This window comes from Bacillus sp. RZ2MS9 (assembly GCF_001816185.2).
GTDB lineage: Bacteria > Bacillota > Bacilli > Bacillales > Bacillaceae_G > Bacillus_A > Bacillus_A cereus.
Genome location: NZ_CP049978.1, coordinates 752501 through 983186 on the forward strand (window position 1 = coordinate 752501; position 230686 = coordinate 983186).

Consider the following 230686-nt stretch of genomic DNA (forward strand, 5'->3'; position numbering starts at 1 on the left):
CCAATCGAACCTGGAGATAGCTGGTTCTCCCCGAAATAGCTTTAGGGCTAGCCTTAAGTGTAAGAGTCTTGGAGGTAGAGCACTGATTGGACTAGGGGTCCTCATCGGATTACCGAATTCAGTCAAACTCCGAATGCCAATGACTTATCCTTAGGAGTCAGACTGCGAGTGATAAGATCCGTAGTCAAAAGGGAAACAGCCCAGACCGCCAGCTAAGGTCCCAAAGTGTGTATTAAGTGGAAAAGGATGTGGAGTTGCTTAGACAACTAGGATGTTGGCTTAGAAGCAGCCACCATTTAAAGAGTGCGTAATAGCTCACTAGTCGAGTGACTCTGCGCCGAAAATGTACCGGGGCTAAATACACCACCGAAGCTGCGGATTGATACCAATGGTATCAGTGGTAGGGGAGCGTTCTAAGGACAGTGAAGTCAGACCGTAAGGACTGGTGGAGTGCTTAGAAGTGAGAATGCCGGTATGAGTAGCGAAAGACGGGTGAGAATCCCGTCCACCGAATGCCTAAGGTTTCCTGAGGAAGGCTCGTCCGCTCAGGGTTAGTCAGGACCTAAGCCGAGGCCGACAGGCGTAGGCGATGGACAACAGGTTGATATTCCTGTACCACCTCTTTATCGTTTGAGCAATGGAGGGACGCAGAAGGATAGAAGAAGCGTGCGATTGGTTGTGCACGTCCAAGCAGTTAGGCTGATAAGTAGGCAAATCCGCTTATCATAAAGGCTGAGCTGTGATGGGGAAGCTCCTTATGGAGCGAAGTCTTTGATTCCCCGCTGCCAAGAAAAGCTTCTAGCGAGATAAAAGGTGCCTGTACCGCAAACCGACACAGGTAGGCGAGGAGAGAATCCTAAGGTGTGCGAGAGAACTCTGGTTAAGGAACTCGGCAAAATGACCCCGTAACTTCGGGAGAAGGGGTGCTTTCTTAACGGAAAGCCGCAGTGAATAGGCCCAAGCGACTGTTTAGCAAAAACACAGCTCTCTGCGAAGCCGTAAGGCGAAGTATAGGGGGTGACACCTGCCCGGTGCTGGAAGGTTAAGGAGAGGGGTTAGCGTAAGCGAAGCTCTGAACTGAAGCCCCAGTAAACGGCGGCCGTAACTATAACGGTCCTAAGGTAGCGAAATTCCTTGTCGGGTAAGTTCCGACCCGCACGAAAGGTGTAACGATTTGGGCACTGTCTCAACCAGAGACTCGGTGAAATTATAGTACCTGTGAAGATGCAGGTTACCCGCGACAGGACGGAAAGACCCCGTGGAGCTTTACTGTAGCCTGATATTGAATTTTGGTACAGTTTGTACAGGATAGGCGGGAGCCATTGAAACCGGAGCGCTAGCTTCGGTGGAGGCGCTGGTGGGATACCGCCCTGACTGTATTGAAATTCTAACCTACGGGTCTTATCGACCCGGGAGACAGTGTCAGGTGGGCAGTTTGACTGGGGCGGTCGCCTCCTAAAGTGTAACGGAGGCGCCCAAAGGTTCCCTCAGAATGGTTGGAAATCATTCGTAGAGTGCAAAGGCATAAGGGAGCTTGACTGCGAGACCTACAAGTCGAGCAGGGACGAAAGTCGGGCTTAGTGATCCGGTGGTTCCGCATGGAAGGGCCATCGCTCAACGGATAAAAGCTACCCCGGGGATAACAGGCTTATCTCCCCCAAGAGTCCACATCGACGGGGAGGTTTGGCACCTCGATGTCGGCTCATCGCATCCTGGGGCTGTAGTCGGTCCCAAGGGTTGGGCTGTTCGCCCATTAAAGCGGTACGCGAGCTGGGTTCAGAACGTCGTGAGACAGTTCGGTCCCTATCCGTCGTGGGCGTAGGAAATTTGAGAGGAGCTGTCCTTAGTACGAGAGGACCGGGATGGACGCACCGCTGGTGTACCAGTTGTTCTGCCAAGGGCATAGCTGGGTAGCTATGTGCGGAAGGGATAAGTGCTGAAAGCATCTAAGCATGAAGCCCCCCTCAAGATGAGATTTCCCATAGCGTAAGCTAGTAAGATCCCTGAAAGATGATCAGGTTGATAGGTTCGAGGTGGAAGCATGGTGACATGTGGAGCTGACGAATACTAATAGATCGAGGACTTAACCATATAATATGAAGCAATGTTATCTAGTTTTGAAAGAATATAAAAAACTTGTTGACTTTAAAAGTTAAATAAGTTAAAATGATTCTTGTCTTAAATGAATACAGTCTGGTAATGATGGCAGAGAGGTCACACCCGTTCCCATACCGAACACGGAAGTTAAGCTCTCTAGCGCCGATGGTAGTTGGGACCTTGTCCCTGTGAGAGTAGGACGTTGCCAGGCAAAATGGAGGATTAGCTCAGCTGGGAGAGCACCTGCCTTACAAGCAGGGGGTCGGCGGTTCGATCCCGTCATCCTCCACCATATATGTCGGAGGGGTAGCGAAGTGGCTAAACGCGGCGGACTGTAAATCCGCTCCTTCGGGTTCGGCAGTTCGAATCTGCCCCCCTCCACCATTCTTAATTAATGGGCTATAGCCAAGCGGTAAGGCAACGGACTTTGACTCCGTCATGCGCTGGTTCGAATCCAGCTAGCCCAGCCATTAAGAGCCATTAGCTCAGTTGGTAGAGCATCTGACTTTTAATCAGAGGGTCGAAGGTTCGAGTCCTTCATGGCTCACCATTTTAATGAAATATGCGGGTGTGGCGGAATTGGCAGACGCACTAGACTTAGGATCTAGCGCCTTTGGCGTGGGGGTTCGACTCCCTTCACCCGCACTTTTAATAAAATAACTCATACATGTCTTGCGGAAGTAGTTCAGTGGTAGAATACAACCTTGCCAAGGTTGGGGTCGCGGGTTCGAATCCCGTCTTCCGCTCCAATTTTCAATATGACATGCCGGGGTGGCGGAACAGGCAGACGCACAGGACTTAAAATCCTGCGGTGGGTGACCACCGTGCGGGTTCGACCCCCGCCCTCGGCACCATATGCGCCCGTAGCTCAATTGGATAGAGCGTTTGACTACGGATCAAGAGGTTAGGGGTTCGACTCCTCTCGGGCGCGCTTTTATTAACGGGAAGTGGCTCAGCTTGGTAGAGCACCTGGTTTGGGACCAGGGGGTCGCAGGTTCAAATCCTGTCTTCCCGATATTCCCAAAAAACATGGGGCCTTAGCTCAGCTGGGAGAGCGCCTGCCTTGCACGCAGGAGGTCAGCGGTTCGATCCCGCTAGGCTCCACTTTATTTAATATATGTCTCGGAGGTATACCCAAGTTCGGCTGAAGGGATCGGTCTTGAAAACCGACAGGCGGTGAGAATCGCGCGGGGGTTCGAATCCCTCTACCTCCTCCATTTTTTCTTTAATGGTTTAGACATATAATAATAAAATATTTATTTTTTCCTTCATGGAGGTATACCCAAGTTCGGCTGAAGGGATCGGTCTTGAAAACCGACAGGCGGCGAGAGTCGCGCGGGGGTTCGAATCCCTCTACCTCCTCCATTTTTTTAAAATTTATATTGTCGCGGGGTGGAGCAGCACGGTAGCTCGTCGGGCTCATAACCCGAAGGTCGCAGGTTCAAATCCTGTCCCCGCAACCAAATGGTCCCGTGGTGTAGTGGTTAACATGCCTGCCTGTCACGCAGGAGATCGCCGGTTCGACCCCGGTCGGGACCGCCATTTATGTTGGCTCGGTAGCTCAGTCGGTAGAGCAGAGGACTGAAAATCCTCGTGTCGGCGGTTCGATTCCGTCCCGAGCCACCATTTTTTTATGCCGGCTTAGCTCAATTGGTAGAGCAACTGACTTGTAATCAGTAGGTTGGGGGTTCAAGTCCTCTAGCCGGCATCATTTAGGGGCATAGTTTAAAGGTAGAACTGAGGTCTCCAAAACCTCCAGTGTGGGTTCGATTCCTACTGCCCCTGTAAAGTATATGGGCCTATAGCTCAGCTGGTTAGAGCGCACGCCTGATAAGCGTGAGGTCGATGGTTCGAGTCCATTTAGGCCCACCATATATTATTCCGCAGTAGCTCAGTGGTAGAGCTATCGGCTGTTAACCGATCGGTCGTAGGTTCGAGTCCTACCTGCGGAGCCATGGCCCGTTGGTCAAGTGGTTAAGACACCGCCCTTTCACGGCGGTAACACGGGTTCGAATCCCGTACGGGTCATACAAAAAAGAGTCAGCATTATGCTGGCTCTTTTTTATTTTGTTAATCCTTTTTATTACGTTACTTTCCAGAAATAAATAAAGGAATTTTGGAAAAGCTATGGTATGTATAAAAAGGAGGAAATAAATAATGACACGAGTTAGAGACTTAATGAGTACCCATATTGTACATTGTACACCGCTAGACAATGTATATGAGGCAGCTGTTAAAATGAAGGAAGAATCAGTTGGATTAATTCCTGTTGTTGAAAATGAGCAAGTTGTTGGGCTTGTTACTGATCGTGATTTAGTCGTTCGAGGGATTGCTGAAAAACATCCTGGATCTAATAAAATTACAAATGTAATGACAACAAATATTATCTCAGTTTCTCCAAATGATTCTATTGAAAAAGCTACAGAGCTAATGGCACAGCATCAAATTAGACGATTACCAGTAGTTGATAGTGGTCAACTTATTGGCATGTTAGCACTAGGAGATTTAGCTATAAGGGAATCAGCAGATGATCAAGCTGGATTTGCCTTGAGTGAAATCTCAGAGCGTACAGAGTAAATTGAAACTTTAATTAACCGAGAGTTTAATGGTCACTCATAAAGAGCTAAATTATATATAAATTTCAGATACATTATTCTAGCATATATGGATTAAACTAATATGTTAGCGTGATGTATCTGAGACATTATATAATAAGGATACGGTTAATAATTTCGACATTTTTTTAAAATTTGTTATTCTTAATTTTTAATAAGAGAAAAGATGATATACTGATAGATATAAGTATTATGATAGATTTTGAATATAACAATATTAATTTTTAGTGGTGCGATAATAAATTAATATTTCCTACATAGATGAAAAGGGAAGGGGAATTATATGAAGGCTGTACAGGGCGATCCAAATTGGAATTTGGTTACAGATACATATATAGAACCAAATAATTTCGCTGAATTATTTTCTTTGCTTGTACCTTGTCACCCAAAAGGTGAGGGGAAAGAACGAACTATATTAGTATGGAAAGAGAAAGAATTTTATAAAGAAGAAAATTTAGCGGCATTTATCGTATATGGCATGAATAAAGCAAAGAAATTACCGCAGTTTCATAAAGATGAAATTCCAACTTTAGTGCGTATTCTTCGCTTATGCCAAGAGATTGGTTGGTATGAAGAGGCAAATGATTTTATGATAGCGCAAGGATTAGCTGAGTTTGTTCATACTTCATTGGAATATGAAACATGGGATCTTTTGACGCAATCAGTTGCTTTAAATTATTTAATTATTAAATATCGTATAGGTGAATTGACAGATAGGGATATTGAAATTTGGGATAGAGTTAAATTTAATGAGAAGTGTATAACCGATTGTAAACATTTATTATCTCATAAAGAAGTATTGGAATTTACATTCTTTTATATGTGCAAGAGAGCGAAATCATTATCAAAAGAGCAATTAAATAGTGATATGATGAGTTTAGCAATGTATTGTAATACTTTTGTATATGATTTGTATACACATGATTTATTACGGAAATATCGTAAGTGTACAGATTTCCTATCATATTATGGACCTAGTCAGGCAGTTTTAGCATGTCAAAGAGCTGTATTATCTCAAATTTCCGATCGCTTAGACCCATTAAAGACAACACATGTAGATGATTATTTATATGTGATGAAAGAAATGATGGAGCATATGACGATAGGAGTAATGGATCGATATGGTCATTTTATTGGAAAGCTACTATCTTATGTGCCATTTTTCGAAATGATACAAGTTCCACAGCATGCATATTATTGTGAAGAATTACTGTATATTTGTAAGGGCATTGAATATAAAGAAGAAACACTACGCAATTATATATTTATACAATTACATGATTGTTTACCATCATTCTTTAGGCTATTTCTTAAAAATAAGCGTTACGCAACGATTCATGATATTCTTTTCTATTGGTGCGATGACGAACAACGAATGAGCTTAGAGAAAAAATATAATCTGAGCTTTATTTATGAAAAATATGCTTGTGGATAAACAATATTTTCGATATGAAAAATTAATATAAATTAAAAAGGATCTCCAGTTTATGTGAGATCCTTTTTTGTTAGTAAAACAAGGAGAAAGTGATTAAGACAAGAAAAAACATTCCATATAGGAGAAGTTGTTCAGTATAACTTCCTTGTATACCAAAAAAAGTATTGGCTTTCTTATACAAATTCAATATGTATTTTATTGGAGTATCTTTGAAAGATTGGTACACAGTGTCTCCTCTTTCTAAGCTTCTTGTTCTTGTTTTTGTTTTTGGTTATAAGGGACATTAATATATCTAGCTACAAATAATAAAACAGCCATAAAGAATACTGGAAATACAGTAGATAAATAAAAGCCATTACTAATTATATTTGTTATGAGAGCACTCAAAAGAAAAATAGCATTATAAATATGGGCAATTTTTTGTTTTAGTTGCACTTGAAATGATTCCATCATAATTTCTAATGCAACAAAAGCAATAATAATAGATAAAAATACAATGTTTGTATTGTAAATGATTAAACAACAGATTAAACCTAAAAAGGCTACGTATTCAATTATAAGAGGTATATTGCGTGGCATACAATTTACCTAACTAAATATGGCAGTGGATTTACTGCATTTGTTTTTTCAAAATTCCATTCTCCATTATGTAATTCAAAATGAAGATGCTGCCCGTATGAATGACCTGTGTTTCCCATATGACCTATTAATTGTCCAGTTTGTACTTGATCACCAGCTTGTACAGTGCGATCCTTCATATGAGCATAAACAGTTGTATATAATTTCCCATTGATTTGATGTGCAATGAAAACAACATTGCCATAGCTAGCTGAATAATAAGATTTCACAACTTTACCTGCAGCAGCAGCTTGGATAGAGACGTTTCCTGGAGCGGCAATATCTATACCATAATGCATTTGTTCCCAGCGTATATCAAAGGTTGAGCTAATTCTTCCTTGAGCAGGGAATTTGAAAGCAGCTGGAATTGATGAAGGTTGATCTGTTTTAGCTTGTGGTTGATTTTGTACTACATAGTGTTTTGCTACATATCCGTATCCTGTGCCAAAACGAATTTTATACCAAGTTCCTACAGTTTCTACTACTTGTACTTGTGTACCGTTTTGTAATGAACCGAGTAGAGCGCTACTTGTACTAGCGTTGCTACGTACATTTAGATTAGGTGTTGCAACAGTATATTTTGTATTATTTTGAACGGTGATTCCTTTTACTAAGGGTTGTGAACCATTAGAGATGAATGCTTTTTGTACGTAACCTGTTTGGCCATTATGCGATATTTTATACCATTCGCCTTGATCTTCTTGAACGGTAATAAACTTGCCATTTGGTAATACATCTAAAATGGAAGATTCTAAATTAGGTTCAGAGCGAACGTTTAATGCATTAGCATTAACGATGTATTGATCATTAGAATGAAGTTTGTTTTTTAGTAAAATAGCATCTTTTTGTACATAACCTACTTTATTATGAACAGATACTTTATACCACTCATTAGTTGTTTCAAGGATGTTCACTTTTGTATTAAAGCGAATTGTATCAATTGATGTGCTTTTTACGTTATCTTCTGTATGTAATGCTACTTGATCGACTTTGACATACCCAGTTTTAATATTAGATAATTGTTCAGCGTTTGCTTTTTGTACATTTGTTTCACCCATAGAAGGAAGTAAAGAAGCAATCGCTACAGTAGTTGCTGTTAAAGCAGTAGCTTTCATATTCATGGAATAGAGACCTCCTCTAGTTGTATAGTTGTAATTTTATTATAGTATAAAGATATAATATAGTGGGTGTATTCACATAAATGTAATATGAAATCAATATAAAAATAAATTTTTTGAGGATAATGATTCCTTCTTATGCAATTAATTGGGGTTTTATTTTCTAAAATAGAATGTATGTATTGTATAAATTTGATATTCTGTTAATAATTAAGAAAATTAAAAAAGTTGATGATGTCTTATTAGGGTGTTATACTGACAGTGATAATTTTATAGTTTGCTAGGAGAGCTGGTGTTGCCAGCTGAGAGTAGGCCGTAAGCCTTTGATCCTTTTTATTACCTGATCTAGATTATGCTAGCGTAGGGAAGCAATTCGGACACTAACAATGAGTCCCCGTTTCTTTGCGTATAGAAACGGGGCTTTTTTATTTGAAAATTTCATATTGAAACCACTAGGGGTGCTTGATTTGCTGAGAGAGGAATAATCCTTAACCCTTACAACACCTGATCTAGGTAATACTAGCGAAGGGAAGTGGAACATCGAATAAATGTATAACTTTATTTGCTGTAACCACTTCTTATATATAGAAGTGGTTTTTTATTTAGATACATATATTGAAAGGGGATAGAGAAATGAAATTTTGCGATAGATTATTAGAAACTGTGCAACCGGTTTGGGAGATGAGTCATAATCATCCGTTTGTAGTAGGTATGGGAGATGGCACGTTAGAAAAAGATAAATTCCAGTATTATATTATTCAAGATTATTTATATCTGCTAGATTATGCAAAGTTATATGCGATTGGTGTTGTAAAAGCAACGAATCCACAAGTAATGGGAAAGTTCGCTGAACAAATTGATGGAATATTAAATGGCGAAATGACAATCCATAAACAATATGCAAAAAGACTTGGAATTTCTATAGAGGAGATAGAGTCTGCGAAACCATCTGCTAAAAATTTAGCTTATACAAATTACATGATGTCTGTATCTCAAAATGGCACACTTGCGGAATTAATAGCAGCGCTTCTTCCATGTATGTGGAGCTATTGGGAAATTGGAAAGCGTTTAAATGATATTCCTGGAGCAAGAGATCATGAGTTTTTTGGTGAGTGGATTCAAGGATATAGTTCGGAAGAATACGGTAATCTGTGTATTTGGTTAATAGATTTATTAAATGAAATGGCAGTGGGAAAGTCTGAGACAGAACTAGAAAGATTAGAGGAGATTTTCTTATATTCCAGTCGATTTGAATATTTATTCTGGGATATGTCCTATCGTAAGGAGATGTGGGGATTTGAGGAGCAAGAACATACTACAGTTTCATAATGTTTCTTTTCATTACGATGAGAAACCAATCATCCATGAATTAAATGCTTCTATACATGAGAAAGAGTTTGTCAGTATTATCGGACCGAGTGGATGTGGGAAAAGTACTTTATTTCGCCTTATTACAGGTCTAGAAAAGGTAAGTACTGGACAGATAGAACTGACAGAAACAAAGCACCATCCTGTAGGATATATGCCGCAAAAAGATATGCTTTTGCCGTGGAGAACAATTATTGAGAATGCTGCCCTGCCGCTAGAGTGCCAAGGTGTACAGAAGAAAGAAGCACAAGTAAAGGCAAAGGAACTGTTACATAAATTTGGTTTGCAAGGGTATGAGAAAAAATATCCGAAAGATTTATCTGGTGGTATGAGACAACGTGTATCTTTTATTCGAACTTTATTAACAGGCGGGGAAATATTGCTGTTAGATGAACCATTTAGTGCGTTGGATGCTTTAACGAAGACCTCTTTGCAAGAATGGTTGTTTGAACAATGGCAAGAGTGGGAAAAAACAATTTTATTCATTACTCATGATGTTGAAGAAGCGTTATTTCTTTCAAACCGAGTTTTAGTAGTGGAACAGCAGCCGATAACGACTTTGACTGAGCGGACTGTACCGCTTGATCATAACAGAACACGAAAAGATTTATATAAACCGGAAGTATTAGCGCTGAAAGATGAGCTTCTTAGTATGTTACAAAGGCAGGTACTTGTGTGATGAACCGATTGAAAGAATTAGTTCCTGCTATTACACTTTCTAGTATTTTACTAGCTGTGTGGGAAATAGGAGCAAGAATTGTAGATGAGATGTACATTTTACCGTCACCTTCTGCGATTGTAATGAAGATATGGAAACTAAAAGACATATTATTTACAGTTCATTTACCTGCAACTTTATACGTCGTTTTAATAGGTGTTGTTATCTCTATCGTATTAGGTGTAGGGCTAGCGATGTTAATGAATGCGAGTACATGGATGGAGAGAGCATTTTATCCATTATTAGTTGCTTCACAAACGATTCCGATTACTGCGCTTGCTCCGCTATTTGTTTTATGGTTTGGATACACAATTTGGAGTAAGGTTGTTGTCACAGTTTTAATTACGTTTTTCCCAATTGCGGTCAATACGTATGATGGACTGCGTAGTACGAAAAAAGAATGGGAGGAGCTCTTAGTTACATATGGAGCAACAAAAAGAGATATTTTTCTTAAATTAAAGTTGCCGTCTGCTCTTCCTTATTTTTTCTCAGCTTTAAAAATTGCAGTTCCGCTTAGTGTTATCGGAGCAGCAATTGGAGAATGGCTCGGTGCACAAGCTGGGCTTGGATATTTCAGTAAGAGAATGATGACGCAGTTAGATGGAGCTGGCGTATTTGCACCTATTGTATTGTTATCATTATTAGCTATTTTCTTCGTCGTAATTATTTCCATATTAGAAAAGAAATTCATTAGTTGGAGGAAGTATTCATGAAATTTTTAAAGCGCATCTTTGTGTTTACATTATTAATTGCAATAATTGCAGGATGTTCGAGTAATTCAGCATCAGACAAAAGTAAAAAAGAGAAAGAAATAACAGTCATGTTAGATTGGTATCCAAATGCGGTACATAGCTTTATCTATGCAGCAATTGAAAAAGGATACTTTAAAGAAGAAGGTGTAAAGGTAAATATTAAATTCCCTTCTAATCCGACTGATCCATTAACGCTGGCAGCAGCAGGGAAGGTAACAGTTGGCTTGTATTATCAGCCAGATGTTGTTATGGCGAGAGCGAATGAGCAAATTCCAGTGAAATCAATTGGAGCTGTCGTACGTTCACCATTAAATCATGTTGTATCACTGAAATCAGCGGGCATTCAATCACCGAAAGATTTAGAAGGAAAAACAGTAGGATACTCTGGAACACCTTTAAGTGAGATGTATTTAAAAACGATGGTAAAAGAAGCTGGTGGTAATCCTGATACAGTGAAAGTAGTTGATGTTGGATTTGATTTAGTACCAGCATTAATTACGAAGAAAGTAGATGCGGTAACAGGGGCATACATTAACCATGAAGTACCTGTTATGCGTCATGAAGGCCATGAACCAGCGTACTTTAATCCAGCTGATTACGGAGTACCAAACTACCATGAGCTTGTGTTTGTAACAGGTGATAAAACGTTGAAAAAAGATAAAGAAGCGTTGCAAGCTTTCTTACGTGGTACGAAAAAGGGCTATGATTTCATGAAGAAAAACCCAGATGAAGCATTGAATATTTTATTAAATCATCAAGAAAAAGAAAACTTCCCACTTGTGCCAGAAGTTGAAAAGGAAAGTATGAAAATTTTATTAGAGAAGATGGAAACGAAAGATGAGCCATTCTTATCAGATTCAAAAGAATCTTGGGAGAAACAAAATAAGTGGCTGAAGAACAAAGGAATGACGAAAGAAACCGTCCCAGCCGATGAACTATTCGAAAATATTTTAAAGTAGGCGAATGAATATGAAAAATGAGCTCCACGTAATCTCAAATGGCCATATGCCATTCGAAGAGTTAGTGAATGTAGCGATGCAAATTGAGAGTGAGATTGATTATTTGCATATTCGTGAGCGTGAGAAGAGTACGAAGGAATTATATGAAGGTGTGGAAAGTCTATTAATGGAGGGCTTTCCGGCTTCTAAAATTGTCATAAACGATCGAATTGATATTGCAATTTTATTAAATATACCTCGTGTTCAACTAGGATATCGAAGTACAGATGTAAAGTCAGTGAAAGAAAAGTTTTCGTATTTGCATGTCGGTTATTCTGTGCATTCGCTAGATGAAGCAATAGTAGCTTTTAAAAATGGAGCGGATTCACTCGTTTATGGCCATGTATTTCCGACAGATTGTAAAAAAGGTGTGCCAGCGAGAGGGCTTGAAGAAATTTCAGACATTGCAAGGTGTTTATCTATACCGATTACAGCAATTGGAGGAATTACCCCACAAAACACAGTGGATGTTCTTACTAACGGTGTAAGTGGTATAGCAGTTATGTCTGGAATTGTAAGTAGTAGTAACCCGTATAGCAAAGCGAAATCTTATAAGGAATCAATAAGAAAGTGGGCGGAAAAACATGTGTGAGAAGTATGATGTAGCGATTATTGGTGGTGGTGTAATTGGCAGTTCAGTTGCACATTTTCTAGCAGAAAGAGGACATAAAGTAGCGATTGTAGAGAAGCAACAGATTGCATCTGAAGCCTCGAAAGCAGCCGCTGGTTTACTTGGTGTTCAGGCAGAATGGGATGAATATGACCCGCTATTTGACCTTGCTAGAGAAAGCCGTGCTATATTTCCACAACTTGCAGCAGTTTTACGTGAAAAGACGGGTATTGATATTGGATATGAAGAAAAAGGAATTTATCGTATTGCTCAAAATGCAGATGAGAAGGAAAGAATTCTTCACATTATGGATTGGCAGCAGAAAACAGGTGAAGATTCTTATTTTCTAACGGGAGACCATGTGCGGGAAAAAGAGCCATATCTATCCGAATCTATTATAGGAGCAGTATATTATCCGAAAGACGGTCATGTTATTGCACCAGAGCTTACGAAAGCATTCGCACATTCTGCGGCAATTTCCGGTGCTGATATATATGAACAGGCAGAAGTATTTGATATCCGTATTGAAAATAATAAAGTGACTGGAGTTATTACAAGTGAAGGTATTGTCACATGTGAGAAAGTCGTTATTGCAGGTGGTTCATGGAGCACGAAGTTACTAGGTTATTTTCACCGTGATTGGGGTACATATCCAGTTAAAGGAGAAGTGGTTGCGGTAAGAAGTAGAAAACAACTTTTAAAAGCACCTATTTTTCAAGAAAGATTTTACATTACTCCAAAGCGCGGTGGACGTTACGTAATTGGGGCAACAATGAAGCCACATACGTTCAATAAAACTGTGCAGCCAGAAAGTATAACTTCTATATTAGAGCGTGCTTATACAATATTGCCAGCTTTAAAAGAAGCAGAATGGGAAAGCACGTGGGCAGGATTACGACCACAATCGAATCATGAAGCTCCTTATATGGGAGAGCATGAAGAAATAAAAGGTTTATATGCTTGCACGGGCCATTATCGAAACGGTATTTTATTAAGTCCTATTTCTGGTCAATATATGGCCGATTTAATAGAAGGAAAGCAAGAGAATCATTTGCTAGATTCATTGCTTTCTAGAAGCGTTTAGAAAGGGGATGGAAGTTTGAATTTAAAAATTAATGGTAACCAAATTGAAGTGCCAGCGAGTGTAAAAACAGTAGCTGAGCTACTTACACATTTAGAGTTAGATAACAGAATTGTTGTAGTAGAGCGTAATAAAGATATTTTACAAAAAGATGATCATACAGATACATCTGTTTTTGATGGAGACCAAATTGAGATTGTAACTTTCGTAGGAGGCGGTTGATTATGTTAAACATTGGACCATTTTCATTTCATTCTAGACTTTTATTAGGAACAGGTAAATTCCCTGATTTTGACGTACAGCAAAAGGCAATTGACGTTTCTGAAGCTGAAATTTTAACGTTTGCAGTACGTCGTATGGATATCTTTGATGCAAAGCAACCTAATTTATTAGAGAAACTTGATGTGAAAAAATATACGTTATTACCAAATACAGCAGGAGCAAAAAACGCTGAAGAGGCTGTTCGTATTGCAAAATTAGCAAAAGCCTCTGGGCTTTGTGACATGATAAAGGTAGAAGTTATTGGTGATGATAGAACGTTATTACCTGATCCGGTAGAAACGTTAAAGGCATCTGAAATGTTACTGGAAGAAGGATTTATCGTACTTCCGTATACATCTGATGATGTTGTATTAGCACGTAAATTACAAGAGCTTGGCGTGCATGCGATTATGCCAGGAGCATCTCCAATCGGATCAGGACTTGGTATTGTAAATCCATTAAATTTGAGCTTCATTATTGAACAAGCAACAGTACCAGTTATCGTTGATGCCGGTATTGGTAGCCCAGCTGATGCAGCATTTGCAATGGAATTAGGAGCAGATGGCGTGTTATTAAATACAGCTGTATCAGGAGCAAAAGATCCTATTAAAATGGCACAAGCAATGAAATTAAGTATTGAAGCAGGTCGTTTAGGATTTGAAGCAGGTCGTATTGCACGCAAGCGTTGTGCAACGGCAAGTAGTCCTTTAGAAGGAATGAGCGTAGTTGAATAATCGATATTCTCGCCAAGAACTATTTTCTCCAATTGGAGAAGAAGGACAGCAAAAGATAAGAGAAAAGCATGTGCTTATTATCGGTGCAGGTGCATTAGGTAGTGCAAATGCAGAGATGTTTGTAAGAGCAGGTGTTGGCAAGATAACAATTGTTGACCGTGATTATGTAGATTGGAGTAATTTACAAAGACAACAATTGTATGCAGAGAGCGACGTAAAGAATAATCTTCCAAAAGCTATAGCGGCTAAAAAACGTTTAGAAGAGATTAATAGTGATGTAACAATAGAAGCTCTCGTTCAAGATGTAACAGCTGAAGAGCTAGAAGAACTTGTTACAAATGTTGATGTAATTATTGATGCGACTGATAATTTTGAAACACGCTTTATTGTGAATGATATAGCACAAAAATATTCTATTCCATGGATTTACGGTGCATGTGTAGGTAGTTACGGTCTTTCTTACACAATCCTTCCTAGTAAAACACCATGTTTATCATGTTTATTACAGTCGATTCCGCTTGGCGGGGCAACATGTGATACAGCGGGTATTATATCACCTGCTGTATCTCTTGTCGTTTCTCATCAAGTAACAGAAGCTCTTAAACTGTTAGTAGAAGATTACGAATCACTTCGAGATGGGCTTGTATCGTTTGATATGTGGAAGAATGAGTATTCATGTATGAATGTGCAAAAGCTTCGCCAGCATAATTGTCCTTCATGCGGAGAGAATGCATTATATCCGTATTTAAATAAAGAGAACACATCAAAAACAGCAGTTTTATGCGGGCGAAATACAGTTCAAATTAGACCACCTCATAAAGAGGAAATGAATTTTGAACAATATAAAGAGTTGTTGGAAGGTCGTGTGAATGATTTAAATATAAATCCATATTTACTATCATTTTCTATTGAAGACAAGAGGTTAGTCGCCTTTAAAGATGGCCGTGTGCTCGTACATGGAACGAAAGATATAAGCGAAGCAAAAACGATTTATCATCGCTATTTTGGATAGAAAAGGATGAGTGGGATGAAAGTGAATAAAGCTTTAACAATTGCAGGGTCTGATAGCGGCGGCGGTGCTGGAATTCAGGCAGATTTAAAAACATTCCAAGAGCTTGGTGTATACGGAATGACGGCTATTACGGCGATTACTGCTCAAAACACGCTTGGCGTTCAAGGGGTATATCCTGTTCCGTTAGAAGGTATTACAGAACAGTTGAATTCAATTGGTACGGATTTAACACCAGATGCAGTGAAACTAGGAATGTTATTTAGTAGTGAAATAATTCAAATTGTTGCAGAACAAATTAAAAAGTTTGGCTGGAATAATATTGTGCTAGATCCCGTTATGATTGCAAAAGGCGGTGCATCATTATTACAGCAAGAAGCAGTTCAAGCATTAAAAGAATATTTATTACCAGTAGCAACTGTTATAACACCGAATGTCCCAGAAGCAGAAGTGTTAACTGGGATGGAGATTCATAATGTTGAAGATAGTAAGGAAGCTGCAAAAGTATTGCACGAATTAGGTGCTAAATATGTGCTTATGAAGGGCGGACATGCAGAATATCAAGGTAATGAAGTAATTGATTTCCTCTTTGATGGAGAAGAATTTATTGAGTTTAGAAGCGAGCGAATTCCTTCAAAGCAAACGCATGGAAGTGGGTGTACATTTGCTTCAGCGGTTACAGCAGGACTTGCGAAAGGATACTCAATTCAAGATGCTGTTCAAGAAGCAAAACGATTTATTAGTATAGCAATTGAAGAGCCATTGAATATTGGTAGTGGCCATGGACCGACGAATCATTTTGCATATAAAGTGAATAGAACGCGTGCATAGGTAAGTGAAAAGCCAGTTTTATAACTGGCTTTTTTTCTGTTTACTTTTTCAAAATACAGGAGTAATATATCAGCCAGAATACATTTTTTTGTAAACGCTGAGTCCAATTATATGGAGCGGAGGAACCAATTTGTGCGTAGGCACTAGGGGTGAATCTTTCAAGTTTGAAAGTAGGGCTACTCTCAAAGTCCGAATCCGACAGCTAACTTCGTAAGCGTCTTGAGAGAGGACGGTGCCATGATGGATACATCACTTCATCGATCTGATTAGTATAGGGGAATATCAATCTATGTTTGATTTCTTTTATACTAAGGAGGATGAGGTACATGGAACTAACACTTATTTGTGTTGGAGAAGAAAGTAAGGTAGATAGTTTAAGAGATCTAGTATCATTTCAACATGAGTTAATTATTTTTACAGCAAATGAAGAGATAGCGGCTGAAGTTAGGAATTGTGGGTTTGATTGGACTTATAGCTGCAGTAAGGAGCAGGACTTTACTAGTATTTGTGAGTGTATTAAGAAGGTGATTTTACTAGGGGATGAGCTTCCAATCGTTAGTTTTTTCACAGAACACATTCGCTTTTCTTTTCAAGCACCTATTACTGTTGTTACAAGGAATAAACGATATCCAGCGAGGCTCTATGAAACAATTGGAGCTAAGTTTGTCGTGTTTACAAATTGTGATAATATTTCTTTTTTATTTTTTGAATAGGGCGGGGGAAGAAATGATGAAGGTACTATTACTTGGAGATATAGCAAATCGTTGGGCAGTATCGGTAGAGCGAGTTCAAGAATTGGTTCAGATCGATCCCCTTTTTCCAGGGCCGTATATTATATTACCATCAAAAGATGCTTTGTATTTAGAGGTGGATATTACCGAGTATGAGCAGCTACATGCAGAATTGACACAAGTTTATATTCGCGGGAGAAATTTACGTGCATTTTTACGAGGAGAATAAAGGTTGAATAAAAAGAGCGAATGCTGAGTGCAACAAGCTATGCACTTCATCTCATTCGCTCTTTTTATTTCATATTTAAAAGGTCATTTTTAAGAAAAGAGAAGAGAAATAAAGAAAATAGATGAAATAATAGTAATAATCTTCAATGTAAGCGTTTAAATGAATGTAAATATTATTATTTTCAGTAATTTACCCCTTTACAAGTGAAATATAGAGGAGTATATTTACTCTCATAAATCATTCATAAAATTTCCAAAAAAACCTAAAATCGCTGAGTTCCAGAAATGGAGCGGGGGAACCAATTTTGTGCATCGTCACTTGGGGTGAATCTTTCAGTTTTGAAAGTAGGGCTACTCTTTAGGCCCGAATCCGACAGCTAACCTCGTAAGCGTTTAGAGAGGAGGTTTACTTTTTGTTGTTCATTTTTTGAACACTGAGTAGAGCTCAGTGTTCTTTTTTAACATTTAAATGGTAAAATTTAACAAACAAAGCGAGGGATAGCTATGTTAGATGTTGTAATGGTCGGGATTTTTATTTTATTAGTTGCATCAATGGCAAGTCTTGCAAGTTGGTCAGATAAAGTTGTGAAAGAAGGAAAGCAATCATGATGATTGTCTTATCGGTTATTGTCGCAGCAATTACAGTGTATTTAGTGTATGCATTATTAAATCCAGAGAAGTTTTAATTAGGGGGAATCATTCATTATGATTTGGGTTGCAGTCATTATTACAATGCTCTTGTTTATTTTAGTAGCAAAGCCAATGGGGATTTATTTAGAAAAAGCTTTTCAAGGTAGCAAAATGCTAGATAAAGTATTCGGGCCTTTTGAAAAACTTATTTTTAAAATTACGGGTGTAAAAGAATACAATCAAACGTGGAAACAGTACGCATTATCATTAGTTTTACTCAACGGATTTATGATTGTTATTGTATATTTCATTTTCAGATTACAAGGTGTGTTGCCGCTAAATCCAGCGCATATTGAAGGGATGGAGCCTACGCTCGCTTTTAATACAGCGATTAGTTTTATGGCTGATACAAACTTACAGCATTATAGCGGTGAAAATGGTTTATCCTATTTATCACAATTAATCGGGATTACATTTTTAATGTTTGCGGCACCAGCAACGACATTGGCGCTCGTTATGGCTTTTATAAGAGGACTTGCTGGAAAAGAACTTGGTAACTTTTTCGTTGATTTTACGAGAGCGTTAACGAGAGTGTTTCTTCCTATCGCATTTATTGCGGCACTAGTTTTTGTCGCACTTGGCGTACCGCAAACGTTAGATGGAGCGGTTACAGCACAAACGATTGAAGGTGCAAAGCAAAGTATATTACGTGGACCAGTTGCATCATTCGTTTCCATTAAGGAACTTGGAAATAACGGCGGTGGATTTTTCGGAGCAAACTCTACGCATCCTTTTGAAAATCCAGGACAAATGAGTAATATTTTGCAAATGATGCTTATGATGTTATTACCAACAGCACTTCCATTTACGTACGGACGAATGGTAGGAAATAAAAAACAAGGTCGCATCCTTTTCGTGTCACTATTTATGGTATTTTTACTAGGGTTTATAACGATTACGACATCTGAACTAAACGGGAACCCGGCATTAAATGGAATGAGTATCGAACATGTACAAGGAAGTACAGAAGGGAAAGAAGTACGATTTGGAACAGTATTTTCTTCACTATACGCAACAGTAACGACAGCTGCTGAAACTGGGGCTGTTAATACGATGCATGATACGTTAACACCAATTGGCGGTCTAGTTCCACTTGTAAATATGATGTTAAATACAGTGTATGGCGGCGTTGGAGCAGGCTTTGTAAACATTATTATGTATGCAATTATCGCGGTGTTTATATCTGGGTTAATGGTTGGACGGACACCAGAGTTTTTAGGTAAAAAGATTGAAGGTAAGGAAATGAAATTAATCGCGGTCACGATTTTATTTCATCCATTGCTCATTTTAGGATTTTCGGCATTAGCTCTTTCAACAAATTTAGGGACGGATGCTATCTCTCATTCCGGTTTTCATGGTTTAACGCAAGTTGTATATGAATATACATCGTCAGCTGCGAATAACGGATCTGGATTTGAAGGATTAGGAGATAATACACCGTTTTGGAATATTACGACTGGTTTAGTTATGTTTTTAGGACGTTACTTCAGTTTAATTACGATGCTAGCTGTGGCAGCTTCGTTGAAAGAAAAAACGGTAGTGCCAGAAACAGTCGGAACGTTCCGTACAGATAATAGTTTATTTGGTGGCATCTTCATCGGAACAATTGTAATTGTTGGTGCATTAACATTCTTCCCGATGTTAGTACTCGGACCAATTGCAGAATTTCTTACATTGAAGTAATGGAGGGTAAATGATGAGACCGGTAGTAGTAAAAGAAAAACAATTAAATGAGTCACAAATACATGCTGTAGAAGATGAAGTTAGACAAGCGAAAACGATGGATCGTGATATCGTAACACATGCGATGAAGCAATCCATTGCGAAATTGAATCCGAAAGTCATGATAAAGAATCCGATTATGTTCGTTGTGGAAATTGGATTTATCATTACGTTCATTTTATCTTTTCTTCCAAGTAGTTCTAGTAGTATACCAGGTTGGTTTAATATAACAGTTTCTCTCATTCTATTATTTACAGTTTTATTTGCGAATTTTGCAGAAGCATTAGCAGAAGGTCGTGGTAAAGCGCAAGCCGATTCTTTAAAGCAGTCGAAGAAAGATGTGTTTGCAAATGTAGTAAAAGAAAATGGAGACATTGTCCAAGTTTCAGCAACTGATCTTAGAAAGGGTGACGTTGTTATCGTAAAACAAGGAGAAATGATTCCGAATGATGGCGAAGTAATCAAAGGATTAGCATCTGTAGATGAATCTGCAATTACAGGGGAATCAGCTCCTGTTATAAAAGAAGCAGGCGGTGATTTTTGTTCCGTAACAGGTGGAACGATGGTCGTAAGTGATGAAATTACAATTGTCATTACGAGTAATCCTGGTGAATCATTTATAGACAAAATGATTTCTTTAGTAGAAGGAGCTGCTCGTCAAAAAACGCCGAATGAGATTGCTTTAAATACAGTATTAACGAGCTTAACTCTTATTTTCTTGATCGTCGTTGTGACGTTGCCGATTTTTACAAATTATTTAGGGTTTCAAATTGATACTGCTGTGCTAGTTGCATTATTAGTTTGTTTAATTCCAACGACAATTGGTGGGCTATTATCGGCAATTGGTATTGCTGGGATGGACCGTGTGACAAAGTTTAACGTGTTAGCGATGTCAGGGAAAGCAGTAGAAGCTGCGGGCGATATTAATACAATTATTTTAGATAAAACAGGTACGATTACTTTTGGGAATCGAATGGCTCATACATTATTACCTGTAGGAAATGAAACGATTGAGCAAGTTGGAAAGTGGGCCGCTATTAGTTCTGTTTTAGATGAAACACCAGAAGGTCGATCTGTTATCGAGTATGTGCAGGGAAAATCTATATCATATAATAGAGAACTTGCAGAACAAGGTGAGTTTGTTCCGTTTAAAGCAGAAACGAGAATGAGTGGTGTTGATTTACAAGACGGAACGAAAGTGAGAAAAGGTGCTGTAGGTGCCGTTATTGAATGGGTTGAGTCACAAGGCGGAATAATTCCGAAAGATGTAAATCAAAAAGCAGACTTAATTTCAAAAGAGGGCGGAACACCACTTGTAGTTGCAGTAGATAATCGTATTTACGGTTTAATTTATTTAAAGGATACAGTAAAACCGGGTATGCGTGAGCGTTTTGAACAGTTACGCCAAATGGGGATTAAAACGGTTATGTGTACAGGTGATAATCCGTTAACGGCAGCAACGATTGCAAAAGAAGCTGGAGTAGATGAATTCGTTGCTGAGTGTAAACCGGAAGATAAAATTGCTGTTATTAAAGCAGAGCAAGATAAAGGGAAACTTGTAGCGATGACAGGTGATGGTACAAATGATGCTCCGGCATTAGCGCAGGCCGACGTTGGATTAGCGATGAACAGTGGTACGACAGCAGCGAAAGAAGCGGCCAACATGATTGATCTAGACTCGAATCCAACGAAAATTATTGAGGTTGTAGGAATCGGTAAGCAATTATTAATGACGCGAGGTGCTTTAACGACGTTTAGTATTGCGAATGATATAGCGAAATATTTTGCAATCATTCCAGCAATGTTTACACTTGCGATTCCGCAAATGGAAGCATTGAACATTATGAAATTAACATCACCACTGTCAGCGATTTTATCAGCATTAATATTTAACGCTGTTATTATTCCATTACTCATTCCGTTAGCGATGAAAGGTATTGCATATAAACCGATGAGTTCTAATGCATTGCTTAGCCGAAACTTACTTATTTATGGGCTTGGCGGAGTTATCGTTCCGTTCATTGGAATTAAAGTAATTGATATGATTGTCGGCTTGTTCATATAAGGAAGAGGGGAAAAAGATGGAAAAGAAACAAAGTATACTATCACCAATTATCCGTATTACTTTTACATTTCTAGTGTTGTGTGGACTTGTATATCCACTTATTGTTACTGGTATTGCACAAGCAGTGATGAAGGATAATGCGGATGGAAGTCTAATATATAATGATAAAAATGAAGTGATTGGTTCTAAATTAATTGGTCAAAACTTCACGGATCCACGTTATTTTCAAGGGCGTGTTTCTAGTATTGAATATAAGGCTGAAGCATCTGGTTCAAATAACTATGCACCATCTAATCCAGATTTAGCAAAGCGAGTAGAGAAAAGTATTGCGGACTGGAAGGAAAAAAATCCAGCTGTTCCAGTTACAGAAGTACCGATAGACTTAGTGACAAATTCAGGTTCAGGGCTTGATCCTGATATTAGTCCAAAGGCGGCCTCGGTGCAGGTGGATCGCATCTCAAAATTAACGAATATTCCGAAAGAAAAACTTAATCAATTGATTAAGGATCAAACGGAAGGCGCTGCACTCGGCTTGTTTGGAGAAGATCGTGTGAACGTCTTAAAATTAAATTTAGAGTTACAGAAATTAATAAAATAGCAACAGTGCTACCTCAATCTAAAGGATTGAGGTAGCGTTGTTTCGAATGAAAGGTAGTGTTTATTTTGTATGCAGATGATTATGAACCGAAGTTTCAAAGGCGAACGCCAGAGGAATATTTAGAATATATTCGTCAGCAAAATCGGGGAAAGTTAAAGCTATATGTAGGAGCAGCTCCAGGCGTAGGAAAAAGTTATAAAATGCTCTTTGATGCAAGGGAAATGAAAAAAGATGGAATTGATATTGTAATTGGTTTAATTGAAACGCATGGAAGAAAAGAGACGGAAGAAGCAATTGCTGATTTAGAAAAAGTTCCTTTGAAAGAAATACAGTATAAAGGAAAGGTATTTTATGAGCTTGATGTGGAAGGAATAAAAAAACGCGCGCCGCAAGTAGTCGTAGTGGATGAACTTGCTCATAGTAATGTTCCTGGTTCTAAACATAAGAAACGTTATATGGATGTGCAGGAATTGTTAGAGGCTGGTATATCGGTATTATCAGCTTTTAATATTCAACATTTAGAAAGTGTTCATGATATTGTAGCTCAAATTACGAATGTAAAAGTAAGAGAACGAATTCCAGATTTTATTTTACAAAAAGCAAATGAAATTCAGCTCGTTGATGCAACGCCTGAGGTATTAAGGAAGAGACTAATAGACGGAAAGATATATAAAGAAAAAAAAATTCAGCAAAGCTTACAAAACTTCTTTACACTTAATAATTTAGGAGCACTTAGGGAATTATCACTTCGAGAAGTTGCCGATGATATGGACGAGAAAATTAGCCAAACAGTAATAGAACCAATTGGCGTAAAAGAAAAAATTCTCGTTTGTGTACAATACAGTTCAACAGCGGAGAAATTAATAAGACGGGGATGGCGCATGGCTGATCGATTAAATGCTGAATTGTACGTATTAAACGTTGAGAGGGAAAATATAGATTCTATTTCAGCTGGAAAAAAGCAGACGATTGAAGAGTGGAAATCGTTAACCAATCAATTTGATGCGAGTTTTGTATTAGAAGAGGCGAAAGGGAGAAAACCAGCGGATGTTATTATTGAAGTCGCAAGAAGATTACAAGTGACGCAAATTTTACTTGGACAATCTGCAAGAACAAGGTGGGAAGAAATACGAAAAGGCTCTATTGTAAATGAAATTATGAGACAAACAAAGTATATTGATATTCATATTGTTGCGGATCAAAGAGGGTAAAATAGAGCCGACATTTTGGGGGCTCTATTTTAATTTTTGTACAGCATGAAAACTTAGCATTTTCATTGCATATAAGATTACAAGTAAAAACATAATTGCGCCTAGGAAGAAAATCCAAAAGTAATTTTGGTTAAATAAAAGAAATCCACCTATAAGTGGCCCTGTACCCATACCAAGATAGCGGATGAAGTTGTATATACCGATAGCTGTTGCACGTTCTTGTACGAATTCTTCTGTTAATAAAGTAGTGTGAGTTGGCATAGAAAGTCCCATACTAAAACCGTACAAAGATGTAACGATAATGATGAAGGGGATATTGATGCTATATGTGAAAGAGAATAAAACGACACATATAATATTGAAGAAACTCGTAATAAATAAAGCTTGCTTTGTTGTGAGGCGTTTTTGCAAAAACTTGTAGCAAAAACTTCCTAGCATGATAGAAAGAGACATTGGTACAAACATAAGACCAATTTTATTTACAGTTAAATGAAATGAATTTGTTAAAATACTCGGTAAAAAAACGAGAAAGCAAAAGTAAATACAAAATTGAATGAAGCCAATAAGAGTAATAGAAAATCCAGTTTTATTTTTTAAGATAAGAGAGTAATTCTTTTGTGCTTTAGACTGCTTAATTACATTTGGCTTTGTTTCTGGAAGTAGTGAAATGTTTATCATTAATAAGATAATGCCAAGTGTAGATAAAAAGAGAAATACAGATAAGTGACCATTTATACTGCCAAGATAACCACCTATGAGAGGAGCCATTGCAGGTGCGAGGGCAAGTAACATTTGGTATAGGCTCATCGCTTCTCCGCGTTCTTTTCCTTCAAATAAATCGCCGATAATCGTTGCTGAAACTACAGGTATAGCCGCTATTCCTATAGCTTGAACAGCTCTAAAAAAGAGAAATAAATAAATGTTTGCCGAAAAAGCACATCCGATTGAAGCAATCGTACTAATAATTAAACTAGGAATAAGGACAGATTTTCTCCCTTTTGTATCAATTAAAGGGCCATATATGAGCTGCATAATCGCAAGAACGAATGTAAAAAGTGAAACTGTTACATTTACAAGATAAAGAGAAGTATGAAAAGAATTTTGAATCATCGGTAAGATAGGTGTGTAAATATTTTGAGCGAAGGAACCGAATAAGGCACTAATACAGATAACATATAAAATGAAATTTAGTTTAGATTTTTTCATCTTGTTAACCCCCTTGTAATTTAGTTTCCTAGGAAACTAAATTTATTTTAACATGATTTTCTCACTTGTAAAGATGAAAAAATAATTTTAAAATGGTATATAGTTAAATTGTTTCTTCGGAAACTTAGGAGGCGAACGGATTGAAGCATGCAACGAAGCAAATGGAAATACTGTCGGACATTCGTACACTTTTGCATAAAAAAGAAGAACATTTAAAACGACAAAACGAGAAGTTTCTTCGTGAGACAGGTGTAAGTAGTATGTCTTTATCTGAGTTACATGTAATCGAATGTATCGGAAAAAATGGTTTGATGAATGTAACGGCAATTACGACAGAAATGGGCATGACGAAGGGAGCAATCTCTAAAATTTGTACAAAGTTGTTTCAAAAGCAATTCGTTGAGAAGATGCAAATGTTAGATAATCAAAAAGAAATCTTCTTCCGCTTAACGGAAAGTGGGAATGAAATATATAAAGCTCATGAAAAATTGCATAAGCAAGCTGAAGAAAAGTGGTTGTTACTTTTAGATGGATATACGAAAGAAGAGCAAGACTTTATTCAAAGGTTTATAAAGGATGTCTCCAATCATTTGGAAATATAATTGGAAGAAAAAACTCCTTTTTTTCAAGTCTTTTAAATATAATTTCTGAAAGAACTCATATATAATAGAAAAAGATACTTAACATGGTGAATAATTAAAGAGTCAATATATATAGAGGAGAGAGTAACATGCTTGAAAATACGGGGTTAGTATTAGAAGGCGGCGGTATGCGTGGTGTGTACACGGGCGGGATATTAGAATACTTTATGGAACAAGATTTATATTTTCCATATGTAATCGGTGTATCAGCTGGTGCTTGTCATGCAGCGTCGTATCTTTCCAGACAAAGAAATAGAAATAAAACGGTCAATATTGATTATGCATCACATCCGAAATATTTATCGTATAAAAACTTATGGAGAAAACGTCAGCTATTTGATATGGATTTCATTTTTCATGAAATTCCAGAAAAGTATGTGCCGTTTGATTTTGAAACATACTTTAATAGCCCGGAACGTTTCCTTGTAGGAACGACGGATTGTGAAACAGGGCAATCTGTTTATTTTGAAAAAGAAGGAACGAATGATGATGCGCTAAATTTATTACAAGCGTCTAGTTCATTGCCTTTCATTGCACCGGTAGTAAATTACCGCGGTAAACAACTGTTAGATGGCGGGATTTCTGATCCAATTCCAGTTCGTAAAGCGCAAGAGGATGGATTTAAAAAATCAGTCGTTATTTTAACGAGAAATCATGGCTACGCGAAGAAAAAATCAAGGTTTGGATGGGTTGCAGCGAAAGCTTATAAAAAATATCCGAACCTTGTTAACACGATGCTGAATCGTTATGAAGTGTATAATGAAACACTTCACTATATTGAAAAAGAAGAACAAGCTGGCAATTTATTTGTTATTCGCCCAGAAGTGCCGCTTCAAGTAGATCGTATGGAAAAAGATACAGCAAAACTACAAAATTTATACGAGCAAGGCTATGAAGATGCAAAGAGACAGTTTGCAGATTTAAAGGCGTTTTTGCAAAAATAAGTATTAGGCTGCGGAGAAGAGTTTCTCCGCAGCTTTTTTATATTGCTACTTATACGTTACTTTTTAAAAATGTATGAATGTTTAAGTGTTTAAAGAGTTTGTAAAACACCGGGGTTTCTTGTTGAGGAGAATTTATTTGAAGGATATTATGATGATGTAGCGCTACTAAACTATTAAATTTATGAGGTGATTGTTAATGAAAGGAAAAGTTTTTTCAATTACGACTTTAGTATTATTAGCAACATCAACCTCAACAAGTGCATTCTATCCAACTCTAAGCGGTAACCTACTATCTTACAGAGCTCAAACTACTACGAATCAAAATGCATCTCGTTGTTCAGTAGCAATTTCTTTTATTAAATCAAATGGAAATAATTCATATATTGAAAGCGCTTCATACAAATTAGGATCCCATGAATCTGGAAGAGTATTAAACGCAACTGTGAGTAATGGTGCATATAACGCCTTTGGTGCAAAAGGACTATACTCGGAGCATTATGCAAATGAGAATAATGACTATCAAGAAGATACACACAAAGGTACTTTTGATAGTAATGGTAACTTACGATTACAGTGGTAAAAAGCATTAAACAGTTGTCTTTATAAATATTTAGATAAGGAGAAGGGGATGTTCATCATCTCCTTCTTATTTAAAAGGAGCACAGACATGTACCTAGCTTTTAAAAATATAAAAAGCAATAAACTGTTTTTCTTAATTCTCCTTATGTCATTTTTTATTTCTTTTCTTTCTATATCAATAGCCGCACTTTTAACAGAGTCTAAACGAAACTTTATATCTGCTTTTCAAATCGGTTTTCCAGAGAAGAACCAAGTTTTAACTGTTCCGATAGCGAATGCAACTGAATTGGAAGAGATAATTCCTTTCATACAAGATACTTTCGTTAAAAGTGATATTTATGTAGAGCATTTAAAAGCATTAAATAGTTCAGGGGCAACAAAGATCATAGCTGTGAATTTAAAAGATGATTATTATTGGAAGCCATATATTTCTGAAGGACAATATTTTCATCGTGAAAATGTAAACGATATGGTTGTTGGCGATCAAACGAATGTAGAGGAGTTATATGAATTTGATGATACATATAAAAAAATAGGAACTATATCAAGAAAAGACAGTGACGTCGGTGTAGCAGGCATATACGTTCCACTTCAAAACTTACCTACTATATCTAAAAAAGGTATTATCGCGAGTAAACAATTACAATTAACAGTTGTTAATCCTACATCATCTATTCATAACGAAATAAAAAAGTTTATGGGTAGGAGTAAAGAAGTGCTTTCGGGAGATGTTCAAATACTGAATGAACGAGATCTTCAAGAACTACATGTGACACATATAGATCCAGCAAATAAGTATTATTATAAATTTATTCTTGTTGCAATTGTTTCTGGCATTTCTGCGGTTTTATTTTGGATTTATAAAAAAGAAAGAGAGATTTCATTAAAAAAAGCAGTAGGTGCCTCTAATATATCTATTTACTGCGAACTATATATTCAAATTTTGTTTATTTCTCTAGCAGCGATGTTCTTAGTTTTTATTACGTTAGAAATATTTTCGGGAACAATTCATACTTATTTTCAGACATACTTAGTAAAACCGTTAACACTATATGTATTGATATACAATGTTGTTTTTATAATTTTTCTTACAATTTTTGTTACTGTAATTCCAATCAAGCACATTATAAATATATATCCCGGAAAACATTTAAGAACGTAGGAGGTCTTCATGTTTTTTATATTTGATTCTATACGGTCTGTGAAAAAACGGTTGTTACCAAGTTTGATTATAGTAATTTCTTTAATTATTGCATTTTCTTCAGCAATAGAATTTGTTAGTAATCTTTCGGGATATCGAAAAATGATGACGGTAGCAAATAATTTATCGACTCATAAAAATTTCTATGAACTTTATGCGACGCAAGATATAACCTTGTTTAGCGAAGAAAAAGCGAAAAATGATTATCAATATTTCATGCAAGGGTTATCTAATATGATACCAATAACAAATAAAACTAATTATCTGTTCCGTAACTATTCACTTAGTTTAAAAAAAGAAAATGGAACGATAAAGACTCTTATTGTTGATAAAGATATTAATAAGTACTTTCGTATACGAATTTCACAAGGAAGATATTTTGAGGAATCGGAATTTCATAAATCAGTATTTGATATTAGACCTGTTATATTAGGGGCTAATTATATAGAAAAGGTATCTATTGGTGATGTTATACCATCTGGAAAAATGAAGCTAAAAGTAATTGGCTTTTTAGAAAAAAATTCACCATTTACATATCCTCGAAGTGGTGAAATATCGGATAATCGTATTACATTATTAGATGACATGGCGATTTTACCAATTGGAACAGAAGAAATAGAGTTCTATAGTGTAGAACTTTTATACAATGGGTTAATTATAGAAACAAATGAGAAGATAAATATAAATGAACTTCAAAAGAAAGTATTAAAGGTAACAGAAGGTAAGGGTTATTCGTATTATGTTACAAATCCGAATAAATTGTTAGAAAACGAAAAACAAGGTATTGATAATATGTCATACCCCTTATTATTAAGCGGTACAGTCTTATTTTTTTCATTTCTATCTATTGTATTAACATCAATGGCAGCACTTTATATGGAGCGTAAAAGTATTTCTATTAAATCAGCGTTAGGTGCAAGCACTTTTCAAATATGTCTTCCATTTATTATTGAGTATATGTTGCTATTCGTTTTAGCGATATGTATAGGCATAATGTATTTTCAATGGGAGAATAGCGGAGTAATTGAAATTCAGAAAGGGCTAGAAAATAGTATAGTATCTTTCTTTGGAACGTTAAAAGTCTCTATAGAATCATTGGTTGTTATAGGTGCTTTATCACTTGTAATGATCCTCGTTATATATGCAATCATTTATTTCAATGTACTAAAAATAAAAAATACATATATGAAAGAGGTGTTATAAATGATTCAGCTCGCAAATGTGGCTAAGGGATATGGAAAGAGTAATTTTAGTGCTTTACAAGATATTAATCTTACAATAGAAAAAGGCGAAATGATAGCCATTATGGGACCATCTGGTTCTGGGAAATCAACCTTGCTTAACATTATTGGTTTAATTGATAGCCCCTCTACTGGAAAGTATTTTTTAGATGGAATGGATACGAGTACATTCAAGTCAAATTATCATAAGTATAGAAACACGGAAGTTGGATTTGTGTTTCAGAACTTTTCGCTATTAGATGATTATACAGTTGTTGACAATGTAATGCTTCCGCTTATATATAGAAGAATTTCTCATAAGAAACGTATGCAAATATCAAAAAAAATGCTGAAAATGGTAGGGCTTGAGAGGCATATTAACAAATATCCTTACGAGTTATCAGGAGGAGAACAGCAAAGAACAGCAATAGCAAGGGCTTTGGCACAAGATACAAAAATTATACTTGCTGATGAACCGACTGGTGCTCTTGATCAAGAAAATGGGGAGAAAATTATGAGTATTTTACAAGAGATTAATAAAGAAGGAAAAACAGTGCTAGTTGTTACACATGATCAAAAGGTAGCTGCATATTGTCAGAGGACGATACGGTTACTTGATGGTTATATGGTATAATATGGATAATGTTATGTGAAGAGGTGATACATATGGAAAATGTCTATAAAGGACTTAGGCATATTGGGTTTATTATGATGTTTATTTTTGGTAGCGTATTTTTACTTCGCTGGTTTATTCATGATGAAATGTTAATAGATCAACTTATTGGTTTTAGTGTGGGCATAGTAATGGTTATTTCATCAGTTTTCATTCAAAAGTATAGTAAAGAATTAAAGGTAGAAGAGAAGTATTAAAAGGTTATAACCTTCTTCATATTTTGGAGGTGCCTTTATAGTTTGAATGATTGTTATAAAAGAAAAGTAGAGCATCGAATTTCGATGCTCTACTTTTTTAATGTGGTAAGAATATCAATTGATAAGCAAACAAAATTCCAAATACATATACAAGTGGGTGAACAGCACGGAATTTACCTTTTGCCACTTTCATAAGTGGATATGAAATAAATCCAAGTGCGATACCTGTTGCGATACTTGATGTAAGAGGCATGCTTAAGATTACTAAAAATGCTGGGAATGCTTCATCAAATGTGTCCCAATCGATGTGGCGAACTGAACCCATCATAAGACTACCAACGATAATTAATGATGGAGCAGTAATAGCTGATACACCAGAGACAGCACTTACTAATGGTCCGAAGAATGCTGCTAGTGCGAATAGAACAGCTACTGTAACAGTTGTTAAACCAGTACGACCACCAGCTGCAACACCAGCAGATGATTCAATGTAAGCTGTTGATGGTGTCGTTCCGAACATAGAACCAATAGTTGCTGAGAATGAGTCAGATAGAAGAGCTCGTCCAGCTTTTGGGAGTTTTCCGTCTTTCATAAATCCACCTTGTTGAGCTACCCCAAGTAATGTACCTGTTGTATCAAATAATGTAACAAGGAAGAATGAAAATACAACGCCGTATAATCCGTAGTTAATTACGTCAGATACAGCAGTAATTGGATTTGAAACGATAATTCCTTCTGGTAATCCAGGCATTGATGTAACACCGTTTGAGAATGTTAATTGTCCTGTGAAGAAAGCGATAATACCAGTTAATAGCATACCGATAAATAGTGCGCCATTTACATTTAAAGACATAAGGATAATAGTAATTCCAAGTCCAGCTAATGCTAGTAGAACTGGAGCAGAGTGAAGATTACCAAGTCCAACTAAGTTTGCATCATTTTTTGTAACGATACCAGTTAATCGTAAACCGATAAAGGCGATAAATAACCCGATACCAGCAGTAATTGCATGTTTTAAGTTTTCAGGAATTGCTTCCATTAATTTTGTACGGAAAGATGTAAATGATAGCAAAATTAAAATCATACCTGCTACGAATACAGCAGAGAATGCAATTGCGAAAGTCATGCCTTCATGTGCTTTTACAACAGAGTAAGAGAAGTAAGCATTTAATCCCATACCTGGCGCGATTGCGATTGGTAAGTTTGTAAAGATTGCCATAAATAATGTTCCGACAACAGCAGCAATAATTGTTGCTGTAAATGCTTGTTCAAATGGAACACCTGCATCTCCAAGGATAACAGGGTTTACGACAATGATATATGCCATTGTTAAGAAGGTAATAATACCTGCCATAATTTCAGTTTTAATAGAAGTTTTATGTTTTGAAAGGTTAAACATATAAACATCCTTTCTGTTTACGAATAATTTTCACAACAGTTATATATAATATTCGTTTTTTATCTATTTTGCAATAGTTTTGCATAAAAAGTTTATAACAATTCATATTTTGTGTCTTAAATTCGAATATTAATCGTAAACCGATGTGTGAATTTCAGCTTTTTATTGTGCACATGCTAAGGAAAAGGAGTTGAAAGCAGCTATGCCACAGCAAAAAAACTTTATAACAATGCCTGCGCAACATCAAAATAAGCAGCCTGGTATTGAATCATTAATGAATCCTCTACCACAGTTTGAAGATCCCAATTATAAAGGTAGCGAAAAGTTAAAAGGAAAGAATGTATTAATTACAGGGGGAGATAGCGGAATTGGACGAGCAGTTTCCATCGCTTTTGCAAAAGAAGGAGCAAATGTTGCGATTGCTTATTTAGATGAGGAAGAAGATGCAAAAGAGACGAAACAACGTGTTGAAAAAGAAGGTGTAAAGTGTGTATTGTTGCCGGGGGATTTGAGTAATGAACAGCATTGTAAAGATATTGTGGAAGAGACCGCCCGGCAGTTAGGTAGTTTAAATATTTTAGTGAATAACGTTGCACAGCAATATCCGCAGCAAGGGCTAGAGTATATTACAGCAGAACAGCTAGAAAAAACATTTCGTATTAATATTTTTTCTTATTTTCACGTTGCGAAAGCAGCCCTTTCTCATTTGAAGAAAGGGGATGTCATTATAAATACGGCATCTATCGTTGCATATGAAGGAAATGAAACGTTAATTGATTATTCCGCAACGAAAGGAGCAATCTTAGCTTTTACAAGATCACTTTCTCAATCGTTAGTGCAAAAAGGGATTCGGGTAAATGGTGTTGCACCAGGACCGATTTGGACACCGCTTATTCCATCGAGCTTTGATGAGAAGAAAGTCTCTCAGTTTGGGAGCAATGTCCCAATGCAAAGGCCTGGTCAACCATATGAGTTAGCGCCGGCATACGTATATTTAGCGTCTGGTGATTCTTCTTATGTTACTGGACAAATGATACATGTAAATGGGGGCGTTATTGTAAATGGATAGTTTTCATTTATAAGAGCAAAGTAATATTAACTCCACTTATTATAGTGAGCGCTAGGGGGGATATAGCTGAAAAAGTTATGTTTCGTCATACTATTATTTTTCATCCTACCGGTTAGTGCTTTTGCTAATACAGATCATTTAATATTAGTGAATCTTACGACAAATCAGTTGTCTTTTTTTGAGAATGGAAATTATACAAAAACATTTCCAGTAACGACTGGAAGAGATCGTACACCTACGCCTGAAGGTAACTTTTGTATTATAACTAAATTTAAAAATAAAGAATACCATCGAAAAAAAATACCTGGGGGTGCACCGAATAACCCTCTCGGTACGAGGTGGCTTGGACTAGATAAGAATGAATATGCGATTCACGGGACGAACCGGGAATGGACGATTGGAAGTAGGGAATCAAATGGTTGTATTCGCATGCATGACAGGGATATACAATGGTTATATGACAGAGTACAATTACAAACAAAAGTAATCATTTCTCGTTTTCATACGAGCCCCGAATATGAAGCGAATAAGCTTGGTTATCGCGTTGTGAGCTGGAATGGTCGAAAAATAGAAGAAGAACAAATTGGAGTACTAACGCTAGTAGACCGCGCGGATATATATTGGCAAGAACCAAATGGACAGTTAACGAAAGTGAAAACGGTATTGCCAAATGAAAGATATCCAGTGTACTCAAAACGAAAAGATGGAATATATTATATAGGAAACAATTCGTATATTATAGATGAAACAGGAGAGAAAATTCGTTACGAGCAAATTCCTTCTTCGATTTTAAGTAATATATATCAACGAAAATACAATGTTCCGTAATGGCTACCGTATTATAGACGGTAGCTTATTTATACTTGGAGTTTAACTGCAACTATTGTATTTTGCTGAATATAATACAGTACAGATAGGGGGCGGTTATATTATGAAAAGTGAATTTGCGTTTAAAGTTTTTTTAGTAACGACCTGTTTATTTATCGTGTATTTATATGCGTTTCTCGTCTTTTCTTTTTATGTTCCATATGTTGATTTAATATTGTTCTTCGGATTTATTTGGGCGTTTGTGAAAGCGAGGGAAGGAGAGAAGAGTATATATCGGCGCATTACCTTATGCGGGACGGCCGTTCTCGTTATTTTGTACTTTTTTATTATGCATGATTTTTGGAGGGGAATGTAAAAAAGCATACGATTAATCGCATGCTTTTTTTGTTTAATATTTAGGCTTAAATGTATGACAACAAGTTTCTACACTCGTTGCTACAGAACTTTCTAGCGTCTCGTTTGTTAAAACAGCAGCTGTATATGAATCATTTTCAGTTTGACCAGTTTCATCTGCATCAGGCTGAACGATGATCGCACTTGCTTGACAAAAGTTACCTTGTCCCCAAAAAGAACAGTTGGAAACAGAACATCTTACTTCTGGCATAAAACCCCCTCCTTATACATTAGTGTGGGATTTTACACCCATTTCATGTGTAGAAGGAGTTTCCTTTTCTCGTTACTTTTTCGTTTGCTCAAGCCATTCTTTTAATTTATCTTTCGGCTGTTCACCGCTAATACGGCTCACTTCTTTGCCATCTTTAAAATGAATGATTGTTGGTGTTCCTTGAATTTTATATTCATCCCAAGGAGCATCTAATTTTTCAATATCCATAACTTTCATATCAACGTTTAAGTCTTTAGCCATTGGCACTAGGACAGGAGATAATTTTTGGCAATGAACGCAAGATGTTTGATAAAAGTATACTGTTTCTTCTTTTTTCTCTTTTAAGTTCTTTTGAAGATCTGAAAGAGAGATTTTATTTGTGTAGTAGTCAGGACCGTTTGTCTTACTTTCAGTAGGATTATCAATCTTTTGGCTAGTTGAAGCGTTTTTTTCTTCCATTTGTGTTACAGCGAAAATTGCCGCAAACAAGGCGATAATAATACCACCAAATATAAGCATTTTTTTCATTCTTTCATCTCCTTATTTGTTTTTGATGACAATAAAGCTACAAACAGCGATTGTAATAAAGCCGATAAGTGCTAAAAACGGGATTGTAATAAAACCAAACCAGTTTATAAATTCTCCGGTGCAGGGTACACGACCGCAAGCTGCTCCAGCAGCTGAAAACGCTGGGACTTTTTGAATTGCATAGTGATATAAAGAAATACAAGCACCAATACTTGCAATTGGTAAAGAATAACTTGCGATGCGATAATCTTTTTTTGCTACAGCGATACCGAGCCATAAAACGAATGGATACATAAAAATACGTTGATACCAACAAAGTACACAAGGCTCAAATTTCATGATTTCGGAAAAATAAAGACTTCCCAGTGTAGCGATAAAAGAAGCTCCCCATGCGGTAAGTAAAGCATATTCTTGCTTTTTTTCTCGTCCCATATTTTATACCTCTCTTATAATAGTTACATACTAAATTATAGTATGAAGTGGTATGGAAAAGAAAGAAAAAATATGTTTATCAATAAAAGTTTTATGAGGAGAAACTTTTATTGATATAAAAATTTAAAAAAAGCGCCATTCTCCGGAAGAGAATAGCGCTATAGTTTACATTTGAATTTGTTCTACTTCTTCTACATGCGACTTTTGGGATGCGTGGTCAATATATTGAAATAGGAGCTGCAATTGTTTATCAACTTCTGGCAGTTCCTTGCTGTATTGATAAGCGTGTAAAAAATGCTCAATACGCTTAGAAAATAATTGATCGTTCGTTTGAACCATGAGAACGAGTAATTTATCCCAATTACAGCAATACGTGTAATAGAGAGCTTTATCATAGTCGTTATATGTTTGCACTGTGTACCCTCCTTACCGAGAGTTATATATAGTGTGTGATAAGTAAGGAGAAATACACTTGAAAGAATTTGTTAAGAAAAAATGAGAATGAAAAGAAAAAACGAGGAATTCCCTCGTTTTTTAAGCTTTTGGCATTGGCGTAGGTGTTGGTTTGCCATAGCCTTCTTTGTATTTATTATCGATATAGTTACGAATTTCAAGCGTTGATTTTCCTTTTTGTTTCATGGAAGCAGATTCAACTGCAATTTCTAGGCAATTGACGCAAGTCGTTGCATGGGAGTCCCAAACAACTTCACCATTCTTTTTAATTTCACGAATAAAGCAGTTTTTATTATTTTTATGTCCTACACTTTCACCGCAACCACAATAGCATGGAATCCAATCTAATAGCTCTGCATTTTGTCCAGCGACGGTGTAGATATCTTTCATTTGTGGATCAAGCTTATCTAGGAAGGTTGGAAGTGTGTCGACTCCTTTTGTTTTCTCTTGAATGTCAGCTTGCTGAGTGTGCGATGCGTGGTCATGTTCTTCTTGTTTTGATTCAGAAGATTTTTGGTCATTTGTACCAGTACTTCCGCATCCAGCAAGAATTAAGCTTAGTACTGCAAGTAAAGAAAATACATACTTTTTCATTCGCTTGTCCCCTTTACAAATGTATTAATCAAATTGTATCAGAGATTACGGTGTATCGGTTGAAGATTTTTTTGACTGATTTTTGAAGCGCCATCTTAGCGAATGAAATAGAAATAAAATTGGGATATAAGCGTATACAATATATAAACCCGCTTGAGATAGTACGGTATTTAATGTGTTGATACTTTCACGGTTTGTGAAAAGTAGAGAAGCTGAAAATATGATGAAAATAAAAAACGGTAATGTAAATTTAAATGAAATATGAAAGGAACGCTTCATCGTTTGACATGATGACCAAATGGTTAAGCAAAGGTTTGGTAAAATAATTAAAAACCAAACGAAAATAATAATATATTCAAAGCGCTGAATAAAAGGAACTTTAATTATTTTTAACATCGTTAAAGTAGGCCAAATAGTACGGTTTAATTGTCCCTCGCTGTAATACATAAAAGATACGATAGCTAAAACTACATAAATTAAGGTGCTAAAAGCAATTCCAGCATGGGCCCATCTTTTTAAAGATTTTCCTTTTTCAATAAAGGGATAAAAGATAAGAATTGTTTCAAACCCTAGAAATTCCAATGCAGAGTGTTTTGCAGATATAAGCATGTCAAAAGGTGAATGTGTAAAAATAGGTAAAATATTACGAAAATGTGCATACTTCATCGGATAGACTAAAAAGAATACAACGAACATAGGAAGAACAATACCCCAAAAACATATCCCTGTCACAGAACGGAAGCCACCTTTTATAATGTAGTAAGTGACTAATAAAAACATAAGCGTAAGCTTCCATAACTTAATGGTAGGGAAAATCCAAACTTGTATCACTTCCATATATGTACGAAGAACAGTAAGGCAAAATAATAAGCAATAAAGAGTGAAAATTACAGAAAATATAGAGCCAACCCATTTTCCAAAGGTTGTTGTATGAATACTAATTAAATCTCCGTCTTTTTCAAGCATTTTTAACATACAAAACAGTACAATATGAGTTGCAATACCTGCAATAATAAGAGAAATCCAAGCATCATAACCTGCATTTTTCAAAATTACACGTTGATATCCGAGAATTCCTATACCAATCTGGAGAGAATGCAATAAAATAAATGCAAAATATGGAGATACTGTCTTTGTTTTATTCATTGTATTCATTGCTTATTTCACCTCACTATTCTCCGATTCCAGATTGTACAATATTAAGATCTAAATTTATATCTACCGCTACATTTTTATACATATTTCGAATTTGTTTTATATTCCATTTTCTCGTATGGCTTCTAATTTCATCTCGTATTCCTAACGGATCAATTTCCTTTTCTTGAAATTGTTTTATTAAATCTTCACAGTCTTTTTCGACATTTCGTTCAATTTGTTTTTTTATATAGTTGATATTTGTTTCTTTTCTTAAATCAATCCAATTAGGAGAGTTTTTAATTAATCCATTTAATTTTAAATGGATTTTTACTTTTGGTATGTCGCCAGTTTGATCTATATCATATTTGTTTTTCCCAGCTAAGTTTTGTATCACAACCATACCTTTATGTTTATCCTTTTTTATTGCTGCTTCGTAACGTCCATTTTTCGTAGGATTAATAAGTAATTTTGCTAAAACAGAATGTCTTTTATCCGTATACATGACGACTTTATCGCCTTTTAAAAAGGCAAGTCCTTTGACAGCGACAGAATGATTATCGTCCATTTTAATATAAGGAACATAGGCATCACATACAGAAGAGTAATAATTATATAAAAAAATGTTTAATTCAGTTTGTGGAATGTTCTCATTTCTTATATTTTGCTCGAGTAAATCAGCAATATATAAAGACCCATTTTTTTTTCCGTAATTTAAAAGCTCTTCAGCCGATCCATCTACAATTGCTAGTTGTACATCACGCCCGATATTTGGGTCACGTTGTAAGTTAGTAATAATCTCTCCCATTCCGCGTTCCCCTAGAGCCTTTCCAAATAGGACGACACGCATTTGACCTACAACAACATTGTGAGGAGATTTCGCATTTAATCGTGAAGCAATTGTTTCAAGTGAACGGGCAGATGTTGTTTGCGTCTCTGGTTTAGACTTTACACCATGTGTGTACTCTGGGAATAGAATAGTTCCTTGGAATTTTTTGTTTTTTGTGATGTCAAATCCAGCAATATGAATAATACGCTGTGCATCCACTATATACGTTTGTGTACAGCCAGTTTGTAAAACGAAGAAGATAATGATAAGGTGCAATAAAATTTTTTTCATTCATTCTCACCATCACGTTTTTGCTTCGATTTGTTTGGATTGTAGCGCCATTTTGATTTTGGTCTAAGAAAAGAAGGTCTTTGTGCCGTTTGACTAAATGGTAATCGAAGAAAACCTTCTGCTGTACCTAAACCACGAAATGGATATAAAGGTAACAAATAAGGTGATCCAAGCGATTTTAATTTAATTAAATGAGCTAAAATAAATACAAATCCGACAGCGAGGCCTAATCCTCCGAATGCACCGGCTAAGAGAATAAGCGGAAAGCGTAACAACCGGATAGTAGAAGACATCTTTACAGTCGGTGTTGTGAAAGATGCAAGGGCGGATAAAGCAACTGCAATTAATAAAATTGTACTTGTTAAAGCTGCTTCAACAGATGCTTGGCCAATTACAATCCCCCCAACAATCCCGATCGTTTGTCCGACTTTTGTTGGTAAACGCGCCCCTGCTTCACGAAGCAATTCGATTGTAATTTCTAAAAAGAGTGCTTCTAGAATAGGAGGAAAAGGTACGTTAGCTCTCGAGAAAATAATAGGACCTAGTAGATCGGCAGGGATCATTTGATAATGATATGTTAAAGCCGCTGTATAAATAGCGGAGGAAAAAAGAGAAAATATAGCTCCGAAAAAACGAATAATACGAAAGAACGATCCAATCATCCACGGTAAATAATAATCTTCTGGTGAAATGAAAAAATCCAGTAACGTTGTTGGTCCTGATAAAGCATATGGAGAGCCATCTGTTAAAATTAAAACTTCCCCGTTAATTAATGCAAATACAGCTCGATCTAATCGTTCTGTAGGTAATAGAACAGGAAAAGGTGAATTGCTATTATCACTAATAAATTGCTCAATCATAGTTGAATCAAATGGGACATCAAAGTCAATGTCTTCTAGCCGTTGAATTGCGGTGTTGACAAATTGTTCATTTGTAATTCCTTCTATATAAGCAACTGCTACTTTTGTTTTTGATATAGATCCGACGGTAACTTCTTTAAAAATGAGTTGCTCCGTTACGATATTTCGGCGTAATAAGTGGATATTTGTATCAAGGTTTTCAACGAAACCGATTTTAGGCCCGATTACGCTATACTCATTTTCTGTATCGTTATATAATCGTTTTCCTAAAACAGTACTTTCGGCACGAATTAAAGCATATTGATCAGGATTCGAATTGTTTTTTAAGCGTATTAAAATATATCCACCTAATAATTTTTCACGAATATCATCAATAGAAGGGGAGGTAATAATGTCTTCAATAGAGATAATATTACATAAATCAGAGATGTTTTGGATTTGTTCCGATTCCTTTTTTATAGGAGTTAAAATGAATTGTTTAATAATAAGTGCTTCCACGACAGATTTATAATAAAACAAGCACAACGTTTCATCTTTAAGTATGTTATAAGAGACAAAATCGCTTGATTCTTTCATGGTTTGTATAAATTCTGGGATAGAACAAAGTGTTTTTGTATTAGTCTTTTTTGATTTCTTAGATGATAAACCGAACATTTTCTCACCCCTAACTTACATCATTTACTTGTGTTAGTTTTTGGGAAAGACGGGAATTTATACTTAAAAATTGAAAGTTCATAAAGAAAAGGAAGAGTAGTGAAAGCCTCTTCCTTTTTAGCATTTTAATTTGTTTTTTGTTCTTTAATAGACTTCACTAATTTCATCATTTCCGTTCGTATATCTTCTCTTTTTACATTTAATTTTTCGGCAATTTGTTTAATGTCCATTCCATCTTTTTTCATTTTTAATACATCATCAAGAGGGGTATTGCTTTTTTGAGAGATGATTGTTAACACAGTAAGATGACGCAATTTGATGTTATATTCTTTCATTTTTTGCTTTAGCTGATCAGGTGTGGATTTTTGCATAGTTGCTAACTGTTGTAGCAGTGCTTGCTTTGTTTCTTTATTCATATGATGCTTTTTCAGCTTACTTGGATCTACACCGAAATGCTCGGCTGTTTTCTCCCAAGATTTATTTTGCTTATAGTAAGCTAAAACATCTTTTATTTCTTTATTACTAATTCTTGCAATATGAGCAGCTTTCCAAATTTCATGTTTGTTATAGCCGAGTTTTTCTAGCGATTGCATTTCTTCTTCTGGAATTGGTTTATGGTGATGCATTGTTACTTCTTTTGGTGTGGCAGCGGATGTAGGGAAGGTGGATATCCCGCATAATAATGCTGCCATAGTCATACAAACAGCGATTTTTTTGTACATGTAAACTCCTCCTAGATGGATAATGTAGAAAACTGTACACATATCATTTCCATAAAATGTGAAATACTTGTGAACAAATCAAGTTTTTTTATTCACAGTATGAAATGACGTTTTTAGAAGTTTTCCAACATAAAACATTGATTAATAGTAAAAAACTAAGGTATAATCGAAATTGAAAATCAATATCAATGATGACGATAAACTTATACATATAGATAAAAATAAGGGAGAGATAAATATGACTACATATACTTCCATCGCTAATGTGATTAAAGAAAGACGCTCTGTTCGTACATTTACAGACAAAGCAGTAGAAAAAGATTTATTAATTGAACTATTAAACGATGCAACATGGGCACCAAATCATAAGCACCGTGAACCATGGAATTGTAAACTATACATCGGAGAAGGCCGCAAGAAATTAGTAGATGCAGTATTAAACTCTTTCACGGAAGAAGAAAGAGCGAAACGCGGTAAAATTTTATCAGATCGTTTTTTAAGCACGCCTGCACAAATCGTTGTATATATAAATGAAGATCCGCGTCAAATTCAACGTGATGAAGATTATGCTGCAACATGTGCATTCATGCAAAACTTCCAACTTCTTGCTTGGGAACGCGGATTAGGTTGCGTTTGGAAATCAGGCGGATTAAACTACAATCCATTATTTATAGAAGGAATCGGTTTAACAAGAGGCCAACGTATCGTTGGAATTCTTCATATCGGCTATTTCGATAAAGCGCCAGAAGGAAAAGCACGTACTCCGATTACGGAGAAGATGGAGATTATTGAAGGTTAATAGATGAGACATTCTCGTTTTTGCGGGGGTGTCTTTTTATTATGCAATCAATCCTCATGAAAGCTTGTTCTTCATCATACACTTTCTTAAGGGAAAGTGTAAGGAGGGAAAATAATGAGAGCAAGTGACGATAAAGCACTGCAATATGCGATTGCGGAAATTACGGAAATTGCGACTGGATTTGGGCTTGATTTTTATCCGATGCGTTATGAAATATGTCCAGCGGAAATTATTTATACATTTGGTGCATATGGGATGCCGACAAGGTTTTCACATTGGAGTTTTGGAAAACAATTTTTCAGAATGAAATTACAATACGATTTAGGACTTAGTAAAATATACGAACTCGTTATTAACTCTGATCCATGTTACGCCTTTTTATTAGATACGAACTCTTTAATTCAAAACAAATTAATTGTAGCGCACGTTTTAGCACACTGTGACTTCTTCAAAAATAATATTCGTTTTTCAAATACGAAGCGAGATATGGTAGAGAGTATGTCAGCGACAGCTGAACGGGTGAAAGCATATGAGCATAAGTACGGAAAAGAAGAAGTAGAAACATTTTTAGATGCCGTACTTGCCATTCAAGAGCACATTGACCCGTCGCTCATGCGTCCCAAACTTGCGTGGAGTATTGATGATTTAGAAGAAGAAGTAGAAAAGAAAAAGGTATCACAATACGATGATCTATGGAATTTAGATGATCGAAACAAAAAGAGAGAACGATCCAATATACACAAAAAGAAGAAGATCCCACCGCAACCAGAGAAAGACTTGCTCCTCTTTATTGAAGAATATAGCCGTGAGCTAGAAGATTGGCAGCGTGATATATTAACGATGATGCGTGAAGAAATGTTATATTTCTGGCCGCAGCTTGAAACGAAGATTATGAACGAAGGCTGGGCGTCCTATTGGCATCAACGCATACTTCGTGAAATGGACTTAACATCTGATGAAGCAATTGAATTTGCGAAATTAAATGCGGGTGTTGTACAGCCATCAAAAACAAGCATTAACCCATACTACCTTGGGATTAAAATGTTTGAAGATATTGAAGAACGGTACAACAATCCGACTGAAGAAATGAAACGACGAGGCGTAAAACCAGGATCTGGCCGTGACAAAATGTTTGAAGTACGCGAAATCGAATGGGATGTATCCTTCTTAAGAAACTACTTAAATAAAGATCTCGTAATGAGAGAAGATATGTATTTATTCCAGCGCCAAGGAAAAGAATATAAGGTAATAGATAAAGAATGGGAAAATGTACGTGATCAGCTCGTAAATATGCGTACAAATGGTGGCTTCCCATACTTAGTAGTAGAAGACGGAGACTACTTAAAAAACGGAGAGTTATACATTAAACATAGTTACGAAGGAATCGAGCTCGATTTAAAATATTTAGAAAAAGTATTACCATATCTTCATCAACTATGGGGAAGAACGGTGCATATGGAGTCCATTGTGGAGAGTAAGGGCGTTGTGTTTTCTTATGATGGTAAGATGGTGCATCGGAAGTATGTGTGAGGGGAAGAACGGACATAGGATACTGTGTCCGTTCTTTTTATTTGGAACCAAGTTAAATATGCTATTCTTGAAAAAAGGGAGTTATATAGAGAAATGGAGTGATTTAAATGAGCAAAATAGGGGTATGTAAGGTTGATATTACGCCGCCTGTAGGTATTGATTTTGTCGGATATCATAGAGAGACAGGAATAAATAATATTGAAGAGCGTATTTATGGGACAGTTTTTGTATTTGAAAAAGATGAAATGAAAACTGTGTTTATAAGTATCGATAATATTGGGATGTTAGTAGAAGATACGAATATGATTCGTGAGCGAGTAGCAAGTAGGCTTCATGTGCCATTTGAGCGAATAACGGTTGTTTATACTCATACGCATTCCGGTCCAGAGACAGTCGGTGATGATCCGCTAGTGCAGTCGTATAAAATGATTTTAGTAAATAATGTAGTACATGGTGCTGTTACTGCAAATAACAATTTAAAGCGATGCGAAGTTGGATGGAGTGTTACGACAGGTGATATCGGTGTAAACCGACGAGAGAGAACATCTGATGGAAAAGCAAAGATGGGAACAAATATAGATGGTGTTGTCGATAAACGAATTGGCATGTTAGCAATAAGAGATGCTGAAACGAAGGAGTTATCTGGGGTTTTAGTGTTTTGTACTGCGCATCCGAATGTTTTAAAAGGTGATAGTGATGAATTATCAACGGATTATCCTGGAATGACGAGAGAGATTCTAGAGAAGTTAGTGAACTGTCCTATTATTATCGTTCAAGGTGCCGCTGGAAATGTGAATGCGAAATATCGCGGTTCAAGGGAAGCGTTAAAACAAATGGCTTACATACTTAGTGGACATGTATTAACGATGTTACCAACAGTTACATATAGTCCAATTGTAAAATTAAGGACAGTTTCAAGTATGATGCAAATGAAGTTGAAGGATATTCCTGAAATTGATGAGATACGAAGCATGGCTCGATTAGCCGAGAAGCAGTGGGGCGTGAATACGGATGAATGGCTTGCTATCGTATTAGAGAAATATAGGCAAGGTATTCGGAAGTTACGTATAGATTTAGAAGTTCAACTGTTTCAAGTTAATGATGGTATGTTTTCAGGTATACCGATGGAACCTTTTTCAGAAACTGCCTTAGCAATGAAAGAGAGCCTTCAAAATGAATTGGCTTTCTTTGGTGGATATATGAACGGATATCTTGGTTATTTACCGACAAAAGACGAATATGCATATGGCGGATATGAAGTAGAATTAAGTCCTATTGTGTATGGAACAGTTACAAATTTGTTAATGCCACCGGGAGAGAATACTGCGGAGTTGATTGTGAAAAAGGTTATGGATTTATGTAATATGGTGAAACTTTAATGAGACAGGTTTTTGAACGCAGAGTAAAGAATATGACTCATTGTTTGATTTTGTTAAGTCAATGTAATTAATAATGATAATCATTATTAATTACATTGACTTCTAAAAAAAGAAAAACTAGAATTTATAAAGGGATCTTCAATTGTTCGCTATCATTTGTATAGGAGGTAAGTTATGTTGGATAGCTTTATTTCTATAAGATGTAGGTTGGCTCTTTATAGTTTTGGTGTTCTTTTTATCTTTTTTTGTACAGTATTTTTGGTGAATCAGAAGGTGTATGCAGAAGATGTACCGTGGACATCAGTTTCAAATGAGGGAGAACGTGTACTTTTTCAAGAACAATCTTTGTATAGTAATGATCGAAGGGGAGAAGATCTTGTTTCACCTTCATTTGAAGGGCGTAAACATGGTGGGGAAGATTGGGGATACTTATTAAGAGACAGTAATTTTAATTATCCATCTAATATCCTTACACATTCTGTAATAGGAAGAGATGATCGAATTAGAGTTACTAATACAACTTTGTATCCTTATAGGGCTATAGTACACTTAGTAATTCAATTTAATGGACAAGAGGTTTATGGGTGTACAGGAGCGCTAATTAGTAAAGATACAGTATTTACAGCTGGGCACTGTGTTTACAATAAAAAGCTTGGTGGATGGGCAAAAAATGTTATTGTGACTCCTGGTAGAAATGGAGATCAAGCACCGTATTTGCCTTATAGTTGGACAAAGCTTTATTCAGTAAGTGGATGGACTGATGATGGAGATTCGGAATTTGATTATGGAGCCATTAAATTAAATGGATCTCCTGGAGATTATACAGGTTGGTTAGGATATAGAACTACTAATGTAGAGTCTCCAAAGGGGTTACTCGCAGTAGTTCCAGGGTATCCGTGTGATAAAGTAGGAAATGAAAAATATACTATGTGGACAGATTATGGACCAATTGAAGGCACTAGTCCTAGAATTTTAACATATAGGATGGACACTTATGGATGTCAAAGTGGAGCACCTGTATATCATGACTATTCTCGTACGGGTGTAACAATAATAGCTACCCATACAGTAGGAAGTAATTCTTGGAATTCTGGAAACCGGGTGACAGACGATGTTTTTAATAATCTTAAAAAATGGTCTGAATAAATATAATAAGCTTTTATGGATTTTATTTTGTGTATTGGTCATAATCGTAATGACTAGTTATATAGTAAATAATGAAAAGAAGTTTAGTAAGGTTGTTAATTCTGTAACTTTTCACGTGAAAAATAAAGAAAAACAGCCAATAAAAGATTTTGAAATTATACTTATGAAAGACGAATCACCTGAACCCAGTAAAGAAATTGGGATCTCAATAGGGAAAACAGACGAAGAAGGAAAAGTTATTTGGAGGAATGTGAGAAAGGGAAAATATATCGTATTTTTGCCAAATAACGAGACGCAGATGGTTATGATTAATGATAGAGATGCAACGAAAAAAATAAATATATCATTGTAGAAAAAGAGTCCATTGGGATTCGTTTTCTCAGGTTGTGGCATTAAAGAATTTTACGTGGAATGGATTTAACCTTATGTGAAGAAGCTATTGATTTTGAAAATTTAAATACAGGTGTATTTAAATTTTCAAAACACGTATTTATACATTGGTTTAATCGTGCAGAAAGTTATAGAACTATACGCAAAAGAACTTGGAGGTATCTAAGTTCTTTTTTATTTGTTTCAAATTTGTGAAAGAAAGACATATTGATTGAAATTAAATTTTTTATACTCTATCATATACCCATACAGGTATAGGTTTTTGTTTAATGCATGAGGAAATTAAATAATAAATAACATGGAGGTTTGAAATATGTCTAGAAAAATTGTTGTAGTAGGCGGAGTTGCTGGCGGGGCATCAGTAGCTGCAAGGCTTCGTCGTTTAAGTGAGGAAGATGAAATTATTATGGTTGAACGCGGTGAATACATTTCGTTCGCAAACTGTGGATTGCCATATTATATTGGCGGTGTCATTACAGAAAGACAAAAGTTATTAGTACAAACTGTTGAAAGGATGTCAAAACGTTTTAATTTAGATATACGTGTATTGAGTGAAGTTGTAAAGATTAATAAAGAAGAGAAAACAATTACGATAAAGAATGTAACTACAGATGAAACATATAACGAGGAATATGATGTTTTGATTCTTTCACCAGGGGCGAAACCAATTGTTCCACCTATTCCGGGCATTGAAGAAGCGAAGGCGTTGTTTACGTTACGAAATGTACCTGATACAGATCGTATAAAAGCGTATATTGATGAGAAGAAACCACGTCATGCGACGGTTATTGGTGGAGGATTTATTGGAGTGGAAATGGTTGAGAATTTAAGAGAACGCGGGATTGATGTTACTCTTGTAGAGATGGCGAATCAAGTAATGCCACCAATCGATTATGAAATGGCAGCATACGTACATGAACATATGAGAAATCACAATGTTGAGCTTGTTTTAGAAGATGGTGTAGATGCGTTAGAAGAAGACGGGGCTATTGTACGTTTAAAAAGTGGCTCAGTTATAAAAACAGATATGATTATTTTAGCAATTGGTGTGCAACCAGAGAGTAGTTTAGCGAAGGATGCAGGGTTAGCACTAGGAGTTAAAGGAACGATAAAGGTAGATGAGCGTTTTCAAACGTCGGACCCGCACATATATGCAATTGGTGATGCGATTGAAGTGAAAGATTTTGTTACAGAAACAGAAACGATGATTCCTTTAGCGTGGCCAGCTAATCGTCAAGGTCGCATGTTAGCAGATATTATTCATGGTCATACGGATTCTTTATATAAAGGTACGATGGGAACTTCTGTGGCTAAAGTTTTTGATTTAACAGTTGCTTCGACTGGAGTGAATGAGAAAATATTAAAACGACTAAATATACCCTATGAGGTAGTACATGTACAGGCAAATTCTCATGCGGGATATTATCCGAATGCTACGCCTGTGCTAATAAAATTAATCTTTAATAAAGAAAGCGGAAAAATTTATGGAGCGCAGGCGTTAGGGCGTGATGGTGTAGATAAGCGTATTGATGTTATTGCAACGGCAATGAAGGCAAACTTAACTGTAATCGATTTGCCGGATTTAGAATTATCATATGCCCCGCCCTATTCTGCTGCAAAAGACCCAGTAAACATGGTGGGGTATGCGGCAAGTAATATAGTAGATGGTTTTGTGGACACAGTGCAATGGCATGAAATAGATCACATTGTTAAAAATGGTGGATATCTTATTGATGTTCGAGAGCCTAATGAACTAAAACAGGGAATGATTAAAGACTCTATTAATATTCCGTTAGATGAATTACGTGATCGATTGGATGAAGTGCCAATGGACAAAGAAATATATATCACTTGCCAATTTGGTATGAGAGGGTATGTTGCAGCGCGCATGTTAATGGAAAAAGGATATAAGGTAAAGAACTTAGATGGTGGCTTTAAATTATACGGAACAGTAGTACCAGAACGTGTTGTATATTAATATTTTTTCATCTTCCACTTCAAAATTTGGTGGAAGATGAAAGCCTATATAGTAAGGTTTCACTTCTTGTTTTGTGAACATATAAGATAAATATTAAAAATAGGGGTTTACAAAATACCCTATAGGGTATAATATATTGTCATAGGTTATAAATAGTGACATAATGGTAATGAGGTGATTATAGAATGGAATATAATCAAGATATGAAAAATAGATTGAAACGTATTGAAGGTCAAGTTCGTGGTGTGCTTCGTATGATGGAAGAAGGAAAAGATTGCCGAGAAGTTATTACACAGTTAACAGCATCTCGTTCTGCACTTGATCGTACAATTGGACTCGTTGTTGGAACGAATTTAGAGCAGTGTTTGCGTGAACAGTTTGAAAGTGGTAATGGTTCAAATGAAGAGTTAATTAAAGAAGCTGTTCAATTACTTGTAAAAAGCCGATAATCTGTCAAACGTAAGTGTTGACAGATTTTCAAAAACGTTTTAATATACCCCTACAGGTATACGTATATAAATTATGGAGGAATCGATTATGAGTATAAAAGTGGATATGAGTTTAGATTGTAAAGGTTTGGCTTGTCCGATGCCTATTGTGAAAACTAAGAAGGCAATAGAAGGGTTAACACCAGGGCAGGTGATTGAAGTTAAGGCAACAGATAAAGGATCTACGGTAGATATAAAAAGTTGGGCGGGTAAAGTAGGACATCAATATATCGGGACGAAACACGAGGGTGATGTATTGGTGCATTATGTTAGGAAAGCAAACGAGCATGAAGTGAATGAAATTGTGAAATATCCTCATACAATTATGAATGCAGAATTACAGTCTATATTGTCTAATGGAGAAGAGAACATTGTATTAGATGTTCGCGAAGCAGCGGAATTTGCTTTTGGCCATATTCCATCCGCCATTTCGGTACCATTAGGTGAATTAGACAGCGCAGTATTAGATAAGACGAAGCAAATTTATGTTATTTGTCGAACTGGTAACCGTAGTGATGTAGCTTGCCAAATGTTGAATGAGAAAGGTTATTTAAATGTGAAAAATGTCATTCCAGGTATGGTAGAGTGGCAAGGGAATATAGAGAAGTAAATTTTTTTGAATAAAAATATACCTATGGGGGTAATGAAATGGATGTTAAACCGTTACAAGCAAAAGATGTGGCAGAGAAAGTGCTATTCGGAGAGTTATTCATTTTAGATGTTCGTAATGAGGCGGATTATGAAGATTGGAAAATTGAAGGGAAACAAGTTTCTTCTATTAATAGACCTTACTTTGACTTGTTAGATGGTGTAGATCATATTGTAAGTGAATTACCTAAAGATAAAGATGTTTTAGTAGTATGTGCAAAAGAAGGGTCTTCTATATTTGTAGCAGAGCAATTAACAGAGGCTGGATTAGAAAATATTTATTATTTAGCTGGTGGCATGAAGGCTTGGAGTGAATATGTAAAGCCTATAAAAGTTGGAGATTTAAAAAATGGTGGAAGTATGTATCAGTTTAACCGTCTTGGAAAAGGCTGTTTATCTTATATGGTCGTTTCAAATGGTGAAGCAGCAGTTATTGATGCAGTAAGAACAGTTGAAGCATATGAAGAATTTGCGAAAGAGCATGGCGTTACGATTACGAATGTAATGGATACACATTTACATGCAGACCATATTTCCGGAGGACGTAAGTTAGCGGAAAAGATAGGTGGTACGTATTGGTTACCACCAAAAGATGCAGAGGAAGTTGTTTTCTCATACGAACCGCTTGTTGAAGGATCTGTTATTACGGTGGGGGGTACTAAAATTGTAATTGACGCATTATACTCACCAGGGCATACGATTGGAAGTACGTCATTCATTGTAGATGATTCTTATTTATTATCAGGCGATATTTTATTTGTAGATTCAATTGGGCGTCCTGATCTTGCTGGTAAGGCTGAAGATTGGGTGAGTGATTTACGTAATACTTTGTATAGCCGATATAAAGAGCTATCTCAAAATTTAGTTGTGTTACCGGCTCATTATTCAAAAATAAGTGAAATGAACGAAAGTGGTATCGTTAGTGCAAAATTAAAAGATTTATTTGAGCATAATGCAGGATTAAATATTGAGGATGAGGGAGAGTTCCGTAAAGTTGTAACAGAAAACTTACCACCTCAGCCAAATGCATATGAAGAAATTCGTCAAACCAATATGGGTAAAATTCACCCAAGTGTGGATAAAGAGCGTGAAATGGAGATTGGTCCAAATCGTTGTGCAGTGCACGAATAATGAAATAAATAAAAAATGGAGGAATTGATGATGAATATAAAACAAGTGTTAGATGCGAAAGGTTTAGCATGTCCAATGCCGATTGTAAGAACAAAGAGATCAATGGATGCTCTACAAACTGGAGAAGTGTTAGAAATACATGTAACGGATAAAGGGTCAGTTAAGGATATTCCAGCGTGGGCAAATAAAAGTGGTCATGACATCGTAAAGCATGTAGAAGAAGCTGAGGTGCTGAAGTTTTGGATTAAGAAGGCGTAGCATGTTTATAAATGTAGAGAGGTTGGTTATATGAATACAATATTAAGTACGCTTTTCATTGTACTGGCTACAGCGTTTGTTATTTCACGTTTTTTACCAGTGAAAGGTGTTCAAAATATAAGTGGAAAAGAATTAAAGAGTATAGCAGGAAAAAAGGGAAAACAATTCATCGATGTCCGTACAGTAGGTGAATATAGAGGGAATCATATGAAAGGCTTTCAAAATATCCCCCTAAATGATCTAGCAAGTAAGGCGAATCAATTAGATAAGAATAAGGAAGTAATCGTTATTTGCCAAAGTGGAATGAGAAGTAAGCAAGCAGCAAAGGTATTAAAGAAATTAGGATTTCAGCACGTTATCAATGTTTCAGGCGGTATGAATGGTTTGTGAGGAGGGAATTTAAAATGAAAGAAATGACAGTAAAAGAATTGGAAGAAAAATTGTTACGTAAAGAAGCAGTAAATATCGTGGACGTACGTGAAGTAGAAGAAGTAGCCGAAGGGAAAATTCCAGAAGCATGTAATATTCCACTAAGGCTATTAGAGTTTCGTATGCATGAGTTGGATAAAAAGAAAGAGTATATTATCGTTTGTCGTTCTGGCGGAAGAAGTGCACGAGCAGTTCAGTTTTTAGAGAGCTACGGTTTTCAAGCAATTAATATGGTAGGTGGTATGTTAGCATGGGAAGGTAAAGTCGTATAGTACAGGGATACATGATTTGAGCCTTTTTATAAATGATAAAATACCCCTATAGGTAATCGGAGGGAGAACAACATGGAACAACAGAAGAAAACAACAATCGTTTTATTTAGCGGAGATTATGATAAAGCAATGGCTGCTTATATTATTGCAAATGGTGCAGCGGCGTATGATCAAGAGGTAACTATTTTTCATACTTTTTGGGGATTAAATGCTTTAAGGAAAGATGAGCATGTGAAGGTAAAGAAAACTTTTATAGAAAAAGTGTTTGGAAAAATGATGCCACGCGGTGCGGATAAGATGGGATTATCAAAAATGAATTTTGCAGGTATGGGACCAAAGATGATTAAAGGTATTATGAAAAAACATAATGCGATGCCTTTACCAGATTTAATTGATTTGGCGAAAGAACAGGGGATTAAACTTGTCGCTTGTCAAATGACAGTAGATTTATTAGGGTTAAAAGAGGAAGAGATTATGGAAGGGGTAGAGTTTGCAGGAGTAGGAGCTTATTTAGCAGATGCTTCGGATGGGAATGTAAACTTATTCATTTAATTCATCTTCTTTCTAGAAGGGAGGGGATGTAAGATGAGCTTAGTCGTATTACTTTTTATAATTGGATTTATAGGATCGTTTATATCAGGAATGGTTGGAATTGGCGGTGCGATTATTAATTATCCGATGATCTTATACATTCCGGTATTGCTGGGGTTTTCTGGATATACATCACATGAAGTGAGCGGTATTACAGCGGTACAAGTATTCTTTGCAACTTTTGCAGGCGCTTGGGCATACCGGAAAAGTAATGACATGAATAAAACATTAGTTATGTATATGGGAGCTAGTATATTAATAGGAAGCTTCATAGGGAGTTTCGGTGCTAACATATTAGAGGAACATACAGTCAATGTTGTTTATGCAGCATTAGCTACAATTGCAGCTATTATGATGTTTGTACCGAAACAAAATAATAGTGGAGATGTGAAGTATAATAAATGGTTAGCAAGCTTGTTAGCGTTCGTTGTAGGGGGAGCTTCAGGCATTATAGGAGCTGGAGGTTCGTTCCTTTTAGTTCCCATTATGCTAGTTATTTTAAAATTACCACTGCGCATGACGATCGCAACATCTATCGCTATTACGTTTATTTCCTCAATAGGGATTACTACAGGAAAAATGGTTACTGGGCAAGTAGTTATCATTCCAGCTCTAATTATTGCGGTTGCCAGTATATTTGCTGCGCCACTTGGAGCACGAGTCGGGAAGAGGCTAAATCAAAAAGTACTGCAATATGTATTGTCCACTTTAATTGTAGGCACTGCTGTTAAAATGTGGATCGATATGATATCAAAATAAAAGGATGGTGCTGCTTACAGCCCATCCTTTTATTTATTGCCCGTAAACCTAACGGATTATAGTTTTACTTTATGCCCAAATAACTTTCATTAAGTTTTTATATTCGTCATTTGCTAATTTATATAGCATTCTCGTATGTTCAAAGACAAGTGCTGGATTAAAGTTTGGTTCTGAGAATGCAAGAGATGTTGAAATATCAATTGCATTTTGCTTATTTAATGTGAATTTTGCAAAGCGATAAGATGTATTTAATTCATTGATGACATGTAAAATATCATTTGTTGATGTTGCATCAGGCACGTGAGCAACATTGAAGCAGTATATATCCACCGTAGGATGTTCGTTTTGGAAAGCAGCGATAAGTTGAATCTTTGCGCCAGCTTCAGTCTCTAATCCTACTGAAAAATGAACAGAGCCATCATTTTCATCTATATTTTCTTCCATGTATATATCGTTAGATTTTAAGTAGTCTTTAAAATCTGAGATGTTATGTTTTACTGCAGCTTTCATATGTATGAGCCCCCTGATAATTGGAATAGATTGCTACTATTTATTATAATTTAAAAATATTAAAAAAGATAGTTAGAAAGTTCTGATTTTTATATTTGGAAGAATATAAAGAAGCGGTTCTCTACCTCCATAGAGAACCGCTTCTATATTATTCATTGTCATTAGACGATGTTTCTGTATCTTCACTGCTATTTTTATTCTTATTTTTCACTTCATTGTTATTTGATTCGCGTTCACTTGAATTTTCAGACTTAGATTCTTTTGTCTTTTTCGAATCAGAGTTTGAGTCAGACTTTGTATATGCAGGTAGCCCAAGATGAGTACGAAGTTCATTTGTAACATTAGCTAATTCTTTTTTATCTGGATTGTAGTAGTAAGTTCGACCACCACCAGCAGATTTGCTACAAGTATCGTCACCTTTTGCCATGTAGCAATCATCACCTTGGATTTGTAATTTCTCAATTTCCGAATCCGATCCATATTTATAGAATGAAAGCATATCATCAAATGTTAAGTTTGTAACGAATTGTCCGTTAATATCATCAATGATGTTGCCAACTTTTGTTACAGAACCAACACTTGTTAGTTTCTTTAAAATAGCCTCGATAACGAGTTGTTGACGTTGTCCACGCATTGCATCACTATCGATGTGCCTTGTTCTAGCAAGAGCAAGAGCTTCTTCGCCATTTAGCTTTTGAACACCTTTTTCTAGATGAATAGCCTCAGCATTATCATTGCTATCTTGCTCAGTAAATTCAACTGGTACATCAACTTCAACACCGCCCAAGTCATCGACGATTTTTATAAATGATTTAAAGTTGAATTTTACAAAATAATCGACAGGAACATTCATTAATTTTTCAACTGCATCAATGCTTGCTTGTGGTCCACCATTTTTTCCGTTTTTAGCAGAACCGAATGCATGAGCGTGTGTAATTTTATCTTTTTTCTTTTCTATTGGAATATAAGTATATGTGTCACGTGGGATACTTAATAGTTTAACAGTTTTGCTATCTTTATTAAATGTTGCAAGTAAAAGCGCGTCTGTTCTTATAGCTTCACCATATTCTTTTCCACGGACATCGCTTTCATCGACACCCATTATTAAAACAGAGACATTGTTTGTAATAGGTTTTACAGCCTTATCACGTAAATCAGATTTATCACCGCGTGCTAAATCGTGTGCGGCATTTCGAACAGCAGAAGATGCTTTATTTACTAAAAACCAAGTATAACCGCCGCCTATTAATAAAACGAATAGTATAGCGCTTATAATAATTTTTATTTTTTTCTTATTTTTTTTCGGTTTATTGCGTGTATTTTCTTGCAAAGATGGGTTTTGCTCCATTTCCTGTACTCCTTCATTTGGATTGAAATACGACACTCATATCCACTTATTATAATGAAATTTAGCGAAAAAAAACATTACAAAACATTTACATTTCGTAAAAATTCAATATATTTATAAAAAGTCAGATTTTCTATATATTATTTGTCAGATGTAGAATAAGTATAAGGGCTTTTAGTAGAAATGAAAATATATATTATGAGAAAGTGATAGGGAAGTAAGATTTGTTGAAATATAGCCAAGAAGAAATGAGTAAGCTTACTTATTTCTTCTATATAATAAAGAAGAATTTGACGGATAAAGGAGAGAGCATAATGAATCATACATTATTCCGAGCAATCGCTGTGAATGAAACGGAAAATCATCAGTTTGTAAGTAAAGTTGTTGAGAGAGAAGTAAGTAGTTTACCTGAGGGAGACGTAATCATACAAGTTCATTATTCTTCATTAAATTATAAAGATGCTCTTTCAGCTACTGGTAATAAAGGTGTTACGAGAACATATCCTCATACGCCAGGAATTGATGCTGCAGGAGTAGTTGTGAGTAGTGAAGATGCTACCATTAAAGCAGGAGATCAAGTTATTGTAACGGGATATGATTTAGGTATGAATACCTCTGGTGGTTTCGGAGAATATATTCGCGTGCCATCATCTTGGGTCGTGCCTTTACCAGAAGGAATGTCATTAAAGGAAAGTATGATGTATGGGACAGCAGGTTTTACTGCGGCGTTGTCGGTATATAAGCTTATTGGGGCAGGAATCAAGCCTAATATGGGAGATGTTTTAGTAACGGGTGCTACAGGCGGCGTAGGCAGTGTAGCTGTTAGTATATTAAGTAAGTTAGGGTTTAACGTAGTAGGAGCGACAGGAAAAATGGAAGAGAAAGATATGCTACTACGTCTAGGAGCGAAAAAAGTGATTCATCGCGCGGAATTGAATGATGAATCAGGAAGACCGATGTTAAAAGGGATATACGCCGGAGTTATTGATACTGTAGGTGGACGTATGTTAGAAACAGCTTTAAAAACAGTAAAGTATGGTGGTTGTGTAACGACATGCGGTAATGTGGCAGGTCAGGAATTACAAACAACGGTATATCCGTTTATTTTACGAGGCATAAGCCTTTTAGGGATAGATTCTGTGCAATGTCCAGCAGATGTGAGAAGTGATGTGTGGACGCTCTTAGCAAATGAATGGAGTAATAAAGAGTTAAGATCTTATACAGGAGAATGTACATTAGAAGAATTAGAGGAGAAGTTTACACTTATATTGCAAGGAAAGTTAAAAGGAAGAACAGTTGTTAAAATATAATAAGAAAGAGACGCTTACATTAGCGTCTCTTTCTTATTATAATGATTGTTTTAAATTGATTTTTCCTTGTTCACCTAAAACACCGTCAGCGATATTTACAGCGTGATCGCCAATGCGCTCTAAGTTACTTACCATATCGACGAAGATGATACTTGCATCACCTGAACAGCTGCGTTCGTTTAGACGTAATACGTGACGTTTACGAAGAACACGTTCCATTTGGTCGATTTTGCGTTCTTTTGCAATAACAGTTTGAGCTAGTTCAGTATCGAAGTTTGTTAAAGCTTCAACTGAGTCTTGCAGTGTTGAAATTGTTAACTCAAGCATTTCGTTTAATTCAGCTAATGCTTCATCTGATAGTGAAACACGGTTTGAAATTTGGAAATCTACAAGTTCTACAAGGTTTTCTACATGATCACCGACACGTTCAATATCTCCAACAACACCTGCTAAAACAGAATGTTTTTCAGAATCCGTAGGTGAAAGTGGCTTTTCTGATAGTAAAACTAAATACTCGGTAATTTTTTTATCTAAATTGTTAATAGCTCCTTCTAATTGAGTAGCCATGTTTGCGTGTTTTTTGTCTTGTGTATTTAAAAATTGATTTGCTTCTTTTAATCCATGTAATGAGAACTCAGCCATACGGATAATCTCTTTTTGAGCTTCAGTTAAAGCGATGGCTGGAGATTGTTCAATAAAGATTGGATTTAAATGTTGTGGTTTGAAGTCAATCGCTGCATCTTCACCACGAATAATTTTTGTTACGATCCATGCTAACACTGCAATGAACGGGAATTGAATGATTGTATTTGTTACGTTAAATGTTCCGTGTGCAAATGCAATAGTCATTTCTGGGTTCAAGTTTAATGATGTTTGGAAATATTGAATTAAACTTGTAAATGGTACTAATAAAATTGTAAAGATAATTGTACCGATAATATTAAAGATAACGTGAACTAATGCTGCACGTCTTGCGGCAATAGAAGTACCGATTGCTGCTAATACAGCTGTAATTGTTGTACCGATGTTATCACCGAATAATACAGGAAGAGCTGCTTGTAAATCGATTGCACCTTGACCAAATAGTTCTTGTAAAATACCGATAGTTGCACTTGAGCTTTGTACAATTAAAGTAAAGACTGTACCGACAACAATTCCTAAAATTGGATTATCACTCATGCTAACTGTTAATTCTTGGAATGATTCTAAAGAACGAAGAGGTTTCATACCTGCACTCATTAATTCTAAACCGAAGAATAACATACCAAAACCGAATACAACTTGACCTACAGAATGTACTTTTTTATTTTTAAAGAAGAATAGTAAGATTGCTCCAATTGCCATAACTGGGAGAGCATATTCTCCGATTTTAATTCCGATAATAAATGCAGTAACTGTCGTACCGATGTTTGCACCCATAATAACACCGATTGCTTGTCTTAATGTCATAAATCCGGCACTTACAAGTCCGACTGTTAAAGCAGTTGTTCCTGAACTGGATTGGATTAATACCGTAACTAACATACCTGCTAGTACACCCATAAGTGGGTTTGTTGTAAAACGATCTAGAATATCGCGAAGACGATCTCCAGCTGCTTGTTGCAGTCCATCGCCCATGTATTTAATCCCGAATAAGAAAATACCTAATCCACCAATGAACTGGAAGATCATATCTTGAACATTATATTCCACGCATTCCACTCCTTAAATTTCATGTACGATGTAATTATTAACTGAACCTTGAGGCACTGTAAACGGTTTGCTAGTAAAATTTACACTAAATTTACAAAGAGAAGAAAAGTTTACAATCCCTTAAAGAAACAGCTGTGTTTTATTGGTTTTCATCTTGTATAAATCTTAATTTTGTAAAGAAATCACACTTTTTAGAATAATATTGTTCAGTCGAATATTAAGGAAAGCGTCTGCGAGTTCATCGTATATTTTTTGATGAAAGTTAAAAAAATATGTAGGAAAATGCATGTAGTTTTATAACAGCAAAACGAGGGGAAATAATTCTTTTAACACGATAAAAAAGCCACTGAATTATCCAGCAGCTTTTTCCGTGTTTTTATCGCCATGCTTTTGTTTTCTTATGCTTGTAATGTAAATGAAGAGAAAAGCAATAAGTAATAGAGAGGAGTAACGATATACAGTTGCATAGTTTGTAAAATGAGCAATAAATCCAAATATAATCGCTCCAGCGCCGATTCCAAGGTCAAATGCGGAGAAGAATGTAGCCGTTGCTACGCCGCGTCGATGCGGTGCTACGCGGTCAATCATCCATGCTTGTAGTGCAGGTTGGATCGCTCCAAAACCACTTCCGTAACATGCTGCAGCAATAATTAAGCTCGGAATTGTCGTCGTATACGACAATAAAATAATGCCTGTAAAAGTTATAATAACTCCCGGAATGATGACGAATGTATGGCCTTTCGCATCATATAGCTTTCCAGAGAATGGACGAGTTACAGCGATTGCTAGTGCGTTACATAAAAAGAAGAGACTAATATCAGCTATGCCGACTTCTGTAGCAAATAGAGTGATAAAACTTCCGATTCCTCCGTACATTAATGTAATACATAATATTAATAATGAAGGAAGTAAAGCTTTACGCTCAATAAATCCATCGAGAAAAGTACTAGATGATTGTTGTGGAGGCTGTTTCGATTTTTGGATTTGAAGTAGTTTCGTTAATATTAATGAAACAATTGTGCACGATAATGCACATAAAAAAAGAATTGTGAAGTTATATGTTTGCATAAGCCATAGTCCGATAAGTGGACCGAGGGCCATTGCAATTGTTCCAGAAAGGCCAAAATATCCCATGCCTTCTCCGCGGCGAGCTGAGGGAATTAAATCAGAAACGACAGTTCCATATGTAGTCGTTGTAATACCGAAACCAGCTCCGTGTAAAATACGAACAGCAAGCAAGAGAAAGATAGTTGAGGCGAAAAGGTAACTGCCCATAGCGAGTAAACAGATAGCAGTGCCGATCATTAAAATGATTTTTTTATTGAATTTTTGCAAGGCGTTCCCAGTTAGCGGTCTAACAAAAAGTGCCGCAACGGTAAACATGCCGACAACAAATCCGATATTGGAACTTGTGCCACCAATTTCTTTCACATAAACAGGTAAGGTTGGAATTAACATTTGAAACCCTAAAAACATACATAAGTTTGCAAAAATTAAAGCAACAAACTCTTTCGTCCATAACGGTTCTCGTTTTACGAGTATTGCTTCTCCCATATATTCATCCCCTATATAAAATTTTCTCTTTTCTTTCGAGTATATGTATTGGCCAATGCAACAGTCAAGGAAGGTGTCTTGAAAACGGATAACAATTTTTAAGATGAAAAACTGACAAATTTGTGTAAAAGCTACACAACTATGAAAAAAAGATGTAAAGTATAGATGTATAGACTTGTAGGTGTTAAGAATGATAGAAATTGTTTTTTCTTTAAAGAAAGCGGATTTAAAAGAGTAGTGAACAAGAAGGGGATATATACTTTTTCACTACATATATTTGAAAGGGTTTACAATATGATGAAGAAAGAGGCGTGTACATATGAGACGATTAGGTATTTCTATTTATCCAGAACATTCAACAGTAGAGAAAGATAAGGAGTATTTAACATTAGCAAGTAAATATGGATTTACACGTGTGTTCACATGTTTATTATCTGTGGATGGAGAAAAAGAGAAAATTATAGAAGAATTTAAAGAAACGATCTCTCATGCGAATGCATTAGGGTTCCAAGTATTAGTTGATATTAGTCCATCTGTTTTTGAACAATTAGGTATTTCGTATAATGATTTATCATTCTTCCATGAATTAGGTGCGTACGGTATTCGTTTAGATGTTGGTTTCTCAGGATTAGAAGAATCAATTATGACTTATAATCCGTATGGTTTGAAAATTGAGATTAATATGAGTAATGGTACGAAGTATGTAGATAACATTATGAGTCATAGACCAAATCGTGAAAATTTAATTGGTTGTCATAATTTTTATCCGCATCGTTATTCAGGATTATCATACGATCATTTCATTAAATGCTCGAAACAATTTAAAGATTACGGTATGAGAACGGCAGCTTTTATTTCATCATTTGATGCAACATACGGACCTTGGCCAGTAACAGAAGGGTTATGTACATTAGAGCAGCATCGTGAATTACCGATGACAACACAGGCGAAGCATTTATTCGCGACTGAATTAATTGATGATGTTATTATTGCAAACGCATATGCGTCAGAAGAAGAATTACAAGCACTAGGTGCATTAAATAAAGAGAAACAAACATTTGATATAGAAATATATGATACAACGACAGAACTAGAAAGAATTATCGTATTAGACGAACCACATTTTTATCGCGGAGATGTATCTGAATATATGATTCGTTCTACACAAAGTCGTGTGAAATATAAAAAAGAAGAATTTAAACCTCATAATACGCGCGAAATTAAGCGTGGAGATTTATTAATTGATAATGAACAATATGGCCAGTATAAAGGCGAATTACAAATTGCATTAAAAGATATGGTGAATACAGGAAAAACAAATGTAGTTGGTCGAATTGTAGAAGAAGAGATTTTCTTACTAGACTATTTACAAGCATGGGATAAATTCGGATTTACATTAAAGAAATAGAGAGAATATAAAGGGGAAAAACTACTGATTTCAGCAGCTTTTCCCCCTTTATATATAAAGAGCGAGAGGAAGAGCTATGACAAAGGTGCATCAGCGATTAATTTCTATTTTAGAGGAATTTTTAGAAGAGAAATCGATGTTAAATCGAGCTTTTTTAGCAGGCCGTTTACATGTATCAACGAAGACGATTCAAAAGGATATAAAATTATTAAATGATATATTGGAAGAAAACGGAGCGAAAATCGAATCGCAAAGAGGGAATGGGTACGAATTAGAAATTATACAAAAGAAGAAATTTGAAGACTTTTGTGTGAGTCTATTTCAAAAACAGACGGAAAAGATCCCAACTTCTTATGAAGAAAGAATAGCGTACATTCTGCAGCGTGTTTTAATGACAGAGGGATATGTGAAGCTTTCAGAATTAGCGGAAGAGATGTATGTGAGCAAATCAACGGTCAATTTAATTATGAAAGATGTTACAGATATATGTGGTTGCTATGAATTACAAATTGAGAAGAGACCATATTATGGTATACGTATTGTTGGAGAGGAATTTAATATTCGTTCTTGTTTATCACAATATGGTTTACCGCGTTATGACCATACTCCGTTCCATGAGCAATTTGAGCAGACGGAGACATATTTATCGCTACCTCATATATCACTTATTCGTTCAATTATATTAAAGTATATTGAAGGCGGAACAATATATTTATCTGATATAGAAATTGATAATTTAGTCATTCATATTGCAATCGCATTAAAGCGTTGTCAAAGTCAACATTATATGAAAGGACTGCATGCGGAGCAATCAGAACTTATACTAAAGAAAGAATATACAATTGCGAAGCAGATTTTAGGAGATTTAGAGAAAGAGTTGAAATTTTCATTTCCAGAAGAAGAAGTATTATATGTGACGATGCATTTATTAAGTACTGCTGTTACAACGAGAGATCGCTATGAAAATGTAGAAGAGCTATTAGGGAAAGATATATATGCATTTATGCAACATATTCTTTTTAAAGTAGCGGAAGAACGGAATCTTATTTTTTATTATGATGAAGAATTATTATTTGGATTTGGTATTCATTTAAAAACGTTATTAAATCGTTTGAAGTATAAGTTAAATACGAGAAATCCTCTTTTGGCAGAAGTGAAAAAGAACTATCCGTATGCTTTTGAAATTGCGGTTCTTGTTGGAGATATCATTGGTGAATATACGGGAGAATCGATCCCTGAAAGTGAAATTGGTTATATTGCAATTCACTTCGGCGGAGCGATGAGCCGTTTGCAGGAGCAAAATCAAAAGAAAAGATGCTTATTAGTTTGTGCGACTGGTCAAGGAAGTGCACAACTATTAAAATATAAAATTTTATCACAGTTCCGAGATAAATTAGAGATTGTAGGTATTACAGGCTATTATCAATTGAAAGTAGAAGATCTTTATAAAGAAAAAATAGATTGTATTATTAGTACGATTCATATACCGAGTGGCTTGCCTGTTCCAGTTATAAAAGTGAATTCAATATTTGATGATAAAGAGATTAAATCGATTGGTCAGCGGTTGTTTACGCATGTGAATACTAGTGTGCAGCCTTATATTAAGGAAGATTTAATCTTTTTAAATCATAATGCTTCTACGAAAGAGGATGTTATTCAGTTTTTATGTGAAAAAGCTGCTGAGAAACGCTATGTACCAGAAAACTTTTATGCTTCTGTTATGGAAAGAGAAAATACGTCTCCGACAGCGGTTGGGAATTCAGTTGCAATCCCGCATCCGATGCAGTTATTAAGTGAGGAAACTTTTCTGATGTTTTGCACACTTGAAAAGGCTGTTGATTGGGGAGATAAAAAAGTACAAGTAATTATTTTATTTAGTGTAAAGCGCAATAATAATGAAGATTTGCAAAGGCTTTATGATTTTTTATATGATATTATGTCTAGTCAAACTACGATAGAGAAACTTACTCAGACCGAGGTAATTGAAGATTTTCAAGAAATTTTATTATCATTTTGAAAAAGTATATAAAAACTTCCGTTACATAACGGAAGTTTTTTATGTTTAATTGTATGCGTTTTCATAATAAGATAAAAATATAGAAAACATATAGCTTGGGGGAATTTAAAATGGCTGATATGCAAACTCCATTTGCGTTAATTTTACATGGTGGCAATGCGAGAAGCGCGGCGCTTGAAGCAATTGCTTTTGCAAGACAAGGAGATTTCGGGAATGCCGGTGAAAAGATGAAACTTGCTAGTGAGGAAATTTCAGCAGCGCACCGTATTCAAACGGATTTAATTCAAGAAGAGGCAAGAGGAAATCATGCAGAAATTAGTTTACTGTTAGTGCACGCACAAGATCATTTAATGAATGCAATTACAGTGAAAGAACTGGCTGAAGAATTTATTGCTCTTCATAAACGAGTAGAAGAGAAAGTGACCGTATAAGATGTACATTTTATTATGTTGTGCAGCAGGTATGTCAACGAGTATGGTCGTAAGAAAAATGCAGGAAGAGGCAAAGAAACAGGGGAAGAATTATAAAATTAAGGCGGTTGATTCAGAACTAGTGAAGCTTGAAATTAAGGAAGCCGATGTCGTTTTAATTGGCCCACAGGTGAAATATTTATTTCCAGCTGTAGAGTTTCTTGCAAATTCATACAATATACCAGTTGCGATTATAGACCAACGAGATTATGGTATGTGTGATGGTTTGAAAGTGCTTAAGCAAGCAGAACAATTAGTTTTAGCATAATTATATCTTTTTAAATATAAACATTATAATGTTATAAAGTTTATTTCATTCTTTTATAGTAGAGAGAAAGAGGAGGGCTATTGATGAATGGGTTTATGAGTTTTATGGAACAAAAGATTATGCCAACAACGCAAAAAATTGCAGGACAACGACATTTATTAGCAATTCGAAACGGGGTTATTTCTACATTACCGTTAACGATCGTCGGATCATTTTTCGTTATCTTTTTAAATTTACCAATTGATGCATATATGGAATGGATTGCACCGTTTCGCCATATTCTAGATATTCCATTTCGATTTACAGTAGGACTAATGGCATTATACGCAGCATTTGGAGTAGGGGCTTCGCTCGCGAACTTTTATCAGCTCAATCAGTTAAGTGCAGGGTTATTATCTGTACTCGCCTTTTTACTAGCATCAGTTGAACCAATTCAAATTACGAAAGCTGTACCAGGTGTTATTGATGCAGGGAGATATATTTCAGTAGGAACATTAAGTGCAACGTCTTTATTCGGCGCAATTGTTACAGCATTAATTGCAGTAGAAATTTATCATTTTATGATTAAGCATAATATCTCGATTAAATTACCAGATAGTGTACCACCAGCAGTTTCAAATTCGTTTGCAGCATTAATTCCAACGTTAGCAGTTATTCTTTTATTCTGGGGCATTCGCTACGGTTTGAAATTCGATGTAAATACAACAATTACATATTTAATCGCACCATTAAAATCAGTATTAGTAGGAAATAATTTATTCGGTGGTTTATTAACAGTATTCTTAATCGTGTTTTTCTGGTCATTCGGTATACATGGACCAGCGATTTTAGGACCAATTATTCGTCCGATGTGGGATTCAGCAATTCTTGAAAATATGGAAGTGTTCACGGCTACAGGAAATGCACATCAATTACCAAACTTATTTACAGAGCAATTCATTCAATGGTTCGTATGGATTGGCGGATCAGGTTCAACGTTAGCTTTAGTAATTATGTTTATGTTCTCTAAATCTAAGTTCCTAAAAGAGTTAGGTAGATTATCATTCGTACCAGGTTTATTCAATATTAACGAACCAATTATTTTCGGTGCACCAATTGTAATGAACCCAATCTTAATTATTCCGTTCGTTATTACACCGTTAGTGACAACGACAGTATCATATTTCGCAGTTGTTTCAGGTATGATTCCACTCATGATGGCGAAACTGCCATTTACGATGTTAGCACCAATTGCAGCGGTAATTAGTACGGACTGGACAATTATGGCTGGTGTACTTGTACTTGTTAACTTTGTTATCTCGTTCGTTATTTACTATCCATTCTTCAAAATGTATGAGAAACAACAATTAGCAGGAGAGGAGAAAACAGAATGCTCGGAGCAATTATCATCTTAATTACATTCGTGGTCGGACAGTGTATTGCCCATTATTCGAAATGGGTACAAAGTAAATCTTTATTAGTGTTACTATTAGTATCAGTTTTATTTATCGGTTGTTCAATGGGTGCATATGTAATGTTAGGATTGCAATCACCGTACGTAATTATTGTACCGACAATTTTATGTGCAACGTGTTTATCTGCAAAATATAGATTTACGAGCATGGCATTAATACAACGTGTGAAGGAGATGCAAAAGCATGGAGCGTAAATTAGGAATTTCACTTTATCCAGAACATTCAACGAAAGAAAAAGATATGGCTTATATTTCCGCAGCGGCACGACACGGTTTTTCAAGAATATTTACTTGTTTGTTATCTGTGAATCGTCCGAAAGAAGAAATTGTAGCTGAATTTAAAGAAATTATTAATCATGCGAAAGATAACGATATGGAAGTTATTTTAGATGTAGCTCCGGCTGTGTTTGATCAGCTTGGTATTAGTTATAGCGATCTATCATTTTTCGCAGAGTTAGGCGCAGACGGTATTCGTTTAGATGTAGGTTTTGACGGATTAACGGAAGCGAAAATGACGAATAATCCGTACGGTTTAAAAATTGAGTTAAATGTAAGTAACGATATTGCGTACTTAGAAAATATTCTTTCGCATCAAGCGAATAAATCAGCTTTAATTGGTTGCCATAATTTTTATCCGCAAAAATTCACTGGTCTTCCGTACGATTATTTCATTCGCTGCAGTGAACGCTTTAAAAAGCATGGTATTCGCAGTGCAGCCTTTATTACATCACATGCTGCAAACATCGGTCCATGGGATATTAACGACGGATTATGTACGTTAGAAGAGCATCGTAATTTACCAATTGAAGTACAAGCGAAGCATTTATGGGCAACAGGGCTAATCGATGATGTCATTATCGGAAATGCTTATGCGAGTGAGGAAGAGTTAGAAAAACTAGGAAACTTAAATCGCTACATGTTACAGCTAAAAGTACACTTTGTAGACGAAGCGACTGAAGTAGAGAAGAGAGCTACGCTGCAAGAATTACACGTAAGGCGCGGCGACATAACAGAGTATATGGTACGTTCTACAGAAGTACGTAAAAAGTACAAAGATTATGACTTCCCAGTGCGCGAAAGTGTGCTACAGGAAAGAGGGCAAGTTGTAATTGGTAATAACTCATTCGGAAAGTATAAAGGTGAACTGCAAATCATCTTGAAAGAAATGCCGATAGATGAACGGAAAAATATCGTCGGTACAATTGCGGAAGAGGAGTTATTCTTACTAGATTATGTAGGAGCTTGGACGCAGTTTACTTGTGTGGAATAGGGAAGATAGGGGGCGTTCCAAATTTTGGACCGCCTTTTTAATATTAAAGTACTTTTAACGTCAAAATTTGTCGGTAAATCGATATCTCTTGTCGAATCGTTGATATATTATAAATTACGATAGATATATTCGAAAAATCGTTGATATATTGTAGGTTACGATAGATATATTTGAAAAATCGTTGATATATTGTAGGTTACGATAGATATATTTGAAAAATCGTTGATATAATTTCATTTACTATGTCATTTTTCAGTAGTTTAATAGAGTAAAAAAGAGCCAGCCTCAACGATGAGACTGACTCTTTTTTACTAACTAGTTTAATACTTTAACTGTAACTGTTTTACGTCCCCAGCTACTTGATGTACCTTTATCTGGCATTAAAACGTCGATTTTATTACCTTTAATAGCTCCACCAGTATCACCAGCGATTGCTACTCCGTAACCTTCAACCCATACTTTTGAACCTAATGGAATTACACTTGGATCAACTGCAATAAGTTTCATGTTTGGATTAGCTGTTAAGTTATGACCTAAAGCTGATTTTACTTGGTCGCCTGCTTTATAACCATTTTCAAGTGGATCTGCTGTGTAAGCTGTTGCTACAACTTGGAACTCACGAGAAGAAGATTGTGTGTTTTTCTCAGTTTCTTTTGCAACAGGTTGTTGTGTAGCTGGTTTTTGAACTTTATTAGCCGCTTCACGATCAGCTGCCTCTTGAGCCTTAGCTGCTTTACGAGCTTCAGCTGCTGCCTCTTGAGCTTTAGCTGCTTCACGAGCTTCAGCATCTGCCTGAGCTTTAGCTTCTGCTTGAGCCTTAGCTGCTTCTTGAGCTTTAGCTGCTGCTTGAGCTTCAGCTGCTTCCTGAGCTTTAGCTGCTTCACGAGCTTTAGCCGCTTCTTGAGCTTTAGTTTCTGCTTGAGCTTCAGCATCTGCCTGAGCTTTAGCTTCTGCTTGAGCCTTAGCTGCTTCACGAGCTTTAGCTGCTTCCTGAGCTTTAACTTCTGCTTGAGCTTCTGCCGCTTCACGAGCTTTAGTTGCTTCTTGAGCTTTAGCTTTTGCTTGAGTTTCAGCTACTTCCTGAGCTTTAACTGCTTCACGAACTTTAGCTGTATCTTGAACATTAGTCGTTTTTTCAACTTTAACTACTGGTTGAACTTTAACTGGTGCTTTACCTGTTAAGTAAGGAACATGAACATAAGCTGTTTTTCCGTTATATTCAAATTGAATCCAATCATTCTGTACTTGGTGTGTTGTTTCAATTACATCATCTTTTTTCAACTTACCAAGAATCTCTGAGTCTGTGTTTGCTCCAGCACGTACGTTTAATACGTTTGCTGTTACGTAGTAAGTGTCTTTTGTATAGTCAGCGCTTATGAAAGCTTCTTTACCGCTATTCAATTGAACTTTTGACCAACCATTTTCTGTATGTAAAACATTTACTTTATATCCATCTAATAATTTTCCTACAACTTTTGATTCAGTAGTTGGGTTTTCTCGTACGTTTAGTACGTCAGTCGTTACGATTGTTTCTGCTTTAGCAGATGTTGTGAAAATCCCAAGACCAAAAACCGCTGCTGTTGCTATACCCATAAATTTTTTCATAATAGCCTCCATTGCATTTGTTTTCGTTGACCTCATTATAGCAACCATTATTTTCTTATTTGCGAAAAACATAAAATTACAAAGCTTTCGTAACGGGGCATTAATATTCTGTAACAATTCCATAAATATCCTGATAGCGCTTCCTTGTTGTTTTTTGGCGTATCAGGGCATATGAAACACAAAATGAGTAGTATTTCAATTACTGTAACGTTAATAATATTACGGTAATATTTCTAGGTGATATCTATAGTGTTACGAAAGTAGCATATTTTACTGTTTGAATGGAAAATTAGTTATAAAACGATAATCTTTTTAGGCGTGAAAATATATAAATGAGGTGAAATTTAATAAAATATCGGTATAATTGTTACAAAATCAGTCGAAGTATGGAAAAAATTACGCCTTGATTTTCGTCTGTTACATAGTATTTTTGCAATAATAGAATTAGATAATAGCCTTAGTACCTATAAATAATGAAGAGTATTAGAATGATAGTTGTAACGTGAAACATATATAATAGAAGAAACTCAATTCAGTAGATAAATAAAAAACGTAGGAGTGTAAACTCCTACGTTTTTGTTTATTCATATCGTAAACATTCAATTGGATCAAGTTTTGCAGCTTTGTTAGCTGGTAGTAAACCGAATATAATACCAATTAACATGGAGATACCTACTGCAAGAAGTCCAAGTTCTTTTGAGACAACAAGTGGCCATCCAGCAAAGATTGAGACGATCCAAGCGAAGAAGATACCGAGCATGAATCCGATGAAACCACCGAGTCCTGTTAAAATACAAGATTCGATTAAGAATTGTGTTAATACTTTACCACGTGTTGCACCAAGTGCTTTACGAATACCAATCTCACGTGTACGTTCTGTTACAGATACGAGCATGATGTTCATTACACCGATACCACCAACAAGTAAGGAGATAGCAGCAATACCACCAAATACCATTTTCATCATACCGATTGATTCGTCTAGTTGTTTCGTAAATTCACCTAAGTCTTGTGCTTCGAATTTGTGCTCAAATTTAGGAGCTTTCATTTCGTTTAAGACAGAAACGGCTTGTTTTTCTACACTTTTACGTTCTGTCGGAGAGGTCATTGTTAATCTTACAGAGTCATACTCATTTACTCCTGAAATGACAGGCGCATTTTCAAGTGATGTATAACCTTCAGGCATAGGCATTCCAAAGTCGTTTTTCGTTTCGTATACACCAACTATTTTATACGGCTTTCCTTTTATATCTGTGTATTGATTTGATTCCCAACCACTACTAAATAATTTGTTGAAAGCTTCTTCATTTAATATAACAGCAGGGATTGCTTGGTTTAGTTCACTGTCATTTAATTCACGACCGTGAACTAATTTTATTTTCGAATCTGTCATAAAGGCGCCTGTTCCACCTTTTAAATCAAGATTTACATCTTTTGAACCAGCAGATGCTTTTACTTTCATACTTACGTCTGGATACACATCTTTAACGCCTGGTACAGTTTGCAGACGGTTTAGCATATCAGGTGTGATTTTGGCACTATCTGTTCCGTAATCAGGATTGTTGTAGTAAATCGTTACTTCGTTATCTTTTCCTTGGCCTAATTCTTTTTTAAACTTTGCGTTTGTACCATCACCCATTGAAATGATAGTAATAATGGCACTAATACCGATAATAATACCTAACATCGTTAAAATAGAACGCATTTTATGAGCAAAGATAGAGGAAAGGGCCATGCGTATATTTTCACTCGTATTCAAAATTAACCTCTCCAATCTTGGACGATATTTCCGTCACGAATTACAATTTGACGTGCTGCAGCTTCCCCGATTTCACGGTCATGGGTAATCATAATGATTGTTGAGCCTTGTTTATTTAATTCGTAAAAGAGGTCCATAATTTGTGTGCTTGTTTTTGTATCAAGTGCTCCCGTCGGTTCATCGGCTAAAATGAATTTTGGGTTATTTACGATTGCACGTGCAACAGCGACACGCTGCTTTTGTCCACCTGATAATTCGTTCGGTAAGTGAGTAGCGCGATCAGCTAAACCGACTTTTGTTAAAGCAGCTAATGAGCGCTCGCGTCTTTCTTTTTTATCGACTCCAGCGTAAATAAGAGGTAGTTCTACATTTTGAAGCGCTGTAAGTCTCGGTAATAACATGAAGTTTTGGAATACGAATCCGATCTCTTTATTACGTACGTGTGCAAGTTCTGTTTCAGTCATGTTTGAAATATTTTGACCGGCTAGTTCGTACGTACCTGTCGTCGGTTTATCTAAGCAACCGATAATGTTCATTAATGTTGATTTACCAGAACCAGAAGGTCCCATAATAGAAGTGAATTCTCCTTGGTTCAGTGTTACGTCAATTCCGTGTAATATTTGAACGGATTCTGCACCATTTTGGAAGGATTTCGTGATGCCTTTTAAGTTAATCACTGGGCGACAACCTCCATACCATCTTTTAAGTCTTTTTCAGGTTTAGAGATAATTTCCTCTCCTTTTTTCACTCCAGAAACTTTTGCTTCGCTATCAGTCTCGAATTCAACAGTAACTGCTTGTTCTTTCGCCTTACCGTCTTTTACAACGAAGACAACATTTTTGTCACCTTTTTTCACGATACTGCTTTTCGGAACAATTGTACCAGTTGCTTCGCCAGATTTACTTGTTACGTAAACGTGGAAGCCGTTTTGTAATTCGTCACTATTATCTAATGTGACAGTGAATTGATAGTTAGAAACAGTTTTATTTTCATCTATGCTCTTTAATGGTGTAGAACCGATTTCTGTTACTTTTCCTGTCCAAGTCTTACCAGCGACAGTTTTTGATGAAACAGTTACTTCTTGCCCAACTTTCATACTAGCAAGCTCATATTCAGAAAGTTGACCTTTTACCTTAAATTGACCAGCGTGACGAAGAGTAACCCCGCTCATACCTGTTTTTTCGTCAGCAGTTTTCACAATATCATCAATTACGCCATCAGCAGGACTTGTTACAGAAAGAGTGTTTACTTTCTCTTTTGCTGCTTTAATCATTTCATCAGCTTTTTCAACTTCAAACTTTTTCATTTCAAGTTGTGATTCTAATTGCCCAACTTCAGCTTCTGATGCTTTTAATGCTTCAGCAGGAAGGCCTGCATTTTTATCTTTTTGTAATTTTTGTTTCGCCGCATCAATTTGTTTTTGGAACAACGTTACTTCTTTTTGTGCGATTTTCTTTTGCATTTCTGCTTCTGTTACACCTTGTTTAGCAGTCGGGTCATTGTATTTAAATAGAAGCTGACCTTTTTTCACTTCATCGCCTTTTTTAACAGCTAATTCATATGTTCCTTTTGTTGGATCGAATGAAATAGTTTCAATTCCATTTGGAATAACTTCGCCACCAAATTTTTGCGCGTTTTGGATTTGTTTTTCAGTTACTTTATATCCGCTATATGCCATTGCTACTTCTGAACCGCCCCCAGCAAATGCAAAGTATGATCCAGCTGCAATTCCGATTGCTACTACACTAGTAATTAACACCTTATTTTTCTTTTTCATCTATTTATCACCTTTTCGTTCGTTTTAGTATCTACATTAAGTATAGAAGAGGTGAAGAATCTGACAAATCGTTTTATCTTACAATAACCTTACAGTTTTGTAAGGTATGAATATGCAAATGTAAGGTAGAGGTTGTCCTAGTGTAAGCAAATGAATTGACTCGTCGTTTCTTTCTTACAATAATATTGTATGGAGGAAAGGAGGAAGGAAGATGGAAGCTTATTTTAGCGCGCACCCATTAAAACCATTTATTCCATACTCAAGGCAACATGCCCTTATATTATTTATTATGTTGGTGGGGATATTTTTTCTGTATCAATACCAAGATTTATTACGTCAAAGTGAGTGGAATATAACAGTTCGATATGCGATTGCATTTTTATTTATAGGGAGTGAAATTGGGCTTCATATGTGGGAGTGGAAAGCGGGGATTTTTGAGTTAGCTACTTCATTACCGTTTGAATTATGTACAATTAGTTTATTGTTAGCGTCGATTATGATTGTAACGAAAAGTTATCGAATATATGAGGTTGTATTTTTTACGGGAATTATTGGTGCATCACAAGCTATTTTAACGCCAAATTTGCAGTATGCTTTTCCACATTTTCGTTTCATTGAATATTTTAGCGCGCATGTATTGCTCATTTGGGCACCACTCTTTATGACTTGGGTGGAAGGCTATAGACCGACCTTGCAATCTATTAAGCGTACGATGATACTTTTAAACATATTGATTCCGCTTGTTTCGTTTGTGAATTACAAAACAGGTGGTAATTATATGTTTTTAGCTCATAAGCCAGAAACAGCTTCATTACTCGATATGTTAGGGCCGCATCCTTACTATATTATTTCATTAGAAATAGCTGCGCTTATTGGATGTTTCATTTTGTATATGCCGTTTGCGAAAAGAGAAAGGCATGCGCATAAAGAATCACTAGGATCATAGCTTAGTGATTTTTTGTCTTTAAAATATTTACAATTCAGAAAATTAAGAATAAAATTAGGGGGTAAATTATAGAGAGAGAAGGGTGAAAATGGTCAAAAAGGTATTTTTGAATGGGATGGAAGTGACGATTCAATTTCTTATTTCGATTTTGGGGATTATTATGTTAGGGGCTCTGCCGAAATTGTTTTATGGATTTAAGCTGGATGTATCAAAGTACATACAGAGTTTACAAGAAGTGTTTGTGAACTTAATGGATATTTCCAATTTGCAATATGTGAGAGGTAAATTTTTATTTCCGCAGCTGTTCGTCCATTATAAAGAAACGATTATTATTTTTTTAGCTGCTTTTTTTATTTCATTATTTGTAGCATTTTGTATTGTTTATGTAATTATGAGTAGTTCACCGCGTATACAACATCGAATTAAATCATTTCTCATCTTCCTAGAATCCATTCCAGATATCCTTCTTATTTTAGTATCACAAATTTTAGTTGTATGGTTTTTTAAACAAACAGGTTTTTTACCTTTTCAAATTGCTTCAATTGGAGGCGAGTCGATTAGAGGATTGCCAATATTGTGTTTGAGCATCCCGACTACGATTATGTTTGTAAAAATGGTCGTGCTTCGTTTTGAAAATGAACTAGAAAAAGATTATGTACTATTTGCTAAGGCGAAAGGGCTGGGGCGCTTTCATATTTTAAATCGTCATATTTTACGAAATGTGTTGCTTAGTACATTATTCTTTGCGAAAACGAATATCTTTTTTATGTTATCTAATTTATATATTATAGAATGGATTTTTAATACGGGTGGTATTTTTATGTTTTTGAAATCGTATTTCGGTATTAGAGTTGAGGTTTTCATCGTTAGTGTGCTTCTTATATATATTCCGATTTTTATTTTATTTAAATTGTTTCATTATCTCATTCCGGCTGCGATGAAGGAGAGATTATAATATGTGGACGTATATAAAACGTGATAAAAGATTTTGGATAAGCATTGGGTTTCTTCTCCTATTAGTTCTTTTGAGCATCGGAAATACGTTATGGAATGATGGACATATTAGACAAGTTACATTGCAATATGATGTGGATGAAAATCCACAAGTGCCACCGTTTCCACCTTCATTACAATTTTTACTCGGGACAGACCGGAAAGGGTATGACCTGTTACATTTAGTCATTGAAGGCGCGAAGTGGACGATTGGTATATCTATTTTAATTGCGGCACTTAGAATGGTAATAGGTGTGTTTTTCGGTGTCGTACTCGGAACGTATATAAAAAGAGGATTTTCAAAAATTGAGGCTTTCTTTGATAGTTTTACAGTTATTCCGACAGTTATGATTGCGTATTTTTTTCTTCAATCTGCAAATGCATTTGGAAGCGGAGAGGAGACAACAACCTTTTTTGAAAGGGCTTCGTTTCAAGTGGTATTACTTGTACTGCTTGTAATGCCAGTTATTGCACTGTATGTTGCGAAGGAAGTTCGTAAATTGCGAACGGAAGAATTTGTTGATGCCGCGCGCATATTAGGCGGATCGAGAAGACGTATTGTTATAAAACATCTTTTTCCGCATCTCTATATGACTTTTATACTCGTATTTCTTCAACAGTTTACGCAGAGTCTTACTATTTTACTGCACTTAGGATTACTTGAAGTGTTCTTTGGTGCGACTGTTACGTTTGGTGGACCTATAAAAGAGGTGGAATCTTATACGCATGAATGGTCAGGTTTAATTGGAGTATACTTTAGATCATTAACAGTGCATCCATGGATTCCTCTCGTCCCAATTACATTTTTCGGGCTAACTATTTTTTCAGGAAATATGATTGTGAAAAGTATAGAAGAGGCAATGTTGAAAGTAAGGTTAGGAGGGGAGAGAAAGAGGAAAGATGTAGAAGAGGAACAGCCTGTTGTGCAGTCAAAAGAAGAGTTATTTACTTTTAAACATACGATGTGAAGAGAAAGAAGAAGCAAGCATGGATTTCATGCTTGCTTCTTTTCTTTATTTTGTAGAAACTTCACCTGCAGCTTCTGTTTGCGGAATAAAGTATCCAATTATACCACCGATTATTGCTGGAATGATCCAGCCAATTCCTAAGTTATAAAAAGGAATGGTGTGTACGATATTAGCGATAAAATCTGGTATCATTTCCACATTATCAAGTGCATGAATACAGCTAATAATAAACGCTGCGATCATCGCTCCAATGTAGACAGAAGGTTTACGTTTCGTATATTTATCGATAAATGATACGAAAACTAAAATGATCGTAATTGGGTACAAAATAATTAATACAGGTAAAGTAATTTTAATTAATAAGCTTAATCCTAAGTTTGAAATAACGAAACTAAAGATACAAACGTATAGTACAAGCTTTTTGTATGAAACATTTGTTAGCACTGTTGTGAAGTAATTTGCAAATGCACTTACAACACCAATTGCCGTTGTTAAACAAGCGAAGATAATGGCGATACTTAATAAAATATTACCGCTTGTCCCAAAAAATTGATACATAACAGTAGCTAATAGCTGCCCACCGTTTTCGAATTGTCCTAAGTTTCCGTTTGAAGCTCCAATATAACCGAGTAAGAAGTAAACAATTGTTAAGAATAGAGCAGCGATACTTCCGCAAATGATTGTATATTTCGCGATAGATTTCTTCTCTTGTATACCGTTTTGACGAATTGCATTTACAACAATTGTTGATAGTACGAGAGCGCCAATTGCATCTAACGTTAAAAATCCTTCAAGAAATCCTTTGAAAAACGGGATGTCTTTATAGTCACCGATAGGCTCTGCAAACGTTCCTGGTGAAAGAATCGCTTTTGTTGCCATAATTGCAATAATTACAAGTAAAATTGGCGTTAATATTTTACCGATATGATCTACTAGCTTGGATGGATTTAATGATAAGAAGTAAACGACTGTAAAGAAAATCGCACTAAAAACTAACATAGAATACCATTGATCTGGGAAAAGTGGTGCAATCCCGATTTCATAAGATACAGATCCAGTTCGTGGAATAACAAATAGTGGGCCGATTGAAAGATAAATAATGATAGCGAATACTGCTGCGAATTTTGGATGAACACGGCTCGCTAAAGTGTTAAAACTACCACCAGCAAGGGCAACAGCAACGATAGCAAGTAAAGATAAACCGACGTCTGTAATAATAAACCCTGTAATGGAAACCCACATATTTTCTCCGGAAGAAAGACCGAGAAGGGGCGGGAAAATCATATTACCAGCACCGAAGAAAACTGCGAATAGTAATAAACTAATCGAAAGTATTTGCGCTGGTTTTAAAGTTGTATGCATATAAAGAAAATCCTCCTAATGAGTGTTTTTGTCGAAAATTCAAATAATTTGTCGAGTAACTGTTATTATTTTAAAGGTCTGATGACTAGAAAGCAATAGGGAATTTTGAAAATATTAAAAAATAATGCATTAAATCGAATAAATATACTATTTATATGTTTAATAGGAAGGATTTAACTTTTAACATAAAAAAACACATATCGCTAGGATACGTGTTTTAAAAAAATATTTTTTTATCGCGTTCTTCTTTTAAAATTTCAACTGCTTCTCGGAAACGTTGTGAATGGACAATTTCTCGTTCACGTAAGAAGCGTAGGCTGTCATTTATATCTGGATCATCTGATAAGTTAATGAGCCATTGATATGTTGCTCGTGCTTTTTCTTCAGCTGCAATATCCTCGTATAGATCGGCAATTGGATCACCTTTAGCCTGTATATAGGTTGCAGTAAATGGAACACCAGCAGCGTTATGGTAATGAAGAGCACTGTCATGATCAGCGTAATGAGGGTCAAGACCAGCAGCTTTCATTTGTTCAGGGGTCGCATCTTTCGTCAGCTTATAAACCATCGTAGCAATCATTTCAAGGTGAGCAAATTCTTCTGTACCAATATCAGTAAGTAGGCCAATGACTTTATCAGGAATTGTATAACGTTGATTTAAGTAACGTAGTGCAGCAGCTAATTCTCCATCTGCACCACCGTATTGCTCGATTAATAATTTTGCAAGTGCGGGATTGCAAGTTCCCACTTTAACTGGGTATTGTAATTTCTTTTCATAAATCCACATAGTTTCTCTCCTTTATATTTGCCATGGCCAAGGACCTTTGCTCCATTCCCAAGGGGCATTAGAATAGCTGTTTCCAAACTGTTGGAGTGGTCCGTATTTTTCTTCCATCTTTTGTTTTAATACTCTCCGTTTATAGGAAAAGTCATTAAATTGATTAATCGCAGCGGTGTCATCTGGATGTGTATCTAAATAAAGAGTGAGTTCAACTAGTACAAAGTCCAGTTCTTGAAGCTCCAGTAAAAGTTTATAGTATTCTTCTGGTAGCGATTGATTCACGACAGTAGTCACCGCCCTTTTTTATAAGGATTTTCATAATAGTCATAAAAAACAGGCCATAAAGTCCCTTTTTGTAGTGCTTCTTTTGGTGTGAATTGTGGTAAGTTTGGCGGTTGAAAGCCTAAAAATAAATTAGGAGGAGTAGAATAATATTTTTTTCCAATAGGAGGACAGGGATCGAGAGGACTATGATAGGGCACGAATGATCTCATATATTTATTCACGAATAAACCTCCTTAAGTGTTCATTACTACGTATTGTATTCAGACATAATAGGCATTTATGACACATATAAAAAAGTAATAGGTACGGGGGGAATGAATGTGGAGAATGTGAAACAATTCATTGTATTGGAAGTGAAAAACTTAAAGGAAACTTTGTATTTTTACGAAGGGATTTTAGGAATTAAACCTAGTTTAGAAAGACCTCAATTAGATGTAACAGGGGTTTGGTATGATGCTGACTCAACGAGAATTAGTTTTATTATGAAGCGCAGTTTGGGCGGGCGTGAGAAGAGTGTTACGGACTCAGTTGATGTTCTAACGTTTTCAATTTCTAACATAGAGAATGTAAAGAAGAGGTTAGTATTTTATAAAATCGCATATACAGAAAACAAAAGTGAGAAGAGTATTGTGGTACAAGACCCGGATGGATATAAACTTCAAGTGATAGAGAAGGATGAATAGACGGAGGGGATTTAGTGGAGAGAAATTATGAAGAAAGTGCGTTGTTTGAGCATCAATTTTGGTTAAAGGTACTTACTGATCATGCACAATTTTTACTGGATGCATTAGCTCCGAAGGAAAAAGAGGATATAAAAAAAGCTACTTACTTTGTTGAAACATTTACGAATTTGTTAAATAAAGTTCGGAATGTGAATCTGATGGCATTTTCAAAAGAGGCAGAACAAGCCGCTAAGGAGATTCGGGCGTTTAAATTAAATATTATACAGAAACAGCTGGAAGGGAAAATTACGATTCATTTTACGCCAACTTTTATTAATCATATGGTAAACGAAGTGGAAGAGTATATAGCAGTTTTAGAGTTTTTGAAGAAAGGGGAAGTTCCGCCTGTTTTTCATGAATTACATTATCATCTCGTTTGGTTAACGGATGCGGCTGGTCATGCAGGCTCTATTTCTGGTGGATTAGATCTTGTTGAAAAAAGATTAAAAGAGAAAAGCGAAGAATTTACGAAGCATTTTGAACAATTTTACTTAAAGGCAGTTGAAATGACAGGGTATTTACGAACGGAGCTTCATCATTTTCCAGCATTAAAGAAGTTTACGAAAGATGTTTCACTTGAATTGAAATTATTTTCGCATTTTTTACATGAAGTGGAAGAGCTCGAGTTATCGAATGAAGTATTAAGTGCACTATCAGCTAGAATGGCAGATCATATGGCAAGAGAAGAATGTTACTACTTATTAAAACTAGCTCAATCGTCTGGGCTTGAAATGCCGAAATGTAATCCGCTTTAAAGAAAAAGAGGTCAATTTTATTTGGCCTCTTTTTCTGTTTTATTGTCTCTTTTTATTTTTGCTTGTTCAATGCTTGCCTGTAATGTCTCCATAATATTAATGATGTTCGGAGCTGGAGAGATTTTTTCAGTTTTTTCCTGTTGTTCAATTTTATTCTCGATTAATTCGGTAAGGGCTTCTTTATATTCATCTGTATACATTTCTTGTTCAAAAGGATTTGTAAGGTGGTGGATTAAATTAATTGCTGCGGTGAGTTCTTGTTTTTGTATAGGATAATTTTCGTTACTTGGTAAGTTAGGTGTATTTGTTATAGCGCGAATTTCATTAGGGTAGTGGATGGTTTGTAACATTAGTCCATCTTCAAAGTTACGGATAATAGCTAAATGTTGTTTTTTTCTAATAGAAATATGAATAAGCCCAAGTTTATTTGTACGTTCAAGAGCTTCTTTTAATAATAAATAGGATTTTTCATGTCCTGGGGTAGGTCCTATAAAATAAGAGCGATCATAAAGAACAGAATCAATTTCGTTATTTTGGACAAAAGATATAATACGAATGGATCGTGGTTCATGAGCTTGTTGTAATTCAGCTAATTCTTTTTCATCCATAATAATATATTTATGAGGTGCGTATTCATAGGCTTTTACAATATCGTTATCATCAATTTCTTCATCCGTACAATCGGGAGCGAACTTTTTATATTTAATAGGTGTTAAGCATTCTTTATGGAGACTTAAAAATTTTATGTCGTTTTCTTCTACGGCACTATATAGTTTGATGCCTATATTTAATAGTCCAAGTGAAAGTGCACCTTTCCATACAGTATGCAAATGAAACATCTCCTTTCGTTCAAAAATGATTATGTATATTATGAGATAGTAAGAAATTTCCTATACGTTTTTTGTTTTTTACGAAAGGGATTGGGATATAAAATATATTGACAAGCCCTCTGAAATATTTTAATGTGAGTGTATAAAATTGTGTATAAAGGGGAGTAACTTATTACAGTAAAGTCGTCATTACAGGGAGAAACCCTCGGCTTTATTGGCAACGTTTCGTTGTTAGTGAGACCTTTACCAGCAATGGTAAAGGCCCCTTTCTGTCTTTTTGAGGACCCTTACCATATTTGGTAGGGTCCTTTTCGTATACAAAGAGAGGAGATATAAAAATGAAAAAACTTATTAGTAGATTAAGAGTTGTATTTCATGTTCGCCGATTTGTTCCATTCCTATTTGACTTTTTTACTTCAAAAGAGGTTTCAATAAAGAAGAAAATTTTATCTGTTGCTTTTTTAGTTGGTTATGTTGCGATGCCGCTTGATTTAATTCCAGACTTCCTACCGTTTATCGGTATTTTAGATGATATTGGAATTGTGTTATTTATTTTGAACCGAATTGTAAAAATGGCGCCAGTTCAATTACAAGAAAAGCATAACGTAAACGTAGGATAGGAGTTAAAATATGGAGCAAATAATTTTAGATATAATCGAGTTTTTAAAGCAGTTTTCTTATTTTGGAGTTGTGTTAGCATTAACGTTTGAATTTATTCCGGCAGAAGTAGTGTTGCCTATGGTTGGGTATTGGGTATACGAGGGAGATATGAATTTTTGGTTGGCTGTATTAGCAGGGACACTTGGTGGAACGACAGGACCGTTAACGTTATACGCACTTGGTTATTATGGTGGTCGTCCGCTATTAATAAAATACGGAAAATACTTCTTTATTAAAGAAGAACAAATTCAAAAAGCAGATGATTTCTTTGAGAAATATGGACCAGTTGTAGCATTTGTTGGACGCTTTGTACCAGGGGTTCGAACGCTTATTTCTGTTCCGTGTGGTATGGCGAAAATGAACATATGGAAATTTAGTATATATACATTTGTAGCAATGTTCCCGTTAACGACTTTGTATGTTTATTTTGGAATGAAATTAGGTCCGCATTGGGAAAAAGCAGCGGACGTTGTTGGACAATATATGCTACCGATATTAGGCGGCGTTATTCTTATCGTTGCTAGTATCTTTGTCTATAAATATATGAAGAAAAGAAACAAAACGGAATCTATCTAGTCATTTGAATATTTTTTGAAAATAGATGAATAGTACAGGCAAAAGACTCTGAGGGACATACACATATAGGGAATATAAAAGAGAGAGGGGAAACAACTATGTCTTGTGAGTGCTCAGGGTCAGCATTAACTTGTTGTCCAGATAAAAATTATGTGCAAGATAAAGTGTGTAGTCCGTGGTCAGGAACTGTAGTGGCGACTGCTATTACGAATGTACTGTACAACAATAATATTAATCAAAATATGATTGGAACAGGGTTTGTTCGATATGACGTCGGACCGGCTCCGATCACACTGACAGTTTTAGATGCAGCAGGCGCTACAATTGATACACAAACATTAAACCCAGGAACAAGTATAGCTTTTACGTACCGTCGTTTCGTAACAATTGAAGTAACTTTACCTGCTGCAACAGCTGGAACATATCAAGGGGAGTTTTGTATAACTACACGTTATCCACTTTCATAATAGAAAAGGAGAGGGCTAAGATGTACAATTCTAACTTATCATGCTGTTCCAGTAAAACACTTGTTCAAGATCAGGTATGTATAGATTGGGCTGCTACTGGTGCGGTAACTGAAACAGTGTATACGAATAATATTACGCAAGATTTATATGCATCAGGTTATGTGAAATATGATGTAGGTACAGCTCCAATTACGGTGAATTTTTTAGTAGGAGCGACAGTGGTGAATACAATTACTGTACAACCACAAAGCAGTGGATCATTTACAGTAAGATACTTTACTACAATTCAAATTGTAACAACAGGAACGGGAGTAAGCCAAGGACAATTATGTCTGACAGTACGTTATCCAATTTCATAAGCAAAAGCATACCAAGTGGTATGCTTTTTTATATAGTTTGTAAGTTAAGGTGGTGAAGAAATTTATAAGCAAAATGAGAATTGACAACAATATTTTCCTTCCATATATCGGGTTGGGTTATTTGGAATATCAATGATAGCCACAGATTGTAAGGATTGACCTGTATATGACATTGTGTTGCCAGGATAGACTGTAAAAGTATTTGTCACCTTTCCGATAATTTGAACGGTAATTCCTGCAGTACTACTAGTACTATTATACACAGAAATGGTACCAGATATTTTAACTACACCATCTCCTTCCCATAAGATTAATGTAGGATTTTCAGAAGGTGGTGGAATTTCTTTTGTTATAAGAAAATTACCGGCAAATTCATTTGTAATTAATTCACAGCCTGGTGGTTCTGGTGGATTAGGTGGATCATAGGGAGGGCAGATGATAGATAAAGGGGCATAACAGCCGATATTTTTTTTACAAGCCATTAGTAGCTCCTCCCTTCATACTTTCTTTTTATTACTATTAAATGTTGGAAAACGATAGTTGTGTTAATAAAGGGGCGAAAAATTTCAGGAAAGTTTGTTTAATAGGCTTCCAAATCATAATAATGAATAAGAGTCTGTTAGACACAAGGTACTTGTATAAGATAATACAAGTAATGTTGGATGTTACAGAAAAATGACTGTATATTTACAAAAGTTAAATAAATTTCATTTTCACTTTAAACGAAGTTAATATGTGTTCGATACAATAACCATTGTAATTAATTCATTATATGAGGAGGATTTACGTGGACAGAACTGATTTACGAAAAGTAAAAGGCCTTATTGGATTATTGATGGTTTTTGTATTAGCATTCGTATCATTTCCATGGAGCACATCAGTTAAAGCAGAAGAGAAAAAGCAAGAAAAGGCATCAAGTGAGAAGAAGATAGTTTTTCCAGTTGTAAGTGATGTACATATTAAAAATAGTGGAACGGATGATACGTTTCGCTGGAAAAGAGCGATTGAACAGTTTAATGCATTAGCACCGAAGCAAGATGCGTTCGTAATTGTGGGAGACTTTACTGATTCAGGATCGGTACAACAGTATGATCGTTTCATGCAAGTATATAATGAAAATGCAAATAAAGATGCGGTACGAATGAATTCTCTAGGGAATCATGATTATTGGAATGGCTTATCAGAAGCTGGAGCGCAAAAGAGATTTTTAGAAAAAACAGGTATGGAATCAATTTATTATCATAAAGTGGTCAAAGGTTATCACTTCCTTGTTATGTCTCCAGAGAATGGAACAACACATGGTTATTATTCGGACAAGCAAATTAATTGGTTAAAAGAAGAAATGGCAAAAGCACAAAAAGATGATCCAGAAAAACCGATTTTTGTATTTTTACATCAACATATTAAAGATACAGTGTACGGTAGTCAGGAATGGGGAACACAAGATAGCACGAAAATTAATGCAGTATTAAAAGAATACCCACAAGTTATTACGTTTTCAGGTCATTCACATTATCCGTTAGATGATCCGAGATCGATACATCAAAAAGACTTTACATCAGTTGGTACATCTTCAGTAAGTTATATGGAAGTTGAAGGTGGTAAAGTACAAGGGAATATCCCGCCAGGAGCTAGTACGTTAAGCCAAGGTTTATTAGTAGAAGTAGATGAAGAAGAAGTGACGATTAATCGCCGTGATTTCCATACGAATTCTTGGACAGGCGAGCCTTGGAAAATTAAATTACCAGCAAAGAAAGAAACATTTACACATGTAGAAGATCGTGATAAAGAAAAGCCTTACTTTGCTAAAGATGCAAAGCTTGCTGTATCAAATGTAACAGAAAATGCGGCAACAGTAACATTCCCGCAAGCATTGGACAACCTCCTTGTTCACTCTTACCGTGTGCAGGCTAGAGATAAGCAAACGGGTGAAATAAAAAATAAATTGTTAGCATTCTCAGAGTTTTATCGTGATCCAGTGCCGAAAGATCTTACGTTTACGCTTGCAGGGTTAGATGGCGGGAAAGCATATACACTTGAAGTAGTTGCGATTGATTCATTTGGCAATGAAACCGCACAGCCGTTAACTGCGGAAATTACTACGAAAAAAGATAATATTGACCCGAATGTGAAAGTACCAAAAGCTGATGTTTTCGATGTAAACTTTGCAGATGGTACATTTAAAGACAATTCACCATTTGGTACAAAAGGTGATGTGAAGGGCAATGTGACTATTGAATATGATAAAGCATTGAAGAAGAATGTTATGAAGTTAAACGGAAAAGCAAATACATTTGGATACCTTCCATTTTCAGCTGTACAAAAAGAGAAAATAGTAAATACGTTTACATTAGAAACTGTATTTTCAATGAATGAAATTCGCGGACAAGGTATTTTGCAAAATACAGAGAGCGGCGGAATTGGATTTGAGTCTACAGGAAGTGGATATGTTGAATTATGGGCTCACATTGGAGGTAGCTATAAACGTGTTGGTGTTCAATTAGAAGCGAACAAAACGTATCATTTAACAGGAACGTATAACGGAAGCGAAGTGGCAATTTACGTAGATGGTAAAAAAGTAAATAGTCAGCCAGCTCAAGGAAAAGTTTATAACCCGAACGTACCATTTGCATTTGGAGCGGATCCTGATAGTAACGGAAATGGTGGTATTCCGTTAAATGGACAAATCGCGTTAGCAAAATTATATAGTAAAGCTTTAAGTTCTTCAGAAGTATTAGCATCATACAATGAGTTTTTTAACCGTACGAAGTTAGAGCAAGTAAATGCGTTATTTGAAGAGCTTGGAAAAGTAAAAGAAGTGTTAGCGGGTACGTATGAATTTGGTGATAAGCCAGGTCAATATTCAAAGGAAGCCTTTCAAGAATTAGAGAAAAGCTATAACATTGCAAAGCAAGCATTTGAAAATGTAGAAAGTACTGGGGAACAAATTATTCAAACATATAACGAATTAAAATCAGCTAATGTAACATTCGTACAATCAAAAGTGGTAGAAGAACAACCAAAAACAACGAAAGAAAAATTACAAATCAATATTGAATCTGCAAAAGCAGTAGTGAAGAAAGCGCAAGCTGTAAATGTAACAGATGGTTCAGTGAAATCATTGCAACAAAAAATTACAGTTGCAGAAGCTGTATTACAAGATGTGCAAGTAAAAGATGCACAGGTAGAAACGATGAATCGTACATTAGAGTATGCGATTTCACTTGTTGAAAAAAGTATGAACAAATAAGAGAGAAGAAAAGAAGCTTATCATGATAGGCTTCTTTTTTGTTATACTAAAAGTAGCATAGAAAGAAGGAGCGAATAATTTGGAACAGAAAAAGCTAAAAAGAATTCTTGAATATGTATGGATCGCGGTTGTGCTCCTTGTAGGATATTATTTATTAAAAGATAAAAGTATTTGGGTTTTATTCTTAATGACGTTTTTATTAGCAGGATTAGGAACGTTATTTATTAACTTCTTCTTTGATAGTTTGAATGCCTGGAAGAAGAAAAAGAAGGGGACGAAGTAAAGGAGGGAATATATGCAAAAGTGGAAGCTCATATATCAGGTGATTATTTTCTTAGTGCTTGTGGGTATTGGAATGATCAAATACTCGACACCAATAGGAAATTGGGCATGGTTTACAGCTTGCATCGGCATATTTTTCATTTTACAATCGTTAACGAAAAAATATAATAGTACAGAAAGATAGCTCGCCGTTTTATCGGCGAGCTATTTTGTTATGCTTTTTTCTGTTCATCATTTGTTTTTTCAATAGCTAAATGACTATGCTTTCTAGAGTAGAAGAAATAGAAGCATAAGCCGATTATAAGCCAAACTGCAAAGCTAATCCATGTTGTTTTAGACAAATTGATCATTAAATATAAGCAGCAAAGAATCGCGACAACTGGTAGTACAGGTACGAAAGGTGTGCGGAATCCGCGTTTTAAGTCAGGATGTGTTTTTCGTAAAATAAGTACTGCGCAGCAAACGAATGTAAAGGCTGTTAACGTGCCGATGTTTACTAAATTCGCTAGCAAATGTAAGTCTAAAAGGCCTGCTAATAAAGCGGCAACAACGCCAGTAATCCACGTATTTAATAAAGGGATTTTTACTCTTTTATTTACACGTGCTAACGCTTTTGGAAGTAGACCGTCACGGCTCATTGCATATGAAACGCGAACTTGTCCATACATAACGACTAAGAGGACGGTTGTCATTCCAGTCATCGCTCCAACAGCGAGTAGTCCTGCAATTGTATCCTCACCAACGAAATGCAATGCAAATGCAACTGGATCAGAAACGTCTAATTGCGTATAAGGAACCATACCTGTTAAAACGAAAGATACAATCATATATAAAACAGTACAAATAAGAAGAGAACCGATAATACCAATTGGTAAATCACGCTGCGGTTTTTTCGTTTCTTCTGCAGCGGTTGCGATTGCATCAAAACCTAAAAAGGCGAAAAACACAGTGGCAGCGCCAGTAATAATACCGTCGTATCCGAATGGAATGAACGGTGTCCAGTTTTCAGGTTTTACATATTTTGCGCCTGCTACGATAAAAGCGATAATAACTGCTAGCTTGATAAGAACCATAATATTATTAATGCGAGCGCTTTCGCGTATACCGAAACTTAAAAGACCAGTAATAAGAAGTAAAATACAGACAGCAGGTAAATCGATGAGACCACCTTTTCCTACGCCGGGGGCCGAGGCGATTATGGCGGGCAGGTGTATATTGAACCCTTGTAGTAATGATTGCAAATAACCAGACCAACCGACAGCTACTGCTGCAACGGCAAGTAAATATTCGAGCATTAAACACCATCCGACGATGAAGGCGACGACTTCTCCGACTGTCATGTATGCGTAAGTATACACACTTCCTGAGACAGGAATAGAAGAAGCAAATTCAGCGTAACAAAAGGCTACACAAGCACAAGTAAATGCAGCAATAAGGAATGATAGCATAATACCAGGACCAGAATGTTTTGCTGCAACAATACCTGTTAATACAAAGATCCCTGTCCCAATTACGGCGCCGATTCCTAAAAACGTTAAATCGAGTGCAGTTAATGTTCTAGCTAGCTGCTTTGGTGATTCAGTACTAAGCGCTTTTTTTCGTAATAATGACTTCACTTTGGACTCTCCCCCCGTTTTTTCATTTCCATAACTGCGACTATAGTATGAGCCCATTAAAAAAGAGTAAGTAAGGAAGTGGAGGTGCAGTTATGGTATATAGTTTTTAAAATTGCTGGATTAATCTTAATATAATTCAGAATATTTTGTCAAATAAAAATATGACAAATAAAATGCGGATCAATAGGGGAAACTACTTGCAGAAATGGACGGGGGTTAACGACCCACTGATTAAAGTTAAAGTAGGAGCAGATGCTATGTTATTTTATTTTGAACTTGTCGTCATTTTACTTTGTACGAAATTAGCTGGTGACATTAGTGTAAGACTTGGTCAGCCTTCTGTACTTGGTAAGTTAATTGTCGGTATTATTATCGGTCCGGCTGTACTTGGTATTATTAATAGTTCTGAACTGATTGATGAATTGAGTGAGATTGGTGTTTTGTTACTTATGTTTATGGCGGGACTTGAAACAGATTTAGAAGAGTTAAATCGGAATTTGAAATCGTCGTTTGCAGTAGCGGCCGGTGGAATTATTTTTCCTTTCATCGGTGGTTATGTAACAGGATTGCTGTTTGGATTAATACAGTCCCATGCCATTTTTTTAGGGTTATTACTTTGCGCAACATCGGTTAGTATTACGGTCCAGACGCTACGTGATCTAGGAAAAATGAATACGAGAGAAAGTACAACAATTTTAGGTGCTGCCGTATTTGATGATGTCATTGTCGTTATTTTATTGGCATTTGTAATGAGTTTTTTAGGAACACAAGATGTGAATATAACACTTGTCATTGTAAAGAAAATTATTTTCTTTGTAAGTATTGTTTTTATTGCTTGGAAAGTCGTTCCTTGGATTATGAAAATGCTTGTACCGCTTCGTGTAACAGAAGCGTTAATTAGCGCGGCTCTTATTATTTGCTTCTCTTTTTCTTATTACAGTGAAATGATGGGAATTGCAGGCATTATTGGAGCATTTGCAGCAGGAATTGCTATTTCTCAAACAGAGTATAAGCATGAGGTGGAACATAAAATTGAACCGATTGCTTATGCAATATTTGTTCCAGTATTCTTCGTAAGTATCGGAATGGAAATTACATTTCAAGGCATTGGAAGCCAGCTTTGGTTTATTATTATTATGACTCTCATTGCAATTTTCACAAAGTTAATCGGATCAGGTTTAGGAGCGAGACTGACAGGATTTAATCTCCAATCTTCTATTAGTATTGGCGCGGGGATGGTATCACGTGGTGAAGTAGCGCTTATCATCGCTGCAAATGGACTTACGGCGAATTTATTAGCGAAAGAAAATTTCACAGCGATTGTTATTGTTGTTATATTGACGACGATTATTACACCGCCACTTTTGAAGAAATATTTTGTATAGAGAGGAAGGGCTTATCTGATGTAGGTAAGCTCTTTTTTTATTCCCAAAAGCAATGATCATATAGCATGAAGGGTTTGTAATTATGGTAAAATCTATGTATGTGATATGACAAGGAGAGGGAAGTGTGAAGATTACGAAGGAGAAGGTTATCGGTGTAATCGTACTCATTGCAGTATGTATACCATTTACTGCATGGAAAGAATCAAAAGTGAAAGATTTTCCGGTTTCTATTTTTTCGGAAGAAGCAGATGGTGAGTACGGTCAGAAGCTGAAATATACTGCTTTTTTACCTGATGTTGCGATTTGGATGAACGGTTGGGAAAAGAAGTGGACAGAAGGGGAAAGAACTGTTTATCAAAAAGGGAATCGCATTGTAAATGTGTTTCATCCTCCTGGCGATGATGGTTATTACCTTCTTGAAGCAAGAGAAAATAAGTGAACGCAACCGTAAGAAGTGGAGGTTAAATAGTGAAAGCTTCAACATTACTATTTAAAATTGAAAGTAATATGGATCAATTTTCACCAGCTGAGAAGAAGGTTGCCATGTACATAATGGAGAATGCAGAGATTGTTCCGAACTTAACGACGAAAGAAGTGTCAACGAATGCAGGCGCAAGTGAGGCGAGTGTCGTTCGTTTTTGTAAGTCGATTGGGATTGGGAGCTTTAAAGCATTTAAGATAGCACTCGTTCGTGAATTAACGATTGCTGATTATAATATTAACGATTTTTCAGTGATGAATACAGAAGATGGACCGTACGATTTATTTAATAAAGTTACTTATGTGAATAAAGCTGCAATTGAGGCGAGCGTGACGGCGATAGATAAAAAAGAACTTGAAAAAGCTGCAGATCGTATTGTAAATGCCGATAAAATTATCTTTTATGGAGTAGGCGGATCAGCTACTCCGGCGATGGACGGAGCTTATAAATTTACAAGGCTCGGATTTACAGCGATGATGCTATCTGATTTTCATATGATGTTGCCACTTGTGACGAATTTAAAAGAAGGCGATATATTTGTTGCGATTTCAACATCTGGTCGAACGAAAGATGTGCTTGAAATGGCGCAGTATGCAAAGAGACAAGGTGCAACTGTTATTGGAATTACGAAACTAGATCAATCATCCCCCCTATATAAAGAAGCGGATATTCGCCTTTGTATGCCAGATGTAGAACAAGATCATCGTATTGCGAGTATTGCTTCGAGAATGACGCAACTGAATATGATCGATGCTTTATATGTGATTACTTTCAATCGAATTGGTAATCAAGTATTGGATCAATTTATGGAGACACGAGAAGAAGCGTTGCGGTTACGGAAGTTAAAGTAGAAGAAAAGATGAGGAGACTCATCTTTTTTTATCTCGCTATTTGCCGTGCAGTAAGACCCTCACTTCAAAATTCAGCGGAAGCAAAGAAAGTTAGGTGAGGATCAACTGCCCGTTAATGCCCGATTGGTGCGGGCTAATAATCAGTGGGGATGAACAAAACCCCACTGATTAAAGTTTCACTTTATGATCTTTGACAAAAATATGTCATGTTGTGAAATTTTATTTCATAAAATAAGAAAGAGTTATTGATTTTTAGTTTCTTAAAGTTATAATAAAAGTGTGAAATATAATTTCAAAGAGGGTGGCAATATGTTAGAAAATTTATCGACAGAACATCGTAATGAGAAAACAATGAATTTGGATGAGATGAGCATAAAAGAAGTGTTGCAAAGTATGAATGAAGAAGATCGAACTGTTGCGTTAGCAGTTGAAAAAGAGATAGAACAAATTGAAAAGGTTGTACAGACTGTTATTAAATCTTTTGAAGAAGAGGGACGTTTAATTTACATTGGTGCTGGTACGAGTGGTCGTTTAGGTATTCTAGATGCAGTGGAATGTCCGCCGACATTTGGCACGGATGATAAAATGGTGCAAGGATTTATAGCAGGTGGATTGAAAGCGTTTACTAAAGCGGTGGAAGGTGCCGAAGATCGCGAAGAGTTAGCAGAAGAAGATTTAAAAAGTATTGGATTAAATGAGAAAGATACAGTGATTGGAATTGCTGCAAGTGGCAGAACTCCTTACGTAATTGGCGGCTTGAAATACGCACAGAGTGTAGGAGCGAGTACAGCGAGTATTTCTTGTAATAAAAATGCTGAAATAAGTAAATATGCAAAGTTAAATGTGGAAGTAGAGACAGGTGCAGAAATATTAACAGGATCAACGCGTTTAAAAGCTGGTACAGCACAAAAATTAGTGTTGAATATGATTTCAACAGCTTCGATGATTGGTGTAGGAAAAGTATATAAAAACTTAATGGTAGATGTTCAATCCACAAATGAAAAGTTAGTAGAACGGTCAAAACGAATTATTGTGGAAGCAACAGGCACTAGTTATGAAGTAGCGGCAGAGTATTATGAAAAGGCAGAACGTAACGTAAAAGCTGCCATTGTTATGGTGTTGTTGCAGTGCGAATATGGGGAAGCACTGGAGAAACTAAAATGCGCAAAAGGGTTTGTGAAGAAAGCACTATAAAATAATAGGGAGGGGGATTCTATTATGAAGAAAGAAGAGAGAATGGCCAAGGAAATTTCGGAGCAACTTGGAGGAATAAAAAATATTCGTAGTATTGCTCATTGTATGACGAGACTACGATTAACGCTTCATGATGAAAGTAAAGTAAATATGGACCTTTTAAAAAAAGTTGAAGGCGTTATGGGTGTTATAGAAGATGAGACGCTTCAAGTTGTCGTTGGTCCAGGAACAGTAAATAAAGTAGCAGCTGAAATGGAAGGCTTAACAGGACTACGAATTGGTGAGATAGCAGATCATCACCTTGAAGATATTGGGCAAGAGATGAAATCAGAGATTAAGAAGAAAAATAATACACCGGTGAAAAACTTTTTACGAAAAATAGGAAGTATTTTCATTCCGTTAATTCCAGGACTTGTTGCGTCAGGAATTATAAACGGGGTTGCTAACTTTGCGAAAAACGCTGGTGCTGATCCAAATGCAACGTGGTTACAAATGTTACTACTCATTGGCGGCGGTATCTTTACATTCTTAGGAATTTTAGTTGGTTGGAATACAGCGAAAGAGTTCGGCGGGACACCGGTTCTTGGGGCAATTGCTGGTATTTTAATTTTCAATCCGGCGATGGCAAACGTAAAATTGTTTGGTGAAGCATTAGTGCCCGGACGGGGCGGATTATTCGCAGTTATTTTTGCAGCATGGCTTATGGTTGTAGTGGAAAGACAAGTTCGAAAAGCAGTGCCGAATGCAGTTGATATTATCGTGACACCACTCATTACTGTATTAGTTGTAAGTATTGTAACAATGTTAGCCATTCAGCCATTAGCAGGTTTCTTATCAGATGGTATTACGAGCGGAATTAATGCGATTTTAAATATTGGCGGAGCATTTGCTGGCGCAGTACTTGCGGGAACATTTTTACCTCTCGTTATGGTCGGATTGCATCACGGTTTAACACCAATTCATATGGAATTTATTAATCAAACACACGTAACACCTTTATTACCAGTACTCGCAATGGCTGGTGCTGGCCAAGTGGGCGCAGCAATTGCGATTTATGTGAAAACAAAAAACAAACGACTTCGAAATGTAATTAAAGGTGGATTGCCAGTTGGCTTTTTAGGAATTGGTGAGCCGCTATTATACGGGGTTACATTACCACTTGGGAAACCGTTTATTACTGCTTGTTTAGGAGCGGCTGTCGGTGGTGCATTCCAAGCAGTTATGCAAACGGCTTCACTTGGAATTGGCGTATCAGGGCTATCTTTAATTCCGTTAATTGCTGACAATAAATATTTACTATATTTCTTAGGTTTAGTAATTGCATATGCTTTCGGATTTATCTTTACGTACTTCTTCGGATTTAAAGAAGAAATGGCAGAAAACATATAGAGAAAGGGATTCCTTTCTCTTTTTCTATTAATAGAAAGGGAGATTTATATGATCGGAGTTTCCATTTATCTTTCAAAAGAACGAGTAGAGAAACAAGAAGAGTGGCTAAAAGTAGCGAAGGAAAATGGGTTTACATCTATTTTTACATCACTGCACATTCCAGAAGATGATCCAAATACGTATAAAGAGTTAATTCAAATATTAGGGAAACAAGCTTTTGCACATGAAATGGAGCTAATGGTTGATGTTTCTCCAAAATCGTTACACCATTTAGGGCTAACATATGAAAATGTGGAAGAGCTATTGGACTGGGGTATTACCGGTTTAAGAATGGATTACGGCATTGCGCCAAAAGAAATTGCAAGCGTATCTCATAAGATGAAAGTAGCTTTAAATGCGAGTACGATTACAAAGTCATTTTGGAAAGAATTACTTACAGAACATATAAGAGTAGAGAATGTAGAAGCATGGCACAATTTTTACCCACGTCCAGAGACAGGACTAGCAAAGTCCTTTTTACAAAAACAAAATCAATATTTACAGAAGTGCGGAATAAAGACGATGGCATTTATTCCAGGAGATGCGGAAAAACGTGGTCCGTTATATGAAGGGTTACCAACGTTAGAAAAACATCGCAATATGCGCCCGCTTGAAGCGTACTTAGAACTTGTACAAGATTGTGGTGTTGATAAAGTATTGATTGGAGATATAAGCGCAAGTTTAGAAAGTATGCAAGAAGTAGCTAGTGCAAGTAGAGGGATTATTCCATTGCATTACAAATCATTTATAACTGATAAAGAAGTATTAAAAGTGGTAGAGCAAGTGCATACAAATAGACTAGATCCGTCTCGTGATGTTATTCGATCTGTAGAATCAAGGGAAGGAAATAGAGTGGTGATAAAGCCGATGCATACAATTGTAAGAAAGAAAGGGAGCATTACAATTGATAATGAATTGTACGGTAGATATGCAGGGGAGATGCAAGTTGCCACATATGATTTACCTGTAGATGAGAAAGTGAATGTTGTTGGAATGGTTGTGGAAGAGGACGTTTCTTTGCTGCCTTATATTGGCGCTGGAAAAATGTTTCAACTTTTTCTATGCGATAGAATAAAAGCTTGAATTAGCGCTATTTTGTAAGAAAACATTATCCGTAAAACGGATAATGTTTTTTGTTTTATTTAAAAAAGTATTTGACGAATGAAATAAAATACCGTATTGTTTTGACTTGTAAATAAAAGTTCACCATAACAAAACAAAAAGGAGAGTTCAAAATGAATCAATATATTGGGAATTTAATTATTCGTATCGTGTTAGGAGTTACGTTCTTTGCACATGGTTTAGCAAAGTTTCAATCAGGTATCGATAATGTAGCAGGGTGGTTTACAAGCATCGGTTTACCAGGTGGCCTTGCATACGGCGTAGCAACAGTTGAATTAGTTGGTGGTATATTATTAATTATCGGTTTAGGTGTACGATATGTAGGATTGTTATTCGCTCTTATTTTAGCTGGAGCTATCGTAAAGGTAAATGGAGCAGCAGGTTTATTAGGAGATGGAAAGAATCCAGGATATGAATTAGATCTTGCATTATTATCAATGGGTGCGTATTTATTCGTAGTAAAAGCAGAAGGATATGTAGATCGTTTCTTAAAAGAGAAAGTAATGAAAACGAAGTAAATTTTATTTATAAATGTTGACTTGAAGAATAATTGTAACTATAATGATTACAGCTAATAGATTAAGAGTAAAACAATTTAAATGTTTTTTTACACAAGATGTAACTGTTGTGGTTACGTCTTGTGTAAAAATAAATAAACGGGAGGAAGTAATATGCCTAAATCAAATTTAGAAATTATTAAAAGCACGTATGAAGGATCAGCTTCTTCGAATGCAAAGCATTTAGCAGAAGCCCTCTCTGAAAAAGTGGAATGGACAGAGGCAGAAGGTTTTCCGTACGGCGGAACATATAAAGGCATAGAAGCTATAATGGAAAATGTATTTAGCCGTTTAGGATCAGAATGGGATGATTATAAAGCAAGTGTAAATACATATCATGAAGTAAACGGAAAAGATGTAATTATTGCTGAAGGTATGTATTCTGGAGTTTATAAAGAAACAGGAAAATCATTTGAAGCAGAATTTGTTCATGTATGGCAACTTGAGAACGGAAAAATCGTGAAGTTTAAGCAATATGTAGATAGTCATATTGTTAGGGAAGCGATGAAGAGATAATGCTTTTTAAATGGATCGTAGGTATATGCATTACAATTATAGTAATTTTCTCGTCTATAGTTGGCGGAAAGAAATTGCTTGCATATGTGGAAAAAGAAAATAAAAATATTCAAACCGAGCGAGCGGCAAACGAAAAAGAGAAAAAAGCTGCAGAAGAAGCTCCGCAAATTAGTGAAGGTGAAATTATTTCTACTATGCATAAAATGGTGCACCAAAAGGTAAAATCCTCTGAAAAATGGGGATTTGTAGAGATGACAAAAAAGGAAATTTCTAATGTAAAAAGAGATATTGAAAATAGTACAGGTTTTCAATATAAAATGAAGTTATTTTCTATTATAAATAGGTGGGAAAAAGGAGATTTTTCTCAAACTGTTGAGGAGCATAACTTTTTATGGAGCCTTCAAGGTGGAGATACTGGCAAGGCGACGGAACGTTTATCGCCAGAAGAGGAAAAGCAGTATATAAGAGAAATGAAGAGTAAATAAAAACATCGCCAACCTAGATGACGATGTTTTTTCATTAAGAATGTTTTCGTATTAAAGGTCTAGTTGGCTGAACGGCAACAGTTTTGAAATGAGAAAATAAATAACATCCTGTTACAACGACAACTGTCCCTAAAATTTGTATCCACGTTAATTCTTCTCCGAGAAATATGAATGCTAAAATGGCTGTGAAAATTGGATTGAAGTTTAGAAAAATACCTGATGTAGTTGCGCCTAATTTTTGTACGCCAATATTCCAAAATACCATACAAAGAACTGTCGAAATAAGCCCAGTATATAAAAGTGATGTGATGAAAGAAGTATTTATATTTGAAACAGTGAAGCTACCTATGTTAAACGGTAGTAATAAAATAACGCCGAAAATACCAGAGTACAACGTTGCCATAAGTGGTGTAGTTGTTTTTGTTGCCCATTTACTACAAACAGAATAGATTCCCCAAATACAAACTGCTGCAATCATCCATAAATCACCGCTATTAAAATGTAGTGAAAATAAAAGCGAGAAATCACCTTTTAATAGGACGAGGATGACCCCGAAGAATGAAAGAATCATGGATAGGATTTGAAGTGTATTTACTTTTTCTTTTAGAAATAATACTGAAAATAATGCGATTGAAATTGCATTCAATGTAGAAATAAGCCCTACATTCGTAGCGGATGTTTTTTCTAATGCTAAAAATTGAAAGATGTTAAAAAGAGCGACTCCTGAAATTCCCATTAATATTAACGGAATTATTGCGGTACGTGGTGGAAGGATTTTCTTTTCTTTAAGCCATACCATTGGTAATAAACAAACAATCGCAATCAGCCACCTTAAACTTGTCAGTGTCATCGGTGATGCATGATCGACGAGTGATTTTCCAACGACGAAATTTCCTCCCCATAATAAGCTCGTTAGTAATAGTAAAAAGACGTAAAAATAAGGCATGATAAAATCCCCTTTTTTGTAATCAATACGAATTGTAAATAATTTTAGCATTTTTCTTTATTGTGTAATATATTATTTTGTATAATGGTGAAAACTCGATAAAATCTTTAGTTTAAAATGATATTTACAGAAAGATATTCAGTTTTATATAAATTATAAGTTGTTTTTTCGAATAATCATCGGTAAGAAAAAAGGAGGAATTGTAATGGAGTCGTCTGTTATTAAAGTGTTGGATGATTTGGATGTACAAATTTTAGATATATTGCAGAAGGATTCACAAGTAAGTAATGCAGAGCTGGCACGTCGCGTTAATTTATCACCGGCTGCGATGCATGCAAGAATAAAAAGGTTAGATGGGGAAGGTTTCATCGATAAGCAAGTTGCGATTTTAAATCAAGAAAAGCTTGGGTTTGATTTATTATGCTTTATTTTTATGAGTACGAATATTCATCAATTTGACAAGTTAGAAGTGTTGGAGAAAGAATTAGAATCGATGCCGGAAGTGTTAGAATGTCACTGTTTAACAGGAGAGTACGATTATTTATTAAAGGTTGCAAATCGTGATCGTAAAGAACTAGAGCAGTTTATTAGAAAGCTGAATAAGCTTGGTATTACACGTATACAGACGAGTTTGGCACTTCGTGAAATTAAATATTCAACAGTATTACCGATACGAGATGAGGAACCGAGCATCGATTAGATTGCTTGGTTTTTTGTTTGTATAAAGTGATTGACGAGGAGAAAAGAGAGCTGTATTATTATATAAAATTATGAATTAAAATTCATTTAAAGTTATAAATATTAATATTGAGGGGCAAGGGGATGTAATATGAAAATCTGTAATGCGGTAACCAGTGATGTGAAAGAAATTTATAGTCTTATTGAGGTTTATGCAAAAGAGGGAGTTGTTTTACCACGTTCTCTTTTGTCTCTTTATCAATATTTGCAATGTTTATATGTTATGAAAGAAGACGAGAGAATTGTTGGAGTTGCTGGATTGCATGTGTTAGGAGAAGATCTTGCAGAAATACGATCGTTAGTAGTTTCGCATACATATGCAGGGAAAGGGATAGGACGTATGCTCGTAAATCATGTAATGGAGGAAGCTACGAAAATAAATGTAAGAAGAGTAATTTCCTTAACATATGAAACAGTATTTTTTCAAAAGTGTGGATTTGATTTTATAAATAAAGAAGCGTTGCCAGAGAAAGTATGGATTGATTGTAGACATTGTCCAAAGATGGATTATTGTGATGAAGTGGCGATGGTTCGGTATGTTGGATAAAAAATTTATAGAGAAAAAGTTCCCACTATTATTTACATATATAGTGGGAACATGTATTTACATAAGAAATGGACAGGTTATTAAGAATTTGAATTCGTTTGTCTTACGGCAAAATTATAAAGTGGATCTTTAAGTTCATAGTTATACGTTAAACCGTCGATAATTCCTACAACTTTATCATTATCATAAAGGTCGAGCATAAATTTTGCCATTTGTTTTGCAGTGTGGAATTTCGGTACAACATTATCGTATTCGAACTCATCAATACCAAATGAACGTTTTGCAAATTCTGTTTCAGTTGCCCCAGGTGCTAAAACCTTTGCTTGCAGTTTTGCGCCTTGTTCTTTCAGTTCGTGAGACAGCCCTTCTGTAAAGGCACTTACATAAAATTTTGTAGCGCAATACGTAACAGCATCAGCAACAATCGTGTATCCGCCGCCCGATGAAACGTTAATAAGCTGTGTTCCGTCAACCATTGAATAATCTCGAACGAAAAGAGAAGAGAGTATTGTTAGTGCTTCTATATTGACATGCAACATCGTCTCGATTTTATTTAAATTTTGTTCGGCAATTGAGGCGAAATTACCAAAACCTGCGTTATTAATCCACGTTTCAATTTGAAAAGCTTGTAGGCTTTCATAAAGTTTATAAACATCTTCAGTAACAGATAAATCAGTGCGTCGAATGACAACATCTAACTCTGGATGCATTTCGTTAATTTTCAATTTTAATCCATCTAATTCTTCTTGTCTTCGAGCTACAAGTACTAAATTTTTCCCGCGAGATGCAAATGCTAAAGCTGCTTCATAACCAATTCCGGAACTTGCACCAGTAATAACAGTGTATTTCATATAAAATCCCCCTAAATTCAAATTTATTTATGGTTAGATTGTATTTGTTAGAGTATACTCTAAGTCAAATGTTTTTTATAAATTTGATACGTTCATAAAATATATAAGGATAAGCATGTGGAGGGAGTTTAGTATGTATACAATTAGTGAGGTAGCAAAATTATTAGGATTGAGCACACATACACTACGTTATTATGAAAAGGAAAATATATTGATTGCAAATCGTGATACAAATGGAAATCGACTTTACGAAGAGTCACATATAAAGTGGTTGCAGTTTGTAATGAAATTAAAACAAACGCAAATGCCAATAGCGAAAATAAGAGAATACGCTAGATTATATACAGAAGGAGCGCATACAACAGAAGCTCGTTTACAGCTCCTAGAAGATCATAGGAAATCTATTCAGATTCAAAGAGAAAACTTAGAGGTTACAGAGAAGATGCTTGAGAATAAAATTATTGCATACAAGGCCTCTTTGGAAAATAAATAGAAAACAAAATCCGCTCCTTAGTTATAGGATAAACATGGATTTGATCTCATAGTGTGTTGGCAAATAAAAAAGAGCAGCTAGCAAAAGCTAACTGCTCCATTCAAGGGATCTCTCCAAGGGGGAGTGGAGAAAATATTATGTTACTAGCAGTATTGACAGATTATTGAGAAATATACAAATCGGATGAAAGAAATTTTAAATAAACTTTCGGCATTGACAATTTTTAAAAGGTTCATGTACAATACATATGAATGACATTCAGTCATTTTTTATGTGACAGGATGCATTTAGCTTAGAAATGGAACAAATACAATGGTAAATGAGGATGATAGTTGTTTTTATATAGTATTGATGAAAGAGTATATTTTTTTAAAACAAAAATGACTGATAGTCAGTCATAAGAGGTGAGAGGTATGAAAAATAGAGCTTGGTTATATGTCATATTAACATGTATCTTTGAAATTTTTTGGGTGTTTGGTTTTAATACGGCTAATACTTGGTGGCATTGGATTATTATTTTAGGAGTTATCGCTGTTGATTTTCACTTCCTTTCTAAAGCGTGTGAACATCTTGCAACAGGAACTGTATATGCTATTTTCGCTGGAGCTGGTACGGTAGGTACTTTCTTAATGGATGTATTTCTTTTCGGTGGAAGTTTCAGCGCAGGCAAACTATTCTTCATTCTTATGGTAGTAGCCGGCGTTATCGGTTTAAAGTTAGCTGACAATAAAGAAGAAACTGTGGAAGGAGCTGCTTAAAAAATGGGTTGGTTTTTCGTATGTTGTGCTGCAATTAGTGAAATAGTCGGTGTGATAGGACTTAAAATGTATAGTAAAGATAAGACATTAGCCAATGGTGCGATTTATATCGGTGGGTTTGCTACATCCTTCGCATTTTTGTATACTTCCTTCTTATTTTTACAAGTAAGTGTCGCGTATGCGGTTTGGATTGGTATCGGAACAGCAGGTGCAGTTTTGTTAAACATGTTCTTGTTTGGTGAGTCGAAAAGTAAAGCGCGTATCATTAGTGTGTTTCTTATTGTATGTGGAGTGACAGGATTAAAGGCACTTTCTTAAAGATATATTGTATTTTTATCTCCTAATTGTTTATTAGGAGATTTTATTATAAAAAAATGATTTCCTCTTAGAGTTCACTATCATTGACAGTACAATCGATTATCTTATAAAATGAGTGACAGTCATTCAATATGCGTGTGAAAGGGTTTAGATGATGAATAAAAAAGAGAAAATTGTCTATGCAGCTATTGAAGTGTTTCAGGAAAAGGGCGTCGAAAAAACGAAGATTTCTGATATCGTGAAATTAGCTGGCATTGCGCAAGGAACTTTCTATTTATATTTTCCTTCTAAGTTATCTGTTATGCCTGCAATAGCAGAAGTGATGGTTGAAAAGATGATACTTGCAGTGAAAGAAAAAGTGCAAAACGATGCGCCTTTCTCAAGTAAAGTGACGCAAGTAATAGATGCGGTGTTTCACTTTATAGCTGAATATCGTGAAATACAGGCTTTAATGTATGCTGGTCTTGCATCTACAGAACATATAAAAGAATGGGAAGCTGTGTATGAGCCCCTTTATATGTGGCTAAGTGAATTTTTAAATGAGGCAAAAGAAGCTGGTGAAATTCGTGATTCGGTTCACGCAGAGCGAACAGCGAAGTTATTTATCGCTCTAGTTGAATCAGCAGCGGAACAAGTGTATTTATATGATCATAAAGATGATGAGCAAGTCGATTTGCAAAAGGCAGAAGTACTAGATTTTTTAACACATGCACTACATATAAAGAAATAGTGAGATGAACCTGTCTGAAAAGGTAGGTTCATTTTTGAGGAAAACTGAATGATAGTCATTCATCTAATGCGTATGTATGTGTGGAAGGATAGTGTGAAATTCTAACAAGTAGGGGGGCATCTCTACTCATGACTAGCCCACAAATAGAAGGATAAAGAAAAAGCTTCTTGGGCATTATTTTTTGAGAGGAACTTACGGGAAGAGGTGTTAAAAAGTGAAGAAACCGATAAAAGAACAAAAGATGGTATTGGTCATTCTTTTGAGTAATATATTTATCGCTTTTCTAGGGATTGGATTAATCATTCCGGTTATGCCGTCCTTTATGAATGATATGCATTTAACAGGGAAGACGATGGGATATCTCGTTGCAGTGTTTGCAATGGCACAGCTCATTACTTCACCTATTACAGGCCGGTGGGTTGATCTTTACGGTAGAAAGAAAATGATAATCATTGGATTATTTATTTTTGGTGTTTCAGAGCTTCTTTTTGGATTAGGAAAAGATGTATGGATGCTTTATGTAGCAAGGGTATTAGGCGGAATTAGTGCTGCTTTTATTATGCCTGGTGTTACGGCGTATGTTGCGGATATTACATCTATTCAGGAACGTCCAAAGGCGATGGGATACTTATCTGCGGCTATTAGTACTGGATTCATTATAGGTCCTGGAATCGGCGGATTTATTGCAGAATACGGTATACGTGTGCCGTTTTTCGTTGCAGCAGTAATTGCTTTTATAGCATGTGTGATTTCGATCTTTATTTTAAAAGAACCGTTAACGAAAGAAGAACTTGCAGAGATTTCTTCTAATACGAAGGAATCAAGTTTTATTGGTGATTTAAAGAAATCATTACATCCAATGTATGCAATTGCATTTATTATCGTATTTGTACTCGCATTCGGATTATCAGCGTATGAAACAGTGTTTAGCTTGTTCTCTGATCATAAATTTGGCTTCTCGCCGAAAGATATCGCAGCAATTATTACAATTAGTTCAATCTTTGGGGTAGTTGTGCAAGTATTTATGTTTGGCAAATTGGTAGACATGTTCGGTGAGAAAGTGTTAATTCAAATATGTTTAATTGTAGGTGCAGTATTAGCATTCGTCTCAACTGTAGTCTTTAATTATTGGATTGTACTTCTCGTTACTTGCTTCATTTTCTTAGCATTTGATTTACTTCGTCCAGCTTTAACGACATTTTTATCAAAAGCAGCCGGAAAAGAGCAAGGATTCGTCGCTGGTATGAACTCGACTTATACGAGTTTAGGAAATATCGCAGGACCAGCGATGGGCGGAATATTATTTGATATGAATATTCATTATCCATATGCATTTTCAGGCGTTGTTTTAATAGTTGGTCTCGGCATTACATTTATGTGGAGAGAGAAACAGTTGGCTGAAAGTTTTGCGAAGTAATAAAACCCCTTACGACGGTAAGGGGTTTTTGTTTTATCCTGATTAAAGTTTCATTTTATAAACTTAACCCAAACCGTTTTAATTCAATAAAAATCCCCTCTAATTGCTTTCCTTTATCCGTTAATGTGTACTCTACACGAGGCGGAACTTCTGGATATACTTTTCTCGTTATAATGCCTTGAGACTCTAATTCTTTTAGTCGAAGCGATAATGTTTTTGGACTAATACCATCCATTGATTTTTGTAAATCACTAAAGCGTAATGTTCCTTCGATAAGAAGATCACGAATGATTAAAAACGTCCATTTTGTACTAATTACATCAAGCGTTTTAGCGATAGGACAAGGTATGCCCGGTAAACCTTTCGTTAATTCAACTGGATTTATATCGTTCATGGAACTAGCCTCCATAAAATTTTTTTTGGATGAATTTGCTTTATAGTATCACAAAACTATACTTTTGGTAACTATATGAAAAAAATATCACTACTTCCATAAAGGAAGTTAGTGCGTATACAATAGCAATACGAAACAAAAAGGATTTATATAAGGAGGTGGTGATTTCCATGGGGATAAAAAAGTTATTTGGATTTCTTAGTTTGTTTGTTATTTGTATTGTGCTTGTAGCATGTGGTGTGGAACAAAAAACTGAAGTTCAGTTATTAAAAGAAATGCCAAAGCCAAAAGCAATGACAATTGATCCCTCACTAAGTAAAAAAGAAGCGACAGAAATGGTTCATGCGGCGCAGCGTTTTTATGCATTTTGGGATACAGGTAAGGAGGAACTTATTCCGCAGACTGTTACTAAAGATTTCTTCGATAATACATTGCCGAAAGGGCGACCACAAGGCATTGAAGGATTAAAGTTTGCAGCGCAAAATTTTCGTAAAGTTGTGCCTGATATACATTGTGAGATTGAAGACTTATTAGTTGTTGGTGATAAAGTAACAGCCCGTCTTTCTTTTACAGGAACGCATAATGGTAAGAAAATTAATTTTTTTGCAATTGATATTTTACATGTGAAAGACGGAAAGATAACAGAAGATTGGCATTTAGAAGATAATCTTACACTACAGCAGCAACTCGGCTTAATAGCTGAAGAGTAGATCATATAGGGGAGAGGAAAGCGATGAAAAATATATTTATTATAAATGGACATGAAAAATACGGTACAAAGGAAGGACGATTAAATAAAACGTTAGTAGATTATATGGTTACTGTATTAGGCGAGAATCATCATGTGAAAACAACAACGATTCAAGATGGTTACAATATTAAAGAAGAACAAGATAAGTTTTTATGGGCCGATGTTGTGATTTATCAAACGCCAATTTACTGGTTTAGTGTACCAGGCTTATTTAAAACGTATATGGATGAAGTATATGAATACGGTTTGTTCTTTAAAGGTGCAGATGAATATGGAACAGGTGGTTTATTAAAAGAGAAAGAGTATATGTTCTCTACAACTTGGAATGCACCTAAAAAAGCATTTGGAGATAAGACGAAGTTCTTTGAAGGAGAAAGTTTAGAATCAGCGCTTAGTCATTTACACCGCGTGCAGAAGTTTCTCGGTATGAGTCCGTTAAAGAGTTTTGCTTGTTATGATGTGGTGAAGAATCCGGATATAGAGAAGTATTTAGGGAAATTGAAAGATCACTTAGATGGAGTAATTAAATAATAGTATGTGAAGAAGGTACTACTAAGGATGTAGTACCTTCTCTTTCACGAAATACGTTTAAAATCTTTACTTATACAGGACTGCTTTAGTTTTTTTGATTTGATTAAATGTTTCATATCAGAGATGTTATCGTATGAAAGCTGAGTATGATAATAGTTAATGTACTCAAGTAATGCAAACATATAAATAAATAGAGTAAATGATAGCCCGCCTAAAGGTAAGTAGGGATACCAAATTACAAAATCAATAGTAAACGTAATAAATCCCGTGATAATGAATGCTATATTTATCTTTTTAAGTATTTTTAAATATTGAATCATCCTAATGGGCGTAACAGATGTTTTCTCTTTTTTTAGTCGTTTCCACTTTACGTACCAGTAAATTACTCCTTGTAATAAGATAAACTCTAAAAGAAGAAATGAGATCCAAAAAGAATATAGGGAATATAAATGTAAAGTAGGATAAACATAATTAAGTAAGTAACTTGTGAAAATAAAAGTAATGACTGAAAATAATTCACCTGTGTATAGATAGGAAAGTCTTTTTTCTAGGGTGCGTTTCATGGTTTCTCTCCTTTTATAATGACTCATATTTTAAGACATGGATGGCTGTATCCATAACTTTGCAAAATTTGCCCAACCGAATGAATCAATTGTTACGTTTTTTAAAGAAGAAGGGTATGTTTTTCTTTTTAGAACGTGATAGTTAAATAAAATGATGTGTTCTGCTTGTAAAAATTCTTCAATCTCATACATGAGTTCATAGCGCTTTTCTTTATTTTCTTCTAGTAAAAATGTATCTAGTAAACAGTTAATTTGTTTTTCGTAGTGCGGGTCCATAAACCGATTTACGAAGCAACTTTTATTTTTAAATACATTTAAGAATGCAATTTCATGATTGGCAGCAAATACTTCTCCCATGAAAATAATATCAGCATGTTTATCAATAGAGCGATTCATATAATCTGAAACGGGAAATGGGTGAAGCTCTACTTGTATACCTAAACTTGCACATCGTTCTTTTAAGAAATATGCATCATTTGCACTATCTTTAAATGCGAAGAAGTAAATATGTATCGTTTCTCCATTATATGTACTCTTTTTCAAATACTCTTTTGCCTTTTCTAAAGAGTAGGATCTTCTTGTTGCAAGGCGGCTTCTATCAGGGAAAAAGCTTGATGCAGCAATTGTCCGTCTACCCTCTATGTTACGAAGTATCATTTCAACATCATATAGTTCTCTCCAAGCTTTTCGAAAGTAAATGTCGTGATGAGGACCAGGTTTTTTAAAGTTGAAGCTAGCATAAATACAACCTATTTCTTCTATTTGTATATCATGCCTTTCATTTTCCTCTTCGTTTGGTAGTTCATAATCAGCATCTATTTGCACATGGTCAGGAATACCCCAAAATTCAATACGGTCTAATAACGCGCGCTCTTTAAAATAATGGGTGAACGCTTCGAGTATGATATTATCTTCAGAGTAATGAGCAAGTTTGAAAGGTCCAGTACCTATATAATGATGATTTTGAATACTCGTATCACGCGGTAAAATTGCGAGCTGCATTGAACTTACATAGTGTAAGAAAAATAAATTTGGTTTTGCTAAATGGAATCGAATTTGCAGTGGTGATGGTGTTTCAATTTCAACAATTTCTTCTGTTAACCATTCGAAAGGGGATTGAACTTGCTTTAGTCTTTCAAATGAAAACTGTACATCTTTAGAAGTTAAAATTGATTCATTGTGAAAATATATATCTTTTCGTAAATAAAAGGTCCACGTAAGTCCATCTTCACTTAATTCCCATGTATGCGCAATGTGAGGCTCCATTTTTTCAGTAACATCGTTATAGACAACTAACGTATCAAAAATTTGACTCGTAAGATGACTCTCTGTAGTTACAGCCACAAAAGCCGGATCTAATGGGAATATCTTTCTCGATATAGGAATCTTTAATACGTCGTACATATCATTTGAAGGTTCGTATCCAAAATGATGATGTAGTTTATTTTCTATCTTTTTTTGAAGTGCAAGGGGTAGGGGTTCTTTTAAAAGAAGAAAGATATCTTTTAATTTTTCTTGTGCTAACAGTTCATCTGTATAGGACTCAATCGCTTCTACGAAATTATGTATAAATAGAATTTCCGTTTTATTTCCGCGGCCTCGCCCTGGAGTCCAGCTAATTAATTGCTCCTCGCTCATTTTCTTTAATAAAATCTTTACGTTTTTCGTACTGCAATATAAAACATCCGCTAATTCTTGTAAGCTATTTCGCATATGTTGTTGATCTTGTGCATGTAGTCTTAGTCTAATGTAATAGTCCATAATTTTCATATATACACTTCCTTCTATCATAAAAGGGGAAACTCTTTAGAATATTCTAACCTTTTTCTTCCTTTTTTTCAAAGTAAAATAAGTAAGCATAAGGAGGGGAAACAATGGGATTTTGGAGTATGCATCGAAATATAAAAATTAGAATTATAACATCGTTTTTAACACGTACTGTGTCCACGATGATTTTTCCATTTATGGCGATTTATTTTTCCGTAAAGTTAGGTAGCGCGATTGCTGGTGCGTTACTACTTATTAATGTCATAGCTTCATTAGTAATTGGTTTATACGGTGGATATGTTGGAGACCGGCTTGGGCGTAAAAAGGTTATGATTATCGGTCAAAGTATACAAGTCATTTCCATTGCTTGTATGGGAGTTGCGAATTCGGATTACGTTGACTCACCGTGGTTAACATTTGTGTTTATGTTAGTGAATAGTTTAGGATCGGGACTTATGAATCCTGCGACAGAAGCGATGTTAATTGATGTGAGTACACCTGAAAATCGAAAAGTGATGTACAGCATTAATTACTGGGCTATTAATTTATCGATTGCGATTGGAGCGATATTTGGAGGATTACTATTTGAAAACTATAGACTACAATTGTTTATCGTATTAACGCTTGTTGCTATTATGACTTTATATGTGATGGCTGTGTATATGGAAGAAGTGTATGTAGCACGAAAAACGATGGAGAAGAAAAATGTATTAAAAGATATGGCAGATAGTTATAAAGTCGTGATGAAAGATAAAGCATTTTTAATTTTTTGTGCAGCGAGTATATGTACATTATCGTTAGAGTTTCAAATTAATAATTATTTAGGGGTACGTTTGCAGAAGGAATTTGAAACGGTTCACTTTTTATTCGGGAATGGTTTTACGTTTGATTTAACAGGGATTCGCATGTTGAGCTGGATTTCTGCAGAGAATACAATTTTAGTTGTGTTATGTTCAGCACTTCTTATTAAAATGCTGAAAAGCTTCAACGATTTGAAAATCTTATATGTAGGCTTATTTATTTACACGATTGGATTTACAATACTCGGAACGAGCAATAGCTTATGGATTTTATTAATTGCAGGGCTTTTCCAAACGGCAGGCGAGATGATGTATGTGCCAGTGCGTCAATCTATTATGGCAGATATGGTGCCAAATGAGGCAAGAGGTTCTTATATGGCGATTAACGGAATGGTCTTTCAAGTGGCAAAAATGAACGGGGCATTAGGTGTTATGCTAGGTTCATTTATTGCATCTTGGGGTATGAGTGCTCTGTACTTTATCGTTGGTATGAGCAGTATTTTATTATTTATGAAGGCGATAGGGAAAGAGCAGTATGAGGATGAGAGAAATGTTTCTCAAATTGGATGAAACTATATAAAAGCGAACCAGTTATACTGGGACTCGCTTTTTATATAATTTTTAGAACGGATCAACTTCAGCTAAATTTGGAGTAGTACTAGGCTGTAGTAAAAGATTTTTTAATGTGCCTACTTCAGAAAGCGCTACTAATATGTAGCCACTAATCAGTACAATAAGCCCAATGATGCGTAACGTTTGTAAGCTCACTTCATTATTATTCGTTTCCGTTGGATTTGGGGGCGTTGAAGGTGGATTGTTATTCATAAATAAGGCTCCCATCTTTTGAATTTATATATGTGCGAAATCATTATTTAACTTATGGATAGGAATTATATAGTCATTTTCACTATATGAGAACTGCCTATGAAAAGTGATAAGGAATTTTTGGGCGAGAAAAGAGGGGAATCCAAAAGATTATTAAAACTGAACTTTTGGATTCCCCTCTTTTTATTTATCTTGCTATTTGTGGTGGTCGGTTTTCCTGTAAACGACCAGTTGGTGAGGGCTAATTAATTATTTTCATGTAAATACAAGGAGGTTAGTTAATCAAAGTAGTTATCCTAATATACGCAACGATTCTTCAATAAACGCTGGGATGTCCTCTGGCTGTCTACTTGTTACTAGCTGATTTTGACATACGACAACCTCTTTGTCATGAAAGTTCCCGCCGGCATTTTTTAAATCGACTTCAATAGATTTATATCCAGTTACATCGCGTCCTTCAAGTGTTTGTGCAGTGATGAGTAGCTGAGGTCCGTGACAAATAGCGAAAACAGGTTTTTCCGCATCCATAAATGCTTTACTAAAGCGAACAAAACGTTCATCGGCACGAAGTATATCTGGAGAAAATCCACCCGGTATGAAGAGGGCATCAAAGTTCTCTGGAGAAACATCATCAATACTTTTATCAATCACGACTTCACTTTTCCCTTGCTTACCGTGTACCGTTTTCCCTTTTTCCATTTCAATAGTTGTGAATTCATATCCCTTTTGTTTAAAAGCTTCTACTGGCTCTGTGTATTCTGTATCCTCGAAATAATCCGTTATTAAAATAGCAATTTTTTTACTCATTCTAATCCGCTCCTTATATTATATTATCGGCTCCAGAATCTTCCTTGGGCAATGCCTTCTATAAATGATTCAATTGAAGTATTTGTTAAGTTGTAAACTCCTGCTCCATCCAGTTTAATCTTACTATGGTCCAAAGCATGAGGATTACTAAGGACATGAGCTATCGGTTTAAAATGTTTAAAAGTAGTTTCTGCAAATTCTAAAACAGGGGGTTGAATGACAGACTCACTACTAAACACTAATACTGCATCAAAAAGGGAGGAGTCTGTTGTTGTATAAGTGTCAGTTACTTTAATGGAATCATTGAACTGATAAATTTTATTATCTATGATACTATAGTTAATTCGGTGTTGTACAAAAGCTTGAATCCATTCGGACAGAAGTGAGACGCTTGGGTCACCATTTAATAGAATTGCAACATTTTTGGAATCAGATTTAAAAATAGTATTGGACATACTTAGTGCAGGTGATTTTGCATCTGAATTTACTTCGTGATTTTCCTTAGGTAAAGGAGCTCCAATAATGTTAGCGACTTCTTGTGCTAATTGACGATCGACGTGGTTTAAGAGAGCAATTACATTTGCCTTCACCATGTCTGATTTACACTTCCCAACTTCAAAGCAAAAAGCTTCTTTTATGTGCTGCTTTTCAATAGGGCTCATACTATTGTAGAAAAGTTTAGCCTGAGAATAAAAGTTAAGAAAGCTTTTACTGCGACCTCTAATTTTATGCCCATCAATCTTTTCTTGATAATGTTCATATCCTCCTTGTTCGGCTTGGACGGTTGCAGGTTGATTGTTATTTAATCCATTAGGATGATAGCTTGTTTGACCGCGATGAATCTGCATTTGATGCATACCATCACGTTGATTATTATGAAAAGGACATACAGGCTGATTAATAGGAATTTGATGGAAATTAGGGCCCCCTAAACGAGATAATTGTGTATCTGTATAGGAGAATAATCTTCCTTGCAGAAGAGGGTCATTTGAAAAATCAATACCTGGTACGACATGACCAGGGTGAAAAGCTACCTGCTCTGTTTCAGCAAAGAAGTTATCAACATTTTTGTTCAGTGTCATTTTACCAACTAATTTTACGGGAACTTCTTCTTCTGGCCATAATTTCGTTGGATCTAAAATATCAAAATCAAATTTATGTTCATCTTCTTCTGGAATTAGCTGTAATCCAAGCTCCCATTCAGGATAATCCCCTTTTTCAATTGCTTCGTATAAATCTTGACGATGAAAATCAGGATTTTTCCCGGCAATCTTTTGAGCTTCATCCCATACTAATGAATGAACCCCGAGGGTAGGTTTCCAGTGAAACTTTACGAAATGGGCTTTTCCTTCTGCGTTAATGAGTCGAAATGTGTGAACTCCAAAACCTTCCATCATTCGTAAACTACGCGGAATAGCTCGGTCGCTCATTTGCCACATGACCATATGAGTGGACTCAGGATTATGCGCAACAAAGTCCCAAAAGGTATCATGAGCGCTAGCTCCTTGAGGAATATCATTATGTGGTTCTGGTTTAACTGCATGGACAAAATCAGGAAATTTAATAGCATCTTGGATAAAGAATACTGGCATATTATTACCCACTAAATCATAGTTTCCTTCATCTGTATAAAATTTTGTGGCGAATCCGCGTACATCTCTTACTGTGTCGTTGGATCCTTTAGAACCTTGAACGGTTGAGAACCGTACAAATACAGGTGTTTTCTTTGAAGGATTAGTAAGAAAATCTGCTTTCGTATATGTTTCTAAAGATTCATAAAGCTGAAAATAACCATGAGCGCCAACCCCGCGTGCATGAACAATCCTTTCGGGAATTCGTTCGTGATCAAAATGGGTCATTTTCTCACGAAAGTGAAAATCCTCCATTAAGGTTGGGCCTCTTAAGCCCATCTTTAAAGAAAATTCATCTTCAGCTATTTTTACCCCTTGATTTGTTGTTAAAGCATGTTTGCATTGATTGTCAGTAACGTGATGCTTCAATTGTTCCGTTTTTTTATTCACAATATAGGCCCCTCCTTTACTCTGTTAATTAATAGATACCCTTTTTATTAGGTCGTAAACATGTATTATCGTTTTTGTATGTAAAATCATAAAATATCGGTTGTTTCAGTGATTCTTGTTTGAGGAAGCAAAATAAAAAAGCCAAGGAGAAAATTTATTTTCTCCTTGGCTTTTAAGATAATTCTTTTCGTTAAAATGCGGAAATTCTTTGCTTCGTTTTTGGTACAATAATAAATTTGATCCAGAGTAACCCGACAATCATAATGATAAGGCTATGTAAAAATTGACCTGTAGCAATGAGTATAACACTCGAAAATACAATGAGTTGAATACTTAGCAATATAAAGATTAAGCTAAGAAATTGCTTCATCCTTTCTTCAGTATGGGTTGGATATAATGCTACAATAATATTTCCCGAAAAATATTTCCATAGTGAACGAAGCTGCATAGAGATCATATATAAAACGATGTAAGCGATAGCGCCTTTTACGTATATATTTGGTATGAAATATAAGGCGAAAGCACCGATCAATCCTAAGCGAATATATATACCGAAATAATCATTTCCACGTAAAAATGCTAGTGTATGTAAGTAGAAGAAAGTTGCTCGTTTTTTATGTAATAAAGGTTCAATCCAATTTGTAAGCCATTTTCTTTTATTTACTTGTTTATTCAGTTGCGGAACATCTGTGAAAATGCTAGCAAATTGATAAAAACGAACGTTCATTTTTTCTTCTTGCTCAATTATGTAATCCCACGGTATTCGTTTTGTAGGCTGTTTTTTCGTATATAGAAGTAGGAAAGCAAGTAGTAAGAGTAGTCCGCCCAATATGAGAACATTTGCGGAATAAAACAGCATGTAAATGATTAGGGCGTTACAAGTAATACGAATGATCAGCCATATATTTTTTTCGTGACTATCACGCCACATCCAATGTATGTACATGTTCCAGGCTTTCGTAATCATTAACACGATAAAGATTGTACATAAAAAAGGTACAGTTAATTGTAATGATTGCATAGCAAGTGGAACGAGAATAAGGAACGTAAATAACAATGGGAAAAGCTGAATGATGTAATTGTATAGAAGAGATTTTTTGAAATAAGATGTTAATTTCTCTTCTAGTGCTAGTAAATAGACAGCATCAGGTTTTTGAATAAATGTACGGATAGGGCATCTCGTTATAAGGAATGTAAGTACAATCGTTATAATTATTAAAGATATTCCTTTAGAAGGAGATGCTTTTAGAAACTGAGCATAATAATATGCGCCAACGCATGAAATAAAGATAAAGCTATATAGTAAACCGTTAATCATACGTGCAAAGTATGTAATGATATTTTGAATATGTTGTTGGAAGCGACTGCTCCATAGCGATTCGATTGACATGTTTTTCACCTCTTTGTTCTATTATATATGTTTTACAAAAGAAAAAACGAGCAAATTGCGTTATGCAACTTGCCCGTTTTTCTTTTCGTTATTTTTTTTCTGATCACGATTCATTAATGGATAGAAAGCAAATCCAATTACGAATAAACCAATTCCGAGAAGGAACGTTTTTATATCGGATGCGCCAGTTTTAATAACCCATAGTGCGTAGCAAAGTGCGATAACTGCGACTATGCCATCTGTAATTCTTGCCCGCATTTCATTTTTATATGTTTCACCAGTTGCGACTAGTTTTAACTGGAAGATTGGTGAAACGAGATATGGAATGAGGTAGGCCAGTGTTGATACGGTAATAACGAATGTATAAGCTTCCGCAATGGTTCCTGATAATGTTGAGAATAGGAATACTTGCGACATAATGTTTGTTAATCGTAATGAGTAAATTGGACTTCCTTTTTTATTTGTTTTCGTGAAGAAGGAAGGGAAGAAACCTTCTTTTGCTGCTTGATAAGGTACTTCTGAGCTTAATAAAATCCAGCCTAAGATAGAACCGAACAGGGAAGTAAGAGCAAGTAATGCCATCAGTTTCCCGCCGCCGTGACCCATTGCAGCATTTAGTGCATCTGCTAATGGACGTTCAGAAGCTTGTAATTTATCAACGTGAAGTACACCCATTGTTAAAATTGTAATTCCTAAGTAAATCGCAACTGTAATAAGTAATCCCGCAACTGTTGCACGTTTTACCGTTTTTGGAGAAACAGCACGGTTTGATAAAAGAACGGCTGATTCAATTCCGATAAACGCCCAAAGCGTTGTAAGAGCAGCTAAATTTACTTGTGAAAGAAGACCATGTGATGCACCTGATTTATCAATCATCGGTGTGTACCATTGTCCAAACTTAGAAGCTTCGAATGCAAATAACGTAACGACGATGAATAAAAGGAATCCAGTTACTTTCGTTGTTGTTGCTAAGAAGTTTAGTTTTCCAGCTCCGCTTACACCGTTTGTTAATATAATATGAGTTCCCCAAAGTAAGATGGAACAAATCGTAAATGTAATTAGTTTTCCGACTTCTACGTTAAACGAGCCGATTGAAAATAGTAGTCGCGTATCTTTCATAATTGGGAAGAAGAGTGATAAATATCCCGCAAATGATGTAATGATGGCAACGTTACTTGCCCAGTTTGCAACCCAATATCCCCATACCATACTGAATCCAGCCATTTTTTTCTTTTTTGGTGTTGAGAATAAAGCATATGCATGACTTTGTGGTCCTGTCGTTAAATCAGGACGACGAATTGCTAAATTACCGAAAACAAGAGCTAGCATTAAAACACCAAACCCTGTAGTTAACCAAGCTAAAGTGACACCGAGTGGGCTTGCTGTTTGTGCCAACGTACTTGGCACCATGAAAATACCAGCGCCAACCATGTTACCGACAACGAAAGCTGTTAGTACCCAAAAGCCCCATTTTTTTTGTTGCATAGAAAATACCTCCAAAGTTAGTATAACCAAGTCAAGCGAGGAGATATGTATGTCTTCCTGAGTCAGGAAGAGAAGTCCCAAACAAAACAAAAAAAGCACGTAATTTGCCGCTACATGCTTTCTATCTTATAAGAAACCCACGACATACCTCTCGATAGCTCTCCACAAACGAAACGTTTGTGACAGTTCTGCACTTATTAAATGCAGACCCAGCAAGCGTGCATGGTGGACACGACTTACTTCGGCAAACATTCCTTTCTCATTCCTTCATCAATGCCACTACATCTCCTGAAATGATACTCTTAATGATTGCAACCTCTACCTCACCGAGATACGAATGAGGATTTAAATATTAAATTAACGTCTTTAAGAGTAACAAATGAATTTTTATACGTCAATGGATATAGTAATAATCAGATTATAGAGAAGAGTTTGTGATTAAAAGTAAGAGGGATTGTTATGTGATATTTGAATTTTCGTAATATAATACATGTTATTAGCGCTAGATGATTGAAAAGGGGATGAAGTAAATGTCTGTATGTCATAAACATTCAGTAATAGGTGTGCTAGATTCGGGTGTTGGGGGATTAACAGTTGCGAGCGAAATTATAAGACAATTGCCTAAAGAAAGCATTTATTATATTGGTGATAATAAGCGTTGTCCGTATGGGCCAAGAAGTGTAGAGGAGGTGCAATCTTTCGTATTTGAAATGGTTGAGTTCCTCAAACAGTTTCCATTAAAAGCGCTAGTCGTAGCATGTAATACTGCTGCAGCTGCTGCATTGAATGCGCTGCAAGAAGCACTTTCCATTCCAGTTATTGGCGTTATACATCCAGGAGCAAGAGCGGCAATTAAAGTTACAAAGAAAGGGGAAATCGGGGTAATTGGAACTGTAGGTACGATAAAATCTAATATGTATGAAAAAGCATTACACGAGCTGGATACATATTTGGAAGTGCATAGCTATGCTTGCCCGACTTTAGCCACAGTTGTAGAAAATCAATTAGAAGATACAGCATATGTCACGCAGCAAGTGAAACAAGCTTTACTTCCATTAACGAAAGAAGATATAGATACGTTAATTCTTGGATGTACGCATTATCCACTTTTAGAGTCCTATATAAAAAAGGAACTAGGAGAAGACATAACGATTATTAGTTCTGCAGAAGAAACAGCGATAGAGTTAAGTACCATTTTACAGCACAAAGGAATTTTGTCTGACAATCTGAATCCGAAGCATCGCTTTTTTACAACGGGATCTGTTTTATCATTTGAACATATCGCTGAGCGATGGCTAGGGTATCAAATTTCTGTAGAATGTGTACATTTGCCTATGAAAAATGCGTGTATACATAATTAAGATTTAGTAAATTACTTTTTTAAATAAATGAGGTTCGTTTCATAAGAAGGAAAGAATAAGCTTTTAATTGAAGTGTTTAAGGGCAGTTCAATTAAAGGGGAGATTGGATTATGGAATTATTAAGATCTCAATTATTTGCTTTAGAGTATATTTCAAAATATGCAGAGAACGAAAAACGTGGGGCTAAAGCAACGATTAATCATATACTTAAAATGTCTAATATTACAGATGAAATATTTGAAGAAGCTGTCGCTAATTTAAAATCTCATGCAAGGATTGCTTTACACTTTCATCCAGACAGACTAGATTCGAATATGAAAAGTGTTGCTGAAGCACTGTTTGAGCAAGGGGTATATAAAAGTCAGTTTGAAACATTGCTATCTAATGGAAGTGTATCTGCTTATCCTGGTGGTGAACGTGACCTTTGGGAAAAAAGAATATTTGGAGGGGCATATCAATTAGAAGGCGTAACGAATGATCAACGGCCAAAATATGGAGCGCTAAATTTAATGTTACATCCAGATGGGCCGGCTCCGCGTTTTGGTTCATGTTATTTTCTCTTATCTCCAAAAGTTTCTTCGCGCTCTACATATACATATTTAGATTCGCATCAAGATCCGAAAGAAAAGGGGACTTATGAGGAGTTTGATATGATTTTAGCTGCTCTTTTGGAAGAGACATTTGTAGGAGATTTTGCAATTGGTGAAGGGAATTTGACTCCAACAATATTAATTAATCATTTACTGGCTAACCTGAAAAGGCCGTTTATAGATTTAGTAAGCAAAGAGCCAGCCCGTAATCTTAATCATTATATCGAAGCGCAAATTCATGGAGAGATTTCTCTTAAAGAAGACGTAGAGGTGCTTGTTGCAGATCCTTCATTTAAGGGTACGGATGTAGGAAGAGTTTTAGAAGAAATTTGCCTGAAGTATGCGATTGATTTGTATTGGCACATCGGTTTTGTACTTGCGGTAGACGAAGTTCCGATGGATTTTAGAGGTTCAAAAATGCCATCTTTAGCAAGACGCATTGCACGGAATCATTGCATCGATGCAAATATAATTGGCTCTGCTGTAGTGGATTTGAAACGCAATCCATTATCTTGGAGTGATCGTGGAACTTATGAAGAAGTGCTTCAGGAATTAAAATTATTATGGCATGTTTTAGTTCGATTTGGAAAACCAAATCGGAAGTAGAACGAAATACTCCGTTTTTCGGAAGTATTTATATAGAAAAGAAGCTGATCTAAAAATAGATCAGCTTCTTTTTATAAGATTAAACTAAGTTTAATACAGTTACTTTTTCACGTGTCATAGACTCAAGGCTCTTACGAATACCTTGTGCGCCCATACCTGAACCTTTTACACCGATGAATGGGAAGTGGTCAGGGCCGCGCTCTGTGCGTCCGTTAATTTGTACAGAACCAGTTTCGATTTTGTTAGCAATTGCAAATGCTTTGTTAATGTCTTTAGTGAAGACACTTGCTTGCAGACCGAACTCTGATTTGTTAGCAATTTCAATTGCTTGTTCATCTGAAGAAACACGGATGATTGGAAGGATTGGGCCGAATGGCTCTTCCCAAGCAACTTTCATCTCTTCTGTTACGTGATCGATTAATGTTGGGTAAATTAAGTTACGCTCACGTTTGTTACCGATAACGATTGTAGCACCTTTTTCTACAGCGTCGTCAACTAAACCTTGAACGAAGTCAGCAGACTTGTCGTCAATTAATGGAACGATTGTGCTGTCTTGTTCTGGAGATCCAACTGATAGTTCAGCTACTTGCGCTTTTAATAAGCTAACAAGCTCGTCCGCTACGTTTTCGTGTACAAGTACACGTTTAATAGCTGTACAACGTTGACCAGAGTAAGAGAATGCACCGCTTACGATATGGTTTGCAGCATCTTGTAAGTCAGCATCTTCACGAACGATACCAGGATCTTTACCACCAAGTTCTAATACAAGTGGAATCATTGAAGCTTTTTTCGCTAAATGTTTACCTGTGTTTGTACCACCTGTGAACGATACCATATTGATGCCTTCGTGCTCTACTAAGTAGTCACCAATTACAGAACCGCGTCCTGTAGCTACGTTTACAAGACCTTTTGGAAGGCCAGCTTTGTGAAGTGCTTCAACCATTTTAATACCACTAATTGCACCTTGAGTTGCTGGTTTGAAAATAACAGCGTTACCCATAATTAATGCTGGTGCAAGTTTTGCAGCAGATAAGTTTACTGGGTAGTTAAATGGTGCGATTGCTAATACAACACCAAGTGGTGCGCGTTGGATAATCGCAAGTTTAGATTTTGTACCGCCCGGGAAGCTATCGCCCATCATGCTTTCTCCGTGCATATGTAAAGCTTCTTCGATCGTGTAACGAATGAAGTCAGCTGTACGAACAACTTCTTTCTTCGCATCTTTATATCCTTTACCGACTTCTTTCATAATGATATCGGCAATTTCATCCTGCATATTTACGAGCTCATCAGCCCATTTATATAAGTATTTTGCGCGATCTTGTAGGGAAGCTTCAGCCCATGATTTTTGAGCTTCTTTTGCAGATGCAATTGCTTCATCCACTTCTCCGCGAGTAATTGCTTGTACTTGTCCAATTACTTCGTGTAAGTATGGAGATGGAATTTCGATTGTTTCTCCTGAAGAGCTTTCTCTCCATTCTCCATTTAAATAAAATTTGTACGTATTGCTAGTTGTCATGATTAGTCCTCCTAAAATAGCAACTTGTAAGAGTGAGTATAAGGTGATTGTAGGGGGTTTGATAACATTTTTCAAATGAAATGTTTGTGAAAACGATTTCTTATTCTTTTTTTATTTTGTATACCCTTTCTTACAGAACATTCCTTTATTTCAGAATGATGTAGCGTATATTTTCATGCGGTTTGTGAAAAAATAATTGACAGAATACTCAATAAAGTTGTAAGATTATAAATGGAAAATAAATGAAGGGGGTGTGCGTAATGATTGTAATCGTAAATGTAATGGGCTTAGCTCTGTTAAATGGCAGAAAACATTCATATCATTACGCAACCCGTACGGATATATAGGGCATCTTTGTCTTATAAAAAGCGTACGTTGCGTATATCGTAACGTACGCTTTTTATGCATTCCTGTGCATATCGTCAAGCGGCGGTATGCTTTTTTTTGTTTATTTTCCCTTGTTTAGTTCCGATAAAAAACTTTGGAAGGTGGAAAAATGTGATGAGATTGTATGGGTTACGAAATGTAAATGTGATGGGTCTGGATAGTGGATAAAGAAATGAGAGGTAAACGAGAACGAGAAGGGAGAGGTTACATTGTTATCAGTATTACTAAAGTTAAAATGGTTTTTTAGGGAGCACTGGAAGAGATATAGTATTGCCATTGGAGCTCTTTTAATTGTGAATATAGTTGAAGTTATTCCCCCGAAAGTGTTAGGGGTTACGATAGATAATATAAAAACAGGAACGTTATCGAACGAAGCAATTATGCAATCTATTCTTATTTTAATAGGGGTTACAATCGTTGGGTATGGTCTTACTTTCGTATGGCAACATCAATTGTTTGGAGGTGCATTTGTACTTGAGAAAACGATGCGCTCTAAATTTATGGGGCATTTACTTAAGATGACGCCGACTTTTTATCAAAAAAATCGTACTGGCGACTTAATGGCGAGGGCAACGAATGATTTAAAAGCAATCGCTATGACAGCTGGTTTTGGTATATTAACACTTGTGGATTCTAGTTTATACATGCTTACGATCGTTTTTATGATGGGATTTACAATTAGTTGGGAGCTTACATTTGCAGCGCTTATTCCGCTTCCAATTATGGCGTATGCGATGAATATATATGGAAAGAAATTGCATGAAAGATTTACCGTTGCGCAAGATGCGTTTGGTGATATGAACGATAAAGTGCTTGAATCAATCGCTGGTGTGCGTGTTATTCGTGCATACGTACAAGAGAATGCAGATGAGGAAAGATTTCATCACTTAGGAGATGACGTCTACGAAAAAAATATGAAAGTAGCGAGAATTGACGCATTATTCCAACCAACCGTGAAAATGCTTGTTGGCCTTAGTTATTTAATCGGTTTAGTGTACGGGGCATATCTTGTATTTCAATCAAAGGTAACACTTGGTGAACTTGTTTCATTTAACGTGTATTTAGGGATGATGATTTGGCCGATGTTTGCAATTGGTGAATTAATTAATGTTATGCAAAGAGGAAATGCTTCGCTTGACCGTGTGAATGAAACGTTAGCGTATGAACCAGATGTAAAGGATCCGAAACATCCAAAGCTTGTGCAAGAGCCGGATTATATTCAGTTTGATGACGTTACCTTTTCATATCCTTCATCAACTGAAACAAATTTAAAAAAGGTTTCGTTTACCTTAAAACAAGGGGAGACGCTTGGGGTTGTCGGAAAAACAGGAAGCGGGAAAACGACGCTTGTACGTCAGCTTCTTCGTCAATATCCACTTGGAGATGGAGATATTGCAGTTTCTGATGTGACATTAGATAAAATGACGAATGAAAATGTACTCGGCTGGATTGGTTATGTACCGCAGGAGCATATTTTGTTCTCAAAAACAGCGCGAGAAAATATTTTATTCGGAAATAGGGAAGCGACTGAAGAAGAACTAGAGAAAGCAATTGAAATTGCTGCGTTTAAAAAGGATTTAGAGTTTTTACCAGAAGGGTTAGAAACGCTCGTTGGAGAGAAAGGTGTTTCTTTATCAGGAGGGCAAAAACAAAGGATCTCGATTGCAAGAGCTGTTATTCAAAATCCAGAAATTTTAATTTTGGACGATTCTTTATCAGCTGTAGATGCTCGTACGGAAGCAGCGATCATTGAAAATATAAGAACGGAAAGAAGCGGAAAGACGACGATTATTACGACGCATCGTTTATCAGCAGTGCAACATGCGGATTGGATTCTCGTTATGGATGAAGGCGCAGTTATAGAAGAAGGTACGCATGCTCAGCTTATCCAAAAGGGAGGCTGGTATGCCGAACAGTTTGAAAGACAACAAGGTGAAAGTGAAAGTGCGGATAGTGGGGTGAAAATATGAGCGTTTCAAAACGATTGTTTCAATACGCGATGAAAGTGAAAGGGACGATTTTTGCTGCGATGTTAATGTTATTTATTTTCGTCATCGCAGAGCTTGCTGGTCCTTTCGTCGCTAAAACGATGATTGACGATCATATCGTCGGGATAGAGAAACCTTGGTATGAAACAGAACAGAGTGAAGATGCTGTTTCGTATAATGGGGCTTTTTATAAGCGAAGTGATCGCTTTGAACAAGGCGAGAAAAAAGGAAAAGAAGTACGCGTGATGCAAGTCGGTTTTCAATATTATTTTGTACCGAATAAAGTAAATGTAGAAGGATCACGTACTGTAAAAGGGGATATGATTACCGTTCAAAATGGTAAGGCGGTGCAAGTTTATAAAGCGAAAGCATTAACAAAGGAAGAAGTATTTGCATTTTATAAGCCAGAAATAAACCGTCTATTATTACTTGGTGGTGGCTATTTTGCTTTATTAGTAGTCGTATCATTATTTGCATACGGAAAGCAGTTCTTCTTGCAAAAGGCAGCGAACAAAATTATTCAAATTATGAGGGAAGATGTGTTTTCTCATATTCAAACGTTGCCGATTCGTTATTTCGATCATTTACCAGCAGGGAAAATTGTATCGCGTGTCACGAATGATACGGAAGCCATTCGTGATTTATATGTAACGGTACTTGCGACATTCGTCTCTAGTATCATCTATATTATAGGGATATTTGCGGCATTATTTTTACTCGATGTAAAATTGGCAACGATATGTTTACTCATTATCCCGATATTAATCGTTTGGGCAATTCTTTATAGAAAATACGCGTCTGTATACAATCATAAAATGCGCTCTCGTTTATCTGATATTAACGGAACAGTAAATGAATCCATTCAAGGGATGCCAATTATTCAAGCGTTCCGTCAAGAGCGTGAAACGAAAAAAGAGTTTGAAGAATTAAATGGCGATTATTTTAAGTATCAAAATAAAATTTTGAATTTAAATGCAGCAACTTCACACAATTTGGTATCCGTATTAAGAAATATCGCTTTCACAGGTGTGATTTGGTATTTCGGTGGCGCTTCATTAAGTGCTACAGGCGTCATTTCTCTAGGGATACTGTATGCGTTCGTTGATTATTTAACACGATTGTTCTCACCGATTACAAATATGGTGAATCAGCTTGCTAACTTAGAACAATCGCGTGTTGCATCAGAGCGTGTTTTTGAATTGTTAGAGGAAAAAGGAGAAGCAGTAGAAGAAGAGCGTATGCCTCGCTTACAAGGAAATGTGAAGTTTGATAATGTATCGTTTTCTTATAATGGGAAAGATGAAGTGTTAAAAAATATTTCTTTTGAAGCGAAACAAGGGGAGACCGTGGCACTTGTCGGTCATACTGGATCAGGAAAAAGTTCTATTATGAACGTACTCTTTCAGTTTTACGAGTTTGAAAAAGGAAAGCTTACGATTGATGGTCATGATGTAAAAGAGATGCCGAAACAAGCAACTCGTGAACATATGGGAATTGTACTGCAAGATCCGTTTTTATTTAGCGGAACAGTAGCATCTAATGTAAGTTTAGAAAATGAAAAAATTTCAAAAGAGCGCATCGTAAAAGCATTGCGTGATGTTGGTGCTGAAAGATTTGCGAACAATATAAATGAAGAAATTACGGAGAAAGGAAGTACTCTTTCAACCGGAGAACGTCAGCTTATATCGTTTGCTAGGGCGCTCGCTTTTGACCCAGCCATTTTAATTTTAGATGAAGCGACATCTAGTATCGATACAGAAACAGAGGCGATGATTCAACAAGCGCTAGAAGTTGTGAAAAAAGGAAGAACGACATTTATTATCGCTCACCGACTTTCAACAATTAAAAGCGCAGATCAAATTATTGTGCTTGATAGAGGAACCATTTTAGAAAAAGGGTCTCATGATGAGCTAATGAAAAAGCGCGGGCGTTATTATGATATGTACAAAACGCAAATGGAAGGGAACCAGAGCGCTTAATAGGTAAGGTGGAGAACTTGTGATTTTCACAAGTTCTTTTTTTAGTGAATCAGGGCAGTTAAATAAGAAGTATTATTTTACCTTTCGTACAATAAATGCTATATTAAAAAATGTTACTTATTTTTTGTATGTAGCATTATTTTTCCCTTTTGTTTGATTATGAAGAAAAAGGATAAACTAAATAAGAACATTTTCATTGAAAAATTGTTCAAGATTGCATACAATCAATATAGTTTTTAAATTCCTATCAGAATACTTGGAGGATTACTATCATGAAGAAATTATTTTCAGTGCTTGCAGTAACTACATTAGCGATCGGGATTGTAGCCGGCTGCGGTAAAGAAGAGAAAAAAGATACAGCTAGTCAAGACGCGTTACAAAAGATAAAACAAAGCGGTGAACTTGTAATTGGAACAGAAGGTACATACGCACCGTTCACATTCCATGATTCAAGCAATAAATTAACTGGATTTGACGTTGAACTATCAGAAGAAGTTGCAAAACGTTTAGGTGTAAAACCTGTATTTAAAGAAACACAATGGGATAGCTTACTTGCTGGTTTAGATGCAAAACGTTTTGATATGGTTGCAAACGAAGTTGGTATTCGTGAAGATCGTCAAAAGAAATACGATTTCTCTAAACCATACATTTCATCTTCAGCGGCATTAGTTATTGCAAAAGATAAAGATAAGCCTGCTACATTTGCTGATGTAAAAGGTTTAAAAGGAGCACAATCTTTAACGAGTAACTATGCAGATATTGCTAAGAAAAACGGTGCGGAAATTATTGGGGTAGAAGGATTTAGCCAAGCGGCAGAATTATTAGCTTCAGGACGCGTTGATTTTACAATTAATGATAAGTTATCAGTATTAAATTATTTAGAAACGAAAAAAGATGCAAAAATTAAAATTGTAGATACTGAAAAAGAAGCTTCAGAAAGTGGATTCTTATTCCGTAAAGGTAGCACTAAGCTTGTACAAGAAGTAGATAAAGCGTTAGAAGATATGAAAAAAGACGGTACGTATGACAAAATAACGAAAAAATGGTTCGGTGAAAATGTATCTAAGTAGTGCATTAGTTTCAGATCGATTGTCTACTTGGATAGATATTATGCAGACTTCCTTCATGCCTATGCTGAAGGAAGCTGTTTTTACAACAATTCCATTAACGCTTATTACATTTATTATCGGGATTATACTGGCAACGTTAACAGCGCTCGCACGTATTTCTGGTAGTCGTATTTTACAATGGATTGCTCGTATCTATGTATCTATCATTCGCGGAACGCCACTTCTTGTACAGCTATTTATTATTTTCTATGGTCTTCCAACTCTTAATATTGAAGTTGAGCCATATACAGCAGCAGTTGTTGGATTTTCATTAAATGTCGGTGCATATGCATCTGAAATTATTCGTGCTTCTATCCTTTCCATTCCGAAAGGGCAGTGGGAAGCAGCTTATACAATTGGGATGACATATCCACAAGCATTAAAACGTGTTATTTTACCACAAGCAACGCGCGTATCAATCCCGCCGCTTTCGAATACATTTATTAGCTTAGTGAAAGATACTTCGTTAGCATCGTTAATTTTAGTAACAGAAATGTTCCGAAAAGCGCAGGAAATTGCGGCGATGAACTACGAGTTTTTAATTGTTTATTTTGAAGCAGGTCTTATTTATTGGGTTATTTGTTTCTTATTATCAATCGTACAACAGATGTTAGAAAAGCGTTCAGAACGCTACACATTAAAATAATCCTTTTACAAAAGGAGTTTTTGTTTTTATGATTTCAATTCAGCATTTACAAAAAAGTTTCGGAGATAATACCGTACTAAAGCATATAGATTTAACAGTTGAGAAGGGCGAGGTTGTTGTTATTATTGGGCCGTCTGGATCTGGTAAAACGACATTCTTACGTTGTCTCAATGTATTAGAAACACCAAACGCTGGTAATATTCGTATCGGTAATAAAGAGCTTAACTTCTCTCAAAAAGTAACGAAGAAAGATATTGTTAATCTTCGTACGCAAACAGGTATGGTATTCCAGCACCATAATTTATTCCCGCATTTAACAGCACTTCAAAATGTAATGGAAGGGCTCGTTACAGTGAAAAAGATGGGGAAAGAAGAAGCGAAGAAAAAAGCAAACTATTTCCTTGAAAAGGTTGGTCTTGCGGATAAAGTAGACTTATATCCGTTCCAATTATCAGGCGGACAACAACAGCGCGTTGGAATTGCGCGTGCGCTTGCGATGGAGCCGGAAGTGTTACTATTTGATGAGCCGACATCAGCGCTTGATCCTGAACTCGTTCAAGAAGTTCTGAAAGTAATGAAAGAACTTGCTAAAGAAGGCATGACGATGGTTATTGTAACGCACGAAATGCGTTTTGCACATCAAATTGCGAACCGTGTTATTTTCATGGATGGTGGTGTCGTTGTCGAACAAGGTACACCAGAAGAAGTATTTACAAATCCAAAAGAAGAACGTACGAAGAAGTTTTTACAAATGTTGCAATAAATTAAGGAAGGTCTCAAGGCATATGCCTTGAGACCTTTTTGCCATATATATTTATTTGTGGAATCCGCCAAGGCTTTGCTCAGCCATTGCAACTAGACGTTTTGTGATTTCTCCACCAACTGAACCGTTAGCGCGAGCCGTAGAATCTGCTCCTAATTGTACACCAAATTCTTGAGCGATTTCGTACTTCATTTGATCGATTGCAGCTGTTGCACCTGGTACTACTAATTGATTTGAAGAATTTTGGTTTGCCATAGGAATATATCCTCCTTAGAGTTATAAAAGTTTTTTTGGTTGGACTAGCTGGAGTTGAACCAGATTATCGCCCCGATTGGCGCTAATCCATCGGTAATTAAGTTTGTACTCATAGTATGGATGTTACCTAGAAAGATATACAAAATAATAATTTGTAAATTTTGTCAAAAAAACTTATTGATTTCGTAAATTATGAAATAAGAGTAATCGTTGTATTTTTAAGAAAACAGGCCAAACTAAGGAGGATATTAAATATAATTTTCTCATTGTAGCCTGCTACTTGTAGGCTAATTATTAGCTTCTTATTTATGATTTATTGAAATAAAAATGAAATCGGTAGCAACTTTATAGTTCTATTTTTAAGTAGGGATGGAGTGGGCACTCCTATGTCTGGATAGGTTGCTCTCTTCACTCTAAAAAAGAGAGGCTTTAAACGATAAAGTATGGAGGAATCATGATGGGGATTTGCCCGCTTTGCAACGCATTAGAATCACAAACATATTCTTGTCAAAATTGCCAAAGTATACTCCAAGATTATGGGAAGTCTGTAGATTATATAGACGATTATAGTGCCTATATGGATCAAGAATTATTAAGTGCAGTAGATGGTTTAACGCATAATAATTCAAATGAATATTGCAATCATATTTTTTATTGCGGAGTATGTAATGTGGAAACTGAGGTTGTAGTAAAACTTGTGTAAATAGAAAACTTCCACCTTATTATCTAGGTGGAAGTTTTTGTTTTTGCATTTGTGAGTGAATCATAGGAGAAGGGATACATTCGGTGTTTGATGAAGTCCCGGATTTTATTTGGGACATTTTTTCTTTTGTATCACGTAAAGAATGTTCAGTTAAGTAGATGGCATATTCGTAAAATAACTGGCGTGTCAGTTCACTTTGTTCTTTTAATTTGGCATCTTGGAATACAGTTCGCCCAGGTTTAGAGTTGGCTTCAAATAACCACGGATTTTCCTTTGTGTCTAAACCGATATCGAAACCAATCTCACCGATGTTTCCAGTTACTTGCTCGTCGAGTGCATAACTTATTTGCAGAGCTGTTTGTTTTAATTTATTTTCAATTTGAACTTGCTTCGTTGAATCTGGAAAAAGCTCTTGTAGCAATTTTGTATTACCGCCGCTATTTACATGCGTTGTTAAACTGCCTTTGCCGGCGATTTTGGCGACGATTGCACTAACTATCCAATTACCGAAATGATTTTTATTTGTATGAATGCGGAAATCAACAGGTTGACCATCAAAGCGAAGTAACGAAATACCTTGCTGTACGATAAACTTTTTTAAATCATGCCCTTTTAGTACATGGTTTAGAAGAGTTTCTAATGATTGATACTTTCTCAGTTTGTTTTCTTCATTTTCGCGATAACGACAGTAGTAGCAATTTTCTGTTTGAGAATAAAATATTTGATGAATATTTCTACCAAAGCTCCCGTGTATTGGTTTCATGTACACTGATTTATATGTGCCAAGAAACCGTTCTACTTGTTCGAAATGCTGAAATGCTTCTGTATTTGGTAATAAGGGTTTAATTGATTCTTCTTTCATAAGAAGTTGATGAACTTCCCATTTATTGAAAAACCCTGGGTTAAACCATGGAATGGAGTAGTCTTGTTCTAATTTTCTTTTTGCTCTGACAATTGGTTTGTAATTTTCCGCTTGTCGATTCGGTAGTCGATCGTAAATGACGTTTGGTAAAGGAACCTTTTTCTTTATCCATTGTTTCTCTCGAAAGAAATATCCTTCAATTGTTTCTTCTTCCCAGTTTATATGTTGAACGCCAAAGACGAATACGAACGGTCGTAATGAGAATGGTGGTGTTAACAACTCACTGAGAGCAATTGAACGATTTCCTAAAGGATTAGAAGAATCATCGTTAAAGCCAGTTGTGAAAATGCCGATCAATGGTCCGAAAATAATCGTTTGGTTTTGTGTGAATGCATGAATAGTAGTTGATTGAGGCAGTAAAAGTTTTTCGGCAATATGCTTTCCGATAATAATTTCGCGAGTAAAGGAATAATGAATTTTTACTTCTTCACTTGCTATATGACGTATGCCGAAGGAGAGGGATGTAATAGGTGGTGTAATAGAAAAAACGTAAGGTAAAGTAATGCTATTTGGATGTTCATCTGAAATATTTAATGTATATATATGTTCTTTCAAAATAGGTTTACCTCCTTTCATTATGGTGTAAAGCGACTGAATTTAAGTGGTCCGTGAAATATCTTTTCAGCTAATGAATCACTATGACGAATGTATTGTTCGTAAGGAGGGATCGTGTTGACATACATAAGCCAGATTGCACCTTTTTGATCCATAATTGTGGAAAGTTCTAGTTCAAATAACGAAGAATAAGACTGATCTAGTGTTTGGAATACTTCATTTATAATATCGTGTAAAGCGTCGTGCAATAGTTGCACACCTGTACTAGATAGTACGTATTTAATTTTTGAAAATGAATGTAATGAATCATCGTCCGTTGTTGAGGGTAAAAGCTGATTAGGAAATGAGCTTTTTTGTATAAATTGACCGATAACATTCCAAGTTTGTTCTTTGTTTTTTTGCAAAATGGTTCGAATGTGCAGTGGATATGTTAATTGATTTGGTGGTTGTAGCATAGTGTGCGCTATGTAACGTGATGAACGTATGTTAGATTTACACCAAGATATAAATTCGTCTGTGCGTTTGATTGGAATAGAAGTATGGTATTTTTCATTTACTGTATCGATCTGAAACGTTTTATTTTTGTAAGCGACTCGATATAAGTTATCTTTAGAATGTATATTAGTGGGGCGTATAATAATATCTTTAGTTTTTAACAACAGTTTGAAAATGTTTTGTATCGTCGCAATTTCAAATTTTGGTATATAAGGAGACAGTTTTTTATTAGTGAGAAATAAATCATGTAGTTCACTTGAATTAATAAGTGTGTTATTTAAAAAGGTAGTGGAAGGACGATTGTGCAAAGAGTGAATAATTGATTTTACTTTTTCAAAGTCTGTTTCCTCTTGAAAAGAATAACGATCATATATATAAGAAGGAATAGGGAATGTTTGCTTTTTCCATTTTCCTGTATCTGTATCGTAAATAAGACCAGAAACAAGGTCTGTTTTAGGATCAATACAAAATGGCGTAAACTGGGCAACGACATTATGATAAAGCCGAGCGCGTTTAGCGATTTCGGTGTAATACGTTTGCTCATAATGAAGTTTAGAAGTTAAAAGGCCGAGAACCAACGAAATCACTCCTTTACTACTATTTGCATAATAGGCGAAGCTATATATTGCAAATACGTTTTTATACCATTATACTTTTGTCCGTATGATGATATGCTATAGTTTTGGAGAAGTGAAAGGTTGATTGTAATGAATATATGGTTAAATATGTTAACGACGACAGGACTCGGAGCAATTATTGGAGGATATACGAATCATTTAGCGATAAAAATGTTATTTCGCCCTCATCGTCCTATTTATATCGGAAAGTTTCAAGTTCCATTTACACCAGGGTTAATTCCGAAGCGGCGTGATGAACTTGCTGTTCAATTAGGAAAAATGGTTGTAGAACATTTGTTAACACCAGAAGGAATCGGAAAAAAGCTAACAAATGAAGAGTTTCAAAAAGGTTTAATTCACTGGGCGCAAGTGGAAGTGGATAAAGTAATTACGAATGAACAATCACTGCGATATATGTTAGAAAAATGGAATGTAGCACATGTAGAAGAAGAAGCAACTCGAAAAATCGAACATGTGATTACAGAAAAAATTCATGCATTTTTAGCAGAGTATTATACATATACATGGGAACAGGCTTTACCTCATTCTGTACATGAAAAGATAGAGAATGCGATTCCGAATGCCTCGGCGTTTATTTTAGAGCGAGGAATTAGCTTTTTTGAAAGTGAAGAAGGGAAAGCTCGTTTTTCAAAAATGATTGATGATTTCTTTGCTTCTCGCGGAACGCTACTTAACTTAGTTGGGATGTTTTTAGGAAATGTAAGTGTTGTGGATCGTGTGCAGCCAGAAGTTATTAAGTTTTTAGGGCAAGATGCTACAAAGCAGCTTTTAACTGACGTACTGCAAAAAGAGTGGGAAAAGTTAAAAGGAAGAGATGTAAAAGAATTAGAAGCATTTGTAGAGAAAGAAATGATTGTAAGCTCCGTGCTGTCAGCAGTTAAAGTAGAGGAAACAGTGAGTAAGTTTTTAAATCAATCTGTTCAGCAAGTATGTGAACCAGTTCGAGAAACAATTATTGAAAAAGTGGTTCCAAGTGCAGTAACGAAAGGCTTAAAGTGGGGAACAGAAAATGTAGAGAGTATACTAAACAATCTACACCTTGCGGAAATTGTCCAGCAAGAAGTGTCTACATTCTCAACAGAAAGATTAGAAGACTTAGTTCTGTCTATTACGAAAAACGAATTAAAAATGATTACGTATTTAGGAGCGTTATTAGGCGGAATGATCGGGCTCGTACAAGGATTGTTACTATTGTTTCTTAGATAATAAGGTGAGTACATAGAAATAAAAGTGAAATTTCTTCACATCTCTTGCATAGTTTGATATGGTAAGAAGAGGTGCGTATGTAAATGCACTGAAAAGGCAGTGCGTATGAAAAGCGCTAGCCTTCTAAAGGAGGAAAAATAAAATGACAAAGAACATTCATGATGTTGCATATGAATTACAAAAAGCAATCGCTGAAAACGATGACTTCAAAACTTTAAAAGAGAGCTACGCAGCAGTTCAAGCTGACACAGCTTCAAAGAACTTATTCGATGAGTTCCGTACAATGCAACTTAGCCTACAACAAAAAATGATGCAAGGCCAAGAAATCACTGAAGAAGACAACCAACAAGCACAAGAAGTTGTAGCTCGCATTCAACAAGATGCTAAAATTACAAAATTAATGGAAACTGAGCAACGCCTAAACGTTGTAATCGGTGACGTTAACAAAATTATCATGAAGCCACTTGAAGAATTATATAGCGCGCAACAACAAGCGTAATAGTGGAAGACGCTCCTAGGGGAGCGTCTTTTTTGTTTAGGGAATTTAATAGTTATATCACAAAAACTCCCTTTCAAAATAGCCATTTCTTATTGATTATTTTGAAAGGGATATGTAACACATCGGTTAAATTTTTTTATTGCTGTTAATTGAAGTTTTAATATTTTTTTCGTTCAAAAACTTTTCAATCTCTTTTTGTTTCCTCCCATTTATTTTCTCAAGGCGTTTCGTAAAAGAAAAATTCGCCTTGAATAAGTTACCATCTTGGGCGAGTTTGTCTAACTCTTGATCTAGTTCTACTGAAAGTGCTGTAGACGATGAAATAAATTCATAGATTTCTTTTGAAGGCTTTTTGTAATCATCAGGGATTGTATTGTTACTAATAAAATTATGGAAGTTTGCATCATTTTGCTTCGCTAACTCTATTAGTTTTTGTAATTTTTCTCGGTCAGATTCAGTGAAATTCTTATCAGAATTTGTTGAAGCGAGAGGAATTATATTTTCAGATAACTCCCAACTATAATCTATATAATTTTTTATATTTTGTCTCATTTCGTCTTCACTAATAGTTTCATTTTTCTTTGAGGAACTAAATATATTTTCTGGAACTTTAATAGCAACATCTTTGATAGATTGTACATCATTTTTTTCCTTAGGCTGTACACTGTTTGAACAAGCTGATAGAAATAACATTGTAAGTAACATGAATGGGTATAAAATATAATTTTTCATCTTAATCTCCTTTTGCATTAGTGTCGTTGCAAAATAGCTACATTCCATTTCAAATACTTAACTAAAGCTACGTATAGATGTTTTATTATTTGATAACATATGACTGATATTAGTAAGCCGATGCAAAAAGCTATGAATACATTGTAAACATCGGAATAACTGATTTGGTGAAACCCTTTAAAGAATCCTAACCCTATTAATAAGATAGGTGAAATAATTAATAACGGTGTAGCAATTATAAGTGCTAGAAGAAGCGGTAATAGAAAGAGTAATACGAAAAAGGCGATAATGATAAATATAAAGTTTAAAAGACTTAAGCTCATAACAGAAAACAGTGCCGTCATAATGTTTTTTAGGCTGCGCCTATTGTCAGCGTTGCTTATTGCATATGAAACGTTAAGTTCTTTAGCGATAGTTTTAGGGTTTCCTAGCTTTTTAGAAATTTCCTCTTCAGATATTCCATCTTGTTTACCACTAATAAAATGAGTTTCGTACTCCGAGATAATATCCTCCTTTTCTGAATTAGGCATATTCCGTAGGGAAGAACTAAGTTGCTCTAAAAATTCACTTTTGTTCATAACAATCACTTTCCTTTATAAAATGATGAATTATGGCTGAAAATCCTATCTTTTTTCTAAACAGCACACACAATCTATATTTACTTTTTGAAAGGCGATATACTAATCGTAAATAACATTCCAAATAATGGTTATTCCATTATTTACAAATATATCATTTGCTATTGTTCTTTGCAAGGTACTATAAAATTTTTAATAATGTAAATGGGTGGAAATATTTTTGCGCATTTTTAGAAGAGATATAAAAATGTTATTTTAAGATAAACAAAAGGTTGTAAGCGTATTCTTTGAATTTTGTCAAAATAATGTCGAATTCATATTGTTGGAAAAATAATGCATTTGTAATATAATGATAAATGATACTTCACCACATTAATTAACTAGGTGAAATTAAAATCTTTATTACACAAATTATGAAACAAAGGAATGATTAGTTTGAGTACAGATGTAAAAGCAAACGACGTGAAGACAAAAACAAAAGGAGCAGATCTTGTTGTTGATTGTTTAATTAAACAAGGTGTTACACATGTTTTCGGTATTCCAGGAGCGAAGATTGACTCTGTATTTGATGTACTGCAAGAAAGAGGACCAGAGTTAATTGTTTGTCGTCATGAACAAAACGCAGCATTTATGGCAGCTGCTATTGGTAGATTAACAGGGAAACCGGGCGTATGTCTTGTAACTTCAGGACCAGGGACATCAAATTTAGCGACAGGTCTTGTTACTGCGAATGCGGAGAGTGATCCCGTTGTTGCTTTAGCTGGTGCAGTTCCGCGTACAGATCGATTAAAACGTACGCATCAATCTATGGATAATGCTGCACTATTCGAACCAATCACAAAATATAGCGTAGAAGTAGAGCATCCTGATAATGTGCCAGAAGCACTATCGAATGCATTCCGAAGTGCGACTTCCACAAATCCAGGCGCTACTTTAGTAAGTCTGCCGCAAGACGTTATGACTGCGGAAACGACTGTAGAGTCTATCGGTGCGCTTTCTAAGCCACAGCTTGGAATCGCTCCCACACATGATATTACATATGTAGTAGATAAAATAAAAGCAGCGAAATTACCAGTTATTTTACTCGGTATGAGAGCGAGCACAAATGAAGTGACGAAAGCCGTTCGTAAATTAATTGCGGATACAGAACTTCCTGTCGTTGAAACATATCAAGCGGCTGGTGCCATTTCACGTGAGTTAGAAGATCATTTCTTCGGCCGTGTTGGACTATTCCGTAACCAACCAGGTGATATTTTACTAGAAGAGGCAGATCTTGTTATTTCTATCGGTTATGATCCAATTGAGTATGATCCAAAGTTCTGGAATAAACTTGGAGACAGAACGATTATTCATCTTGATGACCATCAAGCAGATATCGATCATGATTACCAACCAGAGCGTGAATTAATTGGTGATATTGCCTTAACAGTAAATAGCATCGCAGAAAAGTTACCGAAACTTGTGTTAAGTACGAAATCAGAAGCAGTGTTAGAACGATTACGCGCGAAATTATCAGAACAAGCAGAAGTTCCAAATCGTCCTTCAGAAGGTGTTACACATCCGCTTCAAGTGATTCGTACACTTCGTTCTTTAATTAGTGACGACACAACCGTTACATGTGACATCGGTTCCCATTCTATTTGGATGGCGAGATGTTTCCGTTCTTATGAACCACGTAGATTATTATTTAGTAACGGTATGCAGACGTTAGGTGTTGCACTTCCTTGGGCAATTGCTGCTACTTTAGTAGAACCAGGTAAAAAAGTAGTTTCCGTATCAGGTGACGGTGGTTTCTTATTCTCAGCGATGGAGTTAGAAACGGCGGTACGTTTAAATTCTCCAATCGTCCATCTTGTTTGGAGAGACGGCACATATGATATGGTTGCATTCCAACAAATGATGAAATACGGCAGAACATCAGCTACAGAGTTTGGTGATGTTGATCTTGTTAAATATGCGGAAAGTTTCGGGGCGTTAGGTCTTCGTGTTAACACGCCTGATGAATTAGAAGGTGTATTAAAAGAAGCATTAGCAGCAGACGGTCCTGTCATTATTGATATTCCAATCGACTACCGTGATAACATTAAATTAAGCGAAAAATTATTACCAAACCAATTAAACTAATGGAGGCAGATTTGAGATGACTGTTGCGCAATTAATCGATATTGATGCAAAAAGAACGAAAACGAGTAATGAAGTATATCAAACATCTACAATGCTTGCGCTATTAGATGGTATATATGATGGTGTGATTAGCTTTGAGGAATTGAAAGAACGTGGTGATTTCGGCATCGGCACATTTGATCAATTAGATGGTGAAATGATTGCATTTGATAACGAATTTTATCATTTACGTTCAGACGGTTCAGCAGAAAAAGTAGAGCCAGAAGAAACAACACCGTTTGCGACTGTAACGTTTTTTGAAAAAGAAATGAGTTATACGGTAGAGCGTCCGATGAATCGTGAAGAAGTTGAAGCGTTATTACATGAATTAATGCCAAGTAAAAACTTATTTTACGCTATTCGAATGGACGGTACGTTCCGTGAAGTAAGAACGAGAACTGTTCCAAGACAAGAAAAACCGTATACACCACTCGTTGAAGTGACGAAATCGCAACCAATCTTTTCGTTTGAAAATACAGAAGGTACGCTTGCTGGATTTTGGACACCAGATTACGCACAAGGTATTGGGGTAGCTGGATTCCACTTACATTACATTGATGATGAAAGAAGCGGAGGCGGACATGTTTTCGACTATGTTGTAGAAAACTGCACGATCCAAATTTGTCAAAAAGCTCATATGCATTTAGCACTTCCAGAAATAGCAGATTTTATGGCGGCTGAATTATCAAGAGAAAACTTAGAGGATAATATTGCAACTGCGGAAGGTGCGGAGTAAAAGGAGAAGACTGTTCCACTTTGGAACAGTCTTCTTTTATTTGTCGGTAAGTCGATATCGTTTATTTCTTTGAAACAAACGGATGTCCCTCATAATAAAAACGCCACGGATAATGTACAGCTTCTTCTGCATAGTCGATATTAATACGAGGTCCTGCTGTTATTTTATATTGTAATGATATGTGTTCTTCTTTTGGAACTAATTCAATATGTAACGTATCACTTTGTAACGATACACCGCGTTCTTTTAAAGTGATGCCAAGTGCACGGCATAGTTTGCCAGGACCGTTCGTTAAATTTTTGTACTGCGCTTTTGTAATTTCGGTCTTATTGTAGCGCGCTAGTTTTATTTCTTCTATTCCATCTACCGGCTCAAGAGCTCGAATGAGAACACCTTGCGGGGTGCCCACTGGCGCTGTAATAACGTTAAAGCAATGATACATACCGTAAATTAAATATACGTAAGCATGCCCTGGTGCACCAAACATAACTTCTGTGCGATCTGTCCGTCTGCCTCCGTAACTATGTGCGGCCTTATCATCTGGGCCTTTATATGCTTCTACTTCTACAATGATTCCGCTTCGCTTTATTCCGTCTACAATATGAACAAGTTTTTGCCCGAGTAATTTTTTTGCGACTTCTAACGTGTCGCCTTCATAAAAAGAAGGAGGTGCCTGCATTGTACTATCTCCTTTGCTAAGTGTATATGTATATAGTAAACCAAATTTTCAGTAGTAATTCTAACTCGTTCTATTTGCTACATTTATTTCATAAATTATGGATAGAGTACAACAGCGAAGAGGGGGAGTGCGACATGATTTATCGCTTACTAGCTCTTAATATAGATGGGACACTACTATACAACAATGGAAAAATTGCAAAAGGATTACGAGAAACAATTGAATTTGTGAAAAGAAAAGATGTATACGTTACGTTATTTACGAGTCGTAATTTTCAATCCGCTCATAAAGTAGCAAAGGCGTTAAAATTAGATTCTATATTAGTGACACATGGTGGTGCTTTCGTTTCAGCAACGTTAGATAAGCCGTACGTTCAAAGAAGATTATCTGAAGAGAAGACTTTTAATATTGTGCAAGTGTTAGAGCACTTTGATTGTAACGTACGTATTTCTCATGAACGGTTTTCAATCGGAAATCGTGAGAGAAATACACCAAACTTAATTGCGCGCACTGTATTATCAAGTGCAGACCCGTTATTTTATCCAGTTCAATTTGTAGATTCGTTAGGTGATGCGCTTCGTGATCATCCGGTAGCGGCGCCAAAAATTGATGTTATTTTCCAAACGAAAGGTGAAAAAGAAAGAGGACTGAACACATTAAGAAAAGCATTTCAAGATGTAGAGTATGTTGAATGTGATTCAAAACGAATAGAAATTTTACCGCAAAATGTATCAAAGTTACGTGGATTACAATTGCTTGGAGAGCATTTAAATATTTCGCTAAATGAAATGGTTGCGATTGGAGATAGTATGGAAGATTTAGAGGTTATTGAAAACGTGGGGCTTGGGGTAGCAATGGGGAACTCGCCTGTAGAATTAAAGCAAGCAGCAGATTGGATTACACGTTCAAATAGCGAAAACGGTGTAGAGTATATGATTAAAGAGCATTTCCGTAAGCAATTCCCGCTTCCGTTTTTGAAGAATCATAAAAATACACCGAAACGATGACAGAAAAACGTAGCTTTTTGGCTACGTTTTTTTGTTGAGCTTATTAAAAAGAATAGAAATTTTTAAAAGTTTGAACTATGTATGAAACAGATACAATTTACTTGGTCCCTTAGAAAACTAATGTAAAGTGGGTGATGTTTCCGAAAAATTCACATCACATAAAATGTTCTTTAGATTAATTTTGTTTCGTCTTGATTGGCAATAAGACCCCATCTCAAAATTCGGCACATGCGAGGAAGTTAGGCGGAAGGTTAATGGCTCATAAAAAAACAAGTGAAGGAATAAAAAATCTTAATGTACCACAAAAAGGACATGATATGAAAATTACGTTCCATTCATCGGTTTTATGCTTCTGTTATTAGGAATACGTTTAAGATTCATGGCTAAAAATAGCTAAAAGATGTATAAAAGGCATCAGAGATATATAGTCTCTGATGCCTTTTAAGTGAATACAGATAAAATGAAAATATCTATATGGAATGATAAATATGTTAAGCTTCAATTACGCTAAGCATTCTGTTTATAAATGCAGCTGCGTGTGCACGTTGTGATGGTCCTTTTGGTACGAATTGATTAAATTCATTACCTTTTACAATTCCATATCCATACACTCTTTGTACTTCTTCTTTAGCGTAAATTAAGTTTTGGTCTACGAATGGTAGTTCAACTTGTTTTGCAAAAATACCAGCGTGTTTTAGAGAACGATCGATCATAATAACAGCTTCTTCGCGTGTAATTGTAGTATTTGGATCAAATGTATTATCACCACGTCCGCGGATTATACCTGCGCTTGCTGCACGATTAATACCGTCTCTTAACGATGGGTGTACTTGTTCTAAGTCTGTGAAATTAGCATTTCCACTTGGTAATTGTAAAGCACGAGTAATTAGTGTAGCAAATTCAGCACGCGTTACAAGACGTTCTGGGAAGTACTTGCCGTTCCCTTCTCCTTGCATAATGCCTCTAGCTGCTAATTGACGAATGTCTTGTTCATACCATCCACCTGTAATGTCATCAGTTACGGGATTTTTTTGATTTTCCTTATAGTATGTTTCAGTTCCTTTTAAGAAAGCATCCCATTGTCCGCGTTGAATCATAAACGCAGGGCAGTTTTTTCCTGACCAAAATTGGTGTTTTTGGACCTTATCTAGAGAAATATTTAAGTCGTTCATTAAATAAGCTGCCAATTTACGGGCATTTTCTACCGCTTTTTCATAGTTTCCATCTTGATTAACGGCAATTTCAATTCCGATAGATTCATAGTTTCCAGTTTTATTTCCAGCATGCCATCCAACTTCATTTACTGGAAGATGTTGATAAATTTCTTTATCATCTACTGTGAAATGCCAAGATGCGGCGCGATCAGCTGTTCCGCGTGCTTGATTATCTAAGAATTTTGCATGATTTAGAGCATTGGCACCCTTCGCTGTATTAGCTGTTTCGTGAATCGTAATATATTTAGGTACCATCGGGTAGCCAGGGCGAATATCGTCATTTCCTTTTGGGACAATCATTTCTTTAAATGTAACGCCATAAATATTGTTTGTTTGTAGAGCTTCTGGCGATCTCAATAAACTATTTTTAGCAGTACGACTGTTTTTTAATAATGAAGCTTTTGTACCTTCAAATGTAGCAGAAGGTGCATAAATCCATTTTGTTGTTTCATTTATTTGGACTTTAAACCAATTTCCAGCTTGTTCAGTAGGAGTTATGACTTGTGGCTGTAGTTTCCCTTCTTCTTTAAATGATTGGAACGGAAGGGCATGTATGGAAGCTTCTTCTTTTACGATTAATTTTTGATTAGATAGTTTATGAATCTCTTGAACTTCTAAGCTATTATCATTGTTATCTATCCATCCAGCGCCAGTTGGCGTCGTTATGTAATAAGCATTTCCTTTTTTCTTTGTCGCCGTTACGACTTGTTCTGTAATCTCGATATTCGATTTGTTTTTTAAATCATTCGCGGTATATAATGAATGTTTTTTTGAAGTGTATAGTAGGAATTGACCAGTAACCTCGATATCTTCTTCATGAGTACTATGCTCATTAACATGCTCTTTAATACTTTTAAAAACTTGATCTTCCGTATATACTTCAGCGGATTTTTCAGCACTCTCTGCAAATGAATAAGTAGGTGCAAGAACAGTTTGTAATGCAAGAGAGAGAGTTAAAACACTATAAAATTTCTTTTTCATATTTTTTTTAACACATTAGATTATGGAATCTAGTGTTAACATTCCTCCTTTTTATATTGTATTTTCACTATGTATCGATTTTAGTACTAATAAATTTTAACAAGAGAAAATGATGATGTCTATATACAGGAGCGATATTCATAAAAAGAATTATTTGAAAAAATGTAAGAGAAACAGGTAAAACCTTCTGTATTGACCTGTAAACGCCCTTCAAGTAAACTAAAGAGAGTTTGCAAATGAAAAGGTGATAATGTTGTTAATTTCAATTAAAACGTTACAAGATGATCGTTTTTTACGTCCGCTACAAAATATTGGCGGCTTATTTTTTGAAGATAGTACGATTGGATTTGAACAAGAGGAAGCAAATCTTATCGTTGATATACACATTGAGGATAATGTGAAAGCATCCGCTCAATTAACGGATGTTAGCACAGGAAATGTGTATGAAGAAACATTCTCGAAAGATTTATCTGCTTTCACAGATGAAAAAGAGCGTATGAAGCAAGTGAAACACGTTGTTTCTTATGTATATCTTTCTGTTCTTCAGCAGTTAACTGGTATTGAACAAAGCTGGGGTATTTTAACGGGAGTACGTCCGACGAAACTTCTTCATAAAATGCTTCAAAATGGTATGTCAAAAGAAGAAGCGCATCAAGAGCTTCGTGAAAGTTATTTAATTCATGAAGAGAAAATTGAACTTCTTCAGCGCATTGTTGATTGCCAATTAGCAGTTGTTCCGGATTTATACCGTTTGAAAGAAGAAGTAAGTATTTATATCGGTATTCCGTTCTGCCCAACGAAATGTGCATATTGTACATTCCCGGCTTATGCGATTAATGGACGCCAAGGCTCTGTTGATTCGTTCTTAGGTGGTTTACATTATGAAGTTCGTGAAATTGGTAAGTTTTTAAAAGAAAAAGGTGTAAAAGTTACGACGATTTATTACGGCGGAGGTACACCTACAAGTATTACAGCAGAAGAGATGGATATGCTGTATGAAGAAATGTATGAAGCGTTCCCAGATGTGAAAAATGTGCGTGAAGTAACAGTTGAGGCAGGTCGCCCAGATACAATTACGCCAGCAAAGCTAGAAGTGTTAAATAAATGGAACATTGACCGTATTAGTATTAATCCGCAGTCATACCATCAAGAGACACTAAAAGCAATTGGACGTCATCATACTGTAGAAGAAACAATTGAGAAATACCATTTAGCTCGTGAAATGGGAATGAACAATATTAATATGGACTTAATTATTGGTCTTCCTGGTGAAGGGTTAGATATCTTCAAACATACGTTAGATGAAACAGAAAAGTTAATGCCAGAATCATTAACAGTTCATACGTTATCATTTAAACGTGCTTCTGAAATGACGCAAAACAAACGTAAATATAAAGTAGCAGGTCGCGAAGAAATTACAGCGATGATGCACGAAGCAGAAGAGTGGACGCAAAAGCATAATTACGTACCATATTACCTATATCGTCAAAAGAATATTTTAGGTAACTTAGAGAACGTTGGTTATGCAATGCCGACGCAAGAAAGTATTTACAACATTGTCATTATGGAAGAAGTACAATCAATTATCGGACTTGGCTGTGGTGCATCAAGTAAATTTGTTCATCCGAAGACGGGAGCAATTACTCACTTCGCAAATCCGAAAGATCCAAAATCATATAACGATGGCTTCGTAAAATATACAGAAGATAAACTGAAAATTTTAGAAGAGCTATTTGCATAAGAAGAAAGAGGTTGTTCCGAGTTGGAACAACCTCTTTTTATCCTGCAGTAACGGGCGGTCCGATTATATCTTGTCAGTTTTTGTCGGTAAGTCGATATATTCGAAAAATCGTTGATATAATTCGAGTTGCGCTGATATATTTCAAGTTACGGTCGATATATCTGGAAAATCGCCGATATAATTTCATTTACCGTCTAGCGGTACCGTATGTAAAACTATGTCGATAATAATCAGAAAAATTAGTCAAATCATTAAAGGACAATGTCTACTTATGGACGAAATGATAGATTTATGAAAGAGAAAAGGGGGAAATTGTTGGCATGTACATGACGATAGGGAGAATTTTTGATTTATCAGTTGGTAAGTATCCGAATAAAGAGGCGTTAGTGGAACCTGAAAAGAATATTCGCTGGACGTATAAACAGTGGGATGAACAAATAAATAAAACAGCGCACGCTCTATTAGAAGACGGAGTAAGAAAGGGAGATACGGTATCTGTTTACTTATATAATTGCCGTGAATTTGTAAACGTTTACTTAGCCTGTGCGAAAATCGGAGCGATCTTTAACCCGATTAATTTCCGCTTAAAGGCGAAAGAAGTATCTTATATTCTTCAGGACGCATCCTCGAAAGTCGTTGTCTTTGAAAAAGCAGTTGAGTCAACTGTTGCTATAATTGAAAGAGATTTTCCAAATACATCTTTTTGGTCTATAGAAAACGATAAACCTTCCTATGCAAGTTCCTACCATGAAAAAGTGAATGCAGCATCTTCTGAGAAAGTAAATATCGAAATTGATGAAATGGATTATTGTTCAATGCTTTATACGAGCGGTACGACAGGTCATCCGAAAGGCGTATTACATCGTCATCGCGAAATGACTGAGCATAGTATGATTTGTACGTATTTCCTTAAATATAATAGAGATAGTGTAGGGCTTGTCGTTGCGCCTTTATATCACTGTGGTGAATTAAACGCTGGAATCATACCACGCATTCAAGTTGGCGGAAAGAATGTTATTTTGCATCATTTTGATACAGAAACAGTATTACATACGATTCAAGAAGAAAAGATTACGACGTTCTTTGCAGCGCCGACAATGTGGAATATGTTGTTGCAAAAAGATTTAGCTCAGTATGATTTAACTTCGATGAAGATTGGTATATACGGCGGAGCAGCAATGGCACCGGCGTTAGTAAAAGAATGTAAAGAACGTCTTTATATTGATCTTGTTCAAATATACGGAATGACAGAAATGGGGCCAGTTGTTGCGTTTCTCGTAGAGGAGGATCAAATTACGAAAGCTGGTTCAGCAGGCACGCCATGCTTTAGCCATGAAGTTCGTATTGTGAAACCGAACGAGGATGCACCGGCAGAACCAGAGGATGTATTACCTCCTTATGAAGTGGGAGAAATTATTTTGCGCGGCCCAACTATGATGGCTGGCTATCATAATCGTGAAGAAGCGAATAAAAAATCGATGTATAAAGGATGGTATCATTCGGGTGATCTAGGCTATTTTGATAAAGACGGTTATTTATTCGTTGCTGATCGCGTTGATGATATGGTAATTAGCGGTGGCGTAAATATTTATCCTCGTGAAATTGAAGATTTCCTTCATAGTCATCCTGGTATATTAGATGTGGCGGTACTTGGTGAGCCAGACGAATTATGGGGAGAGCGTGTTGTGGCAGTTATTGTGAAGAAAGATGAAACAATAACAGAAGCTGATTTAGAAACGTATTGCAAAGAAAGTGATGAACTAGCAGATTATAAACGTCCGCGTCATTATTTATTTGTAGATGAACTTCCTCGTAATGCGAGCGGGAAGTTGCAGAAGTTTGTGCTGAGGGAGTCATTGAAAGGTGCGAAAAAATAAAAAATGAAGGATACCCCATATCTATGGGGTATCCTTCATTTTTCTGTATTAAACAGAAGAAACAATATCTTTGTTAATTCTCGTTTCTTCTTGGTGAAGATTAATTAGTGCATTTGAAATAAGGTGGAAAAACAAAATGGATGTAATGTCCAAAAAGAAAAGACACCTTAAGGTGCCTCTCTCCGACTTGAACCATTTCATTTCATACGAATCTATCCGTATTACCATTACCCCTTTGTTATGAGTGTAAACACATACTATAAAGCAGAATCGTCTATATACACTAGATTGTTAGTTCACAAAAGACAAGAGATTTGAGATCAATATTGAAGTGACGCCACATCCCCTATAATAATTGATATGTTACGCCTTTTAAAAGAATCTGCTTTATAGAACGTGCCCACAAGTTATATTTTACTACATGTAATATTCATTTAGTGTATTTTTTGATGAATATGTATAATTACATAAACTGTATGAAAAAAAGAGAGTATACTCTGATGTTGTGTAATAAAGATAAAGCCCGCCTACGGAATAGGGGGCTTTTCTTACTTTTTATAAATATTTATTCCAATTATATTATCAGATGAGTCTAAACGAATATAAACGTCATCTGATAAAAGGTGTGCATTATATATTCTTTGTTTATATGTTGATATCTCGAAGCGTTTTCCATTTAATTCACATTCTAGAATAATCATATCGCCATGTTCTTTCCAATTTATTAATTTAGCAGTCGTATTCATATAAACCTCCTCTGAATCATTTTATGAAAATTAGTAGAGATAGTGTGAGAAAGGAGTTTATATAACAAAAAAAGACACCTTAAGTGTCTTCTTTGATTACTATAAAAGTCGTTGAATGAAATAGGTTTCTATTTTTATTTGCGTGAAAAGCCTTCTTCATCAAGGTATTCCGCAGCTTCTGGATAAGAGTTGAATGTACCGTCTAAGTTTACACCAGCGTACACGTTCCACATGTCATCCTCTGAAATAAGAGTAAGAATATGACCATCTTCGTTCTGCCATTCTTCTTCTTTCGCAGGTTCTACAGGTGCTACTACCTCTTCTTGTGATAGAAGGTCAATTGATTTCTCAATTACTGAACGTAACTCCTCTGCTGAAAACTCACGGATGTTAACCATGCCTTTATCATCTGTTTTATAACCTTTAATACCGCTTGCATATACAAATCCATTTCCATTTGGGTGTAAATGAAATACAACGTTCTTTTTATCTAAACGACTTTCTTCAAAGTGGAAGTTTACACGTTTTAATGATACGTTCTTTCTTTCTAGTTCTGGGAAAGATTCAATAATCGATAATTTTTCTTCAAAAGTTAGCATAGTGCCTCCAAGTATATAGTAAAAGATTTAATTTGTTCATTATAGCATAGTTGCAATTGTTTCCAAAGATAAGGGGAAAACTTTTCGTTGAATACGTTTACGTCACGAGAATGTAAAAAGTGAGCTAACGAATGTATCTTTTTAGGTGTACAATGGAACATGGACTTTATACAAAGGTGGTTTTTTTATGTTTCAAAAAATAGCAAAGGAATGTTTAGCAGGATTTACTGTTGCGATTGTTGCGTTACCACTTGCGATTGCATTTGGTATTGCCGCGACAGGAACATCTGAGGGAGCGCTTGTTGGATTGTATGGTGCGATTTTTGCAGGTTTATTCGCAGCGTTATTTGGCGGGACACCTGGGCAAGTAACAGGGCCAACTGGACCGATTACCGTTATTGCAACAGGAGTTATTGCGACGCACGGGTTAGAGGCAAGTTTTATTGCCTTTATGATGGCAGGATTATTTCAAATTTTATTCGGTGTATGTAAGCTCGGTTCTTACGTTCGATATATTCCGTATCCTGTCGTTTCAGGATTTATGAATGGTATTGCATTAATCATTATTTTAGGCGAAATAAAACACGTACAAAATAGTTTTTTACTTGTTGTGTTAACGATTATTGTAATGATTGTTTCTGGCAAATGGATTAAGGCGATTCCGTCTAGTTTAGTAGCACTAGTCGGTGTGACAGCTTTGCTTCCTTTATTTTCTTCTCTACTCGAAGGACTTACAGTAAAGTTACCGATTATCGGAAATCTTTCACTAAATAAAGTAATTGAAAAGATTGGAACCATTCCAGAAGCGATGCCTACGCTTCATATTCCATCTTTAAGTGGAACAGGAATAGCAGCACTTATTTTACCAGCGCTTAGTATTGCTTTATTAGGATCGATTGACTCGTTGTTAACATCGGTCGTAATGGATAATGTGACAGGTACACGTCATAAAAGTAATAAAGAGCTCGTTGGACAAGGTATCGGTAATATGATGAGCGGATTGTTTGGCGGATTAGCAGGTGCAGGTGCGACTGTAAGGTCTATCGTGAATATAAGAAGTGGCGGTAAAACGGCACTTTCGGCATGTATGCATAGTGTTATCTTATTTATTTTTATTATGGGTCTTGGTTCGGTCGTACAATATATTCCACTTGCTGTATTATCAGGTATTTTAATTTTAACTGGTATTGGAATGTTCGATTGGGGAAGCATGAAAAAGATGCATGTCGCTCCTAAAGGTGATGTCGTTGTTATGCTCGTAACGATGATTGTAACGGTGAAGTTCGATTTAATGATTGCTGTTGCCTTCGGTATTATTCTTTCGTTCATCATATATATGGTGAAATGTAAAGAACGTAAAACTTCTATCGTAAAAGAAAAAGAAGAAACGTACACAATTCAAGGGCCGCTCTCTTTCCTATCAGTAGATCGTATTTTCTCTACTTTACAAGATGTGAAGTCACCGGTTGTTTTACGTATGAAAGATGTGCGTTATATGGATGTATCAGGAGCTATGGCATTATTAAATTTTGTTGAGCAATCAAATAAAGTAGGAGCAAGTGTAAAGCTTGAGCAAGTACATCCGAGTATTGAAAAAACAATCGCAGTAATGGCAAGCGATGAACAGAAAGAGCAATTGAAAATCTTAAGTGTTTAGATAGTAATTAGAATATCTCACAATTTTACATAAATTATAATGTAGAGTTGTGGGATGTTTTTATAATGTTTTTAGTAATATGTATCGCAGTGACAGAGAGGAAGGGCTCTTTTGGCGTAACAGAAACGCTTATAGTGTGTATATATATAATGGAAGGAATTAGAAAAATATTGTGAAGAGACAGGCTTAAATGGGTTCGCTTTTCTATTTTGAAAAAAAAACCAAGTATTCAACCTATAATAAATTTGTTATGATAACCAATGGGATAAAATGAATTCCTATCGCTTAAAACAATATGTTTGAGAGTATATGTATAAAAGAAAAGAGAAAAAATATGAATAAAACATTTGTAAAAGGAGCAGCAATTTTAACCATTACAACTTTTTTGTCAAAATTGCTTGGTAGTTTTTTTCAAATTCCATTACAAAATATTGCAGGAGATGAAGTGCTCGGTATTTTTCGCCTTGTTTTTCCTGTATATATGATTGCTCTTACATTATCGGTAGCCGGAGTTCCACTTGCAATTTCGAAACTAATTGCAGAGTTGAACGAAAAAAATAAGCAAAAGGAAATTGCGAAATTATTTAAATCAGCGTCAATTATTGGGATAGCATTTGGCGTTTTCGGCTGTTTAGTCATTGTATTATTTTCTATTGAAATTGCGAATATGCTCGGTGGACAAGAAACTAGAATGCCGTTGCTTATTACTTCATTAGCATTACTCATTGCGCCATACATGGCGGTGTATAGAGGGTATTTTCAAGGTTTCGGTGATATGAAACCAACAGGGGTATCACAGGTCATTGAGCAATTTGTACGTGTGTTTTTTATGTTAATAATTGCTTACATACTAGTATTATGGGATAAGAGTAATACTGTTATTACTAGTGGTGCGATGGTTGGCTCTTTTCTTGGAGTCATTAGTTCGCTTATATATTTGCGTATAAAATATAATAGAAGTCCATACTACAATAAAAGCAATTCCTATTCGCTCCGAGATTTAAGAGAACACGGCAAAAAGATATTGCGGGTATCGATCCCAATCGCTATCGGAGCTTTATCAATGCCACTTTTAAATTTAGTAGACTCGCTTACAATACCGCATGTATTACAAGGATCATCAACAGAAATTCAAGAACAATTTGGAATATACAGTCGCGGTTTTGCATTCACGCAAATAATTGTTATTTTTGCAAGTGCAATTGTATTTCCGTTAATACCACTCTTAACTTCCGCATTGGCCAAAAGAGATATAAATTTGGCGAAAATAACAATTCAAAATACAAATCGACTAGCGCATGTTTTGACAGCACCGTTAACAATATGGTTGATGGCATTAACAGTACCGTTAAATGTCGGATTGTTCACAGATGTAAAAGGCAGTAGTATGTTAACAGTTATGATTGGCAGTTCGTATTTTACTGCGGTTATGGTATTATCAATAGGTGTTTTACAGGGCATTAACCGTTCTGCACAAGCTGCATGGATTGTTATTGGTGCGAGTTGTGTGAAAGTCATGTTAAACATGATGTTCGTGCAGAAGTTTGGCATAGATGGAGCGGCGTATAGTACATTAATTACTTACGTATTGATTTGTATTGTAAATCATTTGTATATTCGAAGCTATATTGCCTATTCTATTCATTTAAAAAGCTTTTTCGGTGTGCTAGCAATAGCATGTATTTTGGGACTAGGATTGTATGAACTATGTAATGTGATAGATGTTACATCTTCAAGAATTATGACGTTATTATTCAGTGGTATAGCATTAAGTATTACAACCATTTTGTATGGTGTATGTGCTTTGAAATTAAAATGGATATCAATAAACAAAATACCATTTTTGAAAAGATAAATATAGAAATTTAATTTTTTATTATAATTCATATGAACTGATAAAGAGGAAACTATGTAGGGTATCAAGTGTTTAGGTAAGGAATGGGTACTAGTTTATGTTAGATGAAATAAACGGTTACCTAGTTTTGGAGGAGATTTAGGGTGCGTTTAGTCTTATCAGGATATTATGGTTTTTATAATGTTGGAGACGAGGCGATTCTACAATCAATTATTGAATCGTTAAGTAAAGAGAACCCGGATATAGAACTAGTAGTACTATCAAATGATTCTAAATATACAAAGGAAATGTATGGTGTAGAATCGGTAGATCGCTGGGATATAAAAGCTGTTTATCATGCGATAAAAAACAGTGATGGAGTTATTAGCGGTGGCGGGAGCCTTCTTCAAGATCAGACAAGTACGAAGAGTATTCTATATTATACGGGTATTATGGGACTCGCTCGATTATTAAAAAAGCCGTATTATATTTATTCACAAGGAATAGGTCCAATTACAAAAGGATATAATCGTCTATTAGTAAAATGGAACTTGTCAAAAGCTTCCTATGTATCAGTTCGAGATGAGGATTCGTTTTTATATTTAAAAGAACTTGGCATAAAAAACGATATTGAAATTGTTCCAGACCCTGTTTTAACATGGAAACGGACAAAACAATCGGATTGGTTGCAAAAGCATTCGATACATGGAAAAGTAATCGCGGTTAGTGTGCGTTATTGGAATGCAAAAGAAGATTATATAAAAAAATTAGCTGCGGCATTAAAAAAATTAAAGCAAGAAGGATACCAAATTCTATTTGTTCCAATGCATGAGCCATTTGATCAAAAAGCTTCGCGTGAAGTAGTAGACTTAATGGGAGAAGAGACGTATATGCTTCCATATAAAATGGATATCGACGAGAAAATATTCATTTTATCACAATGTTCATTACTAATTGGTATGCGTCTTCATGCACTAGTTTTTTCTGCTGTAGCCAAAACTCCAATGGTCGGGATTTCATACGATCCGAAAATTGATTCGTTTTTAAGTCAAGTGAATCAGCCAGTTATAGGAAGTGTGGATGGCGAATGGAGTGCTGAGTATTTATATGAAATTGCGAAAAAGCAATTAATGCAACAAGGAACTGTGCAGCAAGAGTTACAATTGACAATAGATGAGCTTCGGTTGCAAGGCAAACAGGCAACAAAGAAACTCATTGATCATATGGAAAAAGGCACTTTATTAAAAAAGTAAAGTGTCTTTTATTTTGTTTTGAATTTAATGAAAATTCTAATTAAAAAAACGTTTTATTTTAATTCCTATTTATTATGCTAAAATGATTGTGATTATTATATAATCAAATTTGTGATAATAAATTCGTAGATTACGAGGAGGATAACCTTGAAGACTTTTTCAAAAGGTATAACAGCAGTGGCATTAACGGGATCATTACTTTTAACTCCTATTTCAAGTTATGCGGCAAATGATGATATTACAGGACATATGTTTGAGACGAATATGCGCTCACTTATTACTAAAGGAGTTTTAATGGGGTATGGAGACAATGTATATGCGCCTGATAAATTAGTAACAAGAGCAGAGTTTGCTACATTCATAGCAAGGGCTTTAAATTTACCGAAAGCTGATTCGAATTTCGAGGATGTGCCGAAGACTTACGGTTTATATGATGGTGTAAGTAGAGCATATGGAGCGAAAATTATTAATGGTCGTACGAACGAGACATTCTCACCAAATGATGTGATTACACGTGAAGAAATGTCGATAATGGTAAAGCGAGCGTTAGACTATAAAAATATTAAAGTAGCTGTAAGTCCGCTTACCTTTACTGATAAAGATAGTATTAACTATAAAGAGCATGTGCAAGTTATGGTGGCTACTCAAATTATTAAAGGGTATCCAGAAGATAATACATTTAGACCACATTTATCAGCTACAAGAGGGATGGCTTCAGCTATGTTGGATCGCATGCTTCAGACGATTGAAAAAAACGGAAATAGCAATCCTGTAGAAACTAAGAAATATGTTGTGACAAATGTAAGAGAAAACGGAACAGAGCAAGAAGTAGAGCGCTATAATACGTATAAAGAAGCGGTTACGGCTGCTCAAAATAAAGGTATGAATGCGGTAAAATACGAGAACGAATTTTTATGGATTAAAGATGGTTTTGCAAGTGCGAAAAGAATAACTGGGCAAAACATCATTAATATTTATGATGAGAATTTGTCAACAGTATATACGTATATTCAGTATGGAACAGAATTGAAAGTGTTAGAAGTTGGCGAAGATCGTGTGAAAGTTCAACTTTCTGGTTTGACAGGTTATGTGAAGAAGAATGAAATCACTTTAATTCCTACAAATGAAATGAAACAGTCGTCTTATTATGTGAAATCAGATGGATATTTATACCATAAATATTATACATATAATACAAGTTCACCTGGATATACAGAATTTAGATATGGTGTGGCACCTTCTTTCATGAAGCAAGGACAGCAAATGTATAGTGTAGATGGAAAGACATTTGGAGACGAAACTTTCTATCAATATTTCAATTATTTATCATTACGTTCGAAAACAGATTATACAGCTGAACAACTAGATAGTTATGTGAAATCGATTAAACCAGACTCTCCATTAATTGGTTTAGGAAAGAAATTTAAAGAAGTAGAAAGCAAGTATAATGTAAATGCATTATTCTTATATTCATTAGCAATTCATGAAAGTTATTATGGAACAAGCGCTCTTGCAAAAGACAAAAATAATTTATTTGGTTTAAAAGCAACAGACGATAGTCCGTATGGTAACGGAGAAGCATTCAATTCAAAAGAAGATTGTATTGAACATGCAGCAAAATTATACATGAATGAAGGATATTTAAATCCAGGACATTGGCGTTATACAGCAACATATACAGGTGATAAAGCTGCTGGTTTAAATGCGAAATATGCATCTGATGCGAACTGGGGTAAAAAAGTAGCGGGGCATATGAACCGTTTTGATTCTTATTTAGGTAAAAAAGAATACAACAAGTACAAACTTGCACGTGTGATGAATAACGTGGAAGTGAAAAAGAATCCTAGTATATCAAATGAGCGACTGTATCGTTTAAATACAAATGTAGTTGTCACAGTTACTGGTGAAGAGATAATAAATGGAAAAGCGTGGGTTAAAGTTATTTCAGATAATCCTACTGTAACAGAAGCGTATATTGCAAAAGAAAGTTTAGAATACGTAAAACATTAATTAAATAAAAAAGAAGGTGCTACTAATATTTCGTAGCACCTTCTTTTTATTCAATTTCAAAATCAACAATGATATAAGCGAGTATAACAACGAAGAAAATACTAACGGCTGGCGCTGTTAATACGTGGCCAGACATAAAGCCAATGCCAAGTGATAGAATGAGTGTGCTCGCTAATAGCATATACTTTACTTTCATGATTTTCTTAAAGTTTGTGATCATGCGGATAAATAATTTAATACCAAAGTATAGAAGAGGTATTAAGTAAATAAGGAAACCGACAATTCCAAAGGCGAAAAATAGGTCATGGAAGTCCATTTCAATTAATTTAATTTTATCTGTGTAGTTACCAGCGTAACCCATTCCGAATAGTTTTTGTGAAAGCGGTGCGTCTTTATAGTATTGTTTGTATGTTTTTAAGAATTTGTCGCGATCACTGTAAATTAAACTTTTTACTTCAGAATCTGTAAGTTCACCTTTTGCATGTTTTTTTGCATCTTCTGGATCTGCTTTAATTACTTTTCCTTCTTTTCGATCTTTCTCTTCTTGCACTGATTTTTTGTATTCGTATATTTGCATGTGAATGCCCATATTTTTTGCGATAGGAGTATGCGGTGTAAGAGCAATTAAACCTCCTAGTATAACTGCGACAACAACGGTATTTACAATATGTGTGAATCCTTTTCCTTCTTTTTTACGATTTATCATATATTCAATGAATGAGAAGAAAAGTGCTACGCCTAATGTAATAACAATTGCGCCATATCCGACTTTCGTTCCGACCATAATACTTGCATACATCGCAAGTATTGTTGGAATCCAGTAATATATTTTCGAGAAAGAAGTTGTTTTATGAATCGAATATAAGACAATGATTGGGAACATAATGGCGAAAAGAGAACTTAAATCATTTCCAGCGAAGAACCAACCTCTTGAACCGATTTTTGAGTGAGGATAGCTTGGGAAATCCGTTCCAGTTTGCATTGCGACAATCATTGTAATGCTTAAAATTAAAGTTGCATATAAGAAATATGTAATGATTTTATGAAATACATACTCTTTATTTTTTAGCTCTTTAAAGGCGATAATATATCCAAACAGTAGCACAATTGGATATACGCTCTTTAAGATGAATTTAACTTCTTCTCCAAATGAAACTGGAGATTTAACCATCATATTATTTACAAGACCGATTGCGAGTGCGATCCCGAGTAAGCATAAATAGAGGATGTACTTTTTCGCATCTTGTTGTTTGTGATGAAGAAGTAGGTACCCTAATGCAAGAAGCATAAAGGCGAAACGGACTACAACTCCAACTGTTGCGCTCATGTGTAGTATATAGATTGAAAAAGATGTTAATAAATCTAAAATTGGTTGAAACACAATGAATAGCAATAGGAAATGTGGGAAGTAGTTATCCGTTTGTTTCAACTTATTAACCATATGTTCCTCCAGTTCTTCATTCCTTTATTACAACACCCAAAAGATGGGTATAAAGCCTTTTTTACATAGTAAGGCGAATGAATTTCAATATTTGTTTTTTATCAAACTTAAGAATACACCATTTCATTGTAATGGTAAATAGATGAAAAGCATGGATAAACCGACTTTAATTTCTATATTTTTCAACGGAATGGTATGTTTTATACGGTAAATGTACAAATTGTGAGATTATTAGACAGAAAATTGAGAAAAAAGAAGGATTTTTCAGTGGTTTTCTATAATTATATAAGTATAATCTTTATGGAGAAAAGAGGGGTATATATAATGGAAATAACAAGTAAAACAGAATCTGTCGTTGTGAAATATGAAGGCCACGTTGCAACGGTTATGGTCAATCGCCCAGAGGTATTAAATGCGTTGGATGAGCCGACCTTAAAAGAGTTATTACAAAAGTTGAAAGAAGTAGCGGAAAGTTCTGCGCATATCGTTGTGTTATGCGGGAACGGCCGTGGTTTTTCTGCGGGTGGGGATATTAAATCGATGCTTTCAAGTAATGATGAAAGTAAGTTTGATGGCATTATGAATACCATTTCTGAAGTTGTCGTGACATTATATACGATGCCAAAGCTTGTTATTAGTGCAATTCATGGACCGACTGCAGGTCTTGGGTTAAGTATTGCGTTAACAGCTGATTATGTAATGGCGGATATATCATCTGTTATTGCAATGAACTTTATTGGAATCGCTTTAATTCCAGATGGAGGCGGTCATTTCTTCCTTCAAAAGCGTGTCGGTGAAAATATGACGAAGCAAATTATTTGGGAAGGTAAGAAGTTATCAGCGACAGAAGCGCTTGATATCGGCTTAATTGATGAAGTAATCGGCGAAGATTTCCAAACGGCTGTGAAACAAAAAATTAATGAATGGTCACAAAAACCGATTAAAGCAATGATTCAAACGAAGCAAATTTTATGTGAAGTAAATCGCTCTAATTTAGAGCAAACATTGCAATTAGAAAAGCGTGGTCAATATGCAATGAGACAAACAGCGGATCATAAAGAAGGTATTGCTGCGTTTTTAGAGAAACGTTTACCAGCATTTAAAGGGGAATAAAGTTTGTCCAGTCCTCACTGATTATTAGCTCGTTAATTCGGGATAAAGGGGAGAAAGTGCTAACACATTTTAGTATAATTGTGTTAGCACTTTTTTTTAGGAGTAATACATGAAGAAAATAATCGGTGTTATCACTATTATTTTGCTTACATATTCTGCTTTGCATAGTACACCATCTTTGGCAGTTCGGACTGCGTTATTTTTTGAGGGACATCCAAGTGTTGCATTTTCTGACGGGGTGACGAAAGAAAAAGATGTGAAAAAAGAAGCGATTCCAGATGAGTACCAAACTCTATATGGTAAGGAAGAAAACTCAGAGCACTATTTCTTTCCGCCTGTAAGAGCACATGAATCAGAAATTGATATGTTAAGTGCATGCGTGAAGAAAAAATGGTTTTTCTATAAAGCAGAGCTCGGATGTTATTAAATATAGGAGGATGAATGATGTCAGCATATAACAAGTTAGTAAGAGATCGTGTTCCAGAGAAGATTTTAATGTCTGGAAAAACATATACAGCACAAAAATTAACAGGGCAAGCATACATACAAGCTTTAGCGAAAATTGGAACGGAAGAAATTCGTGAATTTGCTTCTATGAAAGAACGCGAACATGCGCTAGATTCTCTTGCGGATGCGCTAGAAGTTATCATCTCATTAGCACGTGCAGAAGGTGCATCGATTGAAGATGTAGAACGCCTTCGTAAGCAAAAAGAGATAGAGCGCGGTGGATTTGAAAAAGGGATTTATTTATTAGACGTTTCAGAAGAATAGTTTTATAGGAAAAGCATAGCGTTACTGAGTAACGCTATGCTTTTTTGTTGCAATGAAGCTAATAATGAAGAAGATAGCTGTTAATATCCAGCCGATTGTAATAGAAGTAGTAGTATGAATGGCATAAGAGATTTGTAAACAAAATAATGATGCTAAAAACCAAATGAGTGCAATGTGTATATATTTTTTTGATATATTCATATTTCAGGGCTCCTTTTGTATACTAAAAAGAATTTTACTACAATTTAGAAAATTAAGCTATATAGGTAGAGGTTTTCTGGTGAATTTTGTATACTGAATAGTAGAGAAAATGAGGAGGAAACGACAATGGCACATCATGCGAAAGAAACGATGGAACTGATTAAGGAGCTTGTCTCTATTCCAAGTCCATCTGGAAATACAGCAAAAATTATTAATTTCATTGAAAACTATGTCAGTGAGTGGAACGTAGAAACGAAACGTAATAATAAGGGAGCTCTTATTTTAACGGTAAAAGGGAAAAATGATGCACAGCACCGCTTATTAACGGCACACGTTGATACGTTAGGTGCGATGGTAAAAGAAATTAAGCCTGACGGTCGCCTGAGTCTTTCTATGATTGGTGGATTTCGCTGGAACTCCGTAGAAGGGGAATATTGCGAAATTGAAACATCAAGTGGCAAGACGTATACAGGAACAATTTTAATGCATCAAACATCTGTACATGTATATAAAGATGCAGGTGAAGCAAAACGCGATGAGAAAAATATTGAAGTTCGTATTGATGAGCGCGTATTTTCAGCTGATGAAGTACGCGAATTAGGAATTGAAGTAGGAGACTTCGTTTCATTTGATCCGCGCGTTCAAATTACAGAGAGTGGATACATAAAATCACGTCATTTAGATGACAAAGTAAGTGTTGCAATTTTATTAAAATTAATTAAAAGATTACAAGATGAAAACAAAACATTACCATATACGACGCATTTCTTAATTTCTAATAATGAAGAGATTGGATACGGTGGTAACTCTAACATTCCAGAAGAAACTGTTGAATACTTAGCAGTTGATATGGGAGCGTTAGGTGATGGACAAGCATCTGATGAATATACAGTATCTATTTGTGCAAAAGACTCTAGCGGCCCGTATCATTATGCACTGCGCAAACATTTAGTAGAGCTTGCGAAAACGAATCATATTGAATATAAAGTAGATATTTATCCGTACTACGGATCTGATGCATCAGCTGCGATTCGCGCGGGATTTGATGTGAAACATGCGTTAATTGGAGCGGGTATTGATTCTTCTCACGCATTTGAACGTACACATGAAAGTTCTATTGCGCATACAGAAGCATTAGTGTATGCATATGTAATGTCTAATTTAATTGAAGAATAATTTCATAGATAATAGAGAGCTGATTAAAGATATTATTTTTAATCAGCTTTTTATTTGGCAAAGCGATTAGGAGACATGTTCTAATCGCTTTTTTATCCCGCTATTTGCCGGGCAGTAAGACTCCTACCTCAAAATTCAGCGAAAGCAAAAAAGTTAGATGGGGGCGGGCTGCCCGTAAAAGCCCGATTGGTGAGGGCTGATTAAAGCTTTTTATATACATTCATTATAAGTTATATATATGCGATTTTTTTTATACGGCCGGAAACGTATTTACTATAGATATATAATGTTATACACTATGAAAGGAATTAATTAATAGTTAATATTTTTTAGTTAGCTTGATTAAAAAAATTGTATGAATATGAAGTTTTGAGAGGAGATTTATTTTTCATGAAGTACAAAGCAATAGCCGCAGGTTTATTAGCAGCAAATTTACTAGCACATCCAATTAGTAGTTTAGCAGAAACGAAGAAATTTCCTGATGTTTCAGATAGTGCGTGGTCAAAAGACGCAATTTATTATTTAGTAGAGAGAAATGTAATTAACGGTATGCCAGATGGTAACTTTATGCCATACGGAAATTTAACACGTGCTCAGGCAGCAAAGATTATCGCAACAGCAATTGGTGCTAAAATAGATCCAAATGCAAAGCCGTCTTATAATGATGCAAAAAATAATTGGGCAGCTTCATTTATTGCAGCCATGGAAAAAGAGAATATTATTAAAGGGCGAGAACCAGGAGTATTTGATCCTGAAGGAAAAGTAACTCGTGCTGAAATGGCAGCTATGCTTGTAAGAGCATATAATCTGAAAAGCAAAGTAACAGGACCAGTTCCTACAAAATTTGCTGATTTAGAGAATCATTGGGGTAAAGAAGAAGTTAATATTTTAGTAGAATTAAAACTTTCGTTAGGTACAGAGGATGGCTGGAAACCGAATGATTCTATTACGCGTGAACAAGCAGCTCAACTTACTGCGCAAACAGATAAATTTAGCAAGAATAGTGATCGTCCAGTAGAAACAAAGAAAATGTACATAGATAGAAAATTCATTACATATCACGCACCATCATTAAGTTCTGGGATTAGTGCAAATCAGCATAATCCACAAATGGTTGAAATTAAAGAAGAACGAGATGGATGGATCAAAATTGCTACAAGTAAAGGTGATAAATGGACACCTTTAGTAGAGAAAACAGAAGTTATTAATGAAGGATTCACTACTTATGCAGAAGCTTCTTCTTCTTCAAAAGTAATGGGAACACATAACGCACAACAAGTAACTGTTATTGAAGAGAACGGCAGCTGGATTCGTATCCGTATGGGCGCTGGTTTCCAATGGGTTAATAAAAATCAATTAAATCCAGTCAAGCAAGGTAACTTCTTAGAGGGCAAAGCGATTATCATTGATCCAGGTCATGGGGGAGCGGATTCAGGTAATCCAGGTTATTATGAGAAAGAAAGTGAAACTGTATTAGATGTATCACTACGATTACAGAAAATATTTGAGAAAAAGACACCATTTACTGTGTTATTCACTCGTACAGATGATACACGTCCAGGAACAAGTGCTTCTGATTCTTTAAAGAAACGTGTAGAATTTGCTCAAAAAAATAATGGGGATATTTTTGTAAGTATTCATGGTAATGGCACGGAAGAGAAAAATGGACAAGGTACAGAAACGTTCTACTATGAATCAGCGACAGCAAGAGGAACAAATCCTAACGTATCAGAAAGTCGTTTACTAGCAGAAAAAATTCAAGAGCGTCTTGTAGATGCACTGGGAACAAAAGATCGTGGTGTGAAAAAAGGCGATTTATACGTAATTAGAGAAAATACAATGCCAGCTGTATTAGCAGAATTAGCATTTGTAGATAATAAAAGTGATGCAGATAAAATAGCTACACCAGCGCAGAGACAAAGTGCAGCGGAAGCTATTTATCAAGGTATTTTAGATTACTATGAAGAAATGGGTAACAACGTGTCTTCTTTCCGTTAATAAATAATAAGAGATTGCCATTGGCAGTCTCTTTTATTTATTAACGTTTCTCTTTATTTCCGGCATATGATATCATTTAATTTTATATACAAAAGAAAAGTATTTGAGTAATTGTAATCAGAAGAATTTTAAACGATAGAGGATGATAATAGATTGAATAATCATAGTAAAACACCTGCCTGTATATATACGTATGCATTTCGTGAGGAGGAGCGTGCTTTATGTTACTTGGAAATGCGCTCGTTCTTTGGAATGGAGTCCCACGTTAATATTTTAAAAAGTGATGTCAAAATTGACCCGAGTAGAAGTGCGTTTATAAAAGAGCGCGTTGAGGTTATGTATGAAGGGGACGACTTAGAAAGCATTTTAAAACAAGTGGAACAAATTGATTTGGCGGGAGCGACATTTAAAGTTATCTTCGTTAAAATCAATGACCTTGTTGGAGAGAATAAAATTGAATATGGAGAAAGACGTCTTATTGAACGAGACCTCGGCATGCATATTGAAGGAGAAGCGGATGTTCGTAATCCAGAGCGTGTATTCGGGATTGTTCCTCTTGGAGGACGCTGGTACTTCGGGCACTATGTAGAAAGCGAACCCGTTTGGTATCATCACATAAAAAAACCGCATAGTTATTCGACATCTCTTAGCACACGTGTTGCGAGATCAGTTGCAAATATCGCTGTACCAAATCCAGAGGGAGTACGAGCAATTGACCCGTGCTGCGGTATTGGAACAGTAGTAGTAGAAGCACTTTCTATGGGGATTAACATCGTTGGTAGAGATATAAATCCACTTGTAGTTCTTGGAACGAGAAAAAATATCGCGCATTTCGGATTTGAAGGAACAGTAACAAAAGGTCCAATCGAGGAAATTACTGAGAACTACGACGTTGCCATTATCGATATGCCGTACGACCTATTTACGCACGCCACACCAGAAGATCAACTATCAATTCTCTCAAGTGCACGCCGCATCGCGAAAAAAGTAGTCGTTGTCACGATGGAAACAATGGACGACATGATCCATGAAGCAGGATTCGAAATTACAGATCGCTGTATTACAAGAAAAGGATCATTTACTAGACAGATTCTTGTTTGTGAATAAGAAAGAAAGGTCACCCGTTTGGGTGACCTTTTTTGTTTGTATTGATGTGTAATTGGTTGGTGGTTTAGGTAGATGAATTAGCGAAATTTGTCTGTAAGTCGATATTGCATGTCGAATCGCCGATAAATTTAAAAAATCGCTGATATATTGTGTTGAATCGCTGATATATTCCGAGAATCGCCGATATCGTTACATTAGAATATTACTGTTCTTTTAATTTCTCTTGTTGTGCAAGTAGTAAATTGCGCAAGATGTGTCCGCGGTAACTTTCTAGTTTTCGTCCTTCATGATAGCGTACGCCTAATTTTTTTAGTTCAGCTACGTACCAGCCTTTTGTTCCGTAATACATGGGATCACTTCCTTTTTGCTTTTGAACAGTATATGTTGGGGGTGGAAGTAACTTTCCAGTGAAAATAATAAGACTGGTTGTATCAAGGTGCTCCATAACATAGCCTCTGGACAGTGTATAAAAAAATAGACAGTAATGTATGCTTTTTTAAACAATGTATACAAATTTATATCCTATGCGTTGGCATGATATTTGCAATAAAAAGAGTATCAACATATAGGGGAGAGATAGAAATGAAGGTTAGTAAAGTGTACACAACAATTGATGCTCACGTAGCTGGGGAACCACTTCGAATTATTACAGGCGGCGTGCCAGAAATAAAAGGGGAAACGCAGCTGGAAAGACGCGCGTACTGCATAAAACATTTGGACCATCTTCGTGAAGTTCTGATGTATGAACCGAGAGGGCATCACGGCATGTACGGTTGTATCATTACACCGCCAGCAAGTGCTCACGCTGATTTTGGCGTATTATTTATGCACAATGAAGGCTGGAGTACGATGTGTGGTCACGGTATTATCGCTGTTATTACAGTTGGAATTGAAACAGGCATGTTTGAAGTGACAGGTGAGAAACAACAGTTCATTATTGATAGCCCTGCTGGGGAAGTCATTGCGTATGCAACATATAACGGGAGTGAAGTAGAATCTGTATCATTTGAAAATGTTCCTTCATTTGTATACAAAAAAGACGTTCCTATTAAAATAGATGACTATGAATTTCAAGTAGATATCGCGTTTGGCGGAGCTTTTTATGCGGTAGTAGACTGTAAAGAATTTGGTTTGAAAGTTGATTTCAAGGATTTATCTGCTATTCAAGCGTGGGGCGGTAAAATTAAGCACTACATCGAGAGCAAAATGGAAGTGAAGCATCCACTTGAAGAAGGATTAAAAGGGATATACGGCGTTATTTTCTCAGATGAACCGAAAGGAGAAGACGCAACTTTACGAAATGTAACAATCTTTGCTGATGGGCAAGTAGATCGTTCTCCTTGCGGTACAGGAACTTCCGCAAGAATCGCAACTCTTTTTGGAAAAGATGCTTTACAAAAGGGAGAAATTTTCGTCCATGAATGCATTACTGACGGGAAATTCGAGGGGGAAGTATTGTCGGTAACCGCAGTAGATACATATGAAGCTGTCGTTCCGAAAGTAACGGGGCATGCCTTTATTACAGGATTTCATCAGTTCGTTGTAGACCCGAGAGATGATTTGAACCGTGGATTTTTGTTAGGATAGAAGGAGGGGGTGGAAAGATATGCTAGTCATAAGCGCGAACGAACAAAGAAACTTAGTAAATATGAATGAAGTTATTGAATACGCGGCGCTTGCTTTAAAAGAATTTTCCGCAGAAAGAACGATTACACCAATAAGGGGCTCATTACCATTTGCGAACGAGCGAAATACGGCATTAATTATGCCTTCAGTAGCGGAAGGGCTTGAGGCACTTGGCTTAAAAGTAGTAACGGTAGTCCCGCAAAATAAACAGATAGGAAAGAAAACGATCAACGGGATTGTGATGCTATCAGACTTTCAAACGGGAGAACCGCTCGCACTTTTAGAAGGATCGTACTTAACGATGATCCGAACAGGCGCCTTATCAGGAGTAGCGACAAAATATTTAGCTCGTCATAACGCAAAAACTTTATGCATTATCGGCACGGGTGAACAAGCGAAAGGAATTGCTGAAGCTGTATTTGCGGTAAGAGCTATCGAAAAAGTCATCTTATACAATCGCACAGAAGAAAAGGCGTATGCATTTGCGGAGTATATACAAGAGAGATTCAACAAACCTGCATATGTTCACACCAATGCGAATGAAGCAATAAGCGAAGCAGACATCATCGTCACAACTACGAATGCATCCACACCAGTCTTCTCAGAAACACTACAAAAAGGCGTCCACGTAAACGCCGTCGGCTCATTCAGACCGAGCATGCAAGAACTACCCTCACATGCCATAGCTAAAGCAAACAAAGTAGTAGTTGAATCAAAAAAAGCAGCACTAGACGAAACAGGAGACCTTCAAGTTCCGATAAAAGAAGGTCTATTCAAAGCAAACGCCATTCACGCTGAACTTGGTCAAATTATAAGCAAAGAAAAAGCTGGACGCGAAAATGATGAAGAGATTACTGTTTTTAAATCGGTTGGTTTGGCAGTAGTAGATATTATTGTTGCGAAGTATTTGTATGAGAAAGCGGTGGAGCAAGGAGTAGGGAATAAGATTGAGTTTTGAGACTGCCTTTTGGTGGTCTTTTTTGTTGATGTGGGTGTGCTAGTATTTATAATTGAATCCTTTTAATATTATGTTGCAATGTATGAATTCTGTGCGGATATCAAATCATTCATTCAATTGGTATATGAAAAAAGTTGCCCCTCTAATTATTAGAGGGGCAACTTTTTACCATTCTCGCCATTCTTCTGTTATATCTTCCTCGGATTCTAAGCCAGCTATTCGTGCTGCTGTATCGATAAATTCATAGAGATCTTCTCTTTCCATTGTTTCAATAAAATAGTCATGTTCGTCATTTAATTCATTTATGTTAAGAACAACCTTTTTAACAACATGCATTATTTCAATTTCAGTTGGATTTTTTCCCAATTTCTCTAAATTATTTATGTAAGTATCAAGAACTTTATTTGTTGCACTTATATTTTCTTCAGTGAAAAATTCCCCATCTTCATCATTCTCAATCCATTGGGTTGTTGGTTTGTTTTTTTTCAGTTCATCAAATGTCATGATAACCTCCTAAATGTGTTTTTTGTCTTTAATCCCATTCTACAGTTCCGAGTATATATAACAATCATTTTAGAGGGGTTTTCTGTAAGCTGCTAGTTTTTTTACTCATTTTACGAGGTTAATTATTCGTGGTCTTCTTATTTTACGTAAAAGCAATTGATTATTCTTAATTATTCGACACATTACAACAATTTAAGATCATATTTTTTGCTATGATAAGTAAGGAATTTACATATCGTGTTATTGGGGGATAAAAAGAGATGTTGAAAAAATTTACTACATGTATTTTAGGTGGCGCTTTAGTATTCAATTTATCTGGTTGTGGCAATACATCCGACAAAACTTCTTCAGAATCTAAAGAAACCAATTCTAAACAAGAAGAAAAGAAAGTGCAAACGACTGATGAGACGCAAACGAAAGAGAATACAAAGCAGAAAAATACAGAACAAGCAAAAGAGAAATCAAAAATAAAAGAAAAAGAGTATGCTGTAAACAAGGATTTTCATACACCTAAATTTGATGTAACTGTAAAAAGAGTTGTAGAAAGAGATAAGGTTGGTAAAGAGAGTATAGGATTCCAAAAACCTGAAGATGGACATGTCTTTATTGTTGTAGAAGCAGAAGGGAAAAATATCACAAACGAACCGATGAAATTAGCCGTTTTACCATCAGTGGATTTAGTGGATGAAAATGATAATGCTTACCAAAGTGATGTGTTGGCAGCTAGTAGTTATGCGGTTGAAAAAGGCGAGACCTCTAGTATTACTAAGGGATTAAAACCAGGGGAGGTAATGAGAGAAAGTAAAGTTTACGTGATTAATAAAGAAAAATTTGATACAGGAAAGTGGTATGTAGTTGTTAACCATGAGTATAAGGAACAAATTAAATAGTGTTTATTTATGAAGAGGAGATGGCTCCTCTTTTTTTTTACAAGTTAACACAGAATTTCGTTATAATGTAGAAATTTAATGTTTTCGAAAAAAAGAATTGACTTCTATATTAGTTGTAACTAAAATGGTTACATAAAGATGTAATTAATTTAGTTACAACTAATGTCTGCTAAAAATATGATTTATATATTTAATTAAGGATGGTGGTCCATACGTTGCCACCCGGTGTAGAAAGTTACTAACACATTCAAATCAATGCATATTCCAAGCTTTAGTATTTTCTGTTACGGGGCAATAAGGTGCAATGTTATCTTTTGTTAAAAACCTTGGTGGATCTTTCTTTGGAAATATTAGTTTTGGGGAAATATAGTAAGGTATCTAAAAAAGAACAAGGTATAAAAATATGTACTTATATAAACCAAAAATTTAGTTGAGCTGGATAATAAAAAAAGGTAGGAGATTTAAATGGAGACGAAACAAGATAATCTTATTTACGTATGGGATGCATATTGTGGATGGTGCTATGGTTTTTCAGAAAGTATTAAAGGATTTTACAAAAACCACACTGAAGTACCATTAACGGTTTTATGTGGAGGGCTATTTTTAGATAATTTACCAATGAAAAACTTCTCATATATAGAAGAAGGAAATAAAAGAATTAATCAACTTACAGGTGCTGAATTTGGTCCTTCCTATCAAAAATTGGTGGAGGAAGGGACTTTTAAAATGAATTCGAAAGATGCTGCAATTGGCTTTTCAGCTTTACGCTCATTAGCGCCAGACCGTTTATTAGAATTCACTTCGGCTATGCAAAAAGCGTTTTATTATGAGGGACAAAGTCTGAGTGATCCTGAAACATATCGCAAGATTGCAATCGAGCATGGTTTGGACCCTGAACAAGTATTAGAACGTTTAAACGCTCAAGAAACAATAATAGATGTCCAAAATGATTTCAATAAAGTTCGACAGCTTGGTGTTAATAGCTATCCTTCCTTACTTTTACAAAAGGATAATCAAATTATTCCTATTGGTGGTGGCGTAATGACACCGGATAAAATTGAAGCGCGTTTTAAAAATTTATATTAAGAAAATTTAGGATATAGTAGCAAACACGTTATCTTAGGCCACCTGACATTGATCTCCGGAATATTCGCTAGTACTATTACACTTTCAGATAAATGGGAGTGGGAGATTTTATCCCGCTTTAACGGGCAGTAAGACCCCCACCTCAAAATTCAGTGGAAGCAAAGAAGTTAGGTGGGGGATCAACTGTCCGTAAAAGTCCGATTGGTGTGGGCTAATAATCAGTGGGGGATGAACAAAACCCCCACTGATTAAAGTTTCACTTTATCGGAACAAGATAAAAATATGATAATTAGTTAATAACTTTAACAAAAGGAGAATAACATACTATGTTTAAAACAATCGATACAAATCAAAAAGATGTGAAATTAACGGTGTTTAGTTCGGACGAAAAAAGCTTTATGGTCACAGCAACATTAGTTGAGAAAGCAGGACATGCATTTTTAATAAACTCAAAATTTACTCAATCTGATTCGAAAGAAATTGTTGAGTATCTGAAAAAAAACAACTTATCTTTAGATAAAATCTTTATTATTCATGGGGATCCAGACTACTACTTTGGATTAGAGAGCATTAAAGCCGTTTACCCAGAAGCTATAGCGTATGCAACAGAGTCTACTGTTGAACATATCGTTCATTCTGTCTTAGGGAAATTAAAAGTTTGGAAAGACGCCCTTGGAGAAAATGCACCAAGTAACGTGGTATTACCTCAAGTATTTAAAGAAAAAGCGATTGATTTTCAGGGGTTAACATTTGAACTAGTAGGCTTAGATCATTACAGAACTAGCCTATTTAATAAAGAACTAAAAGTATTAATTGGTGGTATCGATGTATTTAACGAAATACATGTATTCTTAGCGGATACTAGCTCAAAAGCGGCTATGGAGGCATGGATTGAGAACTTGAAAGTATTACAAGCATTACATGCTGACATAATTGTGCCTAGCCATGGATCAATCGAAAAATCCCTAAATAATCAAGCACTTACTGCGACAATGGATTATCTAAGAACGGCGGTTCAAGCTTCTGAGGAAAGTGGAACTTCAAAAGATTTTGTGGCAAAACTTGAAGCAGCATATCCAGGCTATGCAAATAAAGGTGTATTAGAATTAAGTGCAAAAGTTGTAACAAAAGAAATGCCTTGGGGTTAATGATATGAATAAATATCAAAAACTATTACATGAAACGTATGTGTTAACTGGCGAAGGGAAATTGGATGCGTTCAAAACGTATTTAAGTGAAAATGTATCTTGGACAGAAGCTGCTGGGTTTCCATATGCAGGTACTTATATAGGTCCAGATGAAGTAGTGAAAAACGTACATGAACGTCTTGGCACAGAATGGGATGACTATAGCGCTAAAGATGAAATTTATGCTTTTAATAACAATACTGTTATCGTTTATGGAAAATATAGTGGAACATATAAAGCTACAGGGAAGTCATTTGTAGCAGATTTTTGTCATCTTTATAAGTTTGATGAGAACGATAAGGTTAAGAAGTTTATTCAAATTGTGGACAGTGCAACTGTTAATGAGGTATTAAGTTAGAGTTAATCGTTTCTAATATGCCTTGTATAGGGGGAGGTTAGGATAAATGAAATTCCTAACATTACCCCTGACATTACATTTTGGGGAAGGTTTCTCCTTCTTCAAGCTTTTTATAGAAGAAAACTTATTTAAGTAGAAGAGGTAGGTATATATGAAATTAGAGAAAAGTTTAATAGTAATAATTATTTCTGTGTTTATTTTAGGAATTGTATCGACTTTGATATTTCAAGCTTCCACCGGTAATAACAAAGGGAACTCAATAAAGAGCGAAAATGTCGCTTCTGTATCAAAAGAAGTAAAAGAAAATGAAAAGAATAAAAAGATGGTAGTTGATTTCTATAATGAAGTTTTTAACAAACATAATATCGATATTATCCCTAAATATGTTAGCGAAGATTATAAGCAACATAATCCTTTTGTTGCTGATGGACGAAAAGCCTTCATGGATTTCTTTAAGGAGGATTTTGTTAAAAATCCTAATTCCTCTGCAGAGATTAAACGTGTAGTAGCTGAAGGGGATACAGTTGCTCTTCATGTACATTCTCGTACTAATTCTCAAGATAAGGGAGTTGCTATAGTGGATATATTTCGTATCAAGGATGGAAAGATTGTCGAACACTGGGATGTAATTCAAGAGATTCCAAGTGAAGCAGCTAATGATAATACGATGTTTTAGAGAGAAGATATATCTAATAATTGTTTAATTGATAGTGCTGTATAGAGTTTAGAAATTTAGATAATTAGTCATCAAATTTGGAAATCATTTAAAAATAGCATATTAAATGATGGCGCAAATTAATACGAAATAGCTCTTTAATAAAAAATCCTACTCATTAAAAAATGAGTAGGATTTTTTATTAAAGAATAGTGCTAATTTTGTGGTTCGGCACCATCTAAATTTGGAAACCATGAAAGTATAGGTACTCTATATCCACGTAAAGTAAAATCGTAATTTTTTCCTTCTTTTATGTTTGCTTGCAGATCCACTGAATGAAACTTCATCATAAGAAGGCTATCCTCATTAGAAATAACTTTTTCGGTTCCATTTTTTTGCTCAACCTAGTACAATCTTACCAATTTAAAAAAGACCACCATTACTGGCAGTCCTTTTTTGGTAGTTTTAGAAATTAAATTATAACATATTAATATACAAATTATAAATATACTTTTACAAAAGATACTATAAGTTTTTTATAATTCTTGATTTCTCAATTTCCATTTCATACTGAATTTTCCTGTAAGTATTAATAACTACCATTAAAATTATCAATCCACTAGATTATTAGAAAAAACTGGTTATCTACATAATTGTTTGGTAAAATATAGATATAATTTAAGAGGGTAAAGTTAATATAGATCAACTAAGTAATGCTAAGAAAATGTTTTATTGCATAAAAAAAGGCTCCATTGCTGGAGCACTCAAAATAAACAAACGAATTAAAACAAGAAACAGACAATTTAACTATATAGATAAAGTATAAATAAATCTATATATATGTAAAAATGCATATAAAAACTCTATTTATTGATGCTATAATAGGTTTACTCGATGATTGTTATATTTTTTTATGGTTTTTAAGCAATAAATACCTTCTTAACACCAAGTGTACAAGAAAAGAAGACATCTTAAGTGATGTCTTCTTTTCTTATATAATAACAACACAATAAAATTAAGATGGTTCAAGTGGGAGGAAGGCACCTTTGGGTATCTTTTCTTTGTCAAATTTGCCTAATAGGTGCAGCACCACATTTCTATCAAGTTAAAAATTTTTTCACCCAAAACAAAAAAAACGAGCTGAATTCACATAAATAACTATGGAAGAAAACAAAAACTTGGGATTAAAGAACTTGTGATGTATGACTATATTGGCTGTTTTTATCCAGAAGGATACATGAATCCTGATTATACATTTGTATTTAATCATGAGGATATTGAAGGAATTATATTTGTAGGTTTTATAGATGAGGAAGAAGAGGCATTTGTAGGATTGCTTAATTGAATAGGATCTAGAAACAGGTAATCTTCAAATTTTGATAAAACTAGCAATCTCCACGCCGAAATTGGTTAAATTATAAGGGGGAAAAGCTGGTCACGAAAATGATGAAGAGATTACTATTTTCAAATCAGTTGGTTTGGCTGTAGTAGATACTATCGTTGCGAATTATTTGTATGAGAAAGTAGTGGAGCGTGGGATGGGATTGAGTTTTCAGGGACTGCCTTTTGGTGGTCTTTTTTGCATAAAATCTTGTAAAGTAAGAAAAAGTTGAATATTAATATTCTAATATTCAATAGAAAGATAAAATGTTTTAAAGTTCAAAATAATACATTATAATATATTTAGTAAAATTAACCAATTTATATTTTGCTCATTATGTATTAAAGGGGAAATGAAAATGGCTGGACAAATTCGTATGTCACCAGAGGAGCTTAAATCGAAAGCAGCTCAATATGGACAAGGTGCAAATCAAATTGAGGACATTTTAAGTCAACTACAAAATTTACAAAATGAATTAAGAGGAGAATGGGAAGGTCGTGCTTTCGAAGGTTTTGATCAACAGTTCAATCAATTAAAGCCAAAAGTACAAAACTTCGCACAGCTATTACAAGAAATTAATATGCAGCTTAATAAAACTGCAGAAGCTGTTGCTTCTCATGATGAAGAATTATCACGTAATTTCGGTTTGAAATAAAAATTGTCATACTCTATATAACAGGCATTTCAAATGAGCCATACAGCTTATAGTGTATGGCTCATTTGATTGCATGCCCAACTTAGCTGGACACACGTTTAAAAAGAGTGATATTAATAGGGAATTTTCATATATTTATTGGGATTTCTTTGGCATCTTCTGAAAATTAGAGAAAGGATTTGAGTGATGGGACAATTTCAAAGTAATTTTCAAACGGCACAACAAATTGCTACGCAGATGAGAACAGCTTCGAATATAATCCAAAGTGCAACAAATCGTTCTATAACAAAGGCGACGCGTACAACACTATCTGTTAATTCAAAAGCACAAGAAGCGAATCAACAAATGTTAGATTTTACGAAACAATTTTCCACGGCCTTTCAACAAGCGATCGATAATATTCATTCAGTAGCCCAAGAGTTTGAGAGAATGGATAACGAACTTCACAACACTTTTCGCTAATGTGACAACCTACGTAAAGGTAAAATGGTAGGAGGAATATAATGAGTCAAGATATTGAAAAACAAATCAATCAAGTAAATCAAAAGTTAAGAAGTGTATTTGAAGAACAAGACCGAAATCAATCCGCGATTTACATTCAGGAGCAAGCGGAAGCAAATTTTTATGAATGGAGAGGTCGAAACCATCGTTTGTTTGATCGAATTTTAGGAACTTGGCATGGTGATAGAGAAATGTCTCAGTTTTTTATGAATACATATCAAGAGGCACAACATATTGAACGAAAAGTCACATTTGAATTGGAAAACAAAAAAGAAACGCTGCTTAAAGAAAGACGAAAGCTTAGTGATTTAGAAAACGACCTTTCCTATCAACAACAACAATTAGCGAGGGAGGTCAATGCATGAGTTTAAATATGTATTTAGGAGAAGTACAAAGCCAAACTCAAAGCATGAATGCTGTATGTAACGCTACCATTCAAGGTATGGAACAAGTCATTCAGTCAATTGATGCCTTTGCAATTGATACTGTTCTACAAGGACAAACTTATAGCAGTGCAAAATCATTTTTTGTACAAACCTTTCGTCCTTTAGCGCAAGGAATCATTTATCTGTGTGAAGAGTTAATTCGTCAGAACGATGCTTTTCCAAGTCAATTTCAATCACAAGTCGCTTCCACAGATGTAATTGAACAAGAAATATTAGAACAAATTCGAGAAATTGACCGAATGAAAGCAAGTATGGAAGCCATCAGTCAAGCTATGCCAATCCCAGGTATGGACGCTATGGTAAATCTTTTTACTGTGATGAGGCAAAAACTGCAAGAAAAACTAGAACATCTATATGAATTTAATTATACTTCTAGTAGTAATTATGATACTGCTCTCCAACTAGCTGTTAGCATTGCGACAGGTTTGGCGGAAGTTCAAAGTGGAAAAGGCTTTAGTCCTGCAAGTGGTACATTTAGTACGCAAGGGTTGAATATGGATTGGATAGCGCCTATTCAGAAAATTACAGAAAAGAAAATTACAGAAAAGAAAACTCTTGAAGCAGATAAGAAAAAGTCACGAGACGAAGATGCTAAGTTCATGGAGGGATCAGTAAAGGGTAAAGAAGGAAAGCGAATTGGATTTGAGGCTGAAGGGTCTATAATGGGAAAAAAGAGCAGCTTCTCTAATGGTGATAAGCTTACTAAGGAACGATATATTGATGAGCTTTCAACAAAGGCTATAGCTGGGCAATTGGATGTGAATATACCCTATGATTGGAAGAGTTTAAAAGAAGATGTATTTGCTAGTAAAGTTATTGGTTTAAAAGGGGAAGCAGGTATTTTAGATAACTCATATAAATTTAAATCCACAATTCCTTTCATGACACCTTTAGGTATTATACAATTAAAAGATAGAGAGGTTACAGTTACTCAAAAAATTTTTTCAGGAGAAGTTGTAGCAGGTATTGACGATTACTCCTTAAAAGCAGCATCGGAAGCTTCTACACTTAAGTATGAAGTAGAAGTAAGTATGCTACATTTTCCAGATTGGTTGCCAATTATTGGAGATACAGATCTAAAAATTAAAGGTGATTTGGGATTGGGCGCAATAGGTTTGAAAGGTAGCGTTGGAAAAGAAACTGGTATAACAGTTCCTGTTTTAGAGGGGTTTACTGTGGGAAGTAGTTTTAAATTTGAAAAATCTGAGGAGAAAAAATGATATGAAAACACCATCGTATAAACCATTATATATTTTAGTTTATGTCGTAATATCCGTATCTATTATAGGGTTAATGATTACTCCATCCAACAATTGGTGGGAAAAGTTGTTAGGAACTATCGTTCTCATTCTTTTGGGAGCAGGTTTAATATGTTTTTTAAAATTTGGACGGTGGGCGCAAGAGAAATTTTATGATAAATTTACAAAAAAACGGGATTAATATAAGACTGGAGTAATTAAGATATGCGTACAATAAATAGAATTCTGACTTTTACTGTATGTATTATGTTTATGTTGTTAATTGGGGCTTCTTCTACTATACGGTTAGAAGATAAAATTTTACTTATAGGTTTGCTGCTAATTTGCAATGTTATTGCATACTTTACAGTAGAGTATATCTATAAACGTATAGACAATAAGAAAAAATAGTAGATTTATAATTCTCGGAATTTATTCAATATTTAGGAGGCAAAAGTATCAATGAAACTATTACCAATTGGAACAGTAGTTAAGCTAGAAGATATGGAACAAAGCGTTATGATTATTGGAAGAATGGCTATTTCAGAAGATAAACGTGAATTTGATTATGTAGGTGTTCTTTACCCTATTGGATTTATAGGTAATGAGAATGTGTTGTGTTTTAACTACGATAAAATCACAGAAGAAATGCATAAAGGATACATGACAGATGAAGAATTAGTTTTACGTGAAAAGTTATTAGAAATGTAAATAAAGCTTTTGTTTATAAATATCCTTTTAGTAAGAATACTTTAAACGTTTTGGTAGAAATCTTTAAAAGATGACATGCTATAATTTAGCATGTCTTTTTTATGAAAAAAATTCTTCCTATCTAAATATCTTCCTTTCTGCCAATTTCATATGCTGCTCTAGATGCTTCGAATAACTTTTGATTACGTTGGTATTTAACTTGTTTTATGATAATTGTGGCATACTGATTTAAGGTGGTTTTGGTGCGAAGTTCTTGCAAGTAATCTACTAAACTTGGACATACCAGCAAAATCTCCGGCTTTTTGAAATTTTTGATAAGCCTAGATTTTATTAATGGGTTGATCTTCTTTTCGAGAAGGGAATAATATTTCACAGAAGGTGTGAAATGGGATGTTGATTTAGATGATGATGGTGAAGATGATAGTATTAAAGATATGGTGAAAACGGGTGTGAAAAAAACTTAGTCAACAGTAGCGGGGTGGTTTAATTCACATGAAAAAAAATACAGATTTTAATAAAAAAGCTTTTGAATATTATATGGCTCTTTATGCTGTAAATGATATAAGATCGACTATAATTACTCTTGTGATTGGGATAGCAGATATATTTGTGCTTTTGCCTGCTTTTGCGAATCCTGTTCAACCGATATATATGTACATAATAGTTCCACCAGTTGCTTTTTTAAATGTATGGGCAATATGGATTGTTATAAATCCTAGGAAGCGGCAATTACAATACACTCTATTTCGTGGGGTATTTGGCATCGTATGTTCAGTAGGATTATTAATTATAACCCAAAAGTTTGCATATGGAATGTTAGGATTACAAACTCCTATCTATTTTATTTTTTCGGTTGGTTTGTATATTTTTGCTTTGCATTATTATTATAAAAATCATATTAAAAAACTTCAGGAATCAATCAAAAAATCAAAATCATCGAAAAAAAACTCTAGTTTTGGAGTAGTGGCTTTTGTAGGATTGGGTCAACTCATTGCTAATATCAGTCTTGGTTTTGCAACACAAAAGATGGTAGCAATTGTATTAATGTGTGTATACTCCATGCTTTCGTTTATGTTGTTTCATTTCATTATGGAACTCCATAGGTACTATTATTTAAGGAAGCATATAGAAGATGGGGGTAGAACACATGAAACCTTTTAAAGAGGTTTATTGAATTTTAAGTATTGTGATTTATGGAAGGAAACAAAAACTTATGGTTAAAGAACCTGTGATGTATGACTATATTGGCTGTTTTTATCCAGAAGGAGGAAAGCTGATATGCAAGCATTTAAAGTTGGGAAATTAGTCACATTCGTTGCAATTATAATACTTCTTGTAGTTGCTATTTTATCTCCTTACAACTTATTTAAAAAGATTTATTTTATTATTGGTGTTCTTATTATTGGCGCAATTTCACTTGGTACAAATAAATTCTTTGAACTGATACACAGTAAATTTAATAAGAAATGATATTACTTATGTGATAAAGAAATTCCCCTCTAAATCCTTAATGATTTAGAGGGGAATTTCTACAATATGATTTTACTGGATTACGTGGAACTAAATTAGTCCATCACCATATTGGTGGTGGTCAAGCTGTTGGTGTTCCGCTGCCACTACATCCTGGTTTTGGAGGGATTCATAACGCAGAAAAAAAGATTGGAGCATGGGGGAAAAGATGCAGGGATTGAATCACCCCCATATTCTAATGCAGCACATCATCTAACACCTTGGAATGATAGTAGGGCAGAAAAGGCACAAAAATTATTAAAGGAATTTGGGATAGACCATGATTCGGCGGCTAATGGAGTATTTTTACCTTATAAAGTTAATAAATACGTGACTACTGAAGTCTTACACATAGGGAAGCATAGTTCAGAGTATATACTTGAAGTAGAGAGAGTATTAAGTCTTGTTAAGAAACGGGGCGGTACTCAAGAAGATGCTGTTGACGCCTTACATGATATAAGAGAACGTTTATTGAATGGTGAATTAAAATTAAATAAACCGAAGAAAGAGTAATCTTATAATAGAAAAATAACAAAGGAGAGTAAAAATGAAAATTTGGGAATTAAAGAGTTCATTTGATGACTATGAATCCTTTCAACTATTGAACTTAGAAGAAGATTCTAAAAAGTATTTTGAAGGAAAAATTGACTCGGCAGTAAAAGCATCTGATTCATGGGGAGAAATACGTATTAAATGTGTAGAGGAAGGAAATCAAAGTGATTTGCCTCATTTTTGGGGAGAAGTTGGTACACCAATGGTTAGTGGGAAAGCTAAAAAATTTTTAGAGTCTATACTTGGTGATAATGTAGAATTTCTTCCCCTAATTCATGATGTGACGGGAGAAGTGTATTATATAATTAACGTTTTAAATGCAATAGATGCTATTGACTATGAGAAAGCTATACTAAAGAAACTACGTTCTGGCTTAGTAATAGATTTCAAAAAATACGCATTCTTACCTAATATGGTTAAGAACCAAACAATATTTAAAGTTTACTTAAATGAAATATTACATATTCCTTCCGTTTTTGTATCAGATGAATTTAGAAATACATTGTTAGAAAGTGATTTAAAAGGTTTTGAATTTATCGAGGTATGGGATTCAGAAGCAAACATGTAAAAGAAAGTCCTAAAATAATTGATAGGAGTTAGTGACATGGATGTAAAGGATTTAAAAATTCTAAGAATGTTAAACAATTATGAGGGAAATGAAAAAGAAATTTTTGAACTGATTCAAGCTGAAGCAATGGTGAAATTTATATGTGGAAAAATCTGATTTTAGAAATTGAAAAAATAGAGAAAAGTTTTAATGATAAACTGAATACACCAGCAACAGATAGTGAAGTTAAGAAATTAAGAGAACGCATGAAAAAGAGTTTTAATGTTGACCTCCCGAGTGAATATGAGGAGTTTCTTAAAACTGTAAATGGATTAGATTTTAACGGGCTAGTACTTTATGGAGTTGACTCTTATTTGTTGGATACAGAAAGGGACGAATCAATTTGCGGGCTTATAGAAACCAATGAGATTTGGTATGAAAATGAATTTCAAAAAGAGTATCTTTTCCTTGGAGATTCAAATATAGCATGGTTCTGTAAAAACTTATCTGATGGTACTTATTTAGAACTTGATAAACCATCTGGTACAGTGATGAATACATATAATGATTGCAACACAATGCTTGAGGAAGCATTGAAAACAGCCCTTCTTTAATAGGAGGTAGTAAAAATTATGTTTAATTTTTTGAAAGAATATGTTGTAGCAGACAGAAGTGTCCGTTCTAAACAGAAACCTATTTTCTATCCTATATATCAAGATGAGATAGATGAGGCAGAAAGTTTATTACAAATGGAACTCCCATTAAAAGAGATGGTCCGACTTTAGTTATTCAATTGATGACAAAGGAAAATGTGGAAAACAAGCCAAAGCGATGGAATAAGTGGGATGTAATTTATGTAGAGATATCTTTCTTTACTATTCATAATTTAACAATAAAAGGTTTAGGGACAGAAAATATAATTGATTATTTTGAAATAAATACGATAGAAGAAGAAGGTTTATTAAAAATTAAGTGTAAGAATCAAATGTTAGTTGAGTGCTCGTTTGGATGGGCAAAGGTGGAAGGGGTAACCCCAGGTTTAATAGGATTACCATAATTTTGATGGGAAGTAGATAGTTAATTTTTATAATATTCATATTTTAATGTTTTGGGGTTAAATAAGGAATGTATAAAGGACATTTGAAACGTTGATAGTGTTGCAAACATATGAAGCGGAAATTACTAAAATTAAGATACCTAATTATATACCTGTATTAGGTGATTATGATATAAGTTCCAAAGGTGAGATTGTAATAGGTGGGTATGGTTATAGATTCCGCAGGAGTTTCATTTAAGTTTGAGAAGGAAGCGAGATAATAGAATGCGAAAATTTTCAAAAATAGTTATATGTGTTGGTGCGTTAATAATGATTATACTAGGCATGATTGTACATGATACATGGAAGGATAGGATTTATTTTTCTTTAGCTGTACTTTTTGTTACCGTACTTTCTTTACTATGGAATATAGTTGCTCATAATATTATGGATAAATTTAGGGGGAGAGAATGAATAGTTATGAAACTTTTACTGATTGGAACAGTAACGGGGTGGTCTAATTAACATGAAAAAAAGTATAGATTTTAATAAGAAAGCTTTTGCACATTATATGGCTCTTTATCCTGTAAATGAAATAAGAGTCCACGTAATTGTTCTTGTCCTTTTGGGGGCAGACGTGTTTGTTCTCTTGCCTGCGTTTGCGAATCCTTTTCAATTACTCTATGTATATATAGTAACTCTTCCAGTTATTTTTTAAAATTTGTGGGCGATATGGATTGCTATCAATCCTCGGAAACGACAGTTACAATACACTCTATTTCGAGGAGTATATGGCGCCATATGTTCAGTCGGATTATTGGTTATAACTCAAAAATATGCTTATGAAGTGTTACAATTACAAACTCCCATCTATTTTATTCTTTCATTTGGTTTGTATAGTTTCGCTTTGTATTATTTTTATAAAAATCATATTGAAAAGCTTCAGGAACCAAGAAAAAAATCAAAATCATCGAAAGGAACTGGTGGTGTAAAAGTAGCAGCTATTGCAGCGGGATCGGGGCAGTTAAATGCTAATATAATTCTTAGCATTGCAACACAACAGATGGGTGCGATTGTATTTATGTGTGCATGCACAGTGTTTTCGTTTGGTTTGTTTTATATGATTATAGAACTCCATAAGTATTATTATTTACGGAAGCATATAGAAGATGGAGGGAAAATACGTATAGGCTTTTAAAGAGGATTTGTTGCATTTCAAGTGTATAATTGCATTCTTCTTATGGAAGCCATTCACGAGGCTTATAGCAATGAAAGATGTATAAGTGGAAGATTATATTCTGGTAAAACATCTGAAGGAATGGAAATTAGGTTTGTTCTTATTAATGATAAGATTATAACTGTTTATCCAATGTATTAAAGAATATGAGGTACTCAAAATTGAAAGTAACTACTTAGCCTATAGTTAAAAATGCAGCGCAATATGGAGGGAGTTGTTAAGAAGCACTCCCCCTAAGTTTCAGATGAAATTAAATGATTGAATATTTACATTTAAATAATCGACTATTTATGCTTTAATGTTTATATGTACATAACTGGAATGATTAGGAAATTATATTTAATATGTTTTAAGAAAGGGGAATGTTTTTTATATGGAAACTCCAGAAAATCAATTTAAACGTGCACTTAATCCTTGGTTCTCCATTTGGACAAAACCACGTGATACAATGAAAGAAATTTTTATATCCAAACCTAAGAATGTGTTTTTACTCATTTTATTAGGCTCATTCGTACAGACTTTAGATCGAGCATCTTCTAAAAATATGGCGGATTCAATAAGTAGTCCAGTTTCAATAATCTCAATGGTTATATTCGGTACCTTCGTTGCCTTCTTAATTTATTATTTTTTGCTACCAGCGTTATTTAATTGGGTAGCAAAAAAACTTGGTGGACAAGGTACCTTTGAAAAAACACGTTACTCCGTTGCCTATTCTTATATCCCTTACGTTTATTCTCTTATATTAGTTTGGGTGCCTTCATTTTTCTTGTTTGGGATAGAAAACTTTACGAGTGAGACACCGAAAATGGAGAGTAGCATAACTTTAACGATTTTGTTTCTTATTTTTGCCATAATTGATATAGTTATTGGAATTTGGACAATCATTATTTCCTTAAAATGTTTAGGAGAAGCACACCAATTTTCAGCATGGAAAGCATTATTAACAATAATAATATCCTTTATGATTATCATTCTTCCTTTGGTAATAATAGTATTTCTTATAGTAGGGGTTACAATCTTTTAATCAATAAACTTAGAAATTTAATTGAGGTTTGGGGACAAGTATAAAAATAACAACTAAAAAATTGAAATTATTCTTAAGCGTGAGCCCAATAGCTCACGCTTTTTATTTTATAAAGAATCCATTGGTTTTATAGCTAATTGAAGGTGCTTTTTCTTTTGCGCGGGAAGGAGTGTGGGATTGATTGGTGGTTTTGGCGCTGACTTTTGCGAAATTTGTCGGTAAGTCGATATGTTGTGTCGAATCGTCGATATATGCGAAGTTACGATCGATATAATTGGAAAATCGTTGATATATTTTTTGGGGGAGTGGTATTGATTGGTAGGAAGAGTTTTTCTCGTGTATGTTACAATGAAAATAGCTTGTCAATAAGGAAGTGAAAGTATGAATGGTATACAATTTATTCAATCGTATGTAATGAAAAGTGCTGAGAAGATTGATGAGTTATATATACGTAAAGAACAGGGTATAACAATTTTCCCCATTATAAAGCAGACCCCACGCAAGATTATGAATACAGCGGAACTTTTTTTTAGTGAAGAAGAAGTTTCAGATGTTTCTACTACTATTACAAAAAACTTTTATTCACCTCATGTAAGGAAAAGAGAAAGTGATGTTTTAAAGTGGTTAACGATACATGAAATGCTAGATTGTATAGAACGAGGGATTTTCATTAAGGAAGTCCGTTTTGAGAAAGATGGTAAAACGGTTCGTGACATTTTTTATCGAATGGGATATGGCTTGTTTACATATATGGAAAAGGAACGACAGTTAGAAAAGGTAAGAGAGGAAGAGACTTTGCAGCAATGGATGCAGAAGAAGCAGTCTATGCCAAAGTACACAAACGAGTATACGGAAAAATTGTGGGATGTTTTGGAGCACATTGAAAACGATATTGAAAGTGCTTTGCCTCCTACAAATGAAAAACGTTGGTCGTTTCATAAGACGGTTCTGTTTTTAGAGTTTCTGCTCGCTACCTATAAGATTAGTTGTGAGAAGCGTACGTTTGACTGGAAAGAGATTGGCGCGGCGTATTATGAAGTGATTGGTGGTTCTAAAAAGTTTGATCAACATAAAAAAGAGTTTCTCGATATGTTAGAAGATATGTTAGATGCACCGCCGCATTGTTTAGGCTTAGTTAGCTTAGGGACGGTGACACCTATATTTTTCTGCGGAAAATTACAGGAAGGTAATACGTATTATGAGTGTGATACGGTCCGTTCATTAACAGATTTAGTAGTATTTCGGCGTGAGTATAAAACAGATGCGAAAGTGTTATGGCTTGTTGAAAATAGGGCGGTATTAACGAGGATGGCAGCGGAGAGTGATTTTGTAGCGAGTACGGGTAGTCTCGTAGTCGGAGTAGATGGTCAATTACGCAGTGGACATAAAAAGTTTATACAAAGCGTTCTTGCACATTCTCATTCTATAAAAAAGGTTATGATTTGGACGGATTATGATGGTGCAGGAGAAGTGATTCGTGATGCGCTATTTAAGTTAGTAGCACCATATGAAAGACATGCGCGCTGGATTTCTGCGGACGGAAGAGTGCTAGATAAGAAGGAGTTTGAGGAATCAACTTACGTAAGAGAAAGTGAGCAAGAAGAAAGTTTAGGAGGTGTGGATACTTGGACGGAATGGATCAGTCAGTAATTTCAATTTTACAAACAGATGCGTCGCATATTTCAGTACGAAATGCGATGAAAGATTTAAATAAATTATCAGGTGTTATTTCAGAGCTTGGGCAGAGCGAGTATTTTAATGATCCATTGAAAACGTATGAGTTTCTACTACTATTAAATATTTTAAATGAAGAAGCGCTAGGGTTGACTTCTTCTATTGAAGATGTGCGGACGTTGAAATTTCGTTACCGTAATGTGTATGGTGGTGATCCATCGATTCGCTTAGAACATTTCATTAATATTTTAGATAAATATGGATGGATTTCAAAAGGGAAAAGTAAAATTACGATGATGGACGTTGGGAAGCGAATGATTGATGTGTTAATCAGGCTAGCAAACGATTCGTTAGCGTATTACATGCAAGATGAAATAACGAGATCTTTATATCAAGCGAATCGTGATGCGGATTTAAGTGAAGCGTATGATGATAAAGGTGTATCGGGCGGAAATAAGTTAGCAAGTATGATAAAGAATGTAGAGGAAGCGGTGGAAAGACTTAAAGAGAGAGAACTAGAATATTTAGCAGATCGTTATGCGTTGCCGCAAGTACAAATTATTCATCAATTAATGAAAGAACTAAATGCTCGTTTTGTAGAGCGATTTCAAAAGTTTCAAACGTTTGAGGAAAGTCTTGTGCTAGAGCCTCTTATAAAAAGAGGAACGGGTGTTATGTTTGAAGGGTCACAAGTGAGCCTTGGAACGATTAAAAAGATTTTACATTTTACACATATTCAACAGTCTACAGTTGGAGCAAGCATTCGTCATGATGCACTTCGCCGTTTTATTGAAAATTGTTTTACGAAGCAAGATATGGAATTGCCAGATGCGCATGAGATTTTAAGTTTTATGGAGCAAGACCGTAGAGAAGGTGAGAGGCAAGATGGACTATGGATGCCAGTACAGTTCGCGGCGCCATTATCAAGTGCTGCGATTTCTAGTGGTATTCAGTTTTTGGAAGAGTACGAGCCATATACGGATCATATAGAAGAAGCTGTTCAGGAAGAATATGAAGAAATAGAAGAAATGTCAGAAGCAGAAGTGAAGAAGTTACTTGCAGATCAGCAGTGGAGTATGACGAAAGAGCAAATTCAAACGGAACGATTAGAAGAGTTTCTTATGGAACAAGAAGAAGTCGATATGGAAGAACTTGTACTTGAAGCAGGGTCTAATACGTGGGGAGATGCAGTAAATGCGTTAATCGCACTGTCAGCTTTAACGGCCAACAATAAAGCTGATATTATGGATAATCAAAATGTAAAAGAAAGAAACATAGAAAAAGAATGGGAATGGGGCAGTGACGATGATAAACAAAAACGAGTTCGAAGTCGAGAAAGGAATTAATCCGCTCACGGAATTAGGGAAACTTCGGTACGTATTGTCTCGTGATGAAGAACATACATTTATGCAACTTTTATTTTCATCTTCAGCGCGTATGAGGGCGACAAACTTTGGATTGCGCCGAAAAGAAGTAATGAAAATGCTTGGGTTAGATAATGATGATGCAGAAGGATTTGAGTCATTTATAAAACGAATAAATGGTGCGTTATGTGGCTATTTTCAGTGTGTATATGATGAACGACGTGACCAAGTGATTGTGATGATGCGAGTGCCAGCAAAGCAGGCGAGAGAAGTATTATCTTCAGAAAGTTTAGGATTACTTATGTTTATTTTTTATCATCAAGAAGTGTTGCAAAATGAGTTTACGCTATTCAATCAATTACTTAGTGCGCTTGGACATGAAACGTTGCAAGCACGTAGAAAAGTACAAACGAATTTAGATCCACTTCTAAAAATTGGAGCGATTACGAAATATGATTCACCGTCCCAAGAAGAGGCATATGCGTTAACGGCAATTGGAAGTAGAATGTTCTCCGACTCGTTCTTGCATAGAGCGGCGGAATTCAGTCAGTCGCAACAACTTCATATGGATGACGTTTTAAAATTCTTTAAACGTTACAACGTAGGAGGTGGAGAAACGATATGATTCCATACCGTATTTCTTTTTCCGGTATACGTGATTATAAACCGAGAACGATTTCTTTAATGGGAAAACGTGATCATATTTTAATATCAGGTGCAAATGGTGCAGGGAAATCAACGTTAACATTTTGCTGGGGAGCTGTTATGGCATCTACGAAAGTAAACGTGGAAGGACTTCGCTCGAAAAATCTTCCAGACAATAGAGTATGGCGAGCAAAAATTGAGCTCGTATATGAGAATGACGGATTCGTAGATGCGGCGAAATACGTAAGATTTACGCTTGTGCTTGAGCAAGAGCCAGGTCATCCATTAAAAAAAGAATATTATATTGCAGAAGGTGATCAAGTAGATGAGTGGGAGCAAGAAACGCGCTTTTCATCTTCGGACAAGCACTTTAACTTTAGAGAGTATAAAAGAATGCTTCTTCAAAAATATAAAATCGATCCAGATGCTTTCTATTTAATTTGGTATCAACAAGATGTAAATCAATTTGCTGTTATGAAGCCAGAAGAGAGATTCCGTATTTTTAGTGAGATGACAGGGATTGAAAGTATTCAAAAATCTTGGGAGTCTTTCAAAGAACAAGAACGTGATAAGGAAGCTATTTTACAAACGGCTCGTAATAATCAAATTCAGTATAAGTTTGAACTGGAGCGATGGGAGAAAGAGAAAAATCGTTATGAAGATCAACAAATCCGTATCAAACAAGGGATTGTACAATATAAAACAGCGTTATGTACACTAGAAGATCATTATGCTACAGAACGTATGAAGTATAAGGATGAGCTAGAAGATGTGAAAGAGGTTCTTGATGAGAAATATGAAGAAGCTCAGCGGGGAGAAGAACAGTTTACACAATTAGAAACGGAATTAAACGCGAAACAAGCAAGTTTTCAGAATGCGGAAAAAGAGCTTGAAATTGCCGAAGAACGCCAATTACAGTGTAAAAAGGAAAGTAAAGATAAAGAGCGAGAATGGAACGCGATTAAAGAAGAAATAAAAGATGTCACGGATCGTGTGAAAAATATAGGTATTAGTGAAGACGTTGTAAGAGCAGAAAAGAGTAGTAAAGAACAGCAGTTGCAAGAAGCTGAGAAGGAAAAAGTATATACGGAACAGATAATCAGTGAGACGAATGGTACTTTAAATGAGCTACGGTCAGAAGTTGCGAAGTTAGAAGTACAAGTAGATGGTGATGAAGCAGCTGTCGTTTCTGCGAAGAGTTATATCGAGCAATATAAATCTAGCTTCCATATGGAAGAGAAACATAAAAAAGTAGAAACTACGATGAGGCAAACGAAAAACATTGTAGAAACAGTGAAGAAAGGTCTTCAGCAAAAATATGAAGAGAAAAAGCAACTAGAGCTAAATCGTTACGTAAGCCCGAGGCAAGAAGAGGGACTTAGATATTTCAGAAGACAAGGATTACATGCTTATCCGCTTCGAGATTTAATTGAGTTAGAAGAAGACGCAGAATTTCGTAACGAAGATATTGTAAATACAATTAAGTATGCAATTTTCGTAGATTCAAAAGAATTTACCCCACCAAATGATTTGTATTACGTACCATTGCCATTAATCGTTCCCACTGAAAGTGTAATTTCATTACCACAGTATAAGTTAAGAATAAAAGAAGGCGATAATGAAAAACTCGTTTCTGTAGCGATGAAAGCTTTATGGTGGGTAAAACAATTCTTCACAGGTGAGCAGCCGTGTATTCAAAAAGGTAGTTTAATTGATATAAGAGGATTACGTGGTGAACAAGAAAAACCGGAATACATTTTAAGTGAAAAAGCAATTATGCAACGTCTAGAAGAGACAGAAAAGTGGATTGAGGAAAATGAAAAGCTGTTAATACAATATGAGAATGAGATAAATACGCTGAAAGAAAAAGAAAGAAAACTTCACGATATTGTATACAAAGTGCGAGATGCAGAAGCAGTTTTACAAAAAGCTGCCGAACGTACATTTAGAATAGAACAATTAGGTCGAAAAAAAGAAGAGAAGCAAAGATTAGAACAAGAAATACAAAGGTTGTATGCAATTAATCAAGAATTGCATACGCGTATTGCTCGTTTAAGAGAACGCCTTGAAACGTTAGAACAATACGAAGCAATTTATGAAGAACTGCATAAGGAAAAAGAAAAAATTGCGCATATGCAAAAGTTGGAGCAGCTTCATAGAAAGTTATTGGACGAGCTCAAGGGAATAGTAGAACGAAAAGATGAGCTGGATGATACGTGTAATAAACTTGAAATCGAGTGTAATAAAGCAAATCAAAAAGTAAAACAACAGAAACAAGATGTAGAAGAATTACGTACATCTATCCAGCGTTTAGAGAAGAAAAAACAATATGTGCAAGATTATTTCATAGCGACAGAAGAAAAGTTAATTAGCATACAAAGAGAAGAACAGGATGCAAATGATACGTACAGAAACTTGCTAGAACAAATAGGCTGGGAAAAACAAATAGAAAAGTGGTCTGAAGCAAAAGCGATTGATCAAAAACAAGACGCAGAGATTATGTTAAAAAGAGCCTTGGGTGAAACGGTTAATCCACTGGCGCCAGAAAATTACGCGAAGATGAAAGAAGAAAATGAAAAGAGTAATGCAGAACTACATAACGCAGAACAAATTTTGAACGAACTTCGCGAAAATATAGCGCTTATGAGAGAACGTCTAGAAACGACGATTCAGATGAACGCTCACAAAATCCATAAAAAGTTTGAACAGTACATGGAACAATTCCATTTCGAAGGAAAAGTAGAGTGGAACATGGACACAAACAAACACGGAGACATGCGCTACTATCTTTATATAAAAGCACGTAAAAAAGGTCACCGCGGCAAAATGGAAGACATTAGCGCCAAAGGACGCGGAGGAAAAGTAGGAAGCGGCGTATCAGGAGGAGAAGAATCCCTATCCTCTCTACTATTCGCACTAGCCTTACTACAAACAATTGAAGCTTCTCCAGGCTACATCATCCTAGACGAATACGACAGTGCCCTAGATGACAGCCGAAAAGAAAAAGTCTTCACCCTATTTGAAGAAGAACTAAACAGAAAAATGATCATCGTATCACCAAAAAGTCATGATCCAAACTACTTACAACACTTCTCGCAAGCACTAACAGTTATGCACGATGCGAGTGTGCCGGTTAGTCGGATTTTGCAGGTTAAGAGAGTGGCAGAAGAAACTGTAAGTAAGGAAAATTAATTATTAGCCCGTATCAACGGGCCTCCTGACTCCCACATCAAAATTTGATGTGGGAGTTTTGCTATTATATCGTGATAAGAATGCAAGTATGTACATGTTACATTTACTATTTAAAAATATGATAGTTTCAAAGAATAAACTTTTCTCGGTAAAAGAGTGAATATTATTGGAGATTGTTCGGTTGCAAGGTGAATTATAAAGTAATCGTTTTTTAAGGATTAGTAGAGTTTTTATACGATGTTAATCGTTCATAAGAGCTCTCTAAATAGAATTTTTATGTAAATATCCGATAACTCCCTCTTGTTCATATTATATAAAAAGTTCTTCTTAAGATTATTGGCAATTCTTAAGGCTCCATTCTTAGAAAAAGAGTAATATAAAACCGCTTTTTCTTTTTCGGTTAGTGAAGAAAAATAGTTAGCCTCAAAATATAAATTCGTTCCTGAATCAGCTATTATGTTACCAAAGAAACGAATAATCTTTTTAATATCATTATTTACTTTGGCAGATTCTAATTGTTTAAACAATCTACTATAAGCACTTTTTTTATTTGAAATACTTAAAATAATTTGTGTTGTATTTTCTTTCGTCGGAAAGATATTAATCATACAAAGTGCCAATTCATTTATGCTATTATTTTCTAAATCCTTATTTATAGAATGAGTTTGACAATAAGCAAATTTAGCAACAAAATTTGGAATTGTATAATTAAAAGTAAGGAAAATATCCTCTTCGTTATATATGCTGTCAATTATTATTTTTGAAAATGAGTACGTCTCCCTAAGATTTAGTAAATGTCTATAATAATCTCTCATTACTTGTGGCTCCAACCAAAGCTCTTCACATTCACTTAATAATTTTTGTAAAAATAATATTTGTAAAATGTTAGTATAGACATTTAATGCCATAGCTTTTAAACCAAATTGTAAATCTTGTATATACTGTCCTTGATAACTTTTATTTTTTTCAATTTCCTTAAATAACTCATCATCATGATGTTTGCAAAATGTATTTACTACACTAGCTTCATCATCTTTTATAGATACGAAGTATTCATCTATATTGACTTTAGGGAAATTTAAAAATCTATTAAAGGTGATGGGTTTTTCAGTTTTCCTATTACTGAGTATACTAATAATAGGATTTTTACTTAAAGTATGTGCGTAATTAATCTTCGCACTAGTACATTGTTTAGGAGAGTCAGCAGCTAAACAAAATGCAGCTTTTTTCTTTCTTAAAAAACTATCATACATTTTACTGCTAGGATTATCCTCGAACTTATCCTTTTCTATGTAATTCTCTATTTTTCGATTCAATTCTTTAGTAGCAAAAGAAATTCCTTTAGAATCTTTAAGTTGCATGTAATGATTTTCTATCTTGATAGCTTTAGAAAGACAACAGCTTTTGAATTTCTTATTACTCCCACACGGACATTTTTTTTCTTTCATCGGTCGTAGTCTAAATTCTCCATCAAATTCAGGTAATTTATTAATAAAATCAATAATATTATCAATCTTTTCTGAAGCCATTTTCTAATCGCCCTCTCATTAAAAAATATCCTCTTAATTTAAATACTCAATCTTTATCTCGATTTTTTTAGTCATTCATTTCACAAAAACGTTTGTCTTTAATCCAGTGTACAAAAGCTTAATATTCCTTAATTTTTAAAGGTGCCAAAATAAATCAAACCTGTTTGCTATTTTGGTTTATTTTATTTTGCTCCTTGGCGCATACTTTGTTTTGCTTAATATTATAATGTCAAAATTATCACTTTGATTATATACAATAAATGTAATGAAAAAACAATTATACTACATGTTGCTTAAATAACTATTTTTGAAATGAATGTATTGTAAATTAAATAAATTTATTGTCCTGCTACAGTAAAATGAAATGTCTTTTTTATTTGCAAACACTACACATCTCAAATGCAATGCAAAAGCTAGTGTTAAAGGACATTCACAAGTAGTTGTTGAGCTCCTTCGCAAGAGAGAGATCGAATTCTAAGAAAGCAGCCGACTTTTATACAAAGAGTCAGCTGTTTTTCTGTTTATTTAATACTCTAAAGATACAGTTCTTAAAGGATATAAGATATTTATGTTCAGAACGCCTGGGTAATTGATTAGAGAAAGGAGTTTTGAAAATAGATTAATTTTAGTTAGAGAAGAAGAACTTAGAAAAATATCAGTATTTGATTCTATTGAAGTTGTCTCTGTTTGTCCTTTATTTTCCAATCGGAGAATAAGGGATGAATTTTTATGAAGGAGTAAATGCAGCCTTTGTTACCACTCCCGCCATTCCTCTGTTATATCTTCCTCAGATTCTAAGCCAGCTATTCGTGCAGCTACATCGATAAATTCATAGAGATCTTCTCTTTCCATTGTTTCGATAAAGTAGTCATGTTCGATATTTAGTTCATTTAATTTCATAACTTCGACTTCGGTTGGATTCTCTCCTAATTGCTGTAAATTGTTAATGTAAGTGTCAAGAACTGTATTTGTTGCACTTATATTTTCTTCAGTAAAAAATTCCCCATCTTCATCATACTCAAACCATGAGGTTGTTGGTTTGTTTTTTTTCAATTCATCAAATGTCATGATAACCTCCTAAATGTGTTTTTTGTCTTTAATTTCATTCTACATTTTCGATCATATAAAACAATCATTTTAGAGGGGTTTTCTGTAAGTTGATAGTTTTTTAACTCATTTTATGAGGCTACTTATTCGTGGTCTTTTTATTTTCTCCTCCGCATAAATATAGTTTATCCCGCATTAACGGGCAGTAAGACTCCCACCTCAAAACTCGGCGAATGCGAAGGAGTTAGGTGGGAGTCGGGCTGCCCGTAAAAGCCTGATTGGTTTAACTAATAATCAGTGGGGGATGGACAACCCCCCCCACTGATTAAAGTTTCACTTTATCGCAAGAATGCATGAATAAATTAAAAACTTTCTATCTTTGGGAAAAAGTTTGACAATACATACGGGTAGTGGTAATTTAAAACCTATAAGAAAACTCGGTATTAATTCCGAGTTTTCTTATAGGTGTAAATAGTCGAGAGGGGTCGAAATATGAAGAAGAAGTTGTTTGTATTACCATTTGTCCTACTATTATTTATTGCATTAGCTGCTTGTTCAGGGGAAAAAGATTCGAAGCAAGCGGGCACTAGTAAATCAGGGACTCCGAAAGATGGAGGAACGTTAACGATTGGTGTTAGCGATAATCCAGATACGATGAATCCGCTTTATGCGAATGATCGTGTGTCATTAACTGTGCAGCAAGCTTTATATGCGCCGCTATATCATATGGAAGACGGTAAGAAAAAGTTTGTTCTTGCTGAGAGCTTTACGCCTTCAGAAGATCAATTAACGTGGACATTGAAATTAAAAGATAATTTGAAATGGCATGATGGTAAGAAAATTACATCAGACGATATAGCATTTACATTCCAATCTATTTTGGATGAGAAGCAAAATAGCTCAAGTCGTGAAAACTTTATTTTTAAAGGAAAGCCGCTTGAGGTGAAAAAGGTAGATGAGTTAACAACTCAATTCGTTTTACCACAAGTAAGCGCATCTTTCGAAGGTGTGATGAATGATTTCTTCCCAATTCCGAAACATGTATTTGAAGGGGAAGCAGATTTAGCGAAGAGTAAGAAAAACTTACAGCCTGTAGGTTCAGGACCGTTTAAGTTTAAAGAGTATAAATCAGATGAGTATGTTGCATTAGATCGATTTGATGATTATGTAGGTGGGAAAGCTAAATTAGACTCTATCGTATACCGCGTTGTAAAAGACCGTAATACAGCAAATGTTTCACTGCAAAATGGTCAAATCAACATGAAAATGATTGAGCCGCAAGACTTTAAAAAACTAGATAGTACTGGGAACTTCTCAATGGTGACATTCCCTGAAGGTAGATTATTCTACTTATCTTATAACATGAATACTGATCTTATGAAGAAAAAAGAAGTGCGCCAAGCAATTGCGCATGCGTTAGATAAAAAAGAAATGATTAACTCAGCATTCGTTTCGGGTGAATTTGCAGAACCAGCAAATTCAATCTTAACGCCAGACGCTATGTATTATGCGAAAGATATTAAAGACTATAAGTATGATAAAAAAGAAGCGAAAGATTTATTAGCAAAAGCTGGCGTAAAAGATAAAGAAAAAGTACGTGTGATGTATGTAACGAATAATAAAATCATGGAAAGCTTAGCACTTTATACACAACAAAAATTAAAAGAAGTTGGCTTAGAAGTTGAACTAAATGCATTAGATGCTAGTGCAGCAAGTGAAAAAGGCTTAGATAAAGAGAATAAAGAATATGACATTACATTTGGTGGTTACATAATGGGACCTGAGCCAGATTCATATAAGAGCTTATTCTTAAGCAATGCTGAATACAACTATGCACGTTATAAAAACGCTGATTTCGATAAGTTATGGGAAGAAGCTGCAGTTGAAACAGATAAAACAAAACGTGCAGAGCTATACCATAAAATTCAAGAAACAGCTAGAGAAGACGTACCTTATCTACCAATTGCGTATCCGAAAGCAGTTATTGCAGTAGATAAAAAGTTTGATGGATTGAAAGAAGCAAAAGCAATTCCTGTCACAATGTTTGAAGATTTATCTAAGATTTATGAAGTGAAATAAGAAACAATAAAGAAGCTGGTGGAAATCAGCTTCTTTAGCTTGAGGGGGGAAGTTTGTGTATAAAGTAATTGCGAAGAGGCTTTTAAATGCAATTCCGCTTTTATTTGTTATTTCTATTATTTCTTTTCTATTAATAAAACTAGCACCGGGGGATCCTGTTCGAAACTTTGTCACGCCAAACATGAGTCCAATTGATGTGGAGCGTATTCGTAAAAGTTTAGGACTAGATCAACCAATTTACGTGCAGTATATTTTATGGTTAAAAAATATTTTAACAGGGAACTTTGGTTACTCACTTCAAAATCATCGTCCTGTTTTAGATCTTATCGCAGAAAGATTACCCGCAACAATTGGGTTAATGGGATCATCTTTACTCGTCTCATTCGTAATCGCAATACCACTTGGACTATTTACAGGTGTGAAAAAGAATTCATTCTTTGACCGCATTGTAAACTTTATTTCATACGTTGGTATTTCTATGCCGGTTTTCTGGTTTGCACTACTATTAGTCTACTTATTCTCTTTAAAATTGAACCTACTTCCGAGTATGGGGATGCGCACCGTTGGTAAAGATTCTGTTTGGGATATTGTGCAGCACGGCATTTTACCTTGCATGGTGCTTGCGTTCCAAAACGTTTCTGTTTATATGAGATATATTCGCTCAAGTACAATTCAGCAATTAGAAGAAGAATATGTACAAATTCAATATGCGTACGGTGCTTCAAAGAAAACGGTTTTATTTAATCACGTACTTCGAAATGTATTAATACCAATCATTACAATTTTCGGATTATCGATTCCAAGTTTAGTAGGCGGAGCATTTATTACGGAAACAGTATTTTCATGGCCGGGTCTTGGTTCACTTGGGGTAAATGCTATTTTTAGATTTGATTATCCAATTATTATGGCGATTACATTACTATCATCATTCATGTTAATTCTCGGTAACTTAATTGCTGATATTTTATATGGCGTAGTAGATCCGCGCATTCGAATGAGGGGGTGATTTGGAATGAATAATAGGAGATTTCAAACGATAAAACATAGCTTTACGAAAAATAAGTTTGTTGCAATGGGAGTTATTATACTTGCGGTTTTAACGGTCGCATCAATTTTCGCATTCGTATCGCCGTACGATCCTAGCAAAATGTCGATTCCAGATCGCTTACAAGAACCAAGTATGAGTCATCCTTTCGGAACGGATGATTACGGAAGGGATTACTTAACGAGAGCGTTATATGGCGGACGAGTTTCACTTGCGGTCGGTTTCCTTGCGATGGTTGTTTCTATTACAATCGGTACTGCAATTGGAACAATTAGCGGATATTTTGGCGGAAAGTTAGACAACTTTTTAATGCGAGTTGTTGAAGTAATGATGTCAATTCCATCATTCTTTTTAATGCTACTATTAAATGCGTATTTAAAACCAGGAATTACGACGTTAGTTCTTATTATCGGATTACTAACATGGATGGACACCGCCCGTATTGTAAGGGCAGAAACGTTATCTGTAAAAGAGCGTGAGTACGTTTTATACGCAAAAGTATCAGGACAAAAATCACTTATGATTATTGTAAGACATATCATTCCGAACATTTTATCAACCATTATTATCGCTGCGACATTAACAATTGCGACATCGATTTTAATGGAATCATCACTTAGCTTTTTAGGTTTAGGTATTAGAGAGCCAGATTCTTCTTGGGGTAGCATGCTAAACAATGCGCAAGGATATATTGGCGAAGCTTGGTATTTAACACTCTTCCCAGGATTCCTTATCCTTTTAACGGTACTTAGTTTTAACGTAATTGGTGAAGCATTGAAGAAAGCTTTCGCGCCAAAAGGAGCTGGAAATGAAAACTAAAGTGTTACGTGAAAGGAGTGAGAAGCGTGTCTGAAAAACTATTAGAAGTGAAGAATTTAAAGACTTCTTTTTTCATAGAAAGCGGAGAAGTAGAAGCAGTTCGCGGCGTTACATTTCGTTTAAATAAAGGAGAAGTAGTTGGTATCGTTGGGGAGTCTGGAAGCGGAAAGAGTGTGATGGCGAAGTCTGTTATGTCTCTCGTTACATCACCAGGGAAAGTGAAAGAAGGGGAAATTCTTTTTCATAATGAAAATATCCTTTCTAAATCTGAGAAAGAATTACGTTCTATTAGAGGAAATCAAATTTCACTTATCTCTCAAGACCCAATGTCAGCGCTAAATCCGGTCGTGAAAATTGGGAAACAAATGATGGAAGTAATTATACGTCATCAAAAAGTGAAAAAGAAAGAAGCAGAGCAAATCGCGGTCAACTTGTTAAAACAAGTCGGTCTTTCTTCACCAGAAGAAAGGGTGAAACAATATCCGCATGAACTAAGCGGCGGAATGAAGCAGCGAGTTATGATCGCAATGGCGATGTCTTGTAACCCAGACCTTCTTATTGCTGACGAACCGACGACAGCACTTGATGTAACGATACAAGCACAAATACTAGATTTAATGAAAAACTTAAAAAACGAAACGAATATGGCGTTACTTCTTATTACGCATGACTTAGGAATAGTCGCACAAAACTGTACACGCGTTATCGTTATGTATGGCGGACTTATTATGGAAGAAGGACCTGTACTTGATATTTTCCAATCGCCGAATCATCCATATACGAAAGGGTTATTAAACTCTCTGCCAAAAATCGCAAACGGCGTAAAAGAAAGACTTTCTCCCATTCAAGGTGTAACGCCAAACTTATTAAACCCACCACAAGGTTGCCCGTTCGCAGAGCGTTGCCCGCATGCGATGGACATTTGTGAAAAAGAACGTCCGCCATATTTTGAAGTCGGAAATGAAAGACGTTCCATGTGCTGGTTAAACGATAGGGCGGTAGGTGATTTTCATGCATGAAGAAAACTTAATTGAAGTTCGGAACTTAAAAAAATACTTTCCTATTAAAAAGGGACTATTTGGCAGAAAAACGGAGCAATTAAAAGCAGTCGATGATTTAAGCTTCACTATTAAAAAGGGTGAAACATTCGGGTTAGTAGGAGAATCTGGCTGCGGAAAATCAACGACAGGAAGAAGTATCATTCGCTTACACGATGTCACTTCAGGTAACGTTTTATTTGACGGAAAAGATATCGCAAGTTTAAAGGAAAGTGAACTAAAAGAATATCGAAAACGAATGCAAATCATTTTCCAAGATCCATACGCATCATTAAACCCGGCAATGAACGTATTCCAAATTATTAGCGAACCGATGAACATTCACGGTTCCTACGAAAAAGAAGAACAAAAAGAAATCATTTTAGACCTTCTGAAAAAGGTAGGATTAAAAGAAGAACACTTATATCGCTATCCGCACGAATTTAGTGGAGGCCAGCGCCAGCGCATTAGCATCGCGCGCGCATTATCTGTAAAACCAGACTTTATACTATGTGACGAACCAATCTCAGCACTAGATGTTTCCGTCCAAGCACAAGTCGTAAACATGCTGCAGGATATTCAAGAAGAAACAGGAGTCACATACTTATTCATCGCCCATGACCTATCCATGGTAAGGCACATATCAGATAGAATCGGAGTCATGTACTTAGGAAACATAGTAGAAATTGCCGACAGCGAAGACCTATACACAAAACCGGCACATCCATACACACAAGCACTACTCTCATCCATGCCAGAACCAGATCCAACAAACATAGGAAAGGAACGAATCATCCTAGATGGAGAAGTACCAAGCCCACTCAACTCACCATCCGGTTGCAAATTCAGAACGCGCTGCAAATTCGCGACTGAAAAATGCGCACAGGAAGTACCAAAGATGGTGGAGATTGCGAAGGGGCATGAGGTGGCTTGTCATTTGTTTTAGAGTGGGGGAAGCATCGGGGGGACCTGGTGCTTTTTTGTTTTGTTAGTAAGGGGTGGGGAGTTTTTATACTAATAAATTTTATTTAGAATTATAGCGTAAAGTAATCTTTATTCGTATATCAAAATAAAATAAAGGGGTAAAAAATAAGATGACACCTTTTAGGTGTCATCTTATTTGAATTTCTTATCATATAATTTTCCTATACCTAATGTTAATAAAAAACATAATAATGATAAAGGGATATAGTAGTATATGAGTTTGTTTGGTGTATCAAAATAGCTTGGGTATGCATAATAAATTGGGAAAACAATGAAACAATGTAAAAGAAAGTACGAAACCCCTAAAATTAAGTTTTTCATAGATGATCATCTCCTTACTAGAGATTAACGATATTTTGTTTGTGATTTGCCTTTAAAGTTCTTTTGGGAATACATTACCACTTTAGAGACGCCACCAGGAGTCCCAGAGCTATATGTAATTATCATAGACATTGGTTTCCAATATGCAGAAGCAACTGAATAATATGTTCCTGCAATAAAACTACCCGCCGCGACAAGGTTACCTCCTAAAAATCCAGAAAGCCCAATTAATGCTCCATTCATTAAGTATACATTTGTCATATCTGCTATTTGTCTAGTATAAGTCGTGCCTGGTTTTCCGCACTGTATAGCAGGATAACATGTATATTGAGTTATATTAGGTGATATTATTTGTACCTCTTGTTCAATTAATTCATTTTCTAACTCTTCCGCATAAGAACTAGCAGGTGCTACTGCTAACATAGAAAATGTACAAAATGTAGATGTTACCCCAATAAATGCCTTTTTTAGTTTCATAACGATTCCCCCATCCTATTGTAAATAATGTATTTTTCTGTATATTCTTATATTATTTGTTTTATTTACAAAAATATAGACTTTTTTTAATATATTAAACATGTTAAACTTTATGTATGCGCTTTCATAGATGGTTAATGAACTAAATAATACATGTCATAATCGAATAGAAGAGAAGTGAATTTGATTATTTTTTCCGTTATACAATTCAAAAAAACCCTACATATAAGTAGAGGTTTTTAAATTATATCTTAATGAATTATGCTTTTTTAGATAAAGCAAATCGAGTTCAGGTAAACGAAGAACAGAGAATACATAATTTTAACTAGATTTACTATTAACTAGTTTATCCCCACCACCAAGCTCCGCCTCAATCTGCGAAGTCTTCGATGACTCATCCATACGCCAATACGTAATAAAGCTGATCGCGATACACCCAGCTACATAGAAGTAGAATAGTGATTCCATACCGATACTTTTTAGCCACAATGCGATGAACTCAGCTGTTCCGCCGAATATCGCAACTGTTAGTGCATATGGTAAACCTACGCCTAGTGCGCGAATTTCGGTTGGGAAGAGTTCTGCTTTTACAATTGCATTAATGGAAGTGTAACCAGTAACGATAATGAGACCGACCATCATGAGTAAAAATGCTACGATTGGTTCTGTCGTTTTTTCCATGAAGAAGAAGATCGGTGCTGTTAGCAATGTTCCGAGAATACCGAATGCCATTAATAGTGGGCGGCGTCCAATTTTATCGGATAATAGCCCTGCAATCGGTTGAAGTACGACGAAAATAAGTAGTGCGACAAAGTTAATCCAGCTTACAACTTCTTTCGGAAGACCGACTGTGTTTACCATGAACTTTTGTAAATATGTTGTGTACGTATAGAATGCGACAGTGCCTCCGAGTGTTAGGCCAACTACTGTTAATACTGCTTTCGGGTGTTTCATAAGCGTGCGAACGGTTCCTGCGCTTTCGCGTTTTTGTGATTTTATGTTTGCGAACTGCTCCGATTCATCCATCGTGCGGCGAAGCCATAATACAGCTACTGCGCCCATCGCTCCAATAATGAACGGAATGCGCCAGCCCCAAGCTTTCATATCGGGTTCGCTTAGCAATTGCTGAAGAACAATTTGAACGCCTAACGCAACCATTTGCCCAGCAACGAGCGTTACATATTGGAAACTTGAATAAAAGCCCCGGCGACCACTACTAGCCATTTCAGATAAATATGTGGCAGAAGTTCCGTACTCTCCGCCAAGTGATAATCCTTGTAGTAAACGGGCAAGAACTAAAATAATTGGCGCCATAATCCCAATGCTTTCGTAACTAGGTGTACAGGCGATAATTAAAGAACCACCGGCCATAACCGTAATCGAAAGCGTTAATGCTGCTCGGCGTCCGTGCCGATCTGCATAGCGTCCCATTAATAAACTTCCGATAGGGCGCATTAAAAATCCAACTGCGAAAATAGCCGCTGTGTTCAGTAACTGGCTCGTTGGATCTCCTTTAGGAAAGAACTCTGCTGAGAAGTAAACAGCGAAAGCAGAGTAAACGTACCAGTCGTACCATTCAATTAAATTGCCGACTGAACCTTTGAAAATATTGCCGGCGACTCGATTAGATTTTGCTTGAGCCATAATCATTCCTCCTCTTGCTTATAAATAAAATGATAATTATGAAAGCGTGTTCATTATAGTTGAATTGTACTATCTATAGAATAAAATCTCAATATTATGACAATTTTATTCTTTTTGTACTTTATGTACATGGAGAGTTTTAATAGTTGCTTCATTATTCGTTTTGCCATAATAATAGAAAAAGGAGATTGATAGTTTTGAATATTTTATCAAAGGATATGAAGTATGAAGAAATCACGCAAAGTATCATTACAAACGAAAATAGTAAGCTTAATTATTACGTTAATTTTATTTGTTGTTCTCCTATTAGCAGGAATATTTGTTTACATTCAATCCGTTGATACGAAGCGCCAAGTGGAGCAGCTAGCACTACAAACAGCGAAGTCGCTTTCTTTTATGCCAGCTATAAAAGAAGCTTTTCAAAATAACGAGCATAAAAGTACCATTCAATCCATTGCGGAACAAGTTCGTGAGCAAGCTGGTGCAGATACTGTCATTGTAGAAGATCGCTCTGGGGTTATGTATTCCCATTCTAATTCGGAGTTAATTGGCACAAAGAGTAACAATCCATATAACTATGAAGCACTCACTTTTGGAGGGTACTATACGCTTGAAGGAAATGGTGTAAGTGGTCCAGCCTTAATGGCAAAGGCACCTATTATTGTTCATAACGAAGACTACGATCAAGTAGTAGGCGTTGTAACAGTAGAGTTTTCAATAAAAGGTATCGAATCTAACATATTAAGCAGAACGAAAGAAATTATCCTCTTTTCCTTAGGTGTATTACTAGCTGGAATCATTGGTGGTATTCTTTTAGCGCGTAGCATTCGTAAAGACACACTCGGTTTAGAGCCGAATGAAATTGCAGCGTTATACCGTGAAAGAAGTGCGATATTACTATCTATAAAAGAAGGAATTATAGCTATTGATCAAAATGGTTTTATTACGATGATGAATACGTCGGCAGAAGAGATGCTACATGTAAATGATGATTATATGCAGCAACACATTTCAAAGGTTTTACCGGAATTTAATATGGAGAGAGTGCAAGAAAACGATCAAGAAATCGCGTTTCAAGATAAGGTGTTTATTTTAAATATGACGCCGATACTCGAAAATAACAGTACGGTAGGAGTTGTATGTAGTTTTAGAGATAAAACAGAACTGCAAAACCTTGTGAACACAATATCTGAGGTAAGAAAGTATTCTGAGGACTTACGCGCTCAAACACATGAATTTACAAATAAGCTTTTCGTTTTATCAGGATTACTTCAGTTAGGACATTACAAAGAGGCGATTGAATTTATCCAGCAAGAATCTAATATTCATCAAAGTCAAAACCATATTTTATTTCATCAAATTCATGATGCGAAAGTACAAGCTATTTTATTAGGGAAAATCGGAACAGCATCTGAGAAGAAAATCGATTTTCATATTGAAGGAGATAGTGCGCTGCATCCGTTACCAGACCATATAAAGGTGTCGCACCTCATTACGATCCTTGGAAACATAATCGACAATGCATTTGATGCGGTGAATGAACGAGAGGAAAAGAGTGTTTCCTTCTTTGTTACGGATATTGGGCACGATATTGTGTTTGAAGTGATAGATAGCGGGCTAGGGATACCGGTAGAAAAAATTACGACCATTTTTCAAAAAGGATTTTCAACGAAAGGAAATGATCGTGGTTACGGACTAGCAAACGTGAAAGAAATGGTAGATCTGCTAGGGGGAACAATTGAAATTCAAAACGAGAAAAATGGGGGAGCTATTTTTACAATTTACCTTCCGAAAACATTGAAAGAAAGTACATGACAAACAGGGGGATGGACATATGTTGAAGGTTGCAATTGCAGAAGATGATTTCCGCGTCGCACAAATTCAAGAGGAATTTTTATTAAAAATAAAGGATGTAAAAGTGATTGGAAAAGCATTGAACGCGAAAGAAACGATGGAACTATTACAAAAGGAAGAAATCGATTTGCTTCTATTAGATAATTACTTACCAGATGGAATCGGAACCGACTTATTACCACAAATCCATGCCGACTTTCCAAGCGTTGACGTTATTATGGTTACTGCCGCAAATGAAAATCATATGTTAGAAAAAGCAATTCGAAACGGCGTAAGTAACTACCTTATAAAACCGGTCACGTTAGAAAAATTCGTTCGCACAATTGAAGACTATAAAAGAAAAAAGCAACTATTACATAGTAACAATGAAGTAAATCAAGCACTCATCGATAATTTCTTCGGGACTTCGCAAACACAAGACATAAAAAACTTACCGACTGGTGTGGATCCGTTAACGCTGCAAAAAGTGAAGGGGATTATAAAAGGATTCGAAGAGGGCATTACAATAGAAGAAATGGGAGAACAAATGGGGGCCTCCCGAACAACCGCAAGAAGATATTTAGAATACTTAGTAGCGACAAACGAATGCACAGTAGAGTACACATACGGCATTATCGGACGACCAGAACGAAAGTACCGAATAGGAAGAGGACTATGAAAAAACGATTATTACTATGTATATGGATCATGACAGGAGTAATAGCAGGTTGTTCCTCGGAAAAATCCCATACGAATACAGTGAACATCGACAAAGTAGAAATCGTTGCTCCAAACGTTCAAGGAGCAGGATGGGACTTAACAGCACGGGCGATGAAAAAAACGCTAACAGAAGAAAAAATCTTCACAAAACCAATCACAGTCACAAACAAAGTAGGTGGCAGCGGTGATGTCGGATGGAAATATACGAAACAAAAAGGTGGTCACGTACTCGCGATTAACTCAAGCTTACTCATAACGAACAACCTACTAGGCCACAGTAAACTAACATATAAAGACTTCACGCCGCTTGCGCTACTTGCATCGGACTGGGAAGTTGTTGTCGTATCAAAAGAATCAAACATAGAAAATGCAAATCAACTAATGGAACAACTAAAACAAAACAAGAAAAACTTCAAAATCGGAGTTGCCCCCGGCCTAGGAAACGACGATCACCTATCCTTCGTACAAGTAAGCAAAGCATTCGGCATAAACCCAGCCGAACTACAATTCTTCGTCTACGAAAACAAAGAAAAAATCATAAACGCCCTAACGAACAAACAAATCAGCGCCGCAACCATGACCCTATCCGAAGCCGAAAAACAATACAAAGCCGGCAAAATAAAAATACTAGCCGTATCCGCACCAAAAAGGCTAGACCGACTACCAGAAATCCCGACATGGAAAGAACAAGGAATCAACGTCATATTCCGACACTGGAAAGGAATTATGGGCCCGAAAGATATGACGGAGGAAGAGGTTGCTTATTGGGATGGTGTTATTAAGAGGATGGTGGAGAGTGAGAGTTGGAAGGGGATTTTGAGGGAGCGGGGTTGGGAGAGTTTTTATAAGGGGAGTGGGGAGACGAGGGGGTTTTTGGAGGAGAAAGTAAGGGATATGAGAGGGGAGGGCTGAAAAATGTGGAGGATATTTAATATGTTTTTAGATATAGGGGATTGTGATTGGTAATTAATGTTATATATAAATTTGATTATGTTTATTTAGCCTTCAAGTATTTTTAAAAGGAGTCTTGTCATGTTATGATATTTACTTATTGTAAACATAATAACTGAAGTGCATTTCGTACATAATATAAGAAGTTTTTTTGAGCTGATATTTAAAAATAATTCCTTCCAGTTATTGATTTTTACACCCATTGAATGGTATGCTGCTGTATAGAAGGAAAAGTAGAATGTATGTTCTTGAGAGGTATGAATGTAAAGTGAAAAATAATATGGATGAAAATTTAGGAAAAAAGTATAAAATAATTGATTTATTTGCAGGCGCTGGCGGGTTAAGTAATGGTTTTGAGCAAACAGGAAGATTTGAAATAGTTGGAGCTGTAGAAATTAATAAGGAAGCTGTTGAGACTTATATATGTAATCACCAAAATAATAAAGAGATAATAATAAAACCAAAAAATAGTGAAATAAGTGATATAAGTAGCATTAATTTTCATGAGTTTATGATGCGAAAAGGAATTGATCCATCAGAAACGGTAGTAATTGGTGGACCACCCTGTCAAGGTTTTTCGAATGCTAATAGACAAAAAAATTATTTGATTTCAGGTAATAATCAACTTGTAAAAGAATATGCACGTGCTATAGATACGGTTAGACCGGTGGCTTTTTTAATGGAGAACGTTAAAACGATGAGTTCCCCTACTCATAAGTTTTTTGTCACAGAATATGTAGAAGATTCAATTTGTATATATAGTTCTGAACAACATTTAAGTGATATAAGCGGTGATGAAGAACCTTTTTGGCAAGAAGATGAATTAATTCTACTTGAAACTGATAAAGTAGAATATGAAAATTTACTTAACCAAATTTTAAATGTTACATGTGTGCAACCATTTATTACAAGTGAAATGGAGCTTTCAAGAATTAGAAGTGTAGTCCGCAAATTGAAGAGGAAAAAGCTTTATAATCCAATTGGCCTTAAAGAGAAGAAAGAATTAAAAGAGATTCAAAAAATTATAAAATCCCTTTCTGAATATAAGTTTGGTGAATTAGAAGATGAAGAATGTCTGGTGAATATAGTTAATGAAACTGTCGAGTCATTTAAGAAACTGACTCAAGGTAATAATACGAGTAATGAAGAAACATTAGCGAGCTTACAGGGATTTGTTGAGATTAATCAACTATTAAGATATTTGAGAGAACTTGAAGAAGAGCGTATTGTAAAATTAGGAGATCCACTCGTATTGGTTGATCAAACATTAAAGGTTATTGTTAAAGTAAAGTCCTATAATATTGTTGTATATTTAGAAAAGTTTTTTAAGCATTTAGGGTATGAAGTAGAGAAAGGGACAGTTTATTCAAATGACTATTTTGTTCCGCAAAAACGTCAAAGATTTATGATTTTAGGAATAAAATCAGGTGCTACACAGTATAAGGAAATTAAATTTCCTGAGAGATATACTCAAATAGATTTTACTGTGAGAGATGCAATTGGCGATCTAGAAGGTATTACTCCTGCTAAAAGCACTGAATCCCACAAGATTGACTATAATATTGAGCTGAATAAAACTGTAATGCAGCATTATTATCGTTCAGGTATGAACGATAATGTAATTTATAATCATATAAATACAGACAGTGAGCCATTAAGTCAGCAACGTTTTGAAGAGATAAAGAGAACTGATGGTAAAAACTTCCATAGCCTCTCATCTGAGCTTAAGGACGTGTCATATACGGATGCATCTAGAACACAAAATACGGTATATTTGAGATTAAATTATGATACCCCGTCACCAACAGTTATTAATGTTCGAAAGTCAATGTGGCAACATCCGACGAAAGCTATGGCATTAAGTATAAGGGAAGCAGCTAGATTGCAATCTTTTAAGGATAATTACATCTTTAAGGGATCTAAAGATAGACAATATCAACAGATTGGTAATGCGGTACCGCCTTTGATGGCTAGAGCGATAGCTGAGAAAATGTTGCATTACTTAGGAGAAGAGCCTAATCAATATTTAAAGGATGATTTCGAATAGGATAAAAACAGCAATTCATTTGTGAATGAATTGCTGTTTTTTTTTTACGAATTTGCTAGAATAATGTAAGAGTAAAAAAATGGGTGGTTATTATGGATACAATTTATACAGAACCTTCTGCAACTCCTGTAATTCAGGCTTTGAGAAGTATTGGTTATAATGCAAGAACAGCAATTGCTGATATTGTTGATAACAGCATTGATGCAAAAGCTACATATGTTCATCTTGAATTTGAATATGATATGGGAAATGGGTATATCAGAATAGAAGACAATGGAATTGGTATGACAGATGAAGAATTACAAAAAGCGATGACGATTGGTTCAAAGGATCCTAGGGATAAGAGGGGGAAAGAGGAACTAGGGAGATTTGGGATGGGATTAAAAACAGCATCTTTTTCCTTAGGGAAAAGATTATGTATTATTACCAAAAAAGATGGAATAGTTTCAGAGCGTTGTTGGGATTTAGACTATGTTAGTGACGAAAATGAATGGCTCTTATTCAAATCAATTCCCGCTGAAGTTAAGGATAAGGTGGGCCATATAAAGGAAGAGAATGGTACTGTTATTTTTATAGATAGATTAGATAGATTTTGTGGATTTGGGACACATAAAATATTGAAGAAAGAGAGCTATTATTCAAAAATAAAGCGTATACATAAATATTTAGAAATGGTTTTTCATATAAAGCTAGAGCAGGGATTGTTAATCACTATAAATGGAAATAGCTTATATCCTTGGAATCCATTTTTAGAAGGAAACCAGAGAAGAATTGAAGGAGAAGAGCAAGTAATAAGGGTAAATAAAAAGTTAGTCAAAATTACCCCATATGTTTTGCCACATCCATCTACATTTAATCAAGTAGATTATAAGTATGCTGGTGGTGTAAAAGGTTGGCGTGATCAACAAGGATTTTATATATATCGAGAAAATCGATTGGTTAGTTTTGGAGACTGGTTTGGTATGTTTTCGAAGGAGGTGCCGTCAGAACTAGTTAGGATAAAAGTAGAATTTTCAAATGAAGCTGACGATGATTGGAAGATCGATGTGAAAAAGTCTGTTGTTTCTATTCCGGATGAAGCTAAAGAAGATTTAATGGCAATAGCAAAATATTATCGACAGCTATCAAAGGAAATAATGTTATATCGTACAAAGGCTACTCGAACAGGTGAGAAAATAAAGGGTACTTTAAATACATGGGAACTAGCTAGTGATGATGTGAACAGTGTTTATATTTTAAATCGAACACATCCGGTATTAACCGATATTTTAAAAACAGTTAATGATGATGTGAGAAGAAAGTTAAACGTATATCTTAAATTGATTGAACTGGGTTCGCCTAATAATCTCTTGAAAACCGCTAATATGGTAAAAAAAGAAGTGCAGCAGATTGATGAAAAATCAAAAAAATTAATCATTGATTATGCTGAAATCTTATTTAGTACAGGTATCCAATTAGATGCTGAAAAGGTTGCGGAAACAATTTCTATGATGGCGGGATTTGAAGGTATAGAGATTTATACAATTAGAACAATTATTGAGAAAGAAGTGGATATAGATGTATCAAGTAATACGTGATGAATATCTAGGCATTGTAGAAAATTTATACATTGCTTTTAAGAATACTGGTATAGATAGACCATTAGAACTAGCTATGGAAACGGCTAGAAAGAAGATTATCAAATCATATATGGGTTTGGATGCGGATATGTTAGAAAGTATATCTTTAGAAGTCTATTCAAAATATGCTTCAATAAATGTTCAGAAAGCAAGCGTGATGAGAAGTAAAGATAATCATCCGTGGTTTAAAGAAGCACATCCTAACTATTCTTATTTTTGGCCGCGTTATGAAAGATATTTAAAAGAAATTAAAGAATGGTCCCAAGATACAGTTGAAACTATTGATTCAACAACAAATGATATTTTGAAAAGCCTTGGTAATCCGAAAGGTAAAGAAGACTTCGATAAAAGAGGTTTAGTTTTAGGGTATGTACAATCTGGAAAAACAGCAAATTTTACAGGCCTAATTAATAAGGCTTTTGATGTTGGATATAAACTAGTAATTGTTTTAGCTGGTATGCATAATGACTTGCGTTCTCAAACACAATTGCGCTTAGAACGTGAAGTGGTTGGAACAGTAGATACAATTACTGGAGAGAAAAAAGGGGTAGCAGTTATTAGAAATGATGGTACACAAATTGAGACTTGGACTACAGTGCAAGATGATATCTCTACTAATAATGCAATTGGTATTAAAAATTTAGATAAACCAATATTACTTGTGGTAAAGAAACAAAAAGATGTACTCCCTAAATTAATTGAACTATTACAACGTAGTATTAATCATTCAGGTATGCAACCACCAGTGCTAATAGTAGATGATGAAGCAGATCAGGCTAGTGTTGATGCTTCGGGGAATAAGGTGGATGATCCTAGTAAGATTAATCAGTTGATTAGACAACTACTAAGTTTGTTTAATAAAAAATCTTATGTTGGGTATACAGCCACACCATTCGCTAATTTACTAATTAAAGCGGATGCCGATCACGCTGAAGTTGGTAAAGATCTATATCCTAAGGATTTTGCAATTGGATTACCTAAACCAGAGGCGTATTGTGGCCCAGCAGAATATTTCAATACAACAGGTTATACGGATGACAATAAGCCAATGTTTATTAGACATTTAAGTTTAGATGATATTTCTATATTAGACAAACTTAGAACAAAAGAGGATGCAGGATTCTTTACTGAGGTTCCTAAATCTATGCAGGAATCTATGTTAGCCTTTTTACTTTCTACAGCAATTAGAAACCTAAGAGGTCAGCGTGGTAATCATAATTCAATGTTAATTCACACATCAAGACTTACAGATGTTCAAAATTCTATGTGTGGTGTTATTAAAGACTTCTATAAAAAATTATCAAATGACCTAATATATAATTCAAAAAGTGAATATATAAATAAAATAAAATACCTTTATGAAAATGATTTTTTGGAAATTCAAAATAATTTCGAGTGTTATAACGAATTTCAAGTGTTTACTTGGGGTGAGATTTATAAAGAAATTAAAGATGTAGCAAGAAAAATTGAAGTAATGGAGATTAACGGAGAAAGTGAAGAAGTCCTTGAGTATGATAAATATAAAGAAAATGGATTATATGTAATTGCAATCGGAGGCAATAAATTATCACGCGGTTTGACATTGGAAGGTTTAACTATTTCTTACTATTATCGTGGTAGTTCTATGTATGATACATTAATGCAAATGGGGCGTTGGTTTGGTTTTCGTAATGGGTATATGGATTTATGTCGTATTTATACGAGTAATGAAATTGCTAAAAACTTTGAATATCTTGCTAGAGTCATGAGGGAATTAAGGGAAGAATTCGAAAAGTTAGCAAAAGATGGTGCGACGCCTGAAGAGTATGCGATAAAGATGTTAAAACATAAGACAATGAAGGTTACAAGCCCAGCAAAAATGGGAACAGCTGAATCGCTTATTGATTATACAGGAACAATGCAGCAAACACGTAGTTTTGAAAAAAATAAAGAGTTCTATATGAATAATATGGAAGCTACATTTCAGTTTATTAATAATATAGAACAAGATTTTAAACTATATAGAAAAGATACTAAGTACCATATTGCGAAAGATGTTCCTAGTCAATTTATTATAAGCTTTTTGAAGAATTACAAAACGATTTCTTCAGCAAGAATTGTTAATAGCAAAAAAATTGCTGATTATATTGGCAAAATGAATAAGGAAAAATTGTTAGAGAAATTCAATGTAGCTGTTGTAGATATAACAGAGGCTACATTAAGAAGTCAGAAGACAATCGATTATGGTATTACCCCATGGAAGGTCAATTTAGGAAAGATATCAATAGAAAGTGCAGTTATTCGTAGTGTTAATTATGCAAAGAGTAAAGGGATTGGTACTGTAGACTTAGGAGCCATTGTTGCAGCAAATCAAGAGTTTATTGATATTGAACATAAGACTATAGATAAAAAAAAGAATAGAAAGTTAAGAGAAAATGAAAATCCACTTATTTTAATTTATCCATTGCATCCTCAAGTTAAATCATTTAAAACATTAAATATTGATTTTAATGAAAATCTTGTTCCAATTGGTTTAGCATTTTCATTCCCAGATGTAGTATCAGTTACAGGTATTAAATCTGGAGAACGAGTTGGAGAAAAGGGCGACTATATTTACAATAATACAGTTGGAAAGGGTGCTTCTAATGATTAATATCTCAGAAAGATTCAAGTTATTAATCGAACAATTAAAAAATGAGGAATCAGATGATGTTTACCGTTTAGAGCCTATTTACTTTCAAAAACCATTTATATTAATTGGGATAGATCTATTAAATCTACAACGAAGAATTTATGTTGATATTACGAATGAAAATTGGGATGAAGAGCAATTACAATCTTTCCCAAAATGGCGGGGTATTGATATAGGACAAGAGTATTTTTCTCAAATTGGCCCATTAAAAGAAAAAAATTTCTTAGTCATTTCTCAAATTGTAGAGGAAGGCGAAGAAATTTTTGAGCGAGTGCTACAAAATTTAGTAGATCATATTTTAATAGAAGAAGAGTTACCATTATATACAGTAGTATATGAGGTTTTAGATCGTTGGCATAACTTTTTCAAGCGGAAATGGGATTCTAAATTAACTCTTGAAGAAGAAATGGGTTTATTTGGAGAGCTTTATTATATTAATAAATGGCTTGAGAATTTCCCGCAAGAGCCTCCATTGATTATTAAAGATTGGAAAGGTCCATTAAAAAATCGAATAGATTTTGTGAGTAAAAATAGTGGTGTAGAAATTAAAACCGTGGCACCTAGAATAAGAGATGAAATTAAAATTTCGAATGAAAAACAATTAGAGCTTAATCCAGTTACTGATAGATTGTTTTTATATGTATTAAAGGTTGAAGTAAATGAATCAGTAGGTAAGTCTCTTCAAAACATAATTGAAGCAATAGAAAAACAACTTATTGAGCGAGCACCTTCATTAGCGGTAAAATTTAACGATCTACTATTAGAGGTTGGGGTAATGAGCGAAGATTATGATGAAAATTATTTTTTTGTACATGAAGAGTTAGCATATAATGCGAATGCGAATTTTCCAAAGTTGACTTCGGAAAATTTACCAATAGGTATTACTAATGTTTCATATTCAATAGATTTATCACATTGTAATAATTTTAAGGTTTCGTTAGAAGATGTATTTAATTTGAAATAAGGGTGATCCGGAGTGAATGAAACTAAAAGGAAATTAGATTTTTTTTATGAATTTATTGACACAATTGAACAAAAGGGAAGAGTTTTAGGTAGTAGGCATAATCCTTTTTTACAGGAGATGTTACCGTTTATAAATATTGAAGATGAGCCAGCGATTATGTATTTCAGCAAGAAAGAATCCAAGGTTCAACTAAATGGCTATTTATATCAAGAAGATATAAATACCTTGAATTTATATGTAGTAGAATATGAACCTTTTTTTGAAGAAAGTGAATTGCCTATTGCAAACATGACATTCTTGAAGGAATATGCCAATAAAGCAAAGCGTTTTTATACAAGTGCCGAACAAATTTTACAATTAGCGGATCGTTCCATGGAATATTATGATGTGACAAAAATGATTGTGGATAAAAAGGGCGAGATTGAGGAGATTAATATTTATGTAATTACAAGTAAATTTTATCTTTCAAATAAACCTATTGATTTAACTATTCCTAACATAGAAACCGTAAATGTACATGTTTGGGATATGGATCGTGTATTTAAATTATCGGAAGCTGAACAAGGTATACGAGAATTCGATATACATTTTGAATCAGAATACGGTTCAGTGTTACAAATGATGCATATTCCAAATGAAAATGAGAATGGATTAATAGATTGTTATATTGGTGTTATCCCAGCGAAGCTCCTAGCTCAATTGTATGATGAATGGGGACCGAAACTAGTTGAACGAAATGTCCGTTCTTTTTTACAAGCACGTGGTGGAACAAATAAAGGAATAAGAGATACGCTAAAGGATGCAAGGCAGCGTGAATTATTTATTGCTTATAACAATGGTATTTCAAGTGTTGCTAAGGCAGGGGATATTGAAAGAATCGGGGACTCTAATTTATTTAGTATCAAGACACTAACAAGCTGGCAGATCGTTAATGGTGGACAAACAACCGCGTCTATACATCAAGCATATAAAAATGATATTGATTTAGAAGGAGTTTATGTACAAACAAAGCTTACTATCATAAATGTTCCGCAAGAGATAGAAAATAATGATACTCAAATGGATCGACATGTGTTTGAAGATGAAATGATATCGAAAATATCTGAATATGCTAATACACAAAATAAAATTAATAAATCAGATTTACTTGCGAATACTCGTTTTATGTCTGATATTGAAAAGTTTTCCCGCAATATATGGATCCCGACACAGGATAATCGTAAAGAAGAATCTAAGTGGTATTTCGAACGTGCGCGTGGACAGTATATGGTTGATATTGGTAGACGTTCAAAAGGGAAAGAACAAACTGCTTTTAAGAAAATGTACCCAAAAGAAAACGTCATAACAAAAGTAGAAATGGCGAAATATTTCATGTCTTGGGAAGGATTCCCATATGTGTCTAGTAAAGGTGGGGAAGAAGCGTTCAAACGTTTTATGGACCTCAATAGTCTATATTGGAAACAAAGTTCTATTACAAATGATGAAGGTGAAGTAATCAAGAGTATTCTAAGTATTGATAATGAGTACTATAAAAAGCTGATTGCTAGAAAGATTATTAATGCATTTGTAACTGGAATTGTGGAAAGTATGAAGCTAAAAGGTTATAGAGCAAACGTGATCTATTATACAGTCGCGATGTTAAATTATTTATATGGTGAGGAAATTGATTTAATAGAAGTTTGGCAGCATCAGGCACTTTCAAATAAATGGGATGATGTTGTAAGAACAATAGCAAATAATGCTTTAAATTACTTAAGAGAATCTGCAGGTGATCAAAACGTAACACAATGGGCGAAGAAAGAAGATTGTTGGAAAGGGTTTATTAAAGAGTCGGCAGTTGTATTAAGTGGCATGATTTAGTTAGAGGATAAAAACAATGCTAACGAACATTGTTTTCATTTTGTGTAAAAGAGAAGATATTATTGATGAGGTAGGGGAAGCCAATTGTATAAAGCATTAATTATAGCAGTCGATCAATATAAAAAGGTGAGTCACCTTCCGAATACGGTAAATGATGCCATGGAAATTAAAAGATTACTTCTAGAATCTCCTTCTTTATTTGAGGAACAAGATGTTCAAATTTTTCATGGATCTATTTCGAGGAAAGCGATTTTACAAGCCGCATTAAGTTCTTTCTTCCAAGGTGCTAGTAATTCAGATGTATTATTTCTTTTTTGGGCAGGCCATGGAGCGATTATTGAGGGCGAAGGCTACTTTGTTCCTTATGATGGTGATGTTCAATCGGTAGGAAACTCGATGATACCGATGCACACAGTGAAAGATTTAATCGATCAGACCTTTGCGAATACAGTGTTATCTTTCTTTGATACTTGTCACAGTGGTGCTGTAACAAGAATGATACAAAATGAAATGGCTAGGGGGCTTGAAGTGAAAGGATCTGGAAAAGTTCTTATTGCAGCATGTACAGAGAGTCAAGGAGCTTGGGATCGATTAGGTCATGGAGCATTTACCGATTATTTAATTCGAGGTTTAGAGGGGGAGGCCTCTGATCGAAATGGAGATATTGATGTATATAATTTATATTCTTACATAAGTAAAAAACTAAATGAAGAATTTGGAAATCAAGATCCAGTTATAAAGAGTACACTTAATGGAAAGCCACTGTTATTAAAAAGAGTTGTTAATAGAGGAACAGAAATGGGGAATATTGAAGTTTTAGAAGATCCTAAAAAAGAATTAATAGAAGGATCTGGAGCCAACTTTTTGTTAGGAAATACAATAGTAGAATATGACGAGTATCAAGAAGTAGCGGTTGGTGAATATAGAATAACGGTTCTTAACCCTGGAAATAGAATTGAAAAAGCTATAAAAGATATGCGTGGTTATAATAAGTATCCATTTGCAATTCGTAATGAAGCAGATGTTGTTAAGGTAGAACATGTGGATATAAAAGCATCTAAGGAAAATACAGTTCTGACGATTAATCTTAAAAGTACAGGGGAGAATCGAAATAATTTCTTGTCTGAGATGTCAGTTGGAGGTGGATTAGGCCAGAGTTTATCCGCTGATCAAATAGCAATATTGCGTATTAGAAGAATTTTATTTGGAGAAAGCAGTATTCCGAATGGATATAACGCTACTTTAGTTGAAAGTATGATTCTTAACCCTGCAAATGCGAAAATCAATGTAATTCCTAATTTATTAGAAAAGTTGACAAATGAGGGGTATAGTAAGCTGAAGATACGTATAATGATAGTTGCATCACTTATATTAACAGGTACATTAGAATGTATTGAAACTCTATCTTTTACGGTTGAAGATGATGTGATTACGAAAATTAATTTAATTGGCTATCGTCCAAAATATTATTCGAATGTTGATCCAGTCAAAGTGGAGATAGAGGAATTTATTAAGCATTCAGATGTCTAATTCTTCTCGGAGTCTGCTTATTCTACAAGTTTAGATGGATAACAAATATTTTAAATAAAGTCTTTATCCTAGTAGTTACTTAATTTATTTTGAAAGATTAATTTGATATATATTTGATAATTAATTTTCAAAATGGAATAAAAAAATACGACTCGAACCTTATAGTTTCGAGTCGTATTTTTCTTTAATTTTTGTTTCTAAATTTATTAAATTAGTTTTCTTTTTAAAAAAATCTTTATTAAGAATATTCTTCCCTAAGTCAACCTCCAAATATAACAATCCGAGTTCGTTTAAATGATTTTTCAGAGCATCTTCTCTACCACCATATTCATGGATCCATGCAAATCCATCATTATTTATAAAAACAGTTGGTTCAATATAGTTATTTGAAACAAAAACATTGCAATGATATGAAAGATAATTTATTGATTGCACATCAGGGTCTATTGTCTGTTTGCATATACAAATAAAATCTATAGAATCTATCCAAGCGTCGATCCAGTATATCCAATCCTGTAATTCGGGTGTATTGAACTCAACTATATTATACTTGTGTAGTTTATTATTAAATGTATTGAAATATAGTTCTTTAGGAGTATGATATTTTTTTATCGCATCTCTTAATGAAACTACATCAGAGACTACGATTTCTTTAAAATTTTTAAGATTAATGATTTCAGATGTTAATCTAGTGATCACGGAATGCAAAATAATATTATTATTATATTTTTCGCTGATTGTATTAAGCTCGTTTTTATTAATTGGACCAACGAGCAAAAAAAGATCTAGGACCTCATGTAAAAAATCTTTTACAAAATCTTTAATTAATATGGGAAGATTACGGATATAAGGAATGTTCATAAAATACTCAAATAACAAAGAACATTCCAGAAATTTGGTTTGTTTATAGGTAAGATAATTATTTTTATTGGAAAGCTGTAAGTTAATTAATTCCCTAAAGTTACCCCGTGTCTTGTAGAAATATTCTCTTAGTTCATTTACCGAAATATTAGTATTCATTCTCGAAGCGATTATTAAAAACTCAGACCATTCTAAGTTAGATAAGTGAATGAATTCTCTAACAAGAGAGGTCATTAATGAATTATTGTATTGTAAATCTATACATTTTTCTTTATCTATAATAATGAAAAAAGATAAATCACTTTCTAAAAAAAGTATCTTATTTTCTAAAATGAATTCATTAAAACTTATGTTATTCATTTTATCTAATTCGTCTAGGATGAAAAAAATCTTATAATAATTTGCAAGAAGATTTAAGATTTCAATTAGCTCATTTTGTACTTCGTCTTTATAGAAATTTTTTGTTTTTATGATTTTTGTTTTGTATCTATCTATATTTTTGTCAGAAGTGTTTTTAGAAATATTCGCCTTAAACCCTAAAATCTTAAATGGAATACTTATTGAGGATTCAGAAAGGGCTTTAAATTCTTTGGTTAGAGCATATTCTTTATCGCTAATTTTTTCGTGAACTATATTATAAAAAATTTTTTCTTTTAATGATTCAATATGAGACTCGATTTTTTGTTTTATTTCTAAATCAATTTCTTTGATGTCTAAGTCTATCTTTTGTATGTAGGTGAATATATCTCTAAAAAAATTACTATTATTGTTAGTTAGATTGAAATTAAAAAATAGATAGTTATTTTTATTTTTATATTGGTTTACATAATAATTCATAATAGTAGATTTACCGACGCCCCTATTTCCAGAAAGCACTGTTATCCCAGGAATATGTTGATCGATTATCTTTTCGACCCTATTTATTTTTTGGAAGTGCGTAGGTGAAAATATACTAAGTTTAAGTTGTTCATTTTTTAATGGCTTTAGTGTAAAGTCTCTTTTCAAAAGTTTCTCCCCCTGTGTTTTGTATAATCCAAATACTGTAATTTTTATTATACATAAAAATTACAGTATTTGGATTGTTTTTTGTACAGTTATCTTGCACAAGAATTAATATGAAGTGCAACCAATTTTAGTAAATAGGAGAAAAAATATTAGTAGGTATTTTAAAAACTGAAAGTGACTATGAAACATATAGAAAGAATGGTTTAGATCAGTTACCAGTCACACAGTTAAAACAAGGATGGCAAGAAGCAAAGTCCATAGCATTATATGCACCGAAAAAATGGTACAGAGAAAAAAGGTGGTATTCAATACTTAGCAAAAATCAAACACATTCAACTGCAACAAAACGATGGGTATGTACACCTTGAACTAAATCCATGGGAAAAACTGCATCACCGCATACGTCCAGTGGGATATGGCGTTCAAACATACACAATAACAACTACGTCTTTATTAAAAGAAGTACAAGAAATTCTAGAACTATTCATGAAATCAAAAGAAGAACGAATTCTTTGGAAACGCTGTGCCTTTTTACGAAGCAAGTTAAGGGTGAGTGGGATCGTCGTAATTTGGATGAGGCTTCTTCTTTTAAGAGCTATTATGTTGCAGGGTATTCAGGTTTGGGTTGGTTATGAGAATGAGGTTCTTGTGGTGGGGAGAGGATCGATGTTGTTTAGGGAAGTTTTAGAGATGCTAAATGTTAGAGAATAACTATATTCTATTTGAGAAGATTGCTCAAGAGTTTATTAGGACTAAGCAGTTTAACGATGTTTTTGAAAAAATGTAGAGAAAGAGTTATGGGTCTCTCGAAATAGAAATAGAACCCAGGACTATCTATTTTATATTAATGAGTTGATTTATCTTCAATTTGATTGGGAAATATAAAAAGATAAAGCTCGCCAATTTTATTTTAGTTAACAACGAAGACGTATGAATGAGTAATATTTTGTATGTGTAAATTTGGTGAAGACACTTAAGCAGTTTTTTATTTACAAAGTAATTTCAAAGTGTTTTCGGGATGTTGAAAAGTTACACTGATAAATATATGGTTCGCATAGTACAGTAAAGAACCTATATTTTGCATCTTTAATAATGTAAATTAGTTATGTTGAATATAATTCGATGAAAAGATCGAATTAATGTGCAACTCGATGAAAAGATCGAATTAATGTGCAACTCGATGAAAAGATCGAATTAATGTGCAACTCGATGAAAAGATCGAATTAATGTGCAACTCGATGAAAAGATCGAATTAATGTGCAACTCGATGAAAAGATCGAATTAATGTGCAACTCGATGAAAAGATCGAATTAATATGCAACTCGATGAAAAGATCGAATTAATGTGCAACTCGATGAAAAGATCGAATTAATGTGTAACTCGACGAAAAGATCGAATTGAAGTATAATTAGACGAAATAATCGAGAGAGAGTATTAATATAAGAAATTAAAGTGAGTTTTTAATGATCCTTTAAGAAAACGCATAATCCATATGAGAAATACCTTAATTATTAATTGTTTAAAAATAGTCTTACCAATTAATAATTAAAGTATTATAACTAATAATTACATATAAATGGCTGAATTAAAAAATTTAAATTCGTCATTCAGTATATAAAAATGATGTATGGAGGTAAGTTATGAAGAAGCCTGTTTCAGTCTTTATAATGGATGTTACCAATTCTACTTCAAAAGGAGATTGGAATGAATTAACTAGATATTTGAAAGAGTGGGAGGGTATTATAAATAGCTGGAGTCACAATGAGGTAATAATAAAAGCAAAGCATCGTATGGGAGATGAAATATTATTAGTAGGTGATCACTATGCGACAGCGTATATAATTGCTTTTTACATGGAGATGCATTGGAAATTCAATGATCAAAAGCCTTATTTTGGTGTATCTTTTGGTTGTATTGAGGAGGATCTAGAGCATATTGAAATTGATTGGTGGAATCATCCTTTAATAAAAAGAGCAAGAATTGCGAATGAAAAAATTAAGAATAATCCCAACAGAGATACATCTGTGATTTTCGATATATGTGAGGAAGTATCAAATTTTGAAAGAGGAAAACAATTCCAAGATACAATGAATTTATTGGTACAACTTCAAAATAAGTTAATGGATGATCAAACTAAGCAGCAAAGGCTAATCTCTTCTTTATATACAATATTTAAAGAACAAAAAAAAATTGCACAAGAATTGAATAAGACATCGTCAACTATTTCGAGCCATTTCCGAAAAGGTGACAGTGAGATGATATTTAAAATATTTGAACAATTACAAGATTCGTTGGTGCTTACAGAAACTATAAACAGTCAAAAAAACGTGGAAGAAATTAAATCAATAACAAATGTGCTTAACAATATCATTAGAGAGCATATTAGAAGGAACTTAGATAAGTTTTATCCCGAATTAAATATACAAGGTGAGTAAAGTAAATGAATTTACGTAATAAATTTTAGGGTGAGGGAAGCGTTTAAAATGGTTTTGTTAGCATTAATTATTGCACATTTAATAGCAGACTTTTATTGTCAAACAGATAAAATGGTTCAAGATAAACGTAAGTATTTGAAACTGCATTTAATTCATCATGCAATAGTAACATATTGTATATTGTTAATCTTGTTCACTTTAAAAAATGGAATGTTCTTGCAGATGTTGTTGCACGCGGTATTACCAACCTTATGTTTAGTAGTGATAGCTTTTTTGATAGATATAATAAAAATAAACCGTGTAAAAGAAGCAGGAACGGTTCCCAAAATGCATGCAACCACAAAACAGTATATTGTTTTGTTAATTTTTGGTTTATTTTTAATTATATTGGCGTTAAGACATAGTGTCTTTATAGAGATGTTAGTGCAACCATTATTACTAATAGTATGTATAGTAGTGCTGCATTTTATAATAGATATAATAAAAATAGAATTAACAGGTAAATTTAAAGAAGCACATAAAAAAAATTCATGGGAGTTAGGGCTTTTTGTAGTTGATCAGATTCTACATTTCTTATCCCTTTTATTTATTTGTTATTTTATCTTTGATATTGATTTATTAAAGGTAATCAATAAAATTTTGATTTTGTGCCATTTAGTACCGGGTGATAAACTCATTATTTCTCCAATAGATATTATTATGTTTTTGATTATTATGTTTATAATTACAACCACAGTAAGTGGACATATAATTAGATTATTACTTGGGGTATTACCTAATCATCTTGCTCTGTTTGAAGGGAAATATGCGTTTAAAGATCCTTTTAATAAAGACGGAATTTTCAAGGATGATAGTTCAAAAGCTAGCATGTCGGAAGAATACACTTATTTGGTAGTCAAAGGGCAAAATTTTTCAAGAGGGAAAATGATTGGTTACATTGAACGTATATTGGTGATTGTATTAGTAATTAATAATCAATACACAGCCTTAACATTTGTTCTCACAGCTAAATCACTTGCACGTTTTAAACAAATGGATGATAGAGATTGGGCAGAGTATTTTTTACTAGGTACACTTGTTTCTGTCGTGTTAGGAGTAATATATGGAATTATTATAGGGTTTATATTGAAATAAAAAAACAAATTCAATTTAGGTTATTGTTAGAGTAAGCTTAGATATTATAATTTGAGATTAAACTTAGGTGATATTGATTGTAGTGTAGAGATGAGTAGTTAATGGCTAATTATAGGGGGGACATATTCTTCCTCATTTCTTCCTAAAAATACTGTTTCAGCAAAGGGAGCAAATTGTTATACATGAGCCCCCTTGAAAACCAAGCTTTTTTGTATGACCCCGACTGGAACCAGTGATCTCCAGCCTGTCAAGGTGGCGCTCTCCCTGCTGAGCTAGGAGGGAAACGTTGATTTAAAAGGAGGGCAAGGGCTTGTGTAAATGGAATTCTATTGAAAAAGCAGTGATTTTTGCAAGCTATGTGCCCAGTTCGTGACTACAAAATTATGTGCTTAGCTGTCTGTATAATAATGGTAAAGGGAATGAGGTGACTCATTCCTTTTTTGTGTGGTGGGGGGATTTTCCACAATCAGAGGAGTACTTGCAGAGAGAATAAGCATAGGTTGATTTAGCACATGGTATGGAAATCCAGGGTGTCCGAGAAGAAATATGATAGTGTGGAAGCTGAAAAAGAAATAGAATCTTGTGAATTAGGGTTCTCGAAAGAGAAAGTTATGAAAAATGGTACGAATTAGAATCTTATATTTTGTAAGTTATAGATAGATTGAAATAATGGTATATTAATATAGTAATTTTAGGGAGAATCACGATAAATTTTTTGAAATCTAAGAAACTGAAAACGAGATGGACGTTTATGAGTTAGCCTTTTTGAAAGAAGGAGGTGGATACGTAATGGGCGCTATGATATCTGCAATATTAGCCTTCTTAATAGCTTGCGTACTTGTATGGGTTCTGAAAGGGGACTTAAAGGAGCAAGCGAAAAAAACTAGAAATGAATTGGGACAAAAAGCATTACTATGGACAGTGCTTACCGTTGGAACTCTCGTGCTAGTCATTGTATTGGTTATAAATTCTTCTATGAATGAGCCTTTCGGACAGAAAACAGAAAACTCATATTATGACACTACTCATGATGACCCTTATGAGGGCGAGTATGATTGTGAAAGGGATATGAATGGAGTTTGGGTTAATAATGGATGCATCCGTGAACCAATGCCCGGTAAAACGCAGGAGGAAAAGCCTATAACACTAGAAGCAGAGGGGGAACTTATCGTAGACAAGGATATCCCTGCAGGACGCTACAGAGTGACTCCTATAGGTCAAGGAGGTGGCTTTATTGTACGAGATTCTGTAAGGAGACTTACTGTAAATAAAACTTTAGATAGTATTTCAACTGGCGGTGAGGGCTATGTATTCTCTTGTTATAGTGGGGATAAAATCAAAACTCAAGAAGCAGTAAAAATAACTCTAGTCGAGGAGAAAGAGTAATGGCTAGAAAAGGGGTATATTGTTATTCTTTAAATTTTTATATTGCATTATTGTAAATGAAAGGAAAAAGTGTCGAGTTTTATTTAAAATTGAAAATGTTAGCGAAGATATATTTTGATTGGGGAAAAATATAAAACTCTTGAGCGGAAGGTGAGATGAAAAAGAGTATTTCTTTGGAATGCCCTTTTATTTGTACCGTCTTTTATATCCACAACAAACAAGACCTACACTCAAGAAAGGAAAAGAAGTATGGTCATTGTTACATGGGAAACGGGTGCTTTTGACTTAATCTTCTATATCTTTTTTATATAGGTATATTTGATGAGAGTGTCTGTGAGTTCTATAAAAAGTAATAAAGGACATTTGTAATTGGGGGAGGTAAAAATTACTATTTATTATATTTTGTTAATGTTATAATAAAATCGGTATTCTGATGATTTAGTACTTTATATATTTTTTTTGCTGGAGGGAAATTTATGGACTTTTTAACATCAACAGTATTATCGGGCATAGCGTGGGATGGCATAAAAAGCATGGGATACGTAACAGGTGAATATTTAAAAAATCAACTTAAAGAATGGATGCTTGATGAAAAGTCATATGAAACTATAGTAAATAAAATAAACGATATGCCAGAGGATTACAAAAAAAGTAAAAAGTTTCTAGAAGCTGCTATTGATGATGATACACAATTACAAAACATACTTAAGTTAGCTAATGGTAGGGATACATATGGGCAAGATAATAGTGGTACCTTTGACCGCTGTAACGTAGTTTCGGGAAAAAACCATACTATTACTATTAATAATTCAAGTGAAAAAAAAAAGCCGAAATTAGGATAGTAGATATAGACATTGTTGAAGAAGAGGAAGATTTTCCAATTTTAGATATTAAACTTATAAATATTGGTGATGAAGTAGCATTTCTAAAAAAAATTGTATTCAAAATTTATGATTTTTATGAAATGGAAAATCCATATATTATTAATTTTAATAGGGTAGAATCGTCATACACATATGATATGTTATTGTCAGGATTAGAAGGTAAGTCTTATTCGATATCACAATCAATATCACCTAATGGAGTTGATAGGTTTAAAATTAAGCTGGCAAATTCTTTTGGAGACCCTATAATGCCAGCAATTTATAAGTTTAGTATCTTGATAATGTATAATGAAGGCAACTTAAATGCTGAATCCGAAGAAATGATAGTTCCAATACCATCTATCGAAGAGTGTACTGCGTATTATATACAGGAGACTGTAAAAGAAAAGGCAAAAAAGAATTACATAAATTTAAAAAGATTTTATGAAGGAAATGTTGTAAAAAGCGAGCATTTTCTTAGTATTTATGATAGCTATGAAAAGAATAAAACAGATTTTCTTTCATAAAAAGCATAATTGTTCGAGTAATTATGTGGCTTGAACATCTAACCATATATATTTTTTACTAAAAAGAATGAACTGGAAGCAAATCAATTATAAGGGACTCCTACAGGGTCTCTTTTCTTTTGTATATAATGTTCTAACGAATGGAGGTATTACCAATGTTTTATACTCTTTTTGTAAGATTATCCGCTATAATAAACTTACCATATACAGCACAGTTAAGGGCTCCAAGGAGGCTCTTAACGATAAAAGGAAGCATCAAAAAAGATAAAAAAACAGGAAAGTATTTTTTATATTGTAGATATTGGTATTGACCCTTTAACAGGTAAAAGAAAAGGGCATTCATTACCAAAAAAAGAAGCAGAAAATGCTTTAACAAAGCTGCTTTCAGAAGTCCATATTGGAACATACGTAGAACCTAGCAAACTTCTCTATGGTGCATATCTGGAATGTTGGTTCAATATCAAGAAGCACGGTGTAGGTATCCAAACAGCGAAAGTACCGAAAGGCTACTTAAACAGTCGTATCATTCCTTCTCTGGGAAATATCAAATTAGCTAAATTAATATAATTGTATATAAAAAATATTGATTCGCTGCGAGATGAAGAATAAAGAGAGGGACAATCGAGAAAATAATTAAAATCATTCTGAATTCTCTTGAACATGCAATAGATTTAGAGTTAATTACTAAAAATGTTGCAGGAAAAACGGAGTTAGCTAAGGCTAATAGGGAAGAATTAACGGTGTGGAATGAACAGGAAGTACAACTGTTCTTGAAAGTTGTACAGGATAGCAGATATTCTATCGTTTTTCATATGGCTCTTGTGACTGAAATGCGACAAGGTGAATTACTAGGCTTGCGGTGGAAAGATGTTGTTTTAAAAAAGGAACATTTAACTATCAGCCAGACGTTAAGTCATGATGGGAAGACATTTTTGCTTGGAGGAAAGACAAAATCAAGTTCAAGAAAGATACTATTACCTGCATCCACAATAGCGAAATCAAAAAAGCGCAGAGCAGTCGTATTGAAAGAGAAACTGAGTCAAGGTGAGAAATACCAAGACAATGACTTAGTGATGTGTACTCCTCCTGGAACACCAATCAATCCTGCTAACGTGAGAAGAAGTCTAAACGGTTTGATTCAGAAAGTTGCTGTTCCAAAGATTCGCTTCCATGAATTTACTTCATATGCATGCAACCTTACTAATAGGTAAAGGTGTGAACGTGGAGGTGATTTCTGAACGCTTAGGACGCAGTAACATCAAAATCACACTAGACATCTATTCGCAGGTATTATCAACGATACAAGAAGATGCAGTTAAAAAATAGAAGAGATTTTGTAGGTAATGTGACCAATTCTGTGAACACTAGCTTTATATATTATAAAAGCAAACAAATAAAAACCGCATCAAAAGCTAAATTGATACGGTTTTTATCCGTATGACCCCGAGGAGGTTCAAATTCACGAACGCTACCTTATCAAGGTAAATATCTTTTCTCTACAATCCCCTTGCACCTCCCCCAACGTCACCCCCTAACCTAAAGAAGACAAATCAAAAAGGGGGGAGCGAACCACTCATGAAAACCACCACAAAAGAAAAAAGAAACACCATCATCATGCTACTACTCTCAGCCGCAATAGGAATCTTTTCACCATTACTCATGTACATCACACTGGCACGTAAAAATGAAGTGTACAAATATCATTGCCGAAAGGCGTTCAACTTTCACTTGTTAATTTTTCTTCTATTTAATATTAGTTCGCGTATTAGTGATGTTTTGTTTTGGATTGTGTTTGCTTTTGAGGTCCTTCAAGTGATCATTGTTGCGTGGAAAGTAATACGCGACGAGCCGTATCGTTATTTCATTCGAATTCCGTTATTTAAAGAAGATAAGTATGCATTGGAAGGAGAATAGGTGATGAAACAAGAAGTGGAGATAAGGGGAAAGCGATTTTTCGTTATGATTGCATTGTTGTTTATTGCAGTTTATATCGTTTTACGAAGACGAAAATATGAGTACTTTTATGATGGTATTAGCGAGTATGAAAATCGTTATAGAGGGAATGTCCCTTTTTTGTTACTTGTTGTAGGTTTGTTTCAATATTGTAGGCAGAATGAGATGAGTTTTTCTCATATGCTTCAGTATGTGAGAGAGAAGTTAGTAGAGTAGGTGATGATATGGCGTGGATGATTAGTGAGTTTGCAAGTGTTGGGGATGTTACGGTGCGGACGCTTCGTTATTATGACAAGATTAATTTATTAAAGCCGAGTGATTATACTGAAGGCGGGCATCGGTTATATACGAAAGATGATTTGTATGTGTTACAGCAAATTCAATCGTTTAAGCATCTCGGTTTTTCGCTTGGTGAAATTCAAAATATTATATTGCAGCGTGATATTGAGACTGAAGAATTTTTAAGACAAATGAATTTTCAAAGAGAGATGCTTTTGGCGGAGCAAGAAAGAATTGCGAAGGTACTTTCGCATATGGATGAGATGACGAAGAAGTTTCAAAAGGAAGAACGAGTGGATGTTGCTTTGTTTTCTTCTTTTCTTCAAACTTTTATATGGGAGAAAGAAAATAAAGAATGGTTAGAGGAACATTTTTCAAAGGAGAGTGTTCAAACGTTTTATAATAATAAGGAATTAAAAGATAAGTTTGATCGACGTTTTATGGATGTGATAGGGAAGTTGAAAAAGTATAAGGTAGAAGAGAAGGATCCGAGTCATCATGATGTTCAAGTTACTTTGAAGGAATTTTGTAACTTAATCGAAGAGGTAACGAACTACCTTGATATCTCTCAAAGTGATATAGAGGATATAATCAAACAATCAAAAATCCCATTAGCCGAATTCCCCACTCTTTTTACGGGTGAGGAAGAACAGTATATAAAAGAAGCAATCAATAAAATATAGCCTGTAAGTAAACAGTTTCCCTATTAATAAAATGGGGAATCTGTCTTTCTGTTTTATTAAGACTAAAAACTATTTTCGATATCATGCTTTATTCTTTTTTCATTGATCATCATTGTAATACAAATCCTTCCGTTTACTACCTTTATAAGTATTTTTACAGGTAGTTTATTTGATAAGTGTTAATTTTTATTATCTGACAAATCAATCAAATAATTTTGTATTGAAAAAAACATTAAAACATGGGAATATATAGTTTGAATGAAATTAATTGTAATTAAATAAAAAAGTGAGAGGGATAAGCGATTTGAATACTTTATTTGCATTATTATTTGTTGTATGCTTAATAGCATTAATTATTGGGATTATTAAACCTCAATTAGTAGTTAGATGGGGAGAAGAAGGAAAACGAAATAGAAAAAGTGTGTTAAAGTTCTATGGAATAGGTGTAATAGCAATGTTTGTTTTAGTTGGTGTAACTGCTGATGATACGAAAAAGGCAGAAGAGACAAAAGCTGTGGCTAAACCAGCTAAAGCTGAGCAGAAGAAAGAGTTAACAGCTGAGGAAAAGGCAGCAGCAGAACAAGCAGCGGCAGAGAAAGCAGCGGCAGAGAAAGCAGCAGCAGAGAAAGCAGCAGCGGAGAAGGCAGCAGCAGAACAAGCGGCGGCAGAGAAAGCAGCAGCGGAGAAAGCAGCAAAAGAGGAAGAAGAGCGCATTGGATATGAAACAGGAATTACATATGATCAATTAGCTAGAACACCGGATGATTTTAAAGGAAAGAAAGCTAAATTTACAGGAAAAGTTCTTCAAGTAATGGAAGGACAAGGTGAGACTCAATTAAGAATAGCGGTTAATGGAAATTACGATAAAGTATTATACGTTGTTTATAAAAGTGACATTCTAAATTCAAGAGTGTTAGAAAAAGATAATGTTACTGTTAAGGGGAAATCTGCAGGTATATATACTTATAAATCTACTATGGGTGGCGAAATTAGTATTCCAGCAATGTTAGTAGAAAAAATTGATATTAATTAATAAGAAGCAACAAAGCAGTTTAACACCTAGTTAAACTGCTTTTCCATTATAATAGAAGAAAAACCAAACGGAGGGAATTCCCATGCCAACCTACAACAAACTAATCCGAAACAATATCCCACAAATAATAAAAGCTAACGGAAAAACACCCACAACAATAATCCTACCCCAAGACGAATACATAAAAGAAATCTGCAAGAAAACAGAAGAAGAACTAACCGAATACCTAGAAGCAGACACAAAAGAACATAAACTAGAAGAACTATCCGACCTACTAGAACTAATCAACGCCCTAGCCGAACACGAAGGCACAACACTAGAAGAAATCAACAAAATCCGAAAAAAGAAAGCAGAAGAAAGAGGTGGCTTCTCAGATCGAGTCTTTCTAATCGAAGTAACCGATAACTAACCCCTCCTAAGCCCCTTACAAGCCCCTACCAAGTAATAAATCACTAAGAAAAAACAAAACAAAACAAAAACACCAACAAACACCGTAGTAGTAGTCAAAAAAAATTTGAAATAACACGCCAAAAACCCTGCCATCCTCCCATATATATTATGAAGGGGCTTTTACTTTTGAACGGAGACGGGAGGAACTTTGATGGCGGTGTATCGTAATGTGCAGGTGAATTTTTGGCAGGATGATTTTGTTTTGGATTTGACGCCGGAGGAGCGGTATTTTTATGTGTATTTGTTAACTTGTTCGAAGACGACGCAGTGTGGGATTTTTCCTTTTCCGAAGCGGTTAGCGGAGATGGAGACGGGTTATAATCGGGAGACTGTTGATAAGCTTGTGCAGCGCTTCATTGATTATGGGAAGATTCTTTATGATGCGGATACGAGAGAGTTATTCGTTTTAAATTGGCTTCGTTATAATCCGGTGACGAATACGAATGTGGAGAAGTGCGTTCTTCGTGAGCTTAAGGGTGTGAAGAATAAGGAGTTTGTACATATGTTTCTTCAGAAGTGCGTAGAGGAGGAGCTGAATGTTCCTATGCTTTTAGCGCATTTTGGTATGCCGAGTGATTTAGCTGTGGATGATGTTGATCCAGTTTGTGAGGAGACAGAGGTGGAAGAAGAGGTTATAGAGGAAGAAACGGGAAGTCGCGTGTTTTCTTTTTATGAGCAGCATTTCGGTAGTTTGTCTCCTCATACTGTAGAGGAACTGAGTGCGTGGATGGAAGATTTGTCAGAGGAGCTTGTGCTGAAGGCTCTTCAAATTGCGTTTGAGAATAATAAGCGAACGATTGCTTATGTGAAGGGCATTTTGAGAGGTTGGCATGGGAAAGGTTTTACGAAAGTTTCTGAGGTTGAGGCGGATACGGCGAGCTTTCGGAAGAAGGAGTCGTCTGTTAGTACGGGGGAGACGGAGGAGTTTTTGGCGAGGTGTGAGGAGTGGGAGAAGAATGCGCCGTCAGAGGAAGAGTTGCAGCGCTTTTTAGCGGAGCGCGGGTGGCGGCCATGAGTATTCAAAATGTGGAGGCGGAAAAGACGGTGTTAGGTTCTCTACTAATTGATGGAGAGCTTATTAAGGAGTGCCGTTTGACGGAGCAGTATTTTTCGATGCCGGTGCATAAGTCTATATTTCAGTTAATGCGAAAGATGGAAGGAGAGGGGCAACCGATTGATCTTGTGACTTTCACTTCTAGGTTGGACCCGAATTTTTTGAAGGGCATCGGGGGAATGGAGTATTTTATAGGGTTAATGGATGGTGTGCCTACTACTAGCAACTTCTCATATTATGAGGGGCTTGTTCGAGGTGCGTGGAAAATGTATCAGGCTGGTGTTCTCGGGCACAAGATGGGAGAGCGTCTTATTGCGGAGAAGAGTGAGAAAGTTATCGGTGAGACGATTACGGCACTTTGTGAGTTAGAGGAGAAAGACTCTGTATGTGAGTTTGATTTGAAGGATGCGTTAGTTGATTTGTATGAGGAGCTTCATCAAGATGTGAAAGAGATTACTGGTATTGAGACTGGTTATACATCGTTAAATAAAATGACGTGTGGACTTCAGGAAGGTGATTTTGTCGTCCTTGGTGCGCGTCCTTCTATGGGGAAGACTGCGTTTGCGCTAAATGTTGGACTACATGCGGCGAAGTCTGGAGCGGCGGTGGGATTGTTTTCGTTAGAGATGAGTAGTAAGCAATTATTGAAAAGGATGGCTTCTTGCGTAGGCGAAGTGTCAGGAGGTAGGCTGAAAAATCCGAAGCATCGTTTTGCGATGGAAGATTGGGAGAAGGTAAGTAAGGCGTTTGCGGAGATTGGTGAGTTGCCATTTGAGATTTATGACAATGCAGGCGTTACGGTGCAAGATATTTGGATGCAAACTCGTAAGTTAAAGAGGAAGCACGGTGATAAAAAGATTTTAATTATTGTAGATTATTTGCAGCTTATTACGGGTGATCCGAAGCATAAGGGCAATCGATTTCAAGAAATTAGTGAGATTTCTCGTAAGCTTAAGTTATTAGCGCGTGAATTAAATGTTTGTGTAGTAGCATTATCGCAATTATCTCGTTCCGTAGAAGCACGACAAGATAAGCGCCCTCTTTTATCTGATCTAAGAGAGACGGGACAAATTGAGCAAGATGCGGATGTCATTATGCTTATGTATCGCGAAGATTATTACGATAAGGAAACGATGCAGAAAGAGATGACAGAGATTCATGTGGCGAAGCACCGGAATGGGCCTGTGGGGAGTTTTAAATTGAGGTTTTTGAAGGAGTTTGGGCGGTTTGTGGAGATTGGATGATAAAATAGAAGAAGGCATATAAAAAGGTAAAGGAGTGGTTACGGATGACAAAAGTAGGTCGTTTATATGAGCAAGAGAAGCAAGAAGAAATTGATAAAGCACTTTCGGCAGCTGGAATGCTCTTTAAAGGAATGAGTGTAGAAGAAATAGCTAAAAAATTAGATGTAACAATTGAAAAGGTAAAAGAGTGGGAGAAGCGTTTATCTCATTAACAGAGGAGCAATGTTCGTCATTGCTCTTTTTTTTATGCGCTCTGACATTAATGTGGACATAAGTGCAATGGATCCGAGTATCGCTGAATAAACAATGCCGATAAATCCAGATTGTTCCCCAATGATGCAAGAGATGAAAGGCGGCATTAATATAGAAAGGGATAAGCCAACGAAAAGCATGGCAGGTAGAAGATTGCGAAACATTTTCATGACTTACAGTTTGTGTAGTAGGCTTCCATATCTGAAATAATCTAATTAAATGCATTAATTTATTTTGCCAAGAGCATCCAATGATTTTCTAGAAATACCACGCATTTCCCTATTCTCTTTATATTTTTGCCTTATCCTTTTGTGAGAGAGTTGTGTATAAAAGCTTCAAATTATATTATGTATGATATAATTTTATTTGAATATACAGATAAAGTAGTGTTTTTGTGTTTAAAGAAAAAATAAATTGGAAGTTAACTTTTTTAAAACCGATAATTTACCCTATAATATTTGGTTTGCTAGCAATATTGTTATACTTTGGGTTGTTTGCTGGTTTAGAAGGAATAAGTTCATTAATTGCTCAAGGATTTAATATGAATAATAATGCTGAAATAATAAAATCTACAAATTCCACTTTTGGTGCTATGCTTGTGGCGATGGCAACTATTTACTGGAATTTCACAAATAGTGAAGAAAAGGATAAAAATAAGAGTATAAAAAAGAAAGTTATAAAGCTTCATATATTGAAAAGAAGGATTGATAAAATTCAAAGAAATATTAAAGGTATGGAGGGCTTATTGTTAAATCAAAATTTAAGTATTGAATTAAAACAAATATTTAAAAATAAACTTGATGAAATAAAAAAGATAGAAGATGAGGTTATTGAAATAGTTGTTGAAATAGAGCATTTTGATTTGTATAAAAAAAGTAATTTGTTTTTTGAAGCTATTTATACTGAGAGATCTTTTGACACAAAGAACGAGTTGAAAGATTATTTAGTTATGCTAGAGGAGAATTTAAAAGAATTAAAGGAAATAACATCTGATAAATTAGTTTCTTACATAAATAAATAATAATATATGTGTTTGTTTTTTGCTCATTTATATATTCTATTTAGGGTGTTTAGCTCTAGCCACTAGGTTATTTACTAATGTTATTGAACTGTTTGAGAATGTAGATTATGTCACTTTTATAATGAGAGATACTGATGGATTAGGGGTTATTATTAAATATGGAATTATATATATTATATACGCAGCTATTATTCCCTTATTGTTAATGAAGGTAATAACGGCAATTGTAAGAAAAATAAACTTAAGATCTAATAATAACAATTCTACATTAAATGTTTAAAAAGAGGTGTCACATAGTTATAAGGTGACACCTCTTTTATTTGATCTAAGAGAGACAGGACAAATTGAGCAAGATGCGGATGTCATTATGCTTATGTATCGCGAAGATTATTATGATAAGGAAACGGTGCAGAAAGAGATGACGGAGATTTATGTGGCGAAGCACCGGAATGGGCCTGTGGGGAGTTTTAAGCTGAGGTTTATGAAGGAGTTTGGGCGGTTTGTGGAGGGGAAATAGTTAAAAGACTTGAGTATCACTTTGTAAATAAAATAAAGCATAAGTGTTCTATTTCATTAACTTATGCTTTATTTTTGATTCTTTGAATATGTTTCTTATTTCCCCATAAAGAAAGACTTTCTCTCTGCCGTAATCCATTGCTGCAAGTCATCTTGGCTACGTCGGACAAGTCGATTGACTAAAACATCATGCCATACATAATCCTCTAATAAGTATATATGAACGGGGTCATCTGTATAAAAAGCAATATTACGCTCTTCAAGTGATGGTCCATAAATCATCTCTTTAGAATCTATCGATACAATAAACCAATGTTCTGTAGACAAGGTTTCTGTATAAGGTGTTATGCGATGGGCTTCTAGATTTTTAATGGGATCTTCAACATGTAGGGTAATACCTTGTATTGTAACTTTATCAGCTACTTCAGATAGATCTTCTTTTAACGCTTCATACATCTCATCCCACATTGAAATGACAATACGTCGTTCTGCTTTTTTTATTAATGTCTGACAGTAGCTAATGATTGTTTGATTGTCTTTTAAAGTAATTACTCGATTATCCGTTTTTTCCTCGGAAGTTTCTAGTTTTTTTAATGAATCACTTATTCCTTCGTAAGTAGATTGCCATTCTGTTTGCGCCTTCTGTAAAAAGATTTCAACAGGTAGAGGTGAATAGCGGGTGGTGTCATTTATTTCTTCCTTCATGACAATTCCTTTTTCTACAAGGTTACCTAAAATCTCATAAATTCGCGCTCTTGGGACCCCTGAATCCTTACTCACTTGGTAGGCTGTGACAGCCCCCTGTTTCACAAGAGATACATAAGATTTAGCTTCATATTCATTAAAACCCATTTTTTTAAGCTGTTGTACGATGTAGTCCACTTTTTTTCCTCCGATGTTTGCTTTTATATTTTAACGTTACAATAACTCTTTACATTTAGCAAATTATTAGTTACTATTCTGATAGTGACTAAAGGGGAGGTTAATAGTATGGAGTTTTCTTTAGACCCATCCGTATTAATTATTTTGATTGCTTTTGGATTTTTAGCTGCATTTATTGATTCAGTGGTAGGTGGTGGTGGACTCATTGCTTTACCAGCTTTATTATTTACAGGACTGAATCCAGCAAGTGCAGTAGCTACGAATAAACTAGCGTCGACAATGGGGTGTGCAACTAGTAATATTGTGTTTTATCGTTCTGGTAATCTTGATTTGAAATCGGCGTTTAAATTAGTTCCACTCACTTTCATAGGTTCCATAATAGGGGCATGGACCGTTCATTTAATGAACCCAGAAGTACTGAAGCCATTGATGCTGGTAATGCTTGGTGCAGTCGCTATTTATACGATATTTAAAAAGGATTGGGGTAGTATTTCTACTCATAAGAAATTATCTGGTCGACACGTCATTATTTTTACCTTTTTTATTTTTGCTATTGGTTTTTATGATGGATTTCTAGGTCCTGGCACAGGTTCATTTTTAATGTTTGCTCTTTTATTTATTGGGTATGATTTTTTAAAAGCAGCAGGTAATGCGAAGTTTCTTAATTTAGGAAGTAATGTTGGTGCGTTGTTGATGTTTATGTGTGTAGGGCAAGTAAACTATGCGTATGGTCTTATAATGGGGATTGCTCAAATTGCTGGAGGGATTGTTGGCTCCAAATTTGCTATAAAAAAAGGAAGTGGGTATGTTCGTGCCCTTTTCATTACAGTAACTTGTTTGTTGTTAGCGAAAAATCTGTATGACTATGTGCAGTAAGTAATGTAGAAAAGGTTAACTATGCAGGCTACATAAATATAATAATTCCTTGTAACATATTTTAGATGCTACCTTATTCGAAGGTAGCATCTGAAAAAATTAAGGTAAGAGGATGAAAATAATACAAACGAATATTTTCGGGGTATGTTTATGTAATTTAGCGAAATAACTATTCCATATTCTTCTTATAATTAACCCGCAACAATCCCTTAAAATCCACCTCAGCAATCAACACACTTACTAATATAAGCGTCGCACCCAAATATCCTTTTCCAGTAAGCGTTTCACCTGTGAAAACGAAAGCGAAGCCTGCGGAAAAGACAGGTTCTAATGAGAAAATAAGTCCGGTATGTGTAGGCGTCGTGTATTGCTGGGCGATTACTTGCACGATGAAAGCGACTGCGGTGCAAAATATGCTTAAGGCTAGGATGATGAGCCATGAGTTGGTTGTGCTAGGCAGTTTGGGTGTTTCAATAATGAATGAAAAAATAAGACTAAATAGGCCGACGAAGCCGAGTTGTATGACGCCAAGTGCGATTGAATTCACATGTTTCGTTACGCTGCCAGTGATGATGACGTGAATGGCATAAAATAAGGCAGACAGTATGCAAAATATATCGCCATTACCGATCTTGAATTCGCTCGTTAATGTTAATAAGCCGATTCCTATTATCGTTAAAATGATTCCTACTATCACTTTCTTTTCTGGAATGTGTTTTAAAAATATAGCTGATAAGATCGGAATGAAAATGACTGTGAGACATAGTAAGAAACCAGCATTAGAAACACTCGTGTACTTTGTACCGAAAGTTGCGAAAATGTAAACGATAAATAAGACAGAAGCGAGTATAAATGCGTATTTTACAGTTTTAAAATCGACTTTGAATAAATGTTTGTAAAATATTAAACCTGATAAAAGAAAGGCAATAATAAATCGTAATGCGATTAAGTTGTATTCTTCGATGCCTTCGAGTCCAACCTTTGTAAGTAAGATCGATGCACCCCAGAAGAATGTAACTAGTAGTAGCCCTAAATCCGCTTTTAATTGTAGTTTCATTTCTATTCCCTCGTTATGTATAAATTTTTAAATCCCATACCCCTATCCCCATTCTTCATTTTAATATTAATTCTGAATATTTGTAACTTAAATTTATCGACGTTTTATTCCATCAAAAAAAGGCTGTTTATAAAACAGCCTATATGTATCTGAAAATCCGAACTTTGACTAAAGATTACGTAGAATCTCCAACCCTTTTCTTGTTAGATGAATCCCTGCTCTACCTCTTTTTATTTCCACATACCCTTTCATTTTCAGGAAGTTCAATCGGTGTCTTACCTGTGCCTCAGTTAATTTCATTTCGACTTCTTGGCTCTTTTCAGAAATAATTCTTCTTCCGATTGCTTTTCCTTTTTCTTCATAATTCATGATGAGGGTAAGGATGAAAAGGGATTCTTGATCAAGAGCGTTTGAACTTGAAGAAAAGGGTGTAATATTTTCTGCCTGATCACTATCTGTTTTCTTATGTGGAGGCTTTTGAAAGTAATGTTGATTAGGCAAATCATTTTTTGTTATTTGGTTTCCGGTACGGACAGCAAGCATATAATCTATCGTATTTTTAAGTTCTCGTACATTTCCGTACCATGGATATCCTTGCAGTTCTTCAATTAGTTCTTGTTCAATTTTGACTTTAGGGTCCGATAGCGCAACAAAATGTTTAGCTAATAATTCAATGTCATTTCGGCGCGCCCTTAATTCGGGAAGGTGTATAAAGAGTACTTTAAGCCGATGGTATAAGTCTTCTCTAAACACATCTTCTTGAATCATTTTTAGTAGATCTTTATTGGTTGCTGCAATAATTCGGACGTCTATCGGGATAATTTGGCTTCCGCCAACACGCATAATCTCTTTTTCCTGCAATACTCGAAGGAGTCGTGCTTGAAGTTTCAGACTAATATCTCCAATCTCATCTAAAAAAATAGTGCCACCATTTGCTTGTTCAAATAGTCCCATTTTCCCGCCCTTTTTTGCTCCGGTAAACGCTCCGTCTTCATAACCAAATAATTCACTCTCGACTAAATCATCCGATAAAGCACTGAAGTTAACAGCAAGAAAAGGGCCGCTATTTCGCTGGGAAGCATTATGAATAGCACTTGCAAACAACTCTTTTCCAGTACCACTTTCACCTTCAATTAATACAGTTAAATCAGTCTTAGCTAACCTTTTGGCAATTTGTTTCGTGTCTTGGATCGTAGAGCTAATCCCAACGATGTTATGAAAATTGTATTTTGCTACATAACCTTTTTTGACAAATTCTTTTCTCAATTTCCGTTCAAATCCGATGGTCTTAAGGGCATTTCTAAAAGTAACAATAATCGATTGATCATTTATATGTAGACGTTCCACTATTACATCCAAGCCGTTTACAACAAATATTCCGCTTTCTTGTTGCTTATTTGAAAGGATGAAGTTCACTAAATCGATATTATCAATAATGGCATCAATCGGATGACCAATAGCGTTTTTACTTTTTATTTTCAGCATGCTTTCCAGAAATTCATTAAAGACAACAATTCTTCCTTCATAATCAATAGCTAGTATGCCATCACCAACACCATCAATAACTTGATGAAGTTGTCGATGAGCTTTAGCTAAATTCTTTGTTAAATCTACTATTTTTCGATAGTATCTCTCAGAAACGTGGTTACCTGATTCCTCCATTAAATGAAATCGATCTAGAATGGACATGATTGTCGTAATATCTATTAATCTATGACCAATATTAATTACTTTTTCTACAAAATCAGGGATAATTTCAAGTTCGCCAGGTGTGATTGCGAGCTTGATCATTTGTATATTCGTTTTTCCAGGATAGTATGGGACATATTCAATATGGTTCAGCCCCAATTGACGCATCGTTTCAATTGATTCGTATACTGTTTTATGATTATCATTCACATATAGGGCTTGTGTTCCTTCTGGTAAAAATAAAAGCTGGTCTACGTTTTCATAATTTAATGTTCGTTTTGCTATTATTACTTCGCAGTTTTCCCCAATAAAGTCTTTCACCGTTTCTATCGTAAATGTATTCGGTAATACAATTAATGTAGAATGAAATACTTTTGGAATACTTTCTTCTACAGAAAAACTTTCGATATCTATGAGATCACCTACCATCTCCGTTAGTTGTTGATGTAGGGCTTTTCGTGTTTCTTTTAAAACGGTGATCAATACAATGTGGTTGGTTTCAAATTTGTTCATAGAGCACCTCTTTAGTTGAATGGAATTGGTCTAAAGTTGGTTATTAAATGGTTATTATGTAACCATTTAATAACCAATTATAATACATTTCAACATAGTAAACACCGATAAAGTGACAAAATATTTAAATATGTGTAAATAATTGTTTAAATTTTAATGTTGGCACGATATTTGCTTATATCAATGGTGTGTAAAGAAATAGGGAAATGAGTAGAGTCGTAATTTACATATTTAATTCTTTACCACTTGCTAGAAAAGGGGGGTTAAGAGTATACAATTTCAACAGAGAAAGACAACGAAACCATTTAAATTATGAGGTGAGAGAAAATGAAACCACTAATTGGTGTTACTGGGTATTATATTGATCATAGTGAAATAGGGAAGGAGGGCTTACGAGGGCTACCAGGTCAAGATATGGCTATCTTTTCTTATGACTACATTCGTTCAATTCAACGAGCAGGTGCAACGGTTGTTCTACTTCCAATTGAGGAAGTTGATCAAATTGAGTCCACACTTAATCAATTAGATGGATTGTTATTGGCGGGTGGCGCGGACATCAATCCTGTTTATTACGGTGATATTCCAAAAGCATATATAGGTACTGTAGAGGAAGAACGAGATAATTTTGAATTAAATCTGGCAAAGCAGGCTTTAGAAAAAGATATTCCTATTTTAGGAATTTGCCGAGGATTACAAGTGTTAAATGTTGCAGCTGGTGGAACTCTTTATCAAGACTTAGAGCACGAGATGGGGCCAGAATATTTCCATGTTCGAGAACAGTTCCGTAAATGGCAGGGCTCTCATTCCGTAGATCTTCTGGAAGAGGGGAAAATTTATGAGGCTATTGGCCAAAAATCTTTAATGGTTAATTCTTTTCACCATCAAGCAGTGAAAACATTAGGAAAAGATTTTGAGGCAAGCGCATGGTCCTTTGATGGTGTGATAGAGGCTATTGAATCCAAAGCTCATCGTTATGTAGCAGCGGTTCAATGGCATCCAGAAATGATGTCGGAAAGGGATGTCTTGCAGCAACGTTTATTTAACCAATTTGTAAATGAAATTAGTAAAAAGGTAGTTACATCCTAGCGTGTTATAAATAAAAGAATTGGTGGATAGCTTGGTACGTCATGGTAGTGGGGAAACCAGACTGCCGGCTGCCCGGAAAAGTAATAATCAGTGGGGGATGAACAAAACCCCCATTGATCAACGTTTCATTTTATTGCAAAGGGGATTGGTATATGAGTCAAGTATCAGAGAAGGCAGTTTCATTCGAGCCAGAAGAAAAAAAGGAAAGAAAAGAATGGAAAATAAACGTATTTGCAATGTTACTTGTCTTGCTAGTTATTGCGGCTGTTATTACACATATATTGCCGGCCGGAAAATATGAACAGATTGAAAAAAATGGGTATACAACAGTAGATCCAAATTCATTTAAATGGATTGAATCAACGCCACTTGGATTTTTTGATACGGTAAAATCTATTCCTACAGGTATGGTAGAAGCTGCTAATATTATCTTTTTTATTCTTATTATCGGAGGTTTTTTTGGTGTATTAAAGGCATCCGGTACAGTTGAGGCTCTTGTTTCAACGATGGCAAAAAAACTCGCTAACCGTGAAAAGTTAATGATTCCTATTATCATGCTGTTCTTTGCACTTGGCGGGTCATTAATGGGGATGGCTGAGGAAGCTTTAGTGTATGTGCCTCTATTTATTCCGCTAGCTCTTGCGGTTGGATTTGATACGATAACAGGAACTGCGATGGTACTAGTAGGAGCGTCCGTCGGATTTACAACGGCAATTATGAATCCGTTTACAGTTGGGCTGGCTCAAGGGATAGCGGGTCTTCCTATGTATTCGGGGATGGGGTTCCGCCTCGTTTTATTCGTAGTCATATATGTAATTGCTGTTACATTCGTTTATCGTCATGCGATGAAAGTAAAGAGGGATCCTGCAAGCGGAATTTACGGAAAATTCGATACAAACAAGCAAGACAGCCTACTAACAGCGAAAGTAGAGTTAACAAAAAGACATAAATGGATATTAACGGCCTTTTTAATCAATTATATTATTCTTGTATTTGGTGTTATTAAGTACGAGTGGTATATAAAAGAAATTGCAGCCTTATTTATTATTTTAACTATAATCATTGCAATTCTTGGCAAGATATCTCTTGATGATACAGTAGAATCTTTTACACAAGGATCGGCATCTTTAATCGGCGGCGCATTAATTATTGGTGTATCACGCGCTATTTTAGTTGTCTTGAATCAAGGGCATATTATAGACCCACTACTGTATCAAGTGTCGGAAGGAATGGAACATATTTCTCCTTTTTTAAGTGTTGTTGGAATGTACAACTTCCAAGTAGCGATTCATTTTATTTTAGCATCAGGTAGTGGTCATGCAATGTTGACAATGCCTATCATGGCGCCACTTGCAGATTTATTGGACATTACACGCCAAACAGCTGTATTATCCTTTTCATTCGCGGATGGTATTGGAAACATTATTTTTCCGACAGGTGGTACGCTAATGGCTGGATTAGCAATTGCAGGAATTTCATGGACAAGGTGGGCAAGGTGGATTCTTCCTTTAATTCTAATTGAATACTCGATCGGTTTAATAGCAGTTATAATTGCTCATCTTATTGGTTATGGTCCGTCTTAATAAAAGGTGGATATGCTTTCAATTATAGAAAGTTCGGATTTGAAGAAGATCGCTAAATAATGATGATAGAAAAGCCCGGTTTAGAAGGGCTTTTTTTCTATGTAAAATTTCATTTGTTTTGTTTACATAATATCTTTACAATCATTTGATAAAATATATGTAACTGCATATTGTGAGGGTGGGTGGTTATCCCTTCTTTCCATTTGGAAGGAAAGGGGGTGATAATATGGAGTTTTTGTTTGACCTTGTAAAAGAATTTGTAAAAGCGACTGTACGTGAAGTTTCAGCGTATTTTTTGCGGAAGCAACTTCTGGATAAGGACAACAAAAAACCCACTCCGCGCCGTAGGAAGCAAAAGGGTGGGTTTCGTAAAAAATAGTAACGTGTAATAACCACCACCCTATACGGTAGCAGTTAAGGAAGAGATGTTAGCGCATCTCTTCTTTTTATTATATGCCATTTTATTTGATGTCATACTTATATAGTATTCTACGGAAAATATATCATATTCCTATTTTGTGGTCAA

226 protein-coding genes, 20 tRNA genes, 2 rRNA genes, 13 pseudogenes and 5 riboswitches (1 of these 266 only partly in view) are annotated in these 230686 nt (G+C 35.3%); of the genes and pseudogenes, 199 read left to right on the forward strand and 62 right to left on the reverse strand.

Features of this window, described 5'->3' with window-relative positions; all coding sequences use genetic code 11:
- The 24 genes from BHV55_RS03760 to BHV55_RS03875 all read left to right on the forward strand — a co-directional run.
- Nucleotides 1-2091, forward strand: a 23S ribosomal RNA gene (locus BHV55_RS03760); it begins 831 nt to the left of the window's first position.
- Nucleotides 2092-2192: 101 nt separating this feature from the next.
- Nucleotides 2193-2308 (forward strand): 5S ribosomal RNA (rrf, locus tag BHV55_RS03765).
- 5 nt (nt 2309-2313) lie between these two features.
- A tRNA-Val gene (locus BHV55_RS03770) sits at nt 2314-2389 on the forward strand.
- A gap of 8 nt (nt 2390-2397) precedes the next feature.
- A tRNA-Tyr gene (locus BHV55_RS03775) sits at nt 2398-2481 on the forward strand.
- A gap of 11 nt (nt 2482-2492) precedes the next feature.
- Nucleotides 2493-2567 (forward strand) — tRNA-Gln (locus BHV55_RS03780).
- Between the two features lie 4 nt (nt 2568-2571).
- Nucleotides 2572-2647 (forward strand) — tRNA-Lys (locus tag BHV55_RS03785).
- 14 nt (nt 2648-2661) lie between these two features.
- A tRNA-Leu gene (locus tag BHV55_RS03790) sits at nt 2662-2742 on the forward strand.
- A 29-nt stretch (nt 2743-2771) separates the two neighbouring features.
- Nucleotides 2772-2846, forward strand: a tRNA-Gly gene (locus BHV55_RS03795).
- Nucleotides 2847-2862: 16 nt separating this feature from the next.
- Nucleotides 2863-2951 (forward strand) — tRNA-Leu (locus BHV55_RS03800).
- 3 nt (nt 2952-2954) lie between these two features.
- Nucleotides 2955-3028 (forward strand) — tRNA-Arg (locus tag BHV55_RS03805).
- Nucleotides 3029-3038: 10 nt separating this feature from the next.
- Nucleotides 3039-3112 (forward strand) — tRNA-Pro (locus BHV55_RS03810).
- Between the two features lie 16 nt (nt 3113-3128).
- Nucleotides 3129-3201 (forward strand) — tRNA-Ala (locus BHV55_RS03815).
- Between the two features lie 20 nt (nt 3202-3221).
- Nucleotides 3222-3314, forward strand: a tRNA-Ser gene (locus BHV55_RS03820).
- Nucleotides 3315-3369: 55 nt separating this feature from the next.
- Nucleotides 3370-3462, forward strand: a tRNA-Ser gene (locus BHV55_RS03825).
- A 21-nt stretch (nt 3463-3483) separates the two neighbouring features.
- A tRNA-Met gene (locus BHV55_RS03830) sits at nt 3484-3560 on the forward strand.
- Nucleotides 3561-3563: 3 nt separating this feature from the next.
- Nucleotides 3564-3639 (forward strand) — tRNA-Asp (locus BHV55_RS03835).
- Between the two features lie 8 nt (nt 3640-3647).
- Nucleotides 3648-3723, forward strand: a tRNA-Phe gene (locus tag BHV55_RS03840).
- A 9-nt stretch (nt 3724-3732) separates the two neighbouring features.
- A tRNA-Thr gene (locus BHV55_RS03845) sits at nt 3733-3805 on the forward strand.
- Nucleotides 3806-3811: 6 nt separating this feature from the next.
- Nucleotides 3812-3882, forward strand: a tRNA-Trp gene (locus BHV55_RS03850).
- Nucleotides 3883-3892: 10 nt separating this feature from the next.
- A tRNA-Ile gene (locus BHV55_RS03855) sits at nt 3893-3969 on the forward strand.
- An 8-nt stretch (nt 3970-3977) separates the two neighbouring features.
- Nucleotides 3978-4052, forward strand: a tRNA-Asn gene (locus tag BHV55_RS03860).
- 1 nt (nt 4053) lies between these two features.
- Nucleotides 4054-4125 (forward strand) — tRNA-Glu (locus BHV55_RS03865).
- Nucleotides 4126-4254: 129 nt separating this feature from the next.
- Nucleotides 4255-4674 carry a CBS domain-containing protein gene (locus BHV55_RS03870; protein WP_000199011.1) on the forward strand — a complete coding sequence of 140 codons (420 nt, stop codon included), beginning with the start codon at nt 4255-4257 and terminating at the stop codon, nt 4672-4674.
- A gap of 321 nt (nt 4675-4995) precedes the next feature.
- Complete coding sequence (locus BHV55_RS03875) at nt 4996-6147, forward strand: DUF3965 domain-containing protein (protein ID WP_000648912.1); 1152 nt, start codon at nt 4996-4998, stop codon at nt 6145-6147.
- A 240-nt stretch (nt 6148-6387) separates the two neighbouring features.
- Here the strand turns inward: BHV55_RS03875 and BHV55_RS03880 are convergent, their stop codons facing one another.
- Nucleotides 6388-6726 (reverse strand): hypothetical protein, encoded by a 339-nt coding sequence (locus BHV55_RS03880; protein ID WP_001137824.1) that lies wholly within the window; start codon nt 6724-6726, stop codon nt 6388-6390.
- Between the two features lie 5 nt (nt 6727-6731).
- Nucleotides 6732-7886, reverse strand: coding sequence for an SH3 domain-containing protein (locus BHV55_RS03885; protein ID WP_001056031.1), 1155 nt, complete (start codon nt 7884-7886; stop codon nt 6732-6734).
- A gap of 269 nt (nt 7887-8155) precedes the next feature.
- A riboswitch (TPP riboswitch) is annotated at nt 8156-8267 on the forward strand.
- Between the two features lie 60 nt (nt 8268-8327).
- Nucleotides 8328-8431, forward strand: a riboswitch (TPP riboswitch).
- A gap of 85 nt (nt 8432-8516) precedes the next feature.
- Between BHV55_RS03885 and tenA the strand changes: the two genes are divergently transcribed.
- The 18 genes from tenA to kdpDN all read left to right on the forward strand — a co-directional run bounded on the left by tenA (nt 8517) and on the right by kdpDN (nt 23490).
- On the forward strand, nt 8517-9212 hold the full coding sequence (gene tenA, locus BHV55_RS03890) for a thiaminase II (RefSeq protein WP_000666828.1): 696 nt from the start codon (nt 8517-8519) through the stop codon (nt 9210-9212).
- Nucleotides 9181-9930 (forward strand): ABC transporter ATP-binding protein, encoded by a 750-nt coding sequence (locus BHV55_RS03895; protein WP_001256793.1) that lies wholly within the window; start codon nt 9181-9183, stop codon nt 9928-9930. Before tenA ends, BHV55_RS03895 begins: the two co-directional genes overlap by 32 nt.
- Complete coding sequence (locus tag BHV55_RS03900; RefSeq protein ID WP_001080856.1) at nt 9930-10682, forward strand: ABC transporter permease; 753 nt, start codon at nt 9930-9932, stop codon at nt 10680-10682. Before BHV55_RS03895 ends, BHV55_RS03900 begins: the two co-directional genes overlap by 1 nt.
- Nucleotides 10679-11680, forward strand: a complete 1002-nt coding sequence (locus BHV55_RS03905) for an ABC transporter substrate-binding protein (RefSeq protein WP_000670417.1) — start codon at nt 10679-10681, stop codon at nt 11678-11680. Before BHV55_RS03900 ends, BHV55_RS03905 begins: the two co-directional genes overlap by 4 nt.
- A gap of 10 nt (nt 11681-11690) precedes the next feature.
- A complete protein-coding gene (gene tenI, locus BHV55_RS03910) occupies nt 11691-12311 on the forward strand; it encodes a thiazole tautomerase TenI (protein WP_000787171.1) in 621 nt (206 codons plus the stop codon).
- Nucleotides 12304-13413 carry a glycine oxidase ThiO gene (gene thiO, locus BHV55_RS03915; RefSeq protein WP_000333299.1) on the forward strand — a complete coding sequence of 370 codons (1110 nt, stop codon included), beginning with the start codon at nt 12304-12306 and terminating at the stop codon, nt 13411-13413. Before tenI ends, thiO begins: the two co-directional genes overlap by 8 nt.
- 15 nt (nt 13414-13428) lie before the next feature.
- On the forward strand, nt 13429-13632 hold the full coding sequence (gene thiS / locus BHV55_RS03920) for a sulfur carrier protein ThiS (RefSeq protein ID WP_001049502.1): 204 nt from the start codon (nt 13429-13431) through the stop codon (nt 13630-13632).
- 2 nt (nt 13633-13634) lie between these two features.
- Complete coding sequence (thiG, locus tag BHV55_RS03925; RefSeq protein WP_000931981.1) at nt 13635-14405, forward strand: thiazole synthase; 771 nt, start codon at nt 13635-13637, stop codon at nt 14403-14405.
- A complete protein-coding gene (gene thiF / locus BHV55_RS03930) occupies nt 14398-15417 on the forward strand; it encodes a thiazole biosynthesis adenylyltransferase ThiF (protein WP_001065422.1) in 1020 nt (339 codons plus the stop codon). Before thiG ends, thiF begins: the two co-directional genes overlap by 8 nt.
- A gap of 15 nt (nt 15418-15432) precedes the next feature.
- Nucleotides 15433-16245 (forward strand): bifunctional hydroxymethylpyrimidine kinase/phosphomethylpyrimidine kinase, encoded by an 813-nt coding sequence (gene thiD, locus BHV55_RS03935; RefSeq protein WP_000867377.1) that lies wholly within the window; start codon nt 15433-15435, stop codon nt 16243-16245.
- A gap of 85 nt (nt 16246-16330) precedes the next feature.
- Nucleotides 16331-16478, forward strand: a riboswitch (cyclic di-AMP (ydaO/yuaA leader).
- A gap of 93 nt (nt 16479-16571) precedes the next feature.
- On the forward strand, nt 16572-16958 hold the full coding sequence (locus tag BHV55_RS03940; RefSeq protein ID WP_000424067.1) for a hypothetical protein: 387 nt from the start codon (nt 16572-16574) through the stop codon (nt 16956-16958).
- 13 nt (nt 16959-16971) lie between these two features.
- On the forward strand, nt 16972-17205 hold the full coding sequence (locus tag BHV55_RS03945) for a hypothetical protein (RefSeq protein WP_001985933.1): 234 nt from the start codon (nt 16972-16974) through the stop codon (nt 17203-17205).
- Between the two features lie 259 nt (nt 17206-17464).
- Nucleotides 17465-17610, forward strand: a riboswitch (cyclic di-AMP (ydaO/yuaA leader).
- A gap of 98 nt (nt 17611-17708) precedes the next feature.
- Entirely contained in the window at nt 17709-17813 is a 105-nt protein-coding gene (locus tag BHV55_RS03950; protein ID WP_000887894.1) for a SipW-dependent-type signal peptide-containing protein, read from the forward strand.
- Nucleotides 17813-17890: a K(+)-transporting ATPase subunit F gene (gene kdpF, locus BHV55_RS03955; RefSeq protein WP_223153441.1), complete on the forward strand. Its 78-nt coding sequence runs from the start codon at nt 17813-17815 to the stop codon at nt 17888-17890. Before BHV55_RS03950 ends, kdpF begins: the two co-directional genes overlap by 1 nt.
- Nucleotides 17891-17909: 19 nt before the next feature.
- Entirely contained in the window at nt 17910-19577 is a 1668-nt protein-coding gene (kdpA, locus tag BHV55_RS03960) for a potassium-transporting ATPase subunit KdpA (RefSeq protein ID WP_000638319.1), read from the forward strand.
- A 13-nt stretch (nt 19578-19590) separates the two neighbouring features.
- Nucleotides 19591-21681: a potassium-transporting ATPase subunit KdpB gene (kdpB, locus tag BHV55_RS03965; RefSeq protein ID WP_070757371.1), complete on the forward strand. Its 2091-nt coding sequence runs from the start codon at nt 19591-19593 to the stop codon at nt 21679-21681.
- Nucleotides 21682-21697: 16 nt separating this feature from the next.
- Nucleotides 21698-22279, forward strand: a complete 582-nt coding sequence (gene kdpC / locus BHV55_RS03970; protein WP_000412595.1) for a K(+)-transporting ATPase subunit C — start codon at nt 21698-21700, stop codon at nt 22277-22279.
- Between the two features lie 56 nt (nt 22280-22335).
- Nucleotides 22336-23490 carry a KdpD-like non-kinase potassium sensor gene (gene kdpDN, locus BHV55_RS03975; RefSeq protein ID WP_083320171.1) on the forward strand — a complete coding sequence of 385 codons (1155 nt, stop codon included), beginning with the start codon at nt 22336-22338 and terminating at the stop codon, nt 23488-23490.
- Between the two features lie 24 nt (nt 23491-23514).
- Here kdpDN and BHV55_RS03980 read toward each other — a convergent pair whose 3' ends face one another.
- Nucleotides 23515-24696 carry an MFS transporter gene (locus BHV55_RS03980; protein ID WP_000748710.1) on the reverse strand — a complete coding sequence of 394 codons (1182 nt, stop codon included), beginning with the start codon at nt 24694-24696 and terminating at the stop codon, nt 23515-23517.
- A gap of 140 nt (nt 24697-24836) precedes the next feature.
- Between BHV55_RS03980 and BHV55_RS03985 the strand changes: the two genes are divergently transcribed.
- From BHV55_RS03985 to BHV55_RS04015, 7 genes are all read left to right on the forward strand, one after another.
- Nucleotides 24837-25298 (forward strand): MarR family transcriptional regulator, encoded by a 462-nt coding sequence (locus tag BHV55_RS03985; RefSeq protein ID WP_000679679.1) that lies wholly within the window; start codon nt 24837-24839, stop codon nt 25296-25298.
- 128 nt (nt 25299-25426) lie between these two features.
- Complete coding sequence (locus BHV55_RS03990; protein ID WP_000892691.1) at nt 25427-26281, forward strand: patatin-like phospholipase family protein; 855 nt, start codon at nt 25427-25429, stop codon at nt 26279-26281.
- A 196-nt stretch (nt 26282-26477) separates the two neighbouring features.
- The gene (locus BHV55_RS03995) at nt 26478-26861 is read left to right on the forward strand and encodes a hypothetical protein (protein ID WP_048567882.1); all 384 of its coding nucleotides are present in this window, start codon (nt 26478-26480) and stop codon (nt 26859-26861) included.
- A gap of 87 nt (nt 26862-26948) precedes the next feature.
- On the forward strand, nt 26949-28022 hold the full coding sequence (locus BHV55_RS04000) for an ABC transporter permease (protein ID WP_000280227.1): 1074 nt from the start codon (nt 26949-26951) through the stop codon (nt 28020-28022).
- A gap of 9 nt (nt 28023-28031) precedes the next feature.
- A complete protein-coding gene (locus BHV55_RS04005; RefSeq protein WP_000465076.1) occupies nt 28032-29264 on the forward strand; it encodes an ABC transporter permease in 1233 nt (410 codons plus the stop codon).
- Complete coding sequence (locus BHV55_RS04010) at nt 29265-29915, forward strand: ABC transporter ATP-binding protein (protein ID WP_070757369.1); 651 nt, start codon at nt 29265-29267, stop codon at nt 29913-29915.
- Nucleotides 29916-29947: 32 nt separating this feature from the next.
- The gene (locus BHV55_RS04015; protein ID WP_000432804.1) at nt 29948-30151 is read left to right on the forward strand and encodes a hypothetical protein; all 204 of its coding nucleotides are present in this window, start codon (nt 29948-29950) and stop codon (nt 30149-30151) included.
- A gap of 97 nt (nt 30152-30248) precedes the next feature.
- On the opposite strand, the gene BHV55_RS04020 is transcribed toward BHV55_RS04015, so the two are convergent.
- Nucleotides 30249-31550, reverse strand: a complete 1302-nt coding sequence (locus BHV55_RS04020; RefSeq protein WP_070757368.1) for an NCS2 family permease — start codon at nt 31548-31550, stop codon at nt 30249-30251.
- A gap of 202 nt (nt 31551-31752) precedes the next feature.
- On the opposite strand from BHV55_RS04020, the gene BHV55_RS04025 reads away from it, so the two are divergent.
- The 3 genes from BHV55_RS04025 (at nt 31753) to BHV55_RS04035 (ending at nt 33802) form a co-directional block, all read left to right on the forward strand.
- Nucleotides 31753-32619: an SDR family oxidoreductase gene (locus BHV55_RS04025; protein ID WP_070757367.1), complete on the forward strand. Its 867-nt coding sequence runs from the start codon at nt 31753-31755 to the stop codon at nt 32617-32619.
- 66 nt (nt 32620-32685) lie between these two features.
- A complete protein-coding gene (locus BHV55_RS04030) occupies nt 32686-33447 on the forward strand; it encodes a L,D-transpeptidase (protein ID WP_025966895.1) in 762 nt (253 codons plus the stop codon).
- A 103-nt stretch (nt 33448-33550) separates the two neighbouring features.
- Complete coding sequence (locus BHV55_RS04035) at nt 33551-33802, forward strand: hypothetical protein (RefSeq protein ID WP_000834195.1); 252 nt, start codon at nt 33551-33553, stop codon at nt 33800-33802.
- Between the two features lie 33 nt (nt 33803-33835).
- On the opposite strand, the gene BHV55_RS04040 is transcribed toward BHV55_RS04035, so the two are convergent.
- From BHV55_RS04040 to BHV55_RS04080, 9 genes are all read right to left on the reverse strand, one after another.
- Nucleotides 33836-34051, reverse strand: coding sequence for a DUF1540 domain-containing protein (locus BHV55_RS04040; RefSeq protein WP_001115481.1), 216 nt, complete (start codon nt 34049-34051; stop codon nt 33836-33838).
- Nucleotides 34052-34123: 72 nt separating this feature from the next.
- On the reverse strand, nt 34124-34579 hold the full coding sequence (locus BHV55_RS04045) for a thioredoxin family protein (protein WP_000738440.1): 456 nt from the start codon (nt 34577-34579) through the stop codon (nt 34124-34126).
- 12 nt (nt 34580-34591) lie between these two features.
- Entirely contained in the window at nt 34592-35011 is a 420-nt protein-coding gene (locus BHV55_RS04050; protein WP_000532264.1) for a disulfide formation protein C, read from the reverse strand.
- Between the two features lie 165 nt (nt 35012-35176).
- A complete protein-coding gene (locus BHV55_RS04055; protein WP_001195459.1) occupies nt 35177-35425 on the reverse strand; it encodes a YhdB family protein in 249 nt (82 codons plus the stop codon).
- 120 nt (nt 35426-35545) lie between these two features.
- Nucleotides 35546-36058: a PCYCGC domain-containing protein gene (locus tag BHV55_RS04060; protein ID WP_000761029.1), complete on the reverse strand. Its 513-nt coding sequence runs from the start codon at nt 36056-36058 to the stop codon at nt 35546-35548.
- 45 nt (nt 36059-36103) lie between these two features.
- On the reverse strand, nt 36104-37213 hold the full coding sequence (locus BHV55_RS04065) for a GerAB/ArcD/ProY family transporter (protein WP_001095041.1): 1110 nt from the start codon (nt 37211-37213) through the stop codon (nt 36104-36106).
- A gap of 16 nt (nt 37214-37229) precedes the next feature.
- Nucleotides 37230-38312, reverse strand: coding sequence for a Ger(x)C family spore germination protein (locus BHV55_RS04070; protein ID WP_000722248.1), 1083 nt, complete (start codon nt 38310-38312; stop codon nt 37230-37232).
- On the reverse strand, nt 38309-39826 hold the full coding sequence (locus tag BHV55_RS04075) for a spore germination protein (RefSeq protein WP_000467489.1): 1518 nt from the start codon (nt 39824-39826) through the stop codon (nt 38309-38311). The genes BHV55_RS04070 and BHV55_RS04075 overlap by 4 nt, the downstream gene beginning before the upstream one ends.
- Before the next feature lie 125 nt (nt 39827-39951).
- Complete coding sequence (locus tag BHV55_RS04080) at nt 39952-40548, reverse strand: hypothetical protein (protein ID WP_070757366.1); 597 nt, start codon at nt 40546-40548, stop codon at nt 39952-39954.
- 238 nt (nt 40549-40786) lie between these two features.
- Between BHV55_RS04080 and BHV55_RS04085 the strand changes: the two genes are divergently transcribed.
- The 14 genes from BHV55_RS04085 to BHV55_RS04150 all read left to right on the forward strand — a co-directional run bounded on the left by BHV55_RS04085 (nt 40787) and on the right by BHV55_RS04150 (nt 52346).
- Nucleotides 40787-41347: a nitroreductase family protein gene (locus tag BHV55_RS04085; protein ID WP_000214819.1), complete on the forward strand. Its 561-nt coding sequence runs from the start codon at nt 40787-40789 to the stop codon at nt 41345-41347.
- A 114-nt stretch (nt 41348-41461) separates the two neighbouring features.
- Nucleotides 41462-42877 carry a stage V sporulation protein SpoVR gene (gene spoVR, locus BHV55_RS04090; protein WP_070757365.1) on the forward strand — a complete coding sequence of 472 codons (1416 nt, stop codon included), beginning with the start codon at nt 41462-41464 and terminating at the stop codon, nt 42875-42877.
- 107 nt (nt 42878-42984) lie between these two features.
- Complete coding sequence (locus BHV55_RS04095) at nt 42985-44256, forward strand: neutral/alkaline non-lysosomal ceramidase N-terminal domain-containing protein (RefSeq protein ID WP_070757364.1); 1272 nt, start codon at nt 42985-42987, stop codon at nt 44254-44256.
- Nucleotides 44257-44430: 174 nt separating this feature from the next.
- Entirely contained in the window at nt 44431-45402 is a 972-nt protein-coding gene (locus tag BHV55_RS04100) for a trypsin-like serine peptidase (protein WP_000887282.1), read from the forward strand.
- Nucleotides 45368-45754 carry a DUF2606 family protein gene (locus tag BHV55_RS04105; protein ID WP_000478587.1) on the forward strand — a complete coding sequence of 129 codons (387 nt, stop codon included), beginning with the start codon at nt 45368-45370 and terminating at the stop codon, nt 45752-45754. The genes BHV55_RS04100 and BHV55_RS04105 overlap by 35 nt, the downstream gene beginning before the upstream one ends.
- A 351-nt stretch (nt 45755-46105) precedes the next feature.
- Nucleotides 46106-47770 carry a CoA-disulfide reductase gene (gene cdr / locus BHV55_RS04110; protein ID WP_070757363.1) on the forward strand — a complete coding sequence of 555 codons (1665 nt, stop codon included), beginning with the start codon at nt 46106-46108 and terminating at the stop codon, nt 47768-47770.
- A 185-nt stretch (nt 47771-47955) separates the two neighbouring features.
- Nucleotides 47956-48219 (forward strand): metal-sensitive transcriptional regulator, encoded by a 264-nt coding sequence (locus BHV55_RS04115; RefSeq protein WP_000456206.1) that lies wholly within the window; start codon nt 47956-47958, stop codon nt 48217-48219.
- Nucleotides 48220-48307: 88 nt separating this feature from the next.
- On the forward strand, nt 48308-48868 hold the full coding sequence (locus BHV55_RS04120; protein ID WP_016513701.1) for a sulfurtransferase TusA family protein: 561 nt from the start codon (nt 48308-48310) through the stop codon (nt 48866-48868).
- Between the two features lie 38 nt (nt 48869-48906).
- Entirely contained in the window at nt 48907-50037 is a 1131-nt protein-coding gene (locus BHV55_RS04125; protein WP_070757362.1) for an MBL fold metallo-hydrolase, read from the forward strand.
- Nucleotides 50038-50064: 27 nt separating this feature from the next.
- Nucleotides 50065-50295 (forward strand): sulfurtransferase TusA family protein, encoded by a 231-nt coding sequence (locus BHV55_RS04130; protein ID WP_070757361.1) that lies wholly within the window; start codon nt 50065-50067, stop codon nt 50293-50295.
- Between the two features lie 30 nt (nt 50296-50325).
- A complete protein-coding gene (locus tag BHV55_RS04135) occupies nt 50326-50685 on the forward strand; it encodes a rhodanese-like domain-containing protein (RefSeq protein WP_065704839.1) in 360 nt (119 codons plus the stop codon).
- 14 nt (nt 50686-50699) lie between these two features.
- Nucleotides 50700-50996: a rhodanese-like domain-containing protein gene (locus tag BHV55_RS04140; protein ID WP_070757360.1), complete on the forward strand. Its 297-nt coding sequence runs from the start codon at nt 50700-50702 to the stop codon at nt 50994-50996.
- 72 nt (nt 50997-51068) lie between these two features.
- Entirely contained in the window at nt 51069-51548 is a 480-nt protein-coding gene (locus BHV55_RS04145) for a DsrE/DsrF/DrsH-like family protein (protein WP_000437728.1), read from the forward strand.
- Between the two features lie 33 nt (nt 51549-51581).
- The gene (locus BHV55_RS04150) at nt 51582-52346 is read left to right on the forward strand and encodes a sulfite exporter TauE/SafE family protein (protein WP_000060715.1); all 765 of its coding nucleotides are present in this window, start codon (nt 51582-51584) and stop codon (nt 52344-52346) included.
- A gap of 69 nt (nt 52347-52415) precedes the next feature.
- Here the strand turns inward: BHV55_RS04150 and BHV55_RS04155 are convergent, their stop codons facing one another.
- Together BHV55_RS04155 and BHV55_RS04160 are read right to left on the reverse strand one after the other, a co-directional pair.
- Nucleotides 52416-52856, reverse strand: a complete 441-nt coding sequence (locus BHV55_RS04155) for a hypothetical protein (protein WP_000642362.1) — start codon at nt 52854-52856, stop codon at nt 52416-52418.
- 148 nt (nt 52857-53004) lie between these two features.
- Entirely contained in the window at nt 53005-54204 is a 1200-nt protein-coding gene (locus BHV55_RS04160) for an LCP family protein (RefSeq protein ID WP_000437392.1), read from the reverse strand.
- Nucleotides 54205-54518: 314 nt separating this feature from the next.
- On the opposite strand from BHV55_RS04160, the gene BHV55_RS04165 reads away from it, so the two are divergent.
- Nucleotides 54519-55514: a YhdH/YhfP family quinone oxidoreductase gene (locus BHV55_RS04165; RefSeq protein WP_070757359.1), complete on the forward strand. Its 996-nt coding sequence runs from the start codon at nt 54519-54521 to the stop codon at nt 55512-55514.
- A gap of 36 nt (nt 55515-55550) precedes the next feature.
- Here BHV55_RS04165 and BHV55_RS04170 read toward each other — a convergent pair whose 3' ends face one another.
- On the reverse strand, nt 55551-57206 hold the full coding sequence (locus BHV55_RS04170) for a Na/Pi cotransporter family protein (protein ID WP_000456270.1): 1656 nt from the start codon (nt 57204-57206) through the stop codon (nt 55551-55553).
- Nucleotides 57207-57557: 351 nt separating this feature from the next.
- The gene (locus tag BHV55_RS04175; RefSeq protein ID WP_000503237.1) at nt 57558-58760 is read right to left on the reverse strand and encodes an MFS transporter; all 1203 of its coding nucleotides are present in this window, start codon (nt 58758-58760) and stop codon (nt 57558-57560) included.
- Between the two features lie 319 nt (nt 58761-59079).
- Between BHV55_RS04175 and BHV55_RS04180 the strand changes: the two genes are divergently transcribed.
- The 7 genes from BHV55_RS04180 to BHV55_RS04210 all read left to right on the forward strand — a co-directional run bounded on the left by BHV55_RS04180 (nt 59080) and on the right by BHV55_RS04210 (nt 65646).
- Nucleotides 59080-60168: a DUF871 domain-containing protein gene (locus BHV55_RS04180; RefSeq protein WP_001253348.1), complete on the forward strand. Its 1089-nt coding sequence runs from the start codon at nt 59080-59082 to the stop codon at nt 60166-60168.
- Between the two features lie 76 nt (nt 60169-60244).
- Nucleotides 60245-62185 carry a BglG family transcription antiterminator gene (locus BHV55_RS04185; protein ID WP_070757357.1) on the forward strand — a complete coding sequence of 647 codons (1941 nt, stop codon included), beginning with the start codon at nt 60245-60247 and terminating at the stop codon, nt 62183-62185.
- Nucleotides 62186-62295: 110 nt separating this feature from the next.
- Nucleotides 62296-62616, forward strand: coding sequence for a PTS lactose/cellobiose transporter subunit IIA (locus tag BHV55_RS04190; protein ID WP_000774631.1), 321 nt, complete (start codon nt 62296-62298; stop codon nt 62614-62616).
- 1 nt (nt 62617) lies between these two features.
- Nucleotides 62618-62923 (forward strand): PTS sugar transporter subunit IIB, encoded by a 306-nt coding sequence (locus tag BHV55_RS04195; RefSeq protein WP_000275642.1) that lies wholly within the window; start codon nt 62618-62620, stop codon nt 62921-62923.
- An 83-nt stretch (nt 62924-63006) separates the two neighbouring features.
- On the forward strand, nt 63007-64317 hold the full coding sequence (locus tag BHV55_RS04200) for a PTS sugar transporter subunit IIC (RefSeq protein WP_001013053.1): 1311 nt from the start codon (nt 63007-63009) through the stop codon (nt 64315-64317).
- Entirely contained in the window at nt 64293-64571 is a 279-nt protein-coding gene (locus BHV55_RS04205) for a hypothetical protein (protein ID WP_000900048.1), read from the forward strand. Before BHV55_RS04200 ends, BHV55_RS04205 begins: the two co-directional genes overlap by 25 nt.
- Nucleotides 64561-65646, forward strand: a complete 1086-nt coding sequence (locus tag BHV55_RS04210) for a DUF871 domain-containing protein (protein ID WP_061654740.1) — start codon at nt 64561-64563, stop codon at nt 65644-65646. Before BHV55_RS04205 ends, BHV55_RS04210 begins: the two co-directional genes overlap by 11 nt.
- Before the next feature lie 315 nt (nt 65647-65961).
- Here BHV55_RS04210 and entC read toward each other — a convergent pair whose 3' ends face one another.
- From entC to BHV55_RS04230, 4 genes are all read right to left on the reverse strand, one after another.
- Nucleotides 65962-67374 (reverse strand): cell wall-binding protein EntC, encoded by a 1413-nt coding sequence (entC, locus tag BHV55_RS04215; protein WP_000421970.1) that lies wholly within the window; start codon nt 67372-67374, stop codon nt 65962-65964.
- A 457-nt stretch (nt 67375-67831) separates the two neighbouring features.
- A complete protein-coding gene (locus BHV55_RS04220; RefSeq protein ID WP_001986269.1) occupies nt 67832-68986 on the reverse strand; it encodes an ABC transporter permease in 1155 nt (384 codons plus the stop codon).
- 26 nt (nt 68987-69012) lie between these two features.
- Nucleotides 69013-69687 carry an ABC transporter ATP-binding protein gene (locus BHV55_RS04225; protein WP_000609104.1) on the reverse strand — a complete coding sequence of 225 codons (675 nt, stop codon included), beginning with the start codon at nt 69685-69687 and terminating at the stop codon, nt 69013-69015.
- Nucleotides 69684-70787, reverse strand: coding sequence for an efflux RND transporter periplasmic adaptor subunit (locus BHV55_RS04230; protein ID WP_070757355.1), 1104 nt, complete (start codon nt 70785-70787; stop codon nt 69684-69686). Before BHV55_RS04230 ends, BHV55_RS04225 begins: the two co-directional genes overlap by 4 nt.
- A 211-nt stretch (nt 70788-70998) precedes the next feature.
- Between BHV55_RS04230 and BHV55_RS04235 the strand changes: the two genes are divergently transcribed.
- The 3 genes from BHV55_RS04235 (at nt 70999) to BHV55_RS04245 (ending at nt 73694) form a co-directional block, all read left to right on the forward strand.
- Nucleotides 70999-71733 (forward strand): YwaF family protein, encoded by a 735-nt coding sequence (locus BHV55_RS04235; protein ID WP_070757352.1) that lies wholly within the window; start codon nt 70999-71001, stop codon nt 71731-71733.
- Between the two features lie 88 nt (nt 71734-71821).
- Entirely contained in the window at nt 71822-72688 is an 867-nt protein-coding gene (locus tag BHV55_RS04240; protein WP_070757351.1) for an ABC transporter permease subunit, read from the forward strand.
- A 1-nt stretch (nt 72689) separates the two neighbouring features.
- Nucleotides 72690-73694, forward strand: a complete 1005-nt coding sequence (locus BHV55_RS04245; RefSeq protein ID WP_070757349.1) for an ABC transporter permease — start codon at nt 72690-72692, stop codon at nt 73692-73694.
- Between the two features lie 45 nt (nt 73695-73739).
- Here BHV55_RS04245 and brnQ2 read toward each other — a convergent pair whose 3' ends face one another.
- The 4 genes from brnQ2 to BHV55_RS04265 form a co-directional block, all read right to left on the reverse strand.
- Nucleotides 73740-75056, reverse strand: a complete 1317-nt coding sequence (gene brnQ2, locus BHV55_RS04250) for a branched-chain amino acid transport system II carrier protein BrnQ2 (protein WP_000557553.1) — start codon at nt 75054-75056, stop codon at nt 73740-73742.
- A gap of 217 nt (nt 75057-75273) precedes the next feature.
- On the reverse strand, nt 75274-75843 hold the full coding sequence (cotJC, locus tag BHV55_RS04255; RefSeq protein WP_000265273.1) for a spore coat protein CotJC: 570 nt from the start codon (nt 75841-75843) through the stop codon (nt 75274-75276).
- Between the two features lie 12 nt (nt 75844-75855).
- Nucleotides 75856-76119 (reverse strand): spore coat protein CotJB, encoded by a 264-nt coding sequence (locus BHV55_RS04260; RefSeq protein ID WP_001076509.1) that lies wholly within the window; start codon nt 76117-76119, stop codon nt 75856-75858.
- Between the two features lie 8 nt (nt 76120-76127).
- Entirely contained in the window at nt 76128-76343 is a 216-nt protein-coding gene (locus tag BHV55_RS04265) for a spore coat associated protein CotJA (RefSeq protein ID WP_001046257.1), read from the reverse strand.
- A gap of 93 nt (nt 76344-76436) precedes the next feature.
- Here BHV55_RS04265 and BHV55_RS04270 point away from each other — a divergent pair, with 93 nt between their 5' ends.
- Both BHV55_RS04270 and BHV55_RS04275 read left to right on the forward strand, forming a co-directional pair.
- Nucleotides 76437-76805 (forward strand): VOC family protein, encoded by a 369-nt coding sequence (locus BHV55_RS04270; protein WP_044129442.1) that lies wholly within the window; start codon nt 76437-76439, stop codon nt 76803-76805.
- 14 nt (nt 76806-76819) lie between these two features.
- The gene (locus BHV55_RS04275; protein ID WP_000440973.1) at nt 76820-77599 is read left to right on the forward strand and encodes a DUF2935 domain-containing protein; all 780 of its coding nucleotides are present in this window, start codon (nt 76820-76822) and stop codon (nt 77597-77599) included.
- Nucleotides 77600-77616: 17 nt separating this feature from the next.
- Here BHV55_RS04275 and ku read toward each other — a convergent pair whose 3' ends face one another.
- A complete protein-coding gene (gene ku, locus BHV55_RS04280) occupies nt 77617-78429 on the reverse strand; it encodes a non-homologous end joining protein Ku (RefSeq protein ID WP_070757348.1) in 813 nt (270 codons plus the stop codon).
- 338 nt (nt 78430-78767) lie between these two features.
- Here ku and BHV55_RS04285 point away from each other — a divergent pair, with 338 nt between their 5' ends.
- From BHV55_RS04285 to BHV55_RS04300, 4 genes are all read left to right on the forward strand, one after another.
- A complete protein-coding gene (locus tag BHV55_RS04285) occupies nt 78768-79049 on the forward strand; it encodes a YkvA family protein (protein WP_000733852.1) in 282 nt (93 codons plus the stop codon).
- Nucleotides 79050-79059: 10 nt separating this feature from the next.
- Nucleotides 79060-79665 carry a DedA family protein gene (locus BHV55_RS04290; protein WP_000435017.1) on the forward strand — a complete coding sequence of 202 codons (606 nt, stop codon included), beginning with the start codon at nt 79060-79062 and terminating at the stop codon, nt 79663-79665.
- Nucleotides 79666-79763: 98 nt separating this feature from the next.
- Nucleotides 79764-80132: a DUF3992 domain-containing protein gene (locus BHV55_RS04295; protein WP_001277547.1), complete on the forward strand. Its 369-nt coding sequence runs from the start codon at nt 79764-79766 to the stop codon at nt 80130-80132.
- Between the two features lie 20 nt (nt 80133-80152).
- Nucleotides 80153-80491, forward strand: a complete 339-nt coding sequence (locus BHV55_RS04300) for a DUF3992 domain-containing protein (RefSeq protein ID WP_000282809.1) — start codon at nt 80153-80155, stop codon at nt 80489-80491.
- Nucleotides 80492-80553: 62 nt separating this feature from the next.
- Here BHV55_RS04300 and BHV55_RS04305 read toward each other — a convergent pair whose 3' ends face one another.
- Nucleotides 80554-80973 (reverse strand): S-Ena type endospore appendage, encoded by a 420-nt coding sequence (locus BHV55_RS04305; protein WP_000752308.1) that lies wholly within the window; start codon nt 80971-80973, stop codon nt 80554-80556.
- A gap of 305 nt (nt 80974-81278) precedes the next feature.
- Between BHV55_RS04305 and BHV55_RS04310 the strand changes: the two genes are divergently transcribed.
- The 3 genes from BHV55_RS04310 to BHV55_RS04320 all read left to right on the forward strand — a co-directional run bounded on the left by BHV55_RS04310 (nt 81279) and on the right by BHV55_RS04320 (nt 84207).
- Nucleotides 81279-83741 carry an FN3 and LamG domain-containing metallophosphoesterase family protein gene (locus BHV55_RS04310; RefSeq protein ID WP_070757346.1) on the forward strand — a complete coding sequence of 821 codons (2463 nt, stop codon included), beginning with the start codon at nt 81279-81281 and terminating at the stop codon, nt 83739-83741.
- Between the two features lie 79 nt (nt 83742-83820).
- A complete protein-coding gene (locus tag BHV55_RS04315) occupies nt 83821-84024 on the forward strand; it encodes a hypothetical protein (protein WP_000435800.1) in 204 nt (67 codons plus the stop codon).
- Nucleotides 84025-84036: 12 nt separating this feature from the next.
- Entirely contained in the window at nt 84037-84207 is a 171-nt protein-coding gene (locus tag BHV55_RS04320) for a hypothetical protein (protein ID WP_001174850.1), read from the forward strand.
- Nucleotides 84208-84235: 28 nt separating this feature from the next.
- On the opposite strand, the gene bcaP is transcribed toward BHV55_RS04320, so the two are convergent.
- A complete protein-coding gene (gene bcaP, locus BHV55_RS04325) occupies nt 84236-85639 on the reverse strand; it encodes a branched-chain amino acid transporter BcaP (protein WP_070757345.1) in 1404 nt (467 codons plus the stop codon).
- A gap of 161 nt (nt 85640-85800) precedes the next feature.
- Here bcaP and BHV55_RS04330 point away from each other — a divergent pair, with 161 nt between their 5' ends.
- From BHV55_RS04330 to BHV55_RS04370, 9 genes are all read left to right on the forward strand, one after another.
- Complete coding sequence (locus tag BHV55_RS04330; protein WP_061113410.1) at nt 85801-87024, forward strand: cation:proton antiporter; 1224 nt, start codon at nt 85801-85803, stop codon at nt 87022-87024.
- A gap of 124 nt (nt 87025-87148) precedes the next feature.
- Nucleotides 87149-87463, forward strand: coding sequence for a hypothetical protein (locus BHV55_RS04335; RefSeq protein ID WP_000704958.1), 315 nt, complete (start codon nt 87149-87151; stop codon nt 87461-87463).
- Nucleotides 87464-87492: 29 nt separating this feature from the next.
- Nucleotides 87493-88356: a MurR/RpiR family transcriptional regulator gene (locus tag BHV55_RS04340; protein ID WP_070757343.1), complete on the forward strand. Its 864-nt coding sequence runs from the start codon at nt 87493-87495 to the stop codon at nt 88354-88356.
- A 309-nt stretch (nt 88357-88665) separates the two neighbouring features.
- Nucleotides 88666-89550 carry an N-acetylmuramic acid 6-phosphate etherase gene (murQ, locus tag BHV55_RS04345; RefSeq protein WP_053512556.1) on the forward strand — a complete coding sequence of 295 codons (885 nt, stop codon included), beginning with the start codon at nt 88666-88668 and terminating at the stop codon, nt 89548-89550.
- A 24-nt stretch (nt 89551-89574) separates the two neighbouring features.
- Nucleotides 89575-90939, forward strand: coding sequence for a PTS transporter subunit EIIC (locus BHV55_RS04350; protein WP_000711291.1), 1365 nt, complete (start codon nt 89575-89577; stop codon nt 90937-90939).
- A gap of 48 nt (nt 90940-90987) precedes the next feature.
- Nucleotides 90988-92061 carry a DUF871 domain-containing protein gene (locus BHV55_RS04355; RefSeq protein WP_070757341.1) on the forward strand — a complete coding sequence of 358 codons (1074 nt, stop codon included), beginning with the start codon at nt 90988-90990 and terminating at the stop codon, nt 92059-92061.
- A gap of 152 nt (nt 92062-92213) precedes the next feature.
- Nucleotides 92214-92618 (forward strand): DoxX family protein, encoded by a 405-nt coding sequence (locus tag BHV55_RS04360; RefSeq protein WP_001077751.1) that lies wholly within the window; start codon nt 92214-92216, stop codon nt 92616-92618.
- A 153-nt stretch (nt 92619-92771) separates the two neighbouring features.
- Complete coding sequence (locus tag BHV55_RS04365; RefSeq protein WP_001126688.1) at nt 92772-93173, forward strand: nuclear transport factor 2 family protein; 402 nt, start codon at nt 92772-92774, stop codon at nt 93171-93173.
- On the forward strand, nt 93173-93658 hold the full coding sequence (locus tag BHV55_RS04370) for a PRK06770 family protein (RefSeq protein ID WP_000897980.1): 486 nt from the start codon (nt 93173-93175) through the stop codon (nt 93656-93658). Before BHV55_RS04365 ends, BHV55_RS04370 begins: the two co-directional genes overlap by 1 nt.
- A gap of 34 nt (nt 93659-93692) precedes the next feature.
- Here the strand turns inward: BHV55_RS04370 and BHV55_RS04375 are convergent, their stop codons facing one another.
- The gene (locus BHV55_RS04375) at nt 93693-94604 is read right to left on the reverse strand and encodes a DMT family transporter (RefSeq protein WP_001146267.1); all 912 of its coding nucleotides are present in this window, start codon (nt 94602-94604) and stop codon (nt 93693-93695) included.
- Between the two features lie 205 nt (nt 94605-94809).
- On the opposite strand from BHV55_RS04375, the gene BHV55_RS04380 reads away from it, so the two are divergent.
- Both BHV55_RS04380 and BHV55_RS04385 read left to right on the forward strand, forming a co-directional pair.
- Nucleotides 94810-95304, forward strand: coding sequence for an Lrp/AsnC family transcriptional regulator (locus BHV55_RS04380; protein WP_000446088.1), 495 nt, complete (start codon nt 94810-94812; stop codon nt 95302-95304).
- 129 nt (nt 95305-95433) lie between these two features.
- Nucleotides 95434-95889 (forward strand): N-acetyltransferase, encoded by a 456-nt coding sequence (locus tag BHV55_RS04385; RefSeq protein ID WP_000686662.1) that lies wholly within the window; start codon nt 95434-95436, stop codon nt 95887-95889.
- Between the two features lie 80 nt (nt 95890-95969).
- Here the strand turns inward: BHV55_RS04385 and BHV55_RS04390 are convergent, their stop codons facing one another.
- The gene (locus BHV55_RS04390) at nt 95970-96740 is read right to left on the reverse strand and encodes an SDR family NAD(P)-dependent oxidoreductase (protein ID WP_070757339.1); all 771 of its coding nucleotides are present in this window, start codon (nt 96738-96740) and stop codon (nt 95970-95972) included.
- 133 nt (nt 96741-96873) lie between these two features.
- Between BHV55_RS04390 and BHV55_RS04395 the strand changes: the two genes are divergently transcribed.
- The 5 genes from BHV55_RS04395 (at nt 96874) to BHV55_RS04415 (ending at nt 100456) form a co-directional block, all read left to right on the forward strand.
- Nucleotides 96874-97233, forward strand: coding sequence for a MerR family transcriptional regulator (locus tag BHV55_RS04395; protein ID WP_000288058.1), 360 nt, complete (start codon nt 96874-96876; stop codon nt 97231-97233).
- Between the two features lie 413 nt (nt 97234-97646).
- A complete protein-coding gene (locus BHV55_RS04400; protein ID WP_000796018.1) occupies nt 97647-97991 on the forward strand; it encodes a DMT family transporter in 345 nt (114 codons plus the stop codon).
- Between the two features lie 3 nt (nt 97992-97994).
- Nucleotides 97995-98309, forward strand: a complete 315-nt coding sequence (locus BHV55_RS04405; protein ID WP_000539667.1) for a DMT family transporter — start codon at nt 97995-97997, stop codon at nt 98307-98309.
- A gap of 151 nt (nt 98310-98460) precedes the next feature.
- Entirely contained in the window at nt 98461-99039 is a 579-nt protein-coding gene (locus BHV55_RS04410; protein ID WP_001999151.1) for a TetR/AcrR family transcriptional regulator, read from the forward strand.
- A gap of 214 nt (nt 99040-99253) precedes the next feature.
- Nucleotides 99254-100456, forward strand: coding sequence for an MFS transporter (locus BHV55_RS04415; RefSeq protein ID WP_000742956.1), 1203 nt, complete (start codon nt 99254-99256; stop codon nt 100454-100456).
- A 55-nt stretch (nt 100457-100511) separates the two neighbouring features.
- Here BHV55_RS04415 and BHV55_RS04420 read toward each other — a convergent pair whose 3' ends face one another.
- Nucleotides 100512-100850 carry a winged helix-turn-helix transcriptional regulator gene (locus BHV55_RS04420; RefSeq protein ID WP_000997917.1) on the reverse strand — a complete coding sequence of 113 codons (339 nt, stop codon included), beginning with the start codon at nt 100848-100850 and terminating at the stop codon, nt 100512-100514.
- Between the two features lie 170 nt (nt 100851-101020).
- Here BHV55_RS04420 and BHV55_RS04425 point away from each other — a divergent pair, with 170 nt between their 5' ends.
- Nucleotides 101021-101560 (forward strand): ester cyclase, encoded by a 540-nt coding sequence (locus BHV55_RS04425; protein WP_000511560.1) that lies wholly within the window; start codon nt 101021-101023, stop codon nt 101558-101560.
- 23 nt (nt 101561-101583) lie between these two features.
- Nucleotides 101584-102132, forward strand: coding sequence for an NAD(P)H-dependent oxidoreductase (locus tag BHV55_RS04430; RefSeq protein ID WP_000789184.1), 549 nt, complete (start codon nt 101584-101586; stop codon nt 102130-102132).
- A 44-nt stretch (nt 102133-102176) separates the two neighbouring features.
- On the opposite strand, the gene BHV55_RS04435 is transcribed toward BHV55_RS04430, so the two are convergent.
- Nucleotides 102177-102695, reverse strand: a complete 519-nt coding sequence (locus BHV55_RS04435) for a hypothetical protein (RefSeq protein ID WP_000831578.1) — start codon at nt 102693-102695, stop codon at nt 102177-102179.
- A gap of 30 nt (nt 102696-102725) precedes the next feature.
- Nucleotides 102726-104486 (reverse strand): SgrR family transcriptional regulator, encoded by a 1761-nt coding sequence (locus BHV55_RS04440; protein ID WP_139147412.1) that lies wholly within the window; start codon nt 104484-104486, stop codon nt 102726-102728.
- 83 nt (nt 104487-104569) lie between these two features.
- Between BHV55_RS04440 and BHV55_RS04445 the strand changes: the two genes are divergently transcribed.
- Entirely contained in the window at nt 104570-105832 is a 1263-nt protein-coding gene (locus BHV55_RS04445; RefSeq protein WP_070757338.1) for an MDR family MFS transporter, read from the forward strand.
- A 51-nt stretch (nt 105833-105883) separates the two neighbouring features.
- Here the strand turns inward: BHV55_RS04445 and BHV55_RS04450 are convergent, their stop codons facing one another.
- Nucleotides 105884-106087 (reverse strand): hypothetical protein, encoded by a 204-nt coding sequence (locus BHV55_RS04450; RefSeq protein WP_001063862.1) that lies wholly within the window; start codon nt 106085-106087, stop codon nt 105884-105886.
- 99 nt (nt 106088-106186) lie between these two features.
- Here BHV55_RS04450 and BHV55_RS04455 point away from each other — a divergent pair, with 99 nt between their 5' ends.
- The gene (locus BHV55_RS04455; protein WP_168369332.1) at nt 106187-106336 is read left to right on the forward strand and encodes a hypothetical protein; all 150 of its coding nucleotides are present in this window, start codon (nt 106187-106189) and stop codon (nt 106334-106336) included.
- A gap of 42 nt (nt 106337-106378) precedes the next feature.
- On the opposite strand, the gene BHV55_RS04460 is transcribed toward BHV55_RS04455, so the two are convergent.
- The 4 genes from BHV55_RS04460 to BHV55_RS04475 form a co-directional block, all read right to left on the reverse strand.
- Nucleotides 106379-106894 carry a type 1 glutamine amidotransferase domain-containing protein gene (locus BHV55_RS04460; RefSeq protein WP_000037532.1) on the reverse strand — a complete coding sequence of 172 codons (516 nt, stop codon included), beginning with the start codon at nt 106892-106894 and terminating at the stop codon, nt 106379-106381.
- A 23-nt stretch (nt 106895-106917) separates the two neighbouring features.
- A complete protein-coding gene (locus BHV55_RS04465; protein WP_001036536.1) occupies nt 106918-108915 on the reverse strand; it encodes a catalase in 1998 nt (665 codons plus the stop codon).
- 190 nt (nt 108916-109105) lie between these two features.
- Nucleotides 109106-110305 (reverse strand): ABC transporter permease, encoded by a 1200-nt coding sequence (locus BHV55_RS04470; protein ID WP_000021375.1) that lies wholly within the window; start codon nt 110303-110305, stop codon nt 109106-109108.
- A 60-nt stretch (nt 110306-110365) separates the two neighbouring features.
- A complete protein-coding gene (locus BHV55_RS04475) occupies nt 110366-111790 on the reverse strand; it encodes an amino acid permease (RefSeq protein ID WP_001186301.1) in 1425 nt (474 codons plus the stop codon).
- A 147-nt stretch (nt 111791-111937) separates the two neighbouring features.
- A riboswitch (Lysine riboswitch) is annotated at nt 111938-112119 on the reverse strand.
- A gap of 201 nt (nt 112120-112320) precedes the next feature.
- Between BHV55_RS04475 and racE the strand changes: the two genes are divergently transcribed.
- Nucleotides 112321-113151, forward strand: coding sequence for a glutamate racemase (racE, locus tag BHV55_RS04480; RefSeq protein ID WP_000109669.1), 831 nt, complete (start codon nt 112321-112323; stop codon nt 113149-113151).
- Between the two features lie 110 nt (nt 113152-113261).
- Nucleotides 113262-114347 (forward strand): DUF3626 domain-containing protein, encoded by a 1086-nt coding sequence (locus BHV55_RS04485; protein WP_070757336.1) that lies wholly within the window; start codon nt 113262-113264, stop codon nt 114345-114347.
- Between the two features lie 79 nt (nt 114348-114426).
- On the opposite strand, the gene gapN is transcribed toward BHV55_RS04485, so the two are convergent.
- Nucleotides 114427-115866, reverse strand: a complete 1440-nt coding sequence (gene gapN / locus BHV55_RS04490; RefSeq protein ID WP_000213634.1) for an NADP-dependent glyceraldehyde-3-phosphate dehydrogenase — start codon at nt 115864-115866, stop codon at nt 114427-114429.
- Between the two features lie 596 nt (nt 115867-116462).
- Between gapN and BHV55_RS04495 the strand changes: the two genes are divergently transcribed.
- The 5 genes from BHV55_RS04495 (at nt 116463) to BHV55_RS04515 (ending at nt 122738) form a co-directional block, all read left to right on the forward strand.
- Nucleotides 116463-118223 (forward strand): ABC transporter ATP-binding protein, encoded by a 1761-nt coding sequence (locus tag BHV55_RS04495; RefSeq protein ID WP_000953785.1) that lies wholly within the window; start codon nt 116463-116465, stop codon nt 118221-118223.
- The gene (locus BHV55_RS04500; protein ID WP_070757334.1) at nt 118220-120220 is read left to right on the forward strand and encodes an ABC transporter ATP-binding protein; all 2001 of its coding nucleotides are present in this window, start codon (nt 118220-118222) and stop codon (nt 120218-120220) included. Before BHV55_RS04495 ends, BHV55_RS04500 begins: the two co-directional genes overlap by 4 nt.
- Nucleotides 120221-120492: 272 nt before the next feature.
- Entirely contained in the window at nt 120493-121290 is a 798-nt protein-coding gene (locus BHV55_RS04505) for an amino acid ABC transporter substrate-binding protein (protein WP_070757333.1), read from the forward strand.
- Nucleotides 121277-121975, forward strand: coding sequence for an amino acid ABC transporter permease (locus tag BHV55_RS04510; RefSeq protein WP_000281499.1), 699 nt, complete (start codon nt 121277-121279; stop codon nt 121973-121975). Before BHV55_RS04505 ends, BHV55_RS04510 begins: the two co-directional genes overlap by 14 nt.
- 28 nt (nt 121976-122003) lie before the next feature.
- The gene (locus BHV55_RS04515) at nt 122004-122738 is read left to right on the forward strand and encodes an amino acid ABC transporter ATP-binding protein (protein ID WP_000623610.1); all 735 of its coding nucleotides are present in this window, start codon (nt 122004-122006) and stop codon (nt 122736-122738) included.
- Nucleotides 122739-122789: 51 nt separating this feature from the next.
- On the opposite strand, the gene sasP is transcribed toward BHV55_RS04515, so the two are convergent.
- Nucleotides 122790-122993, reverse strand: a complete 204-nt coding sequence (sasP, locus tag BHV55_RS04520) for a small acid-soluble spore protein, SasP family (protein ID WP_000013338.1) — start codon at nt 122991-122993, stop codon at nt 122790-122792.
- 457 nt (nt 122994-123450) lie between these two features.
- Here sasP and BHV55_RS04525 point away from each other — a divergent pair, with 457 nt between their 5' ends.
- The gene (locus BHV55_RS04525) at nt 123451-123696 is read left to right on the forward strand and encodes a hypothetical protein (RefSeq protein ID WP_000510474.1); all 246 of its coding nucleotides are present in this window, start codon (nt 123451-123453) and stop codon (nt 123694-123696) included.
- Nucleotides 123697-123715: 19 nt separating this feature from the next.
- On the opposite strand, the gene BHV55_RS04530 is transcribed toward BHV55_RS04525, so the two are convergent.
- The gene (locus tag BHV55_RS04530; RefSeq protein WP_070757330.1) at nt 123716-125173 is read right to left on the reverse strand and encodes a YheC/YheD family endospore coat-associated protein; all 1458 of its coding nucleotides are present in this window, start codon (nt 125171-125173) and stop codon (nt 123716-123718) included.
- Between the two features lie 20 nt (nt 125174-125193).
- Complete coding sequence (locus BHV55_RS04535; protein ID WP_000242813.1) at nt 125194-126246, reverse strand: YheC/YheD family endospore coat-associated protein; 1053 nt, start codon at nt 126244-126246, stop codon at nt 125194-125196.
- Nucleotides 126247-126375: 129 nt separating this feature from the next.
- Between BHV55_RS04535 and BHV55_RS04540 the strand changes: the two genes are divergently transcribed.
- Together BHV55_RS04540 and BHV55_RS04545 are read left to right on the forward strand one after the other, a co-directional pair.
- The gene (locus BHV55_RS04540; RefSeq protein ID WP_113710843.1) at nt 126376-127512 is read left to right on the forward strand and encodes a DUF445 domain-containing protein; all 1137 of its coding nucleotides are present in this window, start codon (nt 126376-126378) and stop codon (nt 127510-127512) included.
- A 142-nt stretch (nt 127513-127654) separates the two neighbouring features.
- Entirely contained in the window at nt 127655-128011 is a 357-nt protein-coding gene (locus tag BHV55_RS04545; RefSeq protein ID WP_000164610.1) for a YlbF/YmcA family competence regulator, read from the forward strand.
- Nucleotides 128012-128137: 126 nt separating this feature from the next.
- Here BHV55_RS04545 and BHV55_RS04550 read toward each other — a convergent pair whose 3' ends face one another.
- Both BHV55_RS04550 and BHV55_RS04555 read right to left on the reverse strand, forming a co-directional pair.
- Nucleotides 128138-128743, reverse strand: coding sequence for an NDxxF motif lipoprotein (locus BHV55_RS04550; protein WP_070757325.1), 606 nt, complete (start codon nt 128741-128743; stop codon nt 128138-128140).
- A gap of 17 nt (nt 128744-128760) precedes the next feature.
- The gene (locus BHV55_RS04555) at nt 128761-129321 is read right to left on the reverse strand and encodes an HAAS signaling domain-containing protein (RefSeq protein WP_048567836.1); all 561 of its coding nucleotides are present in this window, start codon (nt 129319-129321) and stop codon (nt 128761-128763) included.
- A 435-nt stretch (nt 129322-129756) separates the two neighbouring features.
- On the opposite strand from BHV55_RS04555, the gene alsS reads away from it, so the two are divergent.
- Both alsS and alsD read left to right on the forward strand, forming a co-directional pair.
- Complete coding sequence (alsS, locus tag BHV55_RS04560; RefSeq protein WP_000102390.1) at nt 129757-131445, forward strand: acetolactate synthase AlsS; 1689 nt, start codon at nt 129757-129759, stop codon at nt 131443-131445.
- A gap of 16 nt (nt 131446-131461) precedes the next feature.
- The gene (alsD, locus tag BHV55_RS04565; protein ID WP_070757323.1) at nt 131462-132220 is read left to right on the forward strand and encodes an alpha-acetolactate decarboxylase; all 759 of its coding nucleotides are present in this window, start codon (nt 131462-131464) and stop codon (nt 132218-132220) included.
- A gap of 61 nt (nt 132221-132281) precedes the next feature.
- Here alsD and BHV55_RS04570 read toward each other — a convergent pair whose 3' ends face one another.
- The gene (locus BHV55_RS04570) at nt 132282-132899 is read right to left on the reverse strand and encodes a DNA-3-methyladenine glycosylase (RefSeq protein WP_001148796.1); all 618 of its coding nucleotides are present in this window, start codon (nt 132897-132899) and stop codon (nt 132282-132284) included.
- Nucleotides 132900-133033: 134 nt separating this feature from the next.
- Here BHV55_RS04570 and BHV55_RS04575 point away from each other — a divergent pair, with 134 nt between their 5' ends.
- Nucleotides 133034-133906, forward strand: coding sequence for a Cof-type HAD-IIB family hydrolase (locus tag BHV55_RS04575; protein WP_016117266.1), 873 nt, complete (start codon nt 133034-133036; stop codon nt 133904-133906).
- Between the two features lie 263 nt (nt 133907-134169).
- Nucleotides 134170-134303 (forward strand): annotated as a pseudogene (locus BHV55_RS27825) (MSCRAMM family protein); the annotation flags it as partial.
- A gap of 94 nt (nt 134304-134397) precedes the next feature.
- Here BHV55_RS27825 and BHV55_RS04580 read toward each other — a convergent pair.
- Nucleotides 134398-136101 carry an S-layer homology domain-containing protein gene (locus BHV55_RS04580; RefSeq protein ID WP_000726531.1) on the reverse strand — a complete coding sequence of 568 codons (1704 nt, stop codon included), beginning with the start codon at nt 136099-136101 and terminating at the stop codon, nt 134398-134400.
- Between the two features lie 250 nt (nt 136102-136351).
- On the opposite strand from BHV55_RS04580, the gene BHV55_RS04585 reads away from it, so the two are divergent.
- Together BHV55_RS04585 and BHV55_RS04590 are read left to right on the forward strand one after the other, a co-directional pair.
- Nucleotides 136352-137842: a coproporphyrinogen III oxidase gene (locus BHV55_RS04585; RefSeq protein WP_002164625.1), complete on the forward strand. Its 1491-nt coding sequence runs from the start codon at nt 136352-136354 to the stop codon at nt 137840-137842.
- Nucleotides 137843-138162: 320 nt separating this feature from the next.
- Nucleotides 138163-139719 carry a fatty acid--CoA ligase gene (locus BHV55_RS04590; RefSeq protein WP_000281980.1) on the forward strand — a complete coding sequence of 519 codons (1557 nt, stop codon included), beginning with the start codon at nt 138163-138165 and terminating at the stop codon, nt 139717-139719.
- 548 nt (nt 139720-140267) lie between these two features.
- On the opposite strand, the gene BHV55_RS04595 is transcribed toward BHV55_RS04590, so the two are convergent.
- Nucleotides 140268-140465 (reverse strand): hypothetical protein, encoded by a 198-nt coding sequence (locus BHV55_RS04595; protein WP_001098260.1) that lies wholly within the window; start codon nt 140463-140465, stop codon nt 140268-140270.
- A 134-nt stretch (nt 140466-140599) separates the two neighbouring features.
- The gene (locus tag BHV55_RS04600; RefSeq protein WP_000954998.1) at nt 140600-141064 is read right to left on the reverse strand and encodes a hypothetical protein; all 465 of its coding nucleotides are present in this window, start codon (nt 141062-141064) and stop codon (nt 140600-140602) included.
- A 187-nt stretch (nt 141065-141251) separates the two neighbouring features.
- Here BHV55_RS04600 and BHV55_RS04605 point away from each other — a divergent pair, with 187 nt between their 5' ends.
- The 4 genes from BHV55_RS04605 to BHV55_RS04620 all read left to right on the forward strand — a co-directional run bounded on the left by BHV55_RS04605 (nt 141252) and on the right by BHV55_RS04620 (nt 147818).
- Nucleotides 141252-142721: a SulP family inorganic anion transporter gene (locus BHV55_RS04605; RefSeq protein ID WP_000486654.1), complete on the forward strand. Its 1470-nt coding sequence runs from the start codon at nt 141252-141254 to the stop codon at nt 142719-142721.
- 334 nt (nt 142722-143055) lie between these two features.
- Nucleotides 143056-144576 carry a putative polysaccharide biosynthesis protein gene (locus BHV55_RS04610; protein WP_070757321.1) on the forward strand — a complete coding sequence of 507 codons (1521 nt, stop codon included), beginning with the start codon at nt 143056-143058 and terminating at the stop codon, nt 144574-144576.
- Nucleotides 144577-144719: 143 nt separating this feature from the next.
- Nucleotides 144720-145808: a polysaccharide pyruvyl transferase CsaB gene (csaB, locus tag BHV55_RS04615; protein ID WP_001241591.1), complete on the forward strand. Its 1089-nt coding sequence runs from the start codon at nt 144720-144722 to the stop codon at nt 145806-145808.
- Between the two features lie 147 nt (nt 145809-145955).
- Entirely contained in the window at nt 145956-147818 is a 1863-nt protein-coding gene (locus BHV55_RS04620) for an S-layer homology domain-containing protein (protein WP_000847506.1), read from the forward strand.
- Between the two features lie 46 nt (nt 147819-147864).
- On the opposite strand, the gene BHV55_RS04625 is transcribed toward BHV55_RS04620, so the two are convergent.
- Nucleotides 147865-149259, reverse strand: a complete 1395-nt coding sequence (locus BHV55_RS04625; protein WP_000247533.1) for an O-antigen ligase family protein — start codon at nt 149257-149259, stop codon at nt 147865-147867.
- Nucleotides 149260-149559: 300 nt separating this feature from the next.
- Between BHV55_RS04625 and BHV55_RS04630 the strand changes: the two genes are divergently transcribed.
- The 3 genes from BHV55_RS04630 (at nt 149560) to BHV55_RS04640 (ending at nt 151143) form a co-directional block, all read left to right on the forward strand.
- Nucleotides 149560-150372, forward strand: a complete 813-nt coding sequence (locus tag BHV55_RS04630) for an enoyl-CoA hydratase (protein WP_001999174.1) — start codon at nt 149560-149562, stop codon at nt 150370-150372.
- Between the two features lie 109 nt (nt 150373-150481).
- Complete coding sequence (locus tag BHV55_RS04635; RefSeq protein WP_000720150.1) at nt 150482-150799, forward strand: hypothetical protein; 318 nt, start codon at nt 150482-150484, stop codon at nt 150797-150799.
- Nucleotides 150800-150816: 17 nt separating this feature from the next.
- Complete coding sequence (locus tag BHV55_RS04640) at nt 150817-151143, forward strand: nucleoside triphosphate pyrophosphohydrolase (protein ID WP_001277349.1); 327 nt, start codon at nt 150817-150819, stop codon at nt 151141-151143.
- 21 nt (nt 151144-151164) lie between these two features.
- Here BHV55_RS04640 and BHV55_RS04645 read toward each other — a convergent pair whose 3' ends face one another.
- Nucleotides 151165-151344 carry a hypothetical protein gene (locus BHV55_RS04645; RefSeq protein ID WP_001027084.1) on the reverse strand — a complete coding sequence of 60 codons (180 nt, stop codon included), beginning with the start codon at nt 151342-151344 and terminating at the stop codon, nt 151165-151167.
- A 126-nt stretch (nt 151345-151470) separates the two neighbouring features.
- Between BHV55_RS04645 and BHV55_RS04650 the strand changes: the two genes are divergently transcribed.
- From BHV55_RS04650 to BHV55_RS04660, 3 genes are all read left to right on the forward strand, one after another.
- Entirely contained in the window at nt 151471-152520 is a 1050-nt protein-coding gene (locus BHV55_RS04650) for a M42 family metallopeptidase (protein WP_070757320.1), read from the forward strand.
- Nucleotides 152521-152910: 390 nt separating this feature from the next.
- Entirely contained in the window at nt 152911-154518 is a 1608-nt protein-coding gene (locus tag BHV55_RS04655; RefSeq protein WP_000875320.1) for an N-acetylmuramoyl-L-alanine amidase, read from the forward strand.
- Between the two features lie 153 nt (nt 154519-154671).
- Entirely contained in the window at nt 154672-155625 is a 954-nt protein-coding gene (locus BHV55_RS04660; RefSeq protein ID WP_001059316.1) for a TRM11 family SAM-dependent methyltransferase, read from the forward strand.
- 202 nt (nt 155626-155827) lie between these two features.
- Here BHV55_RS04660 and BHV55_RS04665 read toward each other — a convergent pair whose 3' ends face one another.
- Nucleotides 155828-156070, reverse strand: a complete 243-nt coding sequence (locus BHV55_RS04665) for a YflJ family protein (protein ID WP_139147411.1) — start codon at nt 156068-156070, stop codon at nt 155828-155830.
- Between the two features lie 137 nt (nt 156071-156207).
- On the opposite strand from BHV55_RS04665, the gene BHV55_RS04670 reads away from it, so the two are divergent.
- Nucleotides 156208-157212 (forward strand): proline racemase family protein, encoded by a 1005-nt coding sequence (locus tag BHV55_RS04670; protein WP_070757318.1) that lies wholly within the window; start codon nt 156208-156210, stop codon nt 157210-157212.
- Nucleotides 157213-157231: 19 nt separating this feature from the next.
- Complete coding sequence (locus tag BHV55_RS04675) at nt 157232-158209, forward strand: ornithine cyclodeaminase family protein (RefSeq protein WP_070757316.1); 978 nt, start codon at nt 157232-157234, stop codon at nt 158207-158209.
- A gap of 165 nt (nt 158210-158374) precedes the next feature.
- Here BHV55_RS04675 and BHV55_RS04680 read toward each other — a convergent pair whose 3' ends face one another.
- Nucleotides 158375-158713 (reverse strand): hypothetical protein, encoded by a 339-nt coding sequence (locus BHV55_RS04680; protein WP_070757314.1) that lies wholly within the window; start codon nt 158711-158713, stop codon nt 158375-158377.
- 260 nt (nt 158714-158973) lie between these two features.
- Between BHV55_RS04680 and BHV55_RS04685 the strand changes: the two genes are divergently transcribed.
- The 5 genes from BHV55_RS04685 (at nt 158974) to BHV55_RS04705 (ending at nt 162910) form a co-directional block, all read left to right on the forward strand.
- Complete coding sequence (locus BHV55_RS04685) at nt 158974-159603, forward strand: hypothetical protein (protein WP_061655628.1); 630 nt, start codon at nt 158974-158976, stop codon at nt 159601-159603.
- A 465-nt stretch (nt 159604-160068) separates the two neighbouring features.
- A complete protein-coding gene (locus BHV55_RS04690; RefSeq protein WP_000448622.1) occupies nt 160069-160689 on the forward strand; it encodes a DsbA family protein in 621 nt (206 codons plus the stop codon).
- A 326-nt stretch (nt 160690-161015) separates the two neighbouring features.
- Complete coding sequence (locus BHV55_RS04695) at nt 161016-161837, forward strand: MBL fold metallo-hydrolase (protein WP_000477273.1); 822 nt, start codon at nt 161016-161018, stop codon at nt 161835-161837.
- Nucleotides 161838-161841: 4 nt separating this feature from the next.
- Nucleotides 161842-162234, forward strand: a complete 393-nt coding sequence (locus tag BHV55_RS04700) for a nuclear transport factor 2 family protein (RefSeq protein WP_001046361.1) — start codon at nt 161842-161844, stop codon at nt 162232-162234.
- Between the two features lie 151 nt (nt 162235-162385).
- Nucleotides 162386-162910, forward strand: coding sequence for a nuclear transport factor 2 family protein (locus BHV55_RS04705; RefSeq protein WP_000764219.1), 525 nt, complete (start codon nt 162386-162388; stop codon nt 162908-162910).
- A gap of 194 nt (nt 162911-163104) precedes the next feature.
- Here the strand turns inward: BHV55_RS04705 and BHV55_RS27640 are convergent, their stop codons facing one another.
- A complete protein-coding gene (locus BHV55_RS27640) occupies nt 163105-163239 on the reverse strand; it encodes a hypothetical protein (protein WP_000975273.1) in 135 nt (44 codons plus the stop codon).
- Between the two features lie 809 nt (nt 163240-164048).
- On the opposite strand from BHV55_RS27640, the pseudogene BHV55_RS04710 reads away from it, so the two are divergent.
- From BHV55_RS04710 to BHV55_RS04830, 23 genes and pseudogenes are all read left to right on the forward strand, one after another.
- A pseudogene (locus BHV55_RS04710) lies at nt 164049-164234 on the forward strand (DUF4176 domain-containing protein); the annotation flags it as partial.
- A 76-nt stretch (nt 164235-164310) separates the two neighbouring features.
- A pseudogene (locus tag BHV55_RS04715) lies at nt 164311-164502 on the forward strand (hypothetical protein); the annotation flags it as partial.
- Between the two features lie 126 nt (nt 164503-164628).
- Nucleotides 164629-164925, forward strand: a complete 297-nt coding sequence (locus tag BHV55_RS04720) for a WXG100 family type VII secretion target (protein ID WP_000918587.1) — start codon at nt 164629-164631, stop codon at nt 164923-164925.
- A gap of 186 nt (nt 164926-165111) precedes the next feature.
- The gene (locus BHV55_RS04725) at nt 165112-165387 is read left to right on the forward strand and encodes a TIGR04197 family type VII secretion effector (RefSeq protein ID WP_016121983.1); all 276 of its coding nucleotides are present in this window, start codon (nt 165112-165114) and stop codon (nt 165385-165387) included.
- 41 nt (nt 165388-165428) lie between these two features.
- Complete coding sequence (locus BHV55_RS04730; protein WP_070757312.1) at nt 165429-165791, forward strand: DUF3958 family protein; 363 nt, start codon at nt 165429-165431, stop codon at nt 165789-165791.
- Complete coding sequence (locus tag BHV55_RS04735; RefSeq protein WP_070757311.1) at nt 165788-167092, forward strand: T7SS effector LXG polymorphic toxin; 1305 nt, start codon at nt 165788-165790, stop codon at nt 167090-167092. The genes BHV55_RS04730 and BHV55_RS04735 overlap by 4 nt, the downstream gene beginning before the upstream one ends.
- Before the next feature lies 1 nt (nt 167093).
- On the forward strand, nt 167094-167312 hold the full coding sequence (locus BHV55_RS04740) for a hypothetical protein (protein ID WP_000856866.1): 219 nt from the start codon (nt 167094-167096) through the stop codon (nt 167310-167312).
- 260 nt (nt 167313-167572) lie between these two features.
- Complete coding sequence (locus BHV55_RS04745; RefSeq protein WP_000771621.1) at nt 167573-167821, forward strand: DUF4176 domain-containing protein; 249 nt, start codon at nt 167573-167575, stop codon at nt 167819-167821.
- A gap of 492 nt (nt 167822-168313) precedes the next feature.
- Nucleotides 168314-168982, forward strand: coding sequence for a hypothetical protein (locus BHV55_RS04750; protein WP_061139746.1), 669 nt, complete (start codon nt 168314-168316; stop codon nt 168980-168982).
- A 13-nt stretch (nt 168983-168995) separates the two neighbouring features.
- Nucleotides 168996-169088, forward strand: a pseudogene (locus BHV55_RS04755) (DUF4176 domain-containing protein); the annotation flags it as partial.
- A gap of 11 nt (nt 169089-169099) precedes the next feature.
- Nucleotides 169100-169291, forward strand: coding sequence for a hypothetical protein (locus BHV55_RS04760; protein WP_001147554.1), 192 nt, complete (start codon nt 169100-169102; stop codon nt 169289-169291).
- 107 nt (nt 169292-169398) lie between these two features.
- Nucleotides 169399-169512: pseudogene (locus tag BHV55_RS27395) on the forward strand (hypothetical protein); the annotation flags it as partial.
- Nucleotides 169481-169843 carry an AHH domain-containing protein gene (locus tag BHV55_RS04770; protein ID WP_210436360.1) on the forward strand — a complete coding sequence of 121 codons (363 nt, stop codon included), beginning with the start codon at nt 169481-169483 and terminating at the stop codon, nt 169841-169843. The pseudogene BHV55_RS27395 and the gene BHV55_RS04770, both read left to right, overlap by 32 nt.
- Before the next feature lie 34 nt (nt 169844-169877).
- Nucleotides 169878-170450 (forward strand): imm11 family protein, encoded by a 573-nt coding sequence (locus BHV55_RS04775; RefSeq protein ID WP_000707082.1) that lies wholly within the window; start codon nt 169878-169880, stop codon nt 170448-170450.
- Between the two features lie 140 nt (nt 170451-170590).
- Nucleotides 170591-171043 (forward strand): YrhA family protein, encoded by a 453-nt coding sequence (locus BHV55_RS04780; RefSeq protein ID WP_000265786.1) that lies wholly within the window; start codon nt 170591-170593, stop codon nt 171041-171043.
- A gap of 18 nt (nt 171044-171061) precedes the next feature.
- A pseudogene (locus tag BHV55_RS04785) lies at nt 171062-171208 on the forward strand (SMI1/KNR4 family protein); the annotation flags it as partial.
- A pseudogene (locus BHV55_RS04790) lies at nt 171190-171486 on the forward strand (immunity 50 family protein); the annotation flags it as partial. The pseudogenes BHV55_RS04785 and BHV55_RS04790, both read left to right, overlap by 19 nt.
- 505 nt (nt 171487-171991) lie before the next feature.
- Nucleotides 171992-172663 (forward strand): annotated as a pseudogene (locus BHV55_RS27400) (hypothetical protein).
- A 412-nt stretch (nt 172664-173075) separates the two neighbouring features.
- Nucleotides 173076-173726: a Yip1 family protein gene (locus BHV55_RS04810; protein ID WP_070757307.1), complete on the forward strand. Its 651-nt coding sequence runs from the start codon at nt 173076-173078 to the stop codon at nt 173724-173726.
- A 381-nt stretch (nt 173727-174107) separates the two neighbouring features.
- The gene (locus tag BHV55_RS04815) at nt 174108-175376 is read left to right on the forward strand and encodes a toprim domain-containing protein (protein WP_070757306.1); all 1269 of its coding nucleotides are present in this window, start codon (nt 174108-174110) and stop codon (nt 175374-175376) included.
- A complete protein-coding gene (locus BHV55_RS04820) occupies nt 175352-176746 on the forward strand; it encodes a hypothetical protein (RefSeq protein ID WP_070757305.1) in 1395 nt (464 codons plus the stop codon). Before BHV55_RS04815 ends, BHV55_RS04820 begins: the two co-directional genes overlap by 25 nt.
- On the forward strand, nt 176706-177389 hold the full coding sequence (locus BHV55_RS04825) for a hypothetical protein (protein WP_070757304.1): 684 nt from the start codon (nt 176706-176708) through the stop codon (nt 177387-177389). Before BHV55_RS04820 ends, BHV55_RS04825 begins: the two co-directional genes overlap by 41 nt.
- On the forward strand, nt 177386-180601 hold the full coding sequence (locus BHV55_RS04830; RefSeq protein WP_070757303.1) for a hypothetical protein: 3216 nt from the start codon (nt 177386-177388) through the stop codon (nt 180599-180601). The genes BHV55_RS04825 and BHV55_RS04830 overlap by 4 nt, the downstream gene beginning before the upstream one ends.
- A 248-nt stretch (nt 180602-180849) precedes the next feature.
- Here the strand turns inward: BHV55_RS04830 and BHV55_RS04835 are convergent, their stop codons facing one another.
- Complete coding sequence (locus tag BHV55_RS04835; protein WP_070757302.1) at nt 180850-182130, reverse strand: SEC-C domain-containing protein; 1281 nt, start codon at nt 182128-182130, stop codon at nt 180850-180852.
- 389 nt (nt 182131-182519) lie between these two features.
- Between BHV55_RS04835 and BHV55_RS27830 the strand changes: the two are divergent.
- Nucleotides 182520-182608: pseudogene (locus tag BHV55_RS27830) on the forward strand (hypothetical protein); the annotation flags it as partial.
- Between the two features lie 275 nt (nt 182609-182883).
- Here the strand turns inward: BHV55_RS27830 and BHV55_RS04840 are convergent.
- A complete protein-coding gene (locus BHV55_RS04840) occupies nt 182884-183198 on the reverse strand; it encodes a hypothetical protein (RefSeq protein ID WP_070757301.1) in 315 nt (104 codons plus the stop codon).
- Nucleotides 183199-183669: 471 nt separating this feature from the next.
- On the opposite strand from BHV55_RS04840, the gene BHV55_RS04845 reads away from it, so the two are divergent.
- The 5 genes from BHV55_RS04845 to BHV55_RS04865 are packed head-to-tail and all read left to right on the forward strand — an operon-like array spanning nt 183670 to nt 189103.
- Nucleotides 183670-185256, forward strand: a complete 1587-nt coding sequence (locus tag BHV55_RS04845; protein WP_000727701.1) for an ABC transporter substrate-binding protein — start codon at nt 183670-183672, stop codon at nt 185254-185256.
- A gap of 55 nt (nt 185257-185311) precedes the next feature.
- Complete coding sequence (locus BHV55_RS04850; protein ID WP_000278787.1) at nt 185312-186262, forward strand: ABC transporter permease; 951 nt, start codon at nt 185312-185314, stop codon at nt 186260-186262.
- Between the two features lie 6 nt (nt 186263-186268).
- On the forward strand, nt 186269-187120 hold the full coding sequence (locus BHV55_RS04855) for an ABC transporter permease (protein WP_070757300.1): 852 nt from the start codon (nt 186269-186271) through the stop codon (nt 187118-187120).
- Nucleotides 187121-187146: 26 nt separating this feature from the next.
- Nucleotides 187147-188139 carry an ABC transporter ATP-binding protein gene (locus BHV55_RS04860; RefSeq protein WP_070757299.1) on the forward strand — a complete coding sequence of 331 codons (993 nt, stop codon included), beginning with the start codon at nt 187147-187149 and terminating at the stop codon, nt 188137-188139.
- The gene (locus BHV55_RS04865) at nt 188132-189103 is read left to right on the forward strand and encodes an ABC transporter ATP-binding protein (protein ID WP_070757298.1); all 972 of its coding nucleotides are present in this window, start codon (nt 188132-188134) and stop codon (nt 189101-189103) included. Before BHV55_RS04860 ends, BHV55_RS04865 begins: the two co-directional genes overlap by 8 nt.
- A gap of 383 nt (nt 189104-189486) precedes the next feature.
- Here the strand turns inward: BHV55_RS04865 and BHV55_RS04870 are convergent, their stop codons facing one another.
- The gene (locus BHV55_RS04870; RefSeq protein WP_070757296.1) at nt 189487-189939 is read right to left on the reverse strand and encodes a hypothetical protein; all 453 of its coding nucleotides are present in this window, start codon (nt 189937-189939) and stop codon (nt 189487-189489) included.
- A 321-nt stretch (nt 189940-190260) separates the two neighbouring features.
- A complete protein-coding gene (locus BHV55_RS04875) occupies nt 190261-191583 on the reverse strand; it encodes an MFS transporter (RefSeq protein WP_070757295.1) in 1323 nt (440 codons plus the stop codon).
- Between the two features lie 225 nt (nt 191584-191808).
- On the opposite strand from BHV55_RS04875, the gene BHV55_RS04880 reads away from it, so the two are divergent.
- The 9 genes from BHV55_RS04880 (at nt 191809) to BHV55_RS04920 (ending at nt 205778) form a co-directional block, all read left to right on the forward strand.
- Complete coding sequence (locus BHV55_RS04880; protein WP_070757294.1) at nt 191809-193398, forward strand: ATP-binding protein; 1590 nt, start codon at nt 191809-191811, stop codon at nt 193396-193398.
- Between the two features lie 19 nt (nt 193399-193417).
- The gene (locus BHV55_RS04885; protein ID WP_070757293.1) at nt 193418-194095 is read left to right on the forward strand and encodes a response regulator; all 678 of its coding nucleotides are present in this window, start codon (nt 193418-193420) and stop codon (nt 194093-194095) included.
- Nucleotides 194092-195048, forward strand: coding sequence for a tripartite tricarboxylate transporter substrate binding protein (locus tag BHV55_RS04890; RefSeq protein ID WP_070757292.1), 957 nt, complete (start codon nt 194092-194094; stop codon nt 195046-195048). The genes BHV55_RS04885 and BHV55_RS04890 overlap by 4 nt, the downstream gene beginning before the upstream one ends.
- A gap of 277 nt (nt 195049-195325) precedes the next feature.
- Nucleotides 195326-197134, forward strand: coding sequence for a DNA cytosine methyltransferase (locus BHV55_RS04895; protein WP_070757291.1), 1809 nt, complete (start codon nt 195326-195328; stop codon nt 197132-197134).
- Between the two features lie 92 nt (nt 197135-197226).
- On the forward strand, nt 197227-198711 hold the full coding sequence (locus BHV55_RS04900) for an ATP-binding protein (RefSeq protein WP_000379807.1): 1485 nt from the start codon (nt 197227-197229) through the stop codon (nt 198709-198711).
- Nucleotides 198692-201385, forward strand: a complete 2694-nt coding sequence (locus BHV55_RS04905; protein ID WP_070757290.1) for a Z1 domain-containing protein — start codon at nt 198692-198694, stop codon at nt 201383-201385. Before BHV55_RS04900 ends, BHV55_RS04905 begins: the two co-directional genes overlap by 20 nt.
- The gene (locus BHV55_RS04910) at nt 201378-202388 is read left to right on the forward strand and encodes a PD-(D/E)XK motif protein (protein ID WP_070757289.1); all 1011 of its coding nucleotides are present in this window, start codon (nt 201378-201380) and stop codon (nt 202386-202388) included. Before BHV55_RS04905 ends, BHV55_RS04910 begins: the two co-directional genes overlap by 8 nt.
- A 12-nt stretch (nt 202389-202400) precedes the next feature.
- Nucleotides 202401-204248: an AIPR family protein gene (locus tag BHV55_RS04915; RefSeq protein ID WP_070757288.1), complete on the forward strand. Its 1848-nt coding sequence runs from the start codon at nt 202401-202403 to the stop codon at nt 204246-204248.
- 84 nt (nt 204249-204332) lie between these two features.
- A complete protein-coding gene (locus BHV55_RS04920) occupies nt 204333-205778 on the forward strand; it encodes a caspase family protein (RefSeq protein ID WP_070757287.1) in 1446 nt (481 codons plus the stop codon).
- Between the two features lie 159 nt (nt 205779-205937).
- Here the strand turns inward: BHV55_RS04920 and BHV55_RS04925 are convergent, their stop codons facing one another.
- Nucleotides 205938-207644 carry an AAA family ATPase gene (locus BHV55_RS04925; RefSeq protein ID WP_070757286.1) on the reverse strand — a complete coding sequence of 569 codons (1707 nt, stop codon included), beginning with the start codon at nt 207642-207644 and terminating at the stop codon, nt 205938-205940.
- A 140-nt stretch (nt 207645-207784) separates the two neighbouring features.
- On the opposite strand from BHV55_RS04925, the pseudogene BHV55_RS04930 reads away from it, so the two are divergent.
- The 15 genes and pseudogenes from BHV55_RS04930 to BHV55_RS05005 all read left to right on the forward strand — a co-directional run.
- Nucleotides 207785-208355: pseudogene (locus BHV55_RS04930) on the forward strand (restriction endonuclease-like protein); the annotation flags it as partial.
- Nucleotides 208356-209284: 929 nt separating this feature from the next.
- Nucleotides 209285-210079, forward strand: coding sequence for a hypothetical protein (locus tag BHV55_RS04935; protein ID WP_070757284.1), 795 nt, complete (start codon nt 209285-209287; stop codon nt 210077-210079).
- A 48-nt stretch (nt 210080-210127) separates the two neighbouring features.
- Complete coding sequence (locus tag BHV55_RS04940; protein WP_070757283.1) at nt 210128-211213, forward strand: DUF3307 domain-containing protein; 1086 nt, start codon at nt 210128-210130, stop codon at nt 211211-211213.
- Between the two features lie 789 nt (nt 211214-212002).
- On the forward strand, nt 212003-212599 hold the full coding sequence (locus tag BHV55_RS04945; RefSeq protein ID WP_070757282.1) for a hypothetical protein: 597 nt from the start codon (nt 212003-212005) through the stop codon (nt 212597-212599).
- Nucleotides 212600-213075: 476 nt separating this feature from the next.
- Nucleotides 213076-213441 (forward strand): hypothetical protein, encoded by a 366-nt coding sequence (locus BHV55_RS04950; protein ID WP_070757281.1) that lies wholly within the window; start codon nt 213076-213078, stop codon nt 213439-213441.
- Nucleotides 213442-213731: 290 nt separating this feature from the next.
- The gene (locus BHV55_RS04955) at nt 213732-213989 is read left to right on the forward strand and encodes a hypothetical protein (protein WP_070757280.1); all 258 of its coding nucleotides are present in this window, start codon (nt 213732-213734) and stop codon (nt 213987-213989) included.
- 242 nt (nt 213990-214231) lie between these two features.
- Nucleotides 214232-215329: pseudogene (locus BHV55_RS27715) on the forward strand (site-specific integrase).
- A gap of 235 nt (nt 215330-215564) precedes the next feature.
- Nucleotides 215565-215903, forward strand: a complete 339-nt coding sequence (locus tag BHV55_RS04970) for a magnetosome magnetite crystal formation protein family (protein WP_070757279.1) — start codon at nt 215565-215567, stop codon at nt 215901-215903.
- Nucleotides 215904-215906: 3 nt separating this feature from the next.
- Nucleotides 215907-216158 carry a hypothetical protein gene (locus BHV55_RS04975; protein ID WP_000808316.1) on the forward strand — a complete coding sequence of 84 codons (252 nt, stop codon included), beginning with the start codon at nt 215907-215909 and terminating at the stop codon, nt 216156-216158.
- 8 nt (nt 216159-216166) lie between these two features.
- Nucleotides 216167-216904 (forward strand): MerR family transcriptional regulator, encoded by a 738-nt coding sequence (locus BHV55_RS04980; protein WP_061664124.1) that lies wholly within the window; start codon nt 216167-216169, stop codon nt 216902-216904.
- A 304-nt stretch (nt 216905-217208) separates the two neighbouring features.
- Nucleotides 217209-217937, forward strand: a complete 729-nt coding sequence (locus tag BHV55_RS04985; protein WP_016122017.1) for a hypothetical protein — start codon at nt 217209-217211, stop codon at nt 217935-217937.
- A gap of 82 nt (nt 217938-218019) precedes the next feature.
- Entirely contained in the window at nt 218020-218346 is a 327-nt protein-coding gene (locus BHV55_RS04990) for a nucleoside triphosphate pyrophosphohydrolase (protein ID WP_070757278.1), read from the forward strand.
- A 192-nt stretch (nt 218347-218538) separates the two neighbouring features.
- On the forward strand, nt 218539-219402 hold the full coding sequence (locus BHV55_RS04995; RefSeq protein ID WP_070757277.1) for a DnaD domain-containing protein: 864 nt from the start codon (nt 218539-218541) through the stop codon (nt 219400-219402).
- Complete coding sequence (dnaB, locus tag BHV55_RS05000; protein ID WP_070757276.1) at nt 219399-220685, forward strand: replicative DNA helicase; 1287 nt, start codon at nt 219399-219401, stop codon at nt 220683-220685. Before BHV55_RS04995 ends, dnaB begins: the two co-directional genes overlap by 4 nt.
- A gap of 44 nt (nt 220686-220729) precedes the next feature.
- Nucleotides 220730-220897, forward strand: a complete 168-nt coding sequence (locus BHV55_RS05005) for a hypothetical protein (RefSeq protein WP_000169783.1) — start codon at nt 220730-220732, stop codon at nt 220895-220897.
- Here the strand turns inward: BHV55_RS05005 and BHV55_RS05010 are convergent.
- Nucleotides 220886-221101: a hypothetical protein gene (locus BHV55_RS05010; RefSeq protein ID WP_436628426.1), complete on the reverse strand. Its 216-nt coding sequence runs from the start codon at nt 221099-221101 to the stop codon at nt 220886-220888. The two genes, BHV55_RS05005 and BHV55_RS05010, sit on opposite strands and share 12 nt — an antisense overlap.
- A gap of 230 nt (nt 221102-221331) precedes the next feature.
- Here BHV55_RS05010 and BHV55_RS05015 point away from each other — a divergent pair, with 230 nt between their 5' ends.
- From BHV55_RS05015 to BHV55_RS05020, 3 genes and pseudogenes are all read left to right on the forward strand, one after another.
- A complete protein-coding gene (locus BHV55_RS05015) occupies nt 221332-221958 on the forward strand; it encodes a hypothetical protein (protein WP_070757275.1) in 627 nt (208 codons plus the stop codon).
- Nucleotides 221959-221986: 28 nt separating this feature from the next.
- Nucleotides 221987-222238: pseudogene (locus BHV55_RS27835) on the forward strand (hypothetical protein); the annotation flags it as partial.
- A gap of 30 nt (nt 222239-222268) precedes the next feature.
- A pseudogene (locus BHV55_RS05020) lies at nt 222269-222475 on the forward strand (DnaB-like helicase C-terminal domain-containing protein); the annotation flags it as partial.
- A gap of 95 nt (nt 222476-222570) precedes the next feature.
- Here BHV55_RS05020 and BHV55_RS05025 read toward each other — a convergent pair.
- Nucleotides 222571-223356, reverse strand: a complete 786-nt coding sequence (locus tag BHV55_RS05025; RefSeq protein ID WP_070757273.1) for a TrmB family transcriptional regulator — start codon at nt 223354-223356, stop codon at nt 222571-222573.
- Nucleotides 223357-223464: 108 nt separating this feature from the next.
- Between BHV55_RS05025 and BHV55_RS05030 the strand changes: the two genes are divergently transcribed.
- Nucleotides 223465-224232 (forward strand): TSUP family transporter, encoded by a 768-nt coding sequence (locus BHV55_RS05030; RefSeq protein ID WP_070757272.1) that lies wholly within the window; start codon nt 223465-223467, stop codon nt 224230-224232.
- Between the two features lie 169 nt (nt 224233-224401).
- On the opposite strand, the gene BHV55_RS05035 is transcribed toward BHV55_RS05030, so the two are convergent.
- Together BHV55_RS05035 and BHV55_RS05040 are read right to left on the reverse strand one after the other, a co-directional pair.
- Nucleotides 224402-225289: a DMT family transporter gene (locus BHV55_RS05035; protein WP_070757271.1), complete on the reverse strand. Its 888-nt coding sequence runs from the start codon at nt 225287-225289 to the stop codon at nt 224402-224404.
- 168 nt (nt 225290-225457) lie between these two features.
- A complete protein-coding gene (locus tag BHV55_RS05040; protein WP_070757270.1) occupies nt 225458-227491 on the reverse strand; it encodes a sigma 54-interacting transcriptional regulator in 2034 nt (677 codons plus the stop codon).
- Nucleotides 227492-227818: 327 nt separating this feature from the next.
- Between BHV55_RS05040 and BHV55_RS05045 the strand changes: the two genes are divergently transcribed.
- From BHV55_RS05045 to BHV55_RS05055, 3 genes are all read left to right on the forward strand, one after another.
- The gene (locus BHV55_RS05045) at nt 227819-228577 is read left to right on the forward strand and encodes a gamma-glutamyl-gamma-aminobutyrate hydrolase family protein (protein ID WP_070757269.1); all 759 of its coding nucleotides are present in this window, start codon (nt 227819-227821) and stop codon (nt 228575-228577) included.
- 152 nt (nt 228578-228729) lie between these two features.
- On the forward strand, nt 228730-230160 hold the full coding sequence (locus BHV55_RS05050; protein WP_000084616.1) for a YfcC family protein: 1431 nt from the start codon (nt 228730-228732) through the stop codon (nt 230158-230160).
- A gap of 226 nt (nt 230161-230386) precedes the next feature.
- The gene (locus BHV55_RS05055; protein ID WP_000394754.1) at nt 230387-230539 is read left to right on the forward strand and encodes a hypothetical protein; all 153 of its coding nucleotides are present in this window, start codon (nt 230387-230389) and stop codon (nt 230537-230539) included.
- Nucleotides 230540-230686 lie beyond the last annotated feature (147 nt).

Bases quoted from the DNA above. Each gene is read 5' to 3' on its own strand.
- BHV55_RS04155 (WP_000642362.1), bottom strand. From the start codon at position 52,856: ATGAAAGCTGCAGTAAAACATAACATCTCAGATTTTAAAGACTACTTA.
- BHV55_RS04395 (WP_000288058.1), top strand. From the start codon at position 96,874: ATGTATACAATTAGTGAGGTAGCAAAATTATTAGGATTGAGCACACAT.
- BHV55_RS04000 (WP_000280227.1), top strand. From the start codon at position 26,949: ATGTACCTAGCTTTTAAAAATATAAAAAGCAATAAACTGTTTTTCTTA.
- BHV55_RS04355 (WP_070757341.1), top strand. From the start codon at position 90,988: ATGATCGGAGTTTCCATTTATCTTTCAAAAGAACGAGTAGAGAAACAA.
- BHV55_RS04445 (WP_070757338.1), top strand. From the start codon at position 104,570: ATGGGATTTTGGAGTATGCATCGAAATATAAAAATTAGAATTATAACA.
- BHV55_RS04745 (WP_000771621.1), top strand. From the start codon at position 167,573: ATGAAACTATTACCAATTGGAACAGTAGTTAAGCTAGAAGATATGGAA.
- BHV55_RS04550 (WP_070757325.1), bottom strand. From the start codon at position 128,743: ATGAAAAATTATATTTTATACCCATTCATGTTACTTACAATGTTATTT.
- BHV55_RS04160 (WP_000437392.1), bottom strand. From the start codon at position 54,204: ATGGAGCAAAACCCATCTTTGCAAGAAAATACACGCAATAAACCGAAA.
- BHV55_RS04590 (WP_000281980.1), top strand. From the start codon at position 138,163: ATGTACATGACGATAGGGAGAATTTTTGATTTATCAGTTGGTAAGTAT.
- BHV55_RS04060 (WP_000761029.1), bottom strand. From the start codon at position 36,058: ATGAAAAAGTATGTATTTTCTTTACTTGCAGTACTAAGCTTAATTCTT.
- cotJC (WP_000265273.1), bottom strand. From the start codon at position 75,843: ATGTGGATTTATGAAAAGAAATTACAATACCCAGTTAAAGTGGGAACT.
- BHV55_RS04240 (WP_070757351.1), top strand. From the start codon at position 71,822: ATGGTCAAAAAGGTATTTTTGAATGGGATGGAAGTGACGATTCAATTT.
- BHV55_RS04605 (WP_000486654.1), top strand. From the start codon at position 141,252: ATGTTTCAAAAAATAGCAAAGGAATGTTTAGCAGGATTTACTGTTGCG.
- BHV55_RS04035 (WP_000834195.1), top strand. From the start codon at position 33,551: ATGAAAAGTGAATTTGCGTTTAAAGTTTTTTTAGTAACGACCTGTTTA.
- BHV55_RS04995 (WP_070757277.1), top strand. From the start codon at position 218,539: ATGGCGGTGTATCGTAATGTGCAGGTGAATTTTTGGCAGGATGATTTT.
- BHV55_RS04540 (WP_113710843.1), top strand. From the start codon at position 126,376: ATGAATATATGGTTAAATATGTTAACGACGACAGGACTCGGAGCAATT.
- BHV55_RS04230 (WP_070757355.1), bottom strand. From the start codon at position 70,787: ATGAAAAAGAAAAATAAGGTGTTAATTACTAGTGTAGTAGCAATCGGA.
- BHV55_RS04120 (WP_016513701.1), top strand. From the start codon at position 48,308: ATGAGTATAAAAGTGGATATGAGTTTAGATTGTAAAGGTTTGGCTTGT.
- BHV55_RS04015 (WP_000432804.1), top strand. From the start codon at position 29,948: ATGGAAAATGTCTATAAAGGACTTAGGCATATTGGGTTTATTATGATG.
- dnaB (WP_070757276.1), top strand. From the start codon at position 219,399: ATGAGTATTCAAAATGTGGAGGCGGAAAAGACGGTGTTAGGTTCTCTA.
- BHV55_RS04945 (WP_070757282.1), top strand. From the start codon at position 212,003: ATGGGCGCTATGATATCTGCAATATTAGCCTTCTTAATAGCTTGCGTA.
- BHV55_RS04665 (WP_139147411.1), bottom strand. From the start codon at position 156,070: ATGGAGCACCTTGATACAACCAGTCTTATTATTTTCACTGGAAAGTTA.
- tenA (WP_000666828.1), top strand. From the start codon at position 8,517: ATGAAATTTTGCGATAGATTATTAGAAACTGTGCAACCGGTTTGGGAG.
- brnQ2 (WP_000557553.1), bottom strand. From the start codon at position 75,056: ATGCATACAACTTTAAAACCAGCGCAAATACTTTCGATTAGTTTATTA.
- BHV55_RS04370 (WP_000897980.1), top strand. From the start codon at position 93,173: ATGCTTTTTAAATGGATCGTAGGTATATGCATTACAATTATAGTAATT.
- BHV55_RS04875 (WP_070757295.1), bottom strand. From the start codon at position 191,583: ATGGCTCAAGCAAAATCTAATCGAGTCGCCGGCAATATTTTCAAAGGT.
- kdpA (WP_000638319.1), top strand. From the start codon at position 17,910: ATGATTTGGGTTGCAGTCATTATTACAATGCTCTTGTTTATTTTAGTA.
- BHV55_RS04165 (WP_070757359.1), top strand. From the start codon at position 54,519: ATGAATCATACATTATTCCGAGCAATCGCTGTGAATGAAACGGAAAAT.
- BHV55_RS04485 (WP_070757336.1), top strand. From the start codon at position 113,262: ATGGAATTATTAAGATCTCAATTATTTGCTTTAGAGTATATTTCAAAA.
- thiO (WP_000333299.1), top strand. From the start codon at position 12,304: ATGTGTGAGAAGTATGATGTAGCGATTATTGGTGGTGGTGTAATTGGC.
- BHV55_RS04895 (WP_070757291.1), top strand. From the start codon at position 195,326: ATGTATGTTCTTGAGAGGTATGAATGTAAAGTGAAAAATAATATGGAT.
- BHV55_RS04435 (WP_000831578.1), bottom strand. From the start codon at position 102,695: ATGAAACGCACCCTAGAAAAAAGACTTTCCTATCTATACACAGGTGAA.
- BHV55_RS05050 (WP_000084616.1), top strand. From the start codon at position 228,730: ATGAGTCAAGTATCAGAGAAGGCAGTTTCATTCGAGCCAGAAGAAAAA.
- BHV55_RS04840 (WP_070757301.1), bottom strand. From the start codon at position 183,198: ATGACATTTGATGAATTGAAAAAAAACAAACCAACAACCTCATGGTTT.
- BHV55_RS04470 (WP_000021375.1), bottom strand. From the start codon at position 110,305: ATGTCAATCGAATCGCTATGGAGCAGTCGCTTCCAACAACATATTCAA.
- BHV55_RS05040 (WP_070757270.1), bottom strand. From the start codon at position 227,491: ATGAACAAATTTGAAACCAACCACATTGTATTGATCACCGTTTTAAAA.
- entC (WP_000421970.1), bottom strand. From the start codon at position 67,374: ATGGAATTGTTACAGAATATTAATGCCCCGTTACGAAAGCTTTGTAAT.
- BHV55_RS04760 (WP_001147554.1), top strand. From the start codon at position 169,100: ATGCAAGCATTTAAAGTTGGGAAATTAGTCACATTCGTTGCAATTATA.
- BHV55_RS04600 (WP_000954998.1), bottom strand. From the start codon at position 141,064: ATGCTAACTTTTGAAGAAAAATTATCGATTATTGAATCTTTCCCAGAA.
- murQ (WP_053512556.1), top strand. From the start codon at position 88,666: ATGTTAGAAAATTTATCGACAGAACATCGTAATGAGAAAACAATGAAT.
- BHV55_RS04835 (WP_070757302.1), bottom strand. From the start codon at position 182,130: ATGGCTTCAGAAAAGATTGATAATATTATTGATTTTATTAATAAATTA.
- BHV55_RS04500 (WP_070757334.1), top strand. From the start codon at position 118,220: ATGAGCGTTTCAAAACGATTGTTTCAATACGCGATGAAAGTGAAAGGG.
- BHV55_RS04900 (WP_000379807.1), top strand. From the start codon at position 197,227: ATGGATACAATTTATACAGAACCTTCTGCAACTCCTGTAATTCAGGCT.
- BHV55_RS04625 (WP_000247533.1), bottom strand. From the start codon at position 149,259: ATGGTTAATAAGTTGAAACAAACGGATAACTACTTCCCACATTTCCTA.
- BHV55_RS04135 (WP_065704839.1), top strand. From the start codon at position 50,326: ATGAATACAATATTAAGTACGCTTTTCATTGTACTGGCTACAGCGTTT.
- BHV55_RS04775 (WP_000707082.1), top strand. From the start codon at position 169,878: ATGAAAATTTGGGAATTAAAGAGTTCATTTGATGACTATGAATCCTTT.
- BHV55_RS04515 (WP_000623610.1), top strand. From the start codon at position 122,004: ATGATTTCAATTCAGCATTTACAAAAAAGTTTCGGAGATAATACCGTA.
- BHV55_RS04525 (WP_000510474.1), top strand. From the start codon at position 123,451: ATGGGGATTTGCCCGCTTTGCAACGCATTAGAATCACAAACATATTCT.
- BHV55_RS04420 (WP_000997917.1), bottom strand. From the start codon at position 100,850: ATGAACGATATAAATCCAGTTGAATTAACGAAAGGTTTACCGGGCATA.
- BHV55_RS04100 (WP_000887282.1), top strand. From the start codon at position 44,431: ATGTTGGATAGCTTTATTTCTATAAGATGTAGGTTGGCTCTTTATAGT.
- BHV55_RS04750 (WP_061139746.1), top strand. From the start codon at position 168,314: ATGAAAAAAAATACAGATTTTAATAAAAAAGCTTTTGAATATTATATG.
- BHV55_RS04190 (WP_000774631.1), top strand. From the start codon at position 62,296: ATGGCTGATATGCAAACTCCATTTGCGTTAATTTTACATGGTGGCAAT.
- cdr (WP_070757363.1), top strand. From the start codon at position 46,106: ATGTCTAGAAAAATTGTTGTAGTAGGCGGAGTTGCTGGCGGGGCATCA.
- BHV55_RS04375 (WP_001146267.1), bottom strand. From the start codon at position 94,604: ATGCCTTATTTTTACGTCTTTTTACTATTACTAACGAGCTTATTATGG.
- BHV55_RS27640 (WP_000975273.1), bottom strand. From the start codon at position 163,239: ATGATGAAGTTTCATTCAGTGGATCTGCAAGCAAACATAAAAGAAGGA.
- BHV55_RS04105 (WP_000478587.1), top strand. From the start codon at position 45,368: ATGTTTTTAATAATCTTAAAAAATGGTCTGAATAAATATAATAAGCTT.
- BHV55_RS03995 (WP_048567882.1), top strand. From the start codon at position 26,478: ATGAAAGGAAAAGTTTTTTCAATTACGACTTTAGTATTATTAGCAACA.
- BHV55_RS04115 (WP_000456206.1), top strand. From the start codon at position 47,956: ATGGAATATAATCAAGATATGAAAAATAGATTGAAACGTATTGAAGGT.
- BHV55_RS04980 (WP_061664124.1), top strand. From the start codon at position 216,167: ATGGCGTGGATGATTAGTGAGTTTGCAAGTGTTGGGGATGTTACGGTG.
- BHV55_RS04955 (WP_070757280.1), top strand. From the start codon at position 213,732: ATGCCAGCAATTTATAAGTTTAGTATCTTGATAATGTATAATGAAGGC.
- BHV55_RS04205 (WP_000900048.1), top strand. From the start codon at position 64,293: ATGCTCGGAGCAATTATCATCTTAATTACATTCGTGGTCGGACAGTGT.
- BHV55_RS04890 (WP_070757292.1), top strand. From the start codon at position 194,092: ATGAAAAAACGATTATTACTATGTATATGGATCATGACAGGAGTAATA.
- BHV55_RS04830 (WP_070757303.1), top strand. From the start codon at position 177,386: ATGATTCCATACCGTATTTCTTTTTCCGGTATACGTGATTATAAACCG.
- BHV55_RS04460 (WP_000037532.1), bottom strand. From the start codon at position 106,894: ATGAGTAAAAAAATTGCTATTTTAATAACGGATTATTTCGAGGATACA.
- BHV55_RS04610 (WP_070757321.1), top strand. From the start codon at position 143,056: ATGAATAAAACATTTGTAAAAGGAGCAGCAATTTTAACCATTACAACT.
- BHV55_RS04210 (WP_061654740.1), top strand. From the start codon at position 64,561: ATGGAGCGTAAATTAGGAATTTCACTTTATCCAGAACATTCAACGAAA.
- BHV55_RS03870 (WP_000199011.1), top strand. From the start codon at position 4,255: ATGACACGAGTTAGAGACTTAATGAGTACCCATATTGTACATTGTACA.
- BHV55_RS04505 (WP_070757333.1), top strand. From the start codon at position 120,493: ATGAAGAAATTATTTTCAGTGCTTGCAGTAACTACATTAGCGATCGGG.
- BHV55_RS05055 (WP_000394754.1), top strand. From the start codon at position 230,387: ATGGAGTTTTTGTTTGACCTTGTAAAAGAATTTGTAAAAGCGACTGTA.
- BHV55_RS04085 (WP_000214819.1), top strand. From the start codon at position 40,787: ATGACTACATATACTTCCATCGCTAATGTGATTAAAGAAAGACGCTCT.
- BHV55_RS04040 (WP_001115481.1), bottom strand. From the start codon at position 34,051: ATGCCAGAAGTAAGATGTTCTGTTTCCAACTGTTCTTTTTGGGGACAA.
- BHV55_RS04200 (WP_001013053.1), top strand. From the start codon at position 63,007: ATGAATGGGTTTATGAGTTTTATGGAACAAAAGATTATGCCAACAACG.
- BHV55_RS04195 (WP_000275642.1), top strand. From the start codon at position 62,618: ATGTACATTTTATTATGTTGTGCAGCAGGTATGTCAACGAGTATGGTC.
- BHV55_RS04935 (WP_070757284.1), top strand. From the start codon at position 209,285: ATGAAGAAGCCTGTTTCAGTCTTTATAATGGATGTTACCAATTCTACT.
- BHV55_RS04285 (WP_000733852.1), top strand. From the start codon at position 78,768: ATGAAAAAACTTATTAGTAGATTAAGAGTTGTATTTCATGTTCGCCGA.
- BHV55_RS04880 (WP_070757294.1), top strand. From the start codon at position 191,809: ATGAAGAAATCACGCAAAGTATCATTACAAACGAAAATAGTAAGCTTA.
- BHV55_RS04475 (WP_001186301.1), bottom strand. From the start codon at position 111,790: ATGCAACAAAAAAAATGGGGCTTTTGGGTACTAACAGCTTTCGTTGTC.
- tenI (WP_000787171.1), top strand. From the start codon at position 11,691: ATGAAAAATGAGCTCCACGTAATCTCAAATGGCCATATGCCATTCGAA.
- BHV55_RS04855 (WP_070757300.1), top strand. From the start codon at position 186,269: ATGAATAATAGGAGATTTCAAACGATAAAACATAGCTTTACGAAAAAT.
- BHV55_RS03990 (WP_000892691.1), top strand. From the start codon at position 25,427: ATGCTTGAAAATACGGGGTTAGTATTAGAAGGCGGCGGTATGCGTGGT.
- BHV55_RS04130 (WP_070757361.1), top strand. From the start codon at position 50,065: ATGATGAATATAAAACAAGTGTTAGATGCGAAAGGTTTAGCATGTCCA.
- BHV55_RS04970 (WP_070757279.1), top strand. From the start codon at position 215,565: ATGAAAACCACCACAAAAGAAAAAAGAAACACCATCATCATGCTACTA.
- BHV55_RS04675 (WP_070757316.1), top strand. From the start codon at position 157,232: ATGCTAGTCATAAGCGCGAACGAACAAAGAAACTTAGTAAATATGAAT.
- racE (WP_000109669.1), top strand. From the start codon at position 112,321: ATGTCTGTATGTCATAAACATTCAGTAATAGGTGTGCTAGATTCGGGT.
- BHV55_RS04870 (WP_070757296.1), bottom strand. From the start codon at position 189,939: ATGAAACTAAAAAAGGCATTTATTGGGGTAACATCTACATTTTGTACA.
- BHV55_RS04025 (WP_070757367.1), top strand. From the start codon at position 31,753: ATGCCACAGCAAAAAAACTTTATAACAATGCCTGCGCAACATCAAAAT.
- BHV55_RS05045 (WP_070757269.1), top strand. From the start codon at position 227,819: ATGAAACCACTAATTGGTGTTACTGGGTATTATATTGATCATAGTGAA.
- BHV55_RS04290 (WP_000435017.1), top strand. From the start codon at position 79,060: ATGGAGCAAATAATTTTAGATATAATCGAGTTTTTAAAGCAGTTTTCT.
- BHV55_RS04405 (WP_000539667.1), top strand. From the start codon at position 97,995: ATGGGTTGGTTTTTCGTATGTTGTGCTGCAATTAGTGAAATAGTCGGT.
- BHV55_RS04545 (WP_000164610.1), top strand. From the start codon at position 127,655: ATGACAAAGAACATTCATGATGTTGCATATGAATTACAAAAAGCAATC.
- BHV55_RS04650 (WP_070757320.1), top strand. From the start codon at position 151,471: ATGGCACATCATGCGAAAGAAACGATGGAACTGATTAAGGAGCTTGTC.
- BHV55_RS03940 (WP_000424067.1), top strand. From the start codon at position 16,572: ATGGAACTAACACTTATTTGTGTTGGAGAAGAAAGTAAGGTAGATAGT.
- BHV55_RS04330 (WP_061113410.1), top strand. From the start codon at position 85,801: ATGACAAATAAAATGCGGATCAATAGGGGAAACTACTTGCAGAAATGG.
- BHV55_RS04555 (WP_048567836.1), bottom strand. From the start codon at position 129,321: ATGAACAAAAGTGAATTTTTAGAGCAACTTAGTTCTTCCCTACGGAAT.
- BHV55_RS04740 (WP_000856866.1), top strand. From the start codon at position 167,094: ATGAAAACACCATCGTATAAACCATTATATATTTTAGTTTATGTCGTA.
- BHV55_RS03885 (WP_001056031.1), bottom strand. From the start codon at position 7,886: ATGAATATGAAAGCTACTGCTTTAACAGCAACTACTGTAGCGATTGCT.
- BHV55_RS04940 (WP_070757283.1), top strand. From the start codon at position 210,128: ATGGTTTTGTTAGCATTAATTATTGCACATTTAATAGCAGACTTTTAT.
- BHV55_RS04180 (WP_001253348.1), top strand. From the start codon at position 59,080: ATGAGACGATTAGGTATTTCTATTTATCCAGAACATTCAACAGTAGAG.
- BHV55_RS04400 (WP_000796018.1), top strand. From the start codon at position 97,647: ATGAAAAATAGAGCTTGGTTATATGTCATATTAACATGTATCTTTGAA.
- BHV55_RS04425 (WP_000511560.1), top strand. From the start codon at position 101,021: ATGGGGATAAAAAAGTTATTTGGATTTCTTAGTTTGTTTGTTATTTGT.
- kdpC (WP_000412595.1), top strand. From the start codon at position 21,698: ATGGAAAAGAAACAAAGTATACTATCACCAATTATCCGTATTACTTTT.
- BHV55_RS04780 (WP_000265786.1), top strand. From the start codon at position 170,591: ATGTGGAAAAATCTGATTTTAGAAATTGAAAAAATAGAGAAAAGTTTT.
- BHV55_RS04005 (WP_000465076.1), top strand. From the start codon at position 28,032: ATGTTTTTTATATTTGATTCTATACGGTCTGTGAAAAAACGGTTGTTA.
- BHV55_RS04640 (WP_001277349.1), top strand. From the start codon at position 150,817: ATGTCAGCATATAACAAGTTAGTAAGAGATCGTGTTCCAGAGAAGATT.
- BHV55_RS04700 (WP_001046361.1), top strand. From the start codon at position 161,842: ATGAATAAATATCAAAAACTATTACATGAAACGTATGTGTTAACTGGC.
- BHV55_RS04950 (WP_070757281.1), top strand. From the start codon at position 213,076: ATGGACTTTTTAACATCAACAGTATTATCGGGCATAGCGTGGGATGGC.
- BHV55_RS04885 (WP_070757293.1), top strand. From the start codon at position 193,418: ATGTTGAAGGTTGCAATTGCAGAAGATGATTTCCGCGTCGCACAAATT.
- BHV55_RS04010 (WP_070757369.1), top strand. From the start codon at position 29,265: ATGATTCAGCTCGCAAATGTGGCTAAGGGATATGGAAAGAGTAATTTT.
- BHV55_RS04430 (WP_000789184.1), top strand. From the start codon at position 101,584: ATGAAAAATATATTTATTATAAATGGACATGAAAAATACGGTACAAAG.
- BHV55_RS04630 (WP_001999174.1), top strand. From the start codon at position 149,560: ATGGAGAAAAGAGGGGTATATATAATGGAAATAACAAGTAAAACAGAA.
- BHV55_RS04145 (WP_000437728.1), top strand. From the start codon at position 51,069: ATGGAACAACAGAAGAAAACAACAATCGTTTTATTTAGCGGAGATTAT.
- BHV55_RS04725 (WP_016121983.1), top strand. From the start codon at position 165,112: ATGGGACAATTTCAAAGTAATTTTCAAACGGCACAACAAATTGCTACG.
- BHV55_RS05005 (WP_000169783.1), top strand. From the start codon at position 220,730: ATGACAAAAGTAGGTCGTTTATATGAGCAAGAGAAGCAAGAAGAAATT.
- BHV55_RS04350 (WP_000711291.1), top strand. From the start codon at position 89,575: ATGAAGAAAGAAGAGAGAATGGCCAAGGAAATTTCGGAGCAACTTGGA.
- BHV55_RS04905 (WP_070757290.1), top strand. From the start codon at position 198,692: ATGTATCAAGTAATACGTGATGAATATCTAGGCATTGTAGAAAATTTA.
- BHV55_RS04365 (WP_001126688.1), top strand. From the start codon at position 92,772: ATGCCTAAATCAAATTTAGAAATTATTAAAAGCACGTATGAAGGATCA.
- alsD (WP_070757323.1), top strand. From the start codon at position 131,462: ATGACTGTTGCGCAATTAATCGATATTGATGCAAAAAGAACGAAAACG.
- BHV55_RS04300 (WP_000282809.1), top strand. From the start codon at position 80,153: ATGTACAATTCTAACTTATCATGCTGTTCCAGTAAAACACTTGTTCAA.
- BHV55_RS04680 (WP_070757314.1), bottom strand. From the start codon at position 158,713: ATGACATTTGATGAACTGAAAAAAAACAAACCAACAACCCAATGGATT.
- BHV55_RS05035 (WP_070757271.1), bottom strand. From the start codon at position 225,289: ATGAAACTACAATTAAAAGCGGATTTAGGGCTACTACTAGTTACATTC.
- BHV55_RS04095 (WP_070757364.1), top strand. From the start codon at position 42,985: ATGAGCAAAATAGGGGTATGTAAGGTTGATATTACGCCGCCTGTAGGT.
- BHV55_RS04380 (WP_000446088.1), top strand. From the start codon at position 94,810: ATGGAGTCGTCTGTTATTAAAGTGTTGGATGATTTGGATGTACAAATT.
- BHV55_RS04670 (WP_070757318.1), top strand. From the start codon at position 156,208: ATGAAGGTTAGTAAAGTGTACACAACAATTGATGCTCACGTAGCTGGG.
- BHV55_RS03875 (WP_000648912.1), top strand. From the start codon at position 4,996: ATGAAGGCTGTACAGGGCGATCCAAATTGGAATTTGGTTACAGATACA.
- BHV55_RS04385 (WP_000686662.1), top strand. From the start codon at position 95,434: ATGAAAATCTGTAATGCGGTAACCAGTGATGTGAAAGAAATTTATAGT.
- BHV55_RS04220 (WP_001986269.1), bottom strand. From the start codon at position 68,986: ATGGCCCTTTCCTCTATCTTTGCTCATAAAATGCGTTCTATTTTAACG.
- BHV55_RS03980 (WP_000748710.1), bottom strand. From the start codon at position 24,696: ATGAAAAAATCTAAACTAAATTTCATTTTATATGTTATCTGTATTAGT.
- BHV55_RS04235 (WP_070757352.1), top strand. From the start codon at position 70,999: ATGGAAGCTTATTTTAGCGCGCACCCATTAAAACCATTTATTCCATAC.
- BHV55_RS03880 (WP_001137824.1), bottom strand. From the start codon at position 6,726: ATGCCACGCAATATACCTCTTATAATTGAATACGTAGCCTTTTTAGGT.
- BHV55_RS04810 (WP_070757307.1), top strand. From the start codon at position 173,076: ATGGAAACTCCAGAAAATCAATTTAAACGTGCACTTAATCCTTGGTTC.
- BHV55_RS04295 (WP_001277547.1), top strand. From the start codon at position 79,764: ATGTCTTGTGAGTGCTCAGGGTCAGCATTAACTTGTTGTCCAGATAAA.
- BHV55_RS03905 (WP_000670417.1), top strand. From the start codon at position 10,679: ATGAAATTTTTAAAGCGCATCTTTGTGTTTACATTATTAATTGCAATA.
- thiG (WP_000931981.1), top strand. From the start codon at position 13,635: ATGTTAAACATTGGACCATTTTCATTTCATTCTAGACTTTTATTAGGA.
- BHV55_RS04140 (WP_070757360.1), top strand. From the start codon at position 50,700: ATGAAAGAAATGACAGTAAAAGAATTGGAAGAAAAATTGTTACGTAAA.
- BHV55_RS04865 (WP_070757298.1), top strand. From the start codon at position 188,132: ATGCATGAAGAAAACTTAATTGAAGTTCGGAACTTAAAAAAATACTTT.
- BHV55_RS04175 (WP_000503237.1), bottom strand. From the start codon at position 58,760: ATGGGAGAAGCAATACTCGTAAAACGAGAACCGTTATGGACGAAAGAG.
- BHV55_RS04075 (WP_000467489.1), bottom strand. From the start codon at position 39,826: ATGTTCGGTTTATCATCTAAGAAATCAAAAAAGACTAATACAAAAACA.
- BHV55_RS04050 (WP_000532264.1), bottom strand. From the start codon at position 35,011: ATGGGACGAGAAAAAAAGCAAGAATATGCTTTACTTACCGCATGGGGA.
- BHV55_RS04635 (WP_000720150.1), top strand. From the start codon at position 150,482: ATGAAGAAAATAATCGGTGTTATCACTATTATTTTGCTTACATATTCT.
- BHV55_RS04450 (WP_001063862.1), bottom strand. From the start codon at position 106,087: ATGAATAACAATCCACCTTCAACGCCCCCAAATCCAACGGAAACGAAT.
- BHV55_RS03900 (WP_001080856.1), top strand. From the start codon at position 9,930: ATGAACCGATTGAAAGAATTAGTTCCTGCTATTACACTTTCTAGTATT.
- BHV55_RS04510 (WP_000281499.1), top strand. From the start codon at position 121,277: ATGTATCTAAGTAGTGCATTAGTTTCAGATCGATTGTCTACTTGGATA.
- BHV55_RS04270 (WP_044129442.1), top strand. From the start codon at position 76,437: ATGAATGTGGAGAATGTGAAACAATTCATTGTATTGGAAGTGAAAAAC.
- BHV55_RS04730 (WP_070757312.1), top strand. From the start codon at position 165,429: ATGAGTCAAGATATTGAAAAACAAATCAATCAAGTAAATCAAAAGTTA.
- BHV55_RS04720 (WP_000918587.1), top strand. From the start codon at position 164,629: ATGGCTGGACAAATTCGTATGTCACCAGAGGAGCTTAAATCGAAAGCA.
- BHV55_RS04595 (WP_001098260.1), bottom strand. From the start codon at position 140,465: ATGAATACGACTGCTAAATTAATAAATTGGAAAGAACATGGCGATATG.
- BHV55_RS04705 (WP_000764219.1), top strand. From the start codon at position 162,386: ATGAAATTAGAGAAAAGTTTAATAGTAATAATTATTTCTGTGTTTATT.
- BHV55_RS04580 (WP_000726531.1), bottom strand. From the start codon at position 136,101: ATGAAAAAGAAATTTTATAGTGTTTTAACTCTCTCTCTTGCATTACAA.
- BHV55_RS04245 (WP_070757349.1), top strand. From the start codon at position 72,690: ATGTGGACGTATATAAAACGTGATAAAAGATTTTGGATAAGCATTGGG.
- BHV55_RS04575 (WP_016117266.1), top strand. From the start codon at position 133,034: ATGATTTATCGCTTACTAGCTCTTAATATAGATGGGACACTACTATAC.
- BHV55_RS04735 (WP_070757311.1), top strand. From the start codon at position 165,788: ATGAGTTTAAATATGTATTTAGGAGAAGTACAAAGCCAAACTCAAAGC.
- BHV55_RS04020 (WP_070757368.1), bottom strand. From the start codon at position 31,550: ATGTTTAACCTTTCAAAACATAAAACTTCTATTAAAACTGAAATTATG.
- kdpF (WP_223153441.1), top strand. From the start codon at position 17,813: ATGATTGTCTTATCGGTTATTGTCGCAGCAATTACAGTGTATTTAGTG.
- BHV55_RS05010 (WP_436628426.1), bottom strand. From the start codon at position 221,101: ATGTTTCGCAATCTTCTACCTGCCATGCTTTTCGTTGGCTTATCCCTT.
- BHV55_RS04645 (WP_001027084.1), bottom strand. From the start codon at position 151,344: ATGAATATATCAAAAAAATATATACACATTGCACTCATTTGGTTTTTA.
- thiD (WP_000867377.1), top strand. From the start codon at position 15,433: ATGAAAGTGAATAAAGCTTTAACAATTGCAGGGTCTGATAGCGGCGGC.
- BHV55_RS04585 (WP_002164625.1), top strand. From the start codon at position 136,352: ATGTTGTTAATTTCAATTAAAACGTTACAAGATGATCGTTTTTTACGT.
- BHV55_RS04320 (WP_001174850.1), top strand. From the start codon at position 84,037: ATGCAAAAGTGGAAGCTCATATATCAGGTGATTATTTTCTTAGTGCTT.
- BHV55_RS04440 (WP_139147412.1), bottom strand. From the start codon at position 104,486: ATGATAGAAGGAAGTGTATATATGAAAATTATGGACTATTACATTAGA.
- BHV55_RS04910 (WP_070757289.1), top strand. From the start codon at position 201,378: ATGATTAATATCTCAGAAAGATTCAAGTTATTAATCGAACAATTAAAA.
- BHV55_RS04655 (WP_000875320.1), top strand. From the start codon at position 152,911: ATGAAGTACAAAGCAATAGCCGCAGGTTTATTAGCAGCAAATTTACTA.
- BHV55_RS04125 (WP_070757362.1), top strand. From the start codon at position 48,907: ATGGATGTTAAACCGTTACAAGCAAAAGATGTGGCAGAGAAAGTGCTA.
- BHV55_RS04360 (WP_001077751.1), top strand. From the start codon at position 92,214: ATGAATCAATATATTGGGAATTTAATTATTCGTATCGTGTTAGGAGTT.
- BHV55_RS04690 (WP_000448622.1), top strand. From the start codon at position 160,069: ATGGAGACGAAACAAGATAATCTTATTTACGTATGGGATGCATATTGT.
- BHV55_RS04990 (WP_070757278.1), top strand. From the start codon at position 218,020: ATGCCAACCTACAACAAACTAATCCGAAACAATATCCCACAAATAATA.
- BHV55_RS04070 (WP_000722248.1), bottom strand. From the start codon at position 38,312: ATGAAAAAAATTTTATTGCACCTTATCATTATCTTCTTCGTTTTACAA.
- BHV55_RS04455 (WP_168369332.1), top strand. From the start codon at position 106,187: ATGAAAAGTGATAAGGAATTTTTGGGCGAGAAAAGAGGGGAATCCAAA.
- sasP (WP_000013338.1), bottom strand. From the start codon at position 122,993: ATGGCAAACCAAAATTCTTCAAATCAATTAGTAGTACCAGGTGCAACA.
- BHV55_RS04065 (WP_001095041.1), bottom strand. From the start codon at position 37,213: ATGAATACAATGAATAAAACAAAGACAGTATCTCCATATTTTGCATTT.
- BHV55_RS04185 (WP_070757357.1), top strand. From the start codon at position 60,245: ATGACAAAGGTGCATCAGCGATTAATTTCTATTTTAGAGGAATTTTTA.
- BHV55_RS04045 (WP_000738440.1), bottom strand. From the start codon at position 34,579: ATGAAAAAAATGCTTATATTTGGTGGTATTATTATCGCCTTGTTTGCG.
- BHV55_RS04685 (WP_061655628.1), top strand. From the start codon at position 158,974: ATGTTGAAAAAATTTACTACATGTATTTTAGGTGGCGCTTTAGTATTC.
- BHV55_RS04410 (WP_001999151.1), top strand. From the start codon at position 98,461: ATGATGAATAAAAAAGAGAAAATTGTCTATGCAGCTATTGAAGTGTTT.
- BHV55_RS04815 (WP_070757306.1), top strand. From the start codon at position 174,108: ATGAATGGTATACAATTTATTCAATCGTATGTAATGAAAAGTGCTGAG.
- BHV55_RS04390 (WP_070757339.1), bottom strand. From the start codon at position 96,740: ATGAAATACACTGTTATTACTGGTGCAAGTTCCGGAATTGGTTATGAA.
- BHV55_RS04975 (WP_000808316.1), top strand. From the start codon at position 215,907: ATGAAACAAGAAGTGGAGATAAGGGGAAAGCGATTTTTCGTTATGATT.
- spoVR (WP_070757365.1), top strand. From the start codon at position 41,462: ATGAGAGCAAGTGACGATAAAGCACTGCAATATGCGATTGCGGAAATT.
- BHV55_RS03945 (WP_001985933.1), top strand. From the start codon at position 16,972: ATGATGAAGGTACTATTACTTGGAGATATAGCAAATCGTTGGGCAGTA.
- BHV55_RS04305 (WP_000752308.1), bottom strand. From the start codon at position 80,973: ATGGCTTGTAAAAAAAATATCGGCTGTTATGCCCCTTTATCTATCATC.
- BHV55_RS04695 (WP_000477273.1), top strand. From the start codon at position 161,016: ATGTTTAAAACAATCGATACAAATCAAAAAGATGTGAAATTAACGGTG.
- gapN (WP_000213634.1), bottom strand. From the start codon at position 115,866: ATGACAACTAGCAATACGTACAAATTTTATTTAAATGGAGAATGGAGA.
- BHV55_RS04150 (WP_000060715.1), top strand. From the start codon at position 51,582: ATGAGCTTAGTCGTATTACTTTTTATAATTGGATTTATAGGATCGTTT.
- BHV55_RS03950 (WP_000887894.1), top strand. From the start codon at position 17,709: ATGTTAGATGTTGTAATGGTCGGGATTTTTATTTTATTAGTTGCATCA.
- kdpB (WP_070757371.1), top strand. From the start codon at position 19,591: ATGAGACCGGTAGTAGTAAAAGAAAAACAATTAAATGAGTCACAAATA.
- BHV55_RS04080 (WP_070757366.1), bottom strand. From the start codon at position 40,548: ATGTACAAAAAAATCGCTGTTTGTATGACTATGGCAGCATTATTATGC.
- BHV55_RS05030 (WP_070757272.1), top strand. From the start codon at position 223,465: ATGGAGTTTTCTTTAGACCCATCCGTATTAATTATTTTGATTGCTTTT.
- BHV55_RS04825 (WP_070757304.1), top strand. From the start codon at position 176,706: ATGATAAACAAAAACGAGTTCGAAGTCGAGAAAGGAATTAATCCGCTC.
- BHV55_RS04570 (WP_001148796.1), bottom strand. From the start codon at position 132,899: ATGCAGGCACCTCCTTCTTTTTATGAAGGCGACACGTTAGAAGTCGCA.
- BHV55_RS04845 (WP_000727701.1), top strand. From the start codon at position 183,670: ATGAAGAAGAAGTTGTTTGTATTACCATTTGTCCTACTATTATTTATT.